This is a genomic window from Micromonospora alfalfae (genome assembly GCF_022230925.1).
In the GTDB taxonomy this organism is placed as follows: domain Bacteria; phylum Actinomycetota; class Actinomycetes; order Mycobacteriales; family Micromonosporaceae; genus Micromonospora; species Micromonospora alfalfae.
In genome coordinates this window covers 108,248-307,878 of the sequence record NZ_JAKKFH010000025.1, presented here as the reverse complement: position 1 = coordinate 307,878, position 199,631 = coordinate 108,248, and the positions used below count along the sequence as shown (strand labels likewise).

Genomic DNA, 199,631 nt, shown 5'->3' with positions numbered 1-199,631 from the left:
CAACCACCGGTTGAGCCCGCCCACGGAACGGAAACTGTCCAAGATCTCTTGTCAGCTCCGGTTGAACGACGCCATCCGCCTCCGTCGGATGCGGCGCGGCGCGCAACCCGCACGGACCGACATGATCCACTCGGCTTTCATGAAGTCGGGGTATCCCCGCACCTGGACACCGCGGTTTCAAGGAACCCGAGTTGATCATGGCCCGACTGCCCGACTGCCCGACTGCCCGACTGCCGGTCGGCCGGGCGGTCGCGTGGGCGGGGTGGTCGGTGGGGGTGCGGTGGAACGTGCCTTTGTTGGCCAAGTCGTGATCGTTTGGTGAGTGGAGTCGGTTTGGATTTTGGGTGGGTAGGGCAATTAACGGTCACGACAGGAAGCACACGCACCGTGTGTCAGACATTCTTGAAGGAGGGTGGCCGTGGAGCTCACCGTGTGGGGCATCATCACTGCGATCGTTGTTGGTCTCATCGTCGGCGCGCTCGGCCGCCTGGTCGTTCCGGGTCGGCAGAACATGCCGATCTGGCTGCACCTACTGATCGGCGTCGGCGCCGCGCTGCTCGGCACCGTCCTGGCGCGGGCCATCGGCATCGCGACTGAGACGAGCGGCATCGACTGGGGCGAGCTGCTGGTGCAGGTTGTTGTGGCTGCGATCGCTGTCGCGCTGGTGGCCGGTGTGGGTCGCCGCCGCAGCGTCACCCGATAACGACCCGGCATCATCTGACGAGACAGCACCACTGGTAGGACAGCACTACTGGAAAGAGCGCCCGGCCGAGAGCCGGGCGCTCTTTCGTGCTGGAAGGCCCGATTTTGGCCGGATGTTGGAGTGCCGGTCGTCGGGCTGCTGCGGTACGGTCGCCTCGCTTCGGCCAGTCCCGCCCACTGTCGTAAAGGAATTCTCCGTACTAGGGTGCGGCGGAGAAGGTTAGTTCCAGGCGGCGCGAGGGGAGAAGTGGCGTGAACAGGTGGAAGCGGCTGGCCCCGGTCACCGCCATGGTGGCCTCGGCCGCGATGGTGCTGACCGGCTGTGGAGGCTCCGGCGACGACGCGGCTGACGACAGCAAGCTCACGGTCTGGATGATGGGCGAGGGCGGGGACGCGCAGAACTCCTTCCTCGACGGGGTCGAGGCCGAGTTCCGCCAGAAGCACCCCGACACCGACGTGGTGGTGCAGTACATCCCCTGGCTGGAGGCGCCCAAGAAGTTCCAGGCGGCGCTCGCCGGCGGTGAGGGACCGGACATCACCGAGCTGGGCAACACCGAGACTCAGGGTTGGGCCGCCCAGGAGGCGCTCGCCGACGTGAGTGGTCGGATGGGCGGCTGGGCCGACGGCAAGGATCTGCTGCCCGACCTGGTGCGCAACGCTCAGCTCGACGGCAAGCAGTACGGCGTGCCCTGGTACGCGGGTGTGCGCGCCATCTACTACCGCACCGACTGGTTCGCCGAGGCCGGCGTGCAGCCCCCGAAGACCTGGGACGACCTGGTCACGGTGGCCAAGGCCGTGCAGGCGAAGAAGAAGGGCACCTACGGCATCGCGCTGCCCGGCAACTCCGAGCTGCCTTTCTACTCCTTCCTCTGGGGCGCGGGCGGCGAGATCGCCAGCAACCAGGGCGGCACCTGGAAGTCCGGCTACACCACGCCCGAGGCGCAACGGGCCGTCAAGTTCTGGACCGACCTGGTGACCGTGCACAAGGTCGCCCCGCCGGCGGCGGCGGGTTGGAACGAGATCGACGCGCGTACCCAGTTCGCCACCGGCAAGGCCGCGATGGCCTTCGCCGGTAGCTGGCAGCAGGGCGCCATCAAGAAGGACAACCCCGAGATCGAGAAGGTCTGGGGTACGTTCCCGATCCCCGGCCCGGACGGCAAGGCGGCGCCCGGTTTCGCGGGCGGCTCGGACGTGGCGATCTGGAAGGACAGTGAGCGGCAGGACCTGGCCTGGGACTACCTGACAGTGCTGCTGAACAAGAAGAACGCGCAGAGCTTCGCGAGCAGCCTCGGCTTCTTCCCGGTCTACAAGGACCTGGTCTCCGGTGACGCGTACGCGAACGACAAGGTGATGGCGTCGTTCGCCACCACTATGCAGAACACCAAGCTCACGCCGCTCACCCCGAAGTGGGTGGAGGTCAGCCGGACGAAGACGGTGACCCAGGCGATGAACAGCTCGGTCATGAAGGGGCAGAAGACGGTCGAGAAGGCTACCGCCGATGCGGCCGTTGAGATGGAAGGCATTTTGAACAGCAAGTGAGCGCTCAGACAAAAAGTCCGGAGACGGCCGCCGCGCGGGAGACCCCTGTGCGGCGGCGTCGCCGGGTGGACCGCCTGCCCTACCTGCTGCTCCTGCCCGCCCTGCTGATCATCGGGGTGCTGCTGCTCTGGCCGCTCGGCCAGGTGGTGGTGATGTCCTTCTACCGGCTGAACAGCGTCCGGCAACTGCGCGGCGATCGGGAGTGGCCGTGGGTGGGGTTCGGCAACTACGTCGACATCCTCTCCGACCCGTTCTTCCTGACCGTGCTGCGCAACACGGTTCTGTTCGCCGCGGCCAACGTGCTGCTCACCATGGTGCTCGGCACCCTGGTGGGGCTGCTGCTCAACCGGCTCGGTCGCAAGATGGCGACGTTCGTGGCCAGCTGCGTGATGCTCGCCTGGGCAACGCCGGCGCTGACCGGCACCATCGTCTGGAAATGGATCTTCGACGATACGAGTGGCCTGGTCACGTGGCTGTTCAACGCGTTGCCGGATGGGCTGTCGAACAGCCTGTTCGGGCGCAGCGACTGGACCGGCTACGGCTGGTTCAACTCGCCACTGCTCTTTTTCGCCATCCTCACCCTGGTGGTGGTCTGGCACTCGTTCCCGTTCATCGCGGTGAGTGTGCTGGCCGGTCTCAAGAGCGTGCCGAGTGAGCTGCACGAGGCGGCCCGGGTGGACGGCGCCAGCCCGTGGCGGGTCTTCTGGAAGATCACCTTCCCGTTGCTGCGCCCGGTCTTCGGGATCCTGATCGTGCTCTCCACGATCTGGGACTTCAAGGTCTTCACCCAGCAGTTCGTGCTGGCCGGCGGCACCCAGGACCGGCCGACGTTCATGCTCGCCATCTACTCGTACGCCGAAGCCTTCTCTCCGCCGCCCAAGTACGGGCTCGGCGCGGCCATCGCGGTGATCCTCACGCTGATCCTGCTGGTGGTCACCGGCTTCTACGTACGGATGGTGCTCAGGCAGGAGGACGAGTCGTGAAGAAAATCGCCCTCAACGGCGCCGGGCTGCTGGTCGCGCTCTTCGCGGCGTTCCCGGTCTACTGGATGATCTCCACCTCGCTGAAGCCGAGCAGGGAGATCTTCTCGTCCACTCCGCAGCCGGTGCCGACCCATCCGACGCTGGATCACTACCGGGAGATCCTGACCGGCAACCTGATCCCCGGCGTCAGCTTCCTCGACTTCTTCCTCAACAGCGCGCTGGTTGCCGTCTCCACTGTGGTGCTCAGCGGTCTGGTGGCGTTGCTCGCCGCGACAGCGGTGGCCCGGTTCCGTTTCAAGCTGCGGACCAGCTTCCTGATCATGCTGCTGGTGGTGCAGATGATCCCGCTGGAGGCGTTGGTCATCCCGCTGTTTTTGATGATCCAGCGGCTCGGGCTCTACAACACCCTGCCCAGCCTGATCCTCACGTACCTCGGGTTCTCGCTGCCGTTCGCGGTGTGGATGCTGCGCGGCTTCGTCGCCGCGGTGCCCAAGGAACTGGAGGAGGCTGCGGCGATCGACGGGGCCAGCCGGGCCCAGATCTTCCGCCGGGTGCTCTTCCCGCTGGTGGCGCCCGGCCTGGTGGCGACCAGCATCTTCTCCTTCATCACCGCGTGGAACGAGCTGATCTTCGCGTTGACGTTCATCAACGACCAGGGCAGCTACACGCTTCCGGTGGCGATGACCTTCTTCTTCGGCCGGGACGACACCAACTGGGGGCCGGTGATGGCCGCGTCCACCCTGTTCACCCTGCCGGTCATCATCTTCTTCCTGCTGGTGCAGCGTCGGATGGTCTCCGGCCTGGTGGCCGGCGCCGTCAAGGGCTGACCCCCGCGCCCCGGCAGTCCGAGGCCGACGTCGGCCGACGTGCGGAATGCTGACGCCGGTGCCGGATCCCCCGTGCCGGGCAGGTTGGTCGGCGTTGGACCGCCACTAGGCTGGCGGTCATGACGGGCAGGGTGGCAGCGGTGAACCTCGGCATCGTGACCGAGGCTGGGTGGGCCGGCGACGCGAGCGGTCGCAGCGGCATCGACAAGCGGCCGGTCGACGGCCCGGTGTCGCTGCTCACTGGCGGTGTGGCGGGCGACTTCATCGGCGAGCGACCCCAGCACGGCGGCCCCGACCAGGCGGTCTACGCGTACGCGGAGGAGGACGCCGCCTGGTGGGTGGCCGAACTGGGCCGCGCCATACCGCCTGGCGGCTTCGGCGAGAACCTGACCACCTACGCGGTCGACGTGACGGGTGCGGTGATCGGCGAGCAGTGGCAGGTCAGCTCCGCCCTGCTCCAGGTCACCAAGCCGCGCACCCCCTGCACCACGTTCGCCGGGTTCTGGGGCGTACCGGATCTGATCAAGCGGTTCACCGTCCGGGCATCGCCCGGGGCCTACCTGCGGGTGCTGCGCGAGGGGGAGGTCGGCGCGGGCGACCCGGTCGAGGTGGTGGACCGGCCGGCGCACGGTGTCACCATCGGTGAGGTGTTCCGGGCGACCAGCCTGGAGCCGGAGTTGTTGCCTCGGCTGCTCGACGCCGAGGACCTGCCGGCGCCGATCCGGGAGAAGGTCCGACGACGCCTCGCCGCCCAGGGCTGACCGGCCGCGACGGCATCCGCCGCGACGTCGCGGCGAGCACCGACGGTATCCGCCGCGACGAGCACAGACGGCATCCACCGCGACGGCGCGGCGAGCGCCGACAGGCTCGGCGGATCCGACCCGGAAGAAACTCCGATGACGGGCCCAGCGGCGGACTTGCCCGTATTGTCCCCACGGAGGGCGTGCGGCGGGGACCGGGTGGAGCGCGATGTCGATGGCGACGGACGGCGGTGCCGCAGCCGCGTCACACCCCGATCCGGGCGTGGAGCGTCCGGCGTTCCTGGAACTCTTCTTCGACCTCGTCTACGTCTTCGCCCTGGTCACCCTGGCGACGGTGCTGGCCGACAACCTGACCTGGACCGGCATCGTCGAGACGCTGGTGTTGCTGCTCGCGTTCACGATGATCTGGGCGCTGACCGTCTGGACGGCGGACAGCGTCGACCTGACCCGCCCGGCCGGGCAGGGGCAGTTCATCTGGGTGGCGGCTGCCAGCCTGCTGTTGGCCGCGCTCGCCGCCGATGCGTACGGCGACCGCGGGCTGCTGTTCGCCACCACGTACGTGGTCATCCACCTCAGTACCGCGGCCTACTACATGGTGGTCGTCTCGCACCGGAGGCCGCCGCGCCGCAGCGTCCGGATCCTGATCTGGGAGGCTGCCGCGGGCATCGGCTGGATCGGTGGGGCGCTCGTCGGCGGTTCGGGGCAGTTGACGATCTGGGTGCTCGCTGTCGTCGTCGAGTACGGCGCAGCGGCGTTGGGCTGGCCGGTACCCGGGATAGGCCGCTCACGAGCGCGCGACTGGCGGCTGGTCGGCGCGCGGGTGGCCGAGCGTTACCGGCAGTTCGTCATCGTCGCGCTCGGCGTCTCGATCTTCGTGATCGGTACGACCTTCAGCATGAGCGAGTACACGCTTGAGCGAGCCTGGGCTCTACTTGTGGTGTTCACCACCGTCGTGTTGATGTGGCGGATCTACATCTACCGCGCCGGCGAGCTGCTGACCGACGCGATCGCCCGGTCGTCCAACCCGGCGCTGCTCACCCAGTCCGCCGCGGTCACCCATCTGATCATGGTGGCCGGGATCGTCGGCGCGGCGGTCACCAGCCGGCTCGTGCTGGGCCGTCCGTTGGGCGAGACCCCGCCCTCGTGGGCCGCGGTGATCCTCGGCGGGCCCGCGGTGTACCTGGTCGGCCGGGGCGTCCTCGACTTCACGGTGTTCGGGCGGATTTCGCGGTCCCGGCTGGCCGGGTTGGTGCTGCTGGTGGGAGTGGCGCCGACCACGTCCCTGCTGCCGCCGGTGCTGGTCGCCCTGCTCGCCATGACGGTGCTGCTCCTGATCGCCGTGGCGAACCTGGTGAGCACCCGGCGACACGCGCGTACGCCGGCACCGCCGATGCTGGGGTGACTCCGCACGGCGGCCGGAGGGGCCCCTCATCGCGATGGTGCGGCGTCCCCGACCAGCCGTCGGCGCGCGGCCAGCCCTTCCCCGACCAGGGTGACCAGCAGGATCAGGTTCGCCAGCACCAGGGCGGCCAGGGGCGGGATCAGGAGGGTGGCGGGTGCCAGCAGGGCACACAACACCACGATCGCCAGGACCCGGGACCAGAGGGTCCGGCCGGTCACCACGGCATCGAACAGCACGGTGCCGAGCAGGAACAGGGCCGGTCCGCCGAGGGTGGCGACCATCAGCTCGACCGGGGCGCGGCCGAACGGCCGGTCGATGACCAGCGAGGTGCTGGTCGAGACCAGCACCACCCCGGCGACCATGACCAGATGGCTGTACGAGGTGGAGGTGCCGGAGCGGACCCGTTCCACTGTTGCGACGCTCGGTGGTGCCAGGATCCGCTGGACCCGCTGGAAGTAGAGCTGGAACAGCAGGACTGCGCTGACGAACGCGACAGCGCCGGTGGCCACCGCGCCGACGGTGAATCCGCTGCCGGCCAGCCCCGTGCCGGTGCTCAGGATCAACTCGCCGAGCGCGACGATGAAGATCGCCCGGTGCCGCTCGGAGAGGTGCACCCCGGTGAAGATCTGGCTGGCCAGCTCGGTACGCCCCAGCTTCGGCGTCGGCCAGCCGACCCGGGCCGAGCCGAGGTCGACCGCGACCGCGAGCGACCAGAGCACCAGTCGGGCGGTCTCGTCCACGAACACCCCGGCCACCCAGGGCGTCACTGTGACGCCGAACCAGAAGAACACCCTGATGCTCCTGGCCTGGATCGGGCGGTTCACCCGGGTGCCGGGGATCAGGACGGCGTCGCGGACCAGGTGGATGCCGAAGTAGGCCGCGACGAAGAGCCACCCGTACCGACCGAAGGCGTACGGGGTCGCGATCGCCATCAGCAGGGTGCCGAGCATGACCAGCAGGGTGGTCGCCTGGATGATCGGCAGTTGGGGGTTGAACAGGTCGGTGAGCCACGCGGTCAGCACCCAGACCCACCAGGCGGCCAGCAGCAGGACGGCGGTCTGCGCCGCGCCCTGGAAGGTGAGGTTCTCGGCCAGGCTGGCAGCGAGCCGGGAGAACATGAAGATGTAGACGAGATCGAAGAAGAGTTCCAGGAAGGTCGGGTATTCCGGCTCGCCGCGGCGGCGGAGGATCCGGGGGAGCGGAGCGGATGTCACTGCGCTGCCTCCTGTGCCACCCACGCCCTGGGCGGGGGCGCCGCGCCCCGACCTGCGCACCCGCCACGCTACCGACAGTGCGGTCTCCGGTGGCCGGAACGGGCTCGGCCCGAACGGGTCGGGTCCGCAGACGTGGAAACGGCCCCCCGCCAACGCTGGGCGTCGGTGGGGGGCCGTCCTACGAGCGGTGGGTCAGCGGAGCCAGGGGATGTTGCGGTCGAGCAGACCGCGCTCCTTGAGCTCCTTGCGGAGCGGGATCTCGTCGTCGACGTACCCGTCCCAGTTGATGCCCCAGTAGTTGGCGGTGTGGGTGCCCTCACCGATCAGCTGGCGCTGCACGGGGGTGCGGTTGCGGTACCACTCGCCGTTCACGTCGGGGTGCAGCTCGTCCAGCGGACGGATCCACCGGTAGGTGTAGCCAACGAAGAGCATCTTGCGGGTGATGGTCGACAGGTTCGTCGACCGTGAGTGCCACTGCCGGCGGTCGAAGATGAAGGCGTCGCCCGGGTTGGCGGTGATCTCCACCGTGCCCTCCGGGTCGGGGTTCTGCACCGTGAGGTCCGCCGGCCGGGGCAGCGAGTTCTTCAGGTGGCTGCCCGGGATGACCTTGGTGGCGCCGCGGCCGGTCTCGGAGAGGTCCGACAGCACGTACGCGACCTTCAGCGAGAACATCGGCCGAGGCAGGTTCGGGTCCATCGTCTCCGGGTCGGAGTTCTGCCGGTACCCGTCCTGGTGCCAACCCCAGTACGGCTTCTCCGGCTCGGCGGCCGGCGGGGTGACGTCCAGGTGGTTGTGGTGGGTGTAGATGTTCCAGCCGGCCAGCCCCCACATGTACGGGAAGGCGATCGGGTGGGTCAGCAGCTCGCCGAAGAGTTCGTCGCGCTCCAGGAAGCCCAGCAGGTGCAGGGTGCCGTCCTTCTTGGTGGTGCCCTTGGCCTGCTCCTCCGCGTAGACGCGGTCGACCGCCGCCTCCAGCGCCGCCCGGTGGTCCTCCGTCAGGACGTTGCGCAGCAGGAGGAAGCCCTGCTCGTGGAACTCCTTGCGGTCAATGTCGCTGATCGGTTCGTAACCGGTCCGGTCGCCGTAATCGAACACCGCGTCGTACCCCTCCCCATGAGGTGAAACCTTTTCTGGCACAGGCCGCCGATCGTAACGCGGCCGTCCAGGCATCGGGGAGGGTGTGGTGCGGGATTGGGCCACGGCGGGACCCCACGCAGTGAGAGAAACGCACAGAGTGAGATCTGCGTGATCAATAGTGCGATTCGGCGTGCATTGCCCGATTGTGCGGTGACTGCCGGTTAAGAGATCCGGGTCGGTCAACCCTCGTTGAACACCTCGGCGACCACCTGACCGGCGGGGTTCTGTCGGCCGTCCACCCGGCCCCACGAGCCGTCGCGGGCGGTCCATTCCAGGTCGCCGAAGCGGACTCGCTTCACGCCGTGGTCCTGGGCGTGCGAGACCAGCCAGTGCGCGTACCGCCAGCCGTCGCGCTGGTCGCCCGGAGTCACCGCCAACCCGGTCGGGTCGGTCGGGTCGGTGCCCTTCAGCCCCCAGTCGAGCACCAGGTTGCGGGTCAGTTGCGCGGCCGCCGCCGCGCCGTGCATCGCCGGGGTGCGCCCCACCGAGCAGGAGACCGCGCCGCTGGCGTCGCCGAGCAGGGCCCGGCTGAGCACCTCGGAGTCGTCGGCCCACTTCTGGTACGCCTCGGGGAACGCCGAGCGCTGCACCCGCTGGGCGGCGTCGGTGACCCGCATCTTCTCCCAGCCGCGCACCTTCTTGAGGGCCGCGTAGAACCGGTTGGCCGCGTAACGCGGGTCGCGGATCTGCGCCGGAGTGCCCCAACCCTGGCTTGGCCGCTGCTGGAACAGGCCGACCGAGTCACGGTCGCCGTCGGCGAGGTTGCGCAGCCCGGACTCCTGGTACGCGGTGGCGAGCGCGACCACGACGGCCCGCTCGGGCATTCCGCGCTTCGCGCCGATCGCCGCGATGGTCGCCGCGTTGGCCATCTGGTCGGCGTCCAGCGCGACACGTCCGTCGGCCTGCACTGTGCACTTCCGTGCCACCAGCGGCAACCTGAGGTTGTCGCCCACCTGCCGTACGACGAGCCAGATCGCGATCACGGCGACGAGGATGAGCACCACTCCACCCGCCACGGTTGCCCGAGTTCGCACCCACACCCCCAGATCGACAGTTCGCCAAGCGTACGTCCCCGCAGGCCCTCTCCGGGTCGTCCGAGCGGTTCGGGCCAAGCCTGGCCGACTCCGACCAGTTCGGGGCGGCTCCGCTGTGGCGTACCGGTTGGCGACGTTCCCGCTCCGGTCGCGATCTCACCTGCTGCGACGTTCTGTCACCGGTCGGGGCTGTCGTGAGCGTCACCGGGTAACCGACAACGGGAAGCGATTGATCGGTCAAGGACTTAACCGAGTTGACATATCAATCCGACCTACCACCCAAGCCGGGCGCGTTGGTCAGCGAACGAGGAGGAGTTCCATGGGAACGCTCGATGGCAAGGTCGTCCTGATCACCGGCACCGGCGGTGGTCTGGGCCGCGTCGCGGCGCTGACCTTCGCCCGCGAGGGCGCGAAGGTCGTCGGGGCCGACCTCCAGGTCGCCGGCAACGACGAGACGGTCGAACTCGTCCGCCGCGCCGGCGGCGAGATGACCGGCGTCGCGCCGGTCGACCTCACCGACCCCGAGCAGGTACGCAAGCTCGTCGACGATGCCGCTGCCGCCTACGGCGGGCTCGACATCGTCTACAACAACGCAGCCGCTCTCCGCTTCGGCCCGATGCCCGACTTCTCCGTGCAGGACTGGCGCTACACCATCACCGGAGAACTCGACATTCCGTACTTCGTGTCGAAGTTCGCCTGGCCCCACCTGGTCCGGCGCGGCGGCGGTGTCATCATCAGCGCCGCCTCCATGGCCGGGTCGATCGGCGGCCACGTCCCGCCGATGGTCGGTCACACCGCCGCGAACGCCGGCATCATCGGCATGACGCGACAGCTCGCGCTCGAAGGCGCGCCCCACGGCATCCGCGCGGTGGCGGTCAGTCCCGGGCCCACCCTCACTCCGGCCAGCGAACGCGACCTCGGTGACAACCAGGAGGCCCGGGACGCCATCACCGCCAAGACGCTCCTCAAGCGCTTCGCACGTCCCGAGGAGGTCGTCGAGCTGGTGGTCTTCCTCGCGTCCGACCGGGCGTCGTACATCACCGGGGCGAACTACCCGGTCGACGGCGGCGCGACCGCCTGGTGACACCGGCGGAACACCGAGGCTCCGCCGAACGACGACGGCGCCCGGCCAGCCCGGCCGGGAGTCGACCCTCGTCTGCGTCCTTTGCTCTGCTTCACCGGAGGCAACACCGCGTGTCCGATATCCGGACAGCGGCTGTTGCGCCGGTTGAAGCAGAGCAAAGGACCGACGGGCGGCAACGCCTACCCGAATGCTCAGCCGTCGAGAGCGGGCACCCAGCGCGCCGGTCGACGTTCGCGGAACGCCATGACTCCCTCGCGTCCCTCGTCGGAGAGGAAGTAGCCGGTCGAGACGGCGGAGAGGCGGGCCAGGTCGGCGCGCAACTCGGCGGTACCCGGTCGGCGCAGCAACTCCTTCGCGCCGGCCAGCGCCCCCGGCGCGCCGCGCACCAGCGAGTCGCAGTAGGCCCGTACCGCGTCGTCCAGCCCGTCCGCCGGGACCGAGGCCGTCACCAGGCCGATCTCGGCGGCCCGACGGCCGTCGAAGGTGTCGCCGGTCAGGTACAGCGCGGCGGCGGCGCGGGGGTGCAGCCGGGGCAGCACGGTCGCCGAGATGACCGCCGGGATCACCCCGATGCGCACCTCGGTGAACGCGAAGGTCGCCTCGTCGGTGCAGACCGCCAGGTCGGCGGCGGCGATCAGGCCCAGCCCACCGGCCCGCGCCGGCCCGCCGACCCGGGCGAGCACCGGCTTCGGGCACTCCCAGAGCGCCGCGAGCACGTCACCCAACATGCCGGCCGGCACCGTCCCGCTGGCGTACGCCGCCGCGGTCTCCTTCAGGTCCGCGCCGGAGCAGAAGACCGGGCCGGTGTGGTCGAGCACGATCACTCGAACCGCCTCGTCGGCGACCGCGTCCGCCAGCCCGGCCAGCAGTTGGGTCATCAGGCCGGTGGAGAGCGCGTTGCGGTTGTGCGGGCTGTCCAGGGTGAGGGTGGTCACCCCACGGGCCGTGGCGACCCGCACGAGGACGTCGGGAGAGGTCATGCCGGGCACACTAGTGGCCATGCCCGGCGTCCTTCCAGATGGTGAGACCGTCCCCGTCGACGGATCGTTGCCCGCCACCGCCACCACTGCGGTCGGCGCGCGCGGCTTCGGCGTGTACGTGCACGTGCCGTTCTGCGCCAGCCGCTGCGGATACTGCGACTTCAACACCTACACCGCCGCCGAACTGGGTGGCGGTGCCAGCCGTGAGGGGTACGCCGACACGGTGCTGGCCGAGCTGGCGCTCGCCGCCCGGGTGCTCGGCGACAACCCGCCGCCCCGGGTCGACACCGTCTTCGTCGGCGGCGGCACGCCCACCCTGCTCCCCGCCGACGACCTGGCCCGCATCCTCGACGGCATCGACCGCACCTGGGGGCTGGCCGCCGACGCCGAGGTGACCACCGAGGCCAACCCCGAGTCGGTCACCCCGGAATCGTTGAAGCTGCTGCGGGCCGCCGGCTACACCCGGATCTCGCTGGGCATGCAGTCCGCCTCCCCGGGGGTGCTGGCGATCCTGGACCGCAAACACAGCGCCGGCCGAGCCACCGCCGCCGCCCTGGAGGCGCGCGACGCCGGGTTCGAGCACGTCAACCTGGACCTGATCTACGGCACCCCGGGGGAGCGGGCCGAGGACTTCGCCGCCTCGCTGGAGCAGGTCGTCGCCGCCGGGGTGGACCACGTCAGCGCGTACGCCCTGATCGTCGAGGACGGCACCCGGCTCGCCGCCCGGATGCGGCGCGGCGAGCTGGCGTACCCCAGTGACGACGTGGCAGCGGACCGCTACCTGGCCGCGGAGGCCGCTCTCGACGCGGCCGGGCTCTCCTGGTACGAGGTCTCCAACTGGGCCCGCACCGAACAGGCCCGCTGCCGGCACAACCTGCTCTACTGGACCGGCGCGGACTGGTGGGGGCTGGGGCCGGGGGCGCACAGCCACGTCGGCGGGGTGCGCTGGTGGAACGTGAAGCACCCCACGACGTACGCCCAGCGGCTGGCCACCGGCGCGTCACCCGGCCTGGCCCGGGAGGTGCTCACCCCCGACGAGGCGCACATGGAGGACGTGATGCTGCGGCTGCGGCTCTCCAGCGGTCTGCCGCTGGCGGTGCTCGACGCCCCCGGCCGGGCCGGCGCCGAGCGGGCCCTGGCCGGTGGGCTGCTGGCCGCCGACGAGTACGCCGCCGGCCGGGCGGTGCTCACACTGCGCGGGCGGCTGCTCGCCGACGCTGTCGTCCGCGACCTGCTGCCCTGAGTGGCCGCCGCTCCCCGGACCGGAACAGCGGTGAACCGCTCCGGCCGGGGGAGCGGCCGGACCGGTTCACTTGATGAAGTTGGCGGTCATCGGGTAGCGGTACGGGGTGCCCTCGTTGGCCTTCATGCCGGCGATGATCCCGAACAGGATCTGGATCACCACGACGGCGATGCTGGGCAGGAAGAGCAGGCACCAGCTCACGAAGAGCAGCACGAACGCGATGATCGACCAGAGGATCTGGAAGTTCAGGGCGGCGAGGGCGTGCGCCCGGACGGTCGGCGACTGCTGACCCCGGGCCAGGTAGGCGATGAGCGGGGCGACGAAGCCCAGCGGACCAAAGCTGACCAGTGCGCCGAGGGCGCCGCCGAAGTGCGCGACAAGGGCCCAGGTCTTGTCCTCGTTGTTGGCGTAGCCGCCGCCGGGGCCGCCGTAGGCCCCACCGGCCGGGTAGCCGCCGGGTGGGGGGTAGCCCCCGGGCGGGGGGTAGCCGCCTGCCGGAGGGTAGCCGCCTGACGGCGGTTGGTCACCGGTGGGCGGCGGATAGCCACCGGCCGGGGGATAGCCGGCCGGGCCGGGTGCCCCGGACAGTGGTGCGGTGGGCGGCTCGGCCGACGGGGACGGGCCTGGGGAGGTGGGCTCCGGCGGGTAGTTGCCGGGGTCGCCCGACCCGGGAGGGCGAGGAGGTTCAGTCATGGATGTCACGGTAGGTGCCCGTGGCAACGCCGCACCAGAGCGACACCGCCCGGCAGTGCGGGCCGATCGGCCCAACGCCGGTGGCGTGGGCCGCACCGACGGGTGGCCGTTGATCATCGCGTCGGCGGGCCCGCCGACGTAGACTGGCACTCGTTACAGTCGAGTGCCAGGACGGCCCGGCCGGCCCAGAGCGCCGGCGGCCGACGTGCGACAGGAGGTGCGGAGGATGGGTCTCGACGACCGGAAACTCGCAGTGCTCCGCGCCATCGTCGAAGACTACGTCTCCACCCAGGAGCCGGTCGGCAGCAAGGCGCTGGTCGAGCGGCACCAGCTCGGGGTCTCCCCGGCCACGGTCCGCAACGACATGGCCGTGCTGGAGGAGGAGGGCTACATCCGGCAGCCGCACACCAGTGCCGGCCGGGTGCCCACCGACCGCGGCTACCGCCTCTTCGTCGACAGGCTTTCCCGGGTCAAGCCGCTCAGCCCGGCCGAGCGCCGGGCCATCGAGCGGTTCCTGGTCGGCGCTGTCGACCTCGACGATGTGGTGCACCGCACTGTGCGGTTGCTCGCCCAGCTGACCCGGCAGGTCGCCGTCGTTCAGTACCCGAGCCTGGCCCGCTCCTCGGTGCGTCACCTGGAGCTGGTGCCGATCTCCACCACCCGGCTGATGCTCGTCATGATCGCCGACACCGGGCGGGTGGAACAGCGACTCGTGGAGCTGCCCGGCCCGGTGCCCGCCGACGACGTCACCGACCTGCGTCGACTGATCAACGAGAAGCTCGCCAACGCCCGGCTGTCCGAGACGCCGCCGCTGGTGCAGGCGCTTGTCGAGGAAGCGCCGACCGGGCTGCGCCCGACCATGACCACGCTCGCCACCGTCCTGCTGGAGACGCTCGTCGAGCGGCACGAGGAACGGATCGCGCTCGCCGGCACCGCGAACCTCACCCGGGGCGGCCTGCTCGACTTCCAGGGCTCGCTGCGGCCGATCCTCGAAGCTCTGGAGGAGGAGGTCGTGCTGCTCAAGCTCATCGGCGAGACCGAGCCGAGCACGACCCGGGTGCTGATCGGCGACGAGAACGAGTTCGACAACCTGCGCGCCGCCTCGGTGGTCAGCACCGGGTACGGCCCGGGCACCACCATCGTGGGTGGCCTGGGGGTGCTGGGGCCCACCCGGATGGACTACCCCGGCAACATCGCCACGGTGCGCGCCGTGGCACGCTACGTGGGCGAGTTGCTGGCCCAGAACTGATTGGTCAGGGCCGATGCGGCCGGCTGCGGCCGCCGACCGGCGCAACGCGAGACGAACATGAGGACACGGAACGCAGTGGCCAGGGACTACTACGGCATTCTCGGTGTGAGCCGGGAAGCCTCCGATGACGAGATCAAGCGCGCCTACCGCAAGCTGGCACGCCAGTTCCACCCGGACGTCAATCCGGACCCGGAGGCTCAGGAGAAGTTCAAGGACATCAACGCCGCGTACGAGGTGCTCTCGGACGACCGGAAGCGGCAGATCGTCGACCTGGGTGGCGACCCGCTCGCCCCGGGTGGCGGTGGCGCTGGCGGCCCGGGTGGCCCCGGAGGCGCCGGCCCGTTCGTCGGTTTCCAGGACATCATGGACGCGTTCTTCGGCGGTGCCGGAGGTGGCGCCCGTGGCCCACGGCCGCGTACCCGCCCAGGCGCCGACGCGATCCTGCGGCTCGAACTCGACCTGCACGAGACGGCCTTCGGCGTGGAGGCCCCGATCACCGTCGACACCGCTGTGCTCTGCACCACCTGCTCCGGTGCCGGCACGGCCGCCGGCACGCACCTGGCGACCTGCGAGGCGTGTGCTGGCCGGGGCGAGGTGCAGTCGGTGCAGCGCACCTTCCTCGGCCAGGTGGTCTCCGCCCGGCCGTGCACCGTGTGCCAGGGCTACGGCACCACCATCCCGCACCCCTGCCCCACCTGCGCCGGCGACGGCCGGGTGCGGACCCGCCGTTCGCTGACCGTCAAGATCCCGGCCGGTGTCGAGGACGGCATGCGGATCCGGCTGGCCCAGCAGGGCGAGGTGGGCCCCGGCGGCGGCACCGCCGGCGACCTCTACGTGGAGATCCACGAGCGTCCGCACGACGTGTACTCCCGCAAGGGCGACGACCTGCACTGCCGGGTCACCGTGCCGATGACGGCGGCGGCGCTGGGCACCCGGCTGACCATCAAGACGCTGGACAGCGAGGAGACCGTCGACGTCAAGGCCGGCACCCAGCCGGCCAGCACGCTGCGACTGCGCGCCCGGGGCGTGCCGCACCTGCGCGGCACCGGCCGAGGCGACCTCTACGTCCACCTGGACGTGCGGACGCCGACCAAGCTCGACCCGGACCAGGAGAAGATGCTGCGCGACTTCGCCAAGACCCGTGGCGAGGAGGTCGCTGAGTTGTCCAAGCAGGGCGGCTTCTTCTCCCGGATGCGCGACGCGTTCAACGGGCACGCCTGAGGTGTCCGCACCGCTGTTCCTGGTGGAGGCGCTGCCCACCGGCGACGCGCTCACAGTGGACGGCCCGGAGGGGCACCACGCCGCGACAGTGCAGCGGCTGCGCGTCGGCGAGGAACTGCTGCTCGCCGACGGCCGGGGTGGCACGGCCGCCGCCGTGGTCACCGCCGTCGGCCGGGGCAGCCTGGAGGTCACCATCACCTCCCGGGGGTACGCGGACGCGCCGGTACCCCGGCTGGTGACAGTGCAGGGCATCGCCAAGGGCGACCGGGGTGAGCTGGCCGTGCAGGCGATGACCGAGGTCGGGGTGGACGAGATCGTGCCCTGGGCGGCGTCGCGCTCGGTGACCCAGTGGCGCGGCGACCGGGGCGTACGCGCCCGGGAGAAGTGGGTGGCCACCGCCCGGGAGGCGGCCAAGCAGGCCCGCCGGCCGTGGCTGCCGGTGGTGGCCGGCGCGCCGGACGAGTCCACCGCCACTGTGGCCCGTCGGATCGCCGGTGCCGCCGCCGGGTTCGTGCTGCACGAGGAGGCCGAAGACCGGCTCACCACCGCAGAGCTGCCCACCACCGGCGAGATCGTGCTGGTGATCGGCCCGGAGGGTGGCATCGCCCCGGCCGAGCTGACCGCCTTCGCCGAGGCCGGCGGGCGACCCGTACGCCTCGGACCGGCAGTGCTGCGCACCTCCACCGCCGGCGTGGCGGCCCTCAGTGTGCTCGCCGCCCGCCTCGGCCGCTGGTGACAGTGGGTTCTGGTTGGTTCAGGGCCGGGGAAACACCGGCACCACCTCTTCCTCCGGCCCGAGGTCCAGCCCGGCCGGCCCGATGATCTGCGGGTCAGGTGCGCCGACCACTGCGAGGTCCTTGCCGGTGTAGTCGAAGCGGTGCAGCACGTGCCGCATCGCCTCCAGCCGGGCCCGCTTCTTGTCGTTGCTCTTCACCACAGTCCACGGCGCGTCGGCCGTGTCGGTCCAGAAGAACATCGCCTCCTTGGCCTCGGTGTACTCGTCCCAGCGGTCGAGTGAGGCGATGTCCATCGGAGACAGCTTCCACTGCCGGACCGGGTCGACCTGGCGGATCGCGAACCGGGTGCGCTGCTCGTTCTGCGAGACGGAGAACCAGAACTTGACCAGCCGGATGCCCGAGCGCACCAGCATCCGTTCCAGCTCCGGGGCCTGCCGCAGGAACTCCAGGTACTCCTTGCGGCTACAGAAGCCCATCACCCGCTCCACGCCGGCCCGGTTGTACCAGGAACGGTCGAACAGCACGATCTCACCGGCCGCCGGCAGGTGTGCCAGCCACCGCTGGAAGTACCACTGGGCGGCTTCCCGCTCGTCCGGCTTGGCGAGCGCCACCACCGACGCGCCACGCGGGTTGAGGTGCTCCACCTCAGCTGCGCAGGTAGGAGGCGCCGTTGACGTCGACGATCGTGCCCGAGGCCCACTCGGCCTGCGGCGAGGCCAGCCAGTGCACGGCGGCGGCGATCTCCTCCGGTTTGCCCACCCGGTCGAACGGGCTCTGCGCCCGGATCGCCGCGCCCTCCGCACCGCGCAGGTACTCGGTGACCATGTCCGTCGCCACGAAGCCCGGCGCGACGGTGGCGACAGTGATGCCGTACGGCGCGAGCGCCACGGCGAGGGACTGGCCCAGCGCGTTCAGCCCCGCCTTGCTGGCACCGTACGCCGGCTGGTGCGGCTCGCCGCGGAACGCGCCACGGGACGAGACGTTGACGATCCGCCCGCCGCGTTCGCGCATGTGCTGGGCGGCGCACCAGGTGACGTTGCCGGCGCCGGTCAGGTTGGTCTCCAGCACCTGCCGCCAGCGCTGCTGCCACTGTTCGTACGAGGCGCCGAAGATGGGGTGCGGGTCGTCGCGGTCGCCGTACGTCCCGGCGTTGTTGACCAGCACGTCCAGCCCACCGAGCAGTTCGGCGGCCCGGTCGACCATGACCCGGACCGCGTCCGGATCGGTGAGGTCGGCGCGGACCACCACGTGCCCGGCGCCGGGCAGTTGCCCGCGCAGCTCCTCGGCCGCATCGGCGGAGTCGCGGTGATGGATGGCCACCCGGTCGCCGCCCGCTGCGAACGCCTCCGCCACCGCGCGGCCGATCCCGCGCGAGGCACCGGTCACGAGTACCGCCCGATCCGTCATGCCGGCCATCCTGCCTCAGCCGTGCCGCCCCCCTGCGAACGGGCCGGCGGCGCACGCTGCGCCGCGGCGCCCCCGGCCGGTTAGTCCTTACACTGCCCCGATGGGATCCGACTGCCTGTTCTGCCGCATCGTCGCCGGGGAGATTCCGGCCACAGTGGTCCGGGAGACCGACACCACGCTCGCCTTCCGCGACATCGACCCGAAGGCGCCGGTGCACGTCCTGGTCATTCCGAAGGAGCACTACGCCGACGTCGCGACGCTCGCCCAGGGTGACCCGGCGCTGGCCGCCGACGTGCTGGCGACGTCCGCCGCCGTGGCCGAGGACGAGGGGCTGCTCGGCGACGGGTTCCGGCTGATGTTCAACACCGGCGCGTACGGCGGGCAGGAGGTGTTCCACGTGCACGCGCACCTGCTCGGTGGTGCGCCGCTCGGCCCGATGCTCGCCCGGGACCTGGCGTGACCCCAGGTGCGGCGCCCGGCTCTCGGGCGGACGAGCACCTGGACCGGTTGGTCCGGCGGGTGCAGGCCGAAGCCCGGGTTCCGGCGGTGTCCGCGGCGCTGCACCGGGCCGACCGGCCGCTCTGGAGCTGCACCGTCGGCGAGACCGGCACCGACAGCCCTCTGGGCGCGGGCACCCAGTTCCGGATCGGCTCGATCACCAAGACGTTCACCGCGGCGCTGGTCCTGCAGTGCCGCGACGACGGGCTGCTGGACCTGGACGACCCGGTGGGCCGGCACCTGGACCTCCCGGCGCACGGCGACCTGACCGTACGTCGGTTGCTGTCGCACACCGGTGGCCTGCAACGCGAGCCGTTCGGCGACGTGTGGGACAGCCTGCGCGCACCGGACGACGACCAACTTGTCGCCGAGTTGGACCGGGCCGAGCGGGTGCTGCCGACCGGCCGCCGGTTCCACTACTCCAACCTGGGCGTGGCCGTACTCGGCCAACTCGTGGCCAGGTGCCGGGGCGGCAGCTGGGCGCAGGCGCTCACCGAGCGGATCCTGACGCCGCTGGGGCTGACCGACACCACAGTGAGCCCACTGCCGACGGCGGCCACCGGGTTCCTGGTCGACGCGTACTCCGACGAGGCGCACCCCGAACCGCCGACCGACTTCGGCGCGGTCGGCCCGGCCGCCCAGCTCTGGAGCACCGCTACCGACATGGCCCGCTGGGCGGCGTTCCTGGCCGACCCGGCGGCGCTGGACCCGGCCGGCGTGGTCCTCGCCCCGGCCACCCTCGACGAGATGCGCTGGCCGCTGACCACCACCGACGAGACGCTCTGGGGCGCGGGCTTCGGGCTGGGGCTGATCCTGGTCCCGCAGGGGGAGCGGGTGATGCACGTGGGGCACGACGGGGCGATGCCCGGGTTCCTCTCCGGGGCGTACGGCCGCCGCGGCGGTGACGGCACGCCCGGGGCGATGGGCGCCGCGGTGCTCGGCTCGTCCGGCACGGCGACCGAACTGTTCGACCTGTCGCACCGGCTGCTCGCCGCTGCCGTCGAGCACGACCCGGCCGAGATCGAGCCCTGGCGACCCGGCGCACCCGCGCCGGCCGCCCTGCGGGGTGCGCTCGGCCGCTGGTGGGGCGAGGGCTCCGAGTACGTCTTCTCGTGGCACGACGGCACCCTGCGGGCACGTGGGGTCGGTGACCCGACCGGACGTCCGCCGGCGATCTTCACGCCGTTGCCGGACCAGCCTGACGTGTTCCGGGTGGTCTCCGGTCGGGAGGTCGGTGAGCTGCTGCGGCTGACCCGGGACGAGGCCGGCGCGGTGGTCCGGATGCACTGGGCGACGTACCGGTTCACCCGTCACCAGGAGACCTTCGACCGGTACGACTTCCGGGCCGGGAGTTGATCGCGGCCAGCGGAAATGGGCGCGATGCGGCCCGCGTTGAACCGATACGATGGGTGTAACGTCCGCACGCCAGGCCCAGCAGGCCGGCGCCGAGATCGAGAGCAGGTGGCGCAGGGCCCTTCGGCCCAACCTATGACCGGCACCCCACCTCCCGGCCCGCCCCGGGTGCAGACCAGGATCACCGTGCCCGACCCGAAGATCATGGTCAATCTGCTCGGCGCAGGCGACGAGATCCTCAGACTCGTCGAACGCTCGGTCACCAGTGACGTGCACGTTCGCGGCAACGAGATCACCATCACCGGTGACCCTGCGGACAACGCCCTCGCCGAGCGGGTCTTCAGCGAGCTCCTCGAACTCATCGAGAAAGGCGAGACCCTGACCACTGACGCCGTCCGGCGTACCGTCGGCATGCTCGAGCAGGGCAGCGCCGAGCGGCCCGCCGAGGTCCTGACGCTCAACATCCTCTCCCGGCGCGGGCGCACCATCCGCCCCAAGACGCTCGGGCAGAAGAAGTACGTCGACGCTATCGACACGCACACCATCGTCTTCGGCATCGGCCCTGCCGGCACCGGAAAGACCTACCTGGCGATGGCGAAGGCCGTCCAGGCGTTGCAGGCCAAGCAGGTCAACCGGATCATCCTCACCCGGCCGGCGGTCGAGGCGGGCGAGCGGCTGGGCTTCCTGCCCGGGACGCTCAACGAGAAGATCGATCCGTACCTGCGCCCGCTCTACGACGCGCTGCACGACATGCTCGACCCGGAGACCATCCCGAAGCTGATGGCCGCCGGCACGATCGAGGTCGCCCCCCTCGCCTACATGCGGGGACGGACGCTCAACGACGCGTTCATCATCCTGGACGAGGCGCAGAACACGACGCCCGAGCAGATGAAGATGTTCCTCACCCGACTCGGCTTCAACTCCAAGATCGTCGTGACCGGTGACATCACCCAGGTGGACCTTCCCGGTGGGACGAGCAGCGGCCTGCGGGTGGTTCGGGAGATCCTGGAAAACGTCGACGACGTGCACTTCTCCCAGTTGTCCAGCTCCGACGTGGTCCGCCACCAGCTGGTCGGGGAGATCGTCGACGCGTACGCCCGCTGGGACGCCGAGCGGGAGAACCAGCAGGCGCAGGGCGTTCACGCCGTGCCTGGGCGACCCGCCCAGGGCGGCCGGGCCGGCCGCCGCCGCTAAAGCAGAGGAAAGCAGTTGTCCATCGAGATCGCCAACGAGTCCGGTGTCGACGTCGACACCGATGCCGTGCTCGCCGTCGCCCGGCACGCCCTCGACGAGATGGGGGTCAACCCCCTCGCCGAGCTGTCCGTGCTGCTCGTCGACATCGACTACATGACCGAGCTGAACCACCGTTGGATGGGTGGCGACGGCCCGACCGACGTGCTCGCCTTCCCCATGGACGAGGGCAGCGTCGACCACGGCCCGGGTGAGTCCGCGCCGGCCGGCGGCGAGCCCGCCCTGCTCGGCGACATCGTGCTCTGTCCGGAGGTGGCGGCCAAGCAGGCGGCGACCGCAGGGCACGCGCCGGCCGACGAGCTGCACCTGCTCACCGTGCACGGGGTGCTGCACCTGCTCGGTTATGACCACGCCGAGCCGGAGGAGGAGCGGGAGATGTTCGCACTCCAGGCTCGGCTGCTGGCGAGCTGGCGGTCGACCCGCACCCAGTGATGTCCACTTCTCCGTTACTCGCGGCCGGCGCCACCGCTGGCCTTCCCGACTTTCAGCTGATCGTCTTCGCGGCCGGTCTGGTGGTGCTGGCCGGCCTGATCGCGATGACCGAGGCGGCCCTCGCCGCGGTCTCACCGGCCCGAGCGGCCGAGCTGGCCCGCGACGGCGTGCGCGGCGCCCGTACCCTCCAGGTAGTGGCCGGCGACGTCGTTCGGCACCTCAACCTGCTCCTGCTGTTGCGGCTGCTCGCCGAGCTGACCGCCACCACACTGGTGGCGCTCGTGGCGGTGGACAGCTTCGGCGCCGGCTGGCGGGCCGCGCTGGTGACCGCCGGTGCGATGACAGTGGTCAGCTTCGTGGTGGTGGGCGTCGCCCCGCGCACCATCGGCCGGCAGCACGCCTACGCCGTGGGTCGTGCGGTGGCGCCGCTGGTCCGCTGGCTGGGCCGGGCGCTCAACCCGCTCGCGTCGCTGCTGATCCTGATCGGCAACGCGGTCACCCCCGGGCGCGGCTTCCGGGAAGGCCCGTTCGCCACCCAGGTGGAGTTGCGGGAGCTTGTCGACCTGGCCGAGCAGCGTGGCGTGGTCGAGCACGGCGAACGCCAGATGATCCACTCCGTCTTCGCGCTCGGCGACACCATCGCCCGTGAGGTGATGGTGCCGCGCACCGAGATGGTGTGGATCGAGGAGGGCAAGACACTCGAACAGGCGCTGGCGCTCTTCCTCCGCTCCGGTTTCTCCCGCATCCCGGTGATCGGCGAGAGCGTCGACGACGTGCTGGGGGTGCTCTACCTCAAGGACCTGATCCGGCGCTCCCGTGGCGGCGACCCGGGGGCCGAACAGTTGCCGGTGGCCGAGCTGATGCGCCCGGCGACCTTCGTACCGGAGTCCAAGCCGGTCGACGACCTGCTGTCCGAGATGCAGGCGGCCCGCAACCACCTGGTCATCGTTGTCGACGAGTACGGCGGCACCGGCGGTCTGGTCACCATCGAGGACATCCTGGAGGAGATCGTCGGCGAAATCACCGACGAGTACGATGTCGAACGCCCGCCCGTCGAACGTCTGGCGGACTCCTCGGTGCGGGTGACCGCCCGCCTGCCGGTGGAGAATCTCGGCGAGATGTTCGACACCGACCTGCCCACCGACGAGGTGGAGACGGTCGGCGGTCTGCTCGCCCAGTCGCTGGGGCGGGTGCCGATCCCGGGTGCCGAGGCCGAGGTCGCCGGTCTCCGCCTGGTCGCCGAGGGCACCACCGGCCGGCGCAACCGGATCGACACCGTTCTGGTCAGCCGGGTGGAGCCGGGCCATGAGCAGGACACCGCGGGGCGCGGCGAGCACGCCGACCCCGGGGACGACACTGACAACTACCGAGACGATGAGAGGCAATCCGCCGATGCCTGACACACCCGCCGCGCCTGCCGCCCGGCCCACCCCCACCGCGTCGGGAGCGCTGAGCGCCGAGGACGGCAAGCTCGTCGTCCTGGCCCGGGGAGCCCGCGCGCGGGTCGGGGCCGTGGAGGGCGCCGCGGTCCGCGACCAGGACGGCCGGACGTACGCGGCGGCCAGTGTCGCGCTGCCGTCGCTGACGCTCACCGCGTTGCAGTTGGCGGTGGCGTCGGCCGTGGCGGCCGGGGCGAGTCGGTTGGAGGCGGCGGTGGTGGTGACCGAGGCGTCGACGCTGGATGGTGCCGGTCACGCGGCGGTACGGGACCTCGCGGCGGACGCACCTGTCCACCTGGCCGCTCCGGACGGCACCGTCCTCGGCACGGTGACCCAGTGAGCCCGGTGCAGGATCCGGAGGCGCGACCGTACCGGGCCGGGTTCGGCTGCTTCGTCGGTCGCCCCAACGCCGGCAAGTCGACGTTGACCAACGCCATCGTCGGCACCAAGATCGCCATCACCTCGAACAAGCCGCAGACGACCCGGCACGTCATCCGGGCGGTGCTGCACCGGCCCGAGTCGCAGCTGGTCCTGGTCGACACGCCGGGCCTGCACCGCCCCCGTACGCTGCTCGGCGAACGTCTCAACGACCTGGTCCGGTCCACCTGGACCGAGGTCGACGTGATCGGCCTGTGCATCCCCGCCGACGAGCCGGTCGGGCGCGGTGACCGGTTCATCACCGGCGAGCTGGCCGAGTTGAAGGCGACAGTGCTGGCGGTGGTCACCAAGACCGACCTGGTGGACAAGCGTCGCCTGGCGGAGCAGTTGCTCGCGGTCAGCAAGATGGGGGAGTTCGCCGAGATCGTGCCGGTGAGCGCGGTGTCCGGGCACCAGGTGGACACCCTCGTCGACGTGATGACCAAGTATCTGCCGCCGTCGCCGCAGCTCTACCCGGACGACATGCTCACCGACGACCCCGAGCAGGTGCTGGTCGCCGAACTGATCCGGGAGGCCGCCCTGGAGGGGGTCCGCGACGAGTTGCCACACTCCATCGCCGTGGTGGTGGAGGAGATGATCCCCGAGGGCCAGGTCATGAAGATCTACGCCGACCTGTACGTGGAGCGGCCCAGCCAGAAGGCCATCGTGCTCGGGCACAAGGCGAGTCGGCTCAAGGAGGTCGGCACCACCGCCCGCAAGCAGATCGAGGAGCTGCTCGGCAGCCGGGTCTACCTCGACCTGCACGTGCGGGTCGCGAAGGACTGGCAGCGCGACCCGAGGCAACTGCGCAAGCTGGGCTTCTGATCCACCTCGTCGGCGGTGCCCGAAGCGGACGGCCGGGGCGACGACCGGCGTCGAGATCAACGCTCGCTGATCGTGAGGTTGCCGCTCTTTGCCGAACCGTCGAGCACCAGGGACGCCGCCGGGTTGTCGGCGACGGTGATGGTCTCGTCACCGGAGTCGGCGTTGGACCGGACCCGGTAGCTGCCCTGCGGCACCAGCAGCGTGACGTCACCACTGGAGGCGTGGACCCGGGCCGAGGCGGGCTTGTCCAGCTCCACGTCGACATTGCCCGAGCTGGCCTCGGCGTCGACAGCGCCGCCCAGCCGGCGTGCGGTGATGTCCCCCGACGAGGCGCGCAGCCGTACGGCCGCGGCGGCCTCGTTCACCTCGATGTTGCCCGAGCGGGCCTCCACCCCGACCGCGCCCGACGCACCGGAGATCCGTACGTCGCCCGAGCGCACCTGTAGGTCCACGGTGCCGACGCGGCTCAGCTCGACGTTGCCGGAGCTGGTCTCGCCCTGCACCGCCACACCCTCTGGCACCGTCACCTCGTAGGAGATGCTGCACCGCGAGCCACAGTCGGTGTTCAGCACCAGCTCGCTGCCCTTGATCTCGTAGCGGGTGTTGTCCGGTTCGCCGCCCTGGTAGCGAACCACTCGCTTGATCCGCACCTCGGACGCCGAGCCGGTGCCGCGGACCACAACGTCGCCAGAACCCCCGGAGACCCGGACCGCGGTGATCCGGACCGCCTCGGTGTTGTCGTAGTCGAGCCGACGGAACGACAGGTTGTCGCACCCGGCGAGCACGATGAGGGTGGTGGTGAGCCCTAGCGCGACGGGAGCGGCGACGCGACGACGGCGGGGGGTGGTGGTCAGGTGCAGTGCCATGACCAGCACGCTACGGCCGAGCACGAGACGGCCGCATCGGGGTTCATCCGCGCTTGCACCCCGAACCAACCCTGATTTCGCACCCCGAGGGAGAATGGCCCGATGGCCGGGTATCGCCGACAGCTCTACCGCGACGACGCGGTGGTGCTGCGTGTGCAGAAGCTCGGCGAGTCCGACCGGATCATCACCCTGCTCACCCGCCGGCACGGCCGACTGCGCGCGGTGGCTCGAGGGATCCGCCGCACCACCAGCAAGTTCGGCGCCCGGCTGGAGCCGTTCGGCCACGTCGACCTCCAGCTCGCCGGTGACCCGAAGGGCAACCACGGCAGCTCTCTGCACACGGTGAGCCAGGTCGAGGGCATCGACCTGTACGGCAAACGGTTCCTCGGCGACTATCCGCGCTACACGGCGGCCAGCGCGATCGCCGAGACCGCCGAGCGGCTGACCCCGGTGGAAAGGGAGCCGTCGCTGCGGTTGTTCCAGCTCACCATCGGCGCGCTGAAGGCGCTGTCCCGGGGCGAGCACGCCACCACCCTGGTGCTCGACGCGTACCTGCTGCGTGGGATGTCCCTGGCCGGCTGGGCGCCGGCGCTGGTCGCCTGCGCGGTCTGTGGCACGCCCGGGCGGCACCGGGCGTTCTCGGTGCCGGCCGGCGGCGCGGTCTGTCCGGATTGTCGGCCACCCGGGGCGGCTCATCCCGCACCGGCCACCATCGATCTGATGTCCGCGCTGACCTCCGGTGACTGGGTGATCGCCGACGCCACCGACGCCGCCGTACGTCGGGAGTGCAGTGGGCTGGTCGCGGCTCACCTGCAGTGGCACCTGGAGCGCGCGCTACGCTCGCTGCCGCTGGTCGACCGGGGTTCCTCGGCGGCCGGCACGGCTCCGCCGCCGGAGGGCACCGGGGCCGTGGTGCTCCGGCCACGTGGCGACGTCGAGGCCGGGGCGGACGGCGCGAACAGGGAGTGACCGAGTGATCCGATCGAAGAAGGCTGGCCGGCGCGAGCCGACGCCGCCGGTGCCACACCCGTCCGGGGCCCGACCCCCGGCGCTGCCCACCGAGGCGGTGCCGAAGCACGTGGCGGTGGTGATGGACGGCAACGGCCGCTGGGCCAAGGACCGCGGGCTGCCCCGCACCAAGGGGCACGAGGCGGGGGAGCACAGCCTCTTCGACACCATCGAGGGCGCCATCGAGATGGGCATCCCGTACCTGTCGGCGTACGCGTTCTCCACCGAGAACTGGCGGCGCTCGCCCGACGAGGTCCGGTTCCTGATGGGGTTCAACCGGGACGTGATCCGTCGCCGCCGTGACCAGTTGGTCGACCTGGGCGTTCGGGTGGTGTGGTCGGGCCGGCCGGGTCGGCTGTGGAAGAGCGTCATCTCCGAGTTGCAGACCGCCGAGGAGATGTCCCGCGACAACTCGACGCTGACCCTGCAGTTCTGCGTCAACTACGGCGGGCAGGCCGAGATCGGTGACGCCGCCGCCGCTATCGCGCGGGACGTGGCGGCCGGCCGGCTGGATCCGGCGAAGGTCACCGAGAAGACAGTGGCGAAGTACCTCTACCACCCGGAGATCCCGGAGGTGGACCTGTTCCTGCGCCCGTCCGGGGAGGAACGGATCTCCAACTTCCTGCTGTGGCAGACCGCGTACGCCGAGTTGGTCTTCCTGGACACGCTCTGGCCCGACTTCGACCGCCGCCACCTCTGGTACGCGTGCGAGTTGTACGCCCAGCGGGACCGACGCTTCGGCGGCGCGCTGCCCAACCCGGTCGCCCCGGTTATCTGAGCCGACGCTTACCCGCACGTCACTCTGGGTATCAGAGACGTCAGAAGCCACTGACGGAGGTGAACCCACATGATCCAGAAGCGCATTGCCCAGTGGGCGGTGATGGCGATCGCGGTGCCGCTGGCCGCGGCCGGCGCCCGCCGGCTCAGCCACACCCTGGAGGCCCGGCGTGGTCCCTCCGGGGCGACCCGGTTGCTGACGAAGGGTGCGGACCTGATCCGTCCGCAGAAGGCCAAGCGCCGCCGCTTCTTCTGACCGACCCCCAGTTGTCCCAACGCCGCCCGCACACCAGTGCGGGCGGCGTTGTCGCATCCTCTCGGCGTCGAGGTGCCTGGGCAGGCACCACGGCGACCATCAGGCTTGGCACCGAGCGGGGGTGGTGTGCTCGTTTCGGGGTCCTGCGCAGGGGCGGCGGGTAGGGTCCGGAGGTGGTGGGACGACGGCGGTTGGGGGGCAGATGCGTGATCTCCGCTTTAAGATGATCATGGCGTTGAACGCCGCCGACCTGGGCGACCCGATGTGCGAGCAGGTGGCCGAGATCTGTGCCGAGATCGCCGAGCAGCACTGCGCCGAGTTCGGCCACACACCCCAGCTGCGTACCGGTGAGATCGCCGAACTGGCCACCGGCGAACCGGCCCTGACCTGGGCGCCGTCCACCCCCGACGCCGGGCAGCGTGCCTGGTGACCGCGCCCGCGCCCGCTGTCGACATCCGTCGCGCCGATGACCGCTTCGCCACCCGGATCTCCTGGCTGGACTCCAAGCACTCCTTCTCGTTCTCCCGGCACTACGACCCGGCCAACACCCACCACGGCCTGCTGCTTGTCAACAACGACGACGTGGTCCGACCGGGCGCGGGCTTCGAGACCCACCCGCACCAGGACATGGAGATCGTGACCTGGGTGCTGCGCGGCTCCCTGGTGCACCAGGACTCCACCGGGCACTCCGGGGTGATCTACCCGGGTCTGGCCCAGCGGATGAGCGCCGGCACCGGGATCCTGCACTCGGAGAAGAACGACGCCTGGCGGCTCAACAACCAGGAGCCGCACGCCGACCCGGTGCACTTCGTGCAGATGTGGGTCCTCCCCGACGAGCAGGGCGTCGACCCCGGCTACGAGCAGTTGGAGATCGAGGACGAGCTGCTCCGCGGGGGCCTCGTGCCGATCGCGTCCGGGATGGACCGCTACGACGGCGCGTCAGCGATCCGGATCCGCAACCGGTACGCGACCCTGCACGCCGCCCGTCTCGCTCCCGGCGACGAGGTCACCATCCCGGACGCGCCCTACGTGCACCTCTACGTGCCAAACGGCACTGTGACCCTGGAGGGCAGCGGTCCGCTCGCCAGCGGCGACGCCGCCCGGCTCACCATGACCGGTGGTCGGCGGGTGACAGCCGACGAACCGGCCGAGATCCTCGTCTGGGAGATGCACGCCACTGTCGGCTGACCGTCACCCGCGCGGCCTGCTCCCATGATCTCGCCCGAACATGGATGTAGTGGCCTCCCCGCCGGGGGAGACCACTACATCGAGGATCGAGCACGATCACGGCGGCGCGCAGGGCGCCGCGCCGACTACGCCGGGGACTCGGTGCGGTCGGCGGCCCAGGTGGTGTGGAACGAACCCTCGCGGTCCACCCGCTGGTAGGTGTGCGCGCCGAAGTTGTCCCGCAGACCCTGGATCAGCGCGGCGGGCAGCCGCTCCGCGCGCAACGCGTCGAAGTACGCCAACGACGACGAGAACGCGGGCGTCGGCACACCGGCCCGGGTCGCGTCGGCCACCACCCGCCGCCAGCTCGGCACGCCAGCGCTGACCGCCTCGGCGAAGTACGGCGCCACCAGCAGCGTCGGCAGGTCGGGCTGCTCGTCGTACGCCTCACGGATCCGGTTGAGGAAGCGGGCCCGGATGATGCAGCCGCCCCGCCAGATCGTCGCCGTGCCGCCAAGGTCGATGTCCCAGTTGTATTCCTGGCTGCCCGCGCGGATGTGGTCGAAGCCCTGCGCGTACGCGACGATCTTGGAGGCGAGCAGCGCCCGGCGGACATCCTCGACGAAGGTCTCCCGGTCGGTCACCTGCCACTTCTCACCCGCGTCGGGGAACGCCCGGCGGGCCGCCTCGCGCTGGTCGACGTGCCCGGAGAGCGAACGGGCGAAGGTCGCCTCGGCGATCCCGGTGATCGGGATGCCCAGGTCCAGGGCACTCTGCACGGTCCACCGACCGGTGCCCTTCTGCTCGGCCCGGTCCTGCACGATGTCCACGAACGACCGGCCGGTCGCCGCATCGGTGTGCGCGAGCACGTCGGCGGTGATCTCGATGAGGAACGACTCCAGCTCGCCGTTGTTCCACTCCCGGAAGATCTCCGCGATCTCGGCCGGCGTCGCGTCCAGGCCGGCCCGAAGCAGGTCGTACGCCTCAGCGATGAGCTGCATGTCGGCGTACTCGATGCCGTTGTGCACCATCTTGACGAAGTGCCCGGCCCCGTCCGGCCCGACGTGCATGCAACACGGCACGCCGTCCACCTGCGCGGCGATCTTCTCGAACATCGGCCCGAGCTTCGCGTACGACTCGGCGGAGCCGCCCGGCATGATGCTCGGCCCGAGCAGCGCGCCCTCCTCGCCGCCGGAGACGCCGGTGCCGCTGAAGTGCAGGCCCTGCGCCCGCAGCGCCTCCTCGCGCCGACGGGTGTCGGCGAAGTGGGCGTTGCCACAGTCGACGATGATGTCGCCCTCGTCGAGCAGCGGCACCAACTCGTCGATCACCGCGTCGGTGGGCGCACCGGCCTTCACCATGACGATGACCGCGCGGGGTCGTTCCAGTGACGCCACGAAATCGGCCATCGTCTCGCCCGGCAGGAACGTGCCCTCGTCGCCGTGCTCGGCGACCAGGCTGCGGGTGCGCTCCGGCGAGCGGTTGTGCACTGCCACCGTGAAGCCGTTGCGGGCCAGGTTGCGGGCCACATTGCGACCCATCACCGCCAACCCGGTCACACCGATCTGTGCCCTCGCCTGATCAGCCATTCGTGCCGCCACCTCTCGTCACACCACTATCAGCGCTTGGAAACTTACCGTGATGTGAGCCGATACGGACCAGTGACCGACGTCGCGTTACTGCACGTAATGTGGACGTTGCCCCTGACGGCTCGGGCCCTCGGCAATGCTCGGTGAGCCCCGCGCAGGGAAACATGTCGTCATTTCCCGCCGCGGGCGTCAGCCTTCGGCGAGACGGGCTTCGATTCGGGCGATCTTCCCGGTCAGCGCGTCGGTGACCCCGGGCCGGACGTCGGCTTTGAGCACCACACTCACCCGGGGCGCCCGCGCGGCGACCACGTCGACCGCCTGCTTCACCACCGCCATCACCTCGTCCCACTCACCCTCGACGGTGGTGAACATGGCATCGGTCCGGTTGGGAAGGCCGGACGCACGGACCACCCGCACCGCCTCGGCGACCAGGTCACCCACCGAGTCGTCACCGCCGAGCGGGGTGATCGAGAACGCGATCAGCATGTGCCGATCGTGCCAGTAAAAACGGATGCGCGTCGGTCGGGCGGTGGCTACGGTACGAACATGCGTAACTGACGCCCAACTTCCGAGCCGGCCCGCCGTCCCGCGTCGCGGTCCGTGCGCTCCCGGGCGTCCCGCATTCCCTCCCCGCCGTTCGGCGGCGATGGCCCTGCCCGGCCCCGGTGAGCAGTCCCTTCCCCACTCGACCGTCGCGCAACGGCGGTCACCAGCCGATCCGACCGACCGCCGCAGCGCGGGACCGGCCGTGCCGGTCGGCATTGAAGGAGGCCCGGATGCCTGCCAGGCGTAACCCGAAAAAGACCCGTACCCCGAGAGCGACGCCGCTCGGCATCGACCCGGCGGCCGGCCACGGACCGCTCCCAACCACCCGTCCGGCCCTCGACCTCGCGGTCGAACCACCCCTGCCGGCGGCGCTGCCTGCGCTGCTTGTGGAGCCCGCGCTGCTTGTGGAGCCCGCGCTGCTTGTGGAGCCCGCGCTGCTTGTGGAGCCCGCGCTGCGGGCCGAGTCGGCGTTGCCGGCGGCGCTGGTGGAGCCTGCGCTGCGGGCCGAGTCGGCGCTGCCGGCGGCACTCGTGGATCCGGCGCTGCCGGCCGCCGCCCCGGACGGGGTGGCGCTGCCCGACGAGGTGGCGCTGCCGGCAGCGGTCGATGTGCCGGCGGTTGTCGACGCGCCTTCAGTGGGCGATCTGCCGAAGTCGACAGGCCGACCGAAGGCACCGACGGCCGGGCCACCGCAGGGCGGCGGCAACCGCTCCGGCGGCGGCCGCAGCCAGCAGGCCGGCCAGACCCGCCGCTACGCCTTCCGCCGCAACTGACCGAGCACCCCCACCCCGCCCCGCCCCGCCTCCCGCCCAGCCCAGCCCCGCGTGCCGTGCAGCCCAGCCCCAGCCCCGCCCCGCGCCCGTCGATCTTGCACTTTCTGCCCTCGCATCACTGGCATATCGGGATGAATGAGCGACAGAAACCGCAAGATCGACGGGGGTGGCGCTTGGGCGCTGGGCGGTGACAGCAACATCAGGGATGTAGTGGCCTCCGCTGTCAGCGAGACCACTACATCCCTGATGTTGTGCGGATCTTGGCGGCGCGGCGCGGCTCGGCGGGGCGGGGCGGGGCGCGGTCGGGGCGCAGGGCGCGTCGGGGCGCGGTCGGGGCGCAGGGCAGGGTGCGGGCGCGGCGCAGGGCGGGGCGCGGCGGGGGCGCGGGCCGGGGGCGGGGGTGCAGGGCGCGGCGGGGGCGCGGCGGGGTGGGGTCAGCCGATGAGGGGGCGGAAGGTGCCCAGGGCGACGCTCGTGGTCAGGGTGGCCGCGGCGAGTACGGCGGCCCCGGCGATGAGGAGGGAGTCGGCGCGGGTGAAGTGTTGCTGGCGGGCGACGGTACGGGGTGTGCCGGCGTCGAAGCCACGCGCGTCCATCGCCACCGCCAGCCGGGTGCCTCGGCGGATCGCCCCCACCAGCAGCGCGAACGCGGTGGAGGCGAAGAGCCGCAGCTTCGCCACCGGGTTGCGTCCCGCGTCGACGCCCCGCGCCCGTCGAGCCATGCTGATCATCTGCCACTCCTGACCGAGCAGCGGCACGAGCCGGAACGCGGCCAGCGCCCCGATGGCGAACCGGGCCGGCGCTTTCGCGTTCTGGATCAACGCGTCGGCCAGGTCGGTGGGGTCGGTGGTCGCGAAGACGATCACGCCGGGCAGTGCCACCGCGAACACCCGCAGCACCAGGCCGAGCGCGGTGAGTAGGACGCCGGTGGTCACCAGTACCGGGCCCGCGTCCAGCAGGACCCGACCGGACCGGTCGGCGGCGAACAGCACCAGGGTGACCAGGATGCCGGCGGCACTGAGCAGCAGTGGCCAGGCCCGGCGGGCCAGCACCCGGTAGCGGATGCCGAACAGCGGCAGGACGGCCAGCTCAAGGGCGATGGCGATCGCCGGGGCCACCGGGTCCAGGGTCGCCAGCAGGGTGAACGAGAAGACGAGCGCGGCGGCGACCTTCGCTATCGGGTTGCGGCGGGCCAACGGCGCGTCCGGCGCGGCGACCGGTTCGATGCTGATCATCGGTGGTCGTCCGGGGCGCGGTGCAGGGTGACGGTGCGGTCGGCGAGCGCGGCGACGAAGTCCGCGTCGTGGGTGACAGTGACCACGCCGTGCCCGGCGTCGCGCAGGTCGGCGAAGAGGTCGACCAGTTCCCGCCAGGTCCGCCGGTCCTGGCCGAAGGTGGGTTCGTCGCAGATCAGCAGGCGTGGCGCGGTGGCCAGGGCCGTCGCCACGCTCAGCCGCCGCGCTTCGCCACCCGAGAGGGTGTACGGGTTGGCGGCGGCGAGTCGGGCCAGCCGCAGCCGGTCCAGCAGCCCGGTCACTGTTTCCTTGACGGCCGCCTCTGGTTGACCGGTGCGGCGCGGGCCGAGCGCCAACTCGTCGAAGACTGTGCTGGTGACGAACTGGTGCTCCGGATCCTGGAAGACCGACCCGATGCGTCGGGTCAGCGCGGGGGCCCGCCACCGGTGCGGGGGAGTGCGGTGGTCCGCGCCGGCCAACCCGGTGGACGCGGTGACCCGCCCGCTGCCCGGCCGGAGCAGACCGCCGAGCAGCAACGCCAGGGTGGACTTGCCGGCACCGTTCGGTCCGCGTACGGCGAGTGCTTCACCGGCGCGTACCGCCAGGTCGGTGGAGCCCAGCCGGGGCGGCAGGCCGAGCCGGTCGGCGGTGAGCAACAGCTCCCCGGGGCCGGCGGTGGCCGGCCGGGGCGCGATGGGGTGACCGGGCACCCAGACCCCCTCGGCGGCCAGGGCGGCGCCGTGGGCGGCGAAGACCGCCTCGGGCGCGCCGTCCGCGCGCACGCCGCCACCCGGTTCGAGGACGACCACCCGGTCGACCAGCGGCAGTGCCTCGGCGACCCGGTGCTCGACCAGGATCAGCGTGGTGTCGGTGTCCAGCGCGCCGGCCACCGCGTGCCGGACCAGTTCGGCCCCGGCCGGGTCGAGGTTGGCGGTCGGCTCGTCGAGCAGCAGCAGGGCGGGGCGCAGGGCCAGCGCGCCGGCCAGGGCGAGGCGTTGCTGCTCGCCGCCGGAGAGCGCCGCTGTGTGGCGGTCCCGGGGGTACGGGAAGCCGACCCGGTGCAGCGCCTCGTCCACCCGGGGCCAGATCTCGTCGGCCGGCACTCCCCGGTTCTCCAGCCCGAACGCTACGTCGTCGCCGCAGCGCGCCATCACCAGTTGGGTCTCCGGGTCCTGGAAGACGATGCCGACCCGTTCCCGCCCCTTGCGCGGGTCGAGCCCGTCGATCTCGACGGTGCCCTCCTGCTCGCCGGAGTCCTCAGGGAGCAGCCCGGCCAACGCGCTGAGCACTGTGCTCTTGCCGGCCCCGGAGGGCCCGAGAAGCAAGACGCGCTCCCCAGCCTCGACCCGCAGATCAACCCCGCGTACGGCCCAGGCGCGCCGCCCAGCGTGCCGCCACCCGAACCCCCGCAGCAGTACCCCGCCCACCAAACCCACCCCCCTCCCTGCCGCGCGCCCCCGCCTACCCCGGTTGATCAAGAGGTTTGCGTCAGGAAATCGCCTTCCGTTGACGCAAACCTCTTGATCAACGCGGGTTTGATGGGGGTCAGACCAGGGCTCGGTTTCGGCCTGCGGGGAAACGGTCCAGGACGCCGGTGTTGGCCAGGGCGTTCGTCAGCAGCCAGCCACCCAGGCCGGCGATCACTGTGGCGCTGACGATGGTGAGCAGCGCGTACGGGATGCGGTAGTCGGTCAGCGCGTAGTCGACGTTCCAGACGAAGAAGTCGAACAACGCGGCGCTGAGCCCGGTCAGCGCGCCCGCGAACACCGCGGTCGGCAGCCGGAACGACCGGTACCGGAAGGCGGCGAAGGCCAGTTCGGCGCCGATGCCCTGCACGATTCCCTGCGGGATCACCGTGCCGGCCCACTGGCTGCCCAGCAGCGCGGACAGGACAGCGGCCACGGTTTCGCAGTAGAGCGCGGCGCCGGGCTTGCGGATGACCAGCCCGCCGATCACCGCCGGCATCAGCCAGACGCCGTAGAGCAGCGTCTGCGCCGGCGGGAAGAAAGCGAACGCGCCCTCGGTGGCGCTCCAGACCAGACCCCAGGCCCAGAAGATGACGCCGAAGGCGACAGCGATCACCGAGGCGATCACGATGTCGATGGTGCGCCAACGGTGTGTGTCGGTGGTGGATGTCATGTGTTGCTCCCAGTTCGTGAGTGCGAACCAGGAGAAGACGCACGCCGCGTCCGGTGGCACCGGACTGCGGCGCGGCTGGAGGTCGACCGAACTCCCTGCGCTGGCATTACCCAGATCAGGTTCGAGGGTCTGCGGGCGTGCCCGCACTCTCAGCGCTGTGCGCTCCCCTGTCGGATATGAAGTTGTCTCGCTGACGCTAACACCGACCACCGTCGCGGGCCCAGCAGGGCATCCGCCTGACCTGCGGGAGCGACCCGCCGACCGCCGGCTGGGTACGCTTCCGATCATGCGGGTTGACGCGCGAGGCTTCACGTTCGAGGTGACCGTCGGCGGTCCGACGGACGGCGTACCCGTCCTGCTGCTGCACGGTTTCCCTCAGCACAGCGGCGAGTGGGACGACGTGGTGCCGGCGCTGCACGCCGGTGGGCTGCGCACGTACGCGCTGGACCAGCGCGGTTACTCACCCGGCGCCCGGCCCACGGCGGTGGCCGACTACCGGATCCCCGAACTGGTCACCGACGCGGTGGCGGTGCTCGACGCGCTCGGACTGGACGCCGTGCACCTGGTCGGCCACGACTGGGGCGCGGTAGTGGCCTGGGCGGTTGCCGCCCGGCACCCCGAGCGGGTCAACACGCTGACCGCGGTGTCCGTACCGCATCCGGCGGCCATGGCGCACGCCCTGAGCACCGACGCCCAACAGAAGGCCCGCTCGTCGTACATCGCGCTGTTCCGCAAGCCCGAGAAGGCCGAGAAAGTGCTGCTGGCGTGGCATGCCACCGCGCTGCGCAAGCTGCTCGGCGGGGTGGGCGACACGTCCCGGGTGAACCGGTACGCCGACCCGATGCGTGAGCCGGGCGCGCTCACAGCAGCGCTGAACTGGTACCGGGCGATGTCCCGCGCCGACCTGGCCGGCGTCGGCCCGGTCGCGGTGCCCACCACGTACGTCTGGAGTGACCGGGACGTCGCCATCGGCCGGACCGCCGCCGAGGCGTGCGCGCAGAACGTCACAGGCGACTACCGGTTCGTGCAGCTGCCCGGGGTGAGTCACTGGATCCCGGACGCGGCGCCGGCCCCGCTCGCCGAGGCGATCCTGGCCCGAGCGGGCGGGACGGCCTGAGCCGTGCGGGTCCGCGAGGGAGAGCCAACGTGACGACGGACGCCAGCGGGCCGGGTAGCCGTCGCTCGATCGCCGCGCAGCTGCGCGTGCTTGGCGTACGCCCCGGCGCGACGCTGCTGGTGCACGCCTCGCTGCGTTCGCTGGGCTTCGTCAGCGGCGGTCCGCACGCGGTGGCGCTCGCCCTGCGCGACGCGCTCGGCCCGGACGGCACGATCGTCGTGCCCACCCACACGCCCGACAACAGCGACCCCGCGCAGTGGCGCAACCCGCCGGTGCCGGCGGGCTGGTGGCCGCTGATCCGCTCGGAGATGCCGGGTTTCGACCCGGCGGTCACCCCGAGCCGGTTCATGGGCGCGCTCGCCGAGACGGTCCGCGGCTGGCCCGGCGCGCTGCGCAGCTCCCATCCGCACGTGTCGTTCGCCGCGCTCGGCCCGGCCGCCGAGCAGGTGGTCGCCGGGCACACTCTGGTGGACATGCTCGGTGAGGGCTCCCCGCTGGCCCGCCTCTACGACCTCGACGCCGACGTGTTGCTGCTCGGCGTGGACCACTCGGTGAGCACCTCACTGCACCTTGCCGAGTACCGCCGCCCCGGCGCGCCCCGGCAGCGGATCGGTGCCGCGGTGCGTACCGCCGACGGTGGTCGGGACTGGGCGTGGTGGCAGGACGTACGACTCGACGCGGACGACTTCGCCGCGTTGGGCGGGGACCTGGAGGCCACCGGAGCGGTACGCACCGCACCGGTCGGCACCGGGACCGGCAGGTTGATGCGCCAGCGGGCGGCTGTCGACTTCGCGGTTCGCTGGCTGGCCCGTAATCGAACGACGGAGGACGTATGACGGTGAGTGCCGAGGACTACCTGGCCGTGGTGACCGAGACGATCGGCCGGGTGGCCGCCAGTCAGCGGGAGGCGGTGGGGCGGGCCGCCGACCTGATCGCCGAGGCCGTCCGAGCCGACGGCGTGGTGCACGCGTTCGGCACCGGGCACTCGGAGGCCCTCGCCATGGAGATCGCCGGACGGGCCGGCGGTCTGGTGCCGACCAACCGGATCGCGCTACGCGATCTGGTGCTGCTGGGTGGCGAACCGGCCGACCGACTCGGTCCGCTGCTGGAACGGGACCCGGCCGTCGCGCACCGCCTCTACGAGCTGGCCCCGGTGCGTCCCACAGATGTCTTCGTGCTCGCCTCGAACTCCGGTGTCAACGGCGCGATGGTGGAGTTCGCCACGCTGGTGAAGGAGCACGGCCACGGGTTGGTGGCGATCACCTCGGCGCAGCACTCCGGCCGGATGACCTCCCGGCACCCGTCCGGGCGCAAGCTGAGCGACCTCGCCGACGTGGTGCTCGACAACGGCGCACCGTACGGCGACGCGACGCTGCCCCTGCCCGGCGGCGGCGCGGTCGGCGCGGTCTCCTCGATCACCGCGGCGCTGCTGGCGCAGCAGGTGACAGTGGAGGTGGTGGCGCGGTTGCTGGCGGCGGGGGAGCGTCCCCCGGTCTACCTGTCGGCGAACATCCCCGACGGCGACGCGCACAACAACGAGCTGGAAGCTCGGTACGCGGGCCGGATCCGACGCGGGTCCTGACACGGCGCTTGCGGTCGACCTGCCTCGCCGAGATGAACGGCAGATGTCGTGAACCTGTTTCGCGCTCGGTCGGGTGGGGCATTGGCGTTGCTGCCGGCGGCCGGGACCGCCGGCAGTAGCGTCTCACCGGAGGTAGCGCGTGTCCAAGGAGACCGACAAGCAGCGCTGGCAGCGCAACTTCGCCGACCTGCTGCAGGAGTTACGGGTCGCCCAGACCGGCGTGCAGATCCTCTTCGCCTTCCTGCTCACCCTGCCGTTCAGTAACGGGTTCACCGAGACCACCGAGTTCCAACGCGACGTTTACATAGTGGCGTTGCTCGCGGCGGCCGCCGCCACCGCGCTGATCATCTCGCCGGTGGCGTTCCACCGGGCGCTGTTCCGGCAGGGGCGCAAACCGGAACTGGTCCGCTTCGCGCACCGGATGGCCACCGGCGGTCTCGCCTTCATGCTGGTCGCGATGGTCAGCGCGGTGCTGCTGATCACCGACTTCGTGTTGGACCGGCCGATCGCCTTCGTGCTCAGCGCCCTGGCTGGAATCTGGTTCCTCACGTTCTGGGTGGCCCTGCCGTTCGCCCGACGCAACTGGGGTGAGGACGACATCGACGACGATGACGACGATCCGGACACCACCATCGGTCGCTGACCGCTCCGATCTTCACGCAGCGCTACCCCTGGGTAACAACCGGGGGTAGCGTGGCGGTAGTCGCGCACGTCGACGCAGCCGCACCGAGCTTCGAGGGGGCAGCCGTGACCACGACGCAGGATGGCCGACCGGCACCGGACGGCCCCGACTCCGAAACCACCGCCGGTGCCGCCGCGCCGCTGCCAGCGGAAGCCGGGCAGGTCACCGAGAAGGAGGCCCGGCAGGTCGCCGAGGCCGCCCGGGAGTCCACCTGGGACCGCCCCAGCTTCGGCAAGGAGCTGTTCCTCGGTCGGTTCCGGCTCGACCTGATCGACCCGTGGCCCCGATCCGACCCGGACGACGTGGCCCGCGCGGAGGAGTTCCTTGGTCGGTTCCGCGCCTTCCTGACCTCCGAGGTGGACGGCGCGGCCATCGAACGGGACGCATCGATACCCGACTCGGTGTTCCACGGTCTGGCCGACCTCGGCGCGTTCGGCATGAAGATCGACCGGAAGTACGGCGGGCTCGGGCTGAGCAACCTGCACTACTGCCGGGCGCTCATGCTGGCCGGCTCGGTCAGCCCGGCCATCGGCGCGCTGCTCTCGGCGCACCAGTCGATCGGGGTGCCGCAGCCACTGAAGATGTTCGGCACCGCCGAGCAGAAGCAACGCTTCCTGCCCCGGCTCGCCGCCGGCGAGGTGTCCGCGTTCCTGCTCACCGAACCGGACGTCGGCTCCGACCCGGCCCGGCTGGCCACCATCGCGGAGCCGACCGAGGACGGCACCGGTTACCGGCTCAACGGGGTGAAGCTCTGGGCCACCAACGGCATCGTGGCCACCCTGCTGGTGGTGATGGCCCGGGTGCCGGCCACCGAGGGACGTCGGGGCGGCATCACCGCCTTCGTTGTGGACGGCGACAGCCCCGGCATCACCGTCGAGCGGCGCAACGAGTTCATCGGCCTGCGCGGCCTGGAGAACAGCCTGACCCGGTTCCACGACGTGATCGTCCCCGCCGAGAACGTCATCGGCGGCGAGGGCAAGGGGCTGAAGATCGCCCTGACCACTCTGAACACCGGCCGGCTCTCCCTGCCGGCCATGTGCGTGGGCGCCGGCAAGTGGGCGTTGAACGTGGCCCGAGGATGGGCCGCCGACCGGGTCCAGTGGGGACGCCCGGTGGGCGAGCACGAGGCGGTCGCTCAGAAACTCTCCTTCATCGCCGCCACCACGTACGGCATGGAGACGATGCTCGACCTCTGCTGCCTGCTCGCCGACGACGACCGCAACGACATCCGGATCGAGGCGGCACTGGTCAAGCTGTACGCCAGCGAGATGGCCTGGAAGATCGCCGACGAGCTGATCCAGATCCGGGGCGGGCGCGGCTACGAGACTGCCGACTCGTTGGCCGCCCGCGGCGAACGCCCGGCCGCCGTCGAGCAGATGCTCCGCGACCTGCGGATCAACCGGATCTTCGAGGGCTCCACCGAGATCATGCACCTGCTGATCGCGCGGGAGGCGGTCGACGCCCACCTGTCGGTGGCCGGCGACATCATCGACCCGGACGCGGGGCTGGGCCGCAAGGCCCGAGCCGGCGCGCGAGCCGGTGCCTTCTACGCGAAGTGGCTGCCCACCCTCGCCGTCGGCCGGGGGCAGAGCCCCTCGGCGTACGCCGAGTTCGGCCCGCTCGCCGCGCACCTGCGCCAGGTGGAGCGTTCGTCGCGCAAGCTGGCCCGGTCGACGTTCTACGCGATGTCCCGCTGGCAGGGAAAGATGGAGCGTAAGCAGGCGTTCCTCGGCCGGGTTGTGGACATCGGCGCCGAGTTGTTCGCGATGTCCGCGGTCTGCGTCCGGGCCTCCGCCGAACGGGACAGCCGCCCGGAGAACATCGAGCTGGCCGACCTGTTCTGCCGGCAGGCGCGGGTGCGGGTGGACGCCCTGTTCGCCGCACTCTGGGACAACACCGACTCGGTCGACACCGCCGCCGCGAAGCGCATCCTCGCCGGCCGTTACGCCGGCCTGGAGGAGGGCGTGCTCACCCCGTCCGAGGAGCTGCCCTGGGTGGCCCGCTGGTCGCCCGGCCCGTCAACCTCCGAGGACGTCCGCCGCCGCATCCCCCCAAAGCCGTAAACCCGCACCGGCCGGCCTTGGCGCGGGTCGGCCCGGCCTGCGTGCGGGTCGGCCGTCGTACGGGCCGACGGCGCGGGTCAGCGGGAGACCGTCCAGGCCAACACTCCGGCCAGGATCAGGCCATTGAGCCCGGCCAGCGCCAGGTAGGCCGCGGGTGGGATCTTCTTGCCCCGGCGTACGAAGGAGACCAGGACGGCGGCGTAGCCGAGCAGCAGGACGGCGATGACGACGAGGAAGTAGAACACCCGACGACCTTAACGACATCGCCGTCAGGCTGGACCTTCGCCCGGCGGAGCGGCCGTCCGTCAACTCACCCTGCTCCGTCGATCATGGAGTTGTGGTGGGTGACAAAGCCCTCGTTGAATGTCAGACCAGGCACCACAACTCCTTGATCGACGGGGCTGAACGGTCCTGCTCCGCGAGCGGGCCACACTGGGGCGACGTCAGCGGTTGCGGCCGCGTAGGCCGAGTTGGCGCAGCTCCAAGGCGGCCAGGGCGTCGACTGTCGCGTCGTCGCCGCGCCGCCACGACTCGGCGACGTCCGGGCCGATCCGGGTCAGTTTGCCCAGTGGTTGGGTGGCCAGCGCGCGCAGGGCGAGCAGATCCCGGCCGGCTGGGCCGGCGGCCAGCTTCGTCGCCGATCCGGCCCGGCGCATCCAACGGACCCGCAGCGGCAGCCAACCGAACAGCACGATGCCGAGCGGGAAGATCAGCACCGCGATGGCGAGGGCGAGCGCGAGCTGGTCGACCAGGTGCTGCTGGTCGCGGCCGGCGTCGGCGAGCCCTCGGGCGGCGTCGGCGGCCTGCCGGAACGGCGCGGTCAGCTCGTCACCGACCAGCGGCACCCGGCGGACCTTGCTGCCGGCGTCGGCGAGGTTGTCGGCGAGGCCACTGCCGGCGCCCTCCAACTTCTGCCCCGGTACGGCGAGCTTCTGCACCAGGTCGTGCAGCCACAGCGCGCCCCGGATCGCCGCGTACACCCAGGCGACGACGAGCAGGTCGGTGAGCAACTGGCGGGCGGCGGTCGGGAACCGATCGGCATAGATTTTCACGCCGGTCAGCGTGCCACGAACGACGACGCCCCGGCACCCGTCGATCGGCGGCCGGGTGGCACCGCCGGCGGGGCGATCGCCGGCGGTGTCGCGCGCGGGCAGGACCGCGCGAGGGCCGTGCCGGCCGGGGCACCGACCACGCCGCGACGACCGACGCGGTGGTGGCCGTGGCGCAGGAGTCGTTGATCAGGCGAGCCGCAGGTCCACGAACGCGATGGTGTCGCCCGGCAGGACGTACCGGTCGATCTCGACGAAGCCCTGGTGGCGGGCGAAGCGGAGGCCGTCGTCGTTGGACGCCAGGACGACGGTGTGGACGACCTGCGCGCCCAGCTCCCGGGCCTGGGCCAGCCCGCGCTGGTAGATCTGCGCCCCGAAGCCCTGGCGACGCTTCTCGGGCAGCACCCGCGCGATCACGGTCGCCGGCTCGGACGTCGGGGGTCGCACCGTCGAGCAGCCCACCGGCACCCCGCCGACGTACGCGACCTCCAGGATGTTCCGCTGAGCGCGGACGGCGATCTCGTCTGCCGACAGCGGGTCGGTGGGGATGATCAGATTGTGGATGTGTTGCCAGTCGAGCGCTGTCGCTTCGCTGCCCACCGGGTGGACCCGCACGAACTGAAGATCTGTCACGCGGACAGGTTAGTCAGCGGACGCAGGTCGGGCAGGTGCCGAAGATCTCCAGGGTGTGGCTGACGTCGGCGTAGCCGTGCTGCGCGGCGACCCGATCGGCCCAGCTTTCCACGGCCGGGCCGGCAACCTCGACAGTCCGCCCGCACACCCGGCAGACCAGGTGGTGGTGGTGCCCCTCGCTGCACCGGCGGTAGAGGTGCTCGCCGCCCGGCGGGCGCATCACGTCGATCTCACCGGCGTCGGCGAGGCCCTGGAGGGTGCGGTAGACGGTGGTCAGGCCGACCCGCTCGCCTCGCTGCCGCAGCATCGCGTGCAGGTCCTGTGCGCTGTGGAAGCCCTCCATCTCGCCCAGCAGCGCGCTCACCGCCGAACGCTGCCGGGTGTTGCGCACCGCGGCGCTGCTCTCGGTCATGATCCCTCCCCGGCGTGGCTGACCGCGTCCGCCACGATGTGCGCGACGTGCTCGTCGACCAGGCTGTAGGCGATTTCCCGGCCTCGGCGGGAGCCGCGCACCACACCTGCTCCGCGCAACACCCGCAGGTGCTGGGAGACCAGTGGTTGCGCCGCGCCGAGCTTCTCCACCAACTCGTGCACGCACCGCTCGCCGCCGGCCAGCTCGCTGACGATGGCCAGCCGAATGGGAGCGGACAGGGCGCGGAGCAACTCGCTGGCCCCGTCGAACCCGTCGTAGCCCGTCGCGCTGGTCATCCTGCAACGGTAACCAATACCACCGACGTCGCGCTGACCAGGCTCAGCTCAGCACGACCTCGTGCGGTTCCGGTGTCGGTGCGGCGGTCGGCGTCGTCCGGCGGCGCACGACCCGCCAGACAGCGCCGGCCACTGCCACCACCAGGAACGAGGCGATCGCCACCAGCACCACCGAGGCGCCCGGCGCGGTGTCCGCCGTGGCCGCGACCCAGACACCCGAGCCGGCGGCGAAGAGGCCGAGCGCCATCGCTGCGGCCATCGTGCTGCGGAAGCCCCGGGTGACCTGCTGGGCGGTGGCGACCGGCACCACCATCAACGCGCTGATCAGCAGCACGCCGACGGCCCGCATGGCGATGGTCACTGTGACAGCTGTGGCGACAGCGATCAGCAGGTTCAGCGTGCGGACCGGCAGGCCGGAGACCCGGGCGTACTCCTCGTCGTGACTGACCGCGAAGAGCGCCGGCCGCAACGCGATCATCGTGACCAGGATCGCCGCGCCGAGCACCGCGATGGTGGTCAGGTCGGCGGGCGAGATGGTGGTCAGCGACCCGAACAGGTAGGCGTTGAGGTTCGCGCTGGTCGCGTCGGAGAGGCCGACCAGGAGTACGCCGCCGGCGATGCCGCCGTAGAAGAGCAGGGCCAGAGCCAGGTCACCGGAGGTACGCCCACGGGCCCGCACGATCTCGATGGCGATCGCGCCGATGGTGGCGGCGATCACCGCGACCAGCACCGGCGAGCGGTTGAGCAGCAACCCCGCGCCAACGCCGGTCAGCGCCACGTGCCCCACACCATCGCCGATCAACGCCAGCCGGCGCTGCACCAGGTAGATGCCGAGCGCCGGCGCGGCCAGGCCGATCACCAGCGCGCCGATCAGGGCACGCTGCATGTAGGGGTACTGGAAGAGTTCCATGGGTCAGTTGCTCCACAGCCCGGCGGGCTCGTCGTAGCAGTGCGGGTGCACGTGGTCGTGGTCGGGCTCCGCGTGATGACCGGCCGGGTCCGGCACCGTGCCGTCGTGGGCGATGCGACCCTCGTGGACGACGACGGCCCGGCTGATCACCGGTCGCAGCGGGCCCAGCTCGTGGGCGACGAGGAGCACAGTTCCGCCATCGCCGACGAAGTCGCGCAGCGCGCCGGCGAACGCCTCCTGGCTGGCCGCGTCCACCCCGGCGGTGGGCTCGTCGAGAACCAGCAGCTCCGGCTGGCCGGCCAGGGCGCGGGCGATCAGGGTGCGCTGCTGCTGGCCGCCGGAGAGCGTGGACACCGGGTCACCGGCCCGGTCGGCAAGCCCGACCGCGCCCAGCGCGGCGTCGACGGCGGACCGGTCGGCGCGACCCGGCGGACGCAGCACCCCCCGACGGGCCAGCCGGCCGGAGGCCACCACCTCCCGGACGGTCGCCGGTACGCCGCCGCCGGCACCCAGGCGTTGCGGGACGTACCCGATGCGCGCCCACTGCCGGAACCGGCGCAACGGCTTGTCGAAGAGGGTGACCGAGCCGGCGTTGATCGGCACCAGCCCGAGCACGGCGCGGATCAGGGTGGACTTGCCCGAGCCGTTGGCGCCGAGGATCGCGACCACCTCGCCGGCTGTCACGGTGAGCGAGATGTCCCGGAGCACGGGGCGGCCGTCGTAGCCGACCACCCCGTGCTCGACGGTGATGACAGGTGAGGTCACGAGCAGCTCAAGGCCGTCTGCAGGGTCCGCAGGTTGGTGCGCATCACCGAAAGGTAGTCCCCGTTGCTGTCGGCGGCGAGCCCTTCGATCGGGTCGAGCACGGCGGTCTTCGCGCCGACCTGACCGGCGATGGTCTCGGCGACCTTCGGGCTGACCAGGGTCTCGAAGAAGATCGTGGTGGCCTGGTGTTCCTTGGCCTCCTCGATCACGTGCGCGAGGCGCTGCGGCGAGGGCTCGACGTCCGGGCTCAGCCCGGTGATGCCGACCTGGTCCAGCTCGTAGCGGTCGGCAAGGTAGCCGAACGCGGCGTGGCTGGTCACGATCTCCCGCCGCTGGCAGGTCGCCAGACCGTGCTTGAACTCGCCGTCGAGTGTCGTCAGGTCGGCGCGCAGGGCGGCCGACCTGGCGGTGTAGTCGGCGGCGTGGTCCGGGTCGGCAGTGCCGAGTCGCTGGGCGAGCTGGTCGCCGATGCCGGCCAGCCGGGTCGGGTCGAGCCAGACGTGTGGGTCCTTGCCGCCGCTCTCCTCGGCATGCCCCTCCTCGCCCTCGTGGTCGTGCCCGCCGGCGGACGCGTCCAACAGCGGCTGCACGCTGGTCACGTCGAACGCCCGGTCGCCGCCGTTCTGGGCCACTGCGTCGTCCACCGCCGGCTGGAACCCCTTGAGGTAGACGATCAGCTCAGCGTCGCTGACCTGACCGACCTGGCTCGGGTTGAGTTCCAGGTCGTGCGGCTCGGCGCCGGGCTTGGCCAGGTTGGTGACCCGGACCGCGTCGCCGCCGATCCGTTCGGCCAGGAACTGGAGGGGGTAGAACGCGGCCACCACGTCGACTCGCTGGGGGTCGGCGCCGGCGGCGCCGCCGGTGGAGCAGCCGGCCCCGGCGCCCAGGGCGAGGAGGGCGGTCGCGGCGGCCAGGACACGGTACGTGGAGCGGTTGGTCATGTCGTCAACTGTCCGTGGCAACGATAATGATTGTCAAAAACGCATGATTGCATGTCAGAGGAGCTTCGCGAGGCCCACAGTCACCAGCAGGGTGAGCATCACCAGTCGGATCAGCCGGGTCTGCGGCGCCTGAACCGCCCAGGTCGTCGCCAACAGGGCGATCAGGGCCCCGGCGAGCGCGAGCGTGAGCAGCCCGCCGATCACCCCGGGCGTGAAGAACGCCACCAGCACCACCACCAGGGTGAGCAGGAACACCGACGTCGGGTTCGCCCCGGCCAACCGGGCGAGCAGAGGGCGCTGCGTACGCTGCATCCCACAGACTCTACGAGGAGGAACCCCCGGTGCTGGTGACCAACCGGTTCGTGGTCGACGTCGATGCCGCCGACGGCTTCACCGAACGGGCGCACGCCGCCCTCACCGCGCTGGCCGCCCGACCCGGCTACCTGCGCGGCCAACTGGTCCGGGCGCTGGACGACCCCCGGCACTGGTCACTGGTCACCGAATGGGAGTCGGTCGGCACGTACCGGCGGGCTCTCGGCGCCTTCGAGGTCAAGGTCAGCGCCGTGCCGCTGCTCGCCGAGTCCGTCGACGAGCCCTCCGCCTACGAGGCGCTGGCCACCGCCGCCCCCGGCGGGGCCGTGGTCGTCGCCGAGAGTGATCGGGCTGCGGGTCCTTACCGCTGAGCCGCCGGACACTACGCTGCTCCTATGACCGCACCCGCCCCGCCACCCGGTCCCGGGGTGGCTCCGCCGTTCGCCGCGCCGCCCACCGAGGGTCGCCGGACTCGGCTCTGGATCGGCCTCGGCGTCGGCGCGCTCGCCGTGGTGCTCTGCTGCGGCGGGGGTGGCACGGCCGTCGTCGGCCTGGCCGTCAGCGGAGTCCAGGCGATCCGGGAACAGGCCCGCACCGTGACCGGCGACTACTACCAGGCGTTGGTCGAACGGAACTACGGGCGGGCGTACGAGCAGCTCTGCGACGACGCGCAGCGGCGTGAGTCCCGGCCGGAGTTCGAGCGGCGCGCCGCCGCCGAACCGCAGGTGACCGCGTTCCGGGTGGGCGAGGTGGACACCACCTACCTGACCGTGCCGGTCGACGTGACACTCGACGGTGGCGACCGGGAGCGGCAACAGGTCAGCCTCGGCCAGGACGGGCAGACCGGCGGCGTGGAGGTCTGCGAGGTCAGCTGACCCGTCCCCGGTATTCTGCTGGGCTCGGGGCGACGGTGGTCGTACCGTTGTCCCGAACCGACCGTTCCATCCACATCTCGCCCCCGCCGACCGCCAGCCGGCGTAGGAGGAAACATGCCAGCCGACCGTATCGACGCCGTCGTCAGCCTCGCCAAGCGCCGAGGCTTCGTCTTCCCCTCCAGCGAGATCTACGGAGGCACCCGATCGGCGTGGGACTACGGTCCGCTCGGCGTGGAGCTCAAGGAGAACGTCCGCCGGCAGTGGTGGAAGACGATGGTCCAGCAGCGCGACGACGTCGTCGGCCTGGACTCCGCGGTGATCCTGTCCCGCAAGGTGTGGGAGGCGTCCGGCCACATCGCCGAGTTCGTCGACCCGCTCACCGAGTGCCAGTTCTGTCACAAGCGGTTCCGGGCGGACCACCTGGAAGAGGCGTACGCCGAGAAGCACGGCAAGCCGCTCACCTCGCTGGCCGAGCTGAACTGCCCCAACTGCGGCAACAAGGGCACCTTCACCGAGCCGAAGATGTTCAACGGCCTGATGAAGACCTACCTGGGCCCGGTGGAGAGCGACGAGGGGCTGCACTACCTGCGCCCGGAGACCGCGCAGGGCATCTTCGTCAACTACAAGAACGTCGAGACGGTCGCCCGCAAGAAGCCCCCGTTCGGCATCGCGCAGACCGGCAAGTCGTTCCGCAACGAGATCACCCCGGGCAACTTCATCTTCCGGACCCGCGAGTTCGAGCAGATGGAGATGGAGTTCTTCGTCGAGCCGGGCACCGACGAGCAGTGGCACGAGTACTGGCTCCAGGAGCGCTGGAACTGGTACCTCGACCTCGGCCTCTCGGCGGACAATCTGCGCCTGTTCGAGCACCCCAAGGAGAAGCTGTCGCACTACTCGAAGCGGACTGTGGACATCGAGTACCGCTTCCAGTTCGGTGGCACCGAGTTCGCCGAGCTTGAGGGTGTCGCCAACCGCACCGACTTCGACCTTTCCACGCACAGCAAGCACTCCGGCGTCGACCTGTCGTACTTCGACCAGGGCAAGAGTGAGCGCTGGATGCCGTACGTCATCGAGCCGGCCGCGGGTCTGACCCGCGCGGTGCTCGCCTTCCTGTTGGAGGCGTACGACGAGGACGAGGCGCCGAACACCAAGGGCGGCGTGGACAAGCGCACAGTGATGCGGTTCGACCCGAGGCTCGCCCCGGTCAAGGTGGCGGTGCTGCCGCTGTCCCGCAACGAGGCGCTGTCGCCCAAGGCCAAGGACCTCGCGACGCTGCTGCGCAAGCGCTGGGTGGTGGAGTTCGACGACTCGCAGGCGATCGGGCGTCGCTACCGCCGGCAGGACGAGATCGGCACCCCGTTCTGCGTCACTGTCGACTTCGACACCCTGGACGACAACGCGGTGACGGTGCGCAACCGGGACACCATGGCCCAGGAGCGCGTCTCCCTGGACCAGGTCGAGCGCTACCTGATCGAGCGTCTCCCCGGCTGCTGAGACTCTGCGCACGGGGCCTCGGCCGACGCGATGAGCGCCGGTCGGGGCCCCGTACACTTGTCCCGTGACTGCCTCGACCGTGCCCGCGCTGCGCCCGCTGACGCTTGGCCAGCACCAGGTGTGGCCGCCGGTCGTGCTCGCGCCGATGGCTGGGATCACCAACATCGGCTTCCGTCGGCTCTGTCGCGAGCAGGGCGGCGGCATCTACGTCTGCGAAATGATCACCACCCGGGCGCTGGTCGAGCGCAACCCGAAGACGCTGCGCATGATCGCGTTCGGCGACGACGAGAAGCCCCGCAGTCTCCAGCTCTACGGCACCGATCCGGAGATCACCGCCGCCGCCGTGCGGATCGTCGTCGAGCGCAACCTGGCCGATCACATCGACCTCAACTTCGGCTGCCCGGTCCCCAAGGTGACCCGGCGTGGCGGTGGCGCGGCGCTGCCGTGGCGGCGTCGGCTCTTCGCGCGACTCGTGCGGGCCGCGGTGGCCGCCGCGTCACCGTCCGGCGTGCCGGTCACCGTCAAGATGCGCAAGGGCATCGACGACGACCACCTGACGTACGTCGAAGCCGGGCTCGCCGCCCAGGACGCCGGCGTGGCAGCGGTGGCCCTGCACGGGCGGACGGCCTCGCAGCGCTACTCGGGCACCGCCGACTGGGACGCGATCGCCACCCTGAAGCAGGCCCTCGACGTGCCGGTGCTCGGCAACGGCGACATCTGGGAGGCCGACGACGCGCTGCGCATGGTGGCCCACACCGGTGTCGACGGTGTGGTCATCGGGCGCGGCTGTCTGGGCCGACCGTGGCTCTTCGCCGACCTGGAGGCCGCCTTCAACGGTCGGCCGGAGCGGCGGCTGCCCACCCTCGGCGAGGTGGCGGTGACCATGCGCCGGCACGCCGAGCTGCTGGTCGACCAGTTCACTGCCGGTGCCCGCAACCCGGCCCGCGGCGAACGGGACGGCTGCACCGACTTCCGCAAGCACGTCGCCTGGTACCTCAAGGGCTTCCCCGTCGGCGGCGAGCTGCGGCGCTCGCTGGCGATGATCGAAAGCCTGGCTCAGCTCGACGACCTGCTCGGCAAACTCGACCCGGCGGAGCCGTTCCCGGTGACCGCCCTCGGGCAGCCGCGCGGGCGTACCAACTCGCCCGGCAAGGTCTTCCTGCCCGAGGGCTGGCTGGCCAGCCGGGACGACGACACGGTCCCCGAGGGTGCCGAGATGGACGACTCCGGGGGCTGAGCCCCTGCCCGGTCGAGCAGAGACGCCCCGCGAACAGCCCTTGCGAAGGCGGCCTTGGCGCCGAGGCTGGTCATATGAGTTCGGCGCCCTATCGAGCTGATGTCGTGAACGAATCACCCGCTCGGCTGGGTCGACCAGGCCCTGGTTCGTTGGGCTCGGTCGGCGGGGCCCTGATTTGCTCGGCTGGGGCGGCGGGGCCCTGATTCGTTCGGGTCGGTCGGCGGGGCCCTGATTTGCTCGGCTCGGTCGGTCAGGCCCTGACTCGCTCGGCTCGGTCGGTCAGGCCCTGACTCGCCCGGCTCGGCTGGTCAGGCCCTGATTCGTTTACGACATCAGCTCTATAGGACCCGTGACACAGCCAGCGGGGTGGGCCTGCTGTGGTCTGGACGGTGTCACGCACACGCCGAAGGGCCGGGCCCCGTGGTGGGGGTCCGGCCCTTCGTCGTGTGCGTGTGTGTGGGTGTCAGCTGGTGGCGTAGCCGCGGGTGGCGATCCAGTCGGCGAGGTGCTCGACGCTGATCCAGTAGGCGGCAATGTTCGGGTCGGCGGAGTCGGCGATCTTCACCGTGTCTCCGTTGTCGCGGTACCCGACGACGCTGATGTAGTGCCCGCCCTCGTAGGAGTGGCTCACACCGTCGGTGTCGGTGCTGGTGCCGGCGATGTTCGCGACCACGGCCCTACCGTCGTCAACGGTCTTGACGATGTCGGCGCGCAGCGTGTCGGTCTGCTTGGCGTCAGCGTCGGGGGTGCTGATCTCCACGGACCGGTAGGCGTCGTTCTTACCGGTTTCCTTGTTCAGGACGGGGGTGATGTCGTTGATGGAGTTGGTGCCGGCCTCGGTGGTGCCCATCTCCTTGGCCATGTCGTCGACGTTGATGTTCTTACCCTGCACACTCAGGGCGTTACGGGTGGCGGCGGGCCCGCAGTAGTAGAAGTTCGGCTGGGCTTCGTAGCGAACGCCCAGTTCCCGCTCACCGTGGCCGCCCTTGCGGTCGGTCTGGGTCTGCGTGGCCGGCTTGGTGGTGGGTGCGGCGAAGGCGGTGGTGACGGGGCCGGCGATGGTGCCTGCGGTGAAGGCGAGGCCGGCGGCGGTCAGAGTGGTCTTACGGATCAGATCGGTACGCATGATGGCGTGCTCCTCTGCATCGGGGGTGTGCCCGCACCACCTCGGGGGGTGGTTGGTGGTGCGGGGGAAGTTCTTGCCCGGCGACCCGCAGCGAGGGGGTCGGCGTCGGGACAGGGTGTAACCGTTCGCGGTGGCAGGTCATTCCTGCCCGGGGGGGTCGGCCGTTGTGGTGCTCGGCCGTGCGGGGGATGTAACCGGGGCGGCCTGGCGGGTGTTCCCGGCGACTGTCATGCCCGGCGGCTGCCATGCCCGGCCGCTGTGGTGCTCGGCCGTGCGGGGGGTGTAACTGGGCCGGCCTGCGGGGTGTTCCCGGCAGGGAGTTCCTGGCTGCGGTTCCCGGCGGGGTCGCGGACCATGACCCGGGCTGTTGCGGTGGTCTGCCAGGTATAACGACCCGGCTCGGCCCACGATTCCGCCGCCGGGGTGGCCCCGGCCACCCGACACCAACGGTCAAACCCGACAAACCACCGACCCTGCCGGCCCGGCGAACCCCGACACGGTGCCCACACGACGTGATCCACTCGGGTTCACGGAAATCGCGGTGTCCCGGCGCCCGGGATGCCCCGACTTCATGAAACGCGAGTGGATCACGCCGTTCTGTGCCGTTCGTGCACCCGGACCGGCCCGATCGAGGGGGCGGGGGCCGGGTGCGGGCCTAACGCGGGGGTCAGGGGGTGGCGGTGTCAGGTTGGGGCATGGTGCGCTGTGTCGGGATGGTCGGTGCGGTCGGCCAGGGGATCTCGGGCGCGCGGTGGAAGGTGATCCCGGCCGTCGTCCAACGCGGGCCCTGGCCGGCCAGGCGGTAGCGGAAGTCGGCCCAGTCGTGGGTCGCCCGGGTGGACCAGCCCAACTCGGCGATGGCCGGGAGGCGGGGCAGGAGCAGGAGTTCGATGTCGGCCAGCGAGGTGACCGACTCGGTCCAGAGCGGGGCCTCCACACCGAGAACCGCCTCGGCGGGTACGTCGGCGACGTGCGTGCCCGGGTCCCAGTCGTACGCCTTTCGTACGTCGATGAGACCGGCCCAGTCGTGCCCGATCGGAGTGTCCGGGGCGTACTTCATGTCCAGGTAGGCGTGGTTGCCGGGGGAGACGATCAGTCGGGCGCCCCGACGTACGGCGTCGGCTGTGGTGGGGTCTTCGCCGTTCGTGCCCCACCACTGCAGGACCCGCCCGTCGAGGTGGGCGGCCGGCGCGAGCTGGTGCCAGCCGACGACGGTCTTGCCGAGGTCGGCCACGATGCGCTGGACCCGCTCGACGAAACCGGTGTAGACCTCGCCCTTGACCTTGAACGCCTCGTCACCGCCGATGTGCAGCCAGGGGCCGGGGGTGAGCGCGGCCACCTCGCGCAGCACGTCGGCGACGAAGTCGTACGTCCGCTCGTCGGCCGGGTCGACGTAGCTGAAGCCGACCTCGGTGCCGGTGTACGGCGGCGGTGCGATCTTGTCCGGTGCCAGCTCCGGGTACGCGACCAGCGCCGAGTTGGTGTGCCCCGGGAGGTCGATCTCCGGGACGACGGTGATGTGGCGGGCGGCCGCGTAGGAGACGATCCGCGCGTAGTCGGCCTTCGTGTAGTGCCCGCCAGGGCCGCCGCCAACCTCGGTCGTCCCGCCGATGGTGGTCAGCTTCGGCCAGGAGTCGACGGCGATCCGCCAGCCCTGGTCGTCGGTGAGGTGCAGATGCAGGTGGTTGAGCTTGTAGCGGGCCAGGTGGTCGACCACCCGCAGCACGTCCTCGACGGCGAAGAAGTGCCGTGCGACGTCGAGCATCGCGCCCCGGTAGGGGAACCGGGGTGCGTCGGTGATGGTCCCGCCGGGCAGCGCCCAGCGTTCGGTGACCGGGGTCGGACTCTCGATCGCCGCTGGCAACAGTTGACGCAGCGTCTGTACGCCGTAGAAGAGGCCGGCGGCGGTGGCGGCGGTGACGCGTGCCCCGTCGGTGGCGATGTCGAGGCGGTAGCCCTCCGCGCCGAGGTCGGCGCTGTCGTCGAGCACCAGCGCGATGCCGCCGGCGGGCTCCGGCGCGGTGGCGTCGGTGACCGGCAGCGGGTAGCCGGTGGCCGGACGCAGGAGCTGGGCGAGCTGCTCGGCGACCGCCAACGCGGCGGGGTCGGCGCTGGACACGATTACCGCTTCGGCCGTGAGCACCCAGTCGGCGGTCGGGTCCGGCTGGACCTGCCCTGGGGCGGGAACGACATCGGCCAGCCGGTGCGGAGCCGCCGGGGCGAGCAACGTGCCAGCGGTCTGCTCGGCGGTGCGGGCCAGCATGGCCGCGTCGGGTTCCCCCGCCGACAGCGGCACGGGGACGGCGGTGGGGCCGGGGGAGGGGATGGTCGACACGGCGGCGACTCCGGGGGTGTATTCGCGTCGGTTATGGCAAAAGTGAGGTTCACCGGCTGGCGTGTCGTCAAGCGTACGACGCTCGGCCGGGATGCGTGATGGTGCGCATGGAAGCGTTCCCAAAAACCGGTACGAACACGGATAGTCGTGATGGCTGTGCCAATTGTCACCGAACGGTCCCAGGTCACTCGATGTTCGCTTAACCTTCGCCCACCGATCGACGTTGACCCCGGGATTACCGGTGGTCCGTCCCGGGGAAGAAGAAAACTGAACCTTCGTTAAGTGTCAATCCGGCGCGTGTGTTGTGGAGGCTCTGGTGGCAGCGCAAGAGACCGTCGATCACAAGTACGTCTACGACTTCTCCGAAGGCAACAAGGAGCTCAAGGAACTGCTCGGCGGCAAGGGGGCAAACCTCGCCGAGATGACCAACCTGGGCCTGCCCGTTCCGCCCGGCTTCACCATCACCACCGAGGCGTGTCAGGCGTACCTCGCGACGGGGCGGGAGCCGGACGGGCTCGCCGGACAGATCGAGGCGCACCTGGAATCGCTGGAGCGCGCGATGGGCAAGCGCCTCGGTGACCCGCAGGACCCGCTGCTGGTCTCGGTCCGCTCCGGTGCCAAGTTCTCCATGCCCGGCATGATGGAGACCGTCCTCAACGTCGGTCTCAACGACCAGAGCGTGGTCGGGCTCTCCGCCCAGGCCGGTCAGAACGACAGGTTCGCCTGGGACTCCTACCGGCGACTCATCCAGATGTTCGGCAAGACCGTCTGCGAGGTGCCGGGCGAGGAGTTCGAGCACGCGCTCGACGACGCCAAGCACGCCAAGGGCACCCACAACGACCTGGATCTGGACGCCGACGACCTGCGTGGGCTGGTCGACGCGTACAAGAAGATCTTCTTGAAGCACACTGGTCGGGAGTTCCCGCAGCAGCCACGCGAACAGCTCGACCTGGCCATCCGGGCGGTCTTCGAGTCGTGGAACGCCGAGCGCGCTGTGCTCTACCGCCGCCAGGAGCGCATCCCGGCCGACCTGGGCACCGCTGTCAACGTGGTGACAATGGTCTTCGGCAACCTCGGCCCGGATTCCGGCACCGGGGTCGCGTTCACCCGTGACCCGGCCAGCGGCGCGCAGGGCATCTACGGCGACTACCTTGCCAACGCCCAGGGCGAGGACGTGGTCGCCGGCATCCGCAACACAGTGCCGTTGCAGGAGTTGGAGCAGCTCGACAAGGCCTCCTACGACGAGCTGCTCGGCATCATGGCCCGGCTGGAGGAGCACTACAAGGACCTCTGCGACATCGAGTTCACCATCGAACGCGGCAAGCTGTGGATGTTGCAGACCCGGGTCGGCAAGCGCACCGCCGCCGCGGCGTTCGTCATCGCCGGGCAACTCGTCGACGAGGGTCTGATCGACCTAAACGAGGCGCTGCACCGGGTCAACGGCGCGCAACTGGCCCAGCTGATGTTCCCGCGCTTCCAGCTCGACCACGAGTTCCAACCGGTCGCCAAGGGCATCGGCGCATCGCCTGGCGCGGCGTCCGGCAAAGTGGTCTTCACCTCCGCCCGAGCCGTCGAGCTGGCCGCCGAGGGCGAGTCGGTGATCCTGGTGCGCCGGGAGACCAACCCGGACGACCTGAACGGCATGATCGCCGCGAAGGGCATCCTCACCTCGCGCGGCGGCAAGACCAGCCACGCCGCTGTGGTGGCCCGGGGCATGGGCAAGACCTGTGTCTCCGGTGCCGACGAGATCGAGGTGAACGTGCCGGCGAAGCGGTTCACGGTGGCCGGGCAGACCGTCACCGAGGGCGATGTGGTGTCCATCGACGGCACCACCGGCAAGGTCTACCTCGGCGAGGTGCCGGTCATGCCCTCCGAGGTCGTGCAGTACTTCGAGGGCAGCCTCGACCCCGAGCACATCGACAACGCGCTGGTCCGGGCCGTACACCGGATCATGACGCACGCCGACGGGAAGCGGCGGCTGGCGGTCCGCACGAACGCCGACACCGGCGCGGACGCGGCCCGGGCCCGGCGCTTCGGCGCCGAGGGCATCGGGCTGTGCCGCACCGAGCACATGTTCCTCGGTGACCGCCGGGAGCTGGTCGAGCGGCTGATCCTGGCCCGGGCCCCGGGCGAGCGGGAGGCGGCGCTGGCGGCGCTGCTGCCGTTGCAGCGGGCCGACTTCGAGGAGATCTTCCGCGAGATGGACGGCCTGCCGGTCACCGTCCGGCTCATCGATCCACCATTGCACGAGTTCCTGCCGCCGCTGGAGCAGCTCGCCGTCAACGTGGCTGTCGCGCAGGAACGCGGCGAGGACGTGGCCAAGGAGGAGGCGCTGCTCGCCGCCGTCCGGCGGATGCACGAGGAGAACCCGATGCTCGGGCTGCGGGGTGTACGCCTCGGGCTGGTCATCCCCGGCCTGTTCGCGATGCAGGTCCGCGCCATCGCCGAGGCGGCGGTCAGTTGCGCCCGCAACGGGGGCGTGGCCAAACCGGAGATCATGGTGCCGCTGGTCGGCGCGGTGCAGGAGCTGGAGACGGTTCGCGCCGAGGCCGAGAAGATCATTGCCGAGGTGGTCGGGGACAGCGGCGTCGAGGTCCTGATCGGCACCATGATCGAGGTGCCCCGGGCGGCGCTGACCGCCGGGCAGATCGCCGAGGCCGCCGAGTTCTTCTCGTTCGGCACCAACGACCTGACGCAGATGGGCTGGGGCTTCTCCCGCGACGACGTCGAGGGCGCGTTCTTCTGGCGCTACCTGGAGTTGGGCATCTTCGGCATCTCGCCGTTCGAGTCGATCGACCGCGACGGCGTCGGTCGGCTGGTGCGGATCGCCGCCGAGGAGGGTCGGGCCGCCCGGCCCGGTCTGAAGCTCGGTGTCTGCGGTGAGCACGGTGGCGACCCGGACTCGGTGCACTTCTTCCACGAGGTCGGCCTGGACTACGTGTCCTGTTCGCCGTTCCGGGTGCCGGTGGCCCGGCTGGAGGCCGGTCGGGCGGTAGTGGAGACCGGCGGGTCGGACAGCCGCTGACGCACGTCGGCGGCGGCCTGGTCACCCGGCCGCCGCCGACGCTCAGATCGGCGGACGACGCCAGGTGGGTCGGGACGAGCGGCGCAACTGCGCCGGCAGGGTCGCCATCGGGGTACGCGTGGCCAGCGGGGCGTGCGCGTCCGGTACGGAGGTCGCGCCGATGCCTGCGCCGCGAACGTCCAGGAACGACCCCGCCCGACGGGCCACCGCCCGCGCCTCCTCGTGCAGCGCCTCCAGGTCGCCCGCCGCCGAGACTGTGACGAGGGTCAGCAGGGCGCTGCGCCCGGCCGGGTAGGTGACCACGCAGCCGGCGGTGGTGCACACCACCGATTCCCGGAACTCGCCCTGCCGGACGGTGTCGGCCACCCGGTGACCGAGCCCGAAACTCGCGGCGGCGAGCGCGGCGAGATGGGTGGCGTCGGTGCTGGGCAGGTCGCTGGAGATGAGCAGGCCGTCGGTGCCGGCGAGCACCGTGCCGGCGATGTCGGGTCGGCGCTGGCGCAGCCCGCGTAGCTCCGTTCCCATCACCGTGTCTGCGTCCACGAGCGTTACCCCTCACCGTCGGGCTCTGCGTGTCAGTCGGCTGGTCACGTTCCGCGCTGGGAACGCTACCGGTGGCGACTTCCGGCCGCGAGCCCGTAACCCTCGGCAATCGGTTGGCAACTGCGGGCCAATCGGTGGTTGTGTGCCCTTCGTCGATGCGTCGTGGGCGGGTCGAGCAGTGGTGGCGGGCGTAATCTTGGTCCGCTCGCACACGGCCGATTGGGCGCCGCGTCGAACGGGAAGAGGTGACTGCATGACCAGTGTCTGGGAGAGCCTGACTGTCGACGCCCGCGATCCGGCCCGACTGGCCCGTTGGTGGGCCGAGGCGCTCGGCTATCAGGTGGTCACCGAGACTCCGAGCGGGGTGGAGATCCGCCAGTCCCCAGACCAGTTGCCCGCCCTGTTCTTCGGCCCGGTGGCCGAGGGCAAGGAGCGCAAGAACCGGCTGCACCTCGACCTGCGCCCCGCCAACCAGGAAGCCGAGGTCGAGCGTCTGGTCGACATGGGCGCCCGGCACGTCGACATCGGTCAGGGCGACGTCGAGTGGACGGTGCTGGCCGACCCCGAGGGCAACGAGTTCTGCGTACTGCGTGAACGCGAGGAGTGAGCCGGTGTTGCGAGCCCCGCAGTCGCGGACAACGGCGGCTGCGTGAGAACTGAGCCGGGGGCGGCGGAATCGCGGTTGGTCGAGGAGCCCCCGAAGGACACCGGGCATCGCCGGTCGCCGTACGAGCGCGACCGGGCCCGGGTGCTGCACTCGGCGGCGTTTCGCCGGCTGGCCACCAAGACCCAGGTGCACACCGCCGGCACCGATGACTTCCTGCGTACGCGGCTGACGCACTCGTTGGAGGTGGCCCAGATCGCCCGGGAGATGGGTGCCCGGCTGGGCTGTGACCCGGACGTGGTGGACGTGGCGGGGCTCGCGCACGACCTCGGGCACCCGCCGTTCGGGCACAACGGCGAGGCTGCGCTGGACCTGCTCGCCACGCCGTGCGGTGGTTTCGAGGGCAACGCGCAGACCCTGCGGGTGTTGACCCGCCTGGAGGCGAAGGTGCTCACCCCGGACGGCTCGTCCGCCGGGTTGAACCTGACCCGGGCGTCGCTCGACGCGATCGGCAAGTACCCCTGGCCGCGCCGGCCGGGGGAGCGCAAGTTCGGGGTGTACGCCGACGACGCCGCTGTCTTCGACTGGATCCGGGTTGGCGCGCCCGGCGACCGGCGCTGCCTGGAGGCCCAGGTGATGGACTGGGCCGACGACGTCGCGTACTCGGTGCACGACGTGGAGGACGGCATCCACGGTGGTTACGTCACGTTGCACAGACTGCTCACCGACGCCGACGAGCGGGCCGCGCTCTGCGCCGACGTGGCCGCCGCCTACTCCGGGGAGTCCGCGGCGGACCTGGCCGAGGTGCTCGTCGACCTACTGGCCGGTCCGCTGCTCGCCCCGTTCACCGGGTACGACGGCAGCCATCGCGCGCAGGTCGCGTTGAAGGCCACCACCAGCGGGGTGACCGGGCTGTTCGTGTCCGCGGCGGTGGCGGCGACGGAGGAACGCTTCGGTCCGGGCCCGCACCGCCGCTACGCCGCCGATCTGGTGGTGCCCCGGCTGGTACGCGCGCAGTGTGCGCTGCTCAAGGGCATCGCGCTGCGGTACGTGATGCGTCGCAGTGGCTTCCGGGGCCGCTACGAGCGGCAGCGGACGATGCTGGCGGAGTTGGTCGCCGCGCTGGTCCGGTGTGCCCCGGAAGGGCTCGATCCGATCTTCGCCCCGTTGTGGCGGGCCGCCCCGGACGACCGGGCCAGACTGCGGGTGGTGATCGACCAGGTCGCCTCGCTCACTGACCCGGCGGCGGTGACCTGGCACACCCGCCTGGTCGGCAAGGGGACACCCCCGACCGCGCACGAGCCAGCTTAGGCTAGCCTAACTGACATGACGGAACGCTCCAGGAACGTCACCTCGGCCCAGGTGCTGCGCACCGAGCGGCCCACCCCGCACCTGATCCGGCTCGTCCTCGGTGGGGACGAACTGGTCGGCCTACCGGTGGGCGAGTTCACCGACCACTACATCAAGGTGGTGTTCCCGCAGCAGGGCGTCGCGTACCCGCAGCCGCTGGACCTCGCCGCGATCCGCCGGGACCTGCCCCGGGAGCAGTGGCCCCGGCTGCGCGCGTACACGGTGCGGCGCTGGGATCCGCTGTCCGGGGAGCTGACCGTCGACGTGGTGCACCACGGCGACGAGGGGTTGGCCGGCCCGTGGGCCGCCGCGCTGCGTCCCGGCGATCCGGTGCACTTCGTCGGCCCCGGCGGCGCGTACGCCCCGAGTTTGGAGGCGGACTGGCACCTGCTGGTCGGTGACGAGAGCGCCCTGCCGGCGATCGCCGCCGCGCTGGAGCGCCTCCCGCTGGGCGCCCCGGCCCACGTCTTCGTGGAGGTCGCCGACCCGGCGGAGGAGCAGAAGCTGCTCAGCCCCGGGGCGGTCGAGCTGACCTGGCTGCATCGTGGCGAACGCCCGGTGGGCGAGGCGCTGGTCGAGGCGGTTCGGGCACTGGAGTTCCCGGCCGGCCAGGTGCACGCGTTCGTGCACGGCGAGGCCGCCTTCGTCCGGGAGTTGCGCCGGTTGCTGCGCGGCGAGCGGGGCGTACCGCTGGACCGGCTCTCCATCTCCGGCTACTGGCGGCGCGGCATGGACGACGAGGGCTGGCGCTCCACCAAGGCCGACTGGAACCAGCAGGTGGCGGCCGAGGAGACAGCCATTCCGGCGCCGGCCGCGGCTGCCTGAGCGCCGGTCATCCCTCTGGGGTGGTCATCTCCTGACCGGCCCGGGCAAGGCGTCGGCTGAGCAGGACGGCGTAGCCGACCACCGCCAGCGAGAGCAGCGTCAGCATCAGCCTCGGCTGGTGCACCGTCGTGGTGATCAGGCTGACCGAGACCACCCCGTAGGCGGCGATCGCCAACCGGGCACCGCTCGGTCGGGTCCACAACCAGTACAGGGCGAGCCCGCAGACCGTCCAGATCACCATCGAGGCGCCCAGCAGCAGCCGCAGCTCCAGCGGCAGCCGGTTGGCGTTGTCGTCGACCAGTCGGACCACCTGCCCGAGCGCCCAACCGAGCAGCAGGAGCGCACCGCCGAGCGGAATGTGCAGGTAGCTGTACGCCTGCCCGCCACGTAGCCGTCGCTGAAGGAGGCGGGTGGTGACGAATGTGGTGTAGACCCACCAGACGGCCGCCGGGATGAGGAAGGCCAACGCGGCGGTGAGGATCATGTGTGGCGGAGGATGGTCCGGCACGGCGAAGAGCAGGCTGGCCAGCGCGCTACCCAGCACGATGATGGTGAACTGGCCGATCCGTTCCGGCAGGTGCCTGTTGTCCACCGGCCAGCGGTTGAGCCAGCGCACCCCGACCCAGGGCGTGGCCAGCTCGATCACCATCGCGACGATCCAGAGGACGGGCCGCAGCTCGGTTGGCACGATCAGCGACACCAGCCAGATCAGCCAGCCCGACCCGAAGCCGATCAGATAGATCGTCGTGACCATCCGGGCCATCGGGCTGGTGGGGCGGGCGCGCAGGTACAGCAGGAGCAGCACGCCCCGCACGATCAGGTACCCGATGGGCAGCAGCACGCTCTCCGGCACCTCGTCGACCCCGAGGGTCATCGCGCCCGCGCCGACCAACGCGACAAGCACCAGCACCCGGTGCAGCGCGTCGTCCGGATCGAACCGGGTGTCGTAGTAGACCTGCCCCATCCAGGCCCACTGGATCACCACGAAGAGCCCGATCACGGCCAGCACGGCCTTCGGCGACGGCGACGGTTCGTTGCCCAGCCGGGCCACCACCGCTGCCAGCGCGTACACGAAGATGAGGTCGAGGAAAAGCTCCAGCCAGGTGGCGTGCCGGTGGCCGGCCTCGTCCGTCTGCGGGGTCTGCCCGGGTAGCCCCATCCGATCGGCCAGCCATCTCGGCAGGCGGGGGGCTTGGCTCCGTACCCGGCGCATCTGGTCATGGTCCCCGTGCGGACCTGGCCTGCGTGCCGGAACCGCCGAGCCGGCAGCGGTCGCCGCCACACCGGTGTCCCCCGGCCGGCGTGTCGTCGGTCCGGCAGGGCAGGATGTACGGCGAGGGGGTGGCGCATGGCTGGGCGGATCCGGGACGAGGACATCGCACTGGTCCGGGAACGCACCTCGATCGGGGATGTGATCTCCGAGACGGTCACCCTGAAGTCCGCCGGCGGCGGCAACCTCAAGGGTCTGTGCCCGTTCCACGACGAGAAGAGCCCGTCGTTCAACGTGTCCCCGGCCCGCAACGTCTGGTACTGCTTCGGCTGCGGGGCCGGCGGCGACGCGATCAAGTTCCTGATGGACGCCGACCACCTCAGCTTCGTGGAGTCCGTCGAGCGGCTCGCCGGCCGCGCCGGCATCCAACTGCGCTACATCGAGGACGACAAGGGCACCCCGCGTCCCCGCCCGCAGCAGGGCCAGCGGCAGCGCCTGGTCGCCGCGCACGCCGCCGCCGTGCAGTTCTACAGCGCGCAACTGAGCACCGCCGGCGCCCGGCCGGCACGGGAGTTCCTGGCGCGACGGGGCTTCGACAGGGCCGCCGCCGAGCGCTACGGCTGTGGCTTCGCGCCCGAGGGTTGGGACCCGCTCACCAAGCACCTGCGCCAGCAGGGCTTCACCCACCAGGAGCTGGTCACCGCCGGGCTGTCCCGGGAATCCCGTTCCGGCACCCTGATCGACCGGTTCCGTCGTCGGCTGCTCTGGCCGATCCGCGACCTCGCCGGCGACGTGATCGGCTTCGGCGCGCGCAAGCTCTTCGACGACGACGACGGCCCGAAGTACCTGAACACCCCCGAGACGCCGATCTACAAGAAGTCGCACGTGCTCTACGGCATCGACCAGGCCAAGCGGGAGATCGCCAAGCAGGGTCGGGCGGTGATCGTCGAGGGTTACACCGACGTGATGGCCTGTCACCTGGCCGGGGTGACCACGGCGGTGGCGACCTGTGGCACCGCCTTCGCCGCGGACCACATCTCCGTCCTGCGTCGGCTCCTGTTCGACAGCGACGAGGTGGCCGGCGAGATCATCTTCACCTTCGACGGCGACGCCGCCGGTCAGAAGGCCGCGCTGCGCGCCTTCGAAGACGACCAGCGCTTCGTCGGGCGCACGTTCATAGCGGTCAGCCCGGACAACATGGACCCGTGCGACCTGCGGCTGGCCAAGGGCGACCTGGCGGTGCGTGACCTGGTCGCCCGCCGCGAGCCGCTCGTCGACTTCGCGCTGCGACACGTGATCAGCCGCTTCGACCTGGACACCGTCGACGGCCGGGTCGAGGCGATGCGCCACGCCGCGCCGCTGGTCGCGCGCCTGAAGGACCGGGAGAAGCGCCCGGAGTACGTCCGCAAGCTCGCCATGGACCTCGGCATGGAGATCGAGCCGGTGCAGCGGGCGGTGCTCGCCGCCGGCAACGCCGCGCCGTCCAACACCCGCGAGGCCACCCCCGCGGCCCGGCCAACCTCGGCCCGCCCCGAGCCGGCGGTGGACAGCCCGCAGTCGATGGTCGAACGGGAGGCGCTCAAACTCGCCCTCCAGCAACCGGTTCTGGCCGGGCCGATGTTCGACGCGGTCGAGGCCACCGAATACCGCCACCCGGTGCACGTCGCGGTGCGTACTGCCATCGCGGCGGCCGGCGGCGCCGCGTCGGCGACCGGCGGCGCGGTCTGGATCGAGTCGGTCCGCGACGCCTGCGACGACCTGGCGGCCGCGGCGCTCGTCGGTGAGTTGGCCGTCGAACCACTGCGGATCGACGGCGAACCGGACCCGCGCTACGTGTCGATCACCATGGCCCGGGTGCAGTTCGGGTCGGTGACCTCCCGGGTCCGGGACCTCAAGTCACGCATCCAGCGGATCAACCCGGTCAACAACAAGGACGAGTACTTCGCCGCCTTCGGTGAGCTGCTGTCCCTGGAGCAGCACGCCCGGGCGTTGCGCGAGCAGGCTGCGGGAGGCCTCTAGATGGGACTGTTCAGCCGCAAGCCGAAGCTGCCGCCGGCCGACCGGCCGCCGCTGGCCGCCGACGAGCGGGTGTTGGCCTGGGCCGCCGCCGGCAACGGCGAGGGCGACGGGGTTGTGGTCGCCACCAACCTCGGGTTGTGGTTGCCCGGTCGGGGGCACCGGTTCGGGTGGCACAGCATCCTCAAGGCGGTCTGGTCCGGCCGGGAGCTGACGGTCACCCCCGCCGAGCCACTCGTCGAGCGGGACGGCTACAAGGTGGTCGCCGACGGTCCGGCTGAGACGTACCTGCTGCTCGACCCGGGGGAGTTGCCGCACCAGGTGCGGGCCCGGGTGACCCGTTCGGTCGCGTACACCGAGCACCAGCCGGTGCCCGGCGGCGCGGCGCGGGTCGCGGCCCGGCGCGTGGCCGGGGTCGACGGTCTGACCTGGACGGTCCGACTCGACCCCGGCACTCCGGCTGACGACGAGGCAGTGCTCGCCGAGACCGACCGGCTGGTCGGTGTGGCCCGCGCCGCCACCGCGCCGGCCGACGTCTGACCGGCGGGTCATTTCGCCCCCAGGTCGTTCAGCGCCTTCTCCGCGCCGCGGTGCAGCGGCACCGGCAGGGTCCTGCGGGCCTTTTCCAGCGAGATGCCCTTCGCCGCCGGGTTGGCCTGGGCCAGGGCGTCGCGCTTCTCGAACACTGTGCGGGTGATCGCGCAGGCGACGTTGGCGTCCAGGTCCTTGCGCACCAACAGGACGTTGGGTACGACGATGGTCGGGGTGTCGGTCGCCGTCCGGTACGCGTCCCGTCCGATCGTGCCTTCCTGATAGCCGGGGCTCAACGCCGTCATCTTCGGCAGCAACGGTGAGACGTCGACGAACTTCACAGTGTCGCCGGCAGTGGTGAACAGGTCGGTGAGGCCACCGGTGGGCAGACCACCGGACCAGAAGAAGCCGTCGACGCTGCCGTCCTTGATCCCCTCGACAGTCTTGGTCAGGTCGAGTCGCTGCGCCCGGATGTCCTTGGCCGGGTCGAGGCCGGCGGCCTCCAACAGCCGGTTGGCGATCACCTCAGTGCCGGACTTCGGTGAACCGGTGGAGATCCGCTTGCCCCGCATGTCGGCCACCGAGGTGATCCCGGAGTCGTTGCGGACCACCACCTGGGTGTAGTTGTCGTAGATGCGGGTCAGCGCCTCCACCGGCTGTGGCGCGGTGAAGCTGCCCTTGCCCTCCACCGCGTTGACAGCCGTGTCGAACAGCGAGAACGCCACGTCGTACTGGCCACCGACCAGTTGTTCGACGTTCTGCACCGACGCGCCGGTCTCGGCGGCGGTGCCGGTGAGCTTGCCGCCGGTCGCCCCGGACAACTGCCCGGCCAGGGCGTTGCCGACCACGTAGTAGACACCTGTCGCGTTGCCGGTGGCGATGCCGACGCGGGTCTCCCGGGTCACCTCGCACGTCACAGCACTGGCCGCGTCGTCAGTCGCCGCGCCGCCCTGCTGACCTCCGCAACCCGCGGCACCGACAGTGACGAGGGCGAGCACGCTCAGGCCCGCCGAGAGCCGTACGTCGATTCGTCTCACAGTTGTTCCTCCACAGGATTGGACGATGACCGGCCGGCGGCGCCGCGTCGGATGAACACGCCCGCCGCCGCGACGACGGCCAGTGCCGCGCCGACAGTGACCGGCACTGGTTCGAGCCAGAGCAATGTGACACCGGCGAGGGCGCCCAGCACCCGTTCCGGGGCGCCGGCCGGGCCCACGCCGGGCAGCCAGCCACCGGCGGCGACGGCGAGCACCGCCACGCTGAACGCTGTGACTCCGGCGGCGAAGGCGATCCGCTGGACGCCACCGATGCCGAGCAGACCGAGCCCGGCCGGCGTGATGACGAACGCGATCGGAGTCAGGTACGCCGGCAGCGCGTACCGCAGGGTCTGCCACATGGTCGGCACCAGCCGGCCGCCGGTGACAGCGGCGGCGGCCACCGCGGCGAGCGCGGTCGGTGGGGACACCTCGGACAGCACCGCGAAGTAGAAGACGAACATCGCCGCCGCCGGCGCGGTGACGCCCAGGTCGAGCAGGGCCGGACCGACGATCACCCAACCGATCACGAACGACGCGGTGACCGGCACGGCCAGGCCCAGCAGGCTGAGCGCGACGGCGGCGAGCAGCGCGGTGAGCACCAGCACCAGCGTCGGGTCCGACGTGGCCGCCTGCGCCCCACCGATCAGCAGCGCCGCCGCCTGCGGTCCGAGGCCGGTCTTCGTCGTGGTCGCCGTGATGATGCCGGCGGCGGCGCAGACCGCCGTGACGGCGAGGACGCCGCGTACGCCGGTGACGAGCGCTGTCACCAGCCGGCCCGGGGTGAGTCGGTGCGCGCGGTCCTCGTTCCTGGGGGCCAGGAAGGACAACGCGACGGTGAGCACGATGGCGTAGACGACAGCCCTCGTCGCGGACACGCCGACCGCGAGGAGGACGATGATGGCGATCAGTGAGGCGAAGTGGTACCCGAACCGGGCCAGCAGCCGCCAGGGCGAGCCGACGTCGATCACCACGGGGCGTACGCCGGACCGGCGCGCGTCGATCTCCACGGCGAGCAGGATGCCGAGGTAGTAGAGCACCGTCGGCACCGTCGCCCAGCCCAGCACCTGAAGGTACGAGACTCCCAGGTACTCGGCGATGATGAACGCCGCCGCGCCCAGTGTGGGCGGGGACAGGATGGCGCCCACCCCGGCCGCGGCCAGCATGCCGCCGGCCCGCTCCGGCGGGTAACCGGCGCGGCGCAGCAGCGGCCAGGTGACCGCGCCGATGCTCACCGTCGTCGCCGCCCCGGAACCGGAGACGGTGCCGAGCAGGAAACCCGAGGCCACCGCCGTCCGGCCGGCGGCGGTACGCGAGCGACGGAACGCCGCCGCCGACAACTCGACGAAGAACCGCCCGGCCCCGGACAACTCCAGCACCGCGCCGTAGATGGTGAACAGCACGATGTACGAGGCGGCCACGTCGAGTGGCGTGCCGTAGAAGCCGCTGTCGGAGTTGTAGAACGCGTCGACCAGTTGACTGAAGTCGAGCCCGGCGTGCGCGACCGGCCAGGACTGCGGCAACAACCCGCCGTAGTAGCCGTAGCCGAGGAACAGCAGGCAGACCGCCGGCAGGATCCAACCGGTGGCACGTCGACACGCTTCCAGCAGCAGAAGCAGCAGGATGGTGCCGAACACCAGATCCGTCGGCGTCAGCAGACCCTGCCGGTCGAGGAACGCGTTGTAGCCGCCGCCACCGCTGCCGATCCGGATCGGCAGGACGGGGTAGAGACAGGCGGCGACCGCCAGGACGACCAGAGCCCAGTCGGTCACTGTGGGCCCCGACGACACGAGTGCCGGAGTGCCCCTGTCGCTGTCGGTGGCCCCGGCGCGACTGGTGCCTCGTCGCCAGAAGCGTAGGCGGGCCGGCAGCCGCAGGTCGGCCGGGTAGGCGAGGAAGACCAGCGGGAGTACGCCGGCCAGGAAGATGATCAGGTAATACTTGCTGCCCTGCGACAGAGGGCGGAACACCTGCCACAGGGCGAGAGCGCCGACCGCCAGCGCCGCCGCGGTGAGGAGCAGGCCCGCCGGCCCGGAGAGCACCCGTCCCGGTTTCTCGTCCTCGAACTGGGCGGCCAGGTCCCGAGTCGCCCGCTCGGCGGCACCAGGCTCGCTTGTGGTGCCAGGCTCGCTTGTGGTGCCGGGCTCGCTTGTGGTGCCAGGCTCGGTCGTGGTGCCGGGCTCGCTCGGGTCGGGCTCGGTTGCGAGGGTGGTGGGGTTGGGCGGGTGGGCGCTGTCGGGCTCTGCCGGGTCGGCTCCCGACCTTGGTCGGGGTGGCCCGCCGTCGGGCGTCGCTGCGGGCCCATCAACGGGAGAGTTGGCTGGTCGCGCAGGTGACGGCGAACCATCGGGGGAGCTGATGGGCGACACGAGAGGACGATACACGTCGATCAGCTGACCGGTGGGGCATTGATCGGTGTTTCGCCGTCGGCGGTATCGGCATGTCGACGGCCGGCCGGTCGCCGGCGAATATTTGCGTGGAGGGGTGTCGGACCCGGCGGTTAGGGTCGGGCGGTGACTTCGGAGCGACCACTGATTCAGGCTCGCGGGCTGGTGAAGCGGTTCGGCGATTTCACCGCCGTGGACGGCATCGACGTCGAGGTGCTGCCGGGTGAGGCGTTCGGCTTCCTCGGGCCCAACGGCGCGGGCAAGTCGTCCACCATGCGGATGGTCGGCTGCATCTCCCCACCCAGCGGGGGTGAGTTGCGCATCCTCGACATGGATCCGGTGGCTGACGGGCCGGCGATCCGGGCGCGGCTCGGGGTGTGCCCCCAGCTGGACAATCTCGATCCGGAGCTGACCGTCCGGGAAAATCTCACTGTCTACGCCCGCTACTTCGGCATCTCCCGGCGGGCGGCCCGGGAGCGCGCCGCCGAGCTGCTCGACTTCGTCCAGCTCACCGAACGGGCCGACAGCAAGGTCGAGCCGCTGTCCGGTGGGATGAAGCGTCGGCTGACCATCGCCCGCGCGCTGGTGAACGATCCGGAGATCGTGCTGCTCGACGAGCCGACCACCGGGCTCGACCCGCAGGCCCGGCACCTGGTGTGGGAGCGGCTGTTCCGGCTCAAGCAGCAGGGCGTCACGCTGGTGCTCACCACGCACTACATGGACGAGGCCGAGCAGCTCTGTGACCGCCTGGTGGTGATGGACGGCGGCCGGATCGTCGCGGAGGGCTCGCCCCGGGCGCTGATCGAGCAGCACTCGACCCGTGAGGTGGTCGAGCTGCGCTTCGCCGCCGAGTCGCAGGAACCGTTCGCCGGCAAGCTCGACGGGCTGGGGGAGCGGGTCGAGGTGTTGCCCGACCGGGTCCTGCTCTACGTGCCCGACGGCGACGCGGCGGTCGCCGAGGTCACCGCGCTGGGCCTCCAGCCGGCGAACGTGCTGGTCCGGCGCAGCGGCCTGGAGGATGTCTTCCTGCACCTGACCGGCCGCACCCTGGTCGACTGACGGGCCACGAGGACCGTTGACGGCTCAGCCCGCGACATCTTCGGCGTATCGCCCCGGCCCCGCTTGATCGACTCGGCTTCGTGTCGCCCCGGCCCCCGCTTGATCGACTCGGCTTCCTGAAAGTCGGGGTGATACGGCGGAGCGGGCAGCCCGATTTCCTGAAACCCGAGTCGATCAGGGAGCTGGAACCCGAGAGCGCCAGGCCGTGGGCCGGGCCCTGACGACTGGGTGGAACGCGGGCGACAAGTCGACGGGAACGTCGTAGGGTGACCGCCGATCTGTCGTAACACGGGGGAGTTTCATGTCTGATCTGGTGGCCGCCAACCGACGTCAGGCCGGGCTGACCGCCGTCTACCTGGGCATCTTCGCGATGGTCTGGTTCAGTGTCCCGGCGGTGGAGCAGCCGCTGCGTGCCCTGCTCGTGGTGGGCAGCATCGTCGCGCTGCTCACCGCCGCGCTGGGCGGTGTGCTGTCCTCCCGACTGCGGCGGGCCGGCAGCCCCCGGGACCGGGCCGCCGACCGCCCGTACCTGCTCATCGTCGGGGCCGAGTTCGCCGCCGCCGGGCTGGGTGCCGCGGTGCTGGTAGCGGCCAACTGGTCCGAGTACGTTCCCGTGCTGGTCTGCCTGGTGGTCGGTCTGCACTTCTTCCCGCTCGCCCCGCTCCTGCGGGACCCGCTGCTTCGCCCGCTCGGTGCCGCGCTGTGCCTGGTGGCGGTGGCGGGTCTCGTCACCGGCCTCGCCTCGGCGGTCTCCGCCGGTCTGGTGGTCGGCGTCGGCGCGGGACTGCTGCTGCTCGGTTACGCCGTGCAGGCGCTGGTCCGCGCGTACCGACCGGCCTGACCGCGCGCAGACCACAGGCCCGATCGTTGATGGTTCGCGGGTCCGATCGTTGGCAGCTCAGCAACAACCGTTCCCGCGTGTCGAGCACTTTGATCTGCCAACGATCACGCTCAACGGGCTCTGGCCCAGGTGATGAATCGATCGGTCAGCCGGTCCTGACCGGCCTGTCCGGCGAGATCCCCGGCCGCCTCGTAGAGCAACGCGGCGAGGTAGATGAGCAGGCCGATCCGGTCCTCGCGGTACTCGCCGAGCAGCGCCAGCCGGGCCGGCGAGCAGGGCCACGCCGCGCCGCAGACCCGGCAGCGCCAGGACGGGCGTGCCGCCACGTGCGGGCGGTACCGCGGCATCAGTGCCCGCCGCCGTGATGAGCCGACCAGGTCAGTCGCACGAGTGAACCTCCATCGGGTGGGTGGGAGCGCCCCGGATCGGGGGTCACGGGGCGCTCCCGGCCTGGTTCCGCCCGCCGTCTGGATCCCGTGAGCGGTCCCGCTGCGTGACAGTCTGGTGAGGATCCGACTACGGTGGGAGGTTCCGCACGCCGACGACCAGCGCGTACGGCGATCGGCCCGGCACGGTACGGGAATGTACGGGGGTTGTCCGTGGAAGGTTCGTCCATGCTGGAGCACTTCGCCGAGGAGCTGCGACTGGCCCGGGCCGCCAACGGGATGTCGCAGGCGGCGCTGGCCGAGGCGTTGAGCTATTCCGGGGCGCTGGTCGCCAAGGTGGAGACATCCGAGCGCCGGCCAAGTCTGGACTTCGCCCGCCGATGTGACGCCGTGTTCGGGGTCGACGGTCGGTTCGAACGCATCCAGCGGCGGATCAGCCGGGAGGCCGTGGTGCCGTGGTTCCGCGACTGGGCCGGCATCGAGCAGGAGACCACCGCGCTGCGGTGGTATGAGCCGCTCTACGTGCCGGGTCTGGTGCAGACCGAGGGGTACGCCCGCGCCATCCTGGCCGGTGCGGGGCTCTTCGCGGCGGAAGAGGTCGAGCAGCAGGTGACCGCCCGGCTCGATCGGCAGAGCGTGCTCACCCGGGACCGGCCGCCGCTGCTCAGCGTGGTCGTCGACGAGTACGCGCTGCGTCGCCACGTCGGCGGGCCGGAGGTGATGCGCGAGCAGTTGCGGCACATGGTGAAGCTCGGCTCGGCCCTGCCGCGGGTCCGAATCCAGGTCGTGCCGCTGTCGGCAGGTGCGTACGCTGGGCTCGATGGTCCCTTCGTGATCGCCACCGCAGCGAGCGGCGAAGATGTGGTCTTCCTGGACGGGCAGCGCCACGGGCAGGTGATCGACCGCGCCGAGTACGTCCGTCAGATGGTCGAGGTGTGGGAGTCGATCCGCGGTGAGGCACTATCGCAGCAGCAGTCCCTCGACCTGATCGCGGAAGTGGCGGAGACATGGAGCTGACCGGCGCCCGGTGGCGCAAGAGCACTCGCAGCAACGGCAGCGGCGGTGCCTGTGTGGAGGTTGCCAGCAACCTGCCTGGGCTGGTGGCCGTGCGTGATTCCAAGGACCCGACCGGCCCCCTGCTCGTCTTCCCATCTGACGCGTGGCGCGCATTCGTCGGTTCCGGCGCCGTTCGCCGGTAGATAGCGGCCACGCCCTCAAGATCCACTCGGTTTTCAGGAAATCGGGGCATCAGGGCGGCTCTGACACCGCGACTTCCTGAAAACCGAGTCGATCAACGAGCGGGGCCCAGACCGACGTGGCGAAACCCGGACGACACGTCGGCGGGGTCGTCGTAGGGTGACCGGCGGTCTGTCGTACCCCGGGGGTAGACAGGTCGTGGTGGCCGGCGCGGTGGGCGGGGTGATCGGGTGAGTGTGGCGGGATCGGCGCGGTTCCCATGGGTGCCGGCGTACGCGGTGTTCGAGCACTACCTGGTGGGGCTGCGGCGCACCTGGCGGGCCGGGGTGTTCTCCTCGTTCCTGCTGCCTGTGCTGACCGTCCTCGGGTTCGGGGTGGGCGTCGGGGCCTACATCGACCAGGGCGTCGACGGGGTTCGTTATCTGGACTGGCTGGTCCCCGGGCTGATCGCTTCGACCGCGCTCCAGGTGACAGTCGGTGACTCGACCTGGCCGGTGTTCAGTAACTTCCAGTGGGTCAAGATCTATTTTGCGCAGGGCGCGTCACCGCTGCGGGTGGGCGACATCGTGGCGGGGCACCTGGCCTTCGTGTTGTTCCGGGTGCTCACCACTATCGCGGCGTTCCTGCTGGTCACCGGGCTGTTCGGGGCGCTGCGGTCGCCGTGGGCGGTGGTCACCCTGCCGGTGGTGGCGTTGCTCGGGCTGGCCGTCGCCGCGCCGACCTTCGCGTACGCCGCGTCGGTGTCCAGCGACAACTGGTTGGCGATGCTGTTCCGGTTCGCGGTCATCCCGATGACGCTCTTCGCCGGGGTGTTCTTTCCGGTCGAGTCGTTGCCCGAGGCGCTGCGCTGGCTGGCGTACGCGACGCCGTTGTGGCACGCCGTGGACCTGTGCCGCGCGGCCACGCTCGGCGTCGCCCCACAGTGGTCGATCGTCGGGCACCTGCTCTACCTGGCCGCCTGGGCGGTCGGCGGCTGGTTGCTGGCGGTGCGCGCGTTCCGTCGCAAGCTCGTCGTCTAGCCGAGCTGGTCCGGCAGCCGAGCTGGTCCGGCAGCCGAGCTGGTCCGGCGGCCGAGCTGGCCCCAACAGACTCGTCGTTTGAAGATCAAGCAGAGAGGGTGTCGTGGTCACGCTGATCCTGCCCCGACTGGTCGACGTTTCCGCCGCGTCCCGGCGGTCGGCGTCGGTGGCCGGGCGCAACGTCGCGGCGCTGAAGTCGGTCTACTGGCTGCTGCTGCTCTCCGGCTTCGTGGAGCCGCTGCTCTATCTGCTCTCCATCGGGGTGGGCGTCGGCGCGCTGGTCGGCGACCTGCCGCTGCCCGACGGGCGGCTGGTCTCGTACGCCGAGTTCGTGGCCCCGGCGATGCTCGCCGCCTCGGCGATGACCGGGGTGCTCGCGGAGACCACATTCAATTTCTTCGGCAAGATGAAGTACATGAAGCTGTACGACGGGATGATCGCCACCCCGGTACGGCCGTTCGAGATCGCAGTCGGCGAATTGGCCTGGGCGATGCTGCGGGGCAGCGCCTACTCGGCGGCGTTCCTCGGCGTGATGGTCGCGCTGGAGTTGACCAGCGTCAGCCGGGCGCTGACCGCTCTCCCGGCCGCGGTGCTGGTCGGGTTCGCGTTCGGGGCGCTCGGTATGGCGATCTCCACCTTCATGCGTAGCTGGCAGGATTTTGACCTGGTGGGCTCCGCGCAGTTCACGCTCTTTCTCTTCTCCGGCACCTTCGTGCCGGCGCAGGCCTATCCGACAGTGCTGCACTGGCTCGTCGAGATCACCCCGCTGTACCGGTCGGTGCACCTGATCCGGGGGGTCGCGCTGGGCAGTGGTGGTTGGTTCTGGCTGCTCGACGTGCTCTATCTCGTGGCGATGGTGGCGGTCGGCCTGACGGTGGCTTCTCGCCGAATGGCGAGGTTGCTCTACAAGTAGGGGTTATCCGCGCCCGTCGACGGGGCATGTCCGGAGGTGACACCGCCGACCAGGAGGAGGGGCGATGGCCTCGGACGAGTCTTCCGCCCAGCGTGAGCGGGAGCGTGATCCCGCCACCACGCCGGTCGGGCCCGACGCGGGCCCGGACAGCCCCACCGACCTGCCCGGCAGCGGCTGGAAGGCGGCGATGCGCCGGACGATCACCGAATTCCAGGACGACAGCCTGACCGACTGGGCCGCGGCGCTGACCTACTACGGGGTGCTGTCCATCTTCCCCGGCATGCTGGTGCTGATCTCCCTGCTCGGCCTGCTCGGCGAGAGCGCCACCGAGGGCGTCAAGGACACGGTCAACCAGGCGGTGCCCAACGACAGCATCCAGAAGATCATCAACGAGGCGATCGGCACCGCGGACCGCAACGCCAGCCTCGCCAGCATCGCGGCGATCATCGGTCTGTTGGCCGCGTTCTGGTCCGCGTCCGGCTACATCGGCGCGTTCATGCGTGCGTCCAACACCATCTACGACGTGCCGGAAGGTCGGCCGATCTGGAAGACGCTGCCGATCCGGGCCGGTGTGACAGCGGTGATCGGCGTGCTGCTGCTGGTCTGCGCGGTGATAGTGGTCTTCACCGGCCGTCTCGCCGAATCGGTGGGTGATGTGATCGGCCTCGGCTCGACGGCGGTCGCGGTGTGGGACGTCGCGAAGTGGCCGGTGCTGCTGATCCTGGTCAGCCTGATGTTCGCGATCCTCTACTGGGCCTCGCCGAACGCGCGACACGGCGGCTTCCGCTGGGTCAGCCCGGGCGGGGTGCTGGCAGTGGTGATCTGGCTGGTGATCTCCGGCCTGTTCGCCTTCTACGTGAGCAACTTCGGTTCGTACGACAAGACGTACGGGACGCTCGCCGGGGTGATCATCTTCTTGGTCTGGCTCTGGCTGAGCAACATCGCGATCCTGCTGGGGGCGGAGTTCGACGCCGAGCTGGAGCGTGGCCGCGCCATCGCGGCCGGCCACGCTGTGGACGACGAGCCGTACGTCGAGCTGCGCGACGACCGCAAGCTCCGCAAGAAGCGCAACTCAGCCGGCCGCCGCTGACGGTCCCCGCACCAAACGCCCCGCCACCGAGGTTCGGCTGGCGGGGCGTTTGCGTGTCCATCGATGGAACTGCGGGCGAGGGAGCGCGGGCCGTCCGTGATCCTTTACTTGATCGACTAGTAGCTTTTGTTCTTTCGGACAAAAGTTGGTCTCGGAACGGTTGAAGCTCTGGACAGGCGGCGTGGAACGCTCTTACTGTGTCGGACACAACACATCGGCATTGCGTCGATGTGAACGCTGCCAAAGAAGAGGGGGCCCCGGGTGCGCACCGTCGACCCCCTGCACGTGCGCCTGTTGCGGCTGCTCCGCGACGAGGGCGCCGTGTCCCGGGCCGAGCTGGGCGACCGGCTCCAGATGCCGCGTCCGCGCATGCTGGCCGAGCTGGATCGCCTGGTGACGCTGGGTTATGTGGCCGAGGCCGGGCTCGCCGCATCCCGAGGTGGGCGTCGCTCGACTCTTGTCGAGCTGAACCCGAAGCTGCGCTTCGCCGCCGTCGACCTCGGCGCCAGTTCGATGGACGTCGAGGTGGTCAACGGCCGCCTCGAACCGGTGGCCCACTACGCCGAGGCAGCCGACATCCGCAACGGCCCGAAGGTGACCCTGCAACGGGTCAACGAACTGCTGCACAAGGCCCGGGTCGACGGCGCGTACGAGCGACTGGACGCGGTCGGCATCGGCGTACCAGGCCCGGTCAGCTTCCGCGACGGCGTTCCGGTCTCACCACCGATCATGCCCGGCTGGGACCGGTTCCCGGTGCGTGAGCTGCTCAGCCGGGAGCACGGCTGCCCGGCGGTGGTCGACAACGACGTCAACATCATGGCGATCGGCGAGCGACACGGTGGGGTCGCGCACTCGGTGGACGACTTCCTCTTCGTGAAGATCGGCACCGGCATCGGGTGCGGCATCTACCTCACCGGCGAGGTCTACCGGGGCACCGACGGCTGTGCCGGCGACATAGGGCACATCCAGGTCGACTCGCACGGTCCGATGTGCTCTTGCGGCAACGTCGGCTGCCTGGAGGCGCTGTTCAGCGGTGCCGCGCTGGCCAAGGACGCCGCAGCCGCCGCCCGCAGTGGCACGTCGCCGGCGCTGGCCGAGCGGCTGGCGCTGCGGGGTGTCGTCACCGCGCTGGACGTCGCCGAGGGCGCCGTCGAGGGCGACGTGACCTGCATCCAGTTGATCCGGGACGGCGGACGGCGGGTCGGCGGAGTGCTCGCCGGCCTGGTCAGCTTCACCAACCCGTCCATGATCGTGATCGGTGGCGGGCTGGCCCAGCTGGGCCACATCCTGCTCGCCGAGATCCGCAGTGTGGTCTACCGCCGGTCGCTGCCGCTGGCCACCGGCAACCTTCCCGTCGTCCTGTCCGAGCTGGGCGGCCGTGCCGGTGTCACCGGCGCTGCGGTGCTCGCGAGCGACGTCGCCTTCGGGGAAGCCGCATGAAGCTGTTCGAGATTCCGTCGTGAGCGAGGAGGAGACTGTGGCTCTGCCCGAGGATGACCCCGCCACCGCGTCGGCCGAGGCCGTCGCCGAGGCGCCGCTGGTCGAGGCTCCCGCCGACACCGTCGCGGGCGAGGTGGTCCTGCGCCTCACCGATGTGGTGAAGACCTTTCCCGGCGTACGCGCGCTCGACGGCGTGCAGTTGGAGGTGCGTGCCGGCGAGGTGCACTGCCTGCTCGGGCAGAACGGCGCCGGCAAGTCCACTCTCATCAAGGTGCTCGCCGGGGTACACCAACCGGATTCCGGGCAGGTGGAGTGGCGCGGTGAGCCGGCCACGTTCGCCAACCCGCAGGCCGCCATGAAGGCGGGCATCGCCACCATCTACCAGGAGCTCGACCTCGTCGAGGATCTGTCGGTGGCGGAGAACGCGTTCCTGGGGCACGAGTACCGCAACTTCGGTTTCGTCCGGCGCGGCCGGATGGCCCGGCACACCCGCCAGATCCTCAGCCGGCTGGGCCACGGTGAGATTCCGCCGGGGCGGATGGTCCGGTCCCTGCCGGCGGCCGGCAAGCAGATCGTCAGCATGGCGCGGGCGCTGTCGCACGAGGCCCGACTGATCATCATGGACGAGCCGAGCGCGGTGCTGGCCCACGACGAGGTCGGCAACCTGTTCCGGATCATCCGAGAGCTGACCGCGCAGGGCATCGCCGTCATCTACATCTCCCACCGCTTGGAGGAGATCCGCGAGATCGGCGACCGGGTCACCGTACTCAAGGACGGCCGGACCACGGCGGCGAACCTGCCGGCGCGCGACACCCCGACCCGCGACCTGGTGAGCCGGATGACCGGCCGCACCATCGAGTACGTCTTCCCGGACCGGCCGACCGACGACTCCGCGGGTGCCGACCTGCTCCAGGTGCAGGGGTTGACCCGCACCGGCGAGTTCGCCGACGTGTCGCTGAACGTGCGTGCCGGGGAGATCGTCGGCATCGCGGGGCTGGTCGGCTCCGGTCGTTCCGAACTGCTGGAGACGATCTACGGTGCCCGCCTCCCGGAGGCCGGCACCGTGCAGATGGACGGAAAGGTCCTGCGCCCCGGTGTCGGCGCGGCGGTTCGCGCCGGCATGGGAATGGCCCCGGAGGAACGCAAGAGCCAGGCGCTGCTGCTCGGCGAGCCGATCTACCGCAACGTCACGCTGGCCACCTTCGGCCGGTACGCGCGGCTCGGCTTCACCAACGCCGCCAAGGAACGCGCCGAGGCGGACCGGATCGCGGAGACCCTTGAGCTGCGGCCCCGGGACGTCGACCGGCCGGTACGCACGCTGTCCGGCGGCAACCAGCAGAAGGTGGTGGTCGGGCGTTGGCTGCTCGGCGGCACCAAGTTGCTGCTTCTCGACGAGCCGACCCGGGGCGTGGACGTGGGCGCCCGGGCCGAGCTGTACCAGGTCATCCGGTCATTGGCCGCTCAGGGCGTGGGGGTGCTGCTGGTCTCCAGCGAGGTGCCCGAGGTGCTGGGTCTGGCCGACCGGGTGCTGGTGATGCGGGAAGGGCGGGTCGTCCGCGAAGCCGCGGCCGGCGAACTCGACGAGAACACTGTGCTTGACCTCGTGATGGCGGGGTCCTTGATGGAAGGCGCACCGGCATGAGCGACGCGACTCCCACTCCCACCGCGACACCGGAGCGCCCGCAGCTTCCGGCGCAGTCGCCGCCGGTGGACCCGGCGGAGACGGCGGTGGCCGATAACAAGGCAGGATCAGGGCGCAAGCTCTCCTGGTGGCGGGGTGACGGTGGCGACGGCGCCAAGCGCAACCTCGGCCTGATCGGGGTGCTGGCCGCGCTCATCGTGGTCGGCGCGATCACCAAGCCCGACCTGTACGGCGACCCGAACTGGGTCTGGAACAACGTCCTGGCCATCCTCCAGTTGGCCTCGGTCGTCGGCGTGGTCACCGTCGGGATGACCTTCGTGATCATCGGCGGTGGCATCGACCTGTCGGTCGGCGCGATCGTCGCGCTGGCCGGGGTCTGGTGCACCACTGTGGCCACCCAGAGCTACGGCGCCGGCGGCATGATCTTCACCGCCCTCGCTGTCGGCATCTGCGTCGGCCTCGTCAACGGTGTGCTCATCTCGTACGGGCGGCTGGTCCCCTTCATCGCGACGCTCGCGATGCTGGTGGCCGCGCGAGGGCTCGCGGCATCGATCTCCAACAAGCAGACGCAGGTGTCGAGCAGCACCTTCATCAACGACATCGCGGCGCGCAAGGTGATCGGGATCCCGATCCTGGTCTACATCCTCGGCGCTGTCGTGCTGGCCGGTTGGGTGGTGCTCAACCGCACGACCTTCGGCCGGCGGACCATCGCCGTCGGCGGTAACCCGGAGGCGGCGCGGCTGGCCGGCATCAACGTGCGGCGGCACACCATGCTGCTCTACGCGCTCTCCGGTCTCTGCTGCGGTATCGCCGCCATCATGCTCACCTCGCAGGCGACCTCGGCCCAGGCGGCGATGGCCAACCTGTACGAGTTGGACGCGATCGCCGCGGCGATCATCGGCGGGACGTTGCTCAGCGGCGGCCGGGGCACCATCGTCGGCTCGCTGCTCGGCGTCATCATCTTCGCCACCATCACGAACCTCTTCGCCATCAACGGCCTCTCCATCGAGGCGCAGAACATGGTCAAGGGCGGCATCATCGTCGCCGCCGTCCTGGTCCAGCAGTTCCAGTTCAAGTCCGTCACTCGGCTCCTCGCGCGGAACAGGGTCACCACCGCAACCTGACGCACCGCACCGTTGTCCTGGCGACGTCGAGAAACTCGACGGTGGCCGGGCCTCGCACACCCTCAATAAGTCAAATCCTGCTCCCAGGAGGTCATTAATGACCCAGCACAGTCGCGACCTGTCGCGCCGCCGGTTGCTCTTCGGTGGAGCCGCAGTGGGCGCTGCCACCCTCCTCACTGCCTGCACCAGCAACGAGACCCCGGCTGCCAGCACCCAGACCAAGGCCGCCGGAAACAGCGAAGGCAACAACGCCCCCGGCAAGAAGGTCGTCATCGGCTTCTCCGCCCCGGCCGCCGACCACGGCTGGATGGGCGCGATCCACGCCAACGCCAAGGCGCAGGCGGCTGCCTACTCGGACGTGGAGTTCAAGGAGGTCGACGGTGGGTCGAACTCCGAGGCCCAGCGCTCCACGCTCGGCACCCTGATCGCCCAGAAGCCGGACATCATCGTCGTGCTGCCGCACGACGGCAAGGAGGTCAACGCCGTTGCCCTCCAGGCGATGCAGGCGGGCATCCCGATCGTGAACCTCGACCGGGCGTTCCCCGACGCACTGGCCTCGCGGCTGGTCATCAAGGGCGACAACTACGGCATGGGCGTCTCGGCCGGGCACTACATCGGCAAGATGCTCAAGGACAAGGGCGTCGCCAACCCGATCATCGGTGAGATCGCCGGTCTGGAGATCCCGCTGACCGTCGAGCGCAGCGAGGGCTTCAAGGCCGCCCTGGCGACCTACGGGTTCACTGTGAAGAACCGTCGTTCGGCCGAGTTCACCTCGGACAGCGGCCAGCGCGAGGCGTCCCAGCTGCTCCAGGCGCTGCCGAAGATCGACGCCATCTGGAACCACGACGACGACCAGGGCATCGGTGTGCTCGCGGCCATCAAGCAGGCCAACCGGTCGGAGTTCTTCATGGTCGGCGGCGCGGGCTCCAAGCTCGCGATCGACGCCATCAAGGCCGACAACACCGTGCTGAAGGCCACTGTCACCTACAACCCGTCGATGGCCTCCTCGGCGGTCTCGCTCGCGCGGCTCATCGCGCAGGGTCGGGGCCTGGGCGACCTGACGGAGCTGCAGGTGCCCAAGGAAGTGACCCTGGCCTCGGAGACGATCACCAAGGAGAACGCGAGCAGCTACGACAAGCTCGGGTTCTGACATATCGGGGGGAGACCCACCTTGTCCACGACAGACAAAGAACTGCGGGTCGGCATGGTCGGCTACGCGTTCATGGGCGCCGCGCACTCACAGGCGTGGCGCACAGTGAACCGCGTCTTCGACCTGCCGGCGCGGGCCCGGATGGCGTTGATCTGCGGCCGAGACACAGCGAAGGTGGCTGACGCCGCCGACACACTCGGCTGGGACGCGTACACCACCGACTGGCGTGACCTGATCAACCGGGACGACATCGACGTAGTCGACATCTGCACCCCGGGCGACAGTCACGCCGAGATCGCTCTCGCCGCGTTGGCCGCAGGCAAGCACGTTCTGTGCGAGAAGCCGTTGGCCAACTCGGTGGAGGAGGCACGGGCGATGACCGCTGCTGCGGACGTCGCCCGGGCTGCCGGAGTGCGGTCGATGTGCGGGTTCAACTACCGCCGGGTCCCCGCGGTCACGATGATGCGCCAGTTGGTCGCCGACGGACGGCTCGGGGTGATTCGACACGTCCGTGCGACGTACCTGCAGGACTGGATCGTGGACCCGCAGTTCCCGCTGGTCTGGCGGTTGCAGAAGGACAGGGCGGGCTCCGGCGCGCTCGGTGACATCGGTGCGCACATCATCGACCTGACCCAGTTCGTCACGGGTCAGCGGATCAGCGGCGTCAGCGCGGTCACCGAGACCTTCGTCAAGGAGCGGCCGTTGCCGGCCGAGTCGAGCGGTCTGGCGGCTTCGGTGGACGGCCACGCGGCGCCCACCGGGACGGTCACCGTCGACGACGCCGCGGTCTTCGTGGCGCGACTCGACGGTGGCGCCCTGGCCACGTACGAGGCAAGTCGGTTCGCGACCGGCCGTAAGAACGCGCTGCGCGTCGAGATCAACGGCTCGCTGGGCAGTGTGGTCTTCGACCTGGAGCGCCTCAACGAGCTGGAGTTCTACGACGCGACCCGTCCGGCTGTGGAGCAGGGCTTCAGTCGCATCCTGGTGACCGAGGGCGAGCACCCGTACATGTCGGCGTGGTGGCCCCCGGGCCACATCATCGGCTACGAGCACTCGTTCACGCACGAGATGCGCGATTTCATCGAGGCGGTCGCCACCGGTGTCGACCCGACTCCCTCCTTCGCCGACGCGTTGCAGGTCCAGCTGGTGCTGGACGCGGTGGCCCGCTCGGCGGAGCTCGGCTCATCCTGGGCCGAGGTGGAACCGACGCTGACCGCGGCGGCCCTCTGACCATTGACCATCCGCGACGGCGGTGTTCGCACCGCCATCGCCCGACCGGCTTTCCGAAGTCGACCGGCGAGGGACCAGCCACGGATTGCGCCCCGTGGCCGGGACAGAGGTCGGCATCGGAGAGCGTGCAGCCGGGCCCCACGGCCCGGTGGCGCACGAGCAGGACGGTCGTCCGGTGCGACCGGACCGGGATTCCCCGGCCGCACCGGAGGACCGCCACCACCGGTGACCTCCGGAGGACCTGATGACACCGCCCGCCGCCGCCCCCACCCGTACCGCATCCGCTCGCCGGTTCCCGGCGGGTAGTGGTTCGGTCGGTGTTCCGGTGGGCGCGGCGGCCTGAGACGCCCGGCCGGGGCATGCCAATGCCCCGACCGGCCGGATGCGGGGGAGGCAGGGTCGAGACGCCGACCCGACCCTGCCTACCAGCCCCGTCTGCTCGCACCTGCCGGGATCCGGTCCGTCGTCGTCGCCGCCGACGCCGACGTCGGAAGCCGGTGCTGTTCCGGTGCGGGGCGAGCGGACGGGGCCCATCCACCCGGTCCGAAAACTTTACGAAACAAGGCCGTATCTTTCCGAAACATATTCTGATATTCCTATATTTAGCGGTACCGACGGTTCCTCGTGAATGGGGAAGGAGCACCATGCGAACAGGTGTCTGGCTGGTAGGAGCGCGCGGTTCCGTCGCGACCACCAGCATCGTCGGGGGGCTCGCGCTGCGGGCCGGCCTGGCCGGGCCCACCGGCTGCGTCACCGAGCTTCCCGAGCTGCGCGGCCCGGCCCTGCCGGCGTTCGCCGATCTGGTCTTCGGCGGACATGACCTGGCCACCACTCCGCTGTGCAAGCGCGCCGAGGCCCTCGCTGACGCCGGTGTCATCCCGTGGCGGCTGGTCGCGGCGCTCCGCGACGAGCTGGGCGTGGTCGAGCAGGAGCTGCGCCCGGCACCGGTCGGCGACACTCAGGCCGACCGGGCCGAGGCCGTGGTCCGCGACCTGGTCAGCTTCCGCGAGCGGCACGAGTTGGACCGCGTCGTGGTGGTCAACGTCTCCGCCACCGAGCCGGCCCCTCGACCGCACCCCGCGCACGCCGACCCGGCCGCGCTACGCGCCGCCCTCGACGGTCCGGACGAGGTGCTGCCGGTCAGCTCTCTCTACGCGTACGCCGCGGTGCTCGCCGGCTGCCCGTACGTCGACTTCACCCCGTCCACCGGGCTGCGGCTGCCGGCGCTGGCCGCGCTGGCCGAGGAGGCCCGACTGCCGTACGCCGGGCACGACGGCAAGACCGGGGAGACCCTGGTCAAGTCGGTGCTCGCGCCGATGTTCGCGATGCGCAACCTGGCAGTGGGCTCCTGGTCCGGGGTCAACCTGCTCGGCGGTGGCGACGGCGCCACCCTCGCCGACCCGGCCGCGAACGCGGCGAAGGTGCAGAGCAAGCAGCGGGTGCTCGGCGAGACGCTGGGCTACGTCCCGCAGGGCGGCACCCGCATCGAGTACGTCGAGGAACTGGGCGACTTCAAGACCGCCTGGGATCTGATCACCTTCAGCGGATTCCTCGGCACCGGCATGCGGATGGAGTTCACCTGGCACGGCTGCGACTCCGCGCTGGCCGCGCCGCTGGTGCTCGACCTGGCCCGACTCACCGCCGCCGCGCACGCCGCCGGGCAGGTGGGGCCGCTGGCCGACCTGGGCTTCTTCTTCAAGGACCCGCTGGGCACGCCGACCCACTCGCTGGGCGAGCAGTGGGCCCGGCTGACCACCTTCACCCGGCAACTGCACGACGGCGGGGACGGTGACCATGGCAACGTTGGCTGATCTCGCCGAGCTGGTCCGGGCGCCAGCCGCGCTCTCGGTGCCCGGTGACGTGATCGCCGGGGCCGCGGCGGCCGGCGCGTTGAGCCCGCGTACCCCGGCCCTGGCTGGCGCCTCGGTGCTGCTCTACTGGGCCGGCATGGCCGCCAACGACTGGGCCGACCGGCGTCTGGACGCCGAGGAACGGCCCGAGCGGCCGATCCCGAGCGGGCGGGTCAGCCCCGCCGCCGCCGTCGGTCTCGCGGCGGGCCTCACGGCCGCCGGGGTGGGCCTGGCCGCCGCCGTGGGCGGTCGCCGCGCCGCCGCGCTCGCCGTGCCGCTGGCCGCCACCATCTGGGGGTACGACCTGCTGGCCAAGAACACCGCCGCCGGCCCGGCCGTGATGGCCGCCTGCCGAGGGCTGGACGTGCTGCTCGGCGCGTCCGGCGGCCGGATGACCCGGGCGTTGCCGGCGGCTGCCACAGTCGCCGCGCACACCTGGACGGTCACCGCGCTGTCCCGCCGGGAGGTCACCGGCGCCGACGCCACCCTGCCGATGCGTACCCTCGCCGGCACCGCGCTGGTCGCCGCCAGTGCCGCCGTCGCCGTGCCGGGCGCCCGACGCGCAGCCTTCCGAACGACGAACCAGACCGGGGCCACCGACCGGGCCGAGACCGTCGACGGGACCGGCGTGCGCGCTGGTCGCAGCCGATCGGCCACGATCGCGGCGGCGCTGCCCGCAGTGCTGGCCGGCTGGTACGCCGCCCGGTACGGCGCGGCTCAGGCCGAGGTCGTCCGGGACCCGTCGGCCGGGCGGGTCCGCGCGGCCGTCGGCGCCGGGATCACCGGGTTGCCGGCCCTCCAGGGAGCCCTGACCGCACGGGGTGGAGCGGGTCTGCTCGGGGTGGCCGTCGCGGCGGCCGCGCCGCTGGGTCGACGGCTGGCCCGGAAGGTCTCACCGACATGAGCGTCCCCGAGCCCCGGCCCGGTGCGTCGGCAGTCGACGCCACCACGCTGCGCCTCGGGTACGGCACCAACGGCTTCGCCAACCACCGCCTCGACGACGCGCTCGCCGTCATCGCCGACCTCGGCTACGACGGTGTGGCGCTCACCCTGGACCACGACCACCTGGACCCGTTCGCGCCCGGGCTCACCCGCCGGGTCGCAGCGGTCGGTCGACGGTTGGAGTCGCTGGGTCTGGCGGTGGTCATCGAAACCGGTGCCCGCTACCTGCTCGACCCGTGGCAGAAGCACGCCCCGACGTTGCTGCACGACGACCCGACCCGGCGGATCGAGTTCCTGCGCCGGGCCGTGCGGATCGGTGCCGACCTGGGCGCGGAGGCGGTCTCGTTCTGGGCCGGTGTCCGACCCGAGGCGGTGTCACAGCAGTGCGCCTGGGACCGGTTGGTGGCCGGCTGCGCCACAGTGGTCGACGCGGCCGACAGCGCCGGGGTCACAGTCGGCTTCGAACCGGAGCCGGGCATGTTGGTGCAGGACATCGCGGACTGGCGTCGGTTGCACGCCGCTCTCGGCAACCCGGCCCGTTTCGGCATCACCCTCGACATCGGCCACTGCCGGTGCCTGGAGCCCTGGCCGGTGCCGCAGTGCGTCGCCGAGGTGGCCGACCACCTGGTCAACGTGCAGATCGACGACATGCGCCGAGGCGTGCACGAGCACCTGGAGTTCGGCGTCGGCGAGATCGACTTTCCGCCGGTGCTGGCCGCCCTGGCCGAGGCCGGCTACCGCGGCCTGGTCGCCGTCGAGTTGCCCCGCGACTCGCACGCCGCACCAGACGTGGCCGCCCGGTCCATCGAATTCCTGCGCGCCGCGGCGGCCACCTCGACAAGCGGTGACCGTCGGCGGCAAGAGGTGCCTGCCGGCGTCCTTTGCTCTGCTTCAACGGACGCAACAGATCCGGCCACCGACCGTCGCGTGGAGTGAAGCAGAGCAAAGGACGCGCTCGGGCACCTACGGAGCCGCACAGCAGCACGAGGGAGGAGACGGGATGACACCGGATTCACTACGGGCCGCGCTGGGAGGCGTACCCGATCCCGATTGGCTGGACACGGCGCTGCGCCGGGTCACCACCGAGCCCACCGCGATCACCCGGCTCTTTCCCGCCGTCGGCCGACGCTGCGGGCGGGCAGCGCTGCCCGACGCCCCCGGCTGGACCGCCGACGACGCGGCCCGGGTGCTGCTGCTCACCAGCCTTCCCGGCGAGCACACCGCGTACGCCGAGCGCCTCTACCAGCACGGTGACGCGGCCGAACGACGAGCCGTGCTGCGCGCCCTGCCGCTGCTGCCAATCGGCGCCGACGGGGTTCCGTTGCTGCACGACGCGATCCGGACCAACGACACCCGGCTGGTCGCCGCCGCGCTCGGCCCGTACGCCCGGCACCTCGACCAGGCCGCCTGGCGGCAGGCGGTGCTCAAGTGCGTGTTCAGCGGCGTCCCCCTGGCCAACGTGGCCGATCTGGACGCCCGGGCCGACAGCGAGCTGACCGCGATGCTGGCCGCGCTTGCCGCCGAACGGCACGCCGCCGGCCGGGAGTTGCCCGCCGACGCCAACGACCTGCTCCACCGGCTCACCGCCGCACTGCCCCGGGAGGCGTGAATGCGCATCTTCGACCCCCACATCCACATGACCTCACGCACCACCGACGACTACGAACGGATGGCCGCCGCCGGAGTGCGCGCGGTGGTGGAGCCGGCGTTCTGGCTGGGGCAGCCGCGCACCAGCGCCGCCTCGTTCACCGACTACTTCGACTCGTTGATCGGCTGGGAGCCGTTCCGGGCTGGGCAGTTCGGGGTGCGCCATTTCGCCACCATCGCCCTGAACCCCAAGGAAGCCAACGACCCGCGCTGCCGGCCGGTCCTCGACCTGCTGCCCCGCTACCTGGACAAGGACGCGGTGGTGGCGGTCGGCGAGATCGGGTACGACTCGATGACGCCCGAGGAGGACGAGGCGTTCGCTGCGCAGCTCGCCCTCGCTGTGGCGTACGACCTGCCGGCGCTGGTGCACACCCCGCACCGGGACAAGGCGCGCGGCTGCGAGCGGACCCTCGCCGTGGTCGCCGAGTCCGGCATCGACGCGGGTCGGGTGGTGGTCGACCACCTCAACGAGGTGACGGTGAAGCTGGTCCGCGACAGCGGCTGCTGGCTGGGTTTCTCCATCTACCCGGACACCAAGATGACGCCGCAGCGGATGGTCGAGTTGCTGCGGGAGTACGGCACGGAACGGATGCTGGTCAACTCGGCAGCCGACTGGGGTCGCTCCGACCCGCTGCTGACCCGGGCCACCGGCGAGGCGATGCTCGCGGCCGGCTTCAGCGACGACGACGTCGACCAGGTGCTGTGGCGAAACCCGGTGGAGTTCTACGGTCAGTCGGGGCGGCTCGACCTCAGCGACCTGGACGCAGCCGCTGCCGTGGACCCGCAGACCGGCAACTCGATCCTGCGCGGCGGCAGCTGATGCGGCTGCGACATTCCGGCGGCGAGACCGTCCACCTGAGCTACTGCACGAACGTGCACCCGGCCGAGGACCTGGCCGGCATCCTCGGTCAACTGGACACCTACGCGGTGCCGGTCCGCGAGACGCTCGGCAGCGACCTGCTCGGGCTCGGCCTGTGGCTGGCCGCTCCGGTCGCCGCCGAGCTGGCCGCCGACCCGACGCTACGCCGCCGGTTGCGCACCGAACTGGACGCGCGCGGCCTGGAGGTGGTCACCCTCAACGGCTTCCCGTACGCGGCCTTCCAGGCCCCGGTGGTCAAGCAGGACGTGTACCACCCGGACTGGACCACCGAGCAGCGCCTGACCTACACCCTCAACCTGGCCCGGGTGCTCGCCGACCTGCTGCCCGACGACGCCGCCCGAGGTTCGATCTCCACGCTGCCGCTGGCCTGGCGTCAACCGTGGGACACCGGCCGGGCCGACGCGGCCCGACGCCGACTGGACCAGCTCGCCGCCGGCCTGGCCGACGTGCAACAGGACACCGGCCGTGAGGTGCGCGTCGCCTTCGAGCCGGAGCCCGGCTGTGTGGTGGAGAGCACCGGTCAGGCGGCCGAGCTGCTGTCCGGGATGGACACCGAACGCCTGGGTGTCTGCGTCGACCTGGCCCACCTGGCCTGCGCCTGGGAGGAGCCGGCCGAGGCGCTGCACCGACTGCGGGCGGCCGGACTGCCGGTGGTGAAGGTGCAGGTCTCAGCCGCTGTCGAGGCCGCCGACCCGGAGGGCGGGGCCGAGGCGTTGCGCCGCTGGGTGGAGCCGCGCTTCCTGCACCAGACCCGGGGCGCCGGTTGCGCCGGCCTGGCCGACCCGGCCGACCCGACGTACGCGGCCGACGACCTGGACGAGGCGCTGGACCGGGCGCTGCCCGGGCCGTGGCGGGTGCACTACCACGTGCCGCTGCACGCCCCACCCGAGGAGCCGCTCGGCTCGACCCTGCCGGTGCTCCGCGCGGCCCTGAGAGCGCTCTTCGACGGCCCGACCGCCGGCTGCGACCACCTCGACGTCGAGACGTACACCTGGGGGGTGCTGCCGGCCGCCCGACGGCCCGGCACCGACGCGGAGCTGGCCGCCGGCATCGCCGCGGAGCTGGCCTTCGCCCGGGACGAACTGGTCGGCCTCGGCCTGACCGCAGAGCGAAACGTGAGTATGGGAGTGACGCGATGAGCCGGCGACTGGTGGTCCTCGACGTGGTGGGGTTGACCCCCCGGCTACTGGCGCACATGCCTCGACTGCGGGGGGTCGCCGACGGCGGCTTCCGGGCCGAGCTGGGCACCGTGCTGCCCGCCGTGACCTGCTCGGTGCAGTCCACCTTCCTCACCGGCGAGCAGCCCAGCGGGCACGGGATCGTCGGCAACGGTTGGTACTTCCGGGAGCTGGGCGAGGTGCTGCTGTGGCGGCAGCACAACGCGCTGGTCGGCGGGGACAAGCTCTGGCAGGCCGCCCGCCGGGCCGAACCCGGCTACACGGTGGCCAACGTCTGCTGGTGGTACGCAATGGGCGCCGACGTCAACTGGACGGTGACGCCACGCCCGGTCTACTACGCCGACGGGCGCAAGGAGCCGGACTGCTACACCGACCCGCCGGAGCTGCACGACGCGCTCACCGGGCGGCTGGGCACCTTCCCGCTCTTCACCTACTGGGGGCCGACGGCCGGGTTGCCCTCGTCGCGGTGGATCTGCCAGGCGGCCGAGCAGATCCTCGCCGACGTGTCACCCGACCTGACCCTGGTCTACGTCCCGCACCTGGACTACGACCTGCAACGCTTCGGTCCCTCGTCGGCCGAAGCCGCCGCGGCGGCAGCCGAGCTGGACGCGGTGCTCGGCCCGCTCCTGGACGCCGCCCGGGCCCGGGACGCCACAGTGGTGGTGCTGTCGGAGTACGGCATCACCGACGTGTCCCGGCCGGTGGACGTCAACCGGTTGCTGCGCGCCGAGGGCCTGTTGCGGGTGCACACCCAGGCGGGCATGGAGTACCTCGACCCGTGGACGTCCAAGGCGTTCGCTGTCGCCGACCACCAGATCGCGCACGTCTACGTCAAGGATCCGGCCGACGTCGCGGCGGTGGCGAAACTCTGCGCCAACCTGCCCGGGGTGGCCGAGGTGCTCGACGCCGAAGGCAAGGCCGCACACGGGCTGGACCATCCGCGCGCCGGTGAGCTGGTGCTGGTGGCCGAGCCGGACGCCTGGTTCACCTACTACTACTGGCTGGACGACGCCCAGGCGCCGGACTTCGCCAGGCTCGTGGAGATTCACCGGAAGCCGGGCTACGACCCGGCCGAGTTGTTCTTCGACCCGGCGAACCCCGGTGCCGCGAAGGCCCGCGCCGGGGTCGCCCTGGCCCGCAAGAAGCTCGGCATGCGGTACCTGATGAGCGCGGTCGGGCTCGATGCCGGGGCGCGGGCGGTGCGGGGCTCGCACGGGCGGCTGCCGGACGACCCGGCGGACGGCCCGGTGCTGCTCTGCTCCGACCCGACCGCTGCCCGGGACAAGATCGCGGCGACCGAGGTCAAGGCGCTGCTGCTGGAGCTGGCCGGGTTGAGCCCCGGCGGTGCCGGCGCGTCGGGGGAGGGCTCATGACGGTCACTGTCGCGCCCACCGACGCCAGCGAGCTGCGGGCGCGCTTCGACGCGGAGCTGGCCGGGTTTCTCAGCCGGCAGGGCCCGGACTGGCCGGACGGGGCGCCGCGGGGCGTTTTCACCGCGCTGCAACGGTTCGTGCTGGCCGGTGGCAAACGGTTGCGCCCGCTCTTCTGTTACTGGGGCTGGCGCGGCGCGGGGGCGGCCGACGGCACCCCGATCGTGGTGGCCGCGGCGGCCCTGGAGCTGTTCCACGCGTTCGCGCTGATCCACGACGACATCCTGGACGGCAGCGACCGCCGCCGGGGTGAGCCGTCGGTGCACCGGCTCTTCGCCGACCTGCACGCCCGCTCGTCGTGGCGCGGTGACCCCGAGGCGTACGGCCGCAACACGGCGCTGCTCTGCGGGGACCTCTGTGCGGCCTGGTCGGATCAGATGTTCCACGAGTGCGGGCTGAGCACCGAGCAGGTGCACCGGGGGTACGGCGTGTTCGCGCTGATGCGTACCGAGGTGATCGCGGGGGAGTACCTGGATCTGGTCTCCGGCGTGGGTGACGGCTCGGTGGCCAGCGCCCTCACCGTGATCCGGATGAAGGCTGCCCGGTACACGGTCACCCGGCCGTTGCAGATCGGTGCGGCCCTGGCCGGCGCGGAGCAGGAGCTGATCGCCGCGTTGGGCGAGTTCGGTGACCCGCTGGGTGACGCGTTCCAGCTCCGCGACGACGTCCTGGGCGTGTTCGGTGACCCGGCGGTGACCGGGAAGTCGGTCCTGGACGACCTGCGTGAGGGCAAGCCCACCGTGATGATGGCGCTGGCCCGTAGCGCCGCCGATCGGACGCAGACCATCCGGCTGCGGGAGCTGTTCGGCAACCCGGCCTTGGACGCCGAGGGCGCGGCGGAGCTGCGCGACATCATCGAGGCGACCGGTGCGCGGAAGCGGATCGAGCAGATGATCCGGGTCCGGACCGAGGCCGCGCTCTCCGCCCTGCAGAACGCCATGGTGGCCGATGAGGCCCGCGCGGCCCTGGTTGCGCTGGCCGGGCAGGCGATCGACCGACGCGCCTGACCGGCGACTTTCGATCAAATCGACAAAAGTTGATGCTGAACCGCCGGAAGGTATGGACACATCGACACGTGCGACTTAGTGTCGTGACCAACACGACAATGTTTCGTCGAGGTGAACCGGCGGCGCGGTAACCCATCGACCCCCTCACCGCTACGGCATCCGGCGCGACGGCGCGCGCCCGGCCTGGCATTCACACGTCAGGAAGGGACAGCACAGATGTCCATGAAGGACGCTCCCAGACAACGGTCCCGACGATGGTTCTCCGCCGGATCCGCGCTGCTGCTGGCGGTCGCCGCCGGCACGGTCACCTTCGCCGCCGGCTCGGCCCCCGCCCAGGCACACACGATCGTCGCCAGCGACTTCCAGCAGGTCGAGCTGGCTCGTGGCGTGACCGACATGGGTGAGCCGATGTCGCTGGCGGTGCTGCCGGACCGCTCGGTCCTGCACACCGCCCGCAACGGCACCCTGCGCCGCACCGACGCCAACGGCACCACCTCCGTGGTCGGCACCCTGTCGGTCTACTCGCACGACGAGGAGGGGTTGCAGGGCGTCGGCGTCGACCCGGGCTTCGCCAGCAACCGCTACATCTACCTCTACTACGCCCCGCCGCTCTCCACCCCCGGCGGCGACGCGCCGGCCACCGGCACCGACTTCTCGGCCTTCGACGGCGTCAACCGGCTCTCCCGGTTCACCCTCAACGCGGACTTCACGCTCAACCAGTCCAGCAAGGTCGACGTGCTCGACGTCCCGGCCAGCCGGGGCGTGTGCTGCCACGTCGGTGGGGACATCGACTTCGACGCCGCCGGCAACCTCTACCTGTCCACCGGCGACGACACCAACCCGTTCGAGTCGTCCGGCTACTCACCGCTGGACGAGCGGACCAACCGCAACCCCGCGTACGACGCGCAGCGCAGCGCCGGCAACACCAACGACCTGCGCGGCAAGATCCTGCGGATCAAGGTGAACGCCAACGGCACGTACTCCATCCCGTCGGGCAACCTGTTCGCCCCCGGCACGGCCAAGACCCGGCCGGAGATCTACGCGATGGGGTTCCGCAACCCGTTCCGGATCAGCGTGGACAAGGCCACCGGGGTGGTCTACGTCGGTGACTACGGGCCGGACGCCGGCTCCACCAGCTCCACCCGCGGGCCGTCCGGCCAGGTGGAGTTCAACAGGGTCGCGGCACCGGGCAACTACGGCTGGCCGTACTGCACCGGCACCAACACCAGCACCGAGACGTACAACGAGTTCGACTTCGCGACCAGCGCCAGCGGCGCGAAGTACAACTGCACCGGCGGGCCGACCAACAACTCGTTCCGCAACACCGGCCTGACCACCCTGCCGCCGGCCCAGCCGGCCTGGATCCGGTACGCCGGCGACGCCGGCACCCCGACCGAGTTCGGCGGCGGCTCCGAGTCGCCGATGGGCGGCCCGGTCTACCGGTACAACGCCTCGTCGACCTCCACCACCAAGTTCCCGCAGTCGTTCGACGGGCAGTTCTTCGCCACCGAGTTCGGCCGGGGCTGGATCAAGCCGATCCACGTCAACTCCGATGGCTCCCGGGGCGCCATCGACACCTTCCCCTGGGTCGGCAAGCAGGTGATGGACTCGGCGTTCGGCCCGGACGGCGCGTACTACGTGCTCGACTACGGCACCGGCTACTTCAACGGTGACGCCAACTCGGCGCTCTACCGCTTCGACTACGTCGGCGGCGGCAACCGGGCGCCCACCGCGAAGGCCAGCGCCAACCGCACCTCCGGCGCCGCCCCGCTCGCTGTGACCTTCTCCTCGGCCGGCTCGTCCGACCCCGAGGGCGGCACGTTGACCTACGCGTGGGCGTTCGGTGACGGGACCACCTCGACCGCCGCCAACCCGACGAAGACCTACAGCGCCAACGGCACCTACACCGCCACGCTGACCGTGCGGGACCCGCAGGGCGCCACCGGCAGCAGCAGCGTGCAGATCAGCGTCGGCAACACCGCGCCCACGGTCACGATCAACAACCCGGGCAACGGTCAGCTGTTCGGCTTCGGGGACACCGTGGCGTACAGCATCACGGTGACCGACCCGGAGGACGGCACCATCGACTGCACGAAGGTCAAGATGACCTACGTGCTCGGCCACGACCAGCACGGGCACCAGATCACCTCGAAGACCGGCTGCTCGGGCTCGATCACCATCCCGGTCGACGGTGAGCACGACGACGCGGCGAACATCTTCGCGATCTTCGACGCGGAGTACACCGACGCCGGTGGGCTGACCACGCACACCCAGCACACGCTGCCGCCCCGGCACCGCCAGGCCGAGTTCTACGGCACCTCGTCGGGGATCAACGTGTTCAGCAAGACCCCGGCCGAGGGCGGCAAGACCGTCGGCGACATCAACAACGGCGACTGGATCGCGTTCCAGCCGTACCGGCTGGGCAACGTGACCTCGTTCAACGCCCGGGTCTCCTCGGCGGGCGCCGGTGGCACCCTCCAGGTCCGGGCCGGTTCGGCCACCGGCACGGTGCTCGGCTCGGCCACGGTGCCGGTGACCGGCGGCTGGGAGACCTTCACCACGGTCACCGGGACGATCAGCAACCCGCCGACCGGCACGACCACGCTCTACCTGACCTTCGCCGGGTCGGGCACCGGCGCGCTCTACGACCTGGACGCCTTCACCTTCGTCACCGGGACGCCCCCGGCCGGTGGGGCCGGGGCGATCAAGGGCCTCGGCGGCAAGTGCCTGGATGTGCGCAACGCCGCCACCGCCGACGGCACGCAGATCCAGATCTACACCTGCAACGGCAGTGCCGCGCAGACCTGGGCGGTCACCCCCAACTCCACGATCAAGTCGTTGGGCAAGTGCCTGGACGTGTCGGGTGGTGCCACCGCCGACGGCACCAAGATCCAGCTCTGGACCTGCAACGGGACCGCCGCCCAGAACTGGGCGGCCCAAGCCGACGGCACGCTCCGCAACACGTCGTCGGGCAAGTGCCTCGACGTCTCCGGCAACAGCTCCGCTGACAGCACGGTGGTCCATCTCTGGACCTGCACCGCCGCCGCCAACCAAAAGTGGACCCTGCCCTGAGCTGGCGGGAGGGGCCCTTCGACAACGCCTAGTGTGATGCGAGGGGCCCCTCCTAACCGCAATTAGGAGAGCGATATGCGCAGACGCCTGCGACCCGTCCTCGGTGCGGCCATGGCCGCACTCGCCGTCATCGCCTGTACCACCCCGGCCACCCCGGCCAGCGCCGCCGACGCCCCGTACGACGTGCTGGTCTTCTCCAAGACCGCCGGTTTCCGGCACGACGCGATCCCGGTCGGCATCCAGACCATCCGCGACCTGGGCGCGGCGAACAACTTCACGGTCACCGCGACCGAGGACGCCGCCGCGTTCACCACGAGCAACCTCAACCAGTACGAGGCGGTCGTCTTCCTCAACACCACCGGCGACGTGCTCAACGCCAGCCAGCAGACCGCCTTCGAGTCGTACATCGGCTCCGGCCGCGGATACGTGGGTGTGCACGCCGCAGCCGACACCGAGTACGACTGGCCGTTCTACGGCAACCTCGTGGGGGCGTGGTTCGCCTCGCACCCCGCGATCCAGCAGGCCAACATGAAGGTGGAGGACCGGGGCCACGCGGCCACCGGGCACCTGCCGCAGACCTGGACCCGCACCGACGAGTGGTACAACTACCGCACCAACGCCCGGTCGAGCGCCCACGTGCTGGCCACCCTGGACGAGTCGTCGTACTCCGGCGGCGGGATGGGCGCCGACCACCCGCTGAGCTGGTGCAAGAGCTACAGCGGTGGCCGGTCCTTCTACACCGGCGCGGGGCACACCCAGGCGTCGTACGCGGAGTCCGGGTTCCGGAACCACCTGCTCGGCGGCATCCGGTACGCCTCCGGTCGGAGCAAGGCCGACTGCCGGCCCGAGACCGGCTACACCCCGCTGTTCAACGGCTCGACGGCCGGCTGGTCACAGGCCGGCCCGGGCAGCTTCACCAACACCGACGCCACCCTGACCTCGGTCGGCGGCATGGGGCTGTACTGGTACAACGCCAAGCAGTTCACCAACTACTCGCTGAAGCTGGACTGGAAGCTGGCCGGTGACGACAACTCCGGCATCTTCATCGGGTTCCCACCGTCGAGTGACCCGTGGTCGGCGGTGGACAACGGTTACGAGATCCAGATCGACGCCACCGACGCGGCCGACCGCACCACCGGCGCGGTCTACACCTACAAGTCCGCCGACATCGCCGCCCGCGACGCGGCGCTGAACGCGCCGGGGGAGTGGAACACGTACGAGCTGCTGGTCGAGGGCGAGCGGCTACAGATCTTCCTCAACGGGGTGAAGATCAACGACTTCACCAACACCAACCCGGTCCGTTCGTTGGCCGGTCACATCGGCATCCAGAACCACGGCACCGGTGACGACGCCTCCTTCCGCAACATCCGGATCAAGGAGTTGGGCACCACGCCGCCGCCCACCGGCACGATCCAGGCCGAGGCGTTCAGCTCGGCCAACGGTGTCTCCGCGTTCACCAAGGCGGGCGCCAACGGTGGGCAGACCGTCGGCTACATCGACCCGGGCGACTGGGCCGCGTACAACGGGGTCAACCTGGCCGGGGTCACCTCGTTCACGGCCCGGGTCGTCTCCGGTGGCGCGGGTGGCGCCATCCAGGTGCGCACCGGTTCGGCCACCGGCCCGGTGCTCGGCACCGTCGCGGTGCCCAACACCGGCAGTTGGACGACCTTCGCCAACGTCTCCACGGCGCTGTCAAACGTCCCGTCCAGCACCCAGAACCTCTACCTCACCTTCACCGGTAGCGGCACTGGGCTCTTCGACCTGGACGACTTCACCCTGGTCAAGGGCACCGGCGGGGGCACCGGTGTCGGCCCGATCAAGGGTCTCGCCGGCAAGTGCCTGGACGTGCGCAACGCCGGCACCGCCGACGGCACCCAGATCCAGCTCTACACCTGCAACGGCAGCACGGCGCAGACCTGGACCGTGACGCCGAACTCGACGATCAAGGCGCTCGGCAAGTGCCTGGACGTCAACGGCAGCGGCACCGCCGACGGCACCAAGATCCAGCTCTGGACCTGCAACGGCAGTGGCGCACAGAACTGGGCCGCCGCGTCCGACGGCACCCTGCGCAACCCGTCGTCGGGCAAGTGCCTGGACGTCTCCGGCAACAACTCCGCCGACAGCACCGTCGTGCACCTCTGGACCTGCCTCAACGCGGCCAACCAGAAGTGGACCCTGCCCTGACCGACTAGTGCTGGAGGGGTCGACGCTCACGTCGTCGGCCCCTCCCGGCACCCGGCCCGAGTGCCGACGAAGCCCGGCCGGCGTGCCCCGGCGGCCGTCGCGACGACGCGGGTCAGCAAGCGGTGTCCCTCACGAGCGTGATGCCTCTGAGTCATCTTGATGATTCAGAGGCATCACGCTCGCACTGATTCGTCCGCCGACCCGCGGACACCCGCGGACCGACTCACAGCCGGCTGCCGTACCTTGACCTGCATGGGGCGGTTCGCGCAGTGGCGCGGGATGGTTTTGGCGCACGGGCACCGGCTGGGTGACGCGCTGCGCCGGGCCGACGAGCCCGACGACCCGTCCCAGCCGGCGCCCAGCCTGAACCGTCTCGACGCGCTGGTGGAGGGCTTCACCGCCGGTCAACCGGTGCGGTGGAAGATGGCCGGGCAACCCCGGCCGCTGCCCGGCCCGGTCGACGTGGTGGCGTACCGGATCATCGAGGAAGCGCTGACCAACGCGTGCCGGCACGCGCCGGGCGCGCCGGTCGGGGTCCGCCTGCGCTACGACGCCGCGGGCATCACCATCGAGGTTCGCGACGAGGGCGCCGGTCCCGCTCCGTCCGGCGGCGGCACCCAGGGCGCCGGTCGGGGTCTGGTTGGGGTACGCAGGCGCGCCGAGCGGCTCGGCGGCACGTTCTCGGCCGGCCCGCGCGCCGGCGGCGGCTTCACCGTACGGGCTGTCCTGCCCGCGCCCGAGGAAATGATCGGATGATCGGCCGACCGCGGGGCTTCCCCGATGGGGCACTGCGGAAATAGGGTGGGGGTCGGCGACCGTGCTGGTGGCCGGTGACCCGGTGGGAGGCGCAACCCGCCGGGCTCAGGTGTGTTCCGCACCCACCGGTGACCGTTCGGGTGCCGCGCACGTCCGGTCACCCTCGCCCCGGTCCGCACAAGGAATCCCCATCACAACAGGGGAGAAGGACAATGGCGCGACCCATCACGCTCTTCACCGGCCAGTGGGCCGATCTTCCGTTCGAGGAGGTCTGCCGGCTCGCCTCCGAGTGGGGCTACGACGGTCTGGAGATCGCCTGCTGGGGCGACCACTTCGAGGTCGACAAGGCGCTCGCCGACGACTCGTACGTCGAGCGCAAGCGGGAGACCCTCGCGAAGCACAACCTTGAGGTCTTCACGATCTCCAACCACCTGGTTGGTCAGGCGGTCTGCGACCACCCGATCGACGAGCGGCACCAGGACATCCTGCCCGGCCGCATCTGGGGCGACGGGGAGCCCGAGGGGGTTCGTCAGCGGGCCGCCGAGGAGATCAAGGACACCGCGCGGGCAGCGGCGAAGCTCGGGGTGAAGACGGTCGTCGGCTTCACCGGTTCGTCGATCTGGCACACCCTCGCGATGTTCCCTCCGGTGCCGCCGTCGATGATCGAGCGCGGCTACCAGGACTTCGCCGACCGGTGGAACCCCATCCTCGACGTGTTCGACGAGGTGGGAGTGCGTTTCGCGCACGAGGTGCACCCCAGTGAGATCGCGTACGACTACTGGACGACGAAGCGGACGCTGGAGGCGATCGGCAACCGGCCCGCGTTCGGGCTGAACTGGGACCCGTCGCACTTCGTGTGGCAGGAGCTGGACCCGGTGAACTTCATCTTCGACTTCGCCGACCGGATCTACCACGTGGACTGCAAGGACGCGAAGGTGCGTACCGGCGATGGCCGGCGTGGCCGGCTCGCCTCGCACCTTCCCTGGGCCGACCTGCGGCGCGGTTGGGACTTCGTCTCCACCGGCCACGGCGACGTGCCCTGGGAGGACTGCTTCCGCGCGTTGAACGCGATCGGCTACACCGGCCCGATCTCGGTCGAGTGGGAAGACGCCGGAATGGACCGGCTGGTCGGCGCCCCGGAGGCGTTGCAGTTCGTCCGCCGGCTCGCCTTCGACGCCCCGAGCGCCGCCTTCGACGCGGCGTTCAGCAGCAAGGACTGACCGCACGTCGGACAGACCACGGGCCGGTCGCCCTGCGGCGACCGGCCCGTCGACGTGCGGTTGGTCAGAGCGTGCTGGCGTTCGTGCCCGAGCCGGACGGCTTGGTGCGGGGGTTCGTGGACGACGGCGACCCGGAGGTCGTGCCGACCGTGCTGGTGCCCGCCTTGGCGCCCACCGTGGCGGGCGTGCCGGCGAACGCGTCGTCGGCGGCGGTCAGCTCCTGCTTGCCGGTGCTGCCGTTGCCGTTGCCGTTGCCCAGCTTCTCGCCCAGTTTGGTCTGGCCGAGCTTGTCCTTACCCTCGCTGTAGAGCTTGTTGGCCTGGGCCTGCGCGACCCCGGCCGCCTCCTGGACGGTCGGGTGGTCGAGCACCTTGCGGCCCCGGACCACTAGCTCTTCGTACTTCTCCCGGCCGGCACGGGCGCCCAGGACGAATCCCGCAGCCAGCCCGCCAAGAAACATGATCTTTCCGCGCATGGCGGCTCCTTCCGTACCTGACGCGCCGTCACCCCGGCGAGTTGCCCCGTCGGAAGGCGACCTGTTCGCGCCTGCGTCCTCTGTCCGCAGCTAACTACCCATCCTGCTCTCCGCTCAAGCATGGTTGTGCCGGGATGGCGATTTACCCCGATTGTCAATGCGACGGCGGGGAGGGAACCCACTGGACCATCACCGGGGAATGTCCTGTACTCTTGTCCCGTCGCACGGCGTCGGGGAGATCCGAGGTCGCGCGGAGCACGATCCCCTGTAGCTCAATTGGCAGAGCAGCCGGCTGTTAACCGGCAGGTTATTGGTTCGAGTCCAATCGGGGGAGCTTCCCCACGAACGCCCGTCGGCCTGAAGCCGGCGGGCGTTCGTCATACCCACCCCACCCCCACCCCAACTCCCGGGTCGATCATGGAGTTGTGGTGCCGGTTGCGTGCTGTTCTGCGCCCTTCATCCCCCACCACAACTCCATGATCGACCCGGGCGGGATGCCGGATTCGCACTGTCTCGGGGGGTTTCGGCGGCAGGATGGGCGATGTTGAGTCGCGTTCAGAGTGCGTCGACTGACGCGTCGATCCTTGGAGTGAGTGCGGATGTCCGGACGAGGCGGCAAGGCCACGCTGATCGCGGTGGCGGTCGTGCTGGCCTGGCTGGTGATCGGCGGCGTCTCCGGCCCGTACGCGGGGCGCCTCAGCGAGGTCGCCACCAACGACAATGCTGCCTTCCTGCCCACCGACGCCGAGGCGACCCGCGCCCAGGATCTCGCCGGCGACTTCGTCGACCGGCAGACCATCCCGGCTCTGGTCGTCTACGAACGGCCCTCCGGGATCACCGACGCGGACCGGCAACGGGCGAGCGCCGACGCCGCCCGGTTCGCCCAGATCCCCGGCGTGGTCACCCCACTGCCCCCGCCCATCCCGAGCGACGACGGCCAGGCACTCCAGGTCGTCGTACCCGTCGACGACGCCGAGGGCGAGGAGATCGGCACCGTCGTCGAGCAACTGCGCGACATCACCGGCGGTGACCGGGACGGCCTCACAGTGGACGTCTCCGGCCCGGCCGGCCTGCTCGCCGACCTGATCGAGGTCTTCTCCGCCATCGACGGACCACTGCTGCTGGTCACCCTGGGAGTGGTGCTGGTCATCCTGCTGATCGTCTACCGCAGCCCGGTCCTCTGGATCTTCCCGCTGCTCGCCGCCGGGATGTCGTACGCCCTCGCCTCGGTCTTCGTCTATCTGCTCGCCGACGCGGACGTGGTCAAACTCAACGGGCAGGCCCAGGGCATCCTCACAGTGCTGGTCTTCGGCGCCGGCACCGACTACGCACTGCTGCTGATCGCGCGCTACCGGGAGGAGCTGCACCGGCACGACCGCCCGTGGGACGCCATGAAGACCGCCTGGAAGGGCGCCGCGCCAGCGATCATCGCCTCCGGCGGCACCGTCATCGTCAGCCTGCTCTGTCTGCTGCTGTCCAGCCTCAACTCCAACCGGGCGCTCGGCCCGGTCGCCGCCATCGGCATCGCCGCCACCCTGCTGGTGATGCTCACCTTCCTACCCGCGCTGCTGGTGCTCGGCGGGCGGTGGGCGTTCTGGCCCCGACGGCCCCGAGCCGACCAGGCCGACCCGCGAGCCGAACACGGCATCTGGAGCCGGGTCGCCGGCTTCGTGGCCCGGCACGCCCGCCCGATCTGGCTGACCACCGCCGTCGTGCTGGCCCTACTGACCCTCGGCCTCACCCAGCTCGGCGCCACCACGCTCGGCCAGTCCGACCTGTTCACCCAGCGCACCGACTCGGTCGACGGTCAGGAGGTGATCTCCCGGCACTACCCGGCCGGCACCGGCAGCCCGGCCACCATCTTCACCACCGAGCAGACCGCCCGACAGGTCGCCCAGGTGGCGACCGACGTGCCCGGCGTCGCCGACGTCCGCCCCCTCACCACCGGCCCGCAGACCGGCCCACCCGAGGAGAACGCCGCCCCGAAGGTCGTCGACGGGCGGGTGCAACTGGAGGCGACCCTGGCCGACCCACCCGACAGCGACGGCGCCGAACGAACCATCCGGGAGCTGCGGGTGGCCGTACACCAGGTGCCCGGCGCGGACGCTGTGGTCGGCGGCTTCACCGCTATCAACGTGGACACCTCGGACGCCGCGAAGCGCGACCAGAACGTCATCATCCCGGTGGTGCTGGTGGTCATCGCGGTCATCCTGGCCCTGCTGCTGCGCGCGCTGCTCGCCCCGCTGCTGCTGATCGCCACAGTGCTGCTCAGCTTCGCGGCGACCCTCGGCCTCTGCGCGCTGCTGTTCCGCCACGTCTTCGACTTCCCCGGCGTGGACTCGTCGTTCCCGCTGTTCGCGTTCGTCTTCCTTGTCGCGCTCGGCATCGACTACAACATCTTCCTGATGAGTCGCGTCCGCGAGGAGTCGGTGAAGCGCGGCACCCGCGCCGGTGTACTCGCCGGCCTCGCCGTCACCGGCGGGGTGATCACCTCCGCCGGCATCGTGCTCGCCGCGACGTTCTCCGCCCTCGCCGTCCTGCCACTGGTGATCCTCGTCGAGCTGGGTACGGCGGTCGCGATCGGGGTACTGATCGACACCATCATCGTCCGGTCGCTGCTGGTGCCCGCACTCGCGTACGACATCGGGCCGAAGATCTGGTGGCCGGGCCGGTTGTCCCGGGCGAACGGTGAGCGGGAGGCGCGCGGTGCTGGCTGAAACCGATGTGGTCATCGTCGGCGGCGGCCTGGCCGGCCTCGCCGCCGCCCGCCGGCTGCACCGCGCCGGCGTGCCCTGGCGGCTGGTGGAGGCCGAGGGTCGGCTCGGCGGCCGGGTCGCCACCGACGTGGTCGACGGTCACCTCATCGACCGGGGCTTCCAGGTGCTCAACACCGCCTACCCCCGGCTCGGCACGCTGCTCGACACCGACCAGCTCAACCTCGGCTACTTCACCTCCGGCGTGCTGGTCCGCAAGGGTGACAAGCTGCTGCGGCTGGTCAACCCGCTGCGCGAACCGACCGGTGGGCCCGGCACCGCGCTCGCCGACGTTGGCTCCCTGCTCGACCGGCTGCGCTTCGCCGCGCTCGCCACCGGCTGCGCCACCCTCCCCGCGACCCGGCTCCTCGCCGCGCCGGAGACCAGCACCGAGACAGCGCTGCGCCGCGCCGGCCTCTCCGACGCCATCATCGAGGAACTGCTGCGACCGTTCCTGTCCGGTGTGTTCATCGACCGGGAACTCTCCACCTCCAGTCACGTGCTGGCGATGGTGCTGCGCTCCTTCGCCCGCGGCCGGATCGGCCTGCCCGCCGAAGGAATGGCCGCGCTGCCCCGGGCCATCGCCGCGCCACTGCCCGCCGACCTGCTCGACCTGGACACCCCGGTCGCGGAGGTCACCCCGGGCCGGGTCCGCACCCAGGCCGGCGACATCAGCTGCCGGGCCGTCGTGGTCGCCGTCGACCCGCCGGCCGCAGCCGCGCTGCTGCCGGCCCTGGCGACGGTACGCATGCACAGCTACACCACCTACTACCACAGCGCGCCCGAGCCGCCCCTCACCGAGCCGATCCTGCTCGTCGACGGCGACCGACGCGAACTCGTCGCCAACACCGTGGTGCTCAGCAACGCCGCCGCGACGTACGCGCCCGCCGGACGGCACCTGATCGCCACCTCGGTGGTCGGCCCGACCGCCCCACCCGAGCCGACCATCCGGGCCGAGTTGACCCGGCTGTACGGCCGCTCCACCGCAGGCTGGACCCACCTCACCACAGTGGCAATCCCCGAGGCGCTACCCGCCGCGCCGCCCCCGCAGGGACGGCTGCGCAAGCCGGTGGCGCTGGGCGAGGGCCTGTTCGTCGCCGGTGACCACCGGGACAGCCCATCGATCCAGGGCGCCCTCACCAGCGGCTGGCGCGCAGCCGGCGCGGTGCTGGACGAGCTGCGCGCCGGCTGACAGGCCTACCCGAGCGCGCTGTTATATTCCTGTAGCCCATCGTGCTGGCGCAGGCGTGGGCACCGGCCGGCTCGATGCTGGCCGCTGACCGCCGAGCGGGATAAGATCCGGCGCGGTGTTCGGGGCGGTAGCTCAGCCGGTTAGAGCAGGGGACTCATAATCCCTCGGTCGCGGGTTCGAGTCCCGCCCGCCCCACCAGCACAAACACCAGAAGGCGATCAAAGGCGCGGTTCACGCTGGGGGCACACTGGGGGCACCGCAGGCATTTCCGGTGCCCCCTCGGGCGGGTCGGACGTCGCCTTCTGCGGTCCTACTTGCCACGTCCCCGCAGGTGGCTGACCGATGCTCCGCCGTTGACGATCTGCTGCGTGTGTGCCATTACCTGTCGAGCTGCCTCGTCGCCGTCGCTTAGGAACACACCAATTGCGTCCCGGATGGCCTTCACCTGCCGCCCCTGATAGTGGGCGCGGATCAGGTCGGCTTCGGCGCGGTGACGGCTCGCGTCGCGCTCCCGCAACCAGATGATGCCCGCCATGACGGCAGCTACCGCGACCACGGCCGAGAACGTGAGGAACGCCCCGTACGCCCGGTCAATGGGGGCACCGGGCCTGTGGGCGGAGTCGGCGAAGATGTACCCCCACAACAGGAGTGCCGCCCCGCCGGCAAGCCCAGCGAGGATCCGGTACGTCATAGGCGCCCCATGCCGTTGGCGCTTCCTGAGAATGTCCCGCACTTCGCGGTGTTCGTCTTCGGCAAGGCGCAGTTCTTGCGAGTCTTCTTGCGGGCTGCACATGGTGGTGGTGCTCCGATCAGTCGCAGGGGAGTGCGATCGGGGACTGCGCTTGAACGGTGCGCGTCTCCCACGCCGCAACCCGACCGGGGTCACGGCGGTTGCAGACCGTGCACGGTGAGGGTGCGCGGGCTGCCGGGGTGTTGCGCCTGGGTTATCCGGGCGGCGGTGACGGTGGTTGGGTCAGCCCGTCGTGGTGTGCGCTGTGGTGCCCGGTGTGGGGTTGCTGCCACCGGGGTTGCCCGTCCGCCCGTGCGTCGCCTGCGGGGTGTTCAACGGTGCGCAGGCTGGCGTCGTGCGGGTGGGCGTGGTCGGTGCCGGGGATGGCCTGCGGGGTGCGCCGTGGGGTCCGCTGCGGCCGGGTGGGGGTGGTGTCGTGGTGGGCGGCCCGGGTTTCACCGTGACCGGTGGCGGTGTGGCGCACGTCGGGGTGCTGTACGACGAGGTTGGTTGCGCCCGAGCTGGCGCCGCCGAGTGTGGGGGGACCAGGCGGGGCCGGCTCGGGCGCAGTCGGGGCGCCGGTCGCGCGCTGTGGCGCGGCGGTGTCGGCGGATGGTGGGGTGGTGGGCGTGTCGGCCGAGGTGGGGGTGTCGCCGGTCGGGGCGGGCGGTTTCGCCGCGGTGACAACGCCGACCAGAACGTCGGTGGCCTTGTCGACGGTGCGGCCGACGACGGGCAACGGTCGGGTGACGCGATCCACCTTTGTGGTGGCCCGGGTTACGGCGGGGGTGGTGTGGTCGCGCACCTTCGCGGTGAGGTCGCGGACGGGCCGAGGCTTCTCGCCGTTCGACGGCTGCCCGTTGAGGACGCGCCCGAGGGGCTGGGTGACGCCGTGGAGGGTGTCGGCGATGGGCCGTGGCCGGTCGTTGGCGTGGGCGGGGCTTCCGGTGAGGGCTAGTGCCGCGCCTGCGCCGCCGATGGTGAGGCCGGCGAGCAGCAGGAGGCGGTGTGTGCGCCTGCGACTGGACTGCTGTGGCCGGGTTGCCATCGGTCCTCCCCAGGGATCCGGTGCGACGTGTGACGTGTAGTTCACATTGGCGAATAGTTTCTGTGGGAACTATCCGGCGTGCGGTTGGCCGTTTGCCTTAAAGATCCCTTAAGTTGTCAGCCGTTCGGTTGACCCCCGTTCGAGGGTCATGCCACGTTTGAGCAGCAGCTTTGAGTAGTTGATGTTGCGGTGGTGAGTAGTCAAGGGTGCCCGAATCGACGCAGCAAGCAACGCCCGCATGTACGGACATGCTGATGGTGAAAAGGTTCCGTGAATGCATATCCCACGCGGTGGGACTGTCGTTAGAGTCCTTCTGCCTGCGCCGGACCCGCCAACAACCAACGGTCACCCGGCAGCAACTCCGGCGCGGCGGCGTCCACCCGGTACACCACGAACACCGGTATGCCGGCGTCGAACCCGCCCGGCACGTCATCGTCCAACCGTTGCCGCTCCGGCGCCGTCGGCATGCGAGTCTCCACCCGCACCACACCGGCCAGGTCGATCGGCTGTTTGTCCCGCTTCGGACGCACCCTCGTAGTGTGCGCCTGGCGTGTGACGACCAGACCTTCCCCGCGCAGAATGGCGAGGGCTTGACGGATCATGGCCCGGGACACGCCGTGCGTCTGCCCCAACGTCTTCTCAGACGGCAACCGTGCGCCGGGCGGTAGGACGCCGGTGAGGATTTGGTCGCGGAGGGCTGCGGCCAGTTCAGCCGAGCTGACATCCGGCGGCTCCTCCACGGGTGGATTGTGAGTTAACCGCCCACGGGGGCATCGGTCGGCTATGTCCGGACAAGCGGGAGTTGCAAGCGTGGGTCAAAATGCCAGGTGGTGGGGGGTCACGCTGCCGGCTCGAATGGCTGCCGCATCCCGCGAGCGCGGTATCCAGACCACCCGCCACATCTCGGGCAGCGGACCTGCACATCGCCCGGCTTGGCGTACAGCTGCCCGTCGCACGGTTCGCCGTCGGGTCCACGCTCGCCGTCGCACTCCCCAACGTGGAGGGCATATTCGCGCCACCGGTTCGTGTACGCGTCCCAGTCGGCCACTACCACGCCGGTCGGGTCTTGAACGGTCACGTAGCGGGCCCCGGACAGGCAGGCGAGACGCAGCGCGATCCGGCGCGCGGTCGGCCAGTCGGGGTGGGTGCTGGTGGTTTCGTCGGCGCGCAGGGAACGGTGGGCCCGCCACGAGGTGTGCACTGTCCACTGCTGGGCGGTCATCGTTGGCGGGCCGGATCCACAAGGCCGACGGTCATGGTCGCGGCGAGCGGGTCACCGTTGTGCTTGGCGACGATCTCCCGCGCCCACTGTTGCGCTTCGGTGTTGTCGCAGGTGAGGCCATGCACGCGTTGCCGGGTCCAGTCGACGACCACAACCACCCGCACCCAGTCTTGAATGGCGGTGGCGGGTGCCCGGTCGACCGGGGTCAGGTCGGTCACGGCCGGACCGCCCGATCGCGCTGCCGCTCCAGCGAGGCGATGCACCGCCGCAGCTCCCGTTCCACTTCGGTCCACCGCTGCTGGTCGATCTCGCGCCCTTGCTCGACCTCGGCCACCCGCTCGGCGGCGGCACGCTCGGCGCGGGCGATGCGCGGTCGAGCAAGTTGCTGCGCCCGCTGCTCGATGTACTCGGCGAGGTTGGCCGTAGTAGCGGCTAGGTCGGCCGCGAGTCGATCCGGCTGGGCCGTCTCGCTCATGTCGATCTCTCTTTCTGGTTCTTGAGAAGGGGAGTTATCGCAGAGCAGGTCAGCGGCCACTGCGCGCCTCCTCAGCCTCGTGTAGCGCCCGACGCCAGCGCTCGACGGTGGCGGCCGGTATCCAGCCACGCGAGCACCCGGCACCATCTGCGGTGAGCGTGCCGATGGCCTCGGCGAGGGTGAGAGCAAGCGTGTCGTTGGCATCGCGGAGCTTGTCCCGCTCGGCCTTCACGGCGTCCAGGTGGGATGTCGGCCGGGAGCTGCGCAGGCGGCCGGCGGCGACCAGGGCGTCCAGCGCGGCGCGGGCCTCGGCGGTGAGTTGATCCGGACCGTTGATGAAGCCGGGACGGATTGGGGCTTCGGCGTGAAGGATTGCCTGTTCGACGAGCTTGACGTCGGCGTCGGTGTAGGGCCGGGCGTGCGGGTAGTCGCCTGGCTGCGGCACGGCGGCGGGGCGGTCACAGGCAGTACCACCCGTCGCACTTCGCGCATCGGATGCCGCTGTAGTTGTGGCCACCGACGATCTCGTGCTGGCAGTCTGGGTCGGCATCCCAGAGAACGGGCTCACTGTTCTCCCGACGCTCGCCGAGCGAGTCGTCAGAAGGCGCGGCGGCGAGGGCGGTCAAAGGTTGGACCTGCGGCTTGATGCCGAGCTTCTTGGCCCTGCGTCGCTGCGCCCGGTTGCCGCTCGGGTCGGCCGACTGGTGGTTCGGGTCCGCGTTGATGTCGAGCCCCGGCGGCTTCGACCAGCCGGGCAGGTAACGAGCGTCAGCGTTCGTCCGGGCGTACTTCATCGGGCCGCCTTCCGCTCGGCCTGCGCCCCGGCGTCGAACGCCTCGGCCACGGCGGCGCGGAACGCCTCGTTCATGTCGGCCGTCCATGGCGGGATGTTCCTGCCTGCCATGCGGGCGCCCATGATCGCGCCGGCCGCTGCCATGTGCGCGTCCTCGAACTCGTCGCGGTGGATCTCATGGGGCTGCATGTCGCTGACCGCGCGGATCCTCATCTGGGCGGGGGCGGGCCGGTCGGGCGTATCCCAGTCGGGCTTAGCGAGGGCAGAGGTGGGCGTTCGGCCGTTCCAGCCGGGCTTAGTCATCTCGTCTCCTCTAGATCCATCTGTAGGGGCAGAACGTTGCCACTGCGGCGTGCCGGCGGTTCGGGGTAACCGGCGGCCATCTCTGCGGCGATCTCATCGCGCCAGACGTCGGCGTCCGGGTGCTCGGGAGTGAAGTAAAGGTCATCCCACGGGCTCCCGGACAGCTCGATGTCGCTACTCACCGACTCCCCCGTCAGACGCTTCGACCTCATGCATCGACGTCTCCTTTTCGGTGGTCTGAGCGACTGCCGCTCAGGTCGGACGCAGCTTCCGGCCCGGCGGTACGCCGCTCAGGCCGCCGGTTCGACGAACGTCCGGCCCCGGTCGTAGTGGGGGATCGGGTCGCCGCCCACGCGCGGCACGAGCAGTCGTTCCCACGACTGGTGTTCGTCACCGCGCTTGTCGTAGAACACGTCCGGGATCTCATCCCCATCCCCGTCGGCGGCGTCCGGCTGGGTGATGCCCAACTGCCGCATGTCCGCGTCGTTCAGGTCGCTGTACTCGCACTCCACCGCCGCCGTCACCTCGTACGTGTCGGGGTGGTCGAGGTGGGTGTACGCGGCCTGGAGTTCTTCGATGCACGCAACCATCCGCTCCTGCCACTCGACAGGCATCGACTGCATGAGGGCGCGGGGGATCACCTGGTAGTTGGAGTAGGTCAGACCGAAGAAGTGGTGGACGGGTCCGTCGAGGCGGGCGCGGCGCTCGTCCGGGCTGATGGTTGTCGCGGTGTCGGTCATGCGGTGCTCCCGTTCGTACGACTCGACGAGTCGGCGGCGTTCTTCTGCGCGACTTCGGTGAGGTTCGCGACGGTGTGGACGGCCTGGAACAGGCGTGTGATCTGGTCGGGGCTGAGCGAGGCGAGTTGCGCGGCGGTGAGCCGGGTGTCGAAGCTGAGCGCGACCACAGCGTCAGTTCGGGTGCCGGGCTTCGCGGTGTCGAGGATGGTGTGTTCTGGCGGCATGGGCTGCTCCGTTCGGTCAGTGGGTGTGGGGATGGTCAGGCTCACGGAAACTCGATGGGACGGCGTGGAGTCCAGTTCCGGCCGCAGCCTTCGCAGTGGATCGTCGGCTTACGGGTAGGTCCGCCCGGCTCGTGGATGGCTTCACCGCGAGGCCGGATCACGCCGTCGACCAAGTCCAGCCCCTCGTCCCACTGGCTCGTGTGCTCGACGTATTCGAAAAGCAAGAGTTGTTCGGAACCGCAGTGGTGGCAGGTCAAGGCAGCGCCGGAGGCGTCTTGATGTGCAACTGGCTGCGGCTTCATACCCCAAACGATAGCAGTCAGTTGTGCCCAAACGCCAAGCGCGGATAGGGGTAGTTCAGTAGGTGCAAAAGCCCGTGCTCGGTTGGGGCCAACCGGCGTGACATCATTGGAGGCGTGACCGCAGACCCGCTAGCCCAGCTCGGAGCCCAGTACAGGGACGCCAAAGACCGTCACACCCGCGCCGTCAAGGCGGTCAAGCGGGCCGCTGAGCGGCGGGCGGCTGAGGCTGCGGTCATGGATGAGCTACGGGAACCACTGCGGCGGGAGATTGTCGCGGCTGCGAAGGCCGGACGCGCACCTAAGGTGATCTGCGAACTGACTGGGTACGGGCCGGAGCGGGTGCGGCAGATCCTGCGGGCGGCGGGCGTGGAGCCGTTCGAGCGGGACCAGTCGCCTTCCTGACACCGCGACATCCGGTCGGCGGGTGCCCAACGCGTGCCCAACTCGCCGCAGACGAGCGGAAACGGTGGCAGGCCCACCCGACCCCGGACACAACGATGCCCCGGCCTCAACCGAGGTCCGGGGCATCGCGCCATCTGATCTACCGAAGGCGCAGGCAGAAGTCCGCCCAAGCCTCCCTCGCCGACGTCGCCGACCCGTGAGCCGTCGCGATCTGCCCGGCGAACCACAAGTCATCCAACTCCTTGCGCCCACCGTGCGTGTACAGGTGAACCTGCCTACCCAACGCCCGCGCGTAACCGATCTCCACCAGGGTGCCGTGGCAGGTCGGGTCGTCAACCCACGCGAACACATGGGTGGCGGAGCGGATCGCACCCAGGCAGCGGGCGGCCACCTCAGGCCGGGACAAGCCGGGGTAGACGGAGCAGGCCATGTCACCTGCGGCCACACCGTGACTGTTCTCGCCGTGGTAGCAGCCGTGGTCGTCGCTCATGAAATGCGGGCCCACGTACACGGCACCGGGCAGACTGCGGATGGGTGCGTCAGCCGGCCAGGGTGTGGCGTCGGGGTTCTCGTAATCGGCGTCGTCGATGACAGGGAACAGGCCGTGCCGCCACCCATTCTTGGTGATCTTCCCTGCGGCGTAGACGCGAACGCCCTTGAAGTCAGTCACGGGGCGGTGCTCCTCTCGGTCGGGGGAGTCCGACCGTAGTGGACGCGAGCCCGCGCCGCCGCCAGTTCCCGGGGATCGGCCAGGGGACTATCTGCGGCCCGAGTCGATGATCGACGCGAACAGCTCCGACCCGTCCACGAACACCACCCGCATGCCGCCCGGCTTCGTGCTGCCACCCCACGCGGCGTACGTCTCAGCCGACTTCACCCGCGGCATGCCGGCCTCCACGACGGTGCGGGTGATCGCCTCAGCCCAACCCGCCGGATCAGACGGGGACGCCTCCACGGCAGGCACCACACCGGCGTCGTTGGGGTCGAGCGGCGCCGCTTTCTGGTCCCCGCCGACTAGTTGCAGGTGCACCCGCCCCGCCAGCGTCAACCCGACTGGTCGGGGTCCGTTGCCCGTCGACCAGCGTTCAACCTGACCGGCCCACGGCTGTGCGCCCAACACCCCAGCAAGCCAACCCTCAAAGTCGCGGACGTTCATGCTGTCGCCCTTCGCTTGAGTTTGCTGGCACGTGGAGCGACCTGTGAGATCCGCTGCGGAGAGACATCCAGCAGGACGGCCGCATCGCGCACCGAGAGTCCAAGTTCTGAGACCATGCGTAGGGCCAGATCGGCGGTTGCGGCAGCAGCGACTTCGCGCTCACGTCGAACTCGCTCGCGGTCGGCTCGCAGCCAGGCGGTCCGCTCATTGAGCTGTTCGTCTCCAGTGTCGTATTCGTAGTCAATACGCAGGTCCGCCTCGGCGCCTACCGGCAAGTCCCGCGTGAGAGCAATGCATTCGCGTACGGACTTGTCGAGGGCAGGCAGGTTCCTTGCGAAGGTGTGAGTGCCTTCAAGGCTGGGAACGTCAGCGGACCAGTGCCGACCCTGGCGGGTTGCTTGAACTACGTACTCGGGCGGCAACCCTGCTTGCAACTTCTTCTGGCCTATACCTGCCCGTCGTTGGGCGCGGTACATGACGCGGCTTTCGTACGCGGGCACCGGATGGGTCCTGGCCAGGCTGCCCGCGTGCCGGACGATGCTGTCGGCCACGACGAACCACTCGCCGTAAGTCCGGTAGGGGGCGAACTGCTCATGCCGCTGCTGCTCAAGCTCCCTGCCGCCGGGCTCGATCGCAAGGAGTTGAAGGGGCAGGTTGAGGGCGCGTTGAATGTCGGTAAGTCGCTTGGCTGGCTCTCTGGTGGTGTAGCCAATCTTGATCTGCTCGCCGCATCGGGCGTAGTAGACGACGGGTCCGGAATGCCTGTTCACAGGCTAAGTCTAGCCGGCTGGACTAGAGTCGTCTAGTGAACTAGACTCGCCCCTGTGAAGCGAGTTGACCTGATCGGCAAGATCGGCAAGGCTGCCGCTGACGCGGGCACGACGTTCGACTTCGTCCGCGAAGGCGGCAGCCACACCATCTACAGGTACGGCTCGCAGAACGTCGTCATACCCCGTCACAAGGAGATCAACGAGAACACCGCGCAGGGAATCCTGCGCACACTCGGCCTGAGGTAGAAGGGACTACCGCCGATGAAGTACACCGCAACGTGCGTTCGCTCCGGCGACTGGTGGGCCATCACTGTGCCGCAGATCAAGGGCGTGTTCTCGCAGGCTCGTCGCCTCGATCAAGTCGAGGGGATGGCCCGGGAAGCCATCGCCCTAATGCTGGACGTCGCGCCGGACAGCTTCGAAGTTGATGTGCAACCCGACCTTCCGCAAGAGGTGAGCCAGGCCAGGAAGGCACGCACCGCGCTACGGGAGGCCGAACAGTCAGCGGATCGGGCAACCACCGCTGCGGCTCGCACCCTGCTCGCTCGGGGATACACGGTGAGGGATGCGGGAGCGCTGTTGGGCATATCGCCCCAGCGGGTGTCGCAGCTCGTGCCTACAAAGAGGCCGCGCAAGGTGACTGCGGGGCCCGCGTCGGGTGACGCTGACAAGGGGCAGAAGGGTGGACGGGCAGCACTCAAGCCTGACGAGGAGTTCGTGGCCGCCTAAGTGCACCGCAGCACGCCCCTGGCCGCATGGCCAGGGGCGTGCTTGCGTCACCCCGGCGCGCGTCGTCTAACGGCCCGCAACCGGCTGAGTCAGCAGTGTTCCAACGGCAACATGCCGTCGTCCGGCTCGTCCTGCGGCCATACGAGGGTGACGTGAACCTGCGGTTCCCCGTCGGCGCACAACCGGCGGCGCCGGGCGGCGATACGGGCGTTACGCAGAACGGTGGCCTTCTGCCGACCCCACACCCAACCGGACACGGTGTAGCTGAACTCGCGGGCTTCCGTCGTCGTCCCCATAGACAGATTGTGCCGTCACAACAAGTCACTTGTCTATTTCTTCACATCGGCGGTCAGGTAAGCCCGTTCCCGCTAACACGCAGGTCAGCGTTGCCAAGCCATGACATGCGGCTGTCGGAAACCAGCGCACCGCAACCGCTGCCACCGAACCTACGATGACCCGACCAGGACCCCAGCAAGGGAGAAACCCGTGGTCAAACCCCCCGCACGCCTCCTTCGATGCCTCGCACAAACCCTCGCCGCGTTCGCCCTTGGCGTCGCCGCCACCACCGCTGCCGTCACCCCCGCCCAAGCCAGCGCGTGGGGTTGCTCCTACTACGGGAACCTCGGCCCGATCAAGGGCCTGCCGATCTACAACGGCAGCTACTGCGCCGGGGTCGACGGCAGCGGCACATGGGTGGACGGGGTGTACGGCAACTTCTCCTCGGCCGGCAACGTGTGCAACTGGAACATCACCGCCGAGTTCTTCGACGGCGCTGGCCGCTGGTATCAGACGTACACCAGCGGCACGCACTGGACGTGTGAGCGGGTCGGATCGGACAGCATTTACATCGGCGAACGTAAGCAACGCGGGCGAGTGTGCAGCACGTTGAACACGAACGGTGGACGCATCACCAGCGTCTGCCACAACATCAAATAGTGGTTGGGCTGGTCTGCGCTCACCCTGCGGTCTGCGCAGACCGGCCAGCTTCACCCTTCGAAGCGGGGGCGGTTGGGGTCGCAAATAGGGCAGCGGCACGGTTGTGGCCATGCGGCCGTCTTCTGCCGGTGCCGGTCCCGCACAAGCTGCAGGCGGGCGGAGTCGCGCGGGTCGCAGCTGGCACGCACCAGGTAGGCGAGAGCGGCCCGGCGCCAAGCGCGGTCTTCGCGGGGGTCGCCGCCACCGGGAAGTCGCCCCCACAGTTCGAGCATGCCCAGCCAACCGTTGCAGCCCGAGCACAGCAGGCCGCGCACACACCGGCCGCAGGCGGAACGGTGGTCGGGGCAGCACACGTGGTCGTGGTCGACGAACAGGGGCACCGCGTCCCAACCGCGCAGGTTCCCCCGCTCGCAGATGCCGCACACCCCGTCCTGGGCGTCACGCAACGCCCGGTACCGCTGCGCGGTGAGCCGGTGCCGGGTGAGCGCCTTGCGGGGCATCACGGTTGAGCACACGTCGTACACGTCCACGTCGGCAAGCCGGGCGATGAAACCCGGGCCGGGCATCAAGGCGCTCACAGGTGAGCGTTCTCCACCCTTCGTGCGGCCCGGGTGGCTGCCCGAACCTGCTCGATCAGCATCCGCGCTTCCCCCTCCAACACTGCTTCCATGTCCGCGCGTCGGGCCGACATGTGCGCCACCAGCAACGTTTCCGCCTTCGCCGGCAACCCGGCCTCCAACACGACGGTCACCTCGGGTGTGCCGCCAATCGGGGGCGTTGACAGCACAACGGGTTTGCCGCCGTCGAGGACGCGTTGGACGCTGCCCGTATCCCATTCCAACGCCCGCTCCAACGCGGTAATGGTGCGGTCTTGCAGCCGCTCTTGGTGGCCGTTCTCCACGCTCACAACGGTGCGCTTGGCGATAGGCCCTCGCTCGGCGACCTGCCGTTGGCTGAGGCCGAGGACGATGCGCCGGTTGCGGGCGGCGCGGGCAAGTCGGTCCATCGGGTTGGGTTGGTCGGGGTTGGGTTGGTCGGGGATCTCGGGCGGGGTGACGGCCACAGCGGGGCAGGGGAACGGCACTGGGGTGAGGGGCCTGCCCTCGGGGCTGTAGGAGCAGCCGCGGCAGATGAGCGCGGTGGTGTTGGGGAAGTCGTGTGGCACCCACGGGTCGTGAAACGGCGGGGCGGAGTGGGCTGGTGGGGCGCTGCGATTTCTGCGAGACATATCCCCCACCCCCGAACCTTGCAATGATCAACGTTCGGCCAGGTTAGCGGCTTCGCGGCGACGGCGGCAGGGGCCGGTCAGTCGTCGGCTGCGGGCACTTCGACGTCCCGCCAGTGCAAGTGGTTGAGCGTCAAGCCGAGGATTTGCACCGCCCGCCACACCCCGATGCCGGTGGCGGTGGCCGCCGCGGTGACCGGGATCGCCCAATACACCTCATGGAACGCGGGGTACAGGCCGGCGAGGATGACGACGAGAGCGCCACCCCACCCGATTCCGGTTTGGACTGGCTTGTCGGCGGTGCGGGCCATCGGGTGTCTCCTCGCGTTGGGGTTCCGGAGACACACGGTAGGTGGTGGATGCGCGCGGGCAGGTCAGCGACTTGGCTACGTATGTCGCCGGCATGGCAGCTACGGCAGGGCCGCTCGTCCAGGGTCGGGCAGGTAGGTGACGGGCACCATCGCCATTCCTTGCGGTGAAGTACCGACGGCGGCCGGGTGGTCAGGTTTGCAGCCGGTACACACGCGCGGCTGGTCGGGCCGGATCTTCACCGTGGCGGGGCGGGACTCACGCCACCAGTGCCCGCAGCCACCGAGCACGATCGCCCGGACGGGTTCGTCGGTCATCGCTTATCTCCCCCCTCCCTCAGCTTCCAGATCAGCAGACGTCCACAACCGGGGCATTCATGCTGGTCGTGGGTTTCCATCATCTCTGCGGCCCAGTCGCTTGATGCCATGTACCCCGACGGCTGCGGGGTGTGCTGCGCGGCGTTCGGGCAGTCGGGGTTCAGGTCAACAAGCGGCCCGTTGTCGGTGCAGATGAACCCACGACGTGGTCCGGTGGGCGCCTTGAACCGGACGCACGTCACGGCGTCGTTCCGTCGTAGTCGGGTGCGACGAACCTGATCTGCCCGTCGCCGTTTCCGTCCCACCGGCCGTGCAGCATCAGCGGTTCGGTCTGCGGAGCACACTCCGGCAGCCCATCCCCTTCGATCATGACGTCGATGGAGAGGGCCAGCCAGTTGGCGTTGATCCCGATCATCCGCATGCCGTCGGGCAGTTTCAGGAGGGCGCGAAACTCTTCCTCGCCGAGGCGAACGACCGCGCGTCCCGGCGTGCTGGTCGTCGTTTGATCGGTCATTGCAGCCTCTTTCCGGTGCGTCGTTCCCACTCACGTTGGATAGCCCCGCAGTCGCACAACGACCCGCCCCACGTCTGAATGTACGAGCAGCGCCGGTTGGTGTGCAGTAGCCCTTGCTCGGCGAGGTACCAGCCGGTGGGGAAGTCGATGAAGTCGAACTGCCAGTTCGGTTCGGAACGGTCGGCGCTGGGGCACGTCGCAGTGGCGGTCATCGGGTCGCACTCTCTCCCACGTTCACCACGTAAGTGTCGATGAGGTGCACGTGCTTCACCCCGTGCGCCCACCCGTCGGAGTCCTCAAACTCATCGACCACGTCCGGGTCGGCGTTGTCATCCCACGATGGGCAGCCGGGCTGGTCGCACTCATCCCAGCCGTCGAGCGGGCCGGCCATCATCGCCGCCGCCGCTTCGTGGGCTTCGCGTTCGGGTCGAGGATTTGGCCCAGCCCGACCATCAGCAGAAGCGCGAACATGCCGCCAGCCAACCAGCGCATCTCCCAGTCGGCCACTTCACCACCGGTCACGTAGGCGATGACACCGAAGACCAGCAGGGCGACGATGAGCAGGAAGATCACAATTTCCAGCCACATCAGGAACTCGCGTAGCGCCCCTCCTGTGCGGCGTTGAGGGGTGCCGCTCATTGGGTGGCCTCCAACGCGGTGGCGGTGGCGGCAGGCGGTGTGATGGTGTAGCCGGCATCCCTCAATGCGTCCAACGCGACGTGCGCGGCCACCCATGCCGTGGTGTGGCCCAACGCCTGAGGAAGCATCCCGGCCGCATCCCAGCCGTACATGGCTGCTGCGATCGGCTGCACACCGGGGCGGTCCTGGAAACCCTCCACCGGCTCCGACCATCCGGGCAGGACGGTTGGGTGGTGGGCAACATGACAGTCGGTGGCCTCACAGGTGCTGCCCCGGTAGGTCACCCGGTGGTCACCCCACGATTCGGTGCGGTCACTGGGGGACAGGTAGGGGCCGCAGCGTTGCCGGTCGGATTCGGGGCGAACCTCATGGGTGCGACCCAACTCGAAGTCCCACCCGGTGGTTGACCGGTTGTAGGTGTCGGTCACGACCCCACCTCCGGGCAGACGTACTTCCGAACCGCCGCCAAAATCTTCTTGGCCTTCGCCTCGCCGAACCCGTCCGGATGGTCCGGTGCCGTGAACCGCTGGCTGGTGAGGTCGACCAACTTCTTCTCGTCGTCGGGGAAGCGCTCGATGCTGTCGCACTGGCTGCGACCGCGAGACACCAGCGTTGCCGGCTTCTTGTCGCCCACGATGCCGGGGTCGATGCGACGCAACGCGGCCAGGTAGGCAGCCTCGGTTTCGGGGTCGAGGAACGCCTTCGGGGATTCGGTGGCCGGGGCGGAGGCTGCGGGGGCGGTAGCCGTGCTGGCGGGGTCGCTGGTGCCGCAGGCAGCACTGCCGGCTGCGAGTGCCGCAGCGGCGATCAGGGCGGCGTAGCGGGTGCGGCGGGTCATGGGGTTGCCTCCGGGTCCGTGCGACGGGGGAACAGCAGGAACACGTTCCGGTCCTCGATCAGCACCGTGATTCGGCCCGGCGCCGCGCACAACCGGACCGGTGTGCCCGTCTCCCACCAACGCCGCAACGTGGTCACGTACTCGGACCAGGCAACCGGGGTAGCGTCGGGCAGCCACGCGGCGATGGAGGCGAGGTTGGCGCGGGTTTCAGGATCGCCGGGCGGGACAGTGTGCGCCGCGCCTGCGGCGTCGATGAACCGTCCGAACCCGTCCACCAGGTTCACGGCAACGGTGCAGGTGTTCGCATCGACACCGAACCGGGTCACAGTCAGGCCGTCAACGTCGGCGTCCAAGCCGAGGTCGCCGGGCATGGCCAGCAGGGCGGCTGCGGGATGGCGGCTCATCGTCGCCCCTGCGTCCCGTCCACACGGACCAGGGACGACGTTTCGATGCCGCGCTCCACCCGCCCACCATCCCAGCGAACCGAGGCACGCCAGCACGGGTCGGCGAAGTGCCCGTACTGGCCACTCTCGATCACCGTGCCGACGGTGTCAGGGTCACGCCAGTGGGTGACGCGTTCGTTGTGCTCGGGTTCCCACTCCCGCAGCGGGGGTCGGTCCTCGTCGATGGTCATGGTCATCTCCCTCCGTTCAGCCCCAGTACGAGCACAGCAGCCACTGCGCCCGATCCTGCTTCGGTGTCAACCCCAACGCCGACAGCGCGGCGCGCAGCTTCTCGTCGTAGCCACCCTCGGTCGCCTCGCGGTTAAGCGAGTCGAAGTCCAGCACCTTGCAGTCGCCCCGGTAAGCGGTGATCTCCTTCACGGCGAGCACGTACATGGGGGACTCGCCGGAACAGTGCGTCACGACCTCCACGCCCATCGCGGCTTTCGCCTCCTTCTGGCGCCGGTAGAAGCCGTCCACCTGCCAGTCGGTTTCGGTGAAGCCGTGGGCGGCGAGCAACTTGGCTTCGACTGATTCAACGAAGTCCGTGTAGCCGTCTTCGTCTTCGCTGTACCAGTCGTGGGTGTTGAAGTCGTACTCGCCGTACTCGCCGGACCCTTCGAGCTTCCATTCGTCGTCGGAGCCAAGGTCGTAGCCGTAAGCGAGTATCGCGTTGGTGGACGTGCCCATGTTGATCTCCTTCGAAGGGTCAGCCGCGCGAGACGGCGGGGTCGAACGGGCCGAAGAACGCATCCAGCTCAGCGGCAGACGCGCCAGCGAGCAACACCACGCGGGCTTTCGCGTACCGGCGCCGCAGGAACTCGGCGTTGTCCGGGTCGAGGTGCGCCAACCGTTCCTCGGACGAGTTGTGGGCGTTATCCGCCAGCTTCACCAGTCGTCCCAGCGGGTTGGCGGCGGCCCTGCGGATCATGTCCATGTACGTTTCGCCTTCCCGCCGGGACACCGCATCCACCGCCGACACGACCGCCTCGGAGTAGCCGGCGTGCCGCAGGTCATCCAGGGTGATCGGGGTGTCCTCCACAACGTCGTGCAGGAGTCCGGCCATCACCGCCAGGTCACCGTGGCCCTGCTCGCCGAGGATCCGGGCGACGGCACGCGGGTGCTCGATGTACGGGTTGCCGGCCTTGTCGACCTGGCCAAAGTGCGCCCGGTAGGCGAGGGCGTCAGCGTCGGCCACGGTCGGGGTGGTCATCGGGTCACCTCCGTGTGGTGCTTGAGGAAGTAGTCCAGGTCGGCGATCCCCACACCCTTGTCGTCGCGGTCCGGCCACGACGTCTCGTACTTGACGTTCGGCTTGCCGTGGATCGTGGTGATGCCGGTGACAGTGAAGATGCGGTCGTCCTTGCCGGCCCACTGGCTGTTGACCTGCGGGAGCGTCGTCGTGTCAGTCATGGTCATCTCCTTCACATCCGGGCGAACAGGGTTCGGATGGCCTGCTCGGGCGTGCCCAACGGGCGGTCATCCGACGGGTGGATCAGCGGCACCGGGTAGTCGTCAGCCACCGTCAACCGGTAGCCCTCCACCGTCATCACAGTGCTGGCGGTGGTCGCCGTTGAGGCGTTGTGGCGCAGCACCTCGCGCCGCACCCAACCTGGCGCGTCAGGGCCGAGCGGAACGTTGCCCGGGGTGATCGTGTCGACGGTCAGCTTCTGGGTGCCCGTGTGGATGCGGTCGCCCGGGTTCAGGTCGGCGGGAAACTTGTCGGTCATAGTGTTCTCCGTTCGTCGGTGGTAGCAGGTGCTGTAGCACTTGCCATGGCGTTTGCTACCGGGTTGCTACGGCGTTGCTAGCCGCGAGACGCGGCAGTCAGTGGCGATGGTTTGCTACGGCGCGCTCCACAGCGTCCAACTGATCGGCCAGGCCGAGTCGCTGAGCTGCGATGGGAATCCACTCGCGCCGAAGGTCGTCGCTAACAACAGCGGCGAGGACAGGTGCCATCTCTCGCAGCGCCTCGACTCGCCCGTCAACGCTGCCGAGGTCATACGTCTCCTCAAGGCGAACCAGAGTTCCGAGCAGGTACCCGCTCCCCGGATTCGCCTTGACCTTGATCGCCTTCCGCCCCGGGATTGGGGTTGTTCCGGACTCGCCGTGCTCGAAGCGTGCCGACCTGGCCGAGGTGTACGCGCTCGCTACCTGACTGGTGAGCATGTACGGCGCACCCCCGGTGTACGTCGCGCCGGACCGCCCGTAGCCGGACAGCGCTGGCAGCCTGCCGGGCTTCCGCGATACCAGGTCGGTGCAGAACACCACCGGTCGGCCATCTGCGTCCTTGCTGTCGAACGACATCAGGTCGGCGTGAAGCTCCACCGTGCCATCGTCACCCTGCTCGTTCTTGAGCAGGAAGTGCAGCGGGTTGGTGCGATTGCCGTCCGGAACTGGCCCGAGAATCAGCAGACCACGGCCGGGGAGGCTTCCGGTCTGGATGGCTTCGGCGTACCGAGGTCCGTCCGCCAGGAACGCGGCTTCGTCGCCCTTCACTTCGGCGTGCAGGTCCAGGCTGGGCAGCCAGAAGTCGGGGAGGTACACCTGCCCGGATGGCAGCTCGTAGCCCTGCGGCTCGTGCTCCCACACGATGTTGAGCGCGTCGAGGAAGACTGCCCAGCGTGCTTCGAGCCGGGAGCGAAAGCGGCAGCCTGCGTACCGGGTTTCGATCGGCTTGATGTCGGGCGCGCGATCTTCGGCGAACAGCGGGCTGCTCGACAGGGTGAGCGTCATGTCATTGGCGCGGGCGCCGGGCGTCGTCTTGCGTGTCTGGCGGCGCTTCGGTCGGTCGTCCTCAAACAGGCCGCCGCCGGGTTGCGTCGGCTCGACCGCCGGAAAGGTCGCGTCATTCGGATCGGGGGATTGGGCCATGGTGTCGCCTCCGGTCTACAGCTTGACGTCGTAGCGGTCAGGGTTGTCGTGGCTGTTGTGCAACTGGCGTGAGCGGCCGGGGAGGGCGAGCCATCCTGCGGCCTTCTCGGCTTCCGCTGACTGGCGGTGCTGCCGGTTGTACACCTCCCAGAACCAGGGTGGGCGCAGCTCCGGCCGGTACTTGTAGGGGTCCTGTCCGGCTTTCACATCACCCCAGCAGGATCCGCAGTTGCGGGCTCGGCTGGACGGGTGCATCGGGCAGGGGGTCGGGTCTTGGGTTAGCTCGCCGGGGCCGTCGATGTTGTCGGGTAGCGCGTTGAGGGCTTCCTGAACGATGCGGGGCGCGTCGCCGTGCTTCTTGACGCGACGCCACCAGGCGATGTTGCGAACGGTGTGCTTGATCTCGGTGAACTCGACGACGAGTTGGGCGAGGTGTTCGGGGCAGTTGCCGTCGTGGATGACGATGCGCTGCTGCTCGGTGAGGTTTGGATCTTCTGACGAAGTCGACTCGTCTCTCTCTCGGTCTTCCGTGTCGGGCTCGCGCGGAGCAGGAACGGACGTACGAGCAGAGAGAGAAGAAGGGTTGTTCAAAGGATTGTTCAAAGGCTTCTTCTGCCTCCCTTGCAAGGGAGGGGTGGACTCCCCATCCAAGGGAGGGGTTGGCTCCCCTTCGATGGGAGGGGTCCCTTGCAAGGGAGGGGAGCCATCCATGGGAGGCGTGACCGTCTCGACCTCCTTGCGTAAGCCGCTCTTGTTCCGTGATTCCTTCAGCGGCTTGGGTCCCTTCAAGTGCAGTGGAACGTCGTATACGGTCGGGCGTTTCCCCGCTGGCAGATGGGCAACAAGCGACTGATTGCCAGGCACGATCAAACCCAGCTTGCGAAGCTGAACCACCTCACGCTGCGCCTGCTTCACGGACTTGCCCGCCACGGACGCCATCGTCTTCGTGGTCTGCCACGACCCCTTACCGTGCTCGTCGCAGCGGCGAGCGATCACGGTGAGCATCCAGGCAAGGTCGGCGGGAACAGGAGCCTCTTCGAGGACCCAGGCAACGGCGCGAAAGCCCACCCAACCGGAGCGGTCCGGGTCGCCTGCGGGCATGGCGGGACTCACGGGAGGTCTACCTCCCGTGCTCGCACACCAGTTCGCAACGTACTTTGCATGTAGCGGGGTACCTCCCGTTAGGGGCTGGGGTTCAGGCGTTGGCGCGCCTCCCGGCCCCGACTTAGTTTCGGGTCCTGCCGGCCCGTCGATTGCGTAGGCGCTCGGCCTCGGCCCTCTTGAACGCCTCGCGTTGCTCATCGGTCATCGCGTCGCGGCGCAGCATCTCCCGTGTGCGGTCGATGGCGGCAGCGATCTTCACCTGCGGCACCCCGTCTTCGATGGCGGCCCGCAGTGTCTCGCGATACCGCTCCTCAGCTCGGGCGATGTCGTTCCACGCGTCGATCACATCTTGCAAGTTGGTCACCTCCCCATCGTCTGGCTTGCCTACTGTCGTTCGCAACTCTGCCTATGATCGTATGCCTGAATTACTTGACATGCAAGTCGGCAACGACTACGTTCGTAGACATAAGGAACACGGCACCGGGAAGCGCGCCAACGCCAACGGAGCCCCAATCGGGAGGTACCCCGAGATGAGCACCACCGTTCTCAGCACACCCGGCCAGCAGGTCGTCTACACGACCCCCAACGGCCGAATCACCATCACGCTCCAGTACGTCCGCGAGAACGCCTACACGGTTACCACCGAGCAGGGCACCCTCCGCATCGAGGCGAACTGCGGCAGCTACGACAGCGAGCACACCGCCCGCCTGATCGCCCGGGGCTACGCGGAGATGTACCGCGACGAGAACCCCGCCGAGCCGACCACCGGTGTTCGCCGCCGGCAGGTGCCGCCGACCATGGCGGGGGCGCACCTCACCAACCCGTCCGACGCCGGCAACCGGGTCCTGCTGGCCGCCCACGCCAACGGCGGCACCGTCAACCGGTCCGCTGCGGCGACGATCGTGCAGCTCAAGTCGCTGGCCCGCAAGGGCCTCGTGACCCTCAACTACGCGTCGGGTACCGGCCTGCGCCGGGTTGTCGCCTCCGCGACCCTGACCGAGCGTGGCCGCAAGGCGGTGGCCTGAAATGGTCGCGCTGATGCTGTCGAACCCGGAAGACCGGGCTGCCGTCAACAAGGCGGGCGACAACGCGCAGGTCATGGCGACGTTGATCCGTCTCGCCAACGACTACCGGGGGCGCGCCGGCTACGAGGGTCGGGTTGCCGAGCTGGACGCGGCCATGGACCAGGTGGACACGGTCACCGCCGCCGACCTGGCCGAGCTGACCGCTTACGTGCGGGCGGGGGTGGCCTGATCATGGACACCTCGACCCTGTCGTGGGTGTGGGCGGACCGACCCACTGTGCCGCTGCTCGGGGTGACAGTCGCCATCGCCGAGAAGGGCACCCCCGGCTACCGCTACTACCACCGGTCGCCTGACGGCACGTGGCTGCTCATCGCGGTCGCCGCCGACGACGCCGAGGCGGTGTGCTGGTTCAACCACCGCATTGACCCGACCGTGGTTCCCGCCGACCTGGCCGTGTGGCTGGATTCGGTGTTGGCGTGATGAGCCCGCAGGCGAACACGAACACCCCGAAGGCGCAGGTTGCCCGGGTGCGGCGCCGCAACAACACGCTGCGGGTCACGTACACGGACGGCCGGAAGGTGACCGTTCCCCAGGCAGTGAATGGTCGGTTTGAGTCGCGGGTGTCGTACGGCTACGACCAGCCGACCGGCACGTACAACTCCGCGGTGGTGTCGTCGTGACCCGGCTGCGGAGGATCCTCGGCTTGCACGGGGCGCACCGGCCCGGTGTGGTTCGGCCGCTGTCGGACGTGCGTCAGGCGTCGGACCCGTGGGCCAAGGGTGAGGCTGACGACCCGATGACCGACACGATGGTCATGGCGGTGATCTTGTGAGCTTCTTCGACAGGATTCGCCCCGGACACGCTGGCCGCAACGACGGGCCCGCCTTCCACGACCTCAAGCCGCAACCCGTCACCGCCGACTACAGCACCCACCCACTGTGGTGCCACAACACCGGCCACGACGGACCGTGCCAAACGTCAACCGCAGCCACCGACCCGGACGGGGTCCGATTCAAGGTCACCGTGGTTTACAACCCCATCAGCAAGGACCCGCAGCCCCAGGTGGCGGTTGAGGTGGGCGGCCGTGTCTCCCGACTCGACGCAGGCAAGGCGGCGTCCATGTTCGGGCTGGTCGGGTCGTGGTTGGCGCCGATGTCGCTGCCGCGCAAGCCGCAGGTGACCTCGGACGTGGAGCCGCAGTCGTGACCGCGAAGGTGGCCCGCCTGGACGAGAAGCGGGCCAGCACCCCCGCCGGGCGCGACGAGCAGGTGCTGATCGAAGCGGACCGGATCCGCGACGGGTTGACCACACCCGCCGACAAGCAGCGCAACAGCAAGTAGCAGCACCGCCGGCCCCGTCGAGGGGCGGGGCCGGCACACCCCAACCAAGCCTGTTTCATCCTGATCTGAGGAGATCACCATGTACGCCAGCGCCACGATCGCCCACACCACCCGCGAGGTTCGTCGCCCCATCACCGTCGACGCCGGGGACGGTGTGCGCACCATCCGCGTCCGGCCCGGTCGCAGCACCGCCCGCCGTGCAGCCATCGCCGCATCGTCCGGGTTCGGCCGCTGATGGCCGGCGACCGCCCCAACCTGACCGGCCCTCAGCACGTCGAGTTGGCCCTACAACTCGCCGACCTCGCCGAGCAGCCCACCTGGGAAGACGGCAAGCCCAGCGACGCGCAGCGGGACCGGATGTTGATGCGCGCACACCTGCACGCCAACCTGGCCCGCACCGCCGCCATGGTCGACGGCCAACGCTGGAACGACGGGTCGGTAAGCCAGAACGGCGACGTTCGCCGCGCCTGGCACGACGTGTTCTCCGTCAAGCGGTAACAGCTCCCGCCTGCCGGTAAGCCTGCCGGGCTCGGCCACACATGTCCGAGCCCGCGCAGGGTCACCGCAGCCAACCACCCGACGAGCAGGAGGAACCGATGGCCAAGGAAACGCCCAAAGCCACCGTCACCAGTTGGAATACGAAGCGAACCGTGGAGGTGGTCAGCCGCCCCTCCGGGAGCATGACCGGCCGGTGCAGCGACAACCGGTGCGAGCCCATCCAGTCGGCCGGCGGGAACGACGTCATGCAGGGCTCCCGCGAGCACCTGCGCTGGCAGCACCAATGACCGCCGACGACTACGAGCAGCCCGCATACCTCGACCCAGGCAAGATCGACGGCCACCCCGGGCTCAACTGGTACACCCGCGTTGAGAAGGTGCACGGCCGCGACCTACGGCCACGACAGTGGTTGGACTCCCTCGACCACTCCGGCGCCCGCACCATCCACCACATCACCGAACTCACCGCCGGATCCCGCCTCGTCTGGTTCAGCGACATCGACGGCGACAGTGAGGTGGTGCGCGCCGACGTCGAATACGACGTGGTCGACCCCACCTCCCAGGTCGCACCCGACGGGACGCCAGTTGGCGGGATCGGCCCACGGCCACCGCGAGGCCACAACCCGGACGTGTGCGTCCGCTGCCGGGTCGCCCCGTCCCGGACAGCGTGGGGGTGCTGTGTCACCTGCCAGATGGCCGAGGTTATGGACGTGCCGGTCAGCGCCCTACGCGACTTGCTCGGCGACTACCGCACCGACGATGAGGTGCCGCGGGACTTGAGGCGCGACCCGGTGATCAGTGACGCGCTCGCCGACGCGGAAGCGCAGCGGGCAGCCGTTGAGCCGAAGCTGCTCGCCTACGAAGCCGAACGTGCCGCCGCGGCCGTCCAGTTGCCGCGCCTGCCGGTGCGGATGCGGCTGCTCATGGTCGCCTGCGCTGTTGGGGCTGCCGCCGGCATTGCGCTGCTGGCGGTGCGCTGACCGCCCCGACCACCACCGCGTCACCACAACGAAAGGAACCCCTCATGGATCAGACCGCGAAGACGAACCCCACTAACGACGAATTGTTGGCCGCGCTTGTGGCCGGCGCCCGCACCGTCGAGCAGGTAGCCGAGGCGCTCCGCTGGTCGGAACCCCCCGTGTGCGGGATGAAGAACACCACCCTGCGGCGACTCCTGCGTGGGCTGGTGGTCGACGACCTGGCGTGCATGCGGTGGCAGTTCCGTCGGCTCGGCTGCGACTACGTGCCGACGAAGAAGGGCCGGGAGCGGGCCGCGCAGGTTGCGGTCAAGGCCGCCGCCAACTAGTAGCCCCACCTGCTCGCGAGCGGCGGGGTGCGGAGCCCTCTGACAAGCCACCGCACCCCGCCTTGATCCCCAACCAGAGATCACACCCGGCAGGGGCACCACCCCCACGCCGGGCCAGCCAACCCACCGAAAGGGGGCCGACCATGGCCCAAAGTACCTGTAGTTGCGGCCGGTGCGGAGTGTGTACCGCCGTCATCACCGCCGCCCTCAAGCGGGAGGCGTACCCGCCTGTGCAGCGCAACGGTGTCGGCGCCGCTGTGAAGACGGCGAAGCGGTGACCGCCCCGCAGCGTGTCGACCCGGCGCGCATCCGCAAAGCGAACCGGGCGCAGACCATCGCAGGCGTTGCCACCGTCGCCATCTGGATCGGGTTGTTCGCTGTCGTCGGCGGCCTGTTCACCGCCACCGCGGCTTTGTGGTGGGTCGGGCTGATGGTTGGTGTTCCGGCGGTTGCCGTGTCGATCGTCGGCGGGCATCTCGCCGGCCGGTACCGGGAGCCTGTCACCGACGGCGAGGTGCAGCGGTGAGCGACGACCAGCCGGGCGCCGAGCTGGGCGACCGGGGACGCTTCGACGGCTTCCCGGGGCCGGCGCAGGATCCGGGCCGTGGTCGCACCCGCCTCGACGGTGGGCAGTACGTCACCGACCATTCGGGGCCGGTCCCGTCGACCAGCCGGTTCGTGCGCACCGTCGGCGGTGGCCGGTGACGGCGGGGGAGCAGATTGCGGGGGTGGCCACCTACGGTCGCCCCCGCCTGTCTTCATGCGGTGGGTGACTCGCCGCCTTTGGCGGCGCGTTTCGGGTGGGCTTCGCGCCAAGCGAGCAGTGCTTCACGCTCGAAAAGCAAGGTCCGGCCGACCTTGACGGGCTGCGGGAAACCTTTGAGGCGGCGCACGTATAGGTACACCGACGCCAGCTTGATGCCGAGCAAGTCAGCTGCTTGATCGCTGGTTACATGGCCGCCCAAGTTCATAGTCACACGATACAACTGCTAGACTGTTCATAGTCACTACTAGCAAGGGGGTGTGGGGTGAAGGTCAATCACGGATACAAACGACGTCTTACCCTCACCTCCAGTCAGGCCGCCGCCCTGGACGAGCAGGGTCACGCCGCCCGCGCGATGTGGAATCTGCTGCACGACTGGTGGACGTGGGGCGGGAAGCACCGTCGACCCACCCTCAAGCAGGCCGACGAAGCAATCCGGCAAGCACGTAAAGACGTTCCATGGCTGGCAGAACTGCCTGCCCAAGCGGCACAGCAGGTTCTAAGGACCTACACGCGGGCGTGGACGAACTTCTTTGAGGGCCGAGCTGGGTATCCGAGTTTCAAGAGTCGGGGACGATCGCAGTTAGCGGTCGACAACCCCCAGGCCTTGACACTTAGGGTTCGCCGGCTTAGCCGGCGCTGGGGTGAGCTGACTGTCGTCAAGGTCGGCCGAGTGAAGTTCCGATGGTCGGGTCCGATTCCTGGCGTCGGTCGCGAGCCGGGTCGCATCACCGGAGCACGGCTGGTCAAGGACATTCTCGGGTGGCATGTCGTGTTCCGCACTGAGGTCGAGAAGCCCACCCCCGCCCAGCACCCCGGCGTCGCCGTCGGGATCGACCGGGGCATCAACGTTGCCCTCGCACTGTCCGACGGTAATGACCAAGCCCACGGGGCGTGGATAAGGCCGAAGGAAGCCGAACGGCTGCTGCGGTTGGAGCGCAAAGCCGCCCGGCAGAAGCGGGCACACCAGCGCGGTGAGCCAGCCTCGAACCGGCTGCACCGCACCTACGACCAGATCGCATCGGTACGCGCGAGAGTCAAGCGCCGCCGTTACGACTGGCAGCACAAGACCACCACTGTCCTCGCCGACAGGTACGGCATCGTGGTGGTGGAGGAACTTCGCGTGCGCAACATGACCCGCAGCGCGAGAGGCACTGTGGAGGAGCCCGGCGTGAACGTGCGGCAGAAGGCAGGCCTGAACCGCGTGATGCTGAACGAGGCGCACGCCACCACGGTCGAGCTGCTGACGTACAAGCTGATGGAACGCGGCGGCCAGTTGGTGAAGGTGCCGGCCGCGTACACGTCGCAGACGTGCTCCGCATGCGGGCAGCGGGATCAGGAGTCCCGCAATGGCGTCAAGTTCGCGTGCACCTCGTGCGGCTGGGTTGGACACGCCGACTCGAACGCCGCCGTGAACATTCTCAACGCGGCAGGGCTTGCCGTGTACGGACGTGGAGCCGAGGCCGTTGGGTCTGGCCGTGAAGCGTCAACCGCCCGGTGTGCAGCATGAGCGCCGCCGGGAATCCTCACCCCTCGGGTTGGGGAAGAAGTCAAGGCCGCCCCCGCGCCACCCGCTGGCCTGTGCAGCTCACTCCGAAGCCGGCGCGTTGCGTGTGCGGCGCCGACACCCTGACCGAGACGTGCCCCCAGAACTGCCCGACCCGAGAGGACGCCCAGCGATGACCCCTCCACCGAATTTGACCGTCGCCCCTGCCCGTTTGCACCGCCGCACCATGCCGTCGCAGCCGTCGCGGGTGCACGTCGACCAGGCCGACCGGATCCGCCGCGACCTGGCCGCCAACGAGGCCGTCACGGTCGCTGTCGTCGGCCATGGGCGGGGGTGGTTCGTCACCGCTGTTGGTGACGGCACGTACGAGGTGTGGCGGGACGGTTCACCGCTCACCGTTGGGTGGGCTGAGGTGCCCGCCGGCAGCATCTGAGGCTTGCTCTGGGGGCAGGCTGGCAGGGGAACTCGTGTCGCCTACCAGCCGCGCCCAGCCTGTCAGCCTGCTTGGCGTCGCTGCTTGGCGGCTTCCCGCTGTTCGGCAGTCATGGTGAGTTGCCGAACCCAGTCGCGGGTGTAGTGGGATGCCTGAACGATCGTCGCCTGCTTGACCCCTGCGTCGTGGGCGGCGAGGACTTCGGCGGTGATCGCGGGCCGGAGTTCTTCGAGCTGGTCGAGGAGCTTCTTACGCTTCCGGCCGAGCTGCTGTAGGCGGCTGAGGTCGTAGTCCATGGGGTCATCTTCTCACGAGTGGTTGGCCTAGCGCCATGCCGACTTGTCCGCGTAAAGAATCATGGTTATGTGACTAGTGCTAGGCATAGTGGTGTGCCATGATTGAGGCACAACAACACAGCGTGGCCCCGCTCCCGTAGGGATCGGCCGGCTGAGAGGTCACAGCCTCGAAAGTGCCGGCAAGACTGCGGGCTCCCAGAAGTTCCCTTGGGGAGCGGGGCCACCCAACCACCCGAGGGGTAAGCGATGAGGACCTGCTGGCACTTCTGGCGGTGGCGTCACAAGCACCAAGGCGGCACCCACTGCGTGCCGTGCTGCGTCAACCGCCCCTACCGCAACCGCTGACAGAGAGGGGGCGCCGGTCGTGACCGCGCCGAAGCTTTCCAAAGCCGCCATCCGCGCACTCCGGGCCGCCGCAGACGGCACCCTCGGCCGCAACAACAGCGGTGACGTCACCATCAGCCTCGGCGGGGCCACCGTCAAAGACCTCCACGTTCAGCAGCTCACCGACCTGGACTACATCACCGACGGCCCCACCACCCGATACCGGCGGATGTACAACATCACCCCCGCTGGTTTCGCCGCGCTCCCCGCCGACCACCCCGCCGACGTGATCTGCCCCGGCTGCAACGCCCCGTTGAACGCCCCGGGCGTGACACCCAGCCGCAAGCAGGCCGGTTGGTGCGACATGTGCGCCCCCGACAAGGTCACGCACCTTGTGCTCGCTGGGGACTTCGCCACCTTCTGCGGCACCCCAATGCGGACGGTGACCGACACCGCCGACGCCGACGCCACCGTTTACGACGCCCTGTTCGGCTCGAACACCACCAACTGCTTTGGCTGCGGCGACGTCCTGCGGGACCGCAACAAGCGCAACCGCTGACAGGAGAACCGCGATGAACAACAGCGACAACGCGCTCACCGCCCTGCGGGACAGCCTGAACCGGCAGCGCACCCTCGACCAGCTCAACCCCGGCGACGAGGTGAAGGTGGACGGCCAGGTTCTCACCTTCCAGTCCGCCACCATCGGCGGCGAGTACGCGCAGGTGCACTTCGCCGGCATCGGCCAGCCGATGCTCATGGACGCCGACACCCTCTTCTTCCTCGCCAACTGACACCCCACCATCGGAGGTAAGCCATGAAGCAGCGCGACATCGAGATGCAGAACGACGTGAAGGCCACCTACGGCCGCATGGACCGCAAGGAGATCCCGTACGAGGCCGGCATTGTCGAGTTGGGGGATATCGCCGACAAGCACATCGCGGCGATCAAGGCCGAGTCGAACGCCAGCAACTTGAGCACCCCGCCGGTCGGCCGCTGAAGGCCGCAAGCCCGGACGTCGTGGTCCGGACCGGTGACAACACCGAACAACCCAACGAGCAGCAGGGGGCAGCAGGCATGAAGAAGATGGCCGCGAACCTCAGGCGGGGCGACGGCGTGAAGCTTGGCTTCAACGATAACCGCGTCGTCGAGGCGATCAGTTTCACCGACAAGCCGATCGACAGCCACGGCACTACCGGCGTTCGGGTGCAGTGGTTTGGGCGCACCGTCACCAGTGTCATCGCCGCCGACAAGGTGCTCGACACCTTCTGAACTACTTAGCCCTCGCCCCGCCGTGACGGTGCTGGTTCGAAACCAGCCGAGGGCACAACACCGAACCCGACCAGCAGCAGGGAGAACCGAGATGACCAAGCAGGCTTCCAGCTTCGGCCGGCAACTGCTTTCCGCTCTCGCAGGCGACCTCGGCACCAACGCCGAGACCCAGCAGCTACGCGACGAGAACGCCCGACTCAAGCGCGAACTTGCCAAGAAGACCGCGTGGGGTGAGCGCTACCGCGACATGCACGACCGAGCCGCGCAGGAGCTGTCCGCCGAGCGAGTCAAGGCGATGAAGGTCGCGACAGTGAAGTGCTGGATCAACGAAGACGGCAAGCGGTTCGTGTTCGTTAGTGATCTGCAAGAGGCGATGGGCGTGCCCACCGGCGAGGAAGGGCAGTGACCATGCCGCAGGAGACGAAGTCCGCGAAGGATCTGCCCGTCGGCGCTGAGGTGCAGACGTTCTGGACCACCTGGACCAAGGGTGACGTCAACGCGTGGACTAACGGGTTGGACGACACCATGACCGACGCTGAGATTGACGACCTGCTCGGCAACGGCGGAATGCTCACCCGCGTGCCCGTCGGCCCGCAGGCGAAGCGGGAAGCGCTCGCGCGGATCGCCCAGAAGGAGGTTGAAATGGCTGACCGCAGCATCATTGACCGGGCCGCCGACATCATCGAGCCGCACCTGACCGGCACGTTCAAGCTGCGGCAGCGCGCCGAGATGAACGCGCGAACCCTCTCCAACTCGGGGCTACTCGCTGGCGGGTGGGCGAAACCGCAGCCTGGCGTGGGCTTCCGGGAGCAGGCGGTGAACGTGTTGCAGTGCCAGCAGGAGTGGCGCACCGCCGAGAAGATCGCCGCCGAACTGGACGCGGCCGGACTGCTGAAAGGGGCCGATCGTGGCTGAATCATTCTTTCGTCAGGTGGCAAATGAACTCGCTGACCCCCATGGGCTGAGGCGTGCCCGATCGGACGTGGAGGCCGACCTGGGCCGGATGCGGCAGCAGCGTGACGACTACGCCGCCGAGCTGGCCCGCATCACCGGAACGGGCGCGCGGGAACGTCTCGCCCGGCACCTGTTCCTCGACCGTGCCCGAGGCAACGAAATCTGCGACCAGTGCGATGAGGAGCTGGGCTACTGCACCTGCGAGTGCGACAACATCCACGAATGCGCCTGCGGCGAGCAGGGAGACTGACCGATGACCGCCTTTCACACCGACGTGCTCGCGCTCGCCCAGCACGCCCGCACCAGCCCCAACCCCGACGTGCGGGACGCCGCCAACCGCATCCTCACCGGCGACCACGCCCTCATCGCCGAACCGTCCCGCATCGAGTGGGCCAACGCCATCACCTACGGCGACGGGGAAGTCCGCTACTTCGACGAACTGGACGAGGAAGACGCCCGCAAGCACGCCGCCCACGACAACCGCCACCGTGCCAAGGGGCGGGAGGCTGGTGAGACGGACATCGCCCACGCGACCGCCGTATTCCGGGAGGTGCGGGTGCTGGTCGACGGCACGCAGATCATCGGCCCGTGGATGGCACCCGCCGACCAGTTCACTGAGGGGAGGTGAGCGACGTGCACCTCAGCATTCCGGACCCGGTCACCCTCAACGCGACCATCGAGCACGACTTCCGCGACGGCCACCGCATGTTCGTCGTGCTCAACTTCGGCGACGCCGAACTCGCCCGGTGGGACGTCACCGACCGGAAGGGCGAACTCGACGAGCAGCCCGGTGACTACTGGAACGACGGCGACCGCGAGCAGCACGAACGGGACTGGCTGAGCCGCTTTGTGGCCCAGAAGTTGGCACCGCTATTCGCGCAGATCGAGTCGGACGGGAAGTGATCACAGTGACCGCCAAGGATGAGGCGCTGGCAGCCCTGGCCGCGCACCGCGCCGACACCGCCCCCGCACGCGCCCAGCTCGACCGGGAACGCGCCAAGCTCGACGCCCTGGACGTGGAGCATGTGGCCGCCTGCCGTAACGCCGGGGTGACGTGGCAGGCCATCGCCGACGTGTTCGGTGTCGCCCAAGAAACCGTGATCAAGAAGTACAAGCCGAAGCTCGCCGTCGAGACGCGAGTGCGGCCCAAGACCGGCAAGGAGGCGTCATGACCGAGCGCGTGGACCCCGCCGCCTACCGGGCCGCCTACAACGCCCTCAGCCCGCTCATCCCACTCGCCCAGGTGCGTGGCGACATCGCCGAACGCGTCTCCCGCAGCCTCGTCCGCCAACGGAGCATGTACGGGCTCGATCACATGCTGAGCCTCCACCAGAGCGAGTCCACCCGGCAGGCCCTCGTCGCCGAGATCCGAGCCGAACTGCCGGAGGGCTGGACGTCGGCGCACCCCAAGTTCATTGACAGCGCCGTCGCCGCCGCCGCCAAGGCGCTGTGGGACGGAACCGAACACGTCGCCGTCGTCACCCACGACGACCACGGCAGGCTCACGCCCGAATCCACGGTCACCGTCGCCGGTCGCACCGTCCCTGTGCCGACCACGCGCAGGCCGTTGGGCTGGCCGGGGCAGTGGGCCGAGCGGGTGAACGCGGCCCTCGCCCAGCTCGGCTACCGAATGGCCGGTGCCCGTACACCGGCAACTCCTTGCCCCGGTGGTTGGCCCGCTGCCCGGTCGCCTCGTACAGGCACGCACCGCGCACCACCGTCTCACCGCCGCCGTTGACGACACGACCGTCGGCGGGACCACCCCTGAGCAGCACCTTCACGTAGGCGAGCGTAGCCCGGCAGCGCAGTCACGACGCCAGCAAGTCGAAGTGGAAACCCACAACGAACAAGGCCAGCGCCACCCACCGCAGGACGTGAAGGGGTCGGGTCTTGTCGAGGAGGCTGGCCAGCACGGTCCCCGCGGCCATTGCGGGCAACGAGCGTGCGATGTGCGGGGCCAACGCCAACCATGTTGTTCCGACCGCCTCAACCGCGTTAGCGAACACTGCCGCGGAGATGATCAGGCAGGCGATCAGGAGGAACAGGAGCATCGCAGGCAGCGACGGCACATCCGTCAGGATCGTGGCGGGGACCACGAGCCCCAGGGTGAGCCCAACGAACCACAAAACGGTCTTCACCAGTCTTATACGGTCGCTGGTTGCGACCAGCAGCGCGAAGTCCTCAGGCGGCAGGCTCCGCTGCATGCACCTGCGAACCTCTTGTTCGATCGCCGGGCGCACACCGTCGTCTGTCAACCGTGCCCCGCCGAACTGTGACTGAGGCAGCCGTGCATTCAAGTCTTGCCAAAGCTGCTGGTAGGCAGTGTCGGTGAATGGTGGGCCCGGTCCGGCCAGTGGCGGGTCCGCCCTGAGGTACGCCGTGTGTAACGGGTCTGTGGTGCCGTAGATCCGTTGTTCGGTGAGACCTTTGAACGCCCTGGTCTCAACGTCGAGCAGGGACTTGATCTTTTGTTGCTGTCGGAGTTTCGCCCGGTGGTCGCGGATGTTCTGCGTGGCGGCTTGGCCTTTGCGGCGCAACTTCTCGGGGTTGAGGAGGTCCACAACGACTACTAGACCGGCGGCGAATTGCATCAGCTTCCCGGCTCGCCCCCACGCAAGGACAGTCCATGGGCCGAGGTGTTCGCCGTTGACTTGTTGGCCGTCCGCCCAGGTCTGCCAGAGTTGCCACCATGTGTGGTAGATGTCCGCCCACAGGATCCACCTGGCTGGGTGCACGGCCTGAGGGTACAAGCCGAGGCAAGCGTTCCGGTGTCGTCAGCGGCTAGACGAGGCCACCCAGCCGTGATGGCGGGTGGCCTCAATCGTGCCCCCGGGATGGGCTACCCGGCGACAGGCAGCGGACCCAGACGGGCCTCCGCGGGCCCCCGGAGTTGTTGACAGTTCCGGCCCGCGGCTTGCCGGACAGGCAGTAAACATTCGATGCTGGTCGCGGCGCACACCACCGGGCTTGGGTCGCCGGCAAGGGGCTGTCCCGTAGGCGCGGGTTGGCCCCTTACCCTTTGGAAAGGCTCCGCTTTCACTACCGGGAAATCGCACGGCCGAAAGCGACAGCGGGAGAAATCGCCGAACAGGGCGAGAGGTGCGTTCCCGCCGAGGTAGGAGGGGCCGACACGACGAAGCCCCGGCCGTCACCGGTCCGGGGCTTCGCTTTGCTCCTAGCTTGCTGCTAGTTGCTCCTAACTTGGCAGCAGCACGTCCCGCCACCGCCACGCCAACTCCAGGCACCCGGCCCCGGCGGGCGCGACCTTTCCCGAGTCGAGTAGCGACCGCACCCCGTCCTGCGTGAATGGGAACCGCTCACCCATGACCATGCCTTCGTCGTTGCGTTCGACGAAGTCAGCAGCCAGCCCGTCGAACACCTCGGCGTCGACCACCAGCACGGTCAGGATTTCCCCGACCAGCGTGAGGGCGTCCAACGCGACCCCCAGGCACGACACGGTCAGCTTCTCGGCGGCCCGCGCCTCATCGAGCACCCCGAACGGCCCCGACGCGTAATCCACCGGTTGCCCGTGCCCGTCCGCTTCCGCCATCCCCAACAACTCTTCGGAGAACTCCCGTTGGATGTTGCGCCACAAGTCGAAGTCCGCTTGCCGGGCGGCCGGTAGCAACGACGACGGTTGGAAAATGCCGCTGGGGATCACCTGCAACATGCCGCCGGCTGCGGCCACCGCCCGAGGGTCACGGCGATGCAACAAGAACTCGGCCCGGTCCCCGTCACGGCGGATCGTCAGGGTTGAGATGGCCGGCATCACAGGCCGCCGGCTGAGGTCGAACGGTGACCCGAGCAGCCGCCGGTACGGCAAATCCCGCAACACCGGATCCGACGCCGGGTTGCCGTCCGCGTCCAACGCCACATAAGCCAGCTCGTGCGCCACAGCCTCAAACACGTCCGCGCACCCGAAGTACGTGGTGTCCCCGAACCCGAGCTGGCCGCGTGACCAGTCGACGTCGAGCAGCCGCCACGCGTGCCGGTCCTCAAACAGGCGCGGCGGCATCAGGTCACGGATCGCCCGCGTGTACCTCGGGTACGTCCGCATCAGCGACTCGTCCGGCAGCACCCGGGCCGCCTCACGCTCCGAGCCGTCGAACAGCGGTGGGGGAGCGGCCGGCATTTCGGCGATCGTCACCTCCGCCAAGTCGACCGGCGTGTCGGGGATCCAACCCGGGCCGGCAACCAGGCCCGTTGACCCCACTGCGGCGTGCGGGTACAACCCTGAGGCGGTTTGCGCCAGGTGGTGCCGGTTGCCGTTCAACAGGCGGCGAACCCGCCGCCACTCATCCTGCGACTGCGACACCCGCGGATCCTGCTCATCGCCCACAGACCACTCGTCCTCTGCGCTCGACCGTTGACGGGGAACCGGCGCCGACGGGGCGGGGATGCCGAGCTGCGCCACAGGCACCCCGAACACATCCGCCAGCCGATGCCGATACCGGAACGACGGGGCCTGCTCGCCCCGCTCCCACCGAGACACCTGACCGGCAGACACAGCCGGCCCCACCCGGTCAGCAACCTCCTGCTGGGTGAGAGCCGCCGCTAGCCGTAGTTCGGCGAGCCGGTTCGGTGCCTCGATGCCTGTCATGGTTGCCGCCCCCGACTGGTCGATGCGTTGGCGTTCACAGGCCAGCGTATGGGCGTCTGCTGGGCGACGCCCACAAGCCGCCCACCGGATGCCGTGCGAACGCCGTTCCGGCGCCGGGTGGCCCGGATCACGCTGGCTTCAACAGCACGGCAGGCACTCATGAGGGGGTAACCGATGCGGCTACGACTGGTTGGGAACACCGTCGGGGTGATCCACGGTGCGCACCTTGCGGGACTCCGCCAACACCTGGGCGATGTCCTCAGGGTGGCTGTACCGGTCGCCCGACGGGTCGATCGTGTAGCGGATCTTGATGCGGGTGCTGCCGAACGTTGCCCCGTTGCGCAACCACCGGTCCACGCTCGACCGACCAGCGGGCTTCCCGTTCGGATTGGCGAACAACACCATCAGCTCGCCGATCTTCAACCACTCGCCGGCGGTCAAGCGCCGTTCGATGTCGGCTCGTTCCTGCTCATCGACCCGCTCTGGCCCGCCCACGCGTCGCCCCCTCGCCCTCGTTGGCCGTGATCGTAACGGCGAATCCGAGGCAAGTTGCTCATCTGGTGCCGGGGGCACGGAACCTTGCACACCCTGACCATACCTTGTGCATCGTGTAACCCGTATAGCCCTAGTGGCCCTATCGTCCCGACCAGTGCTAGTGTCTATCCCGTGACCTTGAACGACCGGAAGCGCCTGGGGAGGTGACCAACGTGGCAGAGAACGAGCAGCACACCGACAGCGCCGCCGTCTGGGGGCAACGCATCGCCCTCGCCACCGCCGTCGCCCTCACCGCGAAGGGCGAGTTCGACCTAGCCGTCATGGCGCACTTCGTCTGGTACGTCGCCTGGATGTTCCCGGTGATGATCGACGTCTACGTTGTCACCGCGTTCCACAAGCGCCGATGGCTCGACGTCGGCATCAGCCTGTGCCTGATGCTGTTCTGCCAAGTCGCCGTTCACCTCGTTCCCGTGTTCATCACCGACGGCGAAGAGACCCCGTGGGGTTTGGTCATGGCGGTCGCCTGCATCGCCCCCATCGTCGTCGTCCGCGTGAAGGCCCTCACCGGAAAGACCCGAGACGAGATCGAGGCCGCCGCCGAGGCGACCCGGAAGACGGAAGACCTCCGGAAGACGCGCGCCGACCTCGCCGAGGCGACCCGGAAGAACACCGACCTTGCGGCGAAGGTGCGGGCGGAAGAGGCGGCCCGCAAGTCTGCCGAGGAGCGCGCCAACGCGGAAGAGGCGGCACGCGGAAAGGCGGAAGCGGACGCCCTGCGGGCCCGGAACGACCACGAGGCGTTCCGGCTTGCTGTCGCGGAAGAGCAGGCGGAAGCCGACGCCGGGTTCCGGGCGGAACTCGACCGCCTCACCAGCGCCCACAACACCACCACCGACCGGCTGCGTTCCACCCTCGACGAGGTTCGCGCATCCGCTCGTGACGCCCGAACCCAAGCAGCCGAAGCGTCCGAGCTTGCGGCCAGAACCGCAGGTCAGCTCGATGAGGCGCGCGCCGCGGCGGAGCGGGCCATTGCCGAGAAGTTGACTGCCGAGCAGCACACGTCGGCGGTTCAGGAGTCCCGGCAGGCAGTGGTGGACGAGCTGGAACGGGTGCGCGCCGCTCACGACCGGTTGGCCCGGAAGGTGGACGACGCTGCCCGGAAGAACACCCCCGCCGCTGTTCCGGCCCCGAGGCGGAACACCCGGAAGGGTGTCACCGCCAATCCGGCGCCCGTTCCGGCCGTAGAGGTGGAAGACGTGCCGGCCGTTGAGGGCGTCAACCCGGAACTCGTGGCCCGCGTGATCGCCGCTTGGAAGACCGAGCCGGGTGCCAAGAATCCGCGTCTCGCGCAGATCGCCCGCACCTCCGACCGCACGGTGCGGAAGGTGCTGAACAACGTTCCGCGCTCGGTGCTCACCGCCGACGGCGACGACTTGGAGGCCGAAACAGTTGATCGACCCTTCGCGAATGCCCGATGAGATCCGCCGCGACGCAGACCAACTCATCCGACTCGCCCGTGCCGCCTGGCACGACGGACCGAAGCTACTCGACCAGCCCGAAACGAAGGAGGAACCCGATGACCACTAGCAACCTGCCCGCCGTGCGCACCAGCACCGCCCTGGCCGTGCCGCAGCAGCGCACCGCCGTCGCCGAACCCGCCCAGCCTGCACCGCTGCGCCTGTCCACCGGCCTGCTGTTCGTGTCCGTGATCGGTGCCCCCTTGGCCGTTGTGTCGGTCGCCGCCGACCGGATGGAGCAAGCGGTATTGGTCGGCGGCGCAGCGCTCGGGCTGCTGGGCGTGGCCTTCGTCGAACGCCACCGCGAACACAGAAAGTAACCAGGCGGCTTATCGCCCCGTCATCGCTTGACGCCGACATCGCCCTTGTCGCCGCAGGTGGGAGGGGGGGTTGAGCGGTCGCTCCGGCAAGAACGTGAGGGGTTGCAGCCGATGACGGCGATAACGCCACCACACGACATCAACAGAAAGTAACCGAGAGGGGAGGCCGGGAATGTCCGACACCACCACAGCCACACCGCCCGCAACGGCGGCCACCAGCACAACGCGGCAGCGCGCCGCCGCACGTCCCACGGTGTCGCTGCGCCCGGCCGCCGTCGGGGCCGTCAACATCGCCACCATCGCTGGTGCGACCGTCGTAGCCGCAGGAGGAGGTGCTGTTCTCGCCGCGCTGGCGGGCGGCGGCGCGCTCGCCGCGACCGCCGCTGGTGCCCGGAAGAAGCGGCAGGCCGCAGCGCAGCGCACCAGCACCGTTCGGACGGTCCGCTCGTCTTCCGGGCCGACCGGACGCGGCGGCGGCGGCCTGAGCCGGTCCGGTGCGGGCTCACCTGGTGGCCGCGCCCCCGGGTCGAAGCCCTCACCGACCCCTCGGGGTGCTGGTGGGCGTCCGACTGGTGGCGCGAACTCCTCAGGGCTTGGTGGGCTGCTGCGTAAGCGGTCCGGCGGCCCCGGTGGCGGCGCCGGTCGCGGTTCCGGTGCGGGCGGCGGTGGCGGGCGGTCCCCTGCTGCCGGTTCAGGCGGACACCGCCGGGCCGGCTCGAAGCCGGGCGCTGCGAGCCGGGCACCCCTGACAGCAGATCGGGTTGCCGCCGCCCGCCGGAAGCTCGCCTCCCGCCGGCAGCCAGGCCCGCGCATGTCCGACGCGGTTCGCGCCGCCACCACCCCGAACGGCAACGGGAAGCCGCTGACCGCCCGTCAGGCGTTCGCGAACGCCCGCCGTGGCGTTACCGGTGACAACCCGAAGCGGCGCGGCGCGGTACGCCGGGCTGCCGCTGGCCTGCTCGCGGGTGCTATCGCCTGGGACAAGACGCAGCGCGCCGAGTGGCAGCGCCGCAAGAAGGCCGAAGCGGCGCGCAAGGCCAAGAACGACCGGATCGCCGCCGCGAAGCAGGGAAAGCCGGGCGTCGGTACCACCGTCCGGCGTCCCGCCGACGCCACCGACCAGACCAGCAACACCCGCAAGCCCGCCCCGATGCCGGTTCGCCCCGAACTGGGCCCCTACCTGGGGACCGTCGTTCTCCCGCGCGACGTGACGTGCGCGATCTGCGGCGGGCAACTCCCCGCTAACGAGTGGGCGTACCGCACCCGTTCGCGTGGGTTCATCGGCCAGTGCTGCGGACGTCACGTCACCGCCGAAGACCTGCCTGTCACCTCAACCACCAACCTCAACAAGGGATCGATCACCATGACACACCCGCTGCTCGCCATCTCCGAAGACTTCCTCGCCGCCGCCCTCCGCAACCAGCCCGAAGGGAAGCTCCAGGTCGTCGCCGAGGCGCACATGCTGCCCCTGGCGATGGAGAACTTCGTGAAGGCGATGAAGATCCGCTTCGACCGGGCGCAGGAATACGCCTTCCACGATTCCATCAAGGAGATGTACGGGCTGGTGCACAAGGCGCAAGTGTCGGTGCTGCGGGCCGCTGAGGAGATCGGCCCGTCGATCGAGAACATCCACAAGCACGAGCTGGACCGGCTGCGGAACCCCCGCGTCGGTGAGGAGATGTGGGACGTCGCCCGGAATCGGGGGCAGGTCTGATGGCAGCCCGCCGTGTCGACTGGAGCTTCGGGCCCGGCCACGGGCCCGTCTCCGGTGCGCTCAACGCCGCCGGCTCCACCCTCGCCGCGACCATGGTTGCCGACCTGTCGTCGGTGGCCCCGGTGTGGGGTGCGACGGCCGGCGCGTTCGCCTCCGCCGGTGCCGTAATCGCTGCGGCCCGGCAGGACGCCCCAGGGGCGGCGTTGGCGTACCGGGCGCTGTGCTGGATGGGGGCCGGGGTGTGGTCGACGTGGGCGTTGGCCACCGCCACGGTCGAACGGTTCTCCGGTCCGTGGTCGACGACCAGCCTGGCGGCGTTGGCGGTTGGCACGCTGGGTGCGGCGTACGCGGGTCAGGCTTTCCAGCGGGCTGAGCAGCGCGCGGAGGATGCACGGCAGGCGCAGGTTGACGCCGTTCGGGCGCAGCTCGCCGCCGAGGAGGACGCCCGTGCGATGGCCAGCGAGCACGACCGGATCGCCGTCGAGTGGCAGCGGGAACTACGCAAGCAGACACGCCGAGAGATCACCGTAGTCGGTGTCGAGTTCTGGAACCCGAACACCGGGTTCACGCTCGACGTCCAGTTGCCGGCCGACGGCACCACCATGGAAGACATCAAGCCGCACGAGAAGAACCTCGCCCACGCTATGGACGTCCCCTTGGGCTGCGCGGTGGAGGTCATTGACCCCCATGTCAGCCGTCGGGTGGTGCACATCCGGGTGGGCACCGTGGACGCGTTGTCGGAGGATCACCACCTGCCGGAGGGGTGCGAGCCGGACAGCATTGAGAACCCGATCTCGATGGGTATCCGCTCCGATCGGACGGAAGCTACCAACGACATCCGCTACAACTGCATGGTTCTGATCGGGCAGACCGACTCGGGCAAGTCCAATCAGCTCAACGTGGCCACCCGCCAGGTGGTGCGGTGCACGGACGCGCTGGCATGGGCGATCGATCTGACCGGCCAGGCCCGGTACCCGCGGCCGTGGGTGCGCGCTTGGGCTGAGGGACGCGCCGTGGCGCCCGCGCTGGATTGGGTGGCGCCGAATGCTCACGAGGCGCGGTTGTTGACTATGGCAGCGTTGGCGTTGGTCAACTACCGGACGGCCGACTACGAACAGCTGATGTTCGAGAACGGCTGGGACAAGATCATGGTGGCGCCGGAACTTCCCGAAGTAGTGATCTTCGTGGACGAGTTCGGCAGCTTGCCCGACGACGTCAAGGAGAACCTGCGGCAGATCTCCGACACCGGGCGTGGCGCCGGGGTGCGGGTGGTGTCGTGTGCGTTGGAGGCCAACGCCACGTACATCCCCCGAGCGATGATCAATCAGTCGCGTGAGCGGGTGGGGATGCGTGTGCAGGACGAGGCGCAGTTGCAGTACCTGTTCGACACCACGTGGAAGTCGGGTCGTATCGACACGTCCACGTTGAAGGTGAAGGGCTCGGGCATGTGGTCAACGGATGCGTCGCGGCCAGAGAAGTTCAAGGGGTGGCGGATCGAGCCTCAGCGCATTGACGCCGAGTCCATTGCGGTCGGCCCGTTGCGGCCCGAGCTGGACGAAGCGTCCGTGCAACGTTGCGAGGTTTTGACCGTGGAGGGGCGAAGCCCTGAGGGCTACAAGGTAAAGAGTGAGGTGACGGACGTGTACAGCGGCCGGTGGGATCGCACGCTGCCGCTGATCTTCCCAGCCAAGAAGGGTGGTGCGGGGAAGGTGTCGGTGGGTGGTGCGAAGGCCGGGCAGGCTGAGGTGGCGCGAGGAAGTGCGACGGTTGTTGCCCAGCGGAACGAGCCGACCGAGCCGGTGAAGCCACTCGGTGAGGCGATGGCCGACCTGCAAGCCGGGTTGCAGCGGATGCGTGACGTTGAGCCGCTGCCCGACCCGGGCCCCGCAGAGTCGGAACTGCCGCCGCTTCCCGCGCTTCCCGCAGACGCCGACTTCTCGGTGGTCGAGTCGTGGCTGTCCCCCGGAACCCCGGCAACCGACGCGTCGGGTCAGCGGAAGCCGCACCCTCGACGTCGGATGCGACAGTTGGTGTGGGACGCCGCTGACACTGGGGTCGGACCGACGTCCGTGCGGGAAACCCTCAACAACGAGGGTTACGAGACGACGCAGCAGACGGTGAACGGGTGGATGAAAGAAGACGCCGCCGCCGGGATCCTCCGCCAGGAACGTAACCGGGCCCCGTACACGCCGGGTCCGCAGATGGTGAACCCGTACGAGCAGGATCAGGACTGAGCGTGGTGTCGTCGCAGGTGCGCGGGTCGAGGCGGTCGTCTCGGCCCGCGCCTCATGTTCGCCGCCGCAGCGTCGTGTATGGGATCCCCACCCTGCCGGTGGACGAGGACGGGTACGTCGTTCCCGGCGCCGCCCCGATCGTCGGGTACATCGGCAAGTCGGTGCAGACGGTGTATCAGCGGCAGGAGCAGCACCGCGACGACCAACCGTTCTCGGACCTGATTGTGGGCGGGTCGTGGGTGATCGAAGAGGGCTTCTGGACGGACGCCGAGCTGTCCGCCCGGGAGGAGTGGTGGATCCGCAACGGGGCGGTGCTGGTGCGAGGGGGCAAGCCGCAACGGCCGGTCTACAACTACGAGTTCAACCTGGACAACCCGAACCGGGTTGAGGTATGGCGGGCCGTCGAGCAGCGGCAGGCCCGTGAGCCGGGCTGGGTGAAACCGGCCAATGGCTCGTTTGTGCCCCGGCAGCGCACATACGGTCCGCCGCAGAACGTGGCCCGTGTGGTGCGGCGCCGGCCCCGCATCCGGTGGACGCGCCGCCGCATCCGCGCAGCCATGCTCGCCGCAGTGTGGCTGGTCATGTTCGCCGGGTTCTGGTGGGCGGGCTGGGATGTGTGGCACGGGTGGGATGGGCCCCGCAACGCCGCAATCGGGGCTGCGATCGTGATGGGTGTGGCTTCGGTGGGAAACCAGTGGGTGAGGCCAAAGCGTCGTCGCCGCAGGTCCCGCCGGTGAGCACCTGGCGGTGGAAGTCGTTCGACGGCGACGGTGTACCCCGCGCCGAGAACACGTTGACGGACCCATGGGCGGACACCGCCGAGAAAGCCGCCAGTCTCATTCTCGCGCGGATGATGGTCCAGGCGTGGCCGCAGGTTGGTGTGCTCGGTGGGTGGCGTGTGCGGGCGTGGTCTGACAGTACCGAGGCGTGGGCAGACGCGGACGAATGGTTGACCGTGGTGGAGGGTGTGGGCGGTTAACCTGCGGAGATGCAGCCACCGCATCCGTTGACGCCGGGGGTGGTGTGGGTTGTCACCCGGCACCTCGGCCCGTTAAAGCGGGTGTTGTGGGGTCGCCTTGACCTGGCGGACGCGGCGCGGTTGTCAGCGGCGTTAGACCGGCGCCGCAGGTAAGTCCAGCGCGAGCAGGTCCATGGGTGGCCCCCACGGCAGCGCCGACCGGCCCACCTCCTTCCATCCGGCGCGGGCGTACATGCGTCGAGCTGGGGCCAGCGGGTTTGACGCCAACGTTGCCCACGGTTCGGGCCGGTCATCGAGCAGCCTGCGCATCAGCTCCGCCCCGATGCCCTCACCGCGGCGGGTTGGGTGCACCAACCATTCCATGACGGCGAACTTGTCGACGTCGCGCAGGTAGTCGGGTGGTTCGGTTTCGGCGCGGCCCCACCACCTGCCGGCGGGCATCGTCCACCCGTAGGCGGCGCCGATCAGATCGCCGTCCTTGCTGGCGGAGATCAGCGTGAACCCGGGCCGGTGGGCCTCGTCGGGCAGTCCGTCGGCGAACCGTGCCACCTGCTCCGGGCCTTCCCCGTACGGCGGTTCGGCGTACACCACCGTGTACAGGTCAACCAGGGCGCGGAACAGGGGTGCGGCGGTCGACCTGGTGTGGGCGGTGTAGGTGACGGCCATCCGCCGATGGTAGATCGCGACTCACCCGGGGTGGGGCGCCCACTCGTACACCCACGGCGGTCCGGTACCCGCGACTGGTTCCAGCTCGTACACGCCGTCCATGTCGGCGTCGAGGAGTTCGCCCCCGTACTCCACCCACAACCACGACTGGTCGATCACCTGGGGTGGGATGCCGTCGTCGTCGAGGGGCACCAGCAGGTCACGCCCGTCGACTGGTCCGCCGACCGCAGGCACTTCGGTGCGCTCCCACATGCTGCGATCATCAGCCGCCTACCGCCCGGGGTGGGCGCGTTTCGTGAAGGCCGCGGTTTAGGCGGTGACCCGGTCGGTGAGTTCCCCGAACGCCGGTCGGCGCCGCTCGGACACGGGCACTGCGTCGACGACTTGCCGGGCCACCGACCGCAGCAGGTGGTTGTGTTGGTCGACGGGCAGTTCGTCGAGCAGGTCAGCGGCCAGGCGCAGCCCGTCGGGAATGTGCCCGCCGCGGATCAGCCGCGCCGCCTGGTGCAGCTGCACTTGCGCTCGTAGGCGGGCTTGCGACCGGGGGTACAACTCCAACGCCCGGCCCTGCGCCTGTTCGGCGTCACCCAGCCGGCCGGCGTGCGTGTACACCCACGATTCGGTGTGGCGCAGCCGGTGCTCCGGCCACCCCCACAGCGATTCCACGTCGCCGACGATCGCGGCGGGAAGTTGTTCGGCGAGGTCGGCGAGTTGCCGCACCGTGGCCACCGCCTCCGTGTGCCGGCCTGCCAGGGACATGGCTTGTGCCCTGCCGGCGAGTAGCCCGCACGCCGCCGACGTGGCCTGCCCGCCGAGCAGCGGCAGCACCTCATCGGACAGGGCCACAACGTGCGCGGGGGGTCGCCCGTCGTAGCAACCGTTGACCACATCCCACGCCCGCACCAACACGATGGTGTCGGGGTCTCTGGATTCGTCGGCGACCCGCTGCGCTGTGGCCCACCACCTGCGGCCGAGCAGGGTTTGCCCGGACGCCACCAACCCCAGCGCCACGATCACGGACAGGCGGCCGGCGGCCCGCAACAACCGTGGCCGGTGGGTGCCGGTGTCGGCGGCGAGTTGGTGCTGCAACACGGTCAGGTCGGCGTTGAGTTGGGCCATCAGTTCACCGTGGGGTTGCCGGTAGTACCCGTGGCCGTAGTCGGCGACGATGTGCTCCCACTCGTCGACGTCGCTGCCCACGGCGGCGCCCAGCCCGTGGCGTAACGCCTCGAACCCGATGAGGGGGCCCACTGTGGGGGCGGCGGCGAGCGCGCCCATGGCGCGCAGCATGGTGCGTCGGTGCATGTCGGTGTCGCCTGCCCGCTCGTTCCGGTACGCCTCAAGGAGCGCACCGCCAGCGTTCAACTCACGGTCACACGCAGCCGCCATCGCCTCGGTGGGGGGCCGGATGCCGCGTTCCACCTGTGAGATGTGGCTGAACTGGAAGTTGATGAGCGCGTCGAGCTGCCGCAGGGACAGCCCCGCTGTTTCGCGGTGCCGTCTGAGTGTCTGCCCGAATGTGCCCATTTTCGCCCCCCAGCGTGTGTGCAGGAGTGTGTGCACACACGCCACTCCTGCCGTTTCCCCAGCGTATCGGCAATCCTGAACTTGTCAGTACATGTGCTGACCGAATGGCGCACTGGCTCGCAGCCGGGACGGCGGGGGCTGGTGTTGCCGACCTTCGGTGTGGCGGCCGGTTGGACCCCCAGCCTGACCGGCCGCCACCCCACCCACCTTGGGGGCGACGTGGACGTGTGGCGGTTGCACAACGGTCGGGCGGTGCGCGGCAGTAGCCCGGCGCCGAAGGGCAGCGGTGTGAACACCCGCCTGGACGCCGACCACCTGTTCGCGTGCGGGGTGTCCGGTAACCGCATCCGCGCCAACCGGGGCAGCCGATACCCGAGGCGGCGGCCGTGACCGACATGGACGTGCCGGCGGGAACGCTGCTGCACCTGCGGGCCGATGAGATCCGCCCGAACCCCACCCGACGTGATGAGGCGGTGTGGGCGGTGGCCGTCTACAACCAGCCGATCGGCGGCATGGTGTGGATGCGCGGGCACACGTGCGGGCCAGCGCAGGACTGCGCGGCTGCCTGGTGTTTCGAAGCGCAGGTGCTGGTGGCCGCCGTTGAGCGCGAAGCGAAGCGTGCCCGGTGACCACCCCGACCCCGGAGCAGGTGGCCGGCTGGTGGCGGATCCTGGTCGAGCATGAGCAGCGGTATGGCAGGTGCCCGATCTGCGGCACCCGTTCCCGGTGTTGGGTGCGGGCTGGTGCGCTGGCTGACCTGATCGCCCACGACGTGTACTACACCCCCGTTCCACCCCTCGCCGACGATCGGCCGCACCCGACGGCCGACGGTTCGAAGGAGAGCAGTGATGCGTCAGCCCCACGGAGTGTGGTTCAAGAGCAGCAAGTCCGGGCCGAACTGTGACAACTGTGTGGAGGTGCGCGACGGCCAGGTGGTGGATGTGCGGGACACGAAGGACCGGGGTGGCCCGGTGTTGACGTTCGCCCCGACCGCGTTCCAGGCGTTCGCGGCGGCTGCTGCTGAGGGCGCGTTCGCCCGCTGAGCTTTACTCCACCCGACAGGATCGGCCCGGACTCTCCCCCGTTGAGTCCGGGCCGGTTCTGTGCGCGTTGGGCTACTCGGCTGCCTTGCCGCTCCGCTTGGAGGGCTGGGCTTCGCCGAGGATGACGCGGACCTGCTGGATGGTCTTGTATCCGGAGCGTTCACGGATGTCGTTTTGGGTGGTGCCGGTGGCGCGTTCGGCGATCATCGCGGCGTGGAGTGGGGCTTTGATCTCGGCGAGGTCGCGCAGGAGTTGTTTGTGGCGTTGGCCGAGGTAGTCGAGGTCGCTCATGGGTTGATGCTAGCGGTAGCACTAGTGCGATAAATCCACCGTTCGGATGAGTGCTAGTGCTTGTGCTGATACTAGCGTTAGCAGTAGGCTAGTGGCGCAAGGGACAACGAGACAGGGGAGACGGACATGACCTACACGGTGCGCATCGAGATCGAGTCGGCCAAGGGCATCAAGCGGCGCACCGTCCGCAACGCCACCACCGAACACATCACGCACCTGCGGAACTGGGCGCGGACCAACACCCCGGCCGGCGCGAGCGCCACCGTCACCGTCAACTGACCCCGCGCAGCAGGCAACGCCCCCACCCAGCCGAGAGGCCAGGTGGGGGCGCATCGTTTCCGCAGGTCACGGGTATAACCCCATCGTGGATCGTGAGCATTGGCGGGCGCTCGCGGCACGACACGGACGCTGCGACGCTGAGCCCCGTCGATGCCGCGACTGCGCCGCCCACTGGCCATGCTGGTACCGGCTGCGTGCCGACGCCGAACTGCGCCCACCAGCCACCACCCCCTGAACGGCAGGAAGAGGCCACCCCACCCTGTCCGCGTGGCGGCGGAGCAAGGATGGGGTGGCCTCAGATGGCGTCGCCGCTGGGGAGTAGGAACGACGCCAGATCAGGGGCTGGAAGTCAGACCAGCCGCTCCTTAGCGGTGCCGTCGATAACCTTGGAACGGACCACGCCGCCGTTGATCGCCGACCGCTGCACGCCGGTGTCCCGCAGGATGCCGAAGTAGAACACCACCGCCAGGCCGAAGTTGACGAGCACCGCGTACGCCGTCTCACCGAAGTTGAACCCCACGTTGGCGTCCACAGCAACGAACCACGCTTCGAGGAACGACTTCACCGCCGACACGACCAGCAGGACGAGGCCCTTGCGGAACGCCGACCAGGTGGTGCGCATGAACAGGGCGGCGACGATGGGCAGCAGGAACGTGAGCGCCAGCGACAGCACGCCCGCGAGCGTGGGGGCGAACAGGTAGGTGGGCAGCTCGGGCAGGATGACAGAGTCCATGACCCCTCCCGGGGTTCGTTGGGATTCAGGAAGGAACGCCCGAGCCTGAACGTCAGGCCGGGGGATTCAGGAAGATCGGCGTTAGGTTGAACCCCGATGACAGACGACGGGGAGCAGGTGCAGCCGTGGCTACTGACCGGCCTGCGACGGTTGCGCCGCTGGCAGCAAGGGCACACCTCAGGCTCCGACAGTCGGCACGTCACCCTCGGCTTGATGGGCGACGGCCGGTGGCTGGTCGAACACACCGACATCCGTGTCGGCTCGTACGCCTACCGCAGCCGGGAACGCGCCGAGCAGGAAGCCGCCAAACACATGCGGGACGGCGACTGGCATGAGGTGCCCGCCGTGCTCGACGCCAACGGGCAAGCCGAAGGGTGGGTACGGCGAGGCAACACGTGGATGCGCGACGAAGGCAGCGGAGCCGGCTAGCAGGACTGCGACGGGGGAGGCGGCACCGGGTTCTGCTTCCGAGCGTCATCGTTGCGGGCGCGAGTCTCGTTGTTCGCCAACCGTGCCGCCGCGGACTCCGCCCGAACCTGCGCAACCTCCGCCCGCACCTTCAACAAGTCACGGAACGCCGCCTGCGTGGCCGCCTCATCACGGCGGGCCATCGCCAACAACACCCGGTCCAACGCGTCATCCGCCCGCGCCGACGCCGCCCGGTCCCGGTCGTTGACCCGCCGGTCCGCCTCATCAACCGCGCGGTCTTCACCAGCCGCCGTGGCACGCGCCGCCGTCGACCGGGCTGACGCGTCCGCGTACTGGGCGAGACACCCCGACACCCGGGCGTACCCGAACACCAAGGCGCCGATGAGGAGCGCGTACACGACCATCCCTGCGGTGATCACACGAACCGACCCGGGCGTGCCCAGCCACGTCCACACCCGCCTGGGGGTGACAGCCTCAGGCACCGTCATCGGGGATCTCCTTGCTGTCTGATGGTGTGAAGGTAGGCGCGGCGGGCCAGGCGACCAGCACCCCAGTAGATGACTCCGCTGCCAACAGCAAGGAGCACGTACAGGACGGGGCTCACGGTGCGGACTCCGACGGTTGCGGCGGCACAGGCGGTGATGGTTCCACGGGTGGTCCTGTACCCGCTGACGTGCGCATCCATGGCGTGTACAGGGCTGAATATGGTGCGAGGGGGATGCCCCAGAACCAGAACGGCGGCAGCGATTCGAGGACTTTCGCGCCAGAGAGGAACAGTTGTGTCACGGCCGCGCCCGCGTAGATCACCCAAATGGCCAACACCAGGATCATGATCAGGTCGCGGACCTGTTCGGGCCGACTGCGGGCGGTGGTCACGCTGGCCCCCGTACGGTGGTTGATGGGCTACTCGGCGACCAGGCGTCGGGCGAGTTCGTCGGCGACCTGCTTGGCCATGGTGGGTGGGATCGCGGCGGCGATCTTCTCCGGGGTCAGTGACGCCAGGACGCCCTGCACGATGGCCGGTTCGTCGGTGAAGTCCCGGCCGGCGAGCGCGGTCAGCGCGGTCTGCAACGCGGTGAGCTGCTTGCCGAGGGACTTGAGCGTCGGCGTCTCCGCCACGTACTTCGCGTCCGTGGCGTCCTCGCCCGTCGACATGCGGGTGTAGATCTGCCCGATCGGGTTGCGGCCGTCCAGCATCGTGAGGTTCTTGTGGACAGTGGCCAGCCAGTTGTGTTCCTCAGGCGTCATGTCGTCCTCCACGGTCGGGGTTTTGATCGGGTCGGCGCTGTTCAGGTATTGCTGCTTCGTCTCACCCTTCAAGGCCGACACGATGGCCTCGGCGGCGGTCATGTCGAGTACGTAGCGCCGCCGCACCTCTTGGTGGTCATGCCACTTGTGGTCGGGGGACGCGTAACCCGCGGTGCCGGCATAGAAGTCCAATCGGACAGCATCGCCGCTGCCGTCCCAAGTGTTGAAGGCGTTCAGGTACTTGCGGCGGGGGTCGGTGGTGTCGACCCACACCTTCCGCATCCGGTCGTGGCTTCTCTTCATGTCCGATGGGCTCAACGACATGTCGATCGCTGCGCCGTAGCGGACGTTGCGGTCCTTGTCGTCTGGGCGGATGTTGGAGTAATCACGCTGGTTGCCGAACCGCTTCAGGTCCTCCACCGAGCAGTGATAGCCGCCGTTGTCCAGGTGCCGACCGTCCGGCACGATCCCCGACAGCACCGCCGACGGGTACCCGCAGTGGTTCTCCCACTGGTCGGCGATGAACCGGATCGGGTCGCTAACGAGGGTCGCCACCGTCCGCCCCCTCCCCGGTGTTCGCGCCAACCCACGGGGCGGCGAGGACGTCGTAGTGGGGTTCCGCTGCGGCCCGGTAGCGGGAGTCGCCGGGCTGATCCGCCGGCCCGTCTTGCATCGGCATGGGGTCGGCCGAGCGGGCAACGAACTGGCCATCGCGCCAGTCGTAGATCCAGCACGCGCCTGCTGGTTTGTCGACCAGCAGGAAGCCCTGAGGGAAGCGGCTGACCGCTTCCGTGCCGTCCAATGGTCCGCCTTGGCACGGTCCTTGCAGCATGGAACCCCCTCAGGCGTGGGTGGAGTCGGGCTGATTGCTCGGTGCGCCGGTCAGGGGAAAATCACCACTGACAGGCTGGTGTGTTGGGCGTTGAGCTTGATCTGACCGGTCGCCGAGGACGCCGCCGCCCGCAGCTTGAACGTGTGATTGCCCGACCCCGACAACACGACAGTCATCGACCCGGACGTGGTGCCCCGCGTGTTCGCCTGCACCGCGAGGTTGCCCGGCCCCCACACCGACTGCGGGAACGCCTGATCAGCACCGTCGATCATCACGTTGACCACCGCCAACAGCGACGTGTTACCGGCGCCGGTCAGCACACAGTCCGCCGTCCACGTCAACAACGCCACCGCGCTCGCCCGAGGAACGTTCTTGATGATCGTGCAGCTGGTCAGGTCGCTGGTGGTGGTCGTCAACGTGTACTGGCTGGACAGGGTGGCGGTCGCCTGAATGGGCTGCTTCGACAACAGCAGCGCCTCAACAGCCTCCGCCAACTGCTGACCCAACACTGGGCCGTTCGGGGCGTCACCGGTCGTCTGATAGGGCAGGCCGAAGGTTGGGGTTGTTCCCGGCACGTGTGCCTCCTGCTCCTGCTCGCATGGGGCCGCTACCGTCGGTCCGAGAACAAGCTCAGGGGGTGACGGTGAAGCGGATCGTGGGGGTGGGGGTGCTCGGTGCGGTGTCCGCTGCGCTGGTCGCCGTCGCCGTGACCGCGTGGGTGGGCGTGCTCGCGGGCGAGCAGCCCGCCGAGTCTGCCAACCAGGCCGCGTCAGCCACGTCGGCATCGCCGCCCGTCCGGTACGCGCCGCCCACCGTTGGGGTCGCCGACGGGGTGAACGTCGACCAGGCGGAGGTGTCCGCTTTCGTCGATCGGGTTGTTCAGGACCCGCGCGGGTGGCGCACCGACCTTGACCAGTTCACGGTGCGACTGGTGCAAGCAGGCAACGAAGGCACCCAGCGGATGCCCGGCCTAATCGGGTACGCCAACCCCGGGCAGCGAACAGCGGCGATCAGCGACGAAGCGTGGACGGTGCTCGGCCCCCGGTTCGCTGCCACCGGCGGCACCCTGGACGACCAACGCGCCTGGGTTGTGCTGCACGAACTAGGGCACCTGCTGGGGCGCCCACACCAGGAATGCCCGGGTGCGGGGCCGGCGCCGGTCATGCGGGAAACCAACTACGACCTGCGCGGTTGCGGGTTCAACGTGTGGCCAAACCCGGCAGGCTAGAGGGCGAACACGGCGATCTCCCGCTGGGTGAACTCGACGGGCCCCTCGCCGGTGAACGCGCCCGCGTGCCGATATTTGAGGGTGAACGTGTTCACCCCAGGGTTGAGGCCGGTGAACAGGTGCATCATCGCGGACTGGAGTCCACCGGCAACGAAGGCCGCCCCCACGTCACCGATGACCGGGTATTCCAGGTACTGGCCGAGGGAGTACGCGGGGTTCGCGGCGATGGTGGTGGCACCGGACACGGCCACCGATGTGCCCCCGGTGGCGACACGCCGCCACGCGATTTTCCCGGCGTCCGCCGACCAGAACACCAACGCCAGCCCCGACGAGGAGATCCGCGCCGACACTGACGGCCCGGGGCTTGCCCCGGTCAGGTCACCGTACGTTTCCGTGTCGCGGGTTCCCATGGCGTCGTCGCGTGCGGCGATGATGCGGGATGACACCATGCGCAGGGCGGACGCGGCGGCGTCGGTGCCGGGGATGGTGAGCCGTCCCAGGATCGCCCATGAGGCGGTGGGTCCGCCGGTGGACAGGATGCCGACGACGTCGCCGGGTTGCAGTTGGACGGCTTCGTTGGTGTTGAGGATGGACAGGTTTTCGACGAGCACCCCGCCGACCTCGATGGTGTTCTCGGCGGTTTCGGGGTTCCACGCCTGGACGATGCCTTGCCGGTAGCCGACCCCTGTTGCGGGTTGCGCGGCGAGGGTGGGGGTGAGGTCGTCGGTGCCGTAGTTCGCCACTTTATGCCTCCCCGGTCAGGACGGTGGACTGTTCGCGGGTGGACGCGGACAGGGGTTGTTCCACGGTGAGGGGGATGGTCATCCGGTCGATGATGTGCGTTTCGGTGCGGCCCGGGTAGGTGACCCGGATGGGGTCGCCTGGTTCGAGCGCCGGGTTGGGCACGGAAGTCAAATCCACCGCGTAGGGCAGGCCGGTCATGCGGGCGAGGGTGGTCGCTGCTGCGGCCCGCGCCCGCGCCACACTGGTCAGCAGCGGCGAGTTGTAGAAGTAGGGGACTTTCCCGAACGGGCCGCCCCAGAAGGTGGGCGAGTTGGGGTTGGTGTCCACGGCCACCGCCCGCGCCGGGTACGCGGTGTCGGCCCCCTCACCGGTGGCGACGACACCGTTGTATGCGCCGGAGCGGGTGAGCCTGCGTCCCAGTTCGACGAGGACCCCGTTTTCACCGTGGTTGACGTCCCACACGGGGCTGCCGACGGGGGTGGGGGTGCGGACCACGAGGATGCCCCGGTGGTCCCACCACCACGTTTTACCCGCCGAGGTGACCACGTCGTTGCACACGGCGTACCGGTCTTCTTCGGCGATGGTTTGCCGGCCTATCGCCTCGTCCCGTTCGGCGGTGTCGTCCCATTCGATGGTCGCCCACGGGTAAATCTCGGTGACCAGGGCGGTGAGGAGCGCACCTCGGGTGGTGGCGGCGGGGAACGGTCGAGGTGCGGTCAACCTGCCGTCGACGATGCCGGCCATGCGGTCACGGGCGGACACCCTGATGGGCCCGTCGGGGGCGTCGTCCTGCTCGGAGGTATCGATGCGGTGGTAGCCGAGGGACACCCACTCAACGGTCCCGCTGCCGAACGCGATACCCCGGCGGACGAACACTTCATTGCCGTAGGGGGCGAGTAGGGAACCCGCCCCGGTGGGCCACAGGTTGGTGTCGATGGTGGTCAACTCCAGTGTTGACCGAACGTCGGCGGTGCCGTCCAACTGCACGTCACCGTCGTGGATGGGGATGGTGGTGCCGGTCGGGTTGACGCCGGTTTGCCCTGGGGTGACCACGCGGGCTTCGAACACGGCCCGGTGACCGCCTCGCACGGTGCGGAGGAATGCGTCGCTGACAGGGCGCACAGTCGCACCCCCGGCCTGCTCAGGTTGGCACTAGGCCGGCTGGGTCAGGAAACTACGACCTCTGTGCCGTCGCCGATGAGTTCCTGCAAATCGGTCCACGACGAATGGGCTGCCATCACATCCGCCCACGTCGCGTACGTGTTGAGCACCGTCTGCCACGTGCCTGTGGACCCCACCACGTCAGGGCCCGGCGCGGCGACTTCCGTCAGCGGCAGGGTGAACACCCGGTTGGTCAGCTCCGCCGTGGGCAGCGTTGTTTCCCGGGTGTCGCCCACGGTCACATACCCGCCGGGTGCGGCGGAGATCCGCCCCGAGTTCGCGGGCACGTGCACGAGCAGGATGTCGCCGCCGGCTAGGAGGGAATCCAGGTCGGTGCGTTCCTGCTCGTTGTACGTGTTGACGTCCAACGTCCACTGCCGGGAGCCGCGCACGTCGGTGACCGCCACCGGCATGGTGCGGCCTTTAACGTCGAACACCCCGGCCCGCGAGCGGCGGGTGATGTCCGAGAAGTCCCGAACCACCACTGCCCGGTTGAGGAACGGTCTGGCAATGGACTTGAGCCACACCGTGTCCAGGTCGGGGACGATGGAACCGGTGAACGCCGCCGCCTGCGGGGATGTGACCACGAAACTGTCGACGGTGATGGTGACCGCACCGTTGGTGTTGCCGGTTTCCAAGCGCGTCAACACCCCAGCCTGGGTGCCCACGGTGATGTCCGGGTCGGTCATGGTGGCCTGCCAGTCGGGCACAAAGTTGCCCTGGAAGGCGAGCGCCCGCACCGTGGAACCCTGCCAGTCCACCCGGATCTGCCACCGGAACGCCGGGTTGTTCGTGCCGACCGGAACCAAGCTGACAGGGAAGGTAAGTGTCCCACCGACCCGTTTGCCGATGGACAGTTTCACCGACCCGTCGGTGCCGAAGGTCAAGTGTGCGACGTAGTAGTCACTGAGGCCGGTGGCGCGCACCGGAACCCACACGGTGATCGGTGCGACGGTGGGGGTGACCGGCACGTTCACATCAACGCGGAGGGTGCCGGACGTGAGGCCCACATCCACCAACGAGGTGAGCAGGGTGCCGGGGCCGGTCTGTAGATGCTGGGCGACAGCACCCGGAACGGCGTAGTTGGCTCCGGTGCCACCGGAGGTGACCCATGTGCCGCCCCACCCGCCGGTGACGGTGCGGCTAAACGTGTCCCACCAGGCGGGTCCCATCACCCGGTAGTGGTTGGTGACGTTCGGGGCAAACTCGTAGTCGTCGACCTGCACTGTGCCGGCAACCGGGGTGAGCTGTGAACCACCGCGCACGGTCGCCCATCGGATCAGGTCGGTGGACCGTTGCACCGTCCACGGTTCCGTATCGAGGAGGCCGTCGGCGGTGAGGCGCACCCGCGACAACACCGGGTCGTAGTACAGGGGTCCGGTGGGGATGACCGGTGGGGTTCCACCGCCTGCGGGGATCGGCACGGGTTCACCTCCGTCCGACTATCGAGGCAGGATGGCTGTGGCGATCTGGTCGGCGATCCACCCGTGGCCTTTGTCCGTGTAGTGGACTTCGTCGGCGTACAGGCCGAGCGCCGTCGCTTCGGAGGTGCCCTGGTCGGGCATTCGCGCCCGCAGGTTGAGGGTGGCCACGTCTGGGTCGGCGGCGGCAATGGCGTCTATCTGCGCCAGGTAGTCCACCCAGGTCTGCTCAACGGCGGTGCCCCGCTTCGGCATCTGCACCAGTAGCACCGAGCCCGCGAAGCCGGCGGTGCGGGCGGCGGAGATCAGCGCCTCCACGCCGGTGCGGAACGCCGCCGGGCTGGTGCCGGAGGTGGCGTCGTTCGCCCCCCACGGCATGATCAGCAACCCTTTGCCCTCCACGGCGGTGAACGCGGTCTGCCACGCCGCGGACCCGGTGAACGTCGCCAGGGTCGCCCCGTGCCTCGACGCGTCGATCACCCGCACACCCGACGACTCGTCACCGTTGTACGTGGCCAGGCCCTCCGGGTACACCGGGCCAGGGCTGGTCACCGTGGAAGCGGCGCGGGCCACCAGCACCGTGTGCGCGCCCACCGTCAACGCACCCGAATCCCAGATCAGTTGGCCGTTGACCACCGACGCGTTGGCCCCGTCGACGACCACCTCGGCGGCCCCGTTGAGCCGGATCGAGTATTTGCCGACGCTGGAACCCTTCGTCCCGTACAACTTGGCCCTGGTGCCCGTGAACGTGAACGTCACCGACTCGCCGGTGATGACAGCGGCAGCGCGCAACCCCAACCCGTACGAAGCCGTGGTCACCCCGGCGGTCACCGTGCGCGGGTAGTCACCCGGTAGGGGGCTCATGCGCGGCGACGCCGAAACATACGCGGCCGTCGCCCCCGTCACCCCCGATGGTTGGAACCGTGCCCGCAACTCCAACTGCAACACCTGCTGCCAGCGGCGCCGCAGCGACGTCACCCCCGACCCTTCGGAGTTGGAGTCACCAATCACCACCACTGAGGCGATCGACTCGTGCCGGGCGGCCAACGCCCCGTACCACTTGCGCAACGCCCGGTTGTGGCCGGCGCCGTCCACCGCGGCGGACAAGGCGTCGAGGCGGCGGTTGTTGTCCGCGTCCGATGGGAACAGCGGCCCGTCGCCAACACGCACCCACAGCCGGTCCACACCGTCGGGGAACCAGAACAGTTGAAGCTGCCCGTTCGAGTCGGTGGTGACCTGCGAGGCGAGGATGACCGCGCCGGGTGTTTCCGAACCGTCGTAGGTGCGAATGTCCGCGAGGGCGGTGCCTGCGCTGTCTGTGTACACGACAGCGTTGGCGTTGGCCGCCGGTGCGCCTGAGGGCAGGTACGCGTAGCGGGTGCCGGCGTCGGGGCCGAGGAGACGTGCCATCACACCCTCCCCGCCCCGGCGCCGAGCTGCCGCCTCAGTTGCCGGTTGTTGCCGCTGATCTCGGTGCGCACCACCCGCACCACCTCATCGCCGATGTAGATCGGGATCTCAAGCGGGATCACGGGGGCGCTGTCGTGTGCGGGTGCGGTCGCGGTGGTGGTGATGCTGCCCGGGTTCCCGGACAGCCACCCCTTGGGGACTACGGCCATGCCATGCCACTCCATGGCCCGTCGGCCGATGCTGATCGCACGGTCCCGGTTGCCGACCTTGGGGATGAACGCCTCGCCTTGGGTTTCCGGTTCGGCGATCATGTACCGGCCGGGGGAGCGCGGACCGAACATGGCCGCTTCCCGCAGCACACCGGTGGCGGCTTTCATGTAGCCGCCTTCGTGAACCCCACCCCACCGGTCTTTGAGCAAGGTTCCGCCGGGGACTTTGAAGTCGCCCTTGCTGGTCCACCGGACGGTGCCGCTGATGTAGATGTGCTTGTCCCGCAGATCGTTGATCTTCGCCTTGAGGGCGTTAACAGCCGCTGTGGCCTCTTTCGTGGTCGCCCAGAACGGCACCGTCTTCGACGGCGGAACGCTGCGGACCGCGAAGTTGAAATCCTCGGCCTGCCTCGTCGCCGTCGTGGCACCCGGCGCCGACACCTCAGTCTTCTTGACCGGGGGCATCTGCGCGTACGTCGCCAACAGGGTGTCGATCTCGGCGTCGGTCAGGTTCGTCTGATCCAAGGTCCGGCGCAGTGCTGCGATGTACGAGTCGTAGGCGGCGTTCGCCACCTCAATGGACCCGGACTCGTCGTACTTCTTCTGCGCGGCTTCGGCCGCAGCCTGAGCGGCCTGCCCGACGGCGATGCGGTTCTCCAACGCCGCCCGCGAGTTGCCGTCAACCACATCCTTGTTGGTCTTGAACGCCTCGGTCACCTGATCGATGGCGTCCTTCGCCGCCAACGCCGCCTCATCGGAAGACAACTGGGCGCCGTTCAGTACCTCCCAGGCGCGGGTGTACGAGCCCATGGCGGTGATGGCGTCCTGCATCGACCCGGACAGCAACTGCTGCTGGGCTGCCGCACCACCGGCGGCCTGCTCGGCGTTCTCCAACGCCGCCGCATACCCGGGGAACAGTTTGATCAACTCGTCGGCGTTCATGCCCGACTCGGACAGGACCCGGTTCCACACCTCAAACGACGCCGTCTTACCGGACGTCTCCACCAGCCGGGCCAACGACTCGTCCAACGCTTTGATGTCATCAGCGTGGGATGAGAACGACGACCCGAACACACCTTCGCGGATGTCCCGCAGCAGCGGGATCGACCCCTCCAGCTTCTGGTTGAACTTCTCGTACCATCCGGTTGCACCAGCAGCGGACATGGCAATGCCGTCGAGGTCCTTGCCGAAAATCCGCTGCGCCTCCCCGGACACCTGACCGTTGACGGCCAGCTTCTTGAGGGATTCGGCGAGGCGGTCCACGTCGGCGGCGTCGCGGCGGAACCCGGACAGCACAGCGGAGGCGACCTGCAATGCGGCGAACGCGGCCACAGCCTTCCCGGCGGCCTTCGCCGACGAGTCGATGCCACGGGCTGCCCGCTGACCTGCCGGCCCCGCCTCGTTCAGTCGACCCGTGAGCCCACCAACAGCGGTTTGGGCTTTACCGAAGGCGCTGAACAGCCGGCCGCCCAACAACACCAGTGCGGCGCCGGCCAGCAGCACCGCCTGAATGGGGTCCGGTAGCAGGCCGAACGTTTGCGCCAGGCCGCCGACGATCTGCGCGCCCATCTTCAACACGTCGAAGAACAGGGCGACGGCGGCGGCGGTGCCCGGGTCGGCGAGGGTTTCCCCCAGCGTTTCCCCCAGCACGACCAGAACGTCGACAACACCGGCGATGGCGGCGTTGCCGGTGCGGATGATGCCCTCCACCGACCGCATGTTGTGGGCTTCGGCGTTGAACCGGGCCAACGCGTCGGCCATGTCCCTCAGCAGCGTCGACCCGGACTGCATGCCGCCGATCCGGCCGATCAGGGTGAAGATTTCCCGGCCGATGTCGAGCAGGGCGTCAGCCTGCACTGCGGCGTCTTGGAAGAACCGGTCGAGTTGCCCTGAGCGGGCGGTGCGGTCAATCCACTCGTTGAACTGGTCGGCGTACCCGAGGATGCCGTCACCCCACGCGTTGACCGCCGGGGTTGACGACATGAACAGTTGCCCAAGGGACCGCCCGGTGGGGGCGATCCGCTCGTTGACCCGGTCGAAGAACCCGTCGGCGGTGTCGAACGCCGCGTCCAGTCCGGCGAGGAAACCGGGATCGCGGCCCAGGGCGGCGACCTCCCGGAACGTGGTGTTCCAGGTGGTACCGAACCGGAGAACCTGGGTGCGGGCGAACGGCAACGCCACCGACGCCAGGTCGTTGACCTCCCGGTCCAACCCGTCGAACACCGTGTTCTGGGCGAGGTCCCGCAACCCCATGAGGGCGTGGCGTTGCGCGCCCAGCGAGGTGACGAACTTCTGCCCATTGCGGGACAACTTCAGGTACGGGTCACGGTCGTCGGCGAACGTTTCCTTGATCGCATCACCCAAGCCGGCGGTGGCCAGCTTGACGGTGCCGATGGACGCTGCCGAACCTGCCGCCAGGGTGGGGATGGCTCCCAGTCCGCCGCCGATCGCGGCGAGCAGCGGCGGGATGCCCTGCAACGACACCGCGGCGGCCCCGGCGACGGCGGGGATGGACGCCAACCCCTGCCACGGTGCGGCGGCGCCAGCGCCGAGCACACCACTGCCCAGGATGCCGGCGACCTTGCCGAACCCGTCTCGGGTGCCCTTTTCGAAGCCGTCACCGAAGCCCTTGCCGGACTCCTGCCCAGCCTTGACGAACCGTCCCCGCAGACCCCGCAGCTTGCGTTCGGCGCCCTGGGTGATGCCGTCACCCAGTTGGCGTCCGGCTTTCTCCCCGGCTTTGCCGAGGCCGGCGACCTCGCGTTGCGCGGCGACCGCTTCCCGCTTGACGTTGCGGACCTCGTCCGCGCCGCCGCGCATGCCCCGCTTGAACTGGGTGAGTTCGGCCAGAAACTGCACGGAGATGCGACGCGTCACCACAGCCCCCGCTCACGGTCAGAGGGTTGGGCGTGGGCTGCCCCGGCGCACCCGCACCACACGGGGTATCAGCGCCCGCGTGTCTTCCTGGTCCTGCTTGTGCAACCGCATCGCAGTGGTGACCGCACATTCGGCGGGGGTGACCGGCCAGTAAATCCACCGCGCCCGGGGGTTGTTCCGGTCGGCGTCCTTCGACTGGCACACCTCCGACGGACCACCGCAGTGCGGGCACGTGTCGGCCTCGTATTCGGTGAGGGCCAGCATCCAGGCGCGCTGCTGCTCATCCCACGCAGATTCCACCCACTCGGTAGACCGCACCAGGCGGTCGCCGTCGTACTCGTATTCGGTGACCCGGTCCGGGGTCCAACCATCAAACTCGCGCAGCGACAGCCCCAGCCGCCTCGCAGCTTCAACCCTCGCTAGGAGGGCTGGGTCAGCCGTGAGGCGGCGAACGAGTTTGGGACGTCAACCTTGCGCACGTTCAACGCGAGGGCAGTGTTCTGCAACTGGGCGAACTGCCACTCCGTGAGCTTCCCGTCGGCCTTGTCGTCGCCGAGCAGTTCCGCCCACGTGTCGTCGTCCAAGTCGTCGGGGGAGTACGTGCACGCCCGGATCAACGCCTCCATGAACGTGTCCGCGTTGTACCCGAGCTGGGTGTCTTCGTCGTTGTCCTTACGCGGCGGGTGCTCCTTCATCAGCCGGTCCCACCGCTTGCGGCCCAGGCCACGCATGCGGAACACGATGGTGTCGGCGCGCATCTGGTCCTGCACGGCGGTGATCTGCTCGCCGATGTCACGGGCACGCTTGTCCCCGGCCAGCCGCTTGTCCTTCGCTGCCGCCAACTCGGCGTCGGCCAGTTGCCGGTGGAGGTCTTCCCACTCGGCTTGCAGGTCCCCGCGCAAGCAGATGTCGACGGTGCGTTCGGGGAGCTTCGCGCCCTTGAGGCGGTCTTTGGTGCTCGGCCGCGCCGGTTCGGTGGTGGTGGTGTCGGTCATGACAGCCCCTCCACAACCCGCACCACGGGGTCCGCAAGCTCGATCCGCGCGGACTCGGGTATCAGCACCAGTTCCAATGCGGGACGGTCGTTCTCGAAGGTGAGGCGCAAGCTGTCCGCCTTCACCGCATCGGAGATGTCTACGCCGTCGACGGTCATACGGTATTCGCCGCGAGCACCAACAGGTGCGATCACAACTTCTGCCATGGTCAGCCCTTTTCATATCAGCCCTTGGACATGGTTTGGAGGCGGTGTGGGCTAAGGGCTGCGAAGCCCACACCGCCAGATCAGGGGAGCGCGAGGGGTCAGGCGACGACGACAGCGTCTTGAATGACCTGCCCGGTGATGAACGGCTTCTGCGACACCGTCAGCACAGCGTTCGCCGCGCCCGGGTTCTTCGTCCGCCAACCCATCTTCGCCGGGTACACATCCACGACGTCTCCCGCCGCGATGGCCTGGTCGTAGGGGACACCAACGCGGGCCACCCAGAAACCGGTGGTCAGCCGGGTGAGCGCCAAGTACAGCTCGTTGTCCGCCGGGGAGTCCGGGTTGTGCACGTAGCTGACGGCGAGGGTGTGCTGCAACCGGCCGGGCTGCTCGTAGTCGGACGTTGAGCACAGCCGCTGGTCGGCAACAACCTGCTCATCGGTGGCCGGGGTCCACCCCTCAGCGGTCAGGTAACACGACGCGTCGATCACCGACGGGGCGGTGAGTTCGCCGACGGTCGGGTGCTCGGGGTCGGCGAGGGCGGGCGCCCACCAGACGGCCTGGTTACCGTCAGCAGGCACCGAATTGGGCATTGTCACTTTGGGTCACTCCTTCGGTGCGTTGCTGTCAGTCGGCGCGTCGGCCGGTGTGCTGGTGGGCTTGCTGCGGCGGGGGCGCCCACCGTCGGCGGGGGCATCGTTGTCCGGGTGGCCCTCATCGCTGTCGGCATGCTCGCTGTCGCCGGGCACCTGACTGGTGTCAACGGCACCGCCATCCGAGGTCGCATCCGGGTTGAAGGAACGGGCGAGCCCGTCCTTGCCGACGAACGGCTTCGCCGGGCGCGGTCCCACACGTGGGCCCTCAATGTCCGGCCACCGCTCCGGGTCGCCGACCGGCTCCACACCACGGCGGTGCTCCAACGCGCGGGCTTCCAGGTCGAACTGATGTCCGGTGCTGGTGTCCCGCACCCTGATCCACTTCGGCACGACGCCCCCTTACCGCTTCGTCACGATGCGAGTGACCGTGGTCGTCGACGACCATGTGAGATGCGCCATGCGGTCCGCCGGATCCCGGTACACGTCGAGCAGCGGAATCGACCACAACTGGCCGGCGGGAATGGTGAACACCTTGTCCGGTGCGGCCACCCCATAGTTGGTGTTGCCGGGCACGGCGATCGTCACCGTCATCGGCGACCCGGAGCCGTTGTTGACCAGCAGCGAATACCCGGCACCACACTTCGCGGTGTCGTTCGCCGCGGCGGCGGTGAGGTTGAGGTTGATGCCCTCAAAGGAGGGTGTGCGAACGGGGATCTCAGCCATCAGGGCTCCGAGGTGATGAGTGCAGGGTGAACTGGGCGAAGGTGAAGTACGGGGGGTGCCCGTCGGGGGTGCGGGCCTGCTCGTCGCGCTGCGGCTGCGGTGGACCTGCTGCGCCCGGCTCCGAGGTGATGACCGAGCACCGGCGGCCCTCAATGGTGGGCCGGCGGCGGTGCAACAGGGCGGACGCCCGATCCAAGGCGGTGATCGCTTCCCGGGGATCCCTGCCCACCGCTGTGATCTGGGTGGTGGTGGTGACCTCACCCGCGTACCCGTTGAGGGTGACCGTGGGTCGGGTGGCCGGTGGTGGCCACAGGATCAGGTGCGGGTACTCCAACGGGCCGCCAGCGTCGGTGACCTCGCCAATGAACAGGCGGTACGGCAGACCTTCGAGTAGGGCGGCCAGCCCTTCGGCGTGCGCCCATCCGACGTCGGTGTCAGCCATCGAGCACCTGCCCGCCCAGTTGTGCGGCGGCGGCGTAGAACAGGGGTTCCACCACGTCGGCGGCCCGGTCCATAAACGGATTCGGCGCCTGACGGCTCGTCCCAGCATGAACGAAAATGTCGTAGGACGTGTTCGGGCCTGTTTCGCCGGAGATCACATCTGCGCCAGGGCCACCGTCGAAATCCGAGGTGATTGACGAACGCAGGAGCCCGGTGAGAACGGGCGCCCCGGCTTTACCGATCTGTTCCGTTCGCAGGGTGGATGACCGCACCAGCCCGTGCACGTCGCGGCCCAGTTTGTCTCCGGCGCCGTCCATGTCGTCGGCCAGGCGGTCGAAGTCGTCCACCGCGCACCCCCTGCTATCGGGTGGTGGGCTGCCTCAACTGGCAGGTCAGGTCCCGCTGCCATGAGATGGAGCTGCCGGACACGGCGACCACCGTCAACGTTCGGGGCGGCTCCACCAGGTCAGGGTTGGTGGCGGTCGCGGTGAGCGTCACCAGGTCGTTGGCCTGATACACCACCTCACCCACCGGCAGGGTGACCCGCACATCAGCGAGGGGCGTGGTGGTGTCCGCAACGACCGGCTGCCCGGCGGGGGACAGGTACTGGTAGCGGCACGGGCCCTCGTACAGCATCTGCGGCGGCGGGTAGATGTTCTTCCCGGCCGCGTCGTCCCATTCGGCCTGCTGCGCGGGGCGTTCCACCCGGCAGGTGGCGGTGGCCTGGCGGTCGGCGACCGGCCGGTGATGCTGCTCGAACTGGGGGTGGATCAGGTGCGTGTTGGGTAGCGGCACCAGTCACCACCCGTACCGGTAGGCGGCGTTCGGGTCGAAGTCGGCGACCGAGATCGCCCACGCGTCCGGCCCGCCCGCCACGTCGTCGGCATCCTGCCGTGCCTGCTCCCGTAGCGCCTTCGCTTGCGCCCTCAGCTCGGCGGCCACAGCGGGCCCGTCCGTGCTCAAGTCCTGGGTGGTGATCTTCTTCGAGATCAGCACCTCAGAGTGGGAGATGATGTCCAACGCGGCGGCGGCGGCGCGCTTGACCCCGCCGCCTTCCATCACCAGCAACGCCGACAACTGTTCATCGCTGAACAACTGGTTGGCCGGCACGTCCGACGTGTCCGTGATCAGCAGCCGCACCATCCCGACGGGTTGGGTCAGGTCGTTGCTGAAAATCAGCTCATCGCCGCCAGCGGGAACCGGCACGGCAGCCCTCCCTCAGACGGGTGTGACGCTGATGTCGTCGAACTGGATGGGCTGGGCGACGTTCGCGTCCCTGCCCAGCTCGATGCGCAGTTGCATGGTCGCCGGGTGCAGGGTGGTGTTGAAGTGGACCTGCTGCCACACGTTGAGCGTCGACGGGGTGAACGAGCGGGTTTCGTCGTACCGCGACGGGGTGGTGTTGTCGACCAGCCGGATGGTGCCCGTTGCGGGCAGCGCCCCGGTAGCCCGGATCCACGCCTCCACCCGCACCGTCCCACCCTGCGTGCCCGTGTACGTGAGCGCGCTGCTGGCCTGCACCAGTTTGGCGGTGCCCGACGTGGTGAACTCCACGAAGTTCGCCCCGGTGTGCCCGGTCGTGGTGCGTAGGCTGACACCCGCGCCGTGACTCCACCCAGTCCAGAACGCCGCATAGTCGGGGTCGAAACTGGAGTTGCCGATCAGGTTGAGCCGGCGGCTGTGCCCGGGGTCGGCGGCGATCAGACCAGTCGCGGTCATGATCTCAAGGTCCCCGGCGTCTCGCTTCGCAGCCAACCAGTCCAGGACTCCGGTCAGCGATGCCAGGGACATGTAGCCGTTGAGGCCGATGTACCCGGGGTGGAGCATCAGCTGGATGCCTGCGCCGTAGGCGAGGGCCTGCGTCACCGTCGACTGCACGGCCGCTTGGCTCATGCCCTCAATGGTGAGGTGGTTAAGTCCGTGGTAGGCCCTGTGCGGCATCGGACGCCACGTCGAGCCCAGGGTGTAGCCCTCACTGAACGGGTACGTCTGGGCGATCAGGCGGCCAGCGGTGCCGGCAAGGTGGGCGTTCGTCTCCAACCGCCAGCTGGGGTCGGTCGGTTCCAAGCCGGGAACCTGCCAGCCCCACACCTTGATGTCCTGCGCCTCAATCTCCGCCTTCGAGGTGACGATTTCCTCGACCAGGCGCTCGAAGGTGGGCGCGTCGGCGTGCGTCGCCGAGTGCGACCACACCTCCAACCCTTGCCGGCACATGGCCCGCAGATCCGACCACGTGGTGCCCGTCGACAGGCTGTCACCCGTCGGCCACCGGGACACCACACCCACCGTCGCCGGCATGCCCCGGGCCACCAGCAACGGCCAAATGTTGTTCTTCAAATTGGTCAAGTGATGGTCGAAACGGATCGACACGACCGGCTTCCCGCCGGTGCCGATCGACCCGCCCTTGGCCTGCAACGCCTGACCGGTGAGGTTCTGCCCGGCGACCTCGATCGGCGCGGCGGCGGCGGCCTGCACATCGGCGATGGCCGTCGTCAGCGCCGACTGCACCCCACTGATCGCGGTCTGCTGCAAGGTGGACACCGGCTTAGACATGTCCGGGGTGTTGTTGACGTTCCCCAGGCCAAGGTTCACTCGGGCGGTCGACGCGCTGGGCAGGTCGGCGAGGTTCGCGGACTTCGCCGGGGCGTCCGCGATGGCCGTGGACACCTGACCCACCACACCGCCGACCTGATCGGCCAGCGCGGACACCCGGGCGTCCGTGGCGGCCCGCAAGGCGGTCACCGGACCCCCGTGAACCGCGGTGTAGACGACGTCCGCGCCGTCGGGAAACTGGAACTGGGGAATGCGGGAGTACTCGTCGATCGTCACCGTGGCCGTGGGGATCGGGTCACCATCAACGGTCAACACATCCGCTGGGATGGTGCACGCCTGGTTAGCCCACAGCGGCACCAGCAACCCCTGCGCACGGGCACGCCCGTCACGCAGGTACACCAACCGCAACGACTCGTCGGGACCAATGAGACGCGCCATCAGCTACACCTCTTCCGGGCTAGATGTAGGTGATGACCTGGACGATGCCGGGAGCCCCGTCGCCGCCCTTGCCTGAGTTGTTGCCGTTGAGCGAAGCCCCACCACCAGCACCCGCGGCCCCGTACAGGCCGCCGTTGCCGCCAGCCCCGGCAGGGCCGGTGATGCTCGCCGCGCCACCACCGCCGCCACCACCGGGCAGGGGGGTGCCAACCGGCACGGAGCCGCCGGCCAGTGCCACCGCACCACCAACAACCTGACCGCCCCGGTTCACCGCACCAGCGGCCGACGCGAACACGATCTGGTTGGCGCCGCCACCGTTCGAGGCCACGTCGGCGGTGCTGATACCACCACCACCGGGGCCGCCGGACGGCCCGTAGGACGGGTTGCCGGACGACACGCCTACACCGGTGCCACCCGCGGACCCTGCCGCGTTGAGGCCGGAGAAGTTACCGCCAGCAGTTCCACCAGCGGTCGTACCGCCACCGCCGCCCAAACCGCCGTACGCGGTCACGAACCCGGTGAACACACTGTGCCCACCGTTGGAGCCGTTCTGGCCGCCCGAATCATCGACGGTCACGGCCGGGCCACCAGCACCACCCGCGCCCACAGTCACCGCAACGGTGGCGGGGAGCAGTGAGGCGGGCAGGAACACTGCGGGCAGCATGTTGCCGGAGCTACCGCCACCACCGCCGCCGCGGTTCGTGGTGGCCGCGCCGCGACGACCGGACCCGCCGCCGGCACCGCCGCCGATCGCGATGATCTGCACCATCTTCGCCCCGGCCGGCTTCGTCCACGTCCCGTCCGCCGTGAACGTCTGCACATCCGGCGCACCAGCAGTAGCCGCGGCGGCGACCGCCTGGTTGATGGCGGTGATCTGCGGACCCGACGCCGGCTTGCTGGCATCAGCGGTGTTGTCGACGTTGCCCAAACCGAGGTTCGCGCGGGCCGTCGCCGAGTTCGCCAAATCGCCCAAGTTCGCGGACTTCTGGGCGGCCCCCACAATGCGGGCGTCGTTACCTGCCGCGACAGTGCCGTTGGCGGTGCCCACACCCCGCAGGGCCGCATCCCCAAGGCCGGTGATCGTCGTATACGACTGGGTGCCCGTGTGGTTCGAGCGGTCCAGCGACCCGGCAACGACCTCGCTGAGCGTGTCCATCCGATCATCGGTGCGCGCATACAACGGCACAATCGGGCCGCCGTTGATCGACGTGTAGACGACGTCCGCGCCCTCCGGGTACTGGAAGAGGGGGATGCGGGAGTGCACGTCCACGATCAGCGTGGACTCCACGATGTCATCACCGGTCATCGTCAGCACATCGGCGGGCACCGACCCGCCCTCATCGGCGAACAACGGCACCGGGTAGCCGCGGGCCTTCGCGCGACCGTCTTGCAGGTACACGACGCGGTACGCCTCATCCGGCCCGGTGAGCCGTGACGACGCACCACCAGATGGGTTGCCTCCAGCGGGCACGGGCATGGTGGGACTCTCTTTCAGGGCAGGCCGAAGGGCCGCGCGGCGGGGGCGCGGCTGGATGAGGCGGTGGTGTTCTAGCTGGCGGGGATCACGCCTGCGCGCTCGCAGGCGTCGGCGATGTCGTTGCGGCTTGCGTCCGCCGGGTACTTCACCTTGGCGACGTTCGCGAACGCCTGCCAAGCGTCGAGGCCGGAGCCCTTGCCGCGGCGAGGCGGTGGTGGTGGAAGCGACGGCCGGTCGTCCGGTGCGGGTTCGGTCACCTCAACCGACTCGTCGTCGTCCTCAGTCGGCGGCTCGTCGGCGGCCGGTTCCGACACAGGTGTTGCTGTCTTGTCCGGTCGCCGCTCGGGGGCGGGTTCGCTGATACGGACCGGGCCGCCCGGCGCCGGCTCCCCGCCGTCCGCCGAAGCGGGGGCAGGGAGCCGGGCGTCGAGAAGGTCCGCGATGTCCCCGAGCGTGTCGAGGATCGCGGCGAGCCACGGCCCGTCAGTGCCGAACGCTGTGCCCAGATTCGGACGGGCGCGCGGCATGATCAGGCGCCCGTGCCGTTCGAGACGACAGCGGACTTCGGGTCCATGAGCGTTCCGCCCACAACCATGCGAACCCGGTACTGGATGGCGTCGTGCTCGAAGTCGCCCTCCTCCGGGGCCACCGGCCCGCCGCCGACGCGCATGGCGTTGGGGGACTTCACCCACAGTTCGGGGGTTTCGTGGCCGATGAGGAAACCCAGCTCCATGGCCGGGCGGCCCACGTTCGGGTTTGCGAACACGTACCAGGCGCTGTTGCCGTTGGTGGTGTTAACAATCGGCAGCCACGGGTTCACCACGACGGACACGCGGTTGCGCATCCAGTTGGCCACCCGAAGCTGGTCGTTGCCGGTGCCCGGTCCGCCGCCGGTTGCGGCGAGGATTTCGGTGGCGTTGACGATGTTGTTCGCCGCGACCTCCAGCGCCGGGGGCACCACGAGGGTGACACCTTCGACGTAGATGGGGCCGCCGTCGGTGTCCTTCTGCTGGCCCAGGGTCTGCATGGCGTACTGAAGACCCTGGACGGTCAGCGCCGGGTTGGTGGGGGTGCCCGCACCCGTCACCGAGGCGTTGATCTGGTTCCGGTTCGCGTTGGAGAAGAACGTGCTGTTGGGGCCGCCGGAGCCGGAGAACAGCTGCGCGGCGAACTTCTCCTCAGTGCGCCGGGCGGCGTTACCCAGGCGGGTGGGCAGTTCGGTGAGCGCGTCCAGGTCGTCGTTGACCATGGTTTCCCACGACACGGCGATCTGGTCACCGTACTTCGCGACCGCGTACTCGTAGGCGGCGTCAGAGACGCTGCGCACCTTGTACGGGGCGAGTTCCTTGACCTGGTTGAGGACACCTTCGCCGCCGTCGAGGGTGAACCGCTTGACGGTGCGGAAGTCCCGCACCCGGCCCCGCTTGGCGTACGACGGCCACTGCACGGGCCGGGTCTGGTAGGCGGCCAGGAGCTGCCGGTCGATGATGTCGCCGAACAGGTTGGTGAAGTCCGCGCGGGACATGGCCTCCTGGAAGGCGACGGTGGCGCGGCGGTCACCCTCGATGGTGCCCCGGTACAGGCGGGTGAGCTGGATCAGGTTCCGCTTGTACTGGGCGGACTCCTGGCGCCGCTGCCGGCGGTTGCCGGTGAGCAGGGTGCCGTCGCCGCCGAAGATGGCGTTGGTGGCGGCACCCTCGGTGCCGGCCTGGAAGGTTTCGAGCTGGCCCAGCGTGCCGAGACCAGCGTCGAGCATGGAAGTCGTCATGTTCGGCGGGTCTCCTAGTAGCCGACGCGGACAGGGATGGTGGCGGTGGCGCCGGATGCGACGGCGGCCATGGCGTAGCCGAAGCGGACGCCGTTCGTGTTGTCCTTGTTGATCTTGTGGGGGGTGGCGGCGGTGTCGTAGTAGACGATGTCGCCCACCGCGATAGCCGCATCCGTGGTCGTCTCACCCTTGACGCTCAGGTCGAAGGTGCCGTTCAGGGCGACCGTCGTGACGTTGTTGGAGTCCTTCGGGGTGAGCGCGACACCCGGGATCTGCCCGCAGATGACCGGGTCACCCGACTGCGGGGTGGCCGGCGCCGAGCAGACCAGCGGCAGGCTGTCGGTCCACATGTACACGGTGTTCTTGGCCATGATCAGTTGCGTCCCTTCGCGGCGATCGAAGCGGCCTCAGCGGTGAGCCCCAGGGTGTCGCTGAAGAAGCTGTCGAGTTCCTTGCGGAACCCGTCGTCCTTCGGCGACTCCTGCACGGCAGCACCCAGCCCGTACGGCTGGCCCACACCGGCGGCCTCCAGCGCCTCAGCGCGGGCACCCCGCACGTAGGCGGCCTCATCCGCGATGGCCGTGGTGATCGCGGCGGTCAGCGCGGTCTCATCCACCACACCCTCAGCGGTCGTCGGCACCTGGCCGAGCACCCGCGAGGTGACCCGGGGGCTGATCTGCGCCACAACGTCAGCGTGTTCCGGGGCGCGCAGTGCCACCGTCACAGCCTCCGAGGCGCGCTCACGGTTACGCAGCGAACGGTTCTCCGACTCGCGGGCAGTGTTCGCAACCTGCACAGCGGTGAGTTGCTGCTGCATCTGGGCGAGCTGAGCGGTGACCGCCTCCAAAGCCGCGGTCGTCTGCGCGTGCGGCGCGGACTCGGCGGCCGGAGCGGTCACGGGGGCGGTGTCGACGACCGGTGCCGTCCCCGCCTCAACCGGCGCGGTGCCGGTCGTGGTTCCCGACATAGCGGGCTCCTTTTCGATGGGTGGGTTGGGTGCGGTCGGCGGGGCGCCGTCCGTCACGGAGTTGGGGGCCGCCGGAACGGCCTCGGGGGTGGGGGGCGGCGGGGTGTCGGCCGGACCGGAGTCCGGGGCGGCTTCCGCTGCTGGGGCCGTCTGCGGCTGCGGGGGTTCCTCCCACAGATCCCGGGCGAGTAGCTGCGGCGCGTCCGCTTCGATGCGGGCAGCGAACGCGGACAGGGCGTCACCGACAGCCCCCGACAAGGTGATTCGCTCATCGCGGGTGAGCCGCCCGTCGCCGAACATGTCGTCGGCGCGTTCGGTGAAGTCGCGGTGCAGTCGGGCTTCGAACCAGTGCGCGACGTTGCGCGCCTCAGCCACCGGGACGGTGTTGCCGACGGATTCGAGGACGGACACAATGCCACCCCCGGCCGCTGGCTTGGTGACGAAGTCAACGGACCGGCCTTCGGGGATCGACTGGACGATGAAACCCTCACGGCCTTCCCGTTCGCCGTGCTCGCCGGTCACCCACGCGCGAATGGACATGCCGATCACGTCGACGCCCTCTTCGGCTTGGGCGCGCGCCATGTCGGTGATCGTGTCCCGCCACGGGTGCAGCAACCGCACCTCAGCCATCAGCGCCTGCTCGCCCTCATCCCACCGGGCATCCGAGGTTTGGACAGCGGCGACGGCCCGGACGCTGCCCGACGGGCGGGCGGCTTCCTCGTCCTCGGTGGCGTGGTCGGCCATGCACTGGGTGCCCGCCGGCCACGCGGCCGGACCGTCGCGGCGCAGCACCTCAGCCGGGTAGTAGTTCGAGTTCAGCGACCACCCGGCACGAATCAGCCGGATGGCGAGGCGGCCGGGCCGGGTGACGGTCGCGCCGGACGGGTCGGCCTCACGAACGATCACCCGTTCGGTGGGGGCCTCGATGGTGGGCGCGGACTCTGCGGCTGGCCGCCGGGAATGCAGTGCCGCGTCAAACGCGACCCGCGAGTAGCCAGGCACGTCGGTGGTGACCCGCGCGGGTGTTGGCCGGTTGGGCATGGGGGATCGCCTCCCAGGGTGGGTTAGCGCCGCTGGTCGGCGATGCGGTTGAGGTCCCGCAAGGGGCGGGGAACGTACGAGGTGCGCCAGGCCGGGTTGTCGCGGGTCACGGCCAGGTCCGACCAGTCGATGCGGGCGGCGCGTAGCAGGGCCAGGCGGGCGGCGCCGAGCACCGCGGCCTGCTGCTGGTCGGTGAGCGCGTCGAACGCTGCTTGCCGGTCGGGGGTCTGGTCGGCGGGTTCGTCGAGGTCGATGCCGAGCGCCCGCCACGGCTTGGTTTTGGGGGCCCTGGCGCATCGGCCTTGTTGGTGGTCGAGCGGCCCGGCTTCGTCCAGGTCGTGGACGGTGCCGTGCATCGCCCAACAACTGGGGCATGTCCTGACCGCACTCGCACCGGTGACGGTGGCCAACCACACCCACCCGTCGAGCAGGTCAGCGTTGGCGTCGTGGGCGTACCGGGCTGCGGTGCGGTGAGCGTCCAACACTTCGGTTCGGGCGATGTTCGCTGCCCTCTGCAACCCGCCGTCGAACGCCCCGTTCACCGCGGCGACGGCCCGCCGGGCAATGTCGGTGGGGTTGCTGCCCAGCTCAACCCCGCGCACCAGTTCGCGGCGGATCGCCGCCGACGCGTCCACCGACAGGGGCCGGGTTTGCACGGTGATCTGCTGCGTGACCCTGTTTCGGATCACATCCAACACCGTCGGGAGGATCGCGGACGCCACACGCTCGCGGGTGTCCTGCCTGTAGGGGGACGGAAGCTGCGAGGCGATTACGTCAGGTTCGGCAGCCACCGTGGCGGTGATGGCCAGGTCGGCGGCGGCGATCACCGCGGCGGTTGTGGCGGCTTCCAGTTCGTCGAGGGCGTCGTCGGTTGCGGCGAGCGCCTGTTGCAGGGGTTCGACTCGGGCCAACTCGACGGGGGTTGGCCAACGTCCGTGTGCCAACGCCCATGCGACCAGCACGTCAACGGCTTGAACCCAGGTGGGCGCCAGTCGGTCCCATGCGGCAACCCACTGGGCTGCGAGGTCCCGAACCGTGTCGTCGGCGTAGCCACCCACAGCGGTGCGCATGGCCCGGATGAGTTGCAGGGTGCGGGAGGTGACAGCCACCGCGCACCCCCGCACCGACGGCCAGTCGCAGCCGACCCGTCGGCGATCAGGCAGCGACCTGTTCGTCACGCACGAGGCGGGCAGTTACGAAGTCCTGATCGGAAGGGGGAAGCTCGGCGGGTGGGGCGTCAGTCACCCGATACGTGACACGGCGGTTGTCAGCGTGGATCTCGACGAGGTCACCGTTGTGCCGCAGCCACCGGTACTCATTCCGCCCCGCCCTGCTCAGCAGCAGCGTTGAGAACTGCTCAACATCGCTTGGCGTGCCTTCGAGGAAGACTCGGGCGCCTTCGCCCCGTACGTGCATCGCCATCGCCCTGCCCTCTTGAGAAGTCTCGGCCTCGGCGTCTACCGCTCGCGGTCACCGCATCGGCAATGGCAGCACGCGCGGGTGCCGCCTGGCGGTGGGGGCGGCGGAACTGCGACCGGCTCAGGAATCATCGCCGCCGAGACAAGGTGTTGCCCTACGCCCATCGACGGTGGGACGTAGCCCTTCGCGATCTGGCCGTCGATGACGTGAACGCCAGTGCGCGGCATCTGACTGTTGCGCCGGAACCACATGGCCTGCCTTCCATGGCGCGTTGGCGCCGGGGTGGCCGCACCGTAAACGGCCACCCCGACACGATCAGGCGCGCGAGGCTCAGAAGCCGCCGCGCTGCCGGTCCGCGACGGAGCCCGGCTCCGGCTCACCCTCCACACCCGGGACGGGCGCGGGCTCGACGACCGGCGGCTCGTAGCCGTCGTCCGCCGACTCGGCGGCGGTGCGAACGTCATCGGCGGCCGACTTCAGCTCGTCGAGCTTCGCCTGCACCTCCGGCGACGCCTCACCGTCGTTGATGATGGTTTCCAGCTCGGCGACCTTCGCCTCCAGTCGGGTCAGGGCGTCCCGCACGTTCTGGTTCGACGCGTCCTGCGCTTCGCGGGCGGCCTGGATCCGACGCTGCACGTCGTCCAGTTCGTCGCTGATCTTCGCCATTTTGATCTCCTGCCTGTGCAGTGCTGTGCGCACCTCGGCGATTCCAAGGTGGCGTTGTAGGTAGCCCCACATGCCGGTCACCCCCGTCGTCGGTGTGCCCGCCGCCGTGTGGGGGCGGGGATGGGGAGTGCGAGCTGTTCGGTGGTCGGCCCGTCACCCGGGTCCGGGTCGTTGTCGTCCCCGTCGGTGTCGTCGTCGGGTGCCATTCGCCCCGGGCCGGTGTCGGCGGGGTCACCGCCGGCCCGTTGCCGATCTGCGGCGGGGGAGCCCATGGGTGTGGGCCACAGGAATTCGCCGTCCGGGCCGACCATGGCCTCAATCAACTGGTCGACGTTGCGAACACTCATCGCGGTGAGCAGCAGCCGGGCAATGACCTCGGGTGGGATCGTGCCAGTGCTGTTCGCCTCCACGACGGACTTCACGACAGCGACCGGGTCGACCTTGTCGAGGCGCGGCCAGGTGATGTCGATGGTGGGGTCGGTGTTCCCTGCCAGGGTGACGATCTCCCGGCCCGTCCACGGGTCGGCGGCGATCGTGCCTTTCAACCTGCCCTTGGTTGCCCGCACCGACTCGGTGATGACATACCGGAGCAGGCGGTGCAGCACCGCGGCCCACAGGTCGCGGCGTTGACTCATAGTGCCCTCAGTGGGCCTGTCCAAGGTTTCCGCCGTGGCGCGGGCACCGGTCACACCGGGGTCACCGAGCAGCCACGTCACCGGAATGTCCAAGGCGGAGGCGACCATCGCGGCCAGGGGGCGGCCGGAGTCGGCGTCCAACGACGCCCCGGACTTCGACACGGCCTCCAACTGCACATCCGGGGGGAGCACAGCGGTCGCCCCGGCGTGGAGCGGTTCGCCCGTGCCCGGGTCGCGGGAAGGCGGACCGGCGAGGCGAGTGCGGACTGCGGCGTTGCGGCCACCGGGGGCGCTGGCCTTCCACGCGTACCGGGACAGGGAGCGCATCAAACGCGCCCAGTCCTCCAAGAACTCTTTGTACGCCTTCGCCCAGTCGACTGCGGCGTACGCGTCAGGGATGCCCCGCTGCCAACCCAACGGCTGGTTCACCGGGACGTGCAGGACCGGGGAGAACCAGTCAACCTTGATGTTCGCGTACGTGCCGGGCCGCGAGTTGGGCCGGTAGTCGACGTCCGGGTACAGCCGCTTCCGGGTTTCCCGCACGGGGTTGCCATGCTCATCCCGGCCGACGTGCGTCCACTGGCGCACGTAAAACCAGGGGGTGGCGGCGTCCTCCGGATCGCAGATGATGTCCGCGATCTCATCCGCAGGCAGGGTCCGCACCTGCACATGACCCGTGGTCGGCCGAGTGAACAGGGCCAAAAACACTTCGCCGTCACAGCCCAACCCGAACGTCTCCAACTGGTCCCGGGCCGCGGCACCCGTGGCGGTGCGCTCGTTCGACGGGTCCGTCAGGAACGCCTGCACCACCGCCTGCACATCCTGCTCACCAGTCTTGCGGCCGTTCGCGCGGGCGGTGATCTCCACACCCTGACCCCACACATACGCGCTGCGCAGGTTCAGGCCACGCTTGATCAGCGGCTGCTTGATGGCGAACAGGCGGCAAATCGCCCGCATCTGCGTCATCGCCTCAGGGGAAAACTCGTGCTCACCCTGGGCAGTCAGCCGAATCCAACCCGGCTCATACAACGCGCGCTGCAAGTCGGCGACCGACTCTTGCAACAGCTCGTTGTTGTTGACCTCCTGCTCCAGGCGGACGACCAACTTCTCCATGCGGGCGTGCAAGTCCACCTCAGCGGACGGGGTCACCTCGGCGGTCTGCTGCACGACAGGTCACCCCCTGCCGGTCAGACGGGCGAGATTTCGAAATCGTCGTCTTCTTCGTCCACGTATACGCCATCACCCAAGAACAGCGGGTTGATCAGCAGCCGGTTGAGGGCCTGCGACATGGCATCCACCCGGTCGTCGTGCGCCGAGTTCGGGAACCCCGCCGCCTCCTCAATCAGGTCATCCACCCAGGGCGCCAAGGCGGGGGCTGGCAGGAACACATCCCTTGCCTCCACCAGCGGTGACACAGCGGCAGCACGCGCCGTCTTCGACCCGTCCGGCTCCACCGGGATCAGCCCGGCGATGCTGCGGCGCAGGAAGTTAATGACCGCCGTGCCGTTGGCCTTGTCCTCCACCAGCTTCGCCGTTGATTGCGGCCACCTTGCGGCCAGCGCCCGCACCGCCTGCAACGTCTCCACGAACGTCATCCGCCCGTGCTTCTGATCCAGCAGATACGCGGTCGCGTCGCGACGCCCCCACACCTGCCCGCACACGAAGTCGGCGCCTTCGGTGTCCTTGAACGTCATGTCCCACGAGGTGATCAGCTCATCGAAGCCGTGCGCCCACCGGGAGCCGTCGTCCCGTTCGGTCCACTGCGGGTTCGTGTAGAACTGCCACCACTCGCGGTGGAAGATGTTGCCCTCCGCCGGGGAAGGGCGGCCCTGGAACAGGGCGTTCCACGACCGGGAACCAGCCTCACGCTTACGTTGCTCCCAGTCCGCCCGGCTACGGCCCCGGGCGGAAATCATGAACTCGCCCGGCTCGCGTCCCAGCAGATCCGACTCACCCTTGTTCGGGTCGTGGTCCGCCTGCGCCGGGATGTTCAGCACCCGCCAGTCAACGCCGTCGTCGCGTTCCTGCAACCAACCAGACAGGTCATCGTTGCGCCACCGGGTCTGGATGATGACCACGGCGACGTTGTTGCCGAGCCGGGGGATGGCGACCTCAGTCCAAAACTCTTGGACTGTTTCCTTCCACGCCTTCGAGTCGGCCTGCTCGCTGTTCTTGTACGGGTCGTCAATGATCAGCAAATCGACCGGGCGGCCGGTCAGGCTGCCTGCGATACCCACGCAGAACACGCCGCCCTGGTGGCCCAGGATCTCCCACTCATCAGCGGCCGACGACGCGGGGTTAACTGTCAGGTTCAGCTTGCCGCCGTGCTCGGCGATGTCGTCGCGGATGTTGCGACCCCACCGGCGGGCCAGCCCGTGACTGTTCGACACGATCGCGATGCGCAGCTCCGGGTTGCGGGTCAGCATCCACAGGGGGAACCGCCGCGACGTGCGCTGCGACTTGCCCTCCTGGGGCGGCATGGCCAGCATCAGCCGCTTACAGCGACCCTCGGCGACATCAACCAACGCCTCGTCGATCAGGTTCAGGGCCGGTGTCTGCACCGTCTTCGGGTCGAGTTCCAGCGCCATGACGCCGGGCGACGCCCACGGGCAGTCCCGCTCACGCGGCGGCTCGAAGAACTGGGCGGCGGCCTCCCACGGCGAAACAGCGGCGACCGTCATCGGCCACCCCCTGCCCTCACGCGGCCGGGGCTACCGCCCGCAACCGCATCGGCACCACCGTGGCCACCTTCGCCTGCTGCTCCGCCGACAGGTCCAGGTCACCGAGGATCGCTTTGATCACCCCGGCGAGCATGGCGCCCTGCTGCTCAGCAAGCTTGACGCGCCTTTCTTCGAGGCCCGCCCCAATCGCCTTCTCGCACACCTTCACGAGGTGGGCGCGCTCCGCCTGCCACAGCCTCACCCACACGTTCACCTCGGCGGCGCGTTTGGTGTCAGTACCGGGGAACTCGCCGGCCATCTTGTCAACCTCTTCGGTCTTACCCCACACCACATCGGCGGCCTGCAACGCCTGCACCTGCTCGTGCAGCCACGCCACAGCCCCGGCCGTCCGGTGGACCTCTTCGAGTAGGGCGTCACGGGGGTCGACCTCGCGGGGCAGGCCGAACGTCTTCACCGCCTGCTCGGCGAGGGCAGTCTGGGTTCGCCGCTCCGCCGCAGCCTTAACCTGCGGCGCCGCGCCACCATGAAACCGGCAGCGGTTGGCACCTTTCACGACTGGGCGAGTACACGGTTTGCCAGTGCTTCGGGCGTGGGCCCCGCAAAGCTCTGCCATGGGGTGCTCCTCCCAGGGCAACGGCTATGGGGTTGCCCCTCCTGATGGTTTCAGCCCAGAGGAACTGGTTGCCGCATTCGCAGGTGTAGCCGTCTTTCTGGAAGTCCCAGGCCATGAAGTGGAGGCCGACCCGGCAGCAGAGGCGCAGGATTCGGCTGGGTTGCCAGCGGCGGTCTGTGCGGTATTCGACGCGTCGGTTGCGCCAGCGCAGCACGGCCGCCTCCTGGTGTTGGTGCCCCGAGGTGGCGTGCTGGGGAGACGTCACCTCGGGGCCGCTTGTGTCGGGTCAGTCGGGCTGCCCGGGAAATGCCGAAAGCCCACCGAACCGTGAGGTCAGGTGGGCTTCGGAGACACGTCTCCTGTGCGTGACTGTGACGGATCACGAAGATCTTGTCAACTGTGCCTTGCGGTGTTTCGCCTGGATCACAGTGGCGGCGGCGTCGCGGACGTCTTTGGCGAGGTAGGTGCGGGCTTTCCCCCGCCACCCGAAGCGGGGCAGCAACGGCCGGGCGGGGTCGTCCGGGTGGGGGGTGCACGCCCATTGGCGGATGACGTCTTCGCTGACGTTCACAAGAGCGGCAGCTTCGGCGGTGGTGACCGCATCGGTGTCTTCGACGGTGGCGACTGTCGGGGTGACCCACGTTTCGCCGAAGTTGACGGCCACGGCGTCGGCTTGGTCGCAGGCGGCCGGGTCGAGGGCGCGCAACCTGGCCCGGTACATGTGGGCGACCTTGCGGGCGCGGTCGGTGGCGTTGTCGCCGGGGACGGGCCATTCGCCGCGGCGGCCTTGGACGTCGAGGTCGGGGTTCACGCTGCCACCTGGACGCGGTTGGGCCACACCAACTGGGTGACGTACTGCTGGTAGTCGGTGTGCGGCCAGGTGGTGTGGCAGCTGGCGCAGTACACGTCGCAGGGGTCTTCGGCTTCGCGCGGGTCATCACGGTGCAGTTCGTCGAGCCCGCAGCCGGAGCAGGTGCCGGGGAGGTGGACGGTGCGGTGGGTGCGGCCGAGCATCCCGCGGGCGCGTTGGTGGAGGTGTTGCAGGTGGTGGATGGCTTCCCACCCGGTCATGTCGTGGATGTCGTCTTCGGGGCCGGTGGGGTACACGGCGGTGGGTTCGATGCGGGCGAGCTGCCGCAGGCGGGGGGCGAGGATGGTGACGGCGCGTTGGACGGCGACGCCGGGGCGGGTGCGGGGTGGTTCGCTGAGGCGGGCGCGGGCCCGGATTTCGGCTTCCCAGGTGGTGGCGACGTGCACGATCTCAGCCTGCAAGGCTTCGGCCTGGCCGTTGAGGGGCATGGGCGGGGCTGCTTTGCCGCTGGGCTGCATCTGGAGGGCCTGCGACAGGGACGGGGACTGCAACTGTTCAAGGTCCACGTAGTCGTAGACGAGGGAGCGCACGTCCCGTTCGGCGCCGGTCAAACAGTCGTCGCAAAGGGGTGTGGTGGTGACGGGCGCGGCGGCCGGCGGTTTCGCGAGCCGGTCGTAGGCGCGGCAGCGGGTGTCGGAGACGCAGTGCCGTCCGCTGGTGGTGTCGTCCATGTGCTGGGTCTCCGATCGGCGCAGTTACGCTGGCGGTAGACCTCGTGGGAGTGCGGGTCGGTGGGAATGGCGGCGGTCGGATCTGCGGTCCGGCCGCTGCCGCCGTTACTGGTTGGTCCAGGGCTGTAGGAGCGGCACCGTCCGAGGTGCCGTGATGGCCCCGTGCCCGTCGATCATGATGGCACCGGACTCGTCGCGGACCACGTATTGAACCGTGATGCGGTTGCCATGCACGGCGATCGTGCCCTGTTCTGGCATCTGGTCGGGGTCAAGGCCGTTAGCTTGGAGCCACGCGAGGACACGTTCCCGGTCGACGCGGAGTTGGGCGATGGCATCGTGGGGTTCGGTCAGCGGCCCGGGGTAGGCGGCGCCGACCATTCCACCCGTGGCGGGCTCGGTGCGGCGCCGGTCGTTGAGTTCACGTCCGAGTCGCTGCCACGCGTCGTGGATGCGGGCGGTCTGCTCAAGGCTGATGATCCCGTCGACTGCGCCCATGCCGGCTAGGTCGCAGCCTGCGTAGCGGTGCCCGTCGTCCAGTCGGAGGTGCCACGTGGTGGGTTCAGATACCCGCTGGTAGATGTGGGCGTTGTGGCGGCCTTCGCGGATGGCGACGGTTGGGGCGGCGCGGACGACGTCGAACGCGATCAGGTCGGTGTCGTCGTGGGCGGTGACAAGGTCGGGCCGCCAGCGCATCGCGGAGTACCCGGTGTCGTCACTGATGTGGGTGGGTTCGCAGTCGGCCGAGCAGTAGGGGGAGCCGTCGCGGGGGTCAGCGCCGCAGGGGCACAGGCCGGCGATGGTGTTGTCGATGCGGTCGAGGACACCGGTTGTCGCGCGGGGTGCGCCGGCAAGGTAGGGCGTCAGGTCTTGGCCGTTGAATTCCACCCGGGCGAAACCGTCGATGTGGATGGTCACAGCTGCCTCCATTCAAGCCGGCCTTCGCCCATCACTTCGCCGTCGGTGTCGAGTAGCCGCCACTCGTCCGGTTGAAGGTTGTCGTTGTGGACGACGGGCACGCCGAGCATTGCGGGTTGGGGCAACCATGCCGGGGGACGCGGGGCAGGTTCGGCTATCGCGGTGAGGTGTTGCCTCACCAGCTCACCGACTTCGAGCCGTCCGGCTATCCGCCGGTCTGGGTCGAACTGGCGGGCGAACTCACGGAGACTTTCCCGTAGCCCATCAGCGGTGAGTGGGCCGGACGTCCTGGTGGCGGTGGTGAATGCCCGCGTGCTGATGTTCGCGATAATCCGATCGTCGGTCATGGCGTCCTCCATGATCCGCAGGAGGTGGCGTGCCCGTCGGCGTCGAGCTGCTGCGGGGTGGGCGGGTTGACGTACGACATGACCAGCAGGCAGATCAGCTCGTCGCTCTGCCCGGTGCTTTCATGCCGGCCGCCGGGCAGCTCGGCTTGGAGGTCCGCGTCGAGCCGATCAATAAGGGGCACGATCTCGTCGAGGATGCGCCGCTTGGCGCCCACGTCAGCCCGCAGCAGGCTGGCTGTCTCCGTCAGGAGTGTCGCCGTCTCGGCGGGCAGTGCGGCTGCGAGGGTCTTGAGCGCTTCGGCGGTGTGCCGCTGGTTCTCAAGCTGCTGGTCCAGCCAAGCCGTGAGGTCGTTCACACCCGCCAACCTTCCTGGTAGCCGGGCCGGTCGTCGTACTCCGTGGTGAGGGCGGACACCGCCTGCGACATGGCGATCAGGTAGCCCCGGTTCACCTGATCGTCGGGGCGTTTCGGTTCCTGCATGAGTGCGCCCTGATACTTGGCCAGGATCTTCCGGCCGGCGGCGACACGGCGCAGCACCCGGGCCGGGTCGTGGCGGGCGATGTGCTCGCCGTACTGGTCGTCCAGGTAGTCGTAGCCGCCGTGGATAAGTGCCCCAGGGTGGCGGTCCACGTCGCTCGGGTAGATGGCTCCTTCGCTGAAGCGCCACTCGGGTCCGCAGTCGGCTGCGGCCCGCGCCACCCGCTCGTCGTCGTCGAGTTGCGCGGTCAGCCACGCCACCCGGTCGTCGGTCACAGCCGCCAGCTTTCCTGGTAGTCAGGGTGGGCGGCGAACGGTGCCGCGAGTGCGCCCCCGATCCGGTCGATGGCCTCGGCCGTCTGCTGGTCTAGCGGTCGTGACGCAGACAGGCGGGCGATGAGTTCGATCTCGCCGAGGATGGCCCGCTTGGAGTCCAAGTCGGCGAGCACGTACTTCGGGATGTCGCGTTCGAGGTAGAAGTCTCGGGCCTCGTCGTCGATCGCGTCGAAGTAGACGTACGCGCCATCAGCGCCGGTGGCCGACGCGGTCAGTTCGTCGTAGCGGGCGCGCAGGAAATCGATGATGCTCACGTCAACGTCGGTCACCGCGTCCTCCCGCCCTGAATGCCCGCCAGCACTGACAGGAAACGCCGCAGGTCACCAGCCCGACCGTGTGCCGTCAAGTAGCCGCGTCGGACCAGCCATCCTCCACCCTTGTGGGTATCGATGGTGAGGCCAAGTGACCGGCCGTAGGCGATGGCGTCGGCAACGCTGCCAGCAACGAGCGCCCCGATCTTGTAGGGGACTCGGATGTTGGCGTTCCGGTCTGGCTGCTTGTCGAACGCCTCGATCAGTTCGTTGAGTCGCGTTGCTCGGATCATGGCCTCCACCCTTTCTTCCAGTTCCGCAGGGCGTATGCGAGCAGTATGCGGATCATCTCGGAGCGGTTGGGTTCGCCGCCGTCATCGATGACGCCTTCGTCGCGGGCGAGTTGTTCGATGACGTCCACGGATCTCCATGAGGCGCGGAAGTTGACGCTGCGTCGACCGGTGGGCATACGTCACCTCCTGCGCATATTCTACCTGCTCAACGTGTATGGCGCTCGATCCACAGCGGGTGTTCACCGGCACCACCTGCCGACCTGCCGTGCCCGCAACCTGCGCCGATACAACCGCCGGTGCCAGTTCACGATCTCCGCGTGGCGCCACCGGTCCGCTTCCTTGTGCTCAGCCACCCTCCGACCCCTGGTCCTTCGGTCGCATCCAGTACGACTCTTCGGTGTAGTCGAACCGCTCCCACCCCTCACCACGAACGCCTATGTGCACGTTGCGAACCCACCCGTCGCCGTCGGGTGGCCGGTCGACGTCATCCCACTGCTTGCGGGGGCCTTCGGTGCACGTGTACTCCCAGTCGGGGTGTGCGGCGCGGGCGTGGAGTTCTTCGTCCGGTCGGCGCCGGAGCTGCGCCCGGTAGACGGCGGCGTCTTCGCCGTGGGTGCGTTGCCGGCAGGTGGCGTGTTCCAACGTTTCGGTCACGGGTTCTCTCCGGTCGGGTTCGAGCAGGTCGAGCAGGGTTGGCCCGTCCTGTGCGTCGCTGCGGGTCCGGGGGATGGGCGGTGGGGTGAGGCCGTGCTTTCTCGCGCAGCCGCTCCCGTAGCCCTGAACGAGGGGGCCTTTGGGCACGGGTGTTCCGCACAGGCACTCGCGCGGCTCGGGCGGGCCGGGCAGCAGCGGCAAGGCCACGGAAGCCCGGTTGCTGTCTTGGATGTCCACCGCGTTCACGGGGTGTCGTCGGGCCGGACCACCGGGACCACAGCGAGATGGGGGTGGTTCATCGCCAGTTCGTCGAGCGGGTTGATCCGGGTGTGGTCGCCAGTGGGGAGCGGCTGCACCTCGCGGTGGGTGCCGTACCGGTCGGCCTGCTCGGTCAGCCACGACCGGACGTGGGCCTCACCGTTGAACGTCGGCGGCACGATGGCGGCAAGGTCGGGGTGCTGTCGCAGTAGTTCCGGCTTGCACTCGTCGGCGGCGCGGGGCAACTGGTGGGTGAACAGGGTGTCGCCTGTCATGTGGTCGAGCAGTTTGTGGACGGCGCCGAAGCCGTCGGGGGCGACGAAGACGTCGGTTGTGACGGTGAGGATGTCGCCTAGGTGGAACCGCATGGTGTTGTCCTTCCGGTCGGCGCTGCTCAGCGCGGCTGGGTTCGCTGGTTCGGGATCTTGCGTGTGGTCTTTTGGCCGCACCCGTTGTGCTGGAATCCGGCTTTCCGCAGGTCCCGCCTCAGCGCGTTCAAGCTGTTCGTGTCGGATGCGCTGGACGGTGTGGTGGTGATCAGCAGCCCGCGCGGGTTCCAAATCTTCCAATGGCCGGACTTGCCCATCTCGATCCGCCACCGGGCGCGGCGCAGGGCTTTGAACAGGCGAAGGCGGGCCGACCCGTCACGGTTAGACATCGGTCGGCAACTCCACCCGCGTCCACGCCCCGACCAGCTTCGACCCGTCCGCGTACGCCTTCACGGTCCGTTTGCGGATGCGAACAGGCGCGCGGTGGAACAGCTCGGCGGCGCGGATCTCCGTCGCCAACAGCGCGTCGAACTCGTCCGCTGGCCACTCGTACGACCGGGCCTGCACGTCAGCGCCGGGCCGGCTGGATCGCAGGTCAGTCCAGTCGATGTCGCATTCGGCGGTCACCGCCGTGGGTTCGGGTAGCAACCGGTCAGTGGCGGTCAGAGCGTCGAGGGTGATGGTGACGATAGTGCCCGCCTCACCAGCCGATGCCGGCCAGCCCGCGCGAACTCGGACGGCAGCCGTAAGGTGCTCCACGTCGGTGTCGGTGTACGGCTGCCCGGTCACGGCGTCTCCTCAACGGTCGCCCACGGGGTGGTGTGCTGATACCGGCGGACCAACACGGCCACACCCGGCCAACCCGACTCGGCCTCCCGTTTGCGGGTGTGCCAGTCAACGCGGGCTTGCGCATGCTCACGGGTTTCCGCAGTGTCCGGTTCGTCCATGAGGGTTCCGCCCCGGTAGAGGCGGCTGTTGAACTGCTCCACAGTCCACGTGCCGGCGGGCAGGATCGCCCCAGTGCCGTGGAGCACCTTCAACACTTCGGCGGCGATCCGCGACCCCAGGTGCTCGGCGTGGGCGACCGTGCCGATGTTGGTGATGCTGTCTTCGTACTCACGCTGGGCGGTGGCGGCGATCAGTTCGTGCAGGTGATCCCGGGCTGGGTCCGTTGGGGCGGTCATCGCTGCACCTCTGCCGGGCCCCACGCACTGAACAGGACGGTGCGCTGCACGACGCCCCGGGGCCGCGGGCCGTACCCGGGGAGGCTGTTGTCGGCAGCCTTCTCGGCGGCCTCCCCGGCACTGAGGACGGGGTGGATGTTGCCGAAGGCGTCGCGGACGGCGTAGTCGGTGCGAACGCTGCTGTTATTCCGCGCTGCCGGAGTGGTCATCGCTGCACCGCCCCGGCGAAGTCCGCCGCGTCATACGCCGGGTCGATGTGCGCGGGGTTCACCCCGTACCGCACCAGCACTTCGGTCAGCCAGTCCTCCCACTCGCCGTTCAACGCGCCCAACTCTGGGGTGAGGTCCCACAGCCGGGTTGGGGCGTCTAACGGACCCAGGAAGGCCAACGCAGCAGCCATGGACGACTGGGCAAGCATGACCAGGTAGCCGATGTCCGGGCGGCAACCCGGCGCCGGGTTTGGCGGCAGGTCGCGGCACTCCTCGTTCAGGACGGCGTGGGCGGCGAGGGCCTGGGCGGCGTAGTGCCGCACCCACTCGTGCTTGGTGGCCGCGTCTTCGCGGGTGGCCGGGCGTGGGGCGAGACGGTGGGCGGCGTTGAACGGCGTCTCGGTAGTCGTCGCGGTCATCGGGCCACCTCGGCAACCGTCCGGTCGTGCTCGATCGCCTGACCCGGTGCGGCGGTCCGCCAGTCCGGCCACGTCCGGGCCTCGTTCTTCGCCTGCTTCGCCACGATCGCGTCAATGATCTGCTGCGGCTCATGCCCGGCACGCCACGCGCCGTCGAGGGCGAGGATCACCACGTCAACCCACTCGGACAGGTCGTGCGGAGCTGCGTCGATCTCGGCCAGTTCCTTGCGGATGTGGTCGATCACCCCATCGGTGCGCGACCCCGGACCGAACGTGCGCTCGGAGAACGCCCGCTGACGGGCAAGGTGAGCGGCGTCAATCACAGCAGGCGTGTCGGTTGGGATGGACGCGGAATCGGACGTCGCGTCGATCAGCATCAGCCCGGCAACGCCCGACCGGACGCGAGTCGCTACGCCGGTGAAGACGTTGCCGTTCTCGAAGGTCGCCGCAATCCGGTCGCCCGGTGCCACTGTGGGGCCATCGGCGATGAAGGATGCGACGCCCATGTGTGCCGCGTAATCCTTGTTCAGGGCTCGCAGAGCGACGGGGGTCATGTTGGTCGTGTCGCTTGCGTTCACCGCTGCGATCGGCAGCCGCTCACCGCGTTCCGACTCCGGGTCCATCCGCTCCGCGCAGGCCAAACAGCGCGGCTCCCCGTCGATCAGCACGATCACGCTCCCAAAGTGGCATCCACCTGTCGCGCAGGCCGGCGGGAACTGCTCCTCCCGCACCAACCGCAGCAGGTACTCGGCGTGCTCTCGGATCTGCTCGGCGGTAACCTCCCGCACACAGATCCCGGCGGCGGCCTCCCGGTCGGACATGCTGACCGTCACCCGCAGCGGCCCGGCGTTCTCGAACTTGCCGAACGACAGGGCGCACCCGAAGGCCAGATCCCATCGGACGGCGGCCGGGTCCTGCTCGGCGTAGGTCAGATACCGGTCCCGCTCGTCGAACCGAGGCTCGGCGTAGACGGGGCGGGTTCGGACGATCGTGTCATCGGTCATGGTTGCCTCCTCAGGCTTCGATCAGGGGTTGGGGGCGGTTCGGGTACAGCAGGTCGGACATCCGGGCACGGTCGGGCGTGGTGACCGTGAGGGCTTCCGGGTTGATGAGGATCACCGGCAGGTCACGCTGGTGGGCTTTCTTGAGCGCCGAGAACGTGCCACCGTCACGCTTCGACGGGCGCCACACGGCCACGACGGCACCGCCGGCCTCGGCCGTGGCGTCGAGCATCCCGTCGTTGCGCTTGTGCAGCAGCGACAGCATCACCCGCTTACGGGCGTGCTCGGCCAAACCGGCAAGGTCCCCGTACGGCACCTCCGACGCGGCCAAGGCGCGCAGACGGTGCCACTCGGCCACCGCCCGAGGGTTCGACTTCCGCCACGGGTCCGGTTGCTGCGGGAACGGGATGTGCGCCACAAACGGCACCCCCGCCCGGTGCAGGGAGTCCGCCCACCACATGTCCGAACCCAACGCCATGCCCGTGATGCCGGTGGTCATGCCGCGCTCGTCACGCAACCACACCGCGCCCGCGGTGAGCTTGTCCTGCACCCAGCCGTGGGCGTCGTCGGGGATGTCCTGCGGGCGGTGACCGGTCACCATCACCGTCGACCACACCGGGGCGGTCACTGCTGGCCGCCGAACAGGTCAGCGATCCCCGGTGGCACCGGGCGGGTCGGCCCGACCTCCGCACCCAGACATCCACCGTTCTTCCGGTAGCCGCAGTCCGACAACGGGCGCGGGTAGCCGCCACGCACGCCGTTCACGTACGTGCGGGTGTAGCAGGCCATGCCATCCCGGCCACTCTTCGGCCCGTGAAGGTCAGTGCACAACTCGGCTGCGGTGCACTCCTCCCGACCGTCCGCCTCATGGCGGAACATCACACCCGAGCAGGACGCCAAACGCTGCACACCAGGGAAAGCTGGTAGCCGGTGCTCCAACTCGTACCGGCCGGCGGCGTGCCGACACGACCAGCGCCCGAAGTGGTAGACGGGTCCGGGGGCACCGGGCACCAACAGCGACGGCTCCGGGAACGACACCGTCTTCTGCCTGCTGCTGATCGGCTCACGGCAATTAGCGCACACACCGGGGGCGTGTGAGTCCAGCAGCCGCGACAGCCTCGCACCCTCAGCCTCGGCGATCCGTTCCTGCGCGAACTCCTGACACGGGTACGGATGGTTGCAGCAGGCGCACACCGCGTACCGCTCGTCCATCATGTGCCAGCGGTGGTGGCGGCCGGCACGCACGCCCAGGTGCACGGTGACGGTGCCGTCGTGCAACCGCTGCGTGTGCTCCACCAGCACCGGGCCGCGCTCGTGCCGCAGCACGATCGCGTACGGGCGAACTTGGTCCTGGTAGTCCGGCTTGAACCCGGCGATCACCTTCCGGTCTTCGTCGGTGAGGTCGGCGTCACTGCGAACGGTCACCTCGGCGACGCGCCACGTCGCGTACCGCCACCCGATGAGCTGCCCGACCCGGGGCCGGGCAAACGTCTCGTCGCCTTGACTGGTGGGCGTCCACCGGTCGGGGTGCCACATGTGCCGCGGCGGCAGGTCCATCAACGTCATTGGTCCACCTCCATCGCGTGCAGGTCCAACGCGTACCGGGCCGCCTCACCCCGACGTGCAACCGCCAACAGGTCCGCCTTCACCGCGTCCAGCGCGTCCGCGAACTCGGGCGCCGTGTCATCCACCGGCACCAACAGCGACCCCCGCCGCGGCGGGCTACCCGGCCAACCCATCCGCACATGACCGCGCCCAACACCAGCGGTCGTGAACCCAGCGACCATCAGGGCGGTCACCAGACGCTGGCCGGCGTTCTGTCCATCGCTCATACGGCAGCCCTCCGGGCGAAGTAGTCACTGTTCGTCGGCACCACCGTTACCGGGCCCACCTGCGCCACATGGCGTTCCGCCGGGCCGCGGTGCAGCTCGCACACGTAGCGGGTCATCCCGTCACCCGGGTAGCCCGTCGACACTTCCCACCGGGCAGGGATGCCGGTGGCCAACCCGCAATAGTCACAGTCCACAGCCGCCGCCCTCAGTCGATCGCCATGTCAACGAACCGGGACAGGTGCAGTTGGGCCGCGACGGTGACGGTGTCCGTAGGCCCATTTCTGTGCTTGGCAACGATTACGTCCGCCTCCCCAGCGCGGGAGGATTCCTTGTCGTAGTAGTCGTCCCGGTGCAGCAAGATCACAATGTCGGCGTCCTGTTCCAGCGAGCCCGACTCACGAAGATCCGACAACTGTGGAGTCTTGTTCTGCCGCTGCTCAGGGCCACGATTCAACTGACACACCCCGATGATCGGAATGCCCAACTCCTTCGCCAGCAGCTTCAAGCCGCGCGACAGGTCGGCAACCTCCTGCTGCCGCGACTCCGTCCGCTTCGGCGACGACATCAGTTGCAGGTAATCCACCACCAGCAACTTCAAGTCGTGGCGCTGCTTCAACCTCTGAGCCTTCGACCGCACCTGCATCAGATTCATCGACGGGGTGTCGTCCACGAACAGCGGCGCCTCGCCGATCTCCGCCATGCACCGGGCCAACTTCGTCCAGTCGTCATCCGACAACTGACCCGACCGCAACGTGTGCAGCGGCACCCGTGCCTCAGCGGACAGGATCCGCATCACCAGCTCAACCTTGCTCATCTCCAGCGAGAAGACGGCGGCGGCTTCCTTCGCCCGGATGGCCACGTTGCGAGCAATATCAACAGAAAGGGTCGACTTGCCGAGTCCCGGGCGTCCCGCAACCAGCACCAACTGCCCGGGGTTCAGGCCGTTCAACAGCCGGTCCAAGTCGATGAAGCCCGTCGGGACGCCGGACATCTCCCCACCCCGCTCGGCCACCGCCTCAATGGCGTCCAGCGTCGGCTGGAGCATGTCCGCCAACAGGTCGTAATCCTCGGACTGCTCCCGGGCGGTCACCTCGTACACGGCCTGCTGCGCCAACGTCGCCAACTCACCCGCAGACCGGCCTGTTGCCTCCGCACCCCGGTAGCCGAGATCCACCAGCCGGGTACCGGCCTCGATCAGCCGGCGCTCCACCGCCCGGTCGTACACCGAACGGGCGTAGAAGGGGGCGTTCGCGGCCGTCGGCACCATCTCGATCAGCGTGTGAAGGTACGGACCGCCGCCCACCCGCTTGAGGTCGCCAGCCTCGGCCAAGGCTGTAGCCATTGACACCGCGTCGATCGGGGCACCGGCGCCGTACAGCTTCACCATCGTCTCGAAGATCCGACCGTGCGCCGGGCGGTAGAAGTCCTCAGGTCGCAGGAACTCCAACACCTGGGCGCACGCGTCCTTCGACAGCAGCATGCCGCCGAGCACGGCCTGCTCCGCCTGGACGTCCTGCGGCATCCCCCGACCCCGCGACTCATCGTCGTCAGGTACGGCCGGACGCTGCTCGTTGTTGTCCACCGCGGCCGTCATTCCACAACCTCGCCGTCAACGGTGTCGAACTCAGCCGGCACGGCAGTCAGCTCGCGCAACTGGTCCATCGCCGACGGCAACTCCGGACGTGACCGGGCCACATGCTCCAACAGCGGACCCAGCACCTCCTTCACCGACGCCGCGCCACGCTCCATGCGCACCTCCCGGTTGATGTCGTCCTCAAACCGGGACGGCAAGGCCCGCACCTCCGACGGCTGGGTGCGGCGCCGCTCCGCCTGAATCTCTTTCACCCCAGCCCGAATGTGGCCCGGCATGATCCGATCCGTGTTCACCGCGTAATACCGGCGAACCGCCTCCACCGCGTCATCAACGTCCAGGTCGGCCAGCACCGAATGCCACGCCTGCAACACGTCCATGTTCGGGGTGCCGAACCGGTACTCGAAGACGGCGACGGCGGCCATCACCCGGCTCATCTCGTCCAACGTCACTGCACACCGCCTGTCGGGAGGGCCAACCAGCCGCGCGCCTTACGAGCCTCCGCCGACTCCCGCACAACCTGCTGATTGGCGAGGGGGGCGGTACCGCGGGGCTCGTAGCTGCTCGGCAGGGCCGGCGTGGACCCCTGCTGCTCACGGCGCAGTCTGGCGAGAGTGCGGTCGAGGCTGCTGGTGCTCGGAATGCTCTCGCCGATGGCGTCGAGTCCGCGCTTGACCTCGATGTCGGTGTAGCCCTCCTCCAAGAAGGGCTCAATCAGGTTGCGAAGGATGACCGCCGGGTCGACCTTCTTGCCCTTGGCGACGACTGGCGTGCCCTGGTCTTTGCGATACCTGATCCAGTCGCGGGCGACGCCAAAGGCGCGTTGGGTGACAGTCGGCTCCGCACCGCCCGCCTCTACTTCGTTAGAAGTAGAGGTAGTACCGGGTACGGGTACGGGGCTCACGCCAGCAAGGAGCAAGTTGCTTGGTTTGCTTGAAGCACTTGCTTGACAGCTAACGTCCGTTTCCGCAGGTCCAGGCGTTTCGGACTCGTCGAACAGCGGCGGCTCGTCCGGGCTCGGCCGGTCCGGCTTGCGTCGGCCGGCAGGTTGCTTCGGCTTTGCTTGGCCGTTTGAAGCACTTGCTTGGTTTGCTTGGTCTTGCTTGGGTTCGCCCTGTTTGCGGCGATCCGCCGAAACGCGTCCGCCCTTCCGGCCAGCCTCCCGACGCTTCTCCGACAGGTCCGGGGGCGTGCCAGGCGTCAGCCGGTCCCGAGCAGGCGGCCGGTACTCCTTGGCGTGGTGGAACACGAACCCCGCCGTGTCATCCGGCAGGTGGGCGTAGTCCTCGGCGCAGTCGGCGCACTCGCTGCCACGTTCATGCCACAGGCCGAACCGCACCAAGGCAGCCGCCCAGCGTGCACCCAATTCGCGGTCACACAGCAGGGTCGCCGGCTGGTGTGCTGGCACGTAGCCGGGCCACTTCTGCTTGGCCGTCCAGGTGTTCGCCAGCAGGTGCAGCGACAGGGCGCCGGGCTCCTCGAACACCACCCCGGTCACCTTCGGGTTGGTGTCGAAGTGGTCGTCGTAGCGGACCCATGCCATCAGCCAACGCCCCCTGTCGGAGACGCCCAGCGAGGGAACGGCTTGATCGGCGCCGCGATGTCGATGTCGTGCCAGCCGCGCAGGAACATCCAGACCAGACGGAAGATCGGGCGGTAGTCGCGGACCGCAAGGCGGCGCGAGAGGTCGGCGCGCTCGAACTTGGATCCGACTCGACGGAGAGCGAACTCAGACGGGGCCGACGAGTACTCGGCAAGGCGCGCGACCTCACGCCGATCGTGGCGGCTCAGGTCGCTAACCGAGATGTGAAGACGCGGGTCGTGCGCAAGGCAGAGCCCCTGCCTTCGCAGGTACCAGGGCTCGATCAGGTACCGGCGGGTTCGGTCGTCAATGGCCCGCTCGCCCGCGTCGATGCGCCGCATGTGCCCGGCGTTGCACGCTGGGCAGAGAAGCCCTCGGATCGCGCCGATACCTAGCTCGTGGTCGTGGTCGATGTTCATCCATCCGTGGGCGTCGCCGCAGAGGGCGCAGCGACCGTCGTGGTCGCGCCGCAGTTCGGTGTAGTCGCGGCAACTGAGCCGGTACGACTCGTGGGTGGTGCAGGTGCCGTGGAAGAGGGGTGCCATGCGGGCGGCCCGGCGCTGCTCTCGCGCCTGTCGAAGGGTGTTGCTCACGTCCACCTCGCAGGTCATGTGACTTCGTTCGTCTGGTTCAGGTCGGGGCTAGCCCCGACAAGTCCGCCGGGTATCACCCTACATCATGTCGTGATGTAGGATCACTACATGGATACGTTAACTGTTAGGCCGCGTCAATCGCGACACCGGTCCGCGTCTTTGGTCCGTGATTCCGGGCGTGGCACAATCCGCCCCATGCCGCGCCAACTCCGCAAGGTCAAGGACACCCCCGAGCTGCGGGTGTTCGACGCGACGGTGCGCGACTACAACACGGCCGAGGCGCGGCTGTTCAAGCTGCGCGACAAGCTGGTTGAGGACGCCATCGCGGCCATCCGGGCGGGCCTGTCGATCGCCGAGGCCGCCCGCCGTTCCGGCTACTCCCGGGAGCACCTGAGCCGCCTCTACGCCGACGCGAACAAGCGGGACGGTTGGGTCAAGCCGCCCGAGCAGACCGACTAGCCCTCTCACGCCACGTCACCCGGCCCGGTCACGGCGCCGGGTTCTTGTGCTGCCCCCGGCTTGCACTTCTCGCACCGCCACCCGCAGGGGTACAGGCGTGCAGGCACTGCCCCGCACGCGGTCACCCCGGCAGCGCACGGCTTGGTGAGCGGCGCCGGACGGGCAGCGACAGGGCGTCGAGTGTCGAGCTGGGTTGCGTTGGCGCTCATCAAGGTCACCTCCGGGTGGGTGTCAGGCCGCGGTAAGGGCGGCCGGCGCTGGCTTGCTGGCGTGGTAGGTGACGGTGCTGCCCGACATGCGCAAGGCTTTGCCGATGACGTGGATGGGCATCCCGGCGGCCAGCCCCTGATGCACGGCCGTCCGCTTCTCCAACACGGTGAGGTGGATGCGCTCCCCGTTCAGGGCAAGCTCGATCGCGATCTCATCCACCCAGTCACCCCGGTCGGCGGGTGTTTGCGGGGTGGCGTCCGGGTTGTCGATGTCGTCCCAGGCGGCGAGGGGATGCCAGCCTTCCCGCAACGCGTGGGCGTGCGCCCGACCGGACTTCCCGCGTGACCCGTGGAGCCGGGCTGTTAGGGCGGTGATGCGGTCATGCCAGTCGGTGCTGATGGTCGGCGCCGTCCCGGCGCGCCACCGCCGCACCACCTCCGGCAGGGCGGGCAGCATGGGGGCGAGGTCCATGGAGCTGTAGTGCGCCCATGCGAGGGCCTGCAACCGGCGTGCGGAGCCAACCGACAGGGACAGGCCGTGGGCCAACGGTGGCGGTGCGGGACGAACCGCGAGGATCCCCGCGACGGTGCTCGGCTGGCTGCTGCGGGTGGTTCCGTCGCCGATGTCACTGATCGTGGAGAACGACACGCCTGCCTTTTCGGCGATGAGGCTGAGGGACATGTTGTGCTGCTGTTGGAGGTTGACGATGTGGGCGCGGGCCTCATCGACGGGGACGCGCGCCGGGGGCAACCACCCGAACGATGCGGCCTGGTAGCGGGCGCGGGCCCGCACCCGGGCCCGTTCCTTGCATTCGGTGCACCCTGCGACGTAGTAGGTGTGCCGGCTGCACCGCTGGGGGAGGGTTCCGCCTTCTTTGAGGCGCCGCGCGAGGGCGAGGGTGCTCATCAGCGGGACACCCGAATCGGCATGATCAGGTAACGGTGGCTGGGGGTCGGCTCACCCTCTTCGTCGGCGGGTGAGATGACGGCCGGCTTGAATGCGTCCACGAACCCGATGTGAGCCGTCGCCGTGCCGAGGCCGTGCAGCCCGTCGATGAGGTATTGCGGGTTGAACCCGATGGTCAGCGTGTCCTGACCGGCGTAGCTGCCGATCTCCAGGGCCTCGGACGCGCGGGCCTCCTCCTGCCCGCCGGCCTCGACAACCACCCCGTTGTCGCCCGCCGTGAAGGTGAGCAGGACGGGGGTGGTGCGCTCGGCGACCAGGGCGACCCGCTTCACGACCTCGATGAGCGACGCCACCGGCACGACTGCGGCGGACGGGTACGTGGCGGGGAACAGGGAGCGGACCGGTGGGTAGTTGGCACCGTCGAGCAGCCGGGAGGTGGTTTTGCGGTGGCCGATGGCGAACCCGATCAGCCCGAACCCGTTGGGGTCGTAGCTGATGTCGACGGTGCCGGCGCCCCACGTTTTGGCGGTGTCGGTGAGCACCCGGGCGGGCACCAGGACGTCCGCGTTCAGGTCCGCCGCAGTGGGGGTGATGGTGATGTCGCGGTGGGCGAGCCGGTACCGGTCGGTGGCCAGCAGCGACAGGGTGTTACCCCGCAGTTCGAGGCGAACCCCGGTCATCATGGGCAGGGTTTCGTCCCGGCCGGCGGCCATGCCCACCTGGGCGATGGCCTGCGCCAGTGCAGCAGCGTCGGCGGTGGCCACGGTGGCGGGAAGGTCGGGCAGCTGCGGGTAGTCCTCCACCGGCATCGTCGGCAGGGTGAACCGGGCGGACCCGCAGACCAGTTCCAGGTGGGTGCCGACTGATGCGAGGCCGACGGGCTTCTGCGGCAACGACTTGGTGATCTCCGCCAGCAGTCGGGCGGCCACCACAACGGTGCCGGGGTCGGTGACGGTGCCGCGTGCCCACCCTTGGGTGGACACCTCGTAGTCGAACCCGGACACGGTCACGCCGTCGTCGGTGGTGGTCAGCTTCACCCCGGCCAGGATGGGCACGGACGGGCGGGTGGGGGTGGCCTTCGCTGCGGTGGCAACGGCGTCGGCGAGCGCGTCACGCTCAACGTTCAGCTTCACGGGCGGGCTCCTCGGGTGCGGTTGCGGCGCCGGTCGGCCCGGTTCGGTACGGGCTGCGGTCGGCCGGGCTGGTCGGTCCACGGCTGAACGCCGTACTGACGTCCGACGCGAAGCAGTGCGAGACGGTCGGTGAGGTTCATGCGGCAGCCTCCTGACGGCTGATGGTGGGTTCGTTGATGCGGGAGGCGGCCGGGGCGGTGGACTCACACACCCGGCATTCCTGCCCGAGCGCCACATGCCGGCGGCGCGCGCTCGCAGTGCCGCAGGGCAGCACCTCGTTCGGGTGGAACCGGGCACCGCGGCTGTCCCACCCGGACTCGACGCCCAACCACAGGTGACCGCCCAACGTGCGGCAGTACCGCTGGCAGGTGCCGAACAGTGGGATGCCTTTGCTGCGCTCAAACTCGCTGATCACGTTTTCGGTCTTCCCCAGGGCGGCAGCCACATCGGCCTGCCTGAACCCGCACGCCTGCCGGGCCGCAACCAGGTTCGCCATGAGCTGCCGCTGGTCCCACACCAGCGCCGCCTCCGGGTCGGCCGGGCGGAACAGGGTTTCGGTGGGGTCGTCGTACGGGCCGCCGGGAACATCGGCTGGGAGTAGCAGCAGGCGGTGGCCGAGGCCGGCGGCGATACGGCGAGCCACTGAGATCCGCGAAGGTTCTCCCCGTTCGAACCCGGCGATCACGGTTTGGCTGGCGCCGATCCGCGCGCCCAGGCGTGCTTGGCTGATGTCTGCGTCGCGGCGGATGTTGACGAGCAGGTTCCGCAAGTTGATGCGGGCCGCCCGGTCGTCGGGGTGCAAATCGGTGGGGGTGAGCATCAGTGGCCCGCCGGGGGTTGGAACACGACGGGGCGCAGCGCCGGGTTTTCGGCGAGGATCAGGTCGGACAGCCACCGCCGGCCCGGCTTGGTGGTTTTGACGCTGCCGTCGGCGTGCAACTCGACCAGCCCGCGCTCCGCCGCCTCGTACACGGCGTCGTCGATGACGGTGCCGGTGAGCCGGTCGGCGTACAGCCAGTCGGGGTTGATCTCGACGCGGCCTTTGCGGATCAGTTCGAACAGGTCACGCAGGTGGATGTCGGTGACGGTCATGGGCGTTTCCTGGTTCTTGGGTGCGGGGCCCGCCCCGGTGGTGGGGCGGGCCATCGTTGCGGCGGTCATTGGGCGGCCCGCAGGACGCGGAGGCCACCACGGCGCTTGACGGCGCGGCGCTCGGCCTCGGACATGCCACCCCACACGCCGTCGTCGGCTCCCGACTCCAGCGCCCACGCCAGGCACTCGTCGGTGACGGAACAGCGGCGGCAGACAGCCTTGGCCTGCTCGATCTGCATCAGGGCGGGACCGGAGGTGCCGATCGCAAAGAACAACTCTGGATCTTCGTCCCGGCAGATCGAGGCGTGCCGCCAGTCCCGTGCGGGCTCACTGTCAATGCGGGTGGAGGCGAACTTCGCCGAGTGGCGGGTCACAGCGCACCCCCAGCGCGCTGGTTACGGCGCCACGACCAGAAGTCCCGCAGCGACCACGACGCGACCCGCTTGCCCAGCAGGTACGTTTCCACGCAGTCGTTGGTCTTGTGCACCGGGCACGCACCGGACATGTGGGCGATCCACGTTCCGGCGGTTGTTTGCTCGACGATCGCGAGGTGCCCGTCGCGGAGGCTGGTTGCGCAGGCGCGGAAGGTCAGCACGTCGCCGCTTACTCGGTCGCGCAGAGCCATCACCGATCACCCCGCTGGCGCTGGATCCGCTGCGGGCTCACGCGGTCACATCCGCCGAGTAGCTGCCGTCAGCGTTCTTCCACTCCGGGAAGCTGCACCACAGGCACTGCCGGTGGGAGGCGATGTCGTCGCCCGGATCGGCGTCGTACACCCGCCAGTGGTGCTCGCACGACTCGTTCAGGTACTGGCTGAGGTCCCGGCTCAGGTCGCCGAGAACGCTGCCGGACCGGGCGGAGATGGCGAGGGCGCTCTCCAACCGCCACAGCCAGCGCCGGTCAACCGGGGTCGCGCAGGGCTGCCCGTCGGGGTCGGCGTCGGTTTGCAGCATGATGGGGGCGCGGTCACGCCAGGTCGTGGTGGTGTCAGCGGCCATGGTCGGCCTCCTTCGGTGCGGTGTGGTTGGGGTTGCCGCCGGCACGCTGCTCACCCAGTTCGGTGGCGGCGCGGGCCAGGGCGGCGGAAACTTCCAGCGCAGCCCACGGGGCGAGCGGCCGGCAGTTGAGGTAGATGACGTCGTCGACGCAGGTGACGGTGTTGCCGTTCGCGGCGTACGGCAGGACGCTTCGGTTGGCGGCGATCACAGCGGCGTCAGGCACCGGGCACCTCCGACAGGTCCGTGATCGTCAGCACGACCAGCCCGAACGGGTGCAGCGTCTTCGCCACCACCGGCCCGATCTTCGGGGCGGTCAGATCCAGGAACTCGGCCGTGTCGTCCGGGATGACACCCCAACCCATCTCCACCCGATGACCGGGACGGTTGAGCAACTTCACCCGCTTCTCAGGGGCGAGCGCGTCAATGCACGGCTTGATGACGTCGCTGTAGTAGTTGGGGGCGTCACGGCGACGGTTCGTGGTGAACCGCAGCTCAACGTCCACGCGGATCTTCGTCAGCCCTCGGGGCAGCTTGGCGAGGGCAATCCGGCCGTACGCCGTCTCCCGCCACGTCTTGCGGCGCCGGGAGATCTTCGACCAGTGCTCCCGGCGGTTCGACGTCTGCATGGGGGTTGGGGCGGGGATCGCCACGGTCCAGGTGCGGGTGTCGGTCATCGTGGTCACCGGGCCACCTGCTTGGGGATCTGCCACAGCACCTGCGCGGTCACGTCCTCCGGCGGCGTCCACAAGCCCAGCGCACCCCGTGCGGGCACCGGACGGGGCAGCGGCCGAACATCGGCCAGCACCAGATGCACCGCCCGCACGACACTCTTCGGCCCGTGGTGCCAAATCTCACCCCACGGCGCGCAGCAGCCACCGCCGGCCGCGTAGTGAACGTCGGTCAACTGCGCGACGGCGATGACCGCCCCCACCCCGGGCTGCTCGTGGGCGTCGCGGTGCGGGGTCAGCAGGTCGGCCACCCGCCGGTCTGCGAACGCGTCAACGTCTACCGTCTTGCCTTCGTGAATGAGCAGGATGCCTCGGTGGCTGGTTCCGGCACCCCGGTTCTCGACCCGCTTCGCCCCGGGCTGGTTGGAGGCGATGCAGCTCGACCAGGGCCGGCGGATGGTGATGGCGCGAACGTCGGCGGTCATCGGCCCGCCTCCCGCACGTCGAACCGCAGCACAACCTCGTCGTCCTGGGCGTACACGCGCAGCCACCCGCCGTCATTCGGCGTGGCGTCCTCGGGCAGGTTGTGCACCCGCCGGTAGGTAACCAAGGCCACCGCCCACGCCTTGTCGAACTCTTCGGCCGGGCATCCGGTGGGGACAGCCCACTCGTAGGTGCGGGTGGTGTACTCGCGGGAGTCGAAGATGGCCATCAGACGCCACCGCCCCGCGTCGGCAGGTCGTCCACGTCCGCCGCCGCAGTCAGCACCTCAACCAAGGCTTCGCCGTCGCCGGTGAACACCCGCTCCATCAGCGACGGGGCACGGTCCGGGTCCTCGGGCTGCCCCGGCAGCACCTTCGAAAACCATGTGCCGCAGTGGGCGCAGAACCCGGCGCCGTTGGTGTACTGGCGTGCCTCGAACGGGCCGTGCTCCGGGTGGGCGGGGCAGGCGGTGAGCGTCTGGTACTTCGCCCAGCAGGCGTCCTCAGCCTCAGCGACCGTTGTTCCCTCGCCCCGCAGGAACGTGTCCGGGTTGCTATGGAACGCCTCGACGAACGCCGTGCGGTAGTTGCCGTCGGAGGCGAAGACGACGCCTCGGCTGCCGCCTTGCAGGAACGTGTCGTCGGGCCACGGGTGCTGGGCGACGGTGTCAGTGCGGAGGATCACGCGGCCGGTCATCCGGCGTTCACCGCCTCAGCGTCGAGGCCGAGCGCCCACCGCAGTCCGGCGTCCCGGTCGGCCACCCGCACCCCGCTGTCGGAGTTGTGGCGGGCGAACCACTGGCCTTCCACCGACGGACCCCACACGAAGCTGTAGTTGCAGCCACCCCGGTACAGGGTGACGTGGTGGTCGTTGTCGTCCACCCGCAGCTTCGCCGCCTCGAAGAGAGGCAGGAACTCGTCAGGGATCGGGTCGCTGTAGTGGCGGACCCGCACGGATACGAGGGGGCCGCGCTTGACGATCGTCTTCGGGTCGGCCATCAGACGTTCACCGTCGCGCGGGCTTCGCCGAGCACCCGGCGAATCTCCCCGACCGGGATCTCGTCGCCATCGTCGAGTTGGTCGCCGTCGGCGCTCATCAGCAGGGGAGTGATCGCTGTGATCTCAGCGCCGGTGGCGTAGCGGATCTCAACCAGCGGGCACGGCGCGTCTTCGGGCGCGTCATCGTCCAGCTCGGCGGCGTGGTCGCACTCGCCGTTGATGCAGAACAGGTCGCCGTACTGGTACTCGGCCGCCTTGACGATCTTGCGCAGGTCGTCGTTGTCCGCCTTTAGGTCGGCGAGCACCAGGCCGAGGGTCTTCAGCGCGTTCCGGGCGGCGGCAAGCTGCTCGTGCAGGCGGTTGGCCCGGTTGAGCGCGTTGCTGGCGGTCTTCCGGTGGTCGATCGCGGCTTGGGTCATGGCAGCCAGGCCGACGGTGGTCATGCCGCCACCCCGACGCCCTGCGCGGCAGCCGCCACAGCCTCACGGGCTGCATGCCACTCCGACAGCTTCCGCCGATCCCAGGTGCAGTCCCCGTCCGGCTCCGTCGGGTACATCGCCCACACCGTGCCGTCGTGCTCGAACAGGCCAGGTGTCGCCAGGAACCAGCGCAGATCCTCACCGTGCTTGCAGAACCGGGGCAGCCCGTTGGCCTCCATCACCGCGCGCATGTCCGGCGGCTGGTGCGCCTCCAGCCACTGGCGGGCAGGGTCGCCCGGCTTGCCCCGGCGCGGCACCAGATGCCCCTCAGTCTTCGAGTACCGCCACCCCTGCGGCGGCTTTTCCGGGTCGTCGGCGGACAACCCAACCACCTCGGGAGCGGAGGTGCGCCGGTTGACGATCAGCGCGCCCTTGTTGTTGCCCAGCTTCTCGGCGTCCTCGCGGGCGCGGCGGCCCATGTCGTCGAAATTCCTAGCCGTCTCCGTGTAGGCGGTGACAACGTCGGGGTCACTGGTGGAGTACACGTGTTCGGTCATGCGGACACCTCCGAGGTGTGGTTGGGGGAGTGCGCCGTGAACCCACCGGCCGGGGTCAAAATCACCCAGCCGTGGACGGCGTGAAGAACAGGCATCAGGGCCGGGTTGTCCGACTGGCGGATCGCCCAACCGAAGTCGCGGGCCTCAGCCCGGTGGCTCTCGACGTGGTGGTGGCATCCGGTTGTCGCAGACCCACACAGCAGGATCAGGGCGGCGGGGCTGTTTGTGTCCTCGCGGCGGCTACCGCCAGCACCCCGAGCCCGCCGGTGCTGCAACGAGAAGTCCAGGCCCCGCACACCGCCGGCAACAGGCTTGCCGCAGCGCACGCAGCAACCCCGGTCACGCTCGATGACCAGCGCGACCGTCGCGGCGTCCGGGCCGGTGTTCTTGGCGGGCTTCCGATCCAAGGCGGCGGCGAACCGGCCACCCTCAGCACGGTTCAGCGGCGCCCCGACCGGCAGGGTGGAGAACGGGTTGGTGTTGCCCTGCTCGGCCAACTGCTGGCGGCGCTTCGCGGACATCGGCGCGAGGCGGGTGCGGCGCTCCAACATCAGCGTTCACCCGTCCCGGCCATCGAATACGCCAGGTTCACTGACTTCGCCAGGGTGGCCACGATGACGCTCTGATCCCGCAGGGTGCGAAGGTGATCCTCCGCAGCCTTCCGACGGGCCTCAGCCAGGTCGTACGCCTCACGCTCGGCGGCGCACTTCTCCTCGACCCACGCGTCCCGCTCGGCGGTCGTGTGCCCACCCCGCGAAACCTTCGGGCACTCCCCAGACAGCAACGCCCCCCGGTGCGCCCGCTCGAACGTGTGCTTCGCAGACACCTCTGCGTCACGGACCTCCGCCAACGCGGACTGGGCGTTGGTGAGGCTGTTGACGAGGGTCCGCAACTTCCGTTCAACGCTGACCGGTGTCAGGGGTGCGTACTCGACCTGCTCCGGGGCGGTCACTGGATCTCGCCCTTGTTCACCTCGGCGAGGAATGTCGCCATGTGGAAGCCGTTGATCTCATCGGAGGGCTTGCCGAACCGGGTGCAGATCCGCTGCTCCAACGCCTCCGCGTTCCACTTCCGCTCCCCGGCCGCCGCCTGAATCTGCACCCACAGGGCGTCCGGGTTCGGCTCCATCTCGGCGTCGACCGGCTCACCGGCAGGCACAGGTGGGGCCGGAACATCGGTCGGCGCGGGAGTCGACGTCGGGGCGCCCTCGGCAGCAGCAGGCTTCGGCGGGTCCAGCTCGGCGGCGCGCGCCTTCATCGCAGCCTTAGCCGCCTCCGTCAGCACCCCGTCCTTACCGGCGTTGCCCCACAACTCCTGCAACTGCTCGATCGTCTTCTTGGCCGGCGCCACCCGAATCACGTCCGCCTCGGTCAACTTCTCGTCATCCACCTCGGCAGCGGAAGCCTCGATCGCGGCGAGCTGCCGGGCGGTTACCTCACGCCGGTCCGCAGCCCGGAACGCCTCCAACATTGCGTCCGTGCCGCCCTCGATCTGGCGGGCGCTCACGGCGTCCACAAAGAGCTGCGGAACCATGAACTCGTAAGTCTCGATCTTCTCCTGACCGTTCTTGATGATCAGGTGCTTTTCCTTGTGCGGCACCATCATCAGCCAGGCCGGAACGCGTGCATTGTCAGGCAGAGAAGCGATCCAGTCGGCGATGTGCCCACCGAGGCCCTTCGTTGCGGCATTGATGCCGTGGCTGTCGACGCGCCACACACCGAAGCCGGGAACGTCCGCGAGCATCACCGAAGCGCGGACCGTCGGCTTGCACACCTCGCCCGGCTTAAGATCGCGCCCGCTGGCCCGTGCGGCAGCCCGAACAGGGGCGCACATGCACGGGGTGTTCCGCTTCGACTCAGTGATGCCGTCGCAACGGCGCTGCATCACGCCGTTGCCCCACATCTCGTACCAGGGGTCGATCTTCTGGCGGGCCACGTAGACCGGCACCTTGGAGACGTCGGTGATGACCTCGAACTCCGGCCCCGACGCGCCCTGCCAGTTGCGGACCTCCCCGCCGTACTGGCGGGCCACCTCGTCGATCAGGTGACGGGCAGCAGACGTGAACCGGAGTGTCGCCAGCTTCTCCGGACGGACCTTCCCGTTATTGGCGGGCACGCGGTGGCCCAGACGGATGCGCCCAACCTCGGCGAGCTGCTTCTGACGTTCCTTCAAATCGTTCAACGGCATGAGTTGTCTCCTCAGATTCAGGCGGCGGCCGGGGCCGGCTCAGTAGTGGGAGCGGCGGCGGCTTCCTTCGCGGCCTTGCGCTTACGGGCGGCGATCGTTTCCGGCAGTACGAACGTGTGAGAGCTGACCGCGGCCGGGCCCTCTTCGATCAGCCACTTCGTCAGGCCGAGCGCGTACAGGAACCCGCGCCGGTAGGTGCGTTCGGTGGTCACGGCGAGACGGGCGCTGACACCGTCCGGACGCAACTGCACGATCAGTCCGCCGTCCGTGGGCAGCATCGGGTGCTCGATGTCGGAGTTCTTGAACCGAAGGATCGGGGCGTGCCGGTACCCGGTCAGCTGTAGCGCCTGCTCCGGGTAGAACTCCGGCCCCTCGCCCTCGCGGGACTTGAAATCCACCACCAAATCAACGGTCAGACCGAGCTTCGCGGCCTTCTTCGCCGGGATCAGCGTCACCCGTGACACCAGCTTCGCGGCGGCCTGAGTGGCGTCGGCGTTGAACCGCACCACCCCATCGGTTGTCCCCGCGTACCCGGCGCCCCGGTTTACGACCAGCGCCTCGGACACCAGGAACGACTCCGGGGTCAACCCGTACTCGGCAACGAACGCTTCGAACGCCTTCACGTACGGGGCGATGTCCTTGTCGTGGGGCTTGATCTCACCCGTGTACGACCACCACTCGGCCACATCGTGGGCGCGGGTGCCCTCATCGGCGCGGCGGGCTGTGTTCACCTTGTGCCGGTCGGCCAGCCAGCGGCCCACGCACGCCTTGCATTCCACACAGGGGCACCGGTCGCACCGTTCGGTGCGGTCGTGGTCGCACCGGCTGTAGGTGTTCCCGCACGGCTTCAACCGGGACGCGATGACGATCGCGGGCAGTTCGGCGAACACCGCCTTAACGGCCTGGTGGGCGGCGTACTGCATCAGGGCGTCTTTGGCGATGACCCCGGTGGCGGTGGTGGTGGAGATGAGCCGGTGGTCGCCGATCAGGTAGAAGCGACGGTCGTCGGTTTCCTCCACCCCGTGGAAGACGGGACCGATGCGTTCGGCGGTCTGGATGCTCACTGGTCGCACCTCGCGTCGATCGCGGCGTCGTAGTCCAGGTCGTTGGTGAGGCACGCCGGGGTCGCCAGGCACGCGGCCAGCAGCGACGCCACCGGGGCGCCGCACGTCGGGCAGGTGGCCTGCCCATCGACGGGGGACGGGCCGCCCGGCTTCCACGGCGGCATCGGCAGCGGTGGAACCTGCGGCATCGGGTTCGGGTCGGCGAGGGTGACAGTCACTGGTCCACCTCGTCGACCAGGAACCCACACGGCGGCAGGTCACACGTCACGCAGCCGTCCGTGTTGCGGGCACCATCCGGGTCGACTGTGCAGGTGCACTGCGGGTCGACGACCTCACGCAGCAACTCCACCTCGGCGGACATCAGCGGTCACCACCCAGCTCGACGCCCTCACGCGCGAGGTAGGCAGCGACGTCGGCGGCGGTTGCGGCCCGCCCGAACGAGACAGTCGCGCCGCTCGGCAGGCGCGCCTCGAAGCGCCAATCGTGCTCGGGCAGGTTCGGGAACATCTCGGCCGTCTTCTCCGCGCCGTACATCTGCCGCGCTTCCTCGGCGACATCGACCAAGCGCATCGGGACGGGCATCTGCCAGTCCTCGGGCTTCGTGTCGAACATCAGCGCTCACCGCCCTCAGCAGCGAAGGCAGCCGCATGCCGGTCACCCACGGCGTGGCGGAAGATCAGTCGGTGGTTCAGGTACACCTGCCAGCCGAACGCCGTCAGCGTGTACTCCCGCTCGTAGCCGTGGTTGACGTGACCGCCCTCCGCCAAGATGCCCTTGTCCCGAAGTGCATGGATGGTCTGCCGGTACTGGTGCTCGCCGCTCAGGTGCCCCGTCGAGGTGGAGCCCTTACCGGCGTTGTAGGCGAACCGTTCGATTTCCTCGGCCTGCAACGCGCTCAGCCGCACACCCTTCGGCGTGACCGGCTTCGCGTTGGGCGTTGGGATCGGCTTGGCGGCGGCCTCCGCTTCGGCGACCAGATCAGCGGGGGCATTCCACGGCTGCCGGTGATTAGCTCGCACCACCTCGCCGTACTTGTGGCGCTGGTCTTCTGACCAGTCGGCGGTGCGGCCGGTGCGCGCCTTGTGGGTGGGAACGGGTCCGCCGTTGCCGCCGCCCGTGGACTGGCATTCGCGGCCAAACCCGGCCTTGCACTTCGGGCAGATCACCGACGCGGCGGCCATCCAGTAGGCGCGCGACGCCCGGTAGTTCGCTCCGGCGATGGCGATCGGGTCGGCCGTGGTCGGGGCGGTCACAGTCGCTGACCGCCCGTCGGCCTCGGCCCACGCAGCGCGTGATCCAAATAGGCGCGTACCGCAGGGTGGACGGACTCGCCTGCGTCGTAGGTGATGTCCCCGGCGTCGCTGACGGCTCGGACGAGCCTGCCGAGCGAGCCCCGGTTGTCGCGGTAATCGGCGAGTTGGATCCGCAGCGACTCAAGGCCGAGCGCGTTGAACTCCGACCGCAGGGCAGCGACCAGTGCTACGTACGACGGGTTCTGCTGCTCTGCGTTACTGACTTCGGGCATGCGTCATCGACTCCGGAGGTAGGAGGAATCCGCAGGGTGGGCACTGTTTGCGCCTGCTCGCCCCTGCACCACTAGCTTAACCCAAGAGTGTTGGGTTAAGCTAGAACTTAGAGTGTTGGGTTTATGGAGGGGTACATGACCAGTCGCGAGGCAGCCGCACTGCTCGGCGTCGACCTCAAAACCATGTACACCTACCGGCGCGACGCAGAGAAGATCGGCTTTCCCAAGCCGCAGACCTTCGGCCGCACCCTGCTCTGGCGCGAGGCTGAGCTGCTGGAATGGCGCAAGACGCACCCGGCTCGGCAGCGTAAGAAGGTCGACACCAACCCCGGCCCGGACGAGGGCTCCGACGGCTGACGCGTTCACCGCGCACCCGCCAT

At 69.6% G+C, this 199,631-nt stretch carries 267 protein-coding genes, 2 tRNA genes, 1 pseudogene and 1 riboswitch; of the genes and pseudogenes, 113 read left to right on the top strand and 157 right to left on the bottom strand.

Features of this window, described 5'->3' with window-relative positions; all coding sequences use genetic code 11:
• The first annotated feature begins 418 nt into the window (after positions 1 to 418).
• The 6 genes from MED01_RS21830 to MED01_RS21805 all read left to right on the top strand — a co-directional run bounded on the left by MED01_RS21830 (position 419) and on the right by MED01_RS21805 (position 6,214).
• A complete protein-coding gene (locus tag MED01_RS21830) occupies positions 419 to 703 on the top strand; it encodes a GlsB/YeaQ/YmgE family stress response membrane protein (protein WP_203122726.1) in 285 nt (94 codons plus the stop codon).
• 251 nt (positions 704 to 954) lie between these two features.
• A complete protein-coding gene (locus MED01_RS21825; protein WP_238670400.1) occupies positions 955 to 2,241 on the top strand; it encodes a sugar ABC transporter substrate-binding protein in 1,287 nt (428 codons plus the stop codon).
• Positions 2,238 to 3,224, top strand: a complete 987-nt coding sequence (locus MED01_RS21820; protein WP_308193533.1) for a carbohydrate ABC transporter permease — start codon at positions 2,238 to 2,240, stop codon at positions 3,222 to 3,224. Before MED01_RS21825 ends, MED01_RS21820 begins: the two co-directional genes overlap by 4 nt.
• Positions 3,221 to 4,051 (top strand): carbohydrate ABC transporter permease, encoded by an 831-nt coding sequence (locus tag MED01_RS21815; protein ID WP_238670398.1) that lies wholly within the window; start codon positions 3,221 to 3,223, stop codon positions 4,049 to 4,051. The genes MED01_RS21820 and MED01_RS21815 overlap by 4 nt, the downstream gene beginning before the upstream one ends.
• A 119-nt stretch (positions 4,052 to 4,170) precedes the next feature.
• Complete coding sequence (locus tag MED01_RS21810; RefSeq protein ID WP_238670397.1) at positions 4,171 to 4,812, top strand: MOSC domain-containing protein; 642 nt, start codon at positions 4,171 to 4,173, stop codon at positions 4,810 to 4,812.
• Positions 4,813 to 5,020: 208 nt separating this feature from the next.
• Positions 5,021 to 6,214 (top strand): low temperature requirement protein A, encoded by a 1,194-nt coding sequence (locus MED01_RS21805; protein ID WP_238670396.1) that lies wholly within the window; start codon positions 5,021 to 5,023, stop codon positions 6,212 to 6,214.
• 26 nt (positions 6,215 to 6,240) lie between these two features.
• Here the strand turns inward: MED01_RS21805 and MED01_RS21800 are convergent, their stop codons facing one another.
• The 3 genes from MED01_RS21800 to MED01_RS21790 all read right to left on the bottom strand — a co-directional run bounded on the left by MED01_RS21800 (position 6,241) and on the right by MED01_RS21790 (position 9,605).
• The gene (locus tag MED01_RS21800) at positions 6,241 to 7,428 is read right to left on the bottom strand and encodes a low temperature requirement protein A (protein ID WP_238670395.1); all 1,188 of its coding nucleotides are present in this window, start codon (positions 7,426 to 7,428) and stop codon (positions 6,241 to 6,243) included.
• A gap of 192 nt (positions 7,429 to 7,620) precedes the next feature.
• Positions 7,621 to 8,523 carry a phytanoyl-CoA dioxygenase family protein gene (locus tag MED01_RS21795; RefSeq protein WP_112604298.1) on the bottom strand — a complete coding sequence of 301 codons (903 nt, stop codon included), beginning with the start codon at positions 8,521 to 8,523 and terminating at the stop codon, positions 7,621 to 7,623.
• A gap of 221 nt (positions 8,524 to 8,744) precedes the next feature.
• On the bottom strand, positions 8,745 to 9,605 hold the full coding sequence (locus MED01_RS21790; protein ID WP_238670394.1) for a hypothetical protein: 861 nt from the start codon (positions 9,603 to 9,605) through the stop codon (positions 8,745 to 8,747).
• Between the two features lie 313 nt (positions 9,606 to 9,918).
• On the opposite strand from MED01_RS21790, the gene MED01_RS21785 reads away from it, so the two are divergent.
• Positions 9,919 to 10,683, top strand: a complete 765-nt coding sequence (locus MED01_RS21785) for an SDR family NAD(P)-dependent oxidoreductase (RefSeq protein WP_238670393.1) — start codon at positions 9,919 to 9,921, stop codon at positions 10,681 to 10,683.
• A 191-nt stretch (positions 10,684 to 10,874) separates the two neighbouring features.
• Here the strand turns inward: MED01_RS21785 and MED01_RS21780 are convergent, their stop codons facing one another.
• Positions 10,875 to 11,663, bottom strand: coding sequence for an enoyl-CoA hydratase-related protein (locus MED01_RS21780; RefSeq protein ID WP_238670392.1), 789 nt, complete (start codon positions 11,661 to 11,663; stop codon positions 10,875 to 10,877).
• A 19-nt stretch (positions 11,664 to 11,682) separates the two neighbouring features.
• Here MED01_RS21780 and hemW point away from each other — a divergent pair, with 19 nt between their 5' ends.
• Positions 11,683 to 12,906 carry a radical SAM family heme chaperone HemW gene (gene hemW, locus MED01_RS21775; protein ID WP_238670416.1) on the top strand — a complete coding sequence of 408 codons (1,224 nt, stop codon included), beginning with the start codon at positions 11,683 to 11,685 and terminating at the stop codon, positions 12,904 to 12,906.
• Between the two features lie 66 nt (positions 12,907 to 12,972).
• On the opposite strand, the gene MED01_RS21770 is transcribed toward hemW, so the two are convergent.
• Entirely contained in the window at positions 12,973 to 13,608 is a 636-nt protein-coding gene (locus MED01_RS21770) for a DUF4870 domain-containing protein (protein WP_504899563.1), read from the bottom strand.
• Between MED01_RS21770 and MED01_RS21765 the strand changes: the two genes are divergently transcribed.
• From MED01_RS21765 to MED01_RS21750, 4 genes are all read left to right on the top strand, one after another.
• The gene (locus tag MED01_RS21765) at positions 13,598 to 13,741 is read left to right on the top strand and encodes a hypothetical protein (RefSeq protein ID WP_238670390.1); all 144 of its coding nucleotides are present in this window, start codon (positions 13,598 to 13,600) and stop codon (positions 13,739 to 13,741) included. The genes MED01_RS21770 and MED01_RS21765 overlap by 11 nt on opposite strands.
• Positions 13,742 to 13,825: 84 nt before the next feature.
• Entirely contained in the window at positions 13,826 to 14,848 is a 1,023-nt protein-coding gene (gene hrcA, locus MED01_RS21760; RefSeq protein ID WP_091409786.1) for a heat-inducible transcriptional repressor HrcA, read from the top strand.
• 75 nt (positions 14,849 to 14,923) lie between these two features.
• Complete coding sequence (dnaJ, locus tag MED01_RS21755) at positions 14,924 to 16,069, top strand: molecular chaperone DnaJ (protein ID WP_208758636.1); 1,146 nt, start codon at positions 14,924 to 14,926, stop codon at positions 16,067 to 16,069.
• A 1-nt stretch (position 16,070) separates the two neighbouring features.
• Entirely contained in the window at positions 16,071 to 16,805 is a 735-nt protein-coding gene (locus tag MED01_RS21750; RefSeq protein ID WP_238670389.1) for a 16S rRNA (uracil(1498)-N(3))-methyltransferase, read from the top strand.
• 18 nt (positions 16,806 to 16,823) lie between these two features.
• Here the strand turns inward: MED01_RS21750 and MED01_RS21745 are convergent, their stop codons facing one another.
• Together MED01_RS21745 and MED01_RS21740 are read right to left on the bottom strand one after the other, a co-directional pair.
• Positions 16,824 to 17,450 (bottom strand): polyphosphate kinase 2 family protein, encoded by a 627-nt coding sequence (locus MED01_RS21745; RefSeq protein ID WP_238670388.1) that lies wholly within the window; start codon positions 17,448 to 17,450, stop codon positions 16,824 to 16,826.
• Between the two features lies 1 nt (position 17,451).
• On the bottom strand, positions 17,452 to 18,213 hold the full coding sequence (locus MED01_RS21740) for an SDR family NAD(P)-dependent oxidoreductase (protein ID WP_238670387.1): 762 nt from the start codon (positions 18,211 to 18,213) through the stop codon (positions 17,452 to 17,454).
• Between the two features lie 100 nt (positions 18,214 to 18,313).
• On the opposite strand from MED01_RS21740, the gene MED01_RS21735 reads away from it, so the two are divergent.
• The 7 genes from MED01_RS21735 to era all read left to right on the top strand — a co-directional run bounded on the left by MED01_RS21735 (position 18,314) and on the right by era (position 24,428).
• Complete coding sequence (locus MED01_RS21735; RefSeq protein ID WP_088988083.1) at positions 18,314 to 18,673, top strand: histidine triad nucleotide-binding protein; 360 nt, start codon at positions 18,314 to 18,316, stop codon at positions 18,671 to 18,673.
• On the top strand, positions 18,670 to 20,067 hold the full coding sequence (locus tag MED01_RS21730; protein ID WP_238670386.1) for a serine hydrolase domain-containing protein: 1,398 nt from the start codon (positions 18,670 to 18,672) through the stop codon (positions 20,065 to 20,067). The genes MED01_RS21735 and MED01_RS21730 overlap by 4 nt, the downstream gene beginning before the upstream one ends.
• 132 nt (positions 20,068 to 20,199) lie before the next feature.
• Positions 20,200 to 21,258 carry a PhoH family protein gene (locus MED01_RS21725; protein ID WP_238670385.1) on the top strand — a complete coding sequence of 353 codons (1,059 nt, stop codon included), beginning with the start codon at positions 20,200 to 20,202 and terminating at the stop codon, positions 21,256 to 21,258.
• A gap of 15 nt (positions 21,259 to 21,273) precedes the next feature.
• Positions 21,274 to 21,747, top strand: coding sequence for an rRNA maturation RNase YbeY (gene ybeY / locus MED01_RS21720; RefSeq protein WP_030491788.1), 474 nt, complete (start codon positions 21,274 to 21,276; stop codon positions 21,745 to 21,747).
• Positions 21,723 to 23,147, top strand: a complete 1,425-nt coding sequence (locus MED01_RS21715; RefSeq protein ID WP_238670415.1) for a hemolysin family protein — start codon at positions 21,723 to 21,725, stop codon at positions 23,145 to 23,147. The genes ybeY and MED01_RS21715 overlap by 25 nt, the downstream gene beginning before the upstream one ends.
• The gene (locus MED01_RS21710) at positions 23,140 to 23,526 is read left to right on the top strand and encodes a cytidine deaminase-like protein (protein ID WP_238670384.1); all 387 of its coding nucleotides are present in this window, start codon (positions 23,140 to 23,142) and stop codon (positions 23,524 to 23,526) included. Before MED01_RS21715 ends, MED01_RS21710 begins: the two co-directional genes overlap by 8 nt.
• Positions 23,527 to 23,531: 5 nt before the next feature.
• Positions 23,532 to 24,428 carry a GTPase Era gene (era, locus tag MED01_RS21705; RefSeq protein ID WP_372493696.1) on the top strand — a complete coding sequence of 299 codons (897 nt, stop codon included), beginning with the start codon at positions 23,532 to 23,534 and terminating at the stop codon, positions 24,426 to 24,428.
• A gap of 56 nt (positions 24,429 to 24,484) precedes the next feature.
• Here era and MED01_RS21700 read toward each other — a convergent pair whose 3' ends face one another.
• Entirely contained in the window at positions 24,485 to 25,294 is an 810-nt protein-coding gene (locus tag MED01_RS21700; RefSeq protein ID WP_238670382.1) for a DUF4097 family beta strand repeat-containing protein, read from the bottom strand.
• A 102-nt stretch (positions 25,295 to 25,396) separates the two neighbouring features.
• Here MED01_RS21700 and recO point away from each other — a divergent pair, with 102 nt between their 5' ends.
• From recO to MED01_RS21675, 5 genes are all read left to right on the top strand, one after another.
• A complete protein-coding gene (recO, locus tag MED01_RS21695) occupies positions 25,397 to 26,263 on the top strand; it encodes a DNA repair protein RecO (protein ID WP_091409749.1) in 867 nt (288 codons plus the stop codon).
• A 4-nt stretch (positions 26,264 to 26,267) separates the two neighbouring features.
• The gene (locus MED01_RS21690; protein ID WP_091409745.1) at positions 26,268 to 27,080 is read left to right on the top strand and encodes an isoprenyl transferase; all 813 of its coding nucleotides are present in this window, start codon (positions 26,268 to 26,270) and stop codon (positions 27,078 to 27,080) included.
• A 69-nt stretch (positions 27,081 to 27,149) separates the two neighbouring features.
• A complete protein-coding gene (locus tag MED01_RS21685) occupies positions 27,150 to 27,335 on the top strand; it encodes a hypothetical protein (RefSeq protein ID WP_030336441.1) in 186 nt (61 codons plus the stop codon).
• 229 nt (positions 27,336 to 27,564) lie between these two features.
• Complete coding sequence (locus MED01_RS21680) at positions 27,565 to 27,765, top strand: thioredoxin reductase (protein ID WP_238670381.1); 201 nt, start codon at positions 27,565 to 27,567, stop codon at positions 27,763 to 27,765.
• Positions 27,762 to 28,523: a pirin family protein gene (locus MED01_RS21675; protein WP_238670380.1), complete on the top strand. Its 762-nt coding sequence runs from the start codon at positions 27,762 to 27,764 to the stop codon at positions 28,521 to 28,523. The genes MED01_RS21680 and MED01_RS21675 overlap by 4 nt, the downstream gene beginning before the upstream one ends.
• Positions 28,524 to 28,648: 125 nt before the next feature.
• Here MED01_RS21675 and gnd read toward each other — a convergent pair whose 3' ends face one another.
• Positions 28,649 to 30,091 carry an NADP-dependent phosphogluconate dehydrogenase gene (gnd, locus tag MED01_RS21670; RefSeq protein WP_238670379.1) on the bottom strand — a complete coding sequence of 481 codons (1,443 nt, stop codon included), beginning with the start codon at positions 30,089 to 30,091 and terminating at the stop codon, positions 28,649 to 28,651.
• Positions 30,092 to 30,280: 189 nt separating this feature from the next.
• Positions 30,281 to 30,577, bottom strand: a complete 297-nt coding sequence (locus MED01_RS21665) for a thiamine-binding protein (protein ID WP_196919265.1) — start codon at positions 30,575 to 30,577, stop codon at positions 30,281 to 30,283.
• 290 nt (positions 30,578 to 30,867) lie between these two features.
• On the opposite strand from MED01_RS21665, the gene MED01_RS21660 reads away from it, so the two are divergent.
• Positions 30,868 to 31,410 carry a hypothetical protein gene (locus MED01_RS21660; RefSeq protein WP_238670378.1) on the top strand — a complete coding sequence of 181 codons (543 nt, stop codon included), beginning with the start codon at positions 30,868 to 30,870 and terminating at the stop codon, positions 31,408 to 31,410.
• 434 nt (positions 31,411 to 31,844) lie between these two features.
• Here MED01_RS21660 and MED01_RS21655 read toward each other — a convergent pair whose 3' ends face one another.
• The 3 genes from MED01_RS21655 to MED01_RS21645 all read right to left on the bottom strand — a co-directional run bounded on the left by MED01_RS21655 (position 31,845) and on the right by MED01_RS21645 (position 34,784).
• Positions 31,845 to 32,645, bottom strand: coding sequence for an energy-coupling factor transporter transmembrane component T family protein (locus MED01_RS21655; RefSeq protein ID WP_238670377.1), 801 nt, complete (start codon positions 32,643 to 32,645; stop codon positions 31,845 to 31,847).
• A complete protein-coding gene (locus MED01_RS21650) occupies positions 32,642 to 34,072 on the bottom strand; it encodes an ABC transporter ATP-binding protein (RefSeq protein WP_238670376.1) in 1,431 nt (476 codons plus the stop codon). Before MED01_RS21650 ends, MED01_RS21655 begins: the two co-directional genes overlap by 4 nt.
• Positions 34,073 to 34,190: 118 nt before the next feature.
• Positions 34,191 to 34,784, bottom strand: a complete 594-nt coding sequence (locus tag MED01_RS21645; protein ID WP_238670375.1) for an ECF transporter S component — start codon at positions 34,782 to 34,784, stop codon at positions 34,191 to 34,193.
• 74 nt (positions 34,785 to 34,858) lie between these two features.
• Positions 34,859 to 34,963: riboswitch (TPP riboswitch) on the bottom strand.
• Between the two features lie 107 nt (positions 34,964 to 35,070).
• Between MED01_RS21645 and MED01_RS21640 the strand changes: the two genes are divergently transcribed.
• The 5 genes from MED01_RS21640 to MED01_RS21620 all read left to right on the top strand — a co-directional run bounded on the left by MED01_RS21640 (position 35,071) and on the right by MED01_RS21620 (position 40,228).
• Complete coding sequence (locus MED01_RS21640; protein WP_238670374.1) at positions 35,071 to 35,901, top strand: alpha/beta fold hydrolase; 831 nt, start codon at positions 35,071 to 35,073, stop codon at positions 35,899 to 35,901.
• Positions 35,902 to 35,930: 29 nt separating this feature from the next.
• Positions 35,931 to 36,737 carry an AAC(3) family N-acetyltransferase gene (locus MED01_RS21635; RefSeq protein ID WP_238670373.1) on the top strand — a complete coding sequence of 269 codons (807 nt, stop codon included), beginning with the start codon at positions 35,931 to 35,933 and terminating at the stop codon, positions 36,735 to 36,737.
• On the top strand, positions 36,734 to 37,483 hold the full coding sequence (locus tag MED01_RS21630; protein ID WP_112584644.1) for a sugar isomerase domain-containing protein: 750 nt from the start codon (positions 36,734 to 36,736) through the stop codon (positions 37,481 to 37,483). The genes MED01_RS21635 and MED01_RS21630 overlap by 4 nt, the downstream gene beginning before the upstream one ends.
• A gap of 139 nt (positions 37,484 to 37,622) precedes the next feature.
• Positions 37,623 to 38,126, top strand: a complete 504-nt coding sequence (locus MED01_RS21625; protein WP_238670372.1) for a DUF6328 family protein — start codon at positions 37,623 to 37,625, stop codon at positions 38,124 to 38,126.
• 104 nt (positions 38,127 to 38,230) lie between these two features.
• Positions 38,231 to 40,228: an acyl-CoA dehydrogenase family protein gene (locus MED01_RS21620; protein ID WP_238670371.1), complete on the top strand. Its 1,998-nt coding sequence runs from the start codon at positions 38,231 to 38,233 to the stop codon at positions 40,226 to 40,228.
• A gap of 77 nt (positions 40,229 to 40,305) precedes the next feature.
• Here MED01_RS21620 and MED01_RS21615 read toward each other — a convergent pair whose 3' ends face one another.
• From MED01_RS21615 to MED01_RS21575, 9 genes are all read right to left on the bottom strand, one after another.
• A complete protein-coding gene (locus MED01_RS21615; protein WP_238670370.1) occupies positions 40,306 to 40,473 on the bottom strand; it encodes a hypothetical protein in 168 nt (55 codons plus the stop codon).
• Between the two features lie 198 nt (positions 40,474 to 40,671).
• Entirely contained in the window at positions 40,672 to 41,280 is a 609-nt protein-coding gene (locus tag MED01_RS21610) for a hypothetical protein (protein ID WP_238670369.1), read from the bottom strand.
• A 186-nt stretch (positions 41,281 to 41,466) separates the two neighbouring features.
• Positions 41,467 to 41,910 carry a GNAT family N-acetyltransferase gene (locus tag MED01_RS21605; RefSeq protein WP_238670368.1) on the bottom strand — a complete coding sequence of 148 codons (444 nt, stop codon included), beginning with the start codon at positions 41,908 to 41,910 and terminating at the stop codon, positions 41,467 to 41,469.
• A gap of 13 nt (positions 41,911 to 41,923) precedes the next feature.
• Positions 41,924 to 42,322: a Fur family transcriptional regulator gene (locus tag MED01_RS21600; protein WP_210820118.1), complete on the bottom strand. Its 399-nt coding sequence runs from the start codon at positions 42,320 to 42,322 to the stop codon at positions 41,924 to 41,926.
• Positions 42,319 to 42,618: an ArsR/SmtB family transcription factor gene (locus tag MED01_RS21595; RefSeq protein ID WP_030338189.1), complete on the bottom strand. Its 300-nt coding sequence runs from the start codon at positions 42,616 to 42,618 to the stop codon at positions 42,319 to 42,321. The genes MED01_RS21600 and MED01_RS21595 overlap by 4 nt, the downstream gene beginning before the upstream one ends.
• Before the next feature lie 43 nt (positions 42,619 to 42,661).
• The gene (locus MED01_RS21590; RefSeq protein ID WP_238670367.1) at positions 42,662 to 43,528 is read right to left on the bottom strand and encodes a metal ABC transporter permease; all 867 of its coding nucleotides are present in this window, start codon (positions 43,526 to 43,528) and stop codon (positions 42,662 to 42,664) included.
• A gap of 3 nt (positions 43,529 to 43,531) precedes the next feature.
• Positions 43,532 to 44,293 carry a metal ABC transporter ATP-binding protein gene (locus MED01_RS21585; protein WP_238670366.1) on the bottom strand — a complete coding sequence of 254 codons (762 nt, stop codon included), beginning with the start codon at positions 44,291 to 44,293 and terminating at the stop codon, positions 43,532 to 43,534.
• A complete protein-coding gene (locus MED01_RS21580) occupies positions 44,290 to 45,234 on the bottom strand; it encodes a metal ABC transporter substrate-binding protein (RefSeq protein ID WP_238670365.1) in 945 nt (314 codons plus the stop codon). The genes MED01_RS21585 and MED01_RS21580 overlap by 4 nt, the downstream gene beginning before the upstream one ends.
• A gap of 54 nt (positions 45,235 to 45,288) precedes the next feature.
• The gene (locus MED01_RS21575) at positions 45,289 to 45,546 is read right to left on the bottom strand and encodes a hypothetical protein (RefSeq protein WP_238670364.1); all 258 of its coding nucleotides are present in this window, start codon (positions 45,544 to 45,546) and stop codon (positions 45,289 to 45,291) included.
• A 29-nt stretch (positions 45,547 to 45,575) separates the two neighbouring features.
• Between MED01_RS21575 and MED01_RS21570 the strand changes: the two genes are divergently transcribed.
• The 4 genes from MED01_RS21570 (at position 45,576) to dusB (ending at position 49,152) form a co-directional block, all read left to right on the top strand.
• Positions 45,576 to 45,917 (top strand): antibiotic biosynthesis monooxygenase family protein, encoded by a 342-nt coding sequence (locus MED01_RS21570; RefSeq protein ID WP_112589142.1) that lies wholly within the window; start codon positions 45,576 to 45,578, stop codon positions 45,915 to 45,917.
• A 24-nt stretch (positions 45,918 to 45,941) separates the two neighbouring features.
• Positions 45,942 to 46,421, top strand: a complete 480-nt coding sequence (locus MED01_RS21565; protein WP_091409679.1) for a hypothetical protein — start codon at positions 45,942 to 45,944, stop codon at positions 46,419 to 46,421.
• Between the two features lie 114 nt (positions 46,422 to 46,535).
• Positions 46,536 to 47,915: a glycine--tRNA ligase gene (locus MED01_RS21560; protein WP_203124314.1), complete on the top strand. Its 1,380-nt coding sequence runs from the start codon at positions 46,536 to 46,538 to the stop codon at positions 47,913 to 47,915.
• A gap of 64 nt (positions 47,916 to 47,979) precedes the next feature.
• The gene (dusB, locus tag MED01_RS21555; RefSeq protein ID WP_308193532.1) at positions 47,980 to 49,152 is read left to right on the top strand and encodes a tRNA dihydrouridine synthase DusB; all 1,173 of its coding nucleotides are present in this window, start codon (positions 47,980 to 47,982) and stop codon (positions 49,150 to 49,152) included.
• A 463-nt stretch (positions 49,153 to 49,615) separates the two neighbouring features.
• On the opposite strand, the gene MED01_RS21550 is transcribed toward dusB, so the two are convergent.
• Both MED01_RS21550 and MED01_RS21545 read right to left on the bottom strand, forming a co-directional pair.
• Positions 49,616 to 50,278: a C39 family peptidase gene (locus MED01_RS21550; protein ID WP_238670363.1), complete on the bottom strand. Its 663-nt coding sequence runs from the start codon at positions 50,276 to 50,278 to the stop codon at positions 49,616 to 49,618.
• Between the two features lie 667 nt (positions 50,279 to 50,945).
• On the bottom strand, positions 50,946 to 52,706 hold the full coding sequence (locus MED01_RS21545) for a beta-N-acetylhexosaminidase (protein WP_372493695.1): 1,761 nt from the start codon (positions 52,704 to 52,706) through the stop codon (positions 50,946 to 50,948).
• Positions 52,707 to 52,929: 223 nt separating this feature from the next.
• On the opposite strand from MED01_RS21545, the gene ppdK reads away from it, so the two are divergent.
• On the top strand, positions 52,930 to 55,638 hold the full coding sequence (ppdK, locus tag MED01_RS21540) for a pyruvate, phosphate dikinase (protein WP_238670361.1): 2,709 nt from the start codon (positions 52,930 to 52,932) through the stop codon (positions 55,636 to 55,638).
• A gap of 42 nt (positions 55,639 to 55,680) precedes the next feature.
• Here ppdK and MED01_RS21535 read toward each other — a convergent pair whose 3' ends face one another.
• Entirely contained in the window at positions 55,681 to 56,181 is a 501-nt protein-coding gene (locus MED01_RS21535; protein ID WP_238670360.1) for a roadblock/LC7 domain-containing protein, read from the bottom strand.
• Between the two features lie 253 nt (positions 56,182 to 56,434).
• Here MED01_RS21535 and MED01_RS21530 point away from each other — a divergent pair, with 253 nt between their 5' ends.
• From MED01_RS21530 to MED01_RS21520, 3 genes are read left to right on the top strand one after another with little or no spacing between them, the layout of a single operon-like run.
• Positions 56,435 to 56,788: a VOC family protein gene (locus MED01_RS21530; RefSeq protein WP_112675786.1), complete on the top strand. Its 354-nt coding sequence runs from the start codon at positions 56,435 to 56,437 to the stop codon at positions 56,786 to 56,788.
• A gap of 42 nt (positions 56,789 to 56,830) precedes the next feature.
• Positions 56,831 to 58,096, top strand: a complete 1,266-nt coding sequence (locus MED01_RS21525) for a deoxyguanosinetriphosphate triphosphohydrolase (protein ID WP_238670359.1) — start codon at positions 56,831 to 56,833, stop codon at positions 58,094 to 58,096.
• Positions 58,097 to 58,111: 15 nt separating this feature from the next.
• Positions 58,112 to 58,960 (top strand): siderophore-interacting protein, encoded by an 849-nt coding sequence (locus MED01_RS21520; RefSeq protein ID WP_238670358.1) that lies wholly within the window; start codon positions 58,112 to 58,114, stop codon positions 58,958 to 58,960.
• A 7-nt stretch (positions 58,961 to 58,967) separates the two neighbouring features.
• Here the strand turns inward: MED01_RS21520 and MED01_RS21515 are convergent, their stop codons facing one another.
• Entirely contained in the window at positions 58,968 to 60,173 is a 1,206-nt protein-coding gene (locus MED01_RS21515) for a low temperature requirement protein A (protein ID WP_238670357.1), read from the bottom strand.
• Positions 60,174 to 60,308: 135 nt separating this feature from the next.
• Between MED01_RS21515 and dnaG the strand changes: the two genes are divergently transcribed.
• Both dnaG and MED01_RS21505 read left to right on the top strand, forming a co-directional pair.
• The gene (gene dnaG, locus MED01_RS21510; RefSeq protein WP_372493692.1) at positions 60,309 to 62,189 is read left to right on the top strand and encodes a DNA primase; all 1,881 of its coding nucleotides are present in this window, start codon (positions 60,309 to 60,311) and stop codon (positions 62,187 to 62,189) included.
• The gene (locus tag MED01_RS21505) at positions 62,190 to 62,726 is read left to right on the top strand and encodes a hypothetical protein (RefSeq protein ID WP_238670356.1); all 537 of its coding nucleotides are present in this window, start codon (positions 62,190 to 62,192) and stop codon (positions 62,724 to 62,726) included. It begins immediately after the preceding gene.
• A gap of 8 nt (positions 62,727 to 62,734) precedes the next feature.
• Here MED01_RS21505 and MED01_RS21500 read toward each other — a convergent pair whose 3' ends face one another.
• Both MED01_RS21500 and MED01_RS21495 read right to left on the bottom strand, forming a co-directional pair.
• Entirely contained in the window at positions 62,735 to 63,754 is a 1,020-nt protein-coding gene (locus MED01_RS21500; RefSeq protein WP_238670355.1) for a TAXI family TRAP transporter solute-binding subunit, read from the bottom strand.
• Complete coding sequence (locus MED01_RS21495; RefSeq protein ID WP_238670354.1) at positions 63,751 to 66,120, bottom strand: TRAP transporter fused permease subunit; 2,370 nt, start codon at positions 66,118 to 66,120, stop codon at positions 63,751 to 63,753. The genes MED01_RS21500 and MED01_RS21495 overlap by 4 nt, the downstream gene beginning before the upstream one ends.
• A gap of 144 nt (positions 66,121 to 66,264) precedes the next feature.
• On the opposite strand from MED01_RS21495, the gene MED01_RS21490 reads away from it, so the two are divergent.
• Positions 66,265 to 67,197 (top strand): ABC transporter ATP-binding protein, encoded by a 933-nt coding sequence (locus tag MED01_RS21490; RefSeq protein ID WP_238670353.1) that lies wholly within the window; start codon positions 66,265 to 66,267, stop codon positions 67,195 to 67,197.
• Positions 67,198 to 67,498: 301 nt separating this feature from the next.
• Positions 67,499 to 68,038 (top strand): hypothetical protein, encoded by a 540-nt coding sequence (locus tag MED01_RS21485; protein WP_238670352.1) that lies wholly within the window; start codon positions 67,499 to 67,501, stop codon positions 68,036 to 68,038.
• A gap of 110 nt (positions 68,039 to 68,148) precedes the next feature.
• Here MED01_RS21485 and MED01_RS21480 read toward each other — a convergent pair whose 3' ends face one another.
• Positions 68,149 to 68,364: a flavin reductase gene (locus tag MED01_RS21480; protein ID WP_238670351.1), complete on the bottom strand. Its 216-nt coding sequence runs from the start codon at positions 68,362 to 68,364 to the stop codon at positions 68,149 to 68,151.
• Positions 68,365 to 68,652: 288 nt separating this feature from the next.
• Between MED01_RS21480 and MED01_RS21475 the strand changes: the two genes are divergently transcribed.
• The 22 genes from MED01_RS21475 (at position 68,653) to MED01_RS21370 (ending at position 95,395) form a co-directional block, all read left to right on the top strand.
• Positions 68,653 to 69,441 (top strand): helix-turn-helix domain-containing protein, encoded by a 789-nt coding sequence (locus MED01_RS21475; protein ID WP_238670350.1) that lies wholly within the window; start codon positions 68,653 to 68,655, stop codon positions 69,439 to 69,441.
• Entirely contained in the window at positions 69,432 to 69,623 is a 192-nt protein-coding gene (locus tag MED01_RS21470; protein ID WP_238670349.1) for a DUF397 domain-containing protein, read from the top strand. The genes MED01_RS21475 and MED01_RS21470 overlap by 10 nt, the downstream gene beginning before the upstream one ends.
• Before the next feature lie 228 nt (positions 69,624 to 69,851).
• Positions 69,852 to 70,640 (top strand): ABC transporter permease, encoded by a 789-nt coding sequence (locus MED01_RS21465; RefSeq protein WP_238670348.1) that lies wholly within the window; start codon positions 69,852 to 69,854, stop codon positions 70,638 to 70,640.
• 103 nt (positions 70,641 to 70,743) lie between these two features.
• Complete coding sequence (locus MED01_RS21460; protein ID WP_238670347.1) at positions 70,744 to 71,553, top strand: ABC transporter permease; 810 nt, start codon at positions 70,744 to 70,746, stop codon at positions 71,551 to 71,553.
• 64 nt (positions 71,554 to 71,617) lie between these two features.
• A complete protein-coding gene (locus MED01_RS21455; RefSeq protein WP_238670346.1) occupies positions 71,618 to 72,643 on the top strand; it encodes a YihY/virulence factor BrkB family protein in 1,026 nt (341 codons plus the stop codon).
• A 261-nt stretch (positions 72,644 to 72,904) separates the two neighbouring features.
• On the top strand, positions 72,905 to 74,083 hold the full coding sequence (locus MED01_RS21450) for an ROK family protein (RefSeq protein ID WP_124819665.1): 1,179 nt from the start codon (positions 72,905 to 72,907) through the stop codon (positions 74,081 to 74,083).
• Between the two features lie 133 nt (positions 74,084 to 74,216).
• Positions 74,217 to 75,725: a sugar ABC transporter ATP-binding protein gene (locus MED01_RS21445; RefSeq protein ID WP_238670412.1), complete on the top strand. Its 1,509-nt coding sequence runs from the start codon at positions 74,217 to 74,219 to the stop codon at positions 75,723 to 75,725.
• Entirely contained in the window at positions 75,722 to 76,849 is a 1,128-nt protein-coding gene (locus tag MED01_RS21440; protein ID WP_238670345.1) for an ABC transporter permease, read from the top strand. The genes MED01_RS21445 and MED01_RS21440 overlap by 4 nt, the downstream gene beginning before the upstream one ends.
• 97 nt (positions 76,850 to 76,946) lie before the next feature.
• Positions 76,947 to 77,999: a substrate-binding domain-containing protein gene (locus MED01_RS21435; protein WP_238670344.1), complete on the top strand. Its 1,053-nt coding sequence runs from the start codon at positions 76,947 to 76,949 to the stop codon at positions 77,997 to 77,999.
• 54 nt (positions 78,000 to 78,053) lie between these two features.
• Positions 78,054 to 79,229, top strand: a complete 1,176-nt coding sequence (locus MED01_RS21430) for a Gfo/Idh/MocA family protein (RefSeq protein WP_372493694.1) — start codon at positions 78,054 to 78,056, stop codon at positions 79,227 to 79,229.
• 644 nt (positions 79,230 to 79,873) lie between these two features.
• Entirely contained in the window at positions 79,874 to 81,040 is a 1,167-nt protein-coding gene (locus MED01_RS21425; RefSeq protein WP_238670342.1) for an inositol-3-phosphate synthase, read from the top strand.
• On the top strand, positions 81,024 to 81,983 hold the full coding sequence (locus MED01_RS21420; protein WP_238670341.1) for an SCO3242 family prenyltransferase: 960 nt from the start codon (positions 81,024 to 81,026) through the stop codon (positions 81,981 to 81,983). Before MED01_RS21425 ends, MED01_RS21420 begins: the two co-directional genes overlap by 17 nt.
• Positions 81,980 to 82,957, top strand: a complete 978-nt coding sequence (locus tag MED01_RS21415; protein ID WP_238670340.1) for a sugar phosphate isomerase/epimerase family protein — start codon at positions 81,980 to 81,982, stop codon at positions 82,955 to 82,957. Before MED01_RS21420 ends, MED01_RS21415 begins: the two co-directional genes overlap by 4 nt.
• A 64-nt stretch (positions 82,958 to 83,021) precedes the next feature.
• Positions 83,022 to 83,630 carry an EboA domain-containing protein gene (locus tag MED01_RS21410; protein ID WP_238670339.1) on the top strand — a complete coding sequence of 203 codons (609 nt, stop codon included), beginning with the start codon at positions 83,022 to 83,024 and terminating at the stop codon, positions 83,628 to 83,630.
• Positions 83,631 to 84,488 (top strand): TatD family hydrolase, encoded by an 858-nt coding sequence (locus tag MED01_RS21405; protein WP_238670338.1) that lies wholly within the window; start codon positions 83,631 to 83,633, stop codon positions 84,486 to 84,488.
• Complete coding sequence (gene eboE / locus MED01_RS21400) at positions 84,488 to 85,687, top strand: metabolite traffic protein EboE (RefSeq protein WP_238670337.1); 1,200 nt, start codon at positions 84,488 to 84,490, stop codon at positions 85,685 to 85,687. Before MED01_RS21405 ends, eboE begins: the two co-directional genes overlap by 1 nt.
• Positions 85,684 to 87,099: an alkaline phosphatase family protein gene (locus tag MED01_RS21395; RefSeq protein ID WP_238670336.1), complete on the top strand. Its 1,416-nt coding sequence runs from the start codon at positions 85,684 to 85,686 to the stop codon at positions 87,097 to 87,099. Before eboE ends, MED01_RS21395 begins: the two co-directional genes overlap by 4 nt.
• A complete protein-coding gene (locus MED01_RS21390) occupies positions 87,096 to 88,163 on the top strand; it encodes a polyprenyl synthetase family protein (RefSeq protein ID WP_238670335.1) in 1,068 nt (355 codons plus the stop codon). Before MED01_RS21395 ends, MED01_RS21390 begins: the two co-directional genes overlap by 4 nt.
• Before the next feature lie 216 nt (positions 88,164 to 88,379).
• Positions 88,380 to 91,235, top strand: a complete 2,856-nt coding sequence (locus MED01_RS21385) for a PQQ-dependent sugar dehydrogenase (protein ID WP_238670334.1) — start codon at positions 88,380 to 88,382, stop codon at positions 91,233 to 91,235.
• A 75-nt stretch (positions 91,236 to 91,310) separates the two neighbouring features.
• Positions 91,311 to 93,419: a ThuA domain-containing protein gene (locus tag MED01_RS21380; RefSeq protein ID WP_238670333.1), complete on the top strand. Its 2,109-nt coding sequence runs from the start codon at positions 91,311 to 91,313 to the stop codon at positions 93,417 to 93,419.
• A gap of 252 nt (positions 93,420 to 93,671) precedes the next feature.
• Complete coding sequence (locus tag MED01_RS21375; protein WP_238670332.1) at positions 93,672 to 94,175, top strand: sensor histidine kinase; 504 nt, start codon at positions 93,672 to 93,674, stop codon at positions 94,173 to 94,175.
• Positions 94,176 to 94,387: 212 nt separating this feature from the next.
• Positions 94,388 to 95,395: a sugar phosphate isomerase/epimerase family protein gene (locus MED01_RS21370; protein WP_030488695.1), complete on the top strand. Its 1,008-nt coding sequence runs from the start codon at positions 94,388 to 94,390 to the stop codon at positions 95,393 to 95,395.
• A 64-nt stretch (positions 95,396 to 95,459) separates the two neighbouring features.
• Here the strand turns inward: MED01_RS21370 and MED01_RS21365 are convergent, their stop codons facing one another.
• On the bottom strand, positions 95,460 to 95,870 hold the full coding sequence (locus tag MED01_RS21365) for a hypothetical protein (RefSeq protein ID WP_238649121.1): 411 nt from the start codon (positions 95,868 to 95,870) through the stop codon (positions 95,460 to 95,462).
• A 261-nt stretch (positions 95,871 to 96,131) separates the two neighbouring features.
• On the opposite strand from MED01_RS21365, the gene MED01_RS21360 reads away from it, so the two are divergent.
• The 4 genes from MED01_RS21360 (at position 96,132) to MED01_RS21345 (ending at position 100,013) form a co-directional block, all read left to right on the top strand.
• Positions 96,132 to 96,204, top strand: a tRNA-Asn gene (locus MED01_RS21360).
• Positions 96,205 to 96,469: 265 nt separating this feature from the next.
• A complete protein-coding gene (locus MED01_RS21355; protein WP_238670331.1) occupies positions 96,470 to 98,587 on the top strand; it encodes an MMPL family transporter in 2,118 nt (705 codons plus the stop codon).
• Positions 98,577 to 99,815 carry an FAD-dependent oxidoreductase gene (locus MED01_RS21350; RefSeq protein WP_238670330.1) on the top strand — a complete coding sequence of 413 codons (1,239 nt, stop codon included), beginning with the start codon at positions 98,577 to 98,579 and terminating at the stop codon, positions 99,813 to 99,815. The genes MED01_RS21355 and MED01_RS21350 overlap by 11 nt, the downstream gene beginning before the upstream one ends.
• A 121-nt stretch (positions 99,816 to 99,936) precedes the next feature.
• A tRNA-Ile gene (locus MED01_RS21345) sits at positions 99,937 to 100,013 on the top strand.
• A 112-nt stretch (positions 100,014 to 100,125) separates the two neighbouring features.
• Here the strand turns inward: MED01_RS21345 and MED01_RS21340 are convergent.
• The 13 genes from MED01_RS21340 to MED01_RS21280 all read right to left on the bottom strand — a co-directional run bounded on the left by MED01_RS21340 (position 100,126) and on the right by MED01_RS21280 (position 105,652).
• On the bottom strand, positions 100,126 to 100,506 hold the full coding sequence (locus MED01_RS21340) for a hypothetical protein (protein ID WP_238670329.1): 381 nt from the start codon (positions 100,504 to 100,506) through the stop codon (positions 100,126 to 100,128).
• 253 nt (positions 100,507 to 100,759) lie between these two features.
• Entirely contained in the window at positions 100,760 to 101,593 is an 834-nt protein-coding gene (locus MED01_RS21335) for a hypothetical protein (protein ID WP_238670328.1), read from the bottom strand.
• A gap of 302 nt (positions 101,594 to 101,895) precedes the next feature.
• Positions 101,896 to 102,333 carry a GntR family transcriptional regulator gene (locus MED01_RS21330; protein WP_238670327.1) on the bottom strand — a complete coding sequence of 146 codons (438 nt, stop codon included), beginning with the start codon at positions 102,331 to 102,333 and terminating at the stop codon, positions 101,896 to 101,898.
• Between the two features lie 98 nt (positions 102,334 to 102,431).
• Positions 102,432 to 102,815, bottom strand: coding sequence for a hypothetical protein (locus MED01_RS21325; RefSeq protein WP_238670326.1), 384 nt, complete (start codon positions 102,813 to 102,815; stop codon positions 102,432 to 102,434).
• The gene (locus MED01_RS21320; RefSeq protein ID WP_238670325.1) at positions 102,812 to 103,033 is read right to left on the bottom strand and encodes a hypothetical protein; all 222 of its coding nucleotides are present in this window, start codon (positions 103,031 to 103,033) and stop codon (positions 102,812 to 102,814) included. The genes MED01_RS21325 and MED01_RS21320 overlap by 4 nt, the downstream gene beginning before the upstream one ends.
• Positions 103,030 to 103,290 (bottom strand): hypothetical protein, encoded by a 261-nt coding sequence (locus tag MED01_RS21315; protein ID WP_238670324.1) that lies wholly within the window; start codon positions 103,288 to 103,290, stop codon positions 103,030 to 103,032. The genes MED01_RS21320 and MED01_RS21315 overlap by 4 nt, the downstream gene beginning before the upstream one ends.
• Positions 103,291 to 103,339: 49 nt before the next feature.
• Positions 103,340 to 103,735: a hypothetical protein gene (locus MED01_RS21310; protein WP_238670323.1), complete on the bottom strand. Its 396-nt coding sequence runs from the start codon at positions 103,733 to 103,735 to the stop codon at positions 103,340 to 103,342.
• 13 nt (positions 103,736 to 103,748) lie between these two features.
• Positions 103,749 to 104,084, bottom strand: coding sequence for a hypothetical protein (locus MED01_RS21305; protein ID WP_238670322.1), 336 nt, complete (start codon positions 104,082 to 104,084; stop codon positions 103,749 to 103,751).
• The gene (locus tag MED01_RS21300; protein WP_238670321.1) at positions 104,081 to 104,386 is read right to left on the bottom strand and encodes a hypothetical protein; all 306 of its coding nucleotides are present in this window, start codon (positions 104,384 to 104,386) and stop codon (positions 104,081 to 104,083) included. The genes MED01_RS21305 and MED01_RS21300 overlap by 4 nt, the downstream gene beginning before the upstream one ends.
• On the bottom strand, positions 104,383 to 104,598 hold the full coding sequence (locus MED01_RS21295; protein ID WP_238670320.1) for a hypothetical protein: 216 nt from the start codon (positions 104,596 to 104,598) through the stop codon (positions 104,383 to 104,385). The genes MED01_RS21300 and MED01_RS21295 overlap by 4 nt, the downstream gene beginning before the upstream one ends.
• Positions 104,599 to 104,676: 78 nt before the next feature.
• Positions 104,677 to 105,126 carry a hypothetical protein gene (locus MED01_RS21290; RefSeq protein ID WP_238670319.1) on the bottom strand — a complete coding sequence of 150 codons (450 nt, stop codon included), beginning with the start codon at positions 105,124 to 105,126 and terminating at the stop codon, positions 104,677 to 104,679.
• Complete coding sequence (locus tag MED01_RS21285) at positions 105,123 to 105,350, bottom strand: hypothetical protein (RefSeq protein WP_238670318.1); 228 nt, start codon at positions 105,348 to 105,350, stop codon at positions 105,123 to 105,125. The genes MED01_RS21290 and MED01_RS21285 overlap by 4 nt, the downstream gene beginning before the upstream one ends.
• Before the next feature lie 41 nt (positions 105,351 to 105,391).
• Positions 105,392 to 105,652, bottom strand: coding sequence for a hypothetical protein (locus tag MED01_RS21280; RefSeq protein WP_238670317.1), 261 nt, complete (start codon positions 105,650 to 105,652; stop codon positions 105,392 to 105,394).
• Positions 105,653 to 105,766: 114 nt separating this feature from the next.
• On the opposite strand from MED01_RS21280, the gene MED01_RS21275 reads away from it, so the two are divergent.
• Positions 105,767 to 106,054 (top strand): hypothetical protein, encoded by a 288-nt coding sequence (locus MED01_RS21275; protein WP_238670316.1) that lies wholly within the window; start codon positions 105,767 to 105,769, stop codon positions 106,052 to 106,054.
• A gap of 139 nt (positions 106,055 to 106,193) precedes the next feature.
• Here MED01_RS21275 and MED01_RS21270 read toward each other — a convergent pair whose 3' ends face one another.
• From MED01_RS21270 to MED01_RS21260, 3 genes are all read right to left on the bottom strand, one after another.
• Positions 106,194 to 106,724, bottom strand: coding sequence for a TIR domain-containing protein (locus tag MED01_RS21270; RefSeq protein ID WP_238670315.1), 531 nt, complete (start codon positions 106,722 to 106,724; stop codon positions 106,194 to 106,196).
• 87 nt (positions 106,725 to 106,811) lie between these two features.
• Positions 106,812 to 107,210 carry a hypothetical protein gene (locus MED01_RS21265; protein ID WP_238670314.1) on the bottom strand — a complete coding sequence of 133 codons (399 nt, stop codon included), beginning with the start codon at positions 107,208 to 107,210 and terminating at the stop codon, positions 106,812 to 106,814.
• Positions 107,207 to 107,980: a GIY-YIG nuclease family protein gene (locus tag MED01_RS21260; protein ID WP_238670313.1), complete on the bottom strand. Its 774-nt coding sequence runs from the start codon at positions 107,978 to 107,980 to the stop codon at positions 107,207 to 107,209. Before MED01_RS21260 ends, MED01_RS21265 begins: the two co-directional genes overlap by 4 nt.
• Positions 107,981 to 108,034: 54 nt before the next feature.
• On the opposite strand from MED01_RS21260, the gene MED01_RS21255 reads away from it, so the two are divergent.
• Complete coding sequence (locus MED01_RS21255) at positions 108,035 to 108,226, top strand: type II toxin-antitoxin system HicA family toxin (protein ID WP_238670312.1); 192 nt, start codon at positions 108,035 to 108,037, stop codon at positions 108,224 to 108,226.
• 15 nt (positions 108,227 to 108,241) lie between these two features.
• Entirely contained in the window at positions 108,242 to 108,709 is a 468-nt protein-coding gene (locus tag MED01_RS21250; protein WP_238670311.1) for a type II toxin-antitoxin system HicB family antitoxin, read from the top strand.
• An 89-nt stretch (positions 108,710 to 108,798) separates the two neighbouring features.
• Here MED01_RS21250 and MED01_RS21245 read toward each other — a convergent pair whose 3' ends face one another.
• Positions 108,799 to 109,005: a hypothetical protein gene (locus tag MED01_RS21245; protein ID WP_238670310.1), complete on the bottom strand. Its 207-nt coding sequence runs from the start codon at positions 109,003 to 109,005 to the stop codon at positions 108,799 to 108,801.
• 190 nt (positions 109,006 to 109,195) lie between these two features.
• Here MED01_RS21245 and MED01_RS21240 point away from each other — a divergent pair, with 190 nt between their 5' ends.
• Positions 109,196 to 109,645, top strand: a complete 450-nt coding sequence (locus MED01_RS21240; RefSeq protein WP_238670309.1) for a hypothetical protein — start codon at positions 109,196 to 109,198, stop codon at positions 109,643 to 109,645.
• A gap of 50 nt (positions 109,646 to 109,695) precedes the next feature.
• Here MED01_RS21240 and MED01_RS21235 read toward each other — a convergent pair whose 3' ends face one another.
• The 18 genes from MED01_RS21235 to MED01_RS21150 form a co-directional block, all read right to left on the bottom strand.
• Positions 109,696 to 110,223, bottom strand: coding sequence for an endonuclease domain-containing protein (locus MED01_RS21235; protein WP_238670308.1), 528 nt, complete (start codon positions 110,221 to 110,223; stop codon positions 109,696 to 109,698).
• Positions 110,220 to 110,873: a helix-turn-helix domain-containing protein gene (locus MED01_RS21230; RefSeq protein WP_238670307.1), complete on the bottom strand. Its 654-nt coding sequence runs from the start codon at positions 110,871 to 110,873 to the stop codon at positions 110,220 to 110,222. Before MED01_RS21230 ends, MED01_RS21235 begins: the two co-directional genes overlap by 4 nt.
• 77 nt (positions 110,874 to 110,950) lie before the next feature.
• The gene (locus MED01_RS21225; RefSeq protein WP_238670306.1) at positions 110,951 to 111,181 is read right to left on the bottom strand and encodes a hypothetical protein; all 231 of its coding nucleotides are present in this window, start codon (positions 111,179 to 111,181) and stop codon (positions 110,951 to 110,953) included.
• 99 nt (positions 111,182 to 111,280) lie between these two features.
• Positions 111,281 to 111,496, bottom strand: coding sequence for a hypothetical protein (locus tag MED01_RS21220; RefSeq protein WP_238670305.1), 216 nt, complete (start codon positions 111,494 to 111,496; stop codon positions 111,281 to 111,283).
• A gap of 238 nt (positions 111,497 to 111,734) precedes the next feature.
• On the bottom strand, positions 111,735 to 112,010 hold the full coding sequence (locus tag MED01_RS21215) for a hypothetical protein (RefSeq protein ID WP_238670304.1): 276 nt from the start codon (positions 112,008 to 112,010) through the stop codon (positions 111,735 to 111,737).
• Positions 112,007 to 112,222: a hypothetical protein gene (locus MED01_RS21210; protein WP_238670303.1), complete on the bottom strand. Its 216-nt coding sequence runs from the start codon at positions 112,220 to 112,222 to the stop codon at positions 112,007 to 112,009. The genes MED01_RS21215 and MED01_RS21210 overlap by 4 nt, the downstream gene beginning before the upstream one ends.
• 178 nt (positions 112,223 to 112,400) lie before the next feature.
• Positions 112,401 to 112,649 (bottom strand): hypothetical protein, encoded by a 249-nt coding sequence (locus MED01_RS21205; protein ID WP_238670302.1) that lies wholly within the window; start codon positions 112,647 to 112,649, stop codon positions 112,401 to 112,403.
• Positions 112,646 to 113,077 (bottom strand): hypothetical protein, encoded by a 432-nt coding sequence (locus tag MED01_RS21200; protein ID WP_238670301.1) that lies wholly within the window; start codon positions 113,075 to 113,077, stop codon positions 112,646 to 112,648. Before MED01_RS21200 ends, MED01_RS21205 begins: the two co-directional genes overlap by 4 nt.
• On the bottom strand, positions 113,074 to 113,487 hold the full coding sequence (locus MED01_RS21195) for a hypothetical protein (protein ID WP_238670300.1): 414 nt from the start codon (positions 113,485 to 113,487) through the stop codon (positions 113,074 to 113,076). Before MED01_RS21195 ends, MED01_RS21200 begins: the two co-directional genes overlap by 4 nt.
• Positions 113,484 to 113,891, bottom strand: a complete 408-nt coding sequence (locus MED01_RS21190) for a hypothetical protein (protein WP_238670299.1) — start codon at positions 113,889 to 113,891, stop codon at positions 113,484 to 113,486. Before MED01_RS21190 ends, MED01_RS21195 begins: the two co-directional genes overlap by 4 nt.
• The gene (locus MED01_RS21185) at positions 113,888 to 114,121 is read right to left on the bottom strand and encodes a hypothetical protein (protein WP_238670298.1); all 234 of its coding nucleotides are present in this window, start codon (positions 114,119 to 114,121) and stop codon (positions 113,888 to 113,890) included. Before MED01_RS21185 ends, MED01_RS21190 begins: the two co-directional genes overlap by 4 nt.
• Before the next feature lie 16 nt (positions 114,122 to 114,137).
• Positions 114,138 to 114,620, bottom strand: coding sequence for a hypothetical protein (locus MED01_RS21180; RefSeq protein ID WP_238670297.1), 483 nt, complete (start codon positions 114,618 to 114,620; stop codon positions 114,138 to 114,140).
• A 19-nt stretch (positions 114,621 to 114,639) separates the two neighbouring features.
• Positions 114,640 to 115,143, bottom strand: a complete 504-nt coding sequence (locus MED01_RS21175; protein ID WP_238670296.1) for an HD domain-containing protein — start codon at positions 115,141 to 115,143, stop codon at positions 114,640 to 114,642.
• Complete coding sequence (locus tag MED01_RS21170) at positions 115,140 to 115,343, bottom strand: hypothetical protein (RefSeq protein WP_238670295.1); 204 nt, start codon at positions 115,341 to 115,343, stop codon at positions 115,140 to 115,142. Before MED01_RS21170 ends, MED01_RS21175 begins: the two co-directional genes overlap by 4 nt.
• An 11-nt stretch (positions 115,344 to 115,354) precedes the next feature.
• A complete protein-coding gene (locus tag MED01_RS21165) occupies positions 115,355 to 115,660 on the bottom strand; it encodes a hypothetical protein (RefSeq protein ID WP_238670294.1) in 306 nt (101 codons plus the stop codon).
• Positions 115,661 to 115,757: 97 nt separating this feature from the next.
• The gene (locus MED01_RS21160; RefSeq protein ID WP_238670293.1) at positions 115,758 to 116,804 is read right to left on the bottom strand and encodes a hypothetical protein; all 1,047 of its coding nucleotides are present in this window, start codon (positions 116,802 to 116,804) and stop codon (positions 115,758 to 115,760) included.
• A gap of 15 nt (positions 116,805 to 116,819) precedes the next feature.
• Positions 116,820 to 117,917, bottom strand: a complete 1,098-nt coding sequence (locus MED01_RS21155) for a hypothetical protein (protein ID WP_238670292.1) — start codon at positions 117,915 to 117,917, stop codon at positions 116,820 to 116,822.
• Between the two features lie 112 nt (positions 117,918 to 118,029).
• A complete protein-coding gene (locus MED01_RS21150; protein ID WP_238670291.1) occupies positions 118,030 to 118,272 on the bottom strand; it encodes a hypothetical protein in 243 nt (80 codons plus the stop codon).
• 166 nt (positions 118,273 to 118,438) lie between these two features.
• Between MED01_RS21150 and MED01_RS21145 the strand changes: the two genes are divergently transcribed.
• The 9 genes from MED01_RS21145 (at position 118,439) to MED01_RS21105 (ending at position 120,771) form a co-directional block, all read left to right on the top strand.
• The gene (locus MED01_RS21145) at positions 118,439 to 118,933 is read left to right on the top strand and encodes a hypothetical protein (protein ID WP_238670290.1); all 495 of its coding nucleotides are present in this window, start codon (positions 118,439 to 118,441) and stop codon (positions 118,931 to 118,933) included.
• A 13-nt stretch (positions 118,934 to 118,946) separates the two neighbouring features.
• Positions 118,947 to 119,162: a hypothetical protein gene (locus MED01_RS21140; protein ID WP_238670289.1), complete on the top strand. Its 216-nt coding sequence runs from the start codon at positions 118,947 to 118,949 to the stop codon at positions 119,160 to 119,162.
• 2 nt (positions 119,163 to 119,164) lie between these two features.
• Positions 119,165 to 119,413 (top strand): hypothetical protein, encoded by a 249-nt coding sequence (locus MED01_RS21135; RefSeq protein WP_238670288.1) that lies wholly within the window; start codon positions 119,165 to 119,167, stop codon positions 119,411 to 119,413.
• On the top strand, positions 119,413 to 119,613 hold the full coding sequence (locus MED01_RS21130) for a hypothetical protein (RefSeq protein ID WP_238670287.1): 201 nt from the start codon (positions 119,413 to 119,415) through the stop codon (positions 119,611 to 119,613). Before MED01_RS21135 ends, MED01_RS21130 begins: the two co-directional genes overlap by 1 nt.
• A complete protein-coding gene (locus tag MED01_RS21125; RefSeq protein ID WP_238670286.1) occupies positions 119,610 to 119,765 on the top strand; it encodes a hypothetical protein in 156 nt (51 codons plus the stop codon). The genes MED01_RS21130 and MED01_RS21125 overlap by 4 nt, the downstream gene beginning before the upstream one ends.
• Complete coding sequence (locus tag MED01_RS21120) at positions 119,762 to 120,139, top strand: hypothetical protein (protein ID WP_238670285.1); 378 nt, start codon at positions 119,762 to 119,764, stop codon at positions 120,137 to 120,139. The genes MED01_RS21125 and MED01_RS21120 overlap by 4 nt, the downstream gene beginning before the upstream one ends.
• Positions 120,136 to 120,273 (top strand): hypothetical protein, encoded by a 138-nt coding sequence (locus MED01_RS21115; RefSeq protein WP_238670284.1) that lies wholly within the window; start codon positions 120,136 to 120,138, stop codon positions 120,271 to 120,273. Before MED01_RS21120 ends, MED01_RS21115 begins: the two co-directional genes overlap by 4 nt.
• 79 nt (positions 120,274 to 120,352) lie before the next feature.
• On the top strand, positions 120,353 to 120,508 hold the full coding sequence (locus tag MED01_RS21110; protein WP_238670283.1) for a hypothetical protein: 156 nt from the start codon (positions 120,353 to 120,355) through the stop codon (positions 120,506 to 120,508).
• Positions 120,508 to 120,771 carry a hypothetical protein gene (locus MED01_RS21105; protein ID WP_238670282.1) on the top strand — a complete coding sequence of 88 codons (264 nt, stop codon included), beginning with the start codon at positions 120,508 to 120,510 and terminating at the stop codon, positions 120,769 to 120,771. Before MED01_RS21110 ends, MED01_RS21105 begins: the two co-directional genes overlap by 1 nt.
• A gap of 61 nt (positions 120,772 to 120,832) precedes the next feature.
• On the opposite strand, the gene MED01_RS21100 is transcribed toward MED01_RS21105, so the two are convergent.
• On the bottom strand, positions 120,833 to 121,018 hold the full coding sequence (locus tag MED01_RS21100; RefSeq protein WP_238670281.1) for a hypothetical protein: 186 nt from the start codon (positions 121,016 to 121,018) through the stop codon (positions 120,833 to 120,835).
• A gap of 36 nt (positions 121,019 to 121,054) precedes the next feature.
• Here MED01_RS21100 and MED01_RS21095 point away from each other — a divergent pair, with 36 nt between their 5' ends.
• From MED01_RS21095 to MED01_RS21080, 5 genes are all read left to right on the top strand, one after another.
• A complete protein-coding gene (locus MED01_RS21095) occupies positions 121,055 to 121,750 on the top strand; it encodes a hypothetical protein (RefSeq protein ID WP_238670280.1) in 696 nt (231 codons plus the stop codon).
• Positions 121,751 to 121,794: 44 nt separating this feature from the next.
• Positions 121,795 to 122,076 (top strand): hypothetical protein, encoded by a 282-nt coding sequence (locus tag MED01_RS21090; RefSeq protein WP_238670279.1) that lies wholly within the window; start codon positions 121,795 to 121,797, stop codon positions 122,074 to 122,076.
• A gap of 143 nt (positions 122,077 to 122,219) precedes the next feature.
• Entirely contained in the window at positions 122,220 to 122,354 is a 135-nt protein-coding gene (locus MED01_RS35830; protein WP_274526013.1) for a hypothetical protein, read from the top strand.
• On the top strand, positions 122,351 to 122,602 hold the full coding sequence (locus MED01_RS21085) for a hypothetical protein (RefSeq protein WP_238670278.1): 252 nt from the start codon (positions 122,351 to 122,353) through the stop codon (positions 122,600 to 122,602). The genes MED01_RS35830 and MED01_RS21085 overlap by 4 nt, the downstream gene beginning before the upstream one ends.
• On the top strand, positions 122,599 to 122,781 hold the full coding sequence (locus MED01_RS21080) for a hypothetical protein (protein ID WP_238670277.1): 183 nt from the start codon (positions 122,599 to 122,601) through the stop codon (positions 122,779 to 122,781). Before MED01_RS21085 ends, MED01_RS21080 begins: the two co-directional genes overlap by 4 nt.
• Before the next feature lie 53 nt (positions 122,782 to 122,834).
• Here MED01_RS21080 and MED01_RS21075 read toward each other — a convergent pair whose 3' ends face one another.
• Positions 122,835 to 123,047, bottom strand: a complete 213-nt coding sequence (locus MED01_RS21075; protein ID WP_238670276.1) for a helix-turn-helix domain-containing protein — start codon at positions 123,045 to 123,047, stop codon at positions 122,835 to 122,837.
• A 57-nt stretch (positions 123,048 to 123,104) separates the two neighbouring features.
• Here MED01_RS21075 and MED01_RS21070 point away from each other — a divergent pair, with 57 nt between their 5' ends.
• Positions 123,105 to 124,349, top strand: a complete 1,245-nt coding sequence (locus MED01_RS21070; RefSeq protein ID WP_238670275.1) for an RNA-guided endonuclease InsQ/TnpB family protein — start codon at positions 123,105 to 123,107, stop codon at positions 124,347 to 124,349.
• A gap of 223 nt (positions 124,350 to 124,572) precedes the next feature.
• Positions 124,573 to 124,779: a hypothetical protein gene (locus tag MED01_RS21065; RefSeq protein WP_238670274.1), complete on the top strand. Its 207-nt coding sequence runs from the start codon at positions 124,573 to 124,575 to the stop codon at positions 124,777 to 124,779.
• Between the two features lie 62 nt (positions 124,780 to 124,841).
• On the opposite strand, the gene MED01_RS21060 is transcribed toward MED01_RS21065, so the two are convergent.
• On the bottom strand, positions 124,842 to 125,075 hold the full coding sequence (locus MED01_RS21060; RefSeq protein WP_238670273.1) for a hypothetical protein: 234 nt from the start codon (positions 125,073 to 125,075) through the stop codon (positions 124,842 to 124,844).
• A gap of 364 nt (positions 125,076 to 125,439) precedes the next feature.
• On the opposite strand from MED01_RS21060, the gene MED01_RS21055 reads away from it, so the two are divergent.
• From MED01_RS21055 to MED01_RS21005, 11 genes are all read left to right on the top strand, one after another.
• Positions 125,440 to 125,958, top strand: coding sequence for a hypothetical protein (locus MED01_RS21055; protein WP_238670272.1), 519 nt, complete (start codon positions 125,440 to 125,442; stop codon positions 125,956 to 125,958).
• A 13-nt stretch (positions 125,959 to 125,971) separates the two neighbouring features.
• Positions 125,972 to 126,190 carry a hypothetical protein gene (locus tag MED01_RS21050; RefSeq protein WP_238670271.1) on the top strand — a complete coding sequence of 73 codons (219 nt, stop codon included), beginning with the start codon at positions 125,972 to 125,974 and terminating at the stop codon, positions 126,188 to 126,190.
• A gap of 23 nt (positions 126,191 to 126,213) precedes the next feature.
• Positions 126,214 to 126,396, top strand: a complete 183-nt coding sequence (locus tag MED01_RS21045) for a hypothetical protein (RefSeq protein WP_238670270.1) — start codon at positions 126,214 to 126,216, stop codon at positions 126,394 to 126,396.
• A gap of 77 nt (positions 126,397 to 126,473) precedes the next feature.
• On the top strand, positions 126,474 to 126,668 hold the full coding sequence (locus MED01_RS21040; RefSeq protein ID WP_238670269.1) for a hypothetical protein: 195 nt from the start codon (positions 126,474 to 126,476) through the stop codon (positions 126,666 to 126,668).
• Between the two features lie 91 nt (positions 126,669 to 126,759).
• Positions 126,760 to 127,074 (top strand): hypothetical protein, encoded by a 315-nt coding sequence (locus MED01_RS21035; RefSeq protein ID WP_238670268.1) that lies wholly within the window; start codon positions 126,760 to 126,762, stop codon positions 127,072 to 127,074.
• Positions 127,071 to 127,583 (top strand): hypothetical protein, encoded by a 513-nt coding sequence (locus tag MED01_RS21030; protein WP_238670267.1) that lies wholly within the window; start codon positions 127,071 to 127,073, stop codon positions 127,581 to 127,583. The genes MED01_RS21035 and MED01_RS21030 overlap by 4 nt, the downstream gene beginning before the upstream one ends.
• 67 nt (positions 127,584 to 127,650) lie before the next feature.
• A complete protein-coding gene (locus MED01_RS21025) occupies positions 127,651 to 127,872 on the top strand; it encodes a hypothetical protein (RefSeq protein ID WP_238670266.1) in 222 nt (73 codons plus the stop codon).
• A gap of 3 nt (positions 127,873 to 127,875) precedes the next feature.
• A complete protein-coding gene (locus MED01_RS21020; RefSeq protein WP_238670265.1) occupies positions 127,876 to 128,250 on the top strand; it encodes a hypothetical protein in 375 nt (124 codons plus the stop codon).
• Complete coding sequence (locus MED01_RS21015; RefSeq protein WP_238670264.1) at positions 128,247 to 128,525, top strand: hypothetical protein; 279 nt, start codon at positions 128,247 to 128,249, stop codon at positions 128,523 to 128,525. The genes MED01_RS21020 and MED01_RS21015 overlap by 4 nt, the downstream gene beginning before the upstream one ends.
• Positions 128,526 to 128,530: 5 nt before the next feature.
• The gene (locus tag MED01_RS21010; protein WP_238670263.1) at positions 128,531 to 128,794 is read left to right on the top strand and encodes a hypothetical protein; all 264 of its coding nucleotides are present in this window, start codon (positions 128,531 to 128,533) and stop codon (positions 128,792 to 128,794) included.
• Positions 128,791 to 129,360: a hypothetical protein gene (locus MED01_RS21005; protein WP_238670418.1), complete on the top strand. Its 570-nt coding sequence runs from the start codon at positions 128,791 to 128,793 to the stop codon at positions 129,358 to 129,360. The genes MED01_RS21010 and MED01_RS21005 overlap by 4 nt, the downstream gene beginning before the upstream one ends.
• A 70-nt stretch (positions 129,361 to 129,430) precedes the next feature.
• Here the strand turns inward: MED01_RS21005 and MED01_RS21000 are convergent, their stop codons facing one another.
• The 4 genes and pseudogenes from MED01_RS21000 to MED01_RS20985 all read right to left on the bottom strand — a co-directional run bounded on the left by MED01_RS21000 (position 129,431) and on the right by MED01_RS20985 (position 132,717).
• Positions 129,431 to 130,357, bottom strand: a complete 927-nt coding sequence (locus MED01_RS21000) for a hypothetical protein (protein WP_238670262.1) — start codon at positions 130,355 to 130,357, stop codon at positions 129,431 to 129,433.
• Positions 130,358 to 130,818: 461 nt separating this feature from the next.
• Entirely contained in the window at positions 130,819 to 131,937 is a 1,119-nt protein-coding gene (locus tag MED01_RS20995; RefSeq protein WP_238670411.1) for an XRE family transcriptional regulator, read from the bottom strand.
• A gap of 102 nt (positions 131,938 to 132,039) precedes the next feature.
• A pseudogene (locus MED01_RS20990) lies at positions 132,040 to 132,222 on the bottom strand (helix-turn-helix domain-containing protein); the annotation flags it as partial.
• Between the two features lie 180 nt (positions 132,223 to 132,402).
• On the bottom strand, positions 132,403 to 132,717 hold the full coding sequence (locus MED01_RS20985; RefSeq protein ID WP_238670261.1) for a hypothetical protein: 315 nt from the start codon (positions 132,715 to 132,717) through the stop codon (positions 132,403 to 132,405).
• Positions 132,718 to 132,929: 212 nt separating this feature from the next.
• Here MED01_RS20985 and MED01_RS20980 point away from each other — a divergent pair, with 212 nt between their 5' ends.
• The 6 genes from MED01_RS20980 (at position 132,930) to MED01_RS20955 (ending at position 139,481) form a co-directional block, all read left to right on the top strand.
• Complete coding sequence (locus MED01_RS20980; RefSeq protein WP_238670260.1) at positions 132,930 to 134,195, top strand: coiled-coil domain-containing protein; 1,266 nt, start codon at positions 132,930 to 132,932, stop codon at positions 134,193 to 134,195.
• 98 nt (positions 134,196 to 134,293) lie between these two features.
• Positions 134,294 to 134,554, top strand: a complete 261-nt coding sequence (locus tag MED01_RS20975; protein WP_238670259.1) for a hypothetical protein — start codon at positions 134,294 to 134,296, stop codon at positions 134,552 to 134,554.
• Between the two features lie 172 nt (positions 134,555 to 134,726).
• Positions 134,727 to 136,268, top strand: coding sequence for a hypothetical protein (locus tag MED01_RS20970; RefSeq protein ID WP_238670417.1), 1,542 nt, complete (start codon positions 134,727 to 134,729; stop codon positions 136,266 to 136,268).
• Positions 136,268 to 138,502 carry a hypothetical protein gene (locus MED01_RS20965; protein ID WP_238670258.1) on the top strand — a complete coding sequence of 745 codons (2,235 nt, stop codon included), beginning with the start codon at positions 136,268 to 136,270 and terminating at the stop codon, positions 138,500 to 138,502. Before MED01_RS20970 ends, MED01_RS20965 begins: the two co-directional genes overlap by 1 nt.
• Positions 138,503 to 138,576: 74 nt before the next feature.
• A complete protein-coding gene (locus tag MED01_RS20960; protein WP_238670257.1) occupies positions 138,577 to 139,239 on the top strand; it encodes a hypothetical protein in 663 nt (220 codons plus the stop codon).
• A complete protein-coding gene (locus tag MED01_RS20955; protein ID WP_238670256.1) occupies positions 139,236 to 139,481 on the top strand; it encodes a hypothetical protein in 246 nt (81 codons plus the stop codon). The genes MED01_RS20960 and MED01_RS20955 overlap by 4 nt, the downstream gene beginning before the upstream one ends.
• A gap of 132 nt (positions 139,482 to 139,613) precedes the next feature.
• Here MED01_RS20955 and MED01_RS20950 read toward each other — a convergent pair whose 3' ends face one another.
• Genes MED01_RS20950 through MED01_RS20940 form a run of 3 tightly spaced genes read right to left on the bottom strand, consistent with a single transcriptional unit; the run spans position 139,614 to position 141,674 of the window.
• Positions 139,614 to 140,147 (bottom strand): GNAT family N-acetyltransferase, encoded by a 534-nt coding sequence (locus MED01_RS20950; protein ID WP_238670255.1) that lies wholly within the window; start codon positions 140,145 to 140,147, stop codon positions 139,614 to 139,616.
• A gap of 21 nt (positions 140,148 to 140,168) precedes the next feature.
• Entirely contained in the window at positions 140,169 to 140,399 is a 231-nt protein-coding gene (locus MED01_RS20945; RefSeq protein ID WP_238670254.1) for a DUF8847 domain-containing protein, read from the bottom strand.
• Between the two features lie 57 nt (positions 140,400 to 140,456).
• A complete protein-coding gene (locus MED01_RS20940; RefSeq protein WP_238670253.1) occupies positions 140,457 to 141,674 on the bottom strand; it encodes a helix-turn-helix domain-containing protein in 1,218 nt (405 codons plus the stop codon).
• Between the two features lie 141 nt (positions 141,675 to 141,815).
• Between MED01_RS20940 and MED01_RS20935 the strand changes: the two genes are divergently transcribed.
• The 3 genes from MED01_RS20935 (at position 141,816) to MED01_RS20925 (ending at position 142,717) form a co-directional block, all read left to right on the top strand.
• The gene (locus MED01_RS20935) at positions 141,816 to 142,064 is read left to right on the top strand and encodes a hypothetical protein (RefSeq protein WP_238670252.1); all 249 of its coding nucleotides are present in this window, start codon (positions 141,816 to 141,818) and stop codon (positions 142,062 to 142,064) included.
• A complete protein-coding gene (locus MED01_RS20930; protein ID WP_238670251.1) occupies positions 142,061 to 142,303 on the top strand; it encodes a hypothetical protein in 243 nt (80 codons plus the stop codon). Before MED01_RS20935 ends, MED01_RS20930 begins: the two co-directional genes overlap by 4 nt.
• Before the next feature lie 219 nt (positions 142,304 to 142,522).
• Entirely contained in the window at positions 142,523 to 142,717 is a 195-nt protein-coding gene (locus MED01_RS20925) for a DUF397 domain-containing protein (RefSeq protein ID WP_238670250.1), read from the top strand.
• 72 nt (positions 142,718 to 142,789) lie between these two features.
• Here MED01_RS20925 and MED01_RS20920 read toward each other — a convergent pair whose 3' ends face one another.
• Complete coding sequence (locus tag MED01_RS20920; protein WP_238670249.1) at positions 142,790 to 143,008, bottom strand: hypothetical protein; 219 nt, start codon at positions 143,006 to 143,008, stop codon at positions 142,790 to 142,792.
• 126 nt (positions 143,009 to 143,134) lie between these two features.
• Here MED01_RS20920 and MED01_RS20915 point away from each other — a divergent pair, with 126 nt between their 5' ends.
• Positions 143,135 to 143,287, top strand: coding sequence for a hypothetical protein (locus MED01_RS20915; protein ID WP_238670248.1), 153 nt, complete (start codon positions 143,135 to 143,137; stop codon positions 143,285 to 143,287).
• A gap of 349 nt (positions 143,288 to 143,636) precedes the next feature.
• On the opposite strand, the gene MED01_RS20910 is transcribed toward MED01_RS20915, so the two are convergent.
• Positions 143,637 to 144,020 (bottom strand): hypothetical protein, encoded by a 384-nt coding sequence (locus tag MED01_RS20910; protein WP_238670247.1) that lies wholly within the window; start codon positions 144,018 to 144,020, stop codon positions 143,637 to 143,639.
• Between the two features lie 96 nt (positions 144,021 to 144,116).
• Between MED01_RS20910 and MED01_RS20905 the strand changes: the two genes are divergently transcribed.
• On the top strand, positions 144,117 to 144,449 hold the full coding sequence (locus MED01_RS20905; RefSeq protein WP_238670246.1) for a hypothetical protein: 333 nt from the start codon (positions 144,117 to 144,119) through the stop codon (positions 144,447 to 144,449).
• Here MED01_RS20905 and MED01_RS20900 read toward each other — a convergent pair.
• From MED01_RS20900 to MED01_RS20880, 5 genes are all read right to left on the bottom strand, one after another.
• Positions 144,446 to 144,937: a hypothetical protein gene (locus MED01_RS20900; protein ID WP_238670245.1), complete on the bottom strand. Its 492-nt coding sequence runs from the start codon at positions 144,935 to 144,937 to the stop codon at positions 144,446 to 144,448. The genes MED01_RS20905 and MED01_RS20900 overlap by 4 nt on opposite strands.
• Positions 144,938 to 145,049: 112 nt before the next feature.
• Positions 145,050 to 145,325: a hypothetical protein gene (locus MED01_RS20895; protein WP_238670244.1), complete on the bottom strand. Its 276-nt coding sequence runs from the start codon at positions 145,323 to 145,325 to the stop codon at positions 145,050 to 145,052.
• Positions 145,326 to 145,352: 27 nt separating this feature from the next.
• The gene (locus MED01_RS20890; protein WP_238670243.1) at positions 145,353 to 146,252 is read right to left on the bottom strand and encodes a hypothetical protein; all 900 of its coding nucleotides are present in this window, start codon (positions 146,250 to 146,252) and stop codon (positions 145,353 to 145,355) included.
• On the bottom strand, positions 146,236 to 146,499 hold the full coding sequence (locus MED01_RS20885) for a hypothetical protein (RefSeq protein ID WP_238670242.1): 264 nt from the start codon (positions 146,497 to 146,499) through the stop codon (positions 146,236 to 146,238). Before MED01_RS20885 ends, MED01_RS20890 begins: the two co-directional genes overlap by 17 nt.
• A gap of 80 nt (positions 146,500 to 146,579) precedes the next feature.
• Positions 146,580 to 147,104 (bottom strand): hypothetical protein, encoded by a 525-nt coding sequence (locus tag MED01_RS20880; RefSeq protein ID WP_238670241.1) that lies wholly within the window; start codon positions 147,102 to 147,104, stop codon positions 146,580 to 146,582.
• Positions 147,105 to 147,166: 62 nt separating this feature from the next.
• Here MED01_RS20880 and MED01_RS20875 point away from each other — a divergent pair, with 62 nt between their 5' ends.
• Positions 147,167 to 147,757 carry a zinc metalloprotease gene (locus MED01_RS20875; RefSeq protein WP_238670240.1) on the top strand — a complete coding sequence of 197 codons (591 nt, stop codon included), beginning with the start codon at positions 147,167 to 147,169 and terminating at the stop codon, positions 147,755 to 147,757.
• Here MED01_RS20875 and MED01_RS20870 read toward each other — a convergent pair.
• The 51 genes from MED01_RS20870 to MED01_RS20625 form a co-directional block, all read right to left on the bottom strand.
• The gene (locus MED01_RS20870) at positions 147,754 to 148,500 is read right to left on the bottom strand and encodes an RNA-binding protein (RefSeq protein WP_238670239.1); all 747 of its coding nucleotides are present in this window, start codon (positions 148,498 to 148,500) and stop codon (positions 147,754 to 147,756) included. The two genes, MED01_RS20875 and MED01_RS20870, sit on opposite strands and share 4 nt — an antisense overlap.
• A 1-nt stretch (position 148,501) precedes the next feature.
• Complete coding sequence (locus MED01_RS20865; RefSeq protein WP_238670238.1) at positions 148,502 to 149,569, bottom strand: DUF5047 domain-containing protein; 1,068 nt, start codon at positions 149,567 to 149,569, stop codon at positions 148,502 to 148,504.
• Positions 149,570 to 149,667: 98 nt separating this feature from the next.
• Entirely contained in the window at positions 149,668 to 151,086 is a 1,419-nt protein-coding gene (locus tag MED01_RS20860) for a hypothetical protein (RefSeq protein ID WP_238670237.1), read from the bottom strand.
• A gap of 18 nt (positions 151,087 to 151,104) precedes the next feature.
• Entirely contained in the window at positions 151,105 to 152,493 is a 1,389-nt protein-coding gene (locus MED01_RS20855) for an SGNH/GDSL hydrolase family protein (protein ID WP_238670236.1), read from the bottom strand.
• Positions 152,493 to 155,579: a hypothetical protein gene (locus tag MED01_RS20850; RefSeq protein ID WP_238670235.1), complete on the bottom strand. Its 3,087-nt coding sequence runs from the start codon at positions 155,577 to 155,579 to the stop codon at positions 152,493 to 152,495. The genes MED01_RS20855 and MED01_RS20850 overlap by 1 nt, the downstream gene beginning before the upstream one ends.
• 18 nt (positions 155,580 to 155,597) lie before the next feature.
• Positions 155,598 to 155,879: a hypothetical protein gene (locus MED01_RS20845; RefSeq protein ID WP_238670234.1), complete on the bottom strand. Its 282-nt coding sequence runs from the start codon at positions 155,877 to 155,879 to the stop codon at positions 155,598 to 155,600.
• A 119-nt stretch (positions 155,880 to 155,998) separates the two neighbouring features.
• Positions 155,999 to 156,574 carry a hypothetical protein gene (locus MED01_RS20840; protein ID WP_238670233.1) on the bottom strand — a complete coding sequence of 192 codons (576 nt, stop codon included), beginning with the start codon at positions 156,572 to 156,574 and terminating at the stop codon, positions 155,999 to 156,001.
• Complete coding sequence (locus MED01_RS20835) at positions 156,571 to 156,780, bottom strand: hypothetical protein (RefSeq protein WP_238670232.1); 210 nt, start codon at positions 156,778 to 156,780, stop codon at positions 156,571 to 156,573. Before MED01_RS20835 ends, MED01_RS20840 begins: the two co-directional genes overlap by 4 nt.
• Before the next feature lie 98 nt (positions 156,781 to 156,878).
• Complete coding sequence (locus MED01_RS20830; RefSeq protein WP_443677140.1) at positions 156,879 to 157,373, bottom strand: phage tail tube protein; 495 nt, start codon at positions 157,371 to 157,373, stop codon at positions 156,879 to 156,881.
• A gap of 12 nt (positions 157,374 to 157,385) precedes the next feature.
• Positions 157,386 to 157,766, bottom strand: coding sequence for a hypothetical protein (locus MED01_RS20825; RefSeq protein ID WP_238670230.1), 381 nt, complete (start codon positions 157,764 to 157,766; stop codon positions 157,386 to 157,388).
• A 9-nt stretch (positions 157,767 to 157,775) separates the two neighbouring features.
• The gene (locus MED01_RS20820) at positions 157,776 to 158,099 is read right to left on the bottom strand and encodes a hypothetical protein (protein ID WP_238670229.1); all 324 of its coding nucleotides are present in this window, start codon (positions 158,097 to 158,099) and stop codon (positions 157,776 to 157,778) included.
• Entirely contained in the window at positions 158,092 to 158,541 is a 450-nt protein-coding gene (locus MED01_RS20815; RefSeq protein ID WP_238670228.1) for a hypothetical protein, read from the bottom strand. Before MED01_RS20815 ends, MED01_RS20820 begins: the two co-directional genes overlap by 8 nt.
• Positions 158,534 to 158,887: an HK97-gp10 family putative phage morphogenesis protein gene (locus MED01_RS20810; RefSeq protein WP_238670227.1), complete on the bottom strand. Its 354-nt coding sequence runs from the start codon at positions 158,885 to 158,887 to the stop codon at positions 158,534 to 158,536. The genes MED01_RS20815 and MED01_RS20810 overlap by 8 nt, the downstream gene beginning before the upstream one ends.
• A 13-nt stretch (positions 158,888 to 158,900) precedes the next feature.
• Positions 158,901 to 159,335, bottom strand: a complete 435-nt coding sequence (locus MED01_RS20805; RefSeq protein WP_238670226.1) for a DUF6093 family protein — start codon at positions 159,333 to 159,335, stop codon at positions 158,901 to 158,903.
• Positions 159,336 to 159,338: 3 nt separating this feature from the next.
• A complete protein-coding gene (locus MED01_RS20800) occupies positions 159,339 to 159,746 on the bottom strand; it encodes a hypothetical protein (protein ID WP_238670225.1) in 408 nt (135 codons plus the stop codon).
• 12 nt (positions 159,747 to 159,758) lie between these two features.
• On the bottom strand, positions 159,759 to 161,531 hold the full coding sequence (locus MED01_RS20795; protein ID WP_238670224.1) for a polysaccharide deacetylase family protein: 1,773 nt from the start codon (positions 161,529 to 161,531) through the stop codon (positions 159,759 to 159,761).
• Positions 161,532 to 161,550: 19 nt separating this feature from the next.
• Positions 161,551 to 163,008: a glycine-rich domain-containing protein gene (locus tag MED01_RS20790; protein WP_238670223.1), complete on the bottom strand. Its 1,458-nt coding sequence runs from the start codon at positions 163,006 to 163,008 to the stop codon at positions 161,551 to 161,553.
• A 71-nt stretch (positions 163,009 to 163,079) separates the two neighbouring features.
• Positions 163,080 to 163,535, bottom strand: a complete 456-nt coding sequence (locus MED01_RS20785; RefSeq protein WP_238670222.1) for a hypothetical protein — start codon at positions 163,533 to 163,535, stop codon at positions 163,080 to 163,082.
• 2 nt (positions 163,536 to 163,537) lie between these two features.
• Positions 163,538 to 164,776, bottom strand: coding sequence for a phage major capsid protein (locus MED01_RS20780; RefSeq protein ID WP_238670221.1), 1,239 nt, complete (start codon positions 164,774 to 164,776; stop codon positions 163,538 to 163,540).
• Positions 164,777 to 164,790: 14 nt separating this feature from the next.
• Entirely contained in the window at positions 164,791 to 165,147 is a 357-nt protein-coding gene (locus tag MED01_RS20775; RefSeq protein ID WP_238670220.1) for a DUF2190 family protein, read from the bottom strand.
• Between the two features lie 2 nt (positions 165,148 to 165,149).
• Complete coding sequence (locus tag MED01_RS20770; protein WP_238670219.1) at positions 165,150 to 166,784, bottom strand: hypothetical protein; 1,635 nt, start codon at positions 166,782 to 166,784, stop codon at positions 165,150 to 165,152.
• 23 nt (positions 166,785 to 166,807) lie between these two features.
• Positions 166,808 to 167,893, bottom strand: a complete 1,086-nt coding sequence (locus MED01_RS20765; RefSeq protein ID WP_238670218.1) for a putative phage head morphogenesis protein — start codon at positions 167,891 to 167,893, stop codon at positions 166,808 to 166,810.
• A gap of 46 nt (positions 167,894 to 167,939) precedes the next feature.
• On the bottom strand, positions 167,940 to 168,206 hold the full coding sequence (locus MED01_RS20760; protein ID WP_238670217.1) for a hypothetical protein: 267 nt from the start codon (positions 168,204 to 168,206) through the stop codon (positions 167,940 to 167,942).
• Positions 168,207 to 168,533: 327 nt separating this feature from the next.
• On the bottom strand, positions 168,534 to 168,869 hold the full coding sequence (locus MED01_RS20755) for a hypothetical protein (RefSeq protein WP_238670216.1): 336 nt from the start codon (positions 168,867 to 168,869) through the stop codon (positions 168,534 to 168,536).
• A gap of 77 nt (positions 168,870 to 168,946) precedes the next feature.
• A complete protein-coding gene (locus MED01_RS20750; protein ID WP_238670215.1) occupies positions 168,947 to 170,671 on the bottom strand; it encodes a hypothetical protein in 1,725 nt (574 codons plus the stop codon).
• A gap of 20 nt (positions 170,672 to 170,691) precedes the next feature.
• Positions 170,692 to 172,092: a phage terminase large subunit gene (gene terL, locus MED01_RS20745; protein ID WP_238670214.1), complete on the bottom strand. Its 1,401-nt coding sequence runs from the start codon at positions 172,090 to 172,092 to the stop codon at positions 170,692 to 170,694.
• A 109-nt stretch (positions 172,093 to 172,201) separates the two neighbouring features.
• Positions 172,202 to 172,798 carry an HGGxSTG domain-containing protein gene (locus tag MED01_RS20740; RefSeq protein ID WP_238670213.1) on the bottom strand — a complete coding sequence of 199 codons (597 nt, stop codon included), beginning with the start codon at positions 172,796 to 172,798 and terminating at the stop codon, positions 172,202 to 172,204.
• Positions 172,799 to 173,177: 379 nt separating this feature from the next.
• A complete protein-coding gene (locus tag MED01_RS20735) occupies positions 173,178 to 173,609 on the bottom strand; it encodes a hypothetical protein (protein WP_238670212.1) in 432 nt (143 codons plus the stop codon).
• Positions 173,606 to 174,340 carry a hypothetical protein gene (locus MED01_RS20730; protein ID WP_238670211.1) on the bottom strand — a complete coding sequence of 245 codons (735 nt, stop codon included), beginning with the start codon at positions 174,338 to 174,340 and terminating at the stop codon, positions 173,606 to 173,608. Before MED01_RS20730 ends, MED01_RS20735 begins: the two co-directional genes overlap by 4 nt.
• A 105-nt stretch (positions 174,341 to 174,445) precedes the next feature.
• Complete coding sequence (locus MED01_RS20725; protein WP_238670210.1) at positions 174,446 to 175,255, bottom strand: hypothetical protein; 810 nt, start codon at positions 175,253 to 175,255, stop codon at positions 174,446 to 174,448.
• Positions 175,252 to 175,602 carry a hypothetical protein gene (locus MED01_RS20720; protein ID WP_238670209.1) on the bottom strand — a complete coding sequence of 117 codons (351 nt, stop codon included), beginning with the start codon at positions 175,600 to 175,602 and terminating at the stop codon, positions 175,252 to 175,254. Before MED01_RS20720 ends, MED01_RS20725 begins: the two co-directional genes overlap by 4 nt.
• Entirely contained in the window at positions 175,599 to 175,958 is a 360-nt protein-coding gene (locus tag MED01_RS20715; protein ID WP_238670208.1) for a hypothetical protein, read from the bottom strand. The genes MED01_RS20720 and MED01_RS20715 overlap by 4 nt, the downstream gene beginning before the upstream one ends.
• Positions 175,955 to 176,356, bottom strand: a complete 402-nt coding sequence (locus tag MED01_RS20710) for a DUF6221 family protein (protein WP_238670207.1) — start codon at positions 176,354 to 176,356, stop codon at positions 175,955 to 175,957. The genes MED01_RS20715 and MED01_RS20710 overlap by 4 nt, the downstream gene beginning before the upstream one ends.
• Complete coding sequence (locus MED01_RS20705; protein WP_238670206.1) at positions 176,353 to 176,685, bottom strand: DUF6221 family protein; 333 nt, start codon at positions 176,683 to 176,685, stop codon at positions 176,353 to 176,355. The genes MED01_RS20710 and MED01_RS20705 overlap by 4 nt, the downstream gene beginning before the upstream one ends.
• Positions 176,682 to 176,960 carry a hypothetical protein gene (locus MED01_RS20700; RefSeq protein WP_238670205.1) on the bottom strand — a complete coding sequence of 93 codons (279 nt, stop codon included), beginning with the start codon at positions 176,958 to 176,960 and terminating at the stop codon, positions 176,682 to 176,684. The genes MED01_RS20705 and MED01_RS20700 overlap by 4 nt, the downstream gene beginning before the upstream one ends.
• Positions 176,957 to 177,088 (bottom strand): hypothetical protein, encoded by a 132-nt coding sequence (locus MED01_RS35825; RefSeq protein WP_274526012.1) that lies wholly within the window; start codon positions 177,086 to 177,088, stop codon positions 176,957 to 176,959. Before MED01_RS35825 ends, MED01_RS20700 begins: the two co-directional genes overlap by 4 nt.
• A 217-nt stretch (positions 177,089 to 177,305) precedes the next feature.
• A complete protein-coding gene (locus tag MED01_RS20695) occupies positions 177,306 to 177,614 on the bottom strand; it encodes a hypothetical protein (protein ID WP_238670204.1) in 309 nt (102 codons plus the stop codon).
• Between the two features lie 242 nt (positions 177,615 to 177,856).
• Positions 177,857 to 178,240, bottom strand: coding sequence for a DUF7736 domain-containing protein (locus MED01_RS20690; RefSeq protein WP_238670203.1), 384 nt, complete (start codon positions 178,238 to 178,240; stop codon positions 177,857 to 177,859).
• 26 nt (positions 178,241 to 178,266) lie between these two features.
• The gene (locus MED01_RS20685; protein WP_238670202.1) at positions 178,267 to 178,530 is read right to left on the bottom strand and encodes a hypothetical protein; all 264 of its coding nucleotides are present in this window, start codon (positions 178,528 to 178,530) and stop codon (positions 178,267 to 178,269) included.
• Entirely contained in the window at positions 178,523 to 178,930 is a 408-nt protein-coding gene (locus MED01_RS20680) for a hypothetical protein (RefSeq protein ID WP_238670201.1), read from the bottom strand. Before MED01_RS20680 ends, MED01_RS20685 begins: the two co-directional genes overlap by 8 nt.
• Entirely contained in the window at positions 178,927 to 179,325 is a 399-nt protein-coding gene (locus MED01_RS20675; RefSeq protein ID WP_238670200.1) for a hypothetical protein, read from the bottom strand. Before MED01_RS20675 ends, MED01_RS20680 begins: the two co-directional genes overlap by 4 nt.
• Complete coding sequence (locus tag MED01_RS20670; protein WP_238670199.1) at positions 179,322 to 179,534, bottom strand: hypothetical protein; 213 nt, start codon at positions 179,532 to 179,534, stop codon at positions 179,322 to 179,324. Before MED01_RS20670 ends, MED01_RS20675 begins: the two co-directional genes overlap by 4 nt.
• A complete protein-coding gene (locus MED01_RS20665) occupies positions 179,531 to 179,953 on the bottom strand; it encodes a hypothetical protein (protein ID WP_238670198.1) in 423 nt (140 codons plus the stop codon). The genes MED01_RS20670 and MED01_RS20665 overlap by 4 nt, the downstream gene beginning before the upstream one ends.
• The gene (locus tag MED01_RS20660) at positions 179,950 to 180,957 is read right to left on the bottom strand and encodes a dATP/dGTP pyrophosphohydrolase domain-containing protein (RefSeq protein ID WP_238670197.1); all 1,008 of its coding nucleotides are present in this window, start codon (positions 180,955 to 180,957) and stop codon (positions 179,950 to 179,952) included. The genes MED01_RS20665 and MED01_RS20660 overlap by 4 nt, the downstream gene beginning before the upstream one ends.
• A gap of 10 nt (positions 180,958 to 180,967) precedes the next feature.
• Positions 180,968 to 181,582, bottom strand: a complete 615-nt coding sequence (locus tag MED01_RS20655; RefSeq protein ID WP_238670196.1) for a hypothetical protein — start codon at positions 181,580 to 181,582, stop codon at positions 180,968 to 180,970.
• Positions 181,579 to 182,520, bottom strand: coding sequence for a hypothetical protein (locus MED01_RS20650; RefSeq protein ID WP_238670195.1), 942 nt, complete (start codon positions 182,518 to 182,520; stop codon positions 181,579 to 181,581). The genes MED01_RS20655 and MED01_RS20650 overlap by 4 nt, the downstream gene beginning before the upstream one ends.
• Positions 182,517 to 182,786 carry a hypothetical protein gene (locus MED01_RS20645; protein ID WP_238670194.1) on the bottom strand — a complete coding sequence of 90 codons (270 nt, stop codon included), beginning with the start codon at positions 182,784 to 182,786 and terminating at the stop codon, positions 182,517 to 182,519. The genes MED01_RS20650 and MED01_RS20645 overlap by 4 nt, the downstream gene beginning before the upstream one ends.
• Positions 182,787 to 182,991: 205 nt before the next feature.
• A complete protein-coding gene (dnaB, locus tag MED01_RS20640; RefSeq protein WP_238670193.1) occupies positions 182,992 to 184,380 on the bottom strand; it encodes a replicative DNA helicase in 1,389 nt (462 codons plus the stop codon).
• The gene (locus MED01_RS20635; RefSeq protein ID WP_238670192.1) at positions 184,377 to 184,802 is read right to left on the bottom strand and encodes a hypothetical protein; all 426 of its coding nucleotides are present in this window, start codon (positions 184,800 to 184,802) and stop codon (positions 184,377 to 184,379) included. Before MED01_RS20635 ends, dnaB begins: the two co-directional genes overlap by 4 nt.
• Positions 184,803 to 184,825: 23 nt before the next feature.
• Positions 184,826 to 185,920: a hypothetical protein gene (locus MED01_RS20630; protein ID WP_238670191.1), complete on the bottom strand. Its 1,095-nt coding sequence runs from the start codon at positions 185,918 to 185,920 to the stop codon at positions 184,826 to 184,828.
• Entirely contained in the window at positions 185,920 to 186,558 is a 639-nt protein-coding gene (locus tag MED01_RS20625; RefSeq protein WP_238670190.1) for an endonuclease domain-containing protein, read from the bottom strand. Before MED01_RS20625 ends, MED01_RS20630 begins: the two co-directional genes overlap by 1 nt.
• 189 nt (positions 186,559 to 186,747) lie before the next feature.
• Here MED01_RS20625 and MED01_RS20620 point away from each other — a divergent pair, with 189 nt between their 5' ends.
• On the top strand, positions 186,748 to 187,011 hold the full coding sequence (locus MED01_RS20620; RefSeq protein ID WP_238670189.1) for a hypothetical protein: 264 nt from the start codon (positions 186,748 to 186,750) through the stop codon (positions 187,009 to 187,011).
• A 231-nt stretch (positions 187,012 to 187,242) separates the two neighbouring features.
• Here MED01_RS20620 and MED01_RS20615 read toward each other — a convergent pair whose 3' ends face one another.
• The 24 genes from MED01_RS20615 to MED01_RS20500 all read right to left on the bottom strand — a co-directional run bounded on the left by MED01_RS20615 (position 187,243) and on the right by MED01_RS20500 (position 199,251).
• A complete protein-coding gene (locus tag MED01_RS20615; protein WP_238670188.1) occupies positions 187,243 to 188,127 on the bottom strand; it encodes a hypothetical protein in 885 nt (294 codons plus the stop codon).
• The gene (gene dnaN / locus MED01_RS20610) at positions 188,127 to 189,260 is read right to left on the bottom strand and encodes a DNA polymerase III subunit beta (protein ID WP_238670187.1); all 1,134 of its coding nucleotides are present in this window, start codon (positions 189,258 to 189,260) and stop codon (positions 188,127 to 188,129) included. Before dnaN ends, MED01_RS20615 begins: the two co-directional genes overlap by 1 nt.
• A 136-nt stretch (positions 189,261 to 189,396) precedes the next feature.
• A complete protein-coding gene (locus MED01_RS20605) occupies positions 189,397 to 190,080 on the bottom strand; it encodes a helix-turn-helix domain-containing protein (RefSeq protein WP_238670186.1) in 684 nt (227 codons plus the stop codon).
• Positions 190,080 to 190,352, bottom strand: a complete 273-nt coding sequence (locus tag MED01_RS20600) for a hypothetical protein (RefSeq protein WP_238670185.1) — start codon at positions 190,350 to 190,352, stop codon at positions 190,080 to 190,082. Before MED01_RS20600 ends, MED01_RS20605 begins: the two co-directional genes overlap by 1 nt.
• A 65-nt stretch (positions 190,353 to 190,417) precedes the next feature.
• On the bottom strand, positions 190,418 to 190,690 hold the full coding sequence (locus tag MED01_RS20595; RefSeq protein ID WP_238670410.1) for a WhiB family transcriptional regulator: 273 nt from the start codon (positions 190,688 to 190,690) through the stop codon (positions 190,418 to 190,420).
• A 32-nt stretch (positions 190,691 to 190,722) separates the two neighbouring features.
• Positions 190,723 to 190,977, bottom strand: coding sequence for a hypothetical protein (locus MED01_RS20590; RefSeq protein WP_238670184.1), 255 nt, complete (start codon positions 190,975 to 190,977; stop codon positions 190,723 to 190,725).
• Between the two features lie 37 nt (positions 190,978 to 191,014).
• Entirely contained in the window at positions 191,015 to 191,350 is a 336-nt protein-coding gene (locus tag MED01_RS20585) for a hypothetical protein (protein ID WP_238670183.1), read from the bottom strand.
• Positions 191,340 to 191,573 (bottom strand): hypothetical protein, encoded by a 234-nt coding sequence (locus tag MED01_RS20580; RefSeq protein WP_238670182.1) that lies wholly within the window; start codon positions 191,571 to 191,573, stop codon positions 191,340 to 191,342. The genes MED01_RS20585 and MED01_RS20580 overlap by 11 nt, the downstream gene beginning before the upstream one ends.
• Positions 191,566 to 192,033, bottom strand: a complete 468-nt coding sequence (locus tag MED01_RS20575) for a hypothetical protein (protein ID WP_238670181.1) — start codon at positions 192,031 to 192,033, stop codon at positions 191,566 to 191,568. Before MED01_RS20575 ends, MED01_RS20580 begins: the two co-directional genes overlap by 8 nt.
• Positions 192,030 to 192,503, bottom strand: a complete 474-nt coding sequence (locus tag MED01_RS20570; protein ID WP_238670180.1) for an ASCH domain-containing protein — start codon at positions 192,501 to 192,503, stop codon at positions 192,030 to 192,032. Before MED01_RS20570 ends, MED01_RS20575 begins: the two co-directional genes overlap by 4 nt.
• On the bottom strand, positions 192,500 to 192,730 hold the full coding sequence (locus MED01_RS20565) for a hypothetical protein (RefSeq protein WP_238670179.1): 231 nt from the start codon (positions 192,728 to 192,730) through the stop codon (positions 192,500 to 192,502). The genes MED01_RS20570 and MED01_RS20565 overlap by 4 nt, the downstream gene beginning before the upstream one ends.
• Complete coding sequence (locus MED01_RS20560; RefSeq protein ID WP_238670178.1) at positions 192,730 to 193,197, bottom strand: hypothetical protein; 468 nt, start codon at positions 193,195 to 193,197, stop codon at positions 192,730 to 192,732. The genes MED01_RS20565 and MED01_RS20560 overlap by 1 nt, the downstream gene beginning before the upstream one ends.
• The gene (locus tag MED01_RS20555) at positions 193,194 to 193,499 is read right to left on the bottom strand and encodes a hypothetical protein (RefSeq protein WP_238670177.1); all 306 of its coding nucleotides are present in this window, start codon (positions 193,497 to 193,499) and stop codon (positions 193,194 to 193,196) included. Before MED01_RS20555 ends, MED01_RS20560 begins: the two co-directional genes overlap by 4 nt.
• Complete coding sequence (locus MED01_RS20550; protein ID WP_238670176.1) at positions 193,499 to 193,942, bottom strand: hypothetical protein; 444 nt, start codon at positions 193,940 to 193,942, stop codon at positions 193,499 to 193,501. The genes MED01_RS20555 and MED01_RS20550 overlap by 1 nt, the downstream gene beginning before the upstream one ends.
• Positions 193,939 to 194,475, bottom strand: coding sequence for a hypothetical protein (locus tag MED01_RS20545; RefSeq protein WP_238670175.1), 537 nt, complete (start codon positions 194,473 to 194,475; stop codon positions 193,939 to 193,941). The genes MED01_RS20550 and MED01_RS20545 overlap by 4 nt, the downstream gene beginning before the upstream one ends.
• Positions 194,472 to 195,026: a hypothetical protein gene (locus MED01_RS20540; RefSeq protein ID WP_238670174.1), complete on the bottom strand. Its 555-nt coding sequence runs from the start codon at positions 195,024 to 195,026 to the stop codon at positions 194,472 to 194,474. The genes MED01_RS20545 and MED01_RS20540 overlap by 4 nt, the downstream gene beginning before the upstream one ends.
• Positions 195,026 to 195,427 (bottom strand): hypothetical protein, encoded by a 402-nt coding sequence (locus MED01_RS20535; protein ID WP_238670173.1) that lies wholly within the window; start codon positions 195,425 to 195,427, stop codon positions 195,026 to 195,028. The genes MED01_RS20540 and MED01_RS20535 overlap by 1 nt, the downstream gene beginning before the upstream one ends.
• Positions 195,424 to 196,662: a recombination directionality factor gene (locus MED01_RS20530; RefSeq protein ID WP_238670172.1), complete on the bottom strand. Its 1,239-nt coding sequence runs from the start codon at positions 196,660 to 196,662 to the stop codon at positions 195,424 to 195,426. The genes MED01_RS20535 and MED01_RS20530 overlap by 4 nt, the downstream gene beginning before the upstream one ends.
• 17 nt (positions 196,663 to 196,679) lie before the next feature.
• Positions 196,680 to 197,726, bottom strand: a complete 1,047-nt coding sequence (locus MED01_RS20525; protein WP_238670171.1) for a hypothetical protein — start codon at positions 197,724 to 197,726, stop codon at positions 196,680 to 196,682.
• Positions 197,723 to 197,944, bottom strand: coding sequence for a hypothetical protein (locus MED01_RS20520; RefSeq protein ID WP_238670170.1), 222 nt, complete (start codon positions 197,942 to 197,944; stop codon positions 197,723 to 197,725). The genes MED01_RS20525 and MED01_RS20520 overlap by 4 nt, the downstream gene beginning before the upstream one ends.
• A complete protein-coding gene (locus tag MED01_RS20515) occupies positions 197,941 to 198,087 on the bottom strand; it encodes a hypothetical protein (protein WP_238670169.1) in 147 nt (48 codons plus the stop codon). Before MED01_RS20515 ends, MED01_RS20520 begins: the two co-directional genes overlap by 4 nt.
• Positions 198,087 to 198,338, bottom strand: coding sequence for a hypothetical protein (locus MED01_RS20510; protein WP_238670168.1), 252 nt, complete (start codon positions 198,336 to 198,338; stop codon positions 198,087 to 198,089). Before MED01_RS20510 ends, MED01_RS20515 begins: the two co-directional genes overlap by 1 nt.
• Positions 198,338 to 198,979, bottom strand: a complete 642-nt coding sequence (locus MED01_RS20505; RefSeq protein WP_238670167.1) for a zinc finger domain-containing protein — start codon at positions 198,977 to 198,979, stop codon at positions 198,338 to 198,340. Before MED01_RS20505 ends, MED01_RS20510 begins: the two co-directional genes overlap by 1 nt.
• Positions 198,976 to 199,251: a hypothetical protein gene (locus MED01_RS20500; RefSeq protein WP_238670166.1), complete on the bottom strand. Its 276-nt coding sequence runs from the start codon at positions 199,249 to 199,251 to the stop codon at positions 198,976 to 198,978. The genes MED01_RS20505 and MED01_RS20500 overlap by 4 nt, the downstream gene beginning before the upstream one ends.
• A 135-nt stretch (positions 199,252 to 199,386) precedes the next feature.
• Here MED01_RS20500 and MED01_RS20495 point away from each other — a divergent pair, with 135 nt between their 5' ends.
• Entirely contained in the window at positions 199,387 to 199,608 is a 222-nt protein-coding gene (locus MED01_RS20495) for a helix-turn-helix transcriptional regulator (RefSeq protein ID WP_238670165.1), read from the top strand.
• The last annotated feature ends 23 nt before the right edge of the window (positions 199,609 to 199,631 follow it).

Bases quoted from the DNA above. Each gene is read 5' to 3' on its own strand.
- MED01_RS21810 (WP_238670397.1), top strand. From the start codon at position 4,171: ATGACGGGCAGGGTGGCAGCGGTGAACCTCGGCATCGTGACCGAGGCT.
- MED01_RS21805 (WP_238670396.1), top strand. From the start codon at position 5,021: ATGTCGATGGCGACGGACGGCGGTGCCGCAGCCGCGTCACACCCCGAT.
- MED01_RS21785 (WP_238670393.1), top strand. From the start codon at position 9,919: ATGGGAACGCTCGATGGCAAGGTCGTCCTGATCACCGGCACCGGCGGT.
- MED01_RS21780 (WP_238670392.1), bottom strand. From the start codon at position 11,663: ATGACCTCTCCCGACGTCCTCGTGCGGGTCGCCACGGCCCGTGGGGTG.
- hemW (WP_238670416.1), top strand. From the start codon at position 11,683: ATGCCCGGCGTCCTTCCAGATGGTGAGACCGTCCCCGTCGACGGATCG.
- MED01_RS21765 (WP_238670390.1), top strand. From the start codon at position 13,598: ATGGATGTCACGGTAGGTGCCCGTGGCAACGCCGCACCAGAGCGACAC.
- hrcA (WP_091409786.1), top strand. From the start codon at position 13,826: ATGGGTCTCGACGACCGGAAACTCGCAGTGCTCCGCGCCATCGTCGAA.
- MED01_RS21740 (WP_238670387.1), bottom strand. From the start codon at position 18,213: ATGACGGATCGGGCGGTACTCGTGACCGGTGCCTCGCGCGGGATCGGC.
- MED01_RS21735 (WP_088988083.1), top strand. From the start codon at position 18,314: ATGGGATCCGACTGCCTGTTCTGCCGCATCGTCGCCGGGGAGATTCCG.
- MED01_RS21725 (WP_238670385.1), top strand. From the start codon at position 20,200: ATGACCGGCACCCCACCTCCCGGCCCGCCCCGGGTGCAGACCAGGATC.
- MED01_RS21710 (WP_238670384.1), top strand. From the start codon at position 23,140: ATGCCTGACACACCCGCCGCGCCTGCCGCCCGGCCCACCCCCACCGCG.
- MED01_RS21700 (WP_238670382.1), bottom strand. From the start codon at position 25,294: ATGGCACTGCACCTGACCACCACCCCCCGCCGTCGTCGCGTCGCCGCT.
- recO (WP_091409749.1), top strand. From the start codon at position 25,397: ATGGCCGGGTATCGCCGACAGCTCTACCGCGACGACGCGGTGGTGCTG.
- MED01_RS21685 (WP_030336441.1), top strand. From the start codon at position 27,150: ATGATCCAGAAGCGCATTGCCCAGTGGGCGGTGATGGCGATCGCGGTG.
- MED01_RS21680 (WP_238670381.1), top strand. From the start codon at position 27,565: ATGGCGTTGAACGCCGCCGACCTGGGCGACCCGATGTGCGAGCAGGTG.
- gnd (WP_238670379.1), bottom strand. From the start codon at position 30,091: ATGGCTGATCAGGCGAGGGCACAGATCGGTGTGACCGGGTTGGCGGTG.
- MED01_RS21665 (WP_196919265.1), bottom strand. From the start codon at position 30,577: ATGCTGATCGCGTTCTCGATCACCCCGCTCGGCGGTGACGACTCGGTG.
- MED01_RS21660 (WP_238670378.1), top strand. From the start codon at position 30,868: ATGCCTGCCAGGCGTAACCCGAAAAAGACCCGTACCCCGAGAGCGACG.
- MED01_RS21655 (WP_238670377.1), bottom strand. From the start codon at position 32,645: ATGATCAGCATCGAACCGGTCGCCGCGCCGGACGCGCCGTTGGCCCGC.
- MED01_RS21645 (WP_238670375.1), bottom strand. From the start codon at position 34,784: ATGACATCCACCACCGACACACACCGTTGGCGCACCATCGACATCGTG.
- MED01_RS21640 (WP_238670374.1), top strand. From the start codon at position 35,071: ATGCGGGTTGACGCGCGAGGCTTCACGTTCGAGGTGACCGTCGGCGGT.
- MED01_RS21630 (WP_112584644.1), top strand. From the start codon at position 36,734: ATGACGGTGAGTGCCGAGGACTACCTGGCCGTGGTGACCGAGACGATC.
- MED01_RS21600 (WP_210820118.1), bottom strand. From the start codon at position 42,322: ATGACCGAGAGCAGCGCCGCGGTGCGCAACACCCGGCAGCGTTCGGCG.
- MED01_RS21595 (WP_030338189.1), bottom strand. From the start codon at position 42,618: ATGACCAGCGCGACGGGCTACGACGGGTTCGACGGGGCCAGCGAGTTG.
- MED01_RS21590 (WP_238670367.1), bottom strand. From the start codon at position 43,528: ATGGAACTCTTCCAGTACCCCTACATGCAGCGTGCCCTGATCGGCGCG.
- MED01_RS21580 (WP_238670365.1), bottom strand. From the start codon at position 45,234: ATGACCAACCGCTCCACGTACCGTGTCCTGGCCGCCGCGACCGCCCTC.
- MED01_RS21575 (WP_238670364.1), bottom strand. From the start codon at position 45,546: ATGCAGCGTACGCAGCGCCCTCTGCTCGCCCGGTTGGCCGGGGCGAAC.
- MED01_RS21565 (WP_091409679.1), top strand. From the start codon at position 45,942: ATGACCGCACCCGCCCCGCCACCCGGTCCCGGGGTGGCTCCGCCGTTC.
- MED01_RS21560 (WP_203124314.1), top strand. From the start codon at position 46,536: ATGCCAGCCGACCGTATCGACGCCGTCGTCAGCCTCGCCAAGCGCCGA.
- MED01_RS21550 (WP_238670363.1), bottom strand. From the start codon at position 50,278: ATGCGTACCGATCTGATCCGTAAGACCACTCTGACCGCCGCCGGCCTC.
- MED01_RS21530 (WP_112675786.1), top strand. From the start codon at position 56,435: ATGACCAGTGTCTGGGAGAGCCTGACTGTCGACGCCCGCGATCCGGCC.
- MED01_RS21520 (WP_238670358.1), top strand. From the start codon at position 58,112: ATGACGGAACGCTCCAGGAACGTCACCTCGGCCCAGGTGCTGCGCACC.
- MED01_RS21515 (WP_238670357.1), bottom strand. From the start codon at position 60,173: ATGCGCCGGGTACGGAGCCAAGCCCCCCGCCTGCCGAGATGGCTGGCC.
- dnaG (WP_372493692.1), top strand. From the start codon at position 60,309: ATGGCTGGGCGGATCCGGGACGAGGACATCGCACTGGTCCGGGAACGC.
- MED01_RS21505 (WP_238670356.1), top strand. From the start codon at position 62,190: ATGGGACTGTTCAGCCGCAAGCCGAAGCTGCCGCCGGCCGACCGGCCG.
- MED01_RS21485 (WP_238670352.1), top strand. From the start codon at position 67,499: ATGTCTGATCTGGTGGCCGCCAACCGACGTCAGGCCGGGCTGACCGCC.
- MED01_RS21475 (WP_238670350.1), top strand. From the start codon at position 68,653: ATGCTGGAGCACTTCGCCGAGGAGCTGCGACTGGCCCGGGCCGCCAAC.
- MED01_RS21470 (WP_238670349.1), top strand. From the start codon at position 69,432: ATGGAGCTGACCGGCGCCCGGTGGCGCAAGAGCACTCGCAGCAACGGC.
- MED01_RS21455 (WP_238670346.1), top strand. From the start codon at position 71,618: ATGGCCTCGGACGAGTCTTCCGCCCAGCGTGAGCGGGAGCGTGATCCC.
- MED01_RS21440 (WP_238670345.1), top strand. From the start codon at position 75,722: ATGAGCGACGCGACTCCCACTCCCACCGCGACACCGGAGCGCCCGCAG.
- MED01_RS21435 (WP_238670344.1), top strand. From the start codon at position 76,947: ATGACCCAGCACAGTCGCGACCTGTCGCGCCGCCGGTTGCTCTTCGGT.
- MED01_RS21430 (WP_372493694.1), top strand. From the start codon at position 78,054: ATGGTCGGCTACGCGTTCATGGGCGCCGCGCACTCACAGGCGTGGCGC.
- MED01_RS21425 (WP_238670342.1), top strand. From the start codon at position 79,874: ATGCGAACAGGTGTCTGGCTGGTAGGAGCGCGCGGTTCCGTCGCGACC.
- MED01_RS21420 (WP_238670341.1), top strand. From the start codon at position 81,024: ATGGCAACGTTGGCTGATCTCGCCGAGCTGGTCCGGGCGCCAGCCGCG.
- MED01_RS21415 (WP_238670340.1), top strand. From the start codon at position 81,980: ATGAGCGTCCCCGAGCCCCGGCCCGGTGCGTCGGCAGTCGACGCCACC.
- MED01_RS21410 (WP_238670339.1), top strand. From the start codon at position 83,022: ATGACACCGGATTCACTACGGGCCGCGCTGGGAGGCGTACCCGATCCC.
- MED01_RS21405 (WP_238670338.1), top strand. From the start codon at position 83,631: ATGCGCATCTTCGACCCCCACATCCACATGACCTCACGCACCACCGAC.
- eboE (WP_238670337.1), top strand. From the start codon at position 84,488: ATGCGGCTGCGACATTCCGGCGGCGAGACCGTCCACCTGAGCTACTGC.
- MED01_RS21395 (WP_238670336.1), top strand. From the start codon at position 85,684: ATGAGCCGGCGACTGGTGGTCCTCGACGTGGTGGGGTTGACCCCCCGG.
- MED01_RS21390 (WP_238670335.1), top strand. From the start codon at position 87,096: ATGACGGTCACTGTCGCGCCCACCGACGCCAGCGAGCTGCGGGCGCGC.
- MED01_RS21385 (WP_238670334.1), top strand. From the start codon at position 88,380: ATGTCCATGAAGGACGCTCCCAGACAACGGTCCCGACGATGGTTCTCC.
- MED01_RS21380 (WP_238670333.1), top strand. From the start codon at position 91,311: ATGCGCAGACGCCTGCGACCCGTCCTCGGTGCGGCCATGGCCGCACTC.
- MED01_RS21375 (WP_238670332.1), top strand. From the start codon at position 93,672: ATGGGGCGGTTCGCGCAGTGGCGCGGGATGGTTTTGGCGCACGGGCAC.
- MED01_RS21370 (WP_030488695.1), top strand. From the start codon at position 94,388: ATGGCGCGACCCATCACGCTCTTCACCGGCCAGTGGGCCGATCTTCCG.
- MED01_RS21365 (WP_238649121.1), bottom strand. From the start codon at position 95,870: ATGCGCGGAAAGATCATGTTTCTTGGCGGGCTGGCTGCGGGATTCGTC.
- MED01_RS21355 (WP_238670331.1), top strand. From the start codon at position 96,470: ATGTCCGGACGAGGCGGCAAGGCCACGCTGATCGCGGTGGCGGTCGTG.
- MED01_RS21340 (WP_238670329.1), bottom strand. From the start codon at position 100,506: ATGACGTACCGGATCCTCGCTGGGCTTGCCGGCGGGGCGGCACTCCTG.
- MED01_RS21335 (WP_238670328.1), bottom strand. From the start codon at position 101,593: ATGGCAACCCGGCCACAGCAGTCCAGTCGCAGGCGCACACACCGCCTC.
- MED01_RS21325 (WP_238670326.1), bottom strand. From the start codon at position 102,815: ATGACCGCCCAGCAGTGGACAGTGCACACCTCGTGGCGGGCCCACCGT.
- MED01_RS21315 (WP_238670324.1), bottom strand. From the start codon at position 103,290: ATGAGCGAGACGGCCCAGCCGGATCGACTCGCGGCCGACCTAGCCGCT.
- MED01_RS21305 (WP_238670322.1), bottom strand. From the start codon at position 104,084: ATGAAGTACGCCCGGACGAACGCTGACGCTCGTTACCTGCCCGGCTGG.
- MED01_RS21300 (WP_238670321.1), bottom strand. From the start codon at position 104,386: ATGACTAAGCCCGGCTGGAACGGCCGAACGCCCACCTCTGCCCTCGCT.
- MED01_RS21295 (WP_238670320.1), bottom strand. From the start codon at position 104,598: ATGAGGTCGAAGCGTCTGACGGGGGAGTCGGTGAGTAGCGACATCGAG.
- MED01_RS21290 (WP_238670319.1), bottom strand. From the start codon at position 105,126: ATGACCGACACCGCGACAACCATCAGCCCGGACGAGCGCCGCGCCCGC.
- MED01_RS21285 (WP_238670318.1), bottom strand. From the start codon at position 105,350: ATGCCGCCAGAACACACCATCCTCGACACCGCGAAGCCCGGCACCCGA.
- MED01_RS21280 (WP_238670317.1), bottom strand. From the start codon at position 105,652: ATGAAGCCGCAGCCAGTTGCACATCAAGACGCCTCCGGCGCTGCCTTG.
- MED01_RS21265 (WP_238670314.1), bottom strand. From the start codon at position 107,210: ATGAACGTCCGCGACTTTGAGGGTTGGCTTGCTGGGGTGTTGGGCGCA.
- MED01_RS21250 (WP_238670311.1), top strand. From the start codon at position 108,242: ATGAAGTACACCGCAACGTGCGTTCGCTCCGGCGACTGGTGGGCCATC.
- MED01_RS21245 (WP_238670310.1), bottom strand. From the start codon at position 109,005: ATGGGGACGACGACGGAAGCCCGCGAGTTCAGCTACACCGTGTCCGGT.
- MED01_RS21230 (WP_238670307.1), bottom strand. From the start codon at position 110,873: ATGTCTCGCAGAAATCGCAGCGCCCCACCAGCCCACTCCGCCCCGCCG.
- MED01_RS21225 (WP_238670306.1), bottom strand. From the start codon at position 111,181: ATGGCCCGCACCGCCGACAAGCCAGTCCAAACCGGAATCGGGTGGGGT.
- MED01_RS21220 (WP_238670305.1), bottom strand. From the start codon at position 111,496: ATGACCGACGAACCCGTCCGGGCGATCGTGCTCGGTGGCTGCGGGCAC.
- MED01_RS21215 (WP_238670304.1), bottom strand. From the start codon at position 112,010: ATGACCGATCAAACGACGACCAGCACGCCGGGACGCGCGGTCGTTCGC.
- MED01_RS21210 (WP_238670303.1), bottom strand. From the start codon at position 112,222: ATGACCGCCACTGCGACGTGCCCCAGCGCCGACCGTTCCGAACCGAAC.
- MED01_RS21205 (WP_238670302.1), bottom strand. From the start codon at position 112,649: ATGAGCGGCACCCCTCAACGCCGCACAGGAGGGGCGCTACGCGAGTTC.
- MED01_RS21195 (WP_238670300.1), bottom strand. From the start codon at position 113,487: ATGACCCGCCGCACCCGCTACGCCGCCCTGATCGCCGCTGCGGCACTC.
- MED01_RS21190 (WP_238670299.1), bottom strand. From the start codon at position 113,891: ATGAGCCGCCATCCCGCAGCCGCCCTGCTGGCCATGCCCGGCGACCTC.
- MED01_RS21185 (WP_238670298.1), bottom strand. From the start codon at position 114,121: ATGACCATCGACGAGGACCGACCCCCGCTGCGGGAGTGGGAACCCGAG.
- MED01_RS21180 (WP_238670297.1), bottom strand. From the start codon at position 114,620: ATGGGCACGTCCACCAACGCGATACTCGCTTACGGCTACGACCTTGGC.
- MED01_RS21175 (WP_238670296.1), bottom strand. From the start codon at position 115,143: ATGACCACCCCGACCGTGGCCGACGCTGACGCCCTCGCCTACCGGGCG.
- MED01_RS21170 (WP_238670295.1), bottom strand. From the start codon at position 115,343: ATGACTGACACGACGACGCTCCCGCAGGTCAACAGCCAGTGGGCCGGC.
- MED01_RS21165 (WP_238670294.1), bottom strand. From the start codon at position 115,660: ATGACCGACAAGTTTCCCGCCGACCTGAACCCGGGCGACCGCATCCAC.
- MED01_RS21160 (WP_238670293.1), bottom strand. From the start codon at position 116,804: ATGGCCCAATCCCCCGATCCGAATGACGCGACCTTTCCGGCGGTCGAG.
- MED01_RS21145 (WP_238670290.1), top strand. From the start codon at position 118,439: ATGAGCACCACCGTTCTCAGCACACCCGGCCAGCAGGTCGTCTACACG.
- MED01_RS21140 (WP_238670289.1), top strand. From the start codon at position 118,947: ATGCTGTCGAACCCGGAAGACCGGGCTGCCGTCAACAAGGCGGGCGAC.
- MED01_RS21135 (WP_238670288.1), top strand. From the start codon at position 119,165: ATGGACACCTCGACCCTGTCGTGGGTGTGGGCGGACCGACCCACTGTG.
- MED01_RS21130 (WP_238670287.1), top strand. From the start codon at position 119,413: ATGAGCCCGCAGGCGAACACGAACACCCCGAAGGCGCAGGTTGCCCGG.
- MED01_RS21110 (WP_238670283.1), top strand. From the start codon at position 120,353: ATGTACGCCAGCGCCACGATCGCCCACACCACCCGCGAGGTTCGTCGC.
- MED01_RS21105 (WP_238670282.1), top strand. From the start codon at position 120,508: ATGGCCGGCGACCGCCCCAACCTGACCGGCCCTCAGCACGTCGAGTTG.
- MED01_RS21100 (WP_238670281.1), bottom strand. From the start codon at position 121,018: ATGACGTCGTTCCCGCCGGCCGACTGGATGGGCTCGCACCGGTTGTCG.
- MED01_RS21095 (WP_238670280.1), top strand. From the start codon at position 121,055: ATGACCGCCGACGACTACGAGCAGCCCGCATACCTCGACCCAGGCAAG.
- MED01_RS21090 (WP_238670279.1), top strand. From the start codon at position 121,795: ATGGATCAGACCGCGAAGACGAACCCCACTAACGACGAATTGTTGGCC.
- MED01_RS35830 (WP_274526013.1), top strand. From the start codon at position 122,220: ATGGCCCAAAGTACCTGTAGTTGCGGCCGGTGCGGAGTGTGTACCGCC.
- MED01_RS21075 (WP_238670276.1), bottom strand. From the start codon at position 123,047: ATGAACTTGGGCGGCCATGTAACCAGCGATCAAGCAGCTGACTTGCTC.
- MED01_RS21065 (WP_238670274.1), top strand. From the start codon at position 124,573: ATGCCGTCGCAGCCGTCGCGGGTGCACGTCGACCAGGCCGACCGGATC.
- MED01_RS21060 (WP_238670273.1), bottom strand. From the start codon at position 125,075: ATGGACTACGACCTCAGCCGCCTACAGCAGCTCGGCCGGAAGCGTAAG.
- MED01_RS21050 (WP_238670271.1), top strand. From the start codon at position 125,972: ATGAACAACAGCGACAACGCGCTCACCGCCCTGCGGGACAGCCTGAAC.
- MED01_RS21045 (WP_238670270.1), top strand. From the start codon at position 126,214: ATGAAGCAGCGCGACATCGAGATGCAGAACGACGTGAAGGCCACCTAC.
- MED01_RS21040 (WP_238670269.1), top strand. From the start codon at position 126,474: ATGAAGAAGATGGCCGCGAACCTCAGGCGGGGCGACGGCGTGAAGCTT.
- MED01_RS21035 (WP_238670268.1), top strand. From the start codon at position 126,760: ATGACCAAGCAGGCTTCCAGCTTCGGCCGGCAACTGCTTTCCGCTCTC.
- MED01_RS21020 (WP_238670265.1), top strand. From the start codon at position 127,876: ATGACCGCCTTTCACACCGACGTGCTCGCGCTCGCCCAGCACGCCCGC.
- MED01_RS21005 (WP_238670418.1), top strand. From the start codon at position 128,791: ATGACCGAGCGCGTGGACCCCGCCGCCTACCGGGCCGCCTACAACGCC.
- MED01_RS20975 (WP_238670259.1), top strand. From the start codon at position 134,294: ATGACCACTAGCAACCTGCCCGCCGTGCGCACCAGCACCGCCCTGGCC.
- MED01_RS20970 (WP_238670417.1), top strand. From the start codon at position 134,727: ATGTCCGACACCACCACAGCCACACCGCCCGCAACGGCGGCCACCAGC.
- MED01_RS20965 (WP_238670258.1), top strand. From the start codon at position 136,268: ATGGCAGCCCGCCGTGTCGACTGGAGCTTCGGGCCCGGCCACGGGCCC.
- MED01_RS20950 (WP_238670255.1), bottom strand. From the start codon at position 140,147: ATGGCCGTCACCTACACCGCCCACACCAGGTCGACCGCCGCACCCCTG.
- MED01_RS20945 (WP_238670254.1), bottom strand. From the start codon at position 140,399: ATGTGGGAGCGCACCGAAGTGCCTGCGGTCGGCGGACCAGTCGACGGG.
- MED01_RS20940 (WP_238670253.1), bottom strand. From the start codon at position 141,674: ATGGGCACATTCGGGCAGACACTCAGACGGCACCGCGAAACAGCGGGG.
- MED01_RS20925 (WP_238670250.1), top strand. From the start codon at position 142,523: ATGCGTCAGCCCCACGGAGTGTGGTTCAAGAGCAGCAAGTCCGGGCCG.
- MED01_RS20920 (WP_238670249.1), bottom strand. From the start codon at position 143,008: ATGAGCGACCTCGACTACCTCGGCCAACGCCACAAACAACTCCTGCGC.
- MED01_RS20915 (WP_238670248.1), top strand. From the start codon at position 143,135: ATGACCTACACGGTGCGCATCGAGATCGAGTCGGCCAAGGGCATCAAG.
- MED01_RS20910 (WP_238670247.1), bottom strand. From the start codon at position 144,020: ATGGACTCTGTCATCCTGCCCGAGCTGCCCACCTACCTGTTCGCCCCC.
- MED01_RS20905 (WP_238670246.1), top strand. From the start codon at position 144,117: ATGACAGACGACGGGGAGCAGGTGCAGCCGTGGCTACTGACCGGCCTG.
- MED01_RS20900 (WP_238670245.1), bottom strand. From the start codon at position 144,937: ATGACGGTGCCTGAGGCTGTCACCCCCAGGCGGGTGTGGACGTGGCTG.
- MED01_RS20855 (WP_238670236.1), bottom strand. From the start codon at position 152,493: ATGGCACGTCTCCTCGGCCCCGACGCCGGCACCCGCTACGCGTACCTG.
- MED01_RS20840 (WP_238670233.1), bottom strand. From the start codon at position 156,574: ATGACCGACACCACCACCACCGAACCGGCGCGGCCGAGCACCAAAGAC.
- MED01_RS20835 (WP_238670232.1), bottom strand. From the start codon at position 156,780: ATGGCAGAAGTTGTGATCGCACCTGTTGGTGCTCGCGGCGAATACCGT.
- MED01_RS20830 (WP_443677140.1), bottom strand. From the start codon at position 157,373: ATGCCCAATTCGGTGCCTGCTGACGGTAACCAGGCCGTCTGGTGGGCG.
- MED01_RS20820 (WP_238670229.1), bottom strand. From the start codon at position 158,099: ATGGCTGAGATCCCCGTTCGCACACCCTCCTTTGAGGGCATCAACCTC.
- MED01_RS20815 (WP_238670228.1), bottom strand. From the start codon at position 158,541: ATGGCTGACACCGACGTCGGATGGGCGCACGCCGAAGGGCTGGCCGCC.
- MED01_RS20795 (WP_238670224.1), bottom strand. From the start codon at position 161,531: ATGGCGCGTCTCATTGGTCCCGACGAGTCGTTGCGGTTGGTGTACCTG.
- MED01_RS20790 (WP_238670223.1), bottom strand. From the start codon at position 163,008: ATGCCCGTGCCCGCTGGAGGCAACCCATCTGGTGGTGCGTCGTCACGG.
- MED01_RS20785 (WP_238670222.1), bottom strand. From the start codon at position 163,535: ATGCCGCGCGCCCGTCCGAATCTGGGCACAGCGTTCGGCACTGACGGG.
- MED01_RS20780 (WP_238670221.1), bottom strand. From the start codon at position 164,776: ATGACGACTTCCATGCTCGACGCTGGTCTCGGCACGCTGGGCCAGCTC.
- MED01_RS20775 (WP_238670220.1), bottom strand. From the start codon at position 165,147: ATGGCCAAGAACACCGTGTACATGTGGACCGACAGCCTGCCGCTGGTC.
- MED01_RS20770 (WP_238670219.1), bottom strand. From the start codon at position 166,784: ATGCCCAACCGGCCAACACCCGCGCGGGTCACCACCGACGTGCCTGGC.
- MED01_RS20760 (WP_238670217.1), bottom strand. From the start codon at position 168,206: ATGGCGATGCACGTACGGGGCGAAGGCGCCCGAGTCTTCCTCGAAGGC.
- MED01_RS20755 (WP_238670216.1), bottom strand. From the start codon at position 168,869: ATGGCGAAGATCAGCGACGAACTGGACGACGTGCAGCGTCGGATCCAG.
- terL (WP_238670214.1), bottom strand. From the start codon at position 172,092: ATGGCGCTGGAACTCGACCCGAAGACGGTGCAGACACCGGCCCTGAAC.
- MED01_RS20740 (WP_238670213.1), bottom strand. From the start codon at position 172,798: ATGGCAGAGCTTTGCGGGGCCCACGCCCGAAGCACTGGCAAACCGTGT.
- MED01_RS20730 (WP_238670211.1), bottom strand. From the start codon at position 174,340: ATGGACGACACCACCAGCGGACGGCACTGCGTCTCCGACACCCGCTGC.
- MED01_RS20720 (WP_238670209.1), bottom strand. From the start codon at position 175,602: ATGACCGACGATCGGATTATCGCGAACATCAGCACGCGGGCATTCACC.
- MED01_RS20700 (WP_238670205.1), bottom strand. From the start codon at position 176,960: ATGATCCGAGCAACGCGACTCAACGAACTGATCGAGGCGTTCGACAAG.
- MED01_RS20690 (WP_238670203.1), bottom strand. From the start codon at position 178,240: ATGCGGTTCCACCTAGGCGACATCCTCACCGTCACAACCGACGTCTTC.
- MED01_RS20685 (WP_238670202.1), bottom strand. From the start codon at position 178,530: ATGTCTAACCGTGACGGGTCGGCCCGCCTTCGCCTGTTCAAAGCCCTG.
- MED01_RS20675 (WP_238670200.1), bottom strand. From the start codon at position 179,325: ATGACCGCCCCAACGGACCCAGCCCGGGATCACCTGCACGAACTGATC.
- MED01_RS20670 (WP_238670199.1), bottom strand. From the start codon at position 179,534: ATGACCACTCCGGCAGCGCGGAATAACAGCAGCGTTCGCACCGACTAC.
- MED01_RS20665 (WP_238670198.1), bottom strand. From the start codon at position 179,953: ATGACCGCGACGACTACCGAGACGCCGTTCAACGCCGCCCACCGTCTC.
- MED01_RS20660 (WP_238670197.1), bottom strand. From the start codon at position 180,957: ATGACCGATGACACGATCGTCCGAACCCGCCCCGTCTACGCCGAGCCT.
- MED01_RS20650 (WP_238670195.1), bottom strand. From the start codon at position 182,520: ATGACGTTGATGGACCTGCCGCCGCGGCACATGTGGCACCCCGACCGG.
- MED01_RS20645 (WP_238670194.1), bottom strand. From the start codon at position 182,786: ATGAGCGATGGACAGAACGCCGGCCAGCGTCTGGTGACCGCCCTGATG.
- dnaB (WP_238670193.1), bottom strand. From the start codon at position 184,380: ATGACGGCCGCGGTGGACAACAACGAGCAGCGTCCGGCCGTACCTGAC.
- MED01_RS20635 (WP_238670192.1), bottom strand. From the start codon at position 184,802: ATGGCCGCCGTCGCCGTCTTCGAGTACCGGTTCGGCACCCCGAACATG.
- MED01_RS20630 (WP_238670191.1), bottom strand. From the start codon at position 185,920: ATGGCATGGGTCCGCTACGACGACCACTTCGACACCAACCCGAAGGTG.
- MED01_RS20620 (WP_238670189.1), top strand. From the start codon at position 186,748: ATGCCGCGCCAACTCCGCAAGGTCAAGGACACCCCCGAGCTGCGGGTG.
- MED01_RS20615 (WP_238670188.1), bottom strand. From the start codon at position 188,127: ATGAGCACCCTCGCCCTCGCGCGGCGCCTCAAAGAAGGCGGAACCCTC.
- MED01_RS20605 (WP_238670186.1), bottom strand. From the start codon at position 190,080: ATGCTCACCCCCACCGATTTGCACCCCGACGACCGGGCGGCCCGCATC.
- MED01_RS20600 (WP_238670185.1), bottom strand. From the start codon at position 190,352: ATGACCGTCACCGACATCCACCTGCGTGACCTGTTCGAACTGATCCGC.
- MED01_RS20590 (WP_238670184.1), bottom strand. From the start codon at position 190,977: ATGGCTCTGCGCGACCGAGTAAGCGGCGACGTGCTGACCTTCCGCGCC.
- MED01_RS20585 (WP_238670183.1), bottom strand. From the start codon at position 191,350: ATGGCCGCTGACACCACCACGACCTGGCGTGACCGCGCCCCCATCATG.
- MED01_RS20570 (WP_238670180.1), bottom strand. From the start codon at position 192,503: ATGACCGCCGACGTTCGCGCCATCACCATCCGCCGGCCCTGGTCGAGC.
- MED01_RS20565 (WP_238670179.1), bottom strand. From the start codon at position 192,730: ATGGCCATCTTCGACTCCCGCGAGTACACCACCCGCACCTACGAGTGG.
- MED01_RS20560 (WP_238670178.1), bottom strand. From the start codon at position 193,197: ATGACCGGCCGCGTGATCCTCCGCACTGACACCGTCGCCCAGCACCCG.
- MED01_RS20555 (WP_238670177.1), bottom strand. From the start codon at position 193,499: ATGGCCGACCCGAAGACGATCGTCAAGCGCGGCCCCCTCGTATCCGTG.
- MED01_RS20550 (WP_238670176.1), bottom strand. From the start codon at position 193,942: ATGACCACCGTCGGCCTGGCTGCCATGACCCAAGCCGCGATCGACCAC.
- MED01_RS20545 (WP_238670175.1), bottom strand. From the start codon at position 194,475: ATGACCGAACACGTGTACTCCACCAGTGACCCCGACGTTGTCACCGCC.
- MED01_RS20540 (WP_238670174.1), bottom strand. From the start codon at position 195,026: ATGTTGGAGCGCCGCACCCGCCTCGCGCCGATGTCCGCGAAGCGCCGC.
- MED01_RS20530 (WP_238670172.1), bottom strand. From the start codon at position 196,662: ATGCCGTTGAACGATTTGAAGGAACGTCAGAAGCAGCTCGCCGAGGTT.
- MED01_RS20515 (WP_238670169.1), bottom strand. From the start codon at position 198,087: ATGTCCGCCGAGGTGGAGTTGCTGCGTGAGGTCGTCGACCCGCAGTGC.
- MED01_RS20510 (WP_238670168.1), bottom strand. From the start codon at position 198,338: ATGTTCGACACGAAGCCCGAGGACTGGCAGATGCCCGTCCCGATGCGC.
- MED01_RS20500 (WP_238670166.1), bottom strand. From the start codon at position 199,251: ATGCCCGAAGTCAGTAACGCAGAGCAGCAGAACCCGTCGTACGTAGCA.
- MED01_RS20495 (WP_238670165.1), top strand. From the start codon at position 199,387: ATGACCAGTCGCGAGGCAGCCGCACTGCTCGGCGTCGACCTCAAAACC.